Origin of the sequence: Pseudomonas sp. LG1D9 (genome assembly GCF_002949995.1) — a bacterium.
Classification (GTDB): domain Bacteria; phylum Pseudomonadota; class Gammaproteobacteria; order Pseudomonadales; family Pseudomonadaceae; genus Aquipseudomonas; species Aquipseudomonas proteolytica.
This window is the reverse complement of the sequence record NZ_CP026881.1, coordinates 2,334,211-2,559,535: the sequence shown is the minus strand read 5'-3', so window position 1 is coordinate 2,559,535 and position 225,325 is coordinate 2,334,211. Positions and strand designations below refer to the sequence as shown.

Annotated in this window: 208 protein-coding genes, 1 other RNA gene and 3 pseudogenes (1 of these 212 cut by a window edge); 115 read left to right on the top strand and 97 right to left on the bottom strand. The window is 61.5% G+C overall.

The window, feature by feature from the left end; genetic code table 11:
• Positions 1-245: 245 nt before the first annotated feature.
• Positions 246-1,670, bottom strand: coding sequence for an aspartate ammonia-lyase (gene aspA / locus C5F71_RS12360; RefSeq protein ID WP_038444539.1), 1,425 nt, complete (start codon positions 1,668-1,670; stop codon positions 246-248).
• 180 nt (positions 1,671-1,850) lie between these two features.
• On the opposite strand from aspA, the gene C5F71_RS12355 reads away from it, so the two are divergent.
• From C5F71_RS12355 to C5F71_RS12335, 5 genes are all read left to right on the top strand, one after another.
• On the top strand, positions 1,851-2,774 hold the full coding sequence (locus tag C5F71_RS12355; RefSeq protein ID WP_029289957.1) for a LysR substrate-binding domain-containing protein: 924 nt from the start codon (positions 1,851-1,853) through the stop codon (positions 2,772-2,774).
• Positions 2,775-3,090: 316 nt separating this feature from the next.
• On the top strand, positions 3,091-3,582 hold the full coding sequence (purE, locus tag C5F71_RS12350; RefSeq protein WP_029289954.1) for a 5-(carboxyamino)imidazole ribonucleotide mutase: 492 nt from the start codon (positions 3,091-3,093) through the stop codon (positions 3,580-3,582).
• A 12-nt stretch (positions 3,583-3,594) separates the two neighbouring features.
• Positions 3,595-4,680, top strand: a complete 1,086-nt coding sequence (locus C5F71_RS12345; RefSeq protein WP_092232200.1) for a 5-(carboxyamino)imidazole ribonucleotide synthase — start codon at positions 3,595-3,597, stop codon at positions 4,678-4,680.
• A 100-nt stretch (positions 4,681-4,780) separates the two neighbouring features.
• On the top strand, positions 4,781-5,026 hold the full coding sequence (locus C5F71_RS12340; protein WP_029289950.1) for a GlsB/YeaQ/YmgE family stress response membrane protein: 246 nt from the start codon (positions 4,781-4,783) through the stop codon (positions 5,024-5,026).
• A 79-nt stretch (positions 5,027-5,105) separates the two neighbouring features.
• The gene (locus C5F71_RS12335) at positions 5,106-5,642 is read left to right on the top strand and encodes a DUF3299 domain-containing protein (protein ID WP_029289947.1); all 537 of its coding nucleotides are present in this window, start codon (positions 5,106-5,108) and stop codon (positions 5,640-5,642) included.
• A 98-nt stretch (positions 5,643-5,740) separates the two neighbouring features.
• Here C5F71_RS12335 and C5F71_RS12330 read toward each other — a convergent pair whose 3' ends face one another.
• Together C5F71_RS12330 and C5F71_RS12325 are read right to left on the bottom strand one after the other, a co-directional pair.
• The gene (locus tag C5F71_RS12330) at positions 5,741-6,628 is read right to left on the bottom strand and encodes a D-hexose-6-phosphate mutarotase (RefSeq protein WP_104911215.1); all 888 of its coding nucleotides are present in this window, start codon (positions 6,626-6,628) and stop codon (positions 5,741-5,743) included.
• A gap of 57 nt (positions 6,629-6,685) precedes the next feature.
• A complete protein-coding gene (locus C5F71_RS12325; RefSeq protein WP_003176975.1) occupies positions 6,686-7,090 on the bottom strand; it encodes an acyl-CoA thioesterase in 405 nt (134 codons plus the stop codon).
• 562 nt (positions 7,091-7,652) lie between these two features.
• On the opposite strand from C5F71_RS12325, the gene C5F71_RS12320 reads away from it, so the two are divergent.
• From C5F71_RS12320 to C5F71_RS12280, 8 genes are all read left to right on the top strand, one after another.
• Positions 7,653-8,933 carry an MFS transporter gene (locus C5F71_RS12320; RefSeq protein WP_177410432.1) on the top strand — a complete coding sequence of 427 codons (1,281 nt, stop codon included), beginning with the start codon at positions 7,653-7,655 and terminating at the stop codon, positions 8,931-8,933.
• Between the two features lie 283 nt (positions 8,934-9,216).
• Positions 9,217-10,200, top strand: a complete 984-nt coding sequence (locus C5F71_RS12315; RefSeq protein ID WP_029289939.1) for a phosphate ABC transporter substrate-binding protein PstS — start codon at positions 9,217-9,219, stop codon at positions 10,198-10,200.
• Positions 10,201-10,686: 486 nt separating this feature from the next.
• Entirely contained in the window at positions 10,687-12,720 is a 2,034-nt protein-coding gene (locus C5F71_RS12305) for an ABC transporter permease subunit (RefSeq protein ID WP_169877567.1), read from the top strand.
• A gap of 15 nt (positions 12,721-12,735) precedes the next feature.
• Positions 12,736-14,406, top strand: coding sequence for a phosphate ABC transporter permease PstA (pstA, locus tag C5F71_RS12300; protein ID WP_029289935.1), 1,671 nt, complete (start codon positions 12,736-12,738; stop codon positions 14,404-14,406).
• Positions 14,407-14,570: 164 nt separating this feature from the next.
• Positions 14,571-15,404: a phosphate ABC transporter ATP-binding protein PstB gene (gene pstB / locus C5F71_RS12295; protein WP_029289934.1), complete on the top strand. Its 834-nt coding sequence runs from the start codon at positions 14,571-14,573 to the stop codon at positions 15,402-15,404.
• 70 nt (positions 15,405-15,474) lie between these two features.
• The gene (gene phoU / locus C5F71_RS12290) at positions 15,475-16,236 is read left to right on the top strand and encodes a phosphate signaling complex protein PhoU (RefSeq protein ID WP_029289933.1); all 762 of its coding nucleotides are present in this window, start codon (positions 15,475-15,477) and stop codon (positions 16,234-16,236) included.
• Positions 16,237-16,404: 168 nt separating this feature from the next.
• Positions 16,405-17,304, top strand: a complete 900-nt coding sequence (locus tag C5F71_RS12285; RefSeq protein ID WP_070996696.1) for a response regulator — start codon at positions 16,405-16,407, stop codon at positions 17,302-17,304.
• Positions 17,305-17,424: 120 nt separating this feature from the next.
• Positions 17,425-18,105 carry a M23 family metallopeptidase gene (locus C5F71_RS12280; RefSeq protein WP_070996697.1) on the top strand — a complete coding sequence of 227 codons (681 nt, stop codon included), beginning with the start codon at positions 17,425-17,427 and terminating at the stop codon, positions 18,103-18,105.
• A 117-nt stretch (positions 18,106-18,222) separates the two neighbouring features.
• On the opposite strand, the gene C5F71_RS12275 is transcribed toward C5F71_RS12280, so the two are convergent.
• The 3 genes from C5F71_RS12275 to phoB all read right to left on the bottom strand — a co-directional run bounded on the left by C5F71_RS12275 (position 18,223) and on the right by phoB (position 21,820).
• Positions 18,223-19,563 (bottom strand): hemolysin family protein, encoded by a 1,341-nt coding sequence (locus tag C5F71_RS12275; protein ID WP_029289929.1) that lies wholly within the window; start codon positions 19,561-19,563, stop codon positions 18,223-18,225.
• Positions 19,564-19,762: 199 nt separating this feature from the next.
• Complete coding sequence (gene phoR / locus C5F71_RS12270) at positions 19,763-21,049, bottom strand: phosphate regulon sensor histidine kinase PhoR (protein ID WP_256588158.1); 1,287 nt, start codon at positions 21,047-21,049, stop codon at positions 19,763-19,765.
• 81 nt (positions 21,050-21,130) lie between these two features.
• A complete protein-coding gene (gene phoB / locus C5F71_RS12265) occupies positions 21,131-21,820 on the bottom strand; it encodes a phosphate regulon transcriptional regulator PhoB (protein WP_003176964.1) in 690 nt (229 codons plus the stop codon).
• Positions 21,821-21,972: 152 nt separating this feature from the next.
• Here phoB and C5F71_RS12260 point away from each other — a divergent pair, with 152 nt between their 5' ends.
• On the top strand, positions 21,973-22,353 hold the full coding sequence (locus tag C5F71_RS12260) for a hypothetical protein (protein ID WP_104911210.1): 381 nt from the start codon (positions 21,973-21,975) through the stop codon (positions 22,351-22,353).
• A gap of 47 nt (positions 22,354-22,400) precedes the next feature.
• Here the strand turns inward: C5F71_RS12260 and ubiA are convergent, their stop codons facing one another.
• Together ubiA and C5F71_RS12250 are read right to left on the bottom strand one after the other, a co-directional pair.
• Complete coding sequence (ubiA, locus tag C5F71_RS12255; RefSeq protein ID WP_029289922.1) at positions 22,401-23,291, bottom strand: 4-hydroxybenzoate octaprenyltransferase; 891 nt, start codon at positions 23,289-23,291, stop codon at positions 22,401-22,403.
• Entirely contained in the window at positions 23,291-23,854 is a 564-nt protein-coding gene (locus C5F71_RS12250) for a chorismate lyase (protein ID WP_092232182.1), read from the bottom strand. Before C5F71_RS12250 ends, ubiA begins: the two co-directional genes overlap by 1 nt.
• A gap of 196 nt (positions 23,855-24,050) precedes the next feature.
• Between C5F71_RS12250 and C5F71_RS12245 the strand changes: the two genes are divergently transcribed.
• The 3 genes from C5F71_RS12245 to C5F71_RS12235 all read left to right on the top strand — a co-directional run bounded on the left by C5F71_RS12245 (position 24,051) and on the right by C5F71_RS12235 (position 25,871).
• Complete coding sequence (locus tag C5F71_RS12245) at positions 24,051-24,218, top strand: rubredoxin (RefSeq protein ID WP_029289917.1); 168 nt, start codon at positions 24,051-24,053, stop codon at positions 24,216-24,218.
• A gap of 38 nt (positions 24,219-24,256) precedes the next feature.
• Entirely contained in the window at positions 24,257-25,405 is a 1,149-nt protein-coding gene (locus C5F71_RS12240; RefSeq protein ID WP_104911209.1) for an NAD(P)/FAD-dependent oxidoreductase, read from the top strand.
• 190 nt (positions 25,406-25,595) lie between these two features.
• Positions 25,596-25,871, top strand: coding sequence for an HU family DNA-binding protein (locus C5F71_RS12235; protein ID WP_003213368.1), 276 nt, complete (start codon positions 25,596-25,598; stop codon positions 25,869-25,871).
• Positions 25,872-25,986: 115 nt separating this feature from the next.
• Here C5F71_RS12235 and C5F71_RS12230 read toward each other — a convergent pair whose 3' ends face one another.
• The 16 genes from C5F71_RS12230 to tssA all read right to left on the bottom strand — a co-directional run bounded on the left by C5F71_RS12230 (position 25,987) and on the right by tssA (position 45,403).
• Complete coding sequence (locus C5F71_RS12230; RefSeq protein ID WP_104911208.1) at positions 25,987-26,841, bottom strand: hypothetical protein; 855 nt, start codon at positions 26,839-26,841, stop codon at positions 25,987-25,989.
• Positions 26,842-27,061: 220 nt separating this feature from the next.
• Positions 27,062-27,229: an RHS repeat-associated core domain-containing protein gene (locus tag C5F71_RS29680; RefSeq protein WP_218274774.1), complete on the bottom strand. Its 168-nt coding sequence runs from the start codon at positions 27,227-27,229 to the stop codon at positions 27,062-27,064.
• 27 nt (positions 27,230-27,256) lie between these two features.
• Positions 27,257-27,700 carry a hypothetical protein gene (locus tag C5F71_RS12220; protein WP_090292477.1) on the bottom strand — a complete coding sequence of 148 codons (444 nt, stop codon included), beginning with the start codon at positions 27,698-27,700 and terminating at the stop codon, positions 27,257-27,259.
• Between the two features lie 14 nt (positions 27,701-27,714).
• The gene (locus C5F71_RS12215; RefSeq protein ID WP_104911206.1) at positions 27,715-32,103 is read right to left on the bottom strand and encodes an RHS repeat-associated core domain-containing protein; all 4,389 of its coding nucleotides are present in this window, start codon (positions 32,101-32,103) and stop codon (positions 27,715-27,717) included.
• 12 nt (positions 32,104-32,115) lie between these two features.
• Positions 32,116-32,550: a DcrB-related protein gene (locus C5F71_RS12210; protein WP_029289896.1), complete on the bottom strand. Its 435-nt coding sequence runs from the start codon at positions 32,548-32,550 to the stop codon at positions 32,116-32,118.
• Positions 32,551-32,565: 15 nt separating this feature from the next.
• Positions 32,566-34,506, bottom strand: a complete 1,941-nt coding sequence (locus C5F71_RS12205; RefSeq protein WP_070994074.1) for a type VI secretion system Vgr family protein — start codon at positions 34,504-34,506, stop codon at positions 32,566-32,568.
• Positions 34,507-34,676: 170 nt separating this feature from the next.
• The gene (gene tssH / locus C5F71_RS12200; protein ID WP_029289892.1) at positions 34,677-37,340 is read right to left on the bottom strand and encodes a type VI secretion system ATPase TssH; all 2,664 of its coding nucleotides are present in this window, start codon (positions 37,338-37,340) and stop codon (positions 34,677-34,679) included.
• Complete coding sequence (tssG, locus tag C5F71_RS12195; protein WP_104911205.1) at positions 37,333-38,376, bottom strand: type VI secretion system baseplate subunit TssG; 1,044 nt, start codon at positions 38,374-38,376, stop codon at positions 37,333-37,335. The genes tssH and tssG overlap by 8 nt, the downstream gene beginning before the upstream one ends.
• Positions 38,340-40,196, bottom strand: a complete 1,857-nt coding sequence (gene tssF / locus C5F71_RS12190) for a type VI secretion system baseplate subunit TssF (RefSeq protein WP_029289888.1) — start codon at positions 40,194-40,196, stop codon at positions 38,340-38,342. Before tssF ends, tssG begins: the two co-directional genes overlap by 37 nt.
• Entirely contained in the window at positions 40,193-40,708 is a 516-nt protein-coding gene (gene tssE / locus C5F71_RS12185; RefSeq protein WP_029289885.1) for a type VI secretion system baseplate subunit TssE, read from the bottom strand. Before tssE ends, tssF begins: the two co-directional genes overlap by 4 nt.
• Positions 40,702-41,127: a hypothetical protein gene (locus C5F71_RS12180; RefSeq protein WP_029289883.1), complete on the bottom strand. Its 426-nt coding sequence runs from the start codon at positions 41,125-41,127 to the stop codon at positions 40,702-40,704. The genes tssE and C5F71_RS12180 overlap by 7 nt, the downstream gene beginning before the upstream one ends.
• A complete protein-coding gene (locus C5F71_RS12175; protein WP_104911204.1) occupies positions 41,127-41,579 on the bottom strand; it encodes a type VI secretion system amidase effector protein Tae4 in 453 nt (150 codons plus the stop codon). Before C5F71_RS12175 ends, C5F71_RS12180 begins: the two co-directional genes overlap by 1 nt.
• 80 nt (positions 41,580-41,659) lie before the next feature.
• Entirely contained in the window at positions 41,660-42,148 is a 489-nt protein-coding gene (locus C5F71_RS12170; RefSeq protein ID WP_029289879.1) for a type VI secretion system tube protein Hcp, read from the bottom strand.
• A gap of 175 nt (positions 42,149-42,323) precedes the next feature.
• Positions 42,324-43,820: a type VI secretion system contractile sheath large subunit gene (gene tssC, locus C5F71_RS12160; protein WP_104911202.1), complete on the bottom strand. Its 1,497-nt coding sequence runs from the start codon at positions 43,818-43,820 to the stop codon at positions 42,324-42,326.
• Positions 43,821-43,822: 2 nt separating this feature from the next.
• On the bottom strand, positions 43,823-44,329 hold the full coding sequence (gene tssB, locus C5F71_RS12155; protein ID WP_010207547.1) for a type VI secretion system contractile sheath small subunit: 507 nt from the start codon (positions 44,327-44,329) through the stop codon (positions 43,823-43,825).
• A gap of 54 nt (positions 44,330-44,383) precedes the next feature.
• Entirely contained in the window at positions 44,384-45,403 is a 1,020-nt protein-coding gene (tssA, locus tag C5F71_RS12150; RefSeq protein WP_104911201.1) for a type VI secretion system protein TssA, read from the bottom strand.
• A 402-nt stretch (positions 45,404-45,805) separates the two neighbouring features.
• On the opposite strand from tssA, the gene tagH reads away from it, so the two are divergent.
• The 13 genes from tagH (at position 45,806) to C5F71_RS12085 (ending at position 63,275) form a co-directional block, all read left to right on the top strand.
• On the top strand, positions 45,806-47,134 hold the full coding sequence (gene tagH, locus C5F71_RS12145; protein ID WP_104911200.1) for a type VI secretion system-associated FHA domain protein TagH: 1,329 nt from the start codon (positions 45,806-45,808) through the stop codon (positions 47,132-47,134).
• Between the two features lie 43 nt (positions 47,135-47,177).
• Positions 47,178-47,681 (top strand): type VI secretion system lipoprotein TssJ, encoded by a 504-nt coding sequence (gene tssJ / locus C5F71_RS12140; protein WP_092232151.1) that lies wholly within the window; start codon positions 47,178-47,180, stop codon positions 47,679-47,681.
• Positions 47,682-47,699: 18 nt separating this feature from the next.
• Entirely contained in the window at positions 47,700-49,034 is a 1,335-nt protein-coding gene (tssK, locus tag C5F71_RS12135; protein WP_070994066.1) for a type VI secretion system baseplate subunit TssK, read from the top strand.
• Positions 49,035-49,040: 6 nt separating this feature from the next.
• Entirely contained in the window at positions 49,041-50,330 is a 1,290-nt protein-coding gene (locus tag C5F71_RS12130; RefSeq protein WP_104911199.1) for a DotU family type VI secretion system protein, read from the top strand.
• On the top strand, positions 50,327-53,827 hold the full coding sequence (gene tssM, locus C5F71_RS12125; RefSeq protein ID WP_104911198.1) for a type VI secretion system membrane subunit TssM: 3,501 nt from the start codon (positions 50,327-50,329) through the stop codon (positions 53,825-53,827). Before C5F71_RS12130 ends, tssM begins: the two co-directional genes overlap by 4 nt.
• On the top strand, positions 53,824-54,477 hold the full coding sequence (tagF, locus tag C5F71_RS12120; protein ID WP_092232145.1) for a type VI secretion system-associated protein TagF: 654 nt from the start codon (positions 53,824-53,826) through the stop codon (positions 54,475-54,477). The genes tssM and tagF overlap by 4 nt, the downstream gene beginning before the upstream one ends.
• Positions 54,478-55,197: a PP2C family serine/threonine-protein phosphatase gene (locus tag C5F71_RS12115; RefSeq protein ID WP_029289857.1), complete on the top strand. Its 720-nt coding sequence runs from the start codon at positions 54,478-54,480 to the stop codon at positions 55,195-55,197. It abuts the gene before it with no gap.
• The gene (locus tag C5F71_RS12110; RefSeq protein WP_104911197.1) at positions 55,194-58,166 is read left to right on the top strand and encodes a serine/threonine-protein kinase; all 2,973 of its coding nucleotides are present in this window, start codon (positions 55,194-55,196) and stop codon (positions 58,164-58,166) included. Before C5F71_RS12115 ends, C5F71_RS12110 begins: the two co-directional genes overlap by 4 nt.
• The gene (locus C5F71_RS12105; protein WP_104911196.1) at positions 58,166-58,870 is read left to right on the top strand and encodes an ABC transporter ATP-binding protein; all 705 of its coding nucleotides are present in this window, start codon (positions 58,166-58,168) and stop codon (positions 58,868-58,870) included. Before C5F71_RS12110 ends, C5F71_RS12105 begins: the two co-directional genes overlap by 1 nt.
• Positions 58,870-60,054, top strand: a complete 1,185-nt coding sequence (locus tag C5F71_RS12100) for an ABC transporter permease (protein WP_092232136.1) — start codon at positions 58,870-58,872, stop codon at positions 60,052-60,054. The genes C5F71_RS12105 and C5F71_RS12100 overlap by 1 nt, the downstream gene beginning before the upstream one ends.
• Positions 60,047-61,759: an SUMF1/EgtB/PvdO family nonheme iron enzyme gene (locus C5F71_RS12095; RefSeq protein WP_092232131.1), complete on the top strand. Its 1,713-nt coding sequence runs from the start codon at positions 60,047-60,049 to the stop codon at positions 61,757-61,759. The genes C5F71_RS12100 and C5F71_RS12095 overlap by 8 nt, the downstream gene beginning before the upstream one ends.
• Positions 61,760-61,842: 83 nt before the next feature.
• Positions 61,843-62,772 carry a type VI secretion system-associated lipoprotein TagQ gene (gene tagQ / locus C5F71_RS12090; RefSeq protein WP_104911195.1) on the top strand — a complete coding sequence of 310 codons (930 nt, stop codon included), beginning with the start codon at positions 61,843-61,845 and terminating at the stop codon, positions 62,770-62,772.
• Positions 62,773-62,897: 125 nt separating this feature from the next.
• A complete protein-coding gene (locus C5F71_RS12085; protein WP_029289848.1) occupies positions 62,898-63,275 on the top strand; it encodes a hypothetical protein in 378 nt (125 codons plus the stop codon).
• A 122-nt stretch (positions 63,276-63,397) separates the two neighbouring features.
• On the opposite strand, the gene C5F71_RS12080 is transcribed toward C5F71_RS12085, so the two are convergent.
• The 6 genes from C5F71_RS12080 to exbB form a co-directional block, all read right to left on the bottom strand.
• Positions 63,398-64,798, bottom strand: coding sequence for an aminoacyl-tRNA deacylase and HDOD domain-containing protein (locus tag C5F71_RS12080; RefSeq protein ID WP_070994058.1), 1,401 nt, complete (start codon positions 64,796-64,798; stop codon positions 63,398-63,400).
• A gap of 213 nt (positions 64,799-65,011) precedes the next feature.
• Entirely contained in the window at positions 65,012-67,087 is a 2,076-nt protein-coding gene (recG, locus tag C5F71_RS12075) for an ATP-dependent DNA helicase RecG (protein ID WP_029289844.1), read from the bottom strand.
• 8 nt (positions 67,088-67,095) lie between these two features.
• Positions 67,096-68,016: a hydrogen peroxide-inducible genes activator gene (locus C5F71_RS12070; RefSeq protein ID WP_029289842.1), complete on the bottom strand. Its 921-nt coding sequence runs from the start codon at positions 68,014-68,016 to the stop codon at positions 67,096-67,098.
• Between the two features lie 190 nt (positions 68,017-68,206).
• Entirely contained in the window at positions 68,207-68,953 is a 747-nt protein-coding gene (locus C5F71_RS12065; RefSeq protein ID WP_029289840.1) for an energy transducer TonB, read from the bottom strand.
• The gene (gene exbD / locus C5F71_RS12060) at positions 68,950-69,375 is read right to left on the bottom strand and encodes a TonB system transport protein ExbD (RefSeq protein ID WP_029289838.1); all 426 of its coding nucleotides are present in this window, start codon (positions 69,373-69,375) and stop codon (positions 68,950-68,952) included. The genes C5F71_RS12065 and exbD overlap by 4 nt, the downstream gene beginning before the upstream one ends.
• Before the next feature lie 6 nt (positions 69,376-69,381).
• Positions 69,382-70,395, bottom strand: coding sequence for a tonB-system energizer ExbB (exbB, locus tag C5F71_RS12055; protein ID WP_104911194.1), 1,014 nt, complete (start codon positions 70,393-70,395; stop codon positions 69,382-69,384).
• A gap of 190 nt (positions 70,396-70,585) precedes the next feature.
• Here exbB and C5F71_RS12050 point away from each other — a divergent pair, with 190 nt between their 5' ends.
• Positions 70,586-71,437 (top strand): NAD-dependent epimerase/dehydratase family protein, encoded by an 852-nt coding sequence (locus C5F71_RS12050; RefSeq protein WP_104911193.1) that lies wholly within the window; start codon positions 70,586-70,588, stop codon positions 71,435-71,437.
• Between the two features lie 99 nt (positions 71,438-71,536).
• On the opposite strand, the gene C5F71_RS12045 is transcribed toward C5F71_RS12050, so the two are convergent.
• The 6 genes from C5F71_RS12045 to C5F71_RS12020 form a co-directional block, all read right to left on the bottom strand.
• Entirely contained in the window at positions 71,537-72,280 is a 744-nt protein-coding gene (locus C5F71_RS12045) for a hypothetical protein (protein WP_104911192.1), read from the bottom strand.
• Between the two features lie 55 nt (positions 72,281-72,335).
• Positions 72,336-72,716, bottom strand: a complete 381-nt coding sequence (locus C5F71_RS12040) for a RidA family protein (RefSeq protein WP_025130815.1) — start codon at positions 72,714-72,716, stop codon at positions 72,336-72,338.
• Positions 72,717-72,754: 38 nt separating this feature from the next.
• Positions 72,755-74,860, bottom strand: coding sequence for a bifunctional GTP diphosphokinase/guanosine-3',5'-bis pyrophosphate 3'-pyrophosphohydrolase (gene spoT / locus C5F71_RS12035; RefSeq protein ID WP_029289828.1), 2,106 nt, complete (start codon positions 74,858-74,860; stop codon positions 72,755-72,757).
• A 60-nt stretch (positions 74,861-74,920) separates the two neighbouring features.
• Positions 74,921-75,184 carry a DNA-directed RNA polymerase subunit omega gene (gene rpoZ, locus C5F71_RS12030; RefSeq protein ID WP_003176920.1) on the bottom strand — a complete coding sequence of 88 codons (264 nt, stop codon included), beginning with the start codon at positions 75,182-75,184 and terminating at the stop codon, positions 74,921-74,923.
• A gap of 167 nt (positions 75,185-75,351) precedes the next feature.
• Complete coding sequence (gmk, locus tag C5F71_RS12025; protein ID WP_070994054.1) at positions 75,352-75,972, bottom strand: guanylate kinase; 621 nt, start codon at positions 75,970-75,972, stop codon at positions 75,352-75,354.
• Between the two features lie 10 nt (positions 75,973-75,982).
• On the bottom strand, positions 75,983-76,846 hold the full coding sequence (locus C5F71_RS12020; protein ID WP_029289822.1) for a YicC/YloC family endoribonuclease: 864 nt from the start codon (positions 76,844-76,846) through the stop codon (positions 75,983-75,985).
• A gap of 233 nt (positions 76,847-77,079) precedes the next feature.
• Between C5F71_RS12020 and rph the strand changes: the two genes are divergently transcribed.
• Together rph and C5F71_RS12010 are read left to right on the top strand one after the other, a co-directional pair.
• Entirely contained in the window at positions 77,080-77,802 is a 723-nt protein-coding gene (rph, locus tag C5F71_RS12015; RefSeq protein ID WP_104911191.1) for a ribonuclease PH, read from the top strand.
• A gap of 23 nt (positions 77,803-77,825) precedes the next feature.
• Entirely contained in the window at positions 77,826-78,194 is a 369-nt protein-coding gene (locus tag C5F71_RS12010) for a DUF4870 domain-containing protein (RefSeq protein WP_029289818.1), read from the top strand.
• A gap of 58 nt (positions 78,195-78,252) precedes the next feature.
• Here the strand turns inward: C5F71_RS12010 and C5F71_RS12005 are convergent, their stop codons facing one another.
• Entirely contained in the window at positions 78,253-79,032 is a 780-nt protein-coding gene (locus tag C5F71_RS12005) for an exodeoxyribonuclease III (RefSeq protein WP_029289816.1), read from the bottom strand.
• Positions 79,033-79,114: 82 nt separating this feature from the next.
• On the opposite strand from C5F71_RS12005, the gene pyrE reads away from it, so the two are divergent.
• Positions 79,115-79,759 carry an orotate phosphoribosyltransferase gene (pyrE, locus tag C5F71_RS12000; RefSeq protein ID WP_070994053.1) on the top strand — a complete coding sequence of 215 codons (645 nt, stop codon included), beginning with the start codon at positions 79,115-79,117 and terminating at the stop codon, positions 79,757-79,759.
• Positions 79,760-80,200: 441 nt separating this feature from the next.
• Here the strand turns inward: pyrE and argB are convergent, their stop codons facing one another.
• The 4 genes and pseudogenes from argB to coaBC form a co-directional block, all read right to left on the bottom strand.
• Positions 80,201-81,106: an acetylglutamate kinase gene (gene argB / locus C5F71_RS11995; protein WP_029289812.1), complete on the bottom strand. Its 906-nt coding sequence runs from the start codon at positions 81,104-81,106 to the stop codon at positions 80,201-80,203.
• A 21-nt stretch (positions 81,107-81,127) separates the two neighbouring features.
• A pseudogene (locus C5F71_RS11990) lies at positions 81,128-82,534 on the bottom strand (phosphomannomutase/phosphoglucomutase); the annotation flags it as partial.
• A gap of 148 nt (positions 82,535-82,682) precedes the next feature.
• Positions 82,683-83,138 carry a dUTP diphosphatase gene (gene dut / locus C5F71_RS11985; RefSeq protein WP_029289808.1) on the bottom strand — a complete coding sequence of 152 codons (456 nt, stop codon included), beginning with the start codon at positions 83,136-83,138 and terminating at the stop codon, positions 82,683-82,685.
• 5 nt (positions 83,139-83,143) lie between these two features.
• Positions 83,144-84,352 carry a bifunctional phosphopantothenoylcysteine decarboxylase/phosphopantothenate--cysteine ligase CoaBC gene (gene coaBC / locus C5F71_RS11980; protein ID WP_029289805.1) on the bottom strand — a complete coding sequence of 403 codons (1,209 nt, stop codon included), beginning with the start codon at positions 84,350-84,352 and terminating at the stop codon, positions 83,144-83,146.
• 131 nt (positions 84,353-84,483) lie between these two features.
• Between coaBC and radC the strand changes: the two genes are divergently transcribed.
• Entirely contained in the window at positions 84,484-85,158 is a 675-nt protein-coding gene (gene radC / locus C5F71_RS11975; protein ID WP_029289803.1) for a DNA repair protein RadC, read from the top strand.
• A 48-nt stretch (positions 85,159-85,206) separates the two neighbouring features.
• On the opposite strand, the gene C5F71_RS11970 is transcribed toward radC, so the two are convergent.
• Entirely contained in the window at positions 85,207-86,799 is a 1,593-nt protein-coding gene (locus tag C5F71_RS11970; protein WP_104911190.1) for an ABC transporter substrate-binding protein, read from the bottom strand.
• A 458-nt stretch (positions 86,800-87,257) separates the two neighbouring features.
• Here C5F71_RS11970 and rpmB point away from each other — a divergent pair, with 458 nt between their 5' ends.
• Positions 87,258-87,491, top strand: coding sequence for a 50S ribosomal protein L28 (gene rpmB / locus C5F71_RS11965; protein ID WP_007920377.1), 234 nt, complete (start codon positions 87,258-87,260; stop codon positions 87,489-87,491).
• 11 nt (positions 87,492-87,502) lie between these two features.
• The gene (rpmG, locus tag C5F71_RS11960) at positions 87,503-87,658 is read left to right on the top strand and encodes a 50S ribosomal protein L33 (protein WP_003176906.1); all 156 of its coding nucleotides are present in this window, start codon (positions 87,503-87,505) and stop codon (positions 87,656-87,658) included.
• 80 nt (positions 87,659-87,738) lie between these two features.
• Here the strand turns inward: rpmG and C5F71_RS11955 are convergent, their stop codons facing one another.
• Positions 87,739-88,101, bottom strand: coding sequence for a cupin domain-containing protein (locus tag C5F71_RS11955; protein ID WP_029289794.1), 363 nt, complete (start codon positions 88,099-88,101; stop codon positions 87,739-87,741).
• 228 nt (positions 88,102-88,329) lie between these two features.
• On the opposite strand from C5F71_RS11955, the gene C5F71_RS11950 reads away from it, so the two are divergent.
• Both C5F71_RS11950 and C5F71_RS11945 read left to right on the top strand, forming a co-directional pair.
• On the top strand, positions 88,330-89,823 hold the full coding sequence (locus tag C5F71_RS11950; RefSeq protein ID WP_029289792.1) for an aldehyde dehydrogenase: 1,494 nt from the start codon (positions 88,330-88,332) through the stop codon (positions 89,821-89,823).
• Between the two features lie 183 nt (positions 89,824-90,006).
• A complete protein-coding gene (locus C5F71_RS11945) occupies positions 90,007-91,149 on the top strand; it encodes an MFS transporter (RefSeq protein WP_104911189.1) in 1,143 nt (380 codons plus the stop codon).
• 366 nt (positions 91,150-91,515) lie between these two features.
• Here the strand turns inward: C5F71_RS11945 and C5F71_RS11935 are convergent, their stop codons facing one another.
• Together C5F71_RS11935 and C5F71_RS11930 are read right to left on the bottom strand one after the other, a co-directional pair.
• Positions 91,516-93,081, bottom strand: coding sequence for a phospholipase D family protein (locus C5F71_RS11935; protein WP_029289787.1), 1,566 nt, complete (start codon positions 93,079-93,081; stop codon positions 91,516-91,518).
• Positions 93,082-93,143: 62 nt separating this feature from the next.
• Positions 93,144-94,577 (bottom strand): PLP-dependent aminotransferase family protein, encoded by a 1,434-nt coding sequence (locus C5F71_RS11930; RefSeq protein WP_029289785.1) that lies wholly within the window; start codon positions 94,575-94,577, stop codon positions 93,144-93,146.
• A 166-nt stretch (positions 94,578-94,743) separates the two neighbouring features.
• Between C5F71_RS11930 and C5F71_RS11925 the strand changes: the two genes are divergently transcribed.
• The gene (locus tag C5F71_RS11925) at positions 94,744-94,977 is read left to right on the top strand and encodes a DUF1127 domain-containing protein (RefSeq protein ID WP_104911188.1); all 234 of its coding nucleotides are present in this window, start codon (positions 94,744-94,746) and stop codon (positions 94,975-94,977) included.
• A gap of 1 nt (position 94,978) precedes the next feature.
• Here the strand turns inward: C5F71_RS11925 and C5F71_RS11920 are convergent, their stop codons facing one another.
• Entirely contained in the window at positions 94,979-96,271 is a 1,293-nt protein-coding gene (locus C5F71_RS11920; RefSeq protein ID WP_104911187.1) for an FAD-binding oxidoreductase, read from the bottom strand.
• 115 nt (positions 96,272-96,386) lie between these two features.
• On the opposite strand from C5F71_RS11920, the gene C5F71_RS11915 reads away from it, so the two are divergent.
• On the top strand, positions 96,387-96,740 hold the full coding sequence (locus C5F71_RS11915; protein WP_029289779.1) for a YkgJ family cysteine cluster protein: 354 nt from the start codon (positions 96,387-96,389) through the stop codon (positions 96,738-96,740).
• 112 nt (positions 96,741-96,852) lie between these two features.
• On the opposite strand, the gene C5F71_RS11910 is transcribed toward C5F71_RS11915, so the two are convergent.
• Positions 96,853-97,341 carry an Lrp/AsnC ligand binding domain-containing protein gene (locus C5F71_RS11910; protein WP_003206849.1) on the bottom strand — a complete coding sequence of 163 codons (489 nt, stop codon included), beginning with the start codon at positions 97,339-97,341 and terminating at the stop codon, positions 96,853-96,855.
• Between the two features lie 156 nt (positions 97,342-97,497).
• Between C5F71_RS11910 and dadA the strand changes: the two genes are divergently transcribed.
• From dadA to C5F71_RS11880, 6 genes are all read left to right on the top strand, one after another.
• On the top strand, positions 97,498-98,799 hold the full coding sequence (gene dadA / locus C5F71_RS11905) for a D-amino acid dehydrogenase (RefSeq protein ID WP_104911186.1): 1,302 nt from the start codon (positions 97,498-97,500) through the stop codon (positions 98,797-98,799).
• The gene (locus C5F71_RS11900) at positions 98,771-99,124 is read left to right on the top strand and encodes a RidA family protein (RefSeq protein ID WP_032856829.1); all 354 of its coding nucleotides are present in this window, start codon (positions 98,771-98,773) and stop codon (positions 99,122-99,124) included. Before dadA ends, C5F71_RS11900 begins: the two co-directional genes overlap by 29 nt.
• A 77-nt stretch (positions 99,125-99,201) precedes the next feature.
• Positions 99,202-100,275, top strand: a complete 1,074-nt coding sequence (gene alr / locus C5F71_RS11895; protein WP_070994048.1) for an alanine racemase — start codon at positions 99,202-99,204, stop codon at positions 100,273-100,275.
• A gap of 116 nt (positions 100,276-100,391) precedes the next feature.
• Positions 100,392-100,940: a cupin domain-containing protein gene (locus C5F71_RS11890; RefSeq protein ID WP_029289768.1), complete on the top strand. Its 549-nt coding sequence runs from the start codon at positions 100,392-100,394 to the stop codon at positions 100,938-100,940.
• A gap of 181 nt (positions 100,941-101,121) precedes the next feature.
• Positions 101,122-101,535, top strand: coding sequence for a cytochrome c5 family protein (locus C5F71_RS11885; RefSeq protein WP_092232109.1), 414 nt, complete (start codon positions 101,122-101,124; stop codon positions 101,533-101,535).
• A gap of 132 nt (positions 101,536-101,667) precedes the next feature.
• Positions 101,668-103,590: an acetyl-CoA hydrolase/transferase C-terminal domain-containing protein gene (locus C5F71_RS11880; RefSeq protein WP_104911185.1), complete on the top strand. Its 1,923-nt coding sequence runs from the start codon at positions 101,668-101,670 to the stop codon at positions 103,588-103,590.
• Positions 103,591-103,961: 371 nt separating this feature from the next.
• Here the strand turns inward: C5F71_RS11880 and C5F71_RS11870 are convergent, their stop codons facing one another.
• Both C5F71_RS11870 and rep read right to left on the bottom strand, forming a co-directional pair.
• Positions 103,962-104,534 carry a xanthine phosphoribosyltransferase gene (locus tag C5F71_RS11870; protein WP_029289761.1) on the bottom strand — a complete coding sequence of 191 codons (573 nt, stop codon included), beginning with the start codon at positions 104,532-104,534 and terminating at the stop codon, positions 103,962-103,964.
• Positions 104,535-104,591: 57 nt separating this feature from the next.
• Entirely contained in the window at positions 104,592-106,601 is a 2,010-nt protein-coding gene (rep, locus tag C5F71_RS11865; protein ID WP_029289758.1) for a DNA helicase Rep, read from the bottom strand.
• 267 nt (positions 106,602-106,868) lie between these two features.
• Here rep and C5F71_RS11860 point away from each other — a divergent pair, with 267 nt between their 5' ends.
• A complete protein-coding gene (locus C5F71_RS11860) occupies positions 106,869-108,542 on the top strand; it encodes a bifunctional diguanylate cyclase/phosphodiesterase (protein ID WP_029289756.1) in 1,674 nt (557 codons plus the stop codon).
• Between the two features lie 66 nt (positions 108,543-108,608).
• On the opposite strand, the gene C5F71_RS11855 is transcribed toward C5F71_RS11860, so the two are convergent.
• Positions 108,609-110,003 (bottom strand): NorM family multidrug efflux MATE transporter, encoded by a 1,395-nt coding sequence (locus C5F71_RS11855; protein WP_104911184.1) that lies wholly within the window; start codon positions 110,001-110,003, stop codon positions 108,609-108,611.
• A gap of 151 nt (positions 110,004-110,154) precedes the next feature.
• Between C5F71_RS11855 and C5F71_RS11850 the strand changes: the two genes are divergently transcribed.
• Both C5F71_RS11850 and C5F71_RS11845 read left to right on the top strand, forming a co-directional pair.
• A complete protein-coding gene (locus tag C5F71_RS11850; RefSeq protein WP_029289752.1) occupies positions 110,155-111,075 on the top strand; it encodes a LysR substrate-binding domain-containing protein in 921 nt (306 codons plus the stop codon).
• A 188-nt stretch (positions 111,076-111,263) separates the two neighbouring features.
• The gene (locus C5F71_RS11845; protein ID WP_104911183.1) at positions 111,264-113,246 is read left to right on the top strand and encodes a methyl-accepting chemotaxis protein; all 1,983 of its coding nucleotides are present in this window, start codon (positions 111,264-111,266) and stop codon (positions 113,244-113,246) included.
• Here the strand turns inward: C5F71_RS11845 and C5F71_RS11840 are convergent, their stop codons facing one another.
• A complete protein-coding gene (locus C5F71_RS11840; protein ID WP_177410404.1) occupies positions 113,247-114,158 on the bottom strand; it encodes an ABC transporter six-transmembrane domain-containing protein in 912 nt (303 codons plus the stop codon). It lies immediately after the preceding gene.
• Between the two features lie 113 nt (positions 114,159-114,271).
• On the opposite strand from C5F71_RS11840, the gene C5F71_RS11835 reads away from it, so the two are divergent.
• Entirely contained in the window at positions 114,272-114,856 is a 585-nt protein-coding gene (locus C5F71_RS11835; RefSeq protein ID WP_029289746.1) for a TetR/AcrR family transcriptional regulator, read from the top strand.
• Here the strand turns inward: C5F71_RS11835 and C5F71_RS11830 are convergent.
• Together C5F71_RS11830 and C5F71_RS11820 are read right to left on the bottom strand one after the other, a co-directional pair.
• The gene (locus C5F71_RS11830) at positions 114,853-116,349 is read right to left on the bottom strand and encodes a YifB family Mg chelatase-like AAA ATPase (RefSeq protein WP_070994043.1); all 1,497 of its coding nucleotides are present in this window, start codon (positions 116,347-116,349) and stop codon (positions 114,853-114,855) included. The two genes, C5F71_RS11835 and C5F71_RS11830, sit on opposite strands and share 4 nt — an antisense overlap.
• Before the next feature lie 213 nt (positions 116,350-116,562).
• Positions 116,563-116,826: an accessory factor UbiK family protein gene (locus C5F71_RS11820; protein WP_029289742.1), complete on the bottom strand. Its 264-nt coding sequence runs from the start codon at positions 116,824-116,826 to the stop codon at positions 116,563-116,565.
• A 420-nt stretch (positions 116,827-117,246) separates the two neighbouring features.
• Here C5F71_RS11820 and glnK point away from each other — a divergent pair, with 420 nt between their 5' ends.
• The 4 genes and pseudogenes from glnK (at position 117,247) to sutA (ending at position 119,799) form a co-directional block, all read left to right on the top strand.
• Positions 117,247-117,585 (top strand): P-II family nitrogen regulator, encoded by a 339-nt coding sequence (gene glnK, locus C5F71_RS11815; RefSeq protein WP_002555808.1) that lies wholly within the window; start codon positions 117,247-117,249, stop codon positions 117,583-117,585.
• A gap of 34 nt (positions 117,586-117,619) precedes the next feature.
• Positions 117,620-118,957 carry an ammonium transporter gene (locus tag C5F71_RS11810; RefSeq protein WP_029289659.1) on the top strand — a complete coding sequence of 446 codons (1,338 nt, stop codon included), beginning with the start codon at positions 117,620-117,622 and terminating at the stop codon, positions 118,955-118,957.
• 250 nt (positions 118,958-119,207) lie between these two features.
• Positions 119,208-119,369: pseudogene (locus C5F71_RS11805) on the top strand (YjbQ family protein); the annotation flags it as partial.
• 103 nt (positions 119,370-119,472) lie between these two features.
• Positions 119,473-119,799 carry a transcriptional regulator SutA gene (gene sutA / locus C5F71_RS11800; RefSeq protein ID WP_015886504.1) on the top strand — a complete coding sequence of 109 codons (327 nt, stop codon included), beginning with the start codon at positions 119,473-119,475 and terminating at the stop codon, positions 119,797-119,799.
• A gap of 73 nt (positions 119,800-119,872) precedes the next feature.
• On the opposite strand, the gene C5F71_RS11795 is transcribed toward sutA, so the two are convergent.
• From C5F71_RS11795 to C5F71_RS11770, 6 genes are read right to left on the bottom strand one after another with little or no spacing between them, the layout of a single operon-like run.
• Entirely contained in the window at positions 119,873-120,568 is a 696-nt protein-coding gene (locus C5F71_RS11795; RefSeq protein WP_029289653.1) for an HAD family hydrolase, read from the bottom strand.
• The gene (xerC, locus tag C5F71_RS11790; RefSeq protein ID WP_070994041.1) at positions 120,565-121,464 is read right to left on the bottom strand and encodes a tyrosine recombinase XerC; all 900 of its coding nucleotides are present in this window, start codon (positions 121,462-121,464) and stop codon (positions 120,565-120,567) included. Before xerC ends, C5F71_RS11795 begins: the two co-directional genes overlap by 4 nt.
• A gap of 2 nt (positions 121,465-121,466) precedes the next feature.
• Positions 121,467-122,192, bottom strand: coding sequence for a DUF484 family protein (locus C5F71_RS11785; protein ID WP_029289648.1), 726 nt, complete (start codon positions 122,190-122,192; stop codon positions 121,467-121,469).
• A gap of 13 nt (positions 122,193-122,205) precedes the next feature.
• Positions 122,206-123,036, bottom strand: a complete 831-nt coding sequence (gene dapF / locus C5F71_RS11780; protein ID WP_092232087.1) for a diaminopimelate epimerase — start codon at positions 123,034-123,036, stop codon at positions 122,206-122,208.
• Positions 123,037-123,039: 3 nt separating this feature from the next.
• Positions 123,040-124,287, bottom strand: a complete 1,248-nt coding sequence (gene lysA, locus C5F71_RS11775; protein WP_070994040.1) for a diaminopimelate decarboxylase — start codon at positions 124,285-124,287, stop codon at positions 123,040-123,042.
• Between the two features lie 9 nt (positions 124,288-124,296).
• On the bottom strand, positions 124,297-124,458 hold the full coding sequence (locus C5F71_RS11770) for a lipoprotein (protein WP_032856894.1): 162 nt from the start codon (positions 124,456-124,458) through the stop codon (positions 124,297-124,299).
• Between the two features lie 239 nt (positions 124,459-124,697).
• On the opposite strand from C5F71_RS11770, the gene cyaY reads away from it, so the two are divergent.
• The 3 genes from cyaY (at position 124,698) to rnk (ending at position 125,805) form a co-directional block, all read left to right on the top strand.
• Positions 124,698-125,030 carry an iron donor protein CyaY gene (gene cyaY / locus C5F71_RS11765; protein ID WP_029289642.1) on the top strand — a complete coding sequence of 111 codons (333 nt, stop codon included), beginning with the start codon at positions 124,698-124,700 and terminating at the stop codon, positions 125,028-125,030.
• A gap of 2 nt (positions 125,031-125,032) precedes the next feature.
• Positions 125,033-125,251 carry a DUF1289 domain-containing protein gene (locus C5F71_RS11760; protein WP_092232081.1) on the top strand — a complete coding sequence of 73 codons (219 nt, stop codon included), beginning with the start codon at positions 125,033-125,035 and terminating at the stop codon, positions 125,249-125,251.
• Between the two features lie 143 nt (positions 125,252-125,394).
• On the top strand, positions 125,395-125,805 hold the full coding sequence (rnk, locus tag C5F71_RS11755) for a nucleoside diphosphate kinase regulator (protein ID WP_104911180.1): 411 nt from the start codon (positions 125,395-125,397) through the stop codon (positions 125,803-125,805).
• Here the strand turns inward: rnk and C5F71_RS11750 are convergent.
• The 3 genes from C5F71_RS11750 to C5F71_RS11740 all read right to left on the bottom strand — a co-directional run bounded on the left by C5F71_RS11750 (position 125,802) and on the right by C5F71_RS11740 (position 129,499).
• A complete protein-coding gene (locus tag C5F71_RS11750; RefSeq protein ID WP_104911179.1) occupies positions 125,802-128,642 on the bottom strand; it encodes a class I adenylate cyclase in 2,841 nt (946 codons plus the stop codon). The genes rnk and C5F71_RS11750 overlap by 4 nt on opposite strands.
• A gap of 168 nt (positions 128,643-128,810) precedes the next feature.
• Positions 128,811-129,065, bottom strand: a complete 255-nt coding sequence (locus C5F71_RS11745; protein ID WP_029289634.1) for a TIGR02647 family protein — start codon at positions 129,063-129,065, stop codon at positions 128,811-128,813.
• A gap of 149 nt (positions 129,066-129,214) precedes the next feature.
• Positions 129,215-129,499, bottom strand: a complete 285-nt coding sequence (locus C5F71_RS11740) for a hypothetical protein (protein WP_029289632.1) — start codon at positions 129,497-129,499, stop codon at positions 129,215-129,217.
• A 125-nt stretch (positions 129,500-129,624) separates the two neighbouring features.
• Between C5F71_RS11740 and C5F71_RS11735 the strand changes: the two genes are divergently transcribed.
• Positions 129,625-130,284 carry a glutathione S-transferase family protein gene (locus C5F71_RS11735; RefSeq protein WP_070994038.1) on the top strand — a complete coding sequence of 220 codons (660 nt, stop codon included), beginning with the start codon at positions 129,625-129,627 and terminating at the stop codon, positions 130,282-130,284.
• A 185-nt stretch (positions 130,285-130,469) separates the two neighbouring features.
• Here the strand turns inward: C5F71_RS11735 and argH are convergent, their stop codons facing one another.
• Entirely contained in the window at positions 130,470-131,864 is a 1,395-nt protein-coding gene (argH, locus tag C5F71_RS11730) for an argininosuccinate lyase (protein ID WP_029289628.1), read from the bottom strand.
• 551 nt (positions 131,865-132,415) lie between these two features.
• Between argH and C5F71_RS11720 the strand changes: the two genes are divergently transcribed.
• The 7 genes from C5F71_RS11720 to rsd all read left to right on the top strand — a co-directional run bounded on the left by C5F71_RS11720 (position 132,416) and on the right by rsd (position 138,806).
• Positions 132,416-133,162, top strand: coding sequence for a LytTR family DNA-binding domain-containing protein (locus C5F71_RS11720; RefSeq protein WP_029289624.1), 747 nt, complete (start codon positions 132,416-132,418; stop codon positions 133,160-133,162).
• A 138-nt stretch (positions 133,163-133,300) separates the two neighbouring features.
• Positions 133,301-134,242 carry a hydroxymethylbilane synthase gene (gene hemC, locus C5F71_RS11715; protein ID WP_029289622.1) on the top strand — a complete coding sequence of 314 codons (942 nt, stop codon included), beginning with the start codon at positions 133,301-133,303 and terminating at the stop codon, positions 134,240-134,242.
• Entirely contained in the window at positions 134,239-135,006 is a 768-nt protein-coding gene (locus C5F71_RS11710; RefSeq protein WP_092232059.1) for a uroporphyrinogen-III synthase, read from the top strand. Before hemC ends, C5F71_RS11710 begins: the two co-directional genes overlap by 4 nt.
• 19 nt (positions 135,007-135,025) lie before the next feature.
• Positions 135,026-136,138, top strand: a complete 1,113-nt coding sequence (locus tag C5F71_RS11705) for a uroporphyrinogen-III C-methyltransferase (protein ID WP_070994035.1) — start codon at positions 135,026-135,028, stop codon at positions 136,136-136,138.
• Between the two features lie 5 nt (positions 136,139-136,143).
• Positions 136,144-137,385: a heme biosynthesis protein HemY gene (locus C5F71_RS11700; protein ID WP_070994034.1), complete on the top strand. Its 1,242-nt coding sequence runs from the start codon at positions 136,144-136,146 to the stop codon at positions 137,383-137,385.
• Between the two features lie 235 nt (positions 137,386-137,620).
• Positions 137,621-138,142 (top strand): disulfide bond formation protein B, encoded by a 522-nt coding sequence (locus tag C5F71_RS11695; protein ID WP_104911178.1) that lies wholly within the window; start codon positions 137,621-137,623, stop codon positions 138,140-138,142.
• A 205-nt stretch (positions 138,143-138,347) separates the two neighbouring features.
• Positions 138,348-138,806 carry a sigma D regulator gene (gene rsd, locus C5F71_RS11690; RefSeq protein ID WP_104911177.1) on the top strand — a complete coding sequence of 153 codons (459 nt, stop codon included), beginning with the start codon at positions 138,348-138,350 and terminating at the stop codon, positions 138,804-138,806.
• A gap of 55 nt (positions 138,807-138,861) precedes the next feature.
• Here rsd and C5F71_RS11685 read toward each other — a convergent pair whose 3' ends face one another.
• Positions 138,862-139,527: an FKBP-type peptidyl-prolyl cis-trans isomerase gene (locus C5F71_RS11685; RefSeq protein WP_104911176.1), complete on the bottom strand. Its 666-nt coding sequence runs from the start codon at positions 139,525-139,527 to the stop codon at positions 138,862-138,864.
• Positions 139,528-139,719: 192 nt separating this feature from the next.
• On the opposite strand from C5F71_RS11685, the gene C5F71_RS11680 reads away from it, so the two are divergent.
• Positions 139,720-140,886 carry an AlgP family protein gene (locus tag C5F71_RS11680; protein WP_104911175.1) on the top strand — a complete coding sequence of 389 codons (1,167 nt, stop codon included), beginning with the start codon at positions 139,720-139,722 and terminating at the stop codon, positions 140,884-140,886.
• On the opposite strand, the gene C5F71_RS11675 is transcribed toward C5F71_RS11680, so the two are convergent.
• Positions 140,883-141,347, bottom strand: coding sequence for a TIGR02444 family protein (locus tag C5F71_RS11675; protein ID WP_104911174.1), 465 nt, complete (start codon positions 141,345-141,347; stop codon positions 140,883-140,885). The two genes, C5F71_RS11680 and C5F71_RS11675, sit on opposite strands and share 4 nt — an antisense overlap.
• Before the next feature lie 50 nt (positions 141,348-141,397).
• On the opposite strand from C5F71_RS11675, the gene abc-f reads away from it, so the two are divergent.
• From abc-f to C5F71_RS11660, 3 genes are all read left to right on the top strand, one after another.
• A complete protein-coding gene (gene abc-f, locus C5F71_RS11670) occupies positions 141,398-143,308 on the top strand; it encodes a ribosomal protection-like ABC-F family protein (RefSeq protein WP_104911173.1) in 1,911 nt (636 codons plus the stop codon).
• On the top strand, positions 143,308-143,877 hold the full coding sequence (locus C5F71_RS11665; protein ID WP_029289606.1) for a mechanosensitive ion channel family protein: 570 nt from the start codon (positions 143,308-143,310) through the stop codon (positions 143,875-143,877). Before abc-f ends, C5F71_RS11665 begins: the two co-directional genes overlap by 1 nt.
• Before the next feature lie 71 nt (positions 143,878-143,948).
• On the top strand, positions 143,949-144,581 hold the full coding sequence (locus C5F71_RS11660) for a LysE family transporter (RefSeq protein WP_029289605.1): 633 nt from the start codon (positions 143,949-143,951) through the stop codon (positions 144,579-144,581).
• A 137-nt stretch (positions 144,582-144,718) separates the two neighbouring features.
• Here the strand turns inward: C5F71_RS11660 and C5F71_RS11655 are convergent, their stop codons facing one another.
• The 4 genes from C5F71_RS11655 to C5F71_RS11640 are packed head-to-tail and all read right to left on the bottom strand — an operon-like array spanning position 144,719 to position 147,862.
• Positions 144,719-145,459 carry a hypothetical protein gene (locus C5F71_RS11655; RefSeq protein ID WP_029289603.1) on the bottom strand — a complete coding sequence of 247 codons (741 nt, stop codon included), beginning with the start codon at positions 145,457-145,459 and terminating at the stop codon, positions 144,719-144,721.
• Positions 145,460-145,462: 3 nt separating this feature from the next.
• Positions 145,463-146,050, bottom strand: coding sequence for a penicillin-binding protein activator LpoB (gene lpoB, locus C5F71_RS11650; RefSeq protein ID WP_029289601.1), 588 nt, complete (start codon positions 146,048-146,050; stop codon positions 145,463-145,465).
• Positions 146,051-146,085: 35 nt separating this feature from the next.
• Complete coding sequence (locus C5F71_RS11645; protein ID WP_029289599.1) at positions 146,086-146,454, bottom strand: YcfL family protein; 369 nt, start codon at positions 146,452-146,454, stop codon at positions 146,086-146,088.
• A 10-nt stretch (positions 146,455-146,464) separates the two neighbouring features.
• The gene (locus C5F71_RS11640) at positions 146,465-147,862 is read right to left on the bottom strand and encodes a COG3014 family protein (RefSeq protein ID WP_104911172.1); all 1,398 of its coding nucleotides are present in this window, start codon (positions 147,860-147,862) and stop codon (positions 146,465-146,467) included.
• 291 nt (positions 147,863-148,153) lie between these two features.
• Between C5F71_RS11640 and C5F71_RS11635 the strand changes: the two genes are divergently transcribed.
• Positions 148,154-150,052, top strand: coding sequence for an FTR1 family protein (locus C5F71_RS11635; RefSeq protein ID WP_029289594.1), 1,899 nt, complete (start codon positions 148,154-148,156; stop codon positions 150,050-150,052).
• Between the two features lie 131 nt (positions 150,053-150,183).
• Here C5F71_RS11635 and elbB read toward each other — a convergent pair whose 3' ends face one another.
• A complete protein-coding gene (elbB, locus tag C5F71_RS11630) occupies positions 150,184-150,849 on the bottom strand; it encodes an isoprenoid biosynthesis glyoxalase ElbB (protein ID WP_029289592.1) in 666 nt (221 codons plus the stop codon).
• A gap of 184 nt (positions 150,850-151,033) precedes the next feature.
• On the opposite strand from elbB, the pseudogene C5F71_RS11625 reads away from it, so the two are divergent.
• Positions 151,034-151,227 (top strand): annotated as a pseudogene (locus tag C5F71_RS11625) (hypothetical protein); the annotation flags it as partial.
• On the opposite strand, the gene C5F71_RS11620 reads toward C5F71_RS11625, so the two are convergent.
• Complete coding sequence (locus C5F71_RS11620; protein WP_029289590.1) at positions 151,223-151,864, bottom strand: DedA family protein; 642 nt, start codon at positions 151,862-151,864, stop codon at positions 151,223-151,225. The pseudogene C5F71_RS11625 and the gene C5F71_RS11620 sit on opposite strands and share 5 nt — an antisense overlap.
• Positions 151,865-152,071: 207 nt before the next feature.
• On the opposite strand from C5F71_RS11620, the gene hemB reads away from it, so the two are divergent.
• From hemB to C5F71_RS11605, 3 genes are all read left to right on the top strand, one after another.
• Positions 152,072-153,085, top strand: coding sequence for a porphobilinogen synthase (gene hemB, locus C5F71_RS11615; protein WP_070994028.1), 1,014 nt, complete (start codon positions 152,072-152,074; stop codon positions 153,083-153,085).
• 18 nt (positions 153,086-153,103) lie between these two features.
• Positions 153,104-155,326, top strand: coding sequence for a polyphosphate kinase 1 (ppk1, locus tag C5F71_RS11610; RefSeq protein WP_029289586.1), 2,223 nt, complete (start codon positions 153,104-153,106; stop codon positions 155,324-155,326).
• Between the two features lie 229 nt (positions 155,327-155,555).
• The gene (locus tag C5F71_RS11605; protein ID WP_104911171.1) at positions 155,556-156,962 is read left to right on the top strand and encodes an amidase family protein; all 1,407 of its coding nucleotides are present in this window, start codon (positions 155,556-155,558) and stop codon (positions 156,960-156,962) included.
• 55 nt (positions 156,963-157,017) lie between these two features.
• Here the strand turns inward: C5F71_RS11605 and ppx are convergent, their stop codons facing one another.
• Positions 157,018-158,520, bottom strand: coding sequence for an exopolyphosphatase (ppx, locus tag C5F71_RS11600; protein WP_029289582.1), 1,503 nt, complete (start codon positions 158,518-158,520; stop codon positions 157,018-157,020).
• Between the two features lie 478 nt (positions 158,521-158,998).
• Between ppx and C5F71_RS11595 the strand changes: the two genes are divergently transcribed.
• The 4 genes from C5F71_RS11595 to C5F71_RS11580 all read left to right on the top strand — a co-directional run bounded on the left by C5F71_RS11595 (position 158,999) and on the right by C5F71_RS11580 (position 163,536).
• Positions 158,999-159,646 carry a DUF1120 domain-containing protein gene (locus C5F71_RS11595; protein WP_092232029.1) on the top strand — a complete coding sequence of 216 codons (648 nt, stop codon included), beginning with the start codon at positions 158,999-159,001 and terminating at the stop codon, positions 159,644-159,646.
• 72 nt (positions 159,647-159,718) lie between these two features.
• A complete protein-coding gene (locus C5F71_RS11590; RefSeq protein WP_104911170.1) occupies positions 159,719-160,486 on the top strand; it encodes a fimbria/pilus chaperone family protein in 768 nt (255 codons plus the stop codon).
• A gap of 49 nt (positions 160,487-160,535) precedes the next feature.
• Entirely contained in the window at positions 160,536-162,965 is a 2,430-nt protein-coding gene (locus tag C5F71_RS11585) for a fimbria/pilus outer membrane usher protein (RefSeq protein WP_104912615.1), read from the top strand.
• A gap of 4 nt (positions 162,966-162,969) precedes the next feature.
• A complete protein-coding gene (locus tag C5F71_RS11580) occupies positions 162,970-163,536 on the top strand; it encodes a hypothetical protein (RefSeq protein ID WP_104911169.1) in 567 nt (188 codons plus the stop codon).
• On the opposite strand, the gene C5F71_RS11575 is transcribed toward C5F71_RS11580, so the two are convergent.
• Genes C5F71_RS11575 through C5F71_RS11560 form a run of 4 tightly spaced genes read right to left on the bottom strand, consistent with a single transcriptional unit; the run spans position 163,508 to position 166,346 of the window.
• The gene (locus C5F71_RS11575) at positions 163,508-164,245 is read right to left on the bottom strand and encodes an amino acid ABC transporter ATP-binding protein (RefSeq protein ID WP_029289575.1); all 738 of its coding nucleotides are present in this window, start codon (positions 164,243-164,245) and stop codon (positions 163,508-163,510) included. The two genes, C5F71_RS11580 and C5F71_RS11575, sit on opposite strands and share 29 nt — an antisense overlap.
• Positions 164,232-164,882 (bottom strand): amino acid ABC transporter permease, encoded by a 651-nt coding sequence (locus C5F71_RS11570; RefSeq protein WP_029289573.1) that lies wholly within the window; start codon positions 164,880-164,882, stop codon positions 164,232-164,234. The genes C5F71_RS11575 and C5F71_RS11570 overlap by 14 nt, the downstream gene beginning before the upstream one ends.
• Positions 164,875-165,546 (bottom strand): amino acid ABC transporter permease, encoded by a 672-nt coding sequence (locus tag C5F71_RS11565; RefSeq protein WP_029289571.1) that lies wholly within the window; start codon positions 165,544-165,546, stop codon positions 164,875-164,877. Before C5F71_RS11565 ends, C5F71_RS11570 begins: the two co-directional genes overlap by 8 nt.
• Positions 165,547-165,560: 14 nt before the next feature.
• Entirely contained in the window at positions 165,561-166,346 is a 786-nt protein-coding gene (locus tag C5F71_RS11560; RefSeq protein ID WP_070994024.1) for a transporter substrate-binding domain-containing protein, read from the bottom strand.
• A gap of 255 nt (positions 166,347-166,601) precedes the next feature.
• On the opposite strand from C5F71_RS11560, the gene C5F71_RS11550 reads away from it, so the two are divergent.
• The 5 genes from C5F71_RS11550 (at position 166,602) to C5F71_RS11530 (ending at position 171,839) form a co-directional block, all read left to right on the top strand.
• Positions 166,602-167,303, top strand: a complete 702-nt coding sequence (locus tag C5F71_RS11550) for a FadR/GntR family transcriptional regulator (protein ID WP_104911167.1) — start codon at positions 166,602-166,604, stop codon at positions 167,301-167,303.
• Between the two features lie 120 nt (positions 167,304-167,423).
• Positions 167,424-167,753: a thioredoxin TrxA gene (trxA, locus tag C5F71_RS11545; RefSeq protein WP_029289563.1), complete on the top strand. Its 330-nt coding sequence runs from the start codon at positions 167,424-167,426 to the stop codon at positions 167,751-167,753.
• Between the two features lie 233 nt (positions 167,754-167,986).
• A complete protein-coding gene (rho, locus tag C5F71_RS11540) occupies positions 167,987-169,246 on the top strand; it encodes a transcription termination factor Rho (RefSeq protein ID WP_003176825.1) in 1,260 nt (419 codons plus the stop codon).
• Positions 169,247-169,404: 158 nt separating this feature from the next.
• Positions 169,405-170,871, top strand: coding sequence for a 4-hydroxy-3-polyprenylbenzoate decarboxylase (ubiD, locus tag C5F71_RS11535; protein WP_029289556.1), 1,467 nt, complete (start codon positions 169,405-169,407; stop codon positions 170,869-170,871).
• Positions 170,871-171,839, top strand: coding sequence for a CDP-6-deoxy-delta-3,4-glucoseen reductase (locus C5F71_RS11530; protein ID WP_104911166.1), 969 nt, complete (start codon positions 170,871-170,873; stop codon positions 171,837-171,839). Before ubiD ends, C5F71_RS11530 begins: the two co-directional genes overlap by 1 nt.
• Before the next feature lie 143 nt (positions 171,840-171,982).
• On the opposite strand, the gene C5F71_RS11525 is transcribed toward C5F71_RS11530, so the two are convergent.
• Positions 171,983-172,459, bottom strand: a complete 477-nt coding sequence (locus C5F71_RS11525; protein WP_070994021.1) for a sn-glycerol-3-phosphate transporter — start codon at positions 172,457-172,459, stop codon at positions 171,983-171,985.
• 326 nt (positions 172,460-172,785) lie between these two features.
• On the opposite strand from C5F71_RS11525, the gene C5F71_RS11520 reads away from it, so the two are divergent.
• Both C5F71_RS11520 and C5F71_RS11515 read left to right on the top strand, forming a co-directional pair.
• A complete protein-coding gene (locus C5F71_RS11520; RefSeq protein WP_029289550.1) occupies positions 172,786-175,173 on the top strand; it encodes a TonB-dependent siderophore receptor in 2,388 nt (795 codons plus the stop codon).
• Positions 175,174-175,214: 41 nt separating this feature from the next.
• The gene (locus tag C5F71_RS11515) at positions 175,215-175,880 is read left to right on the top strand and encodes a gamma-glutamylcyclotransferase (protein ID WP_104911165.1); all 666 of its coding nucleotides are present in this window, start codon (positions 175,215-175,217) and stop codon (positions 175,878-175,880) included.
• Here C5F71_RS11515 and glpT read toward each other — a convergent pair.
• Entirely contained in the window at positions 175,864-177,201 is a 1,338-nt protein-coding gene (gene glpT / locus C5F71_RS11510) for a glycerol-3-phosphate transporter (RefSeq protein ID WP_104911164.1), read from the bottom strand. The two genes, C5F71_RS11515 and glpT, sit on opposite strands and share 17 nt — an antisense overlap.
• A gap of 275 nt (positions 177,202-177,476) precedes the next feature.
• The gene (locus C5F71_RS11505) at positions 177,477-178,457 is read right to left on the bottom strand and encodes an NADPH:quinone oxidoreductase family protein (protein WP_029289544.1); all 981 of its coding nucleotides are present in this window, start codon (positions 178,455-178,457) and stop codon (positions 177,477-177,479) included.
• A gap of 149 nt (positions 178,458-178,606) precedes the next feature.
• On the opposite strand from C5F71_RS11505, the gene C5F71_RS11500 reads away from it, so the two are divergent.
• Complete coding sequence (locus tag C5F71_RS11500) at positions 178,607-179,014, top strand: flagellar basal body-associated protein FliL (protein ID WP_029289542.1); 408 nt, start codon at positions 178,607-178,609, stop codon at positions 179,012-179,014.
• 333 nt (positions 179,015-179,347) lie between these two features.
• Here C5F71_RS11500 and C5F71_RS11495 read toward each other — a convergent pair whose 3' ends face one another.
• The 4 genes from C5F71_RS11495 to C5F71_RS11480 form a co-directional block, all read right to left on the bottom strand.
• Positions 179,348-180,466, bottom strand: a complete 1,119-nt coding sequence (locus C5F71_RS11495; RefSeq protein WP_070994018.1) for an ABC transporter permease — start codon at positions 180,464-180,466, stop codon at positions 179,348-179,350.
• The gene (rbbA, locus tag C5F71_RS11490; RefSeq protein WP_104911163.1) at positions 180,466-183,183 is read right to left on the bottom strand and encodes a ribosome-associated ATPase/putative transporter RbbA; all 2,718 of its coding nucleotides are present in this window, start codon (positions 183,181-183,183) and stop codon (positions 180,466-180,468) included. The genes C5F71_RS11495 and rbbA overlap by 1 nt, the downstream gene beginning before the upstream one ends.
• Positions 183,180-184,145 (bottom strand): HlyD family secretion protein, encoded by a 966-nt coding sequence (locus C5F71_RS11485; protein WP_029289536.1) that lies wholly within the window; start codon positions 184,143-184,145, stop codon positions 183,180-183,182. The genes rbbA and C5F71_RS11485 overlap by 4 nt, the downstream gene beginning before the upstream one ends.
• 139 nt (positions 184,146-184,284) lie before the next feature.
• Complete coding sequence (locus C5F71_RS11480; RefSeq protein ID WP_104911162.1) at positions 184,285-184,734, bottom strand: EVE domain-containing protein; 450 nt, start codon at positions 184,732-184,734, stop codon at positions 184,285-184,287.
• A 195-nt stretch (positions 184,735-184,929) separates the two neighbouring features.
• Between C5F71_RS11480 and C5F71_RS29070 the strand changes: the two genes are divergently transcribed.
• A complete protein-coding gene (locus C5F71_RS29070; protein ID WP_092231272.1) occupies positions 184,930-185,079 on the top strand; it encodes a hypothetical protein in 150 nt (49 codons plus the stop codon).
• A 2-nt stretch (positions 185,080-185,081) separates the two neighbouring features.
• Here the strand turns inward: C5F71_RS29070 and C5F71_RS11475 are convergent, their stop codons facing one another.
• The 4 genes from C5F71_RS11475 to C5F71_RS11460 all read right to left on the bottom strand — a co-directional run bounded on the left by C5F71_RS11475 (position 185,082) and on the right by C5F71_RS11460 (position 186,506).
• The gene (locus tag C5F71_RS11475) at positions 185,082-185,717 is read right to left on the bottom strand and encodes a 5-formyltetrahydrofolate cyclo-ligase (RefSeq protein WP_104911161.1); all 636 of its coding nucleotides are present in this window, start codon (positions 185,715-185,717) and stop codon (positions 185,082-185,084) included.
• A gap of 56 nt (positions 185,718-185,773) precedes the next feature.
• Positions 185,774-185,952: non-coding RNA, 6S RNA (gene ssrS / locus C5F71_RS11470), on the bottom strand.
• Positions 185,953-185,982: 30 nt separating this feature from the next.
• Positions 185,983-186,300, bottom strand: coding sequence for a cell division protein ZapA (locus C5F71_RS11465; protein WP_029289530.1), 318 nt, complete (start codon positions 186,298-186,300; stop codon positions 185,983-185,985).
• A complete protein-coding gene (locus C5F71_RS11460; RefSeq protein WP_007982902.1) occupies positions 186,297-186,506 on the bottom strand; it encodes a TIGR02449 family protein in 210 nt (69 codons plus the stop codon). Before C5F71_RS11460 ends, C5F71_RS11465 begins: the two co-directional genes overlap by 4 nt.
• 137 nt (positions 186,507-186,643) lie before the next feature.
• On the opposite strand from C5F71_RS11460, the gene C5F71_RS11455 reads away from it, so the two are divergent.
• The 9 genes from C5F71_RS11455 to gcvH all read left to right on the top strand — a co-directional run bounded on the left by C5F71_RS11455 (position 186,644) and on the right by gcvH (position 196,050).
• Positions 186,644-187,201, top strand: coding sequence for a YecA family protein (locus C5F71_RS11455; protein WP_017739071.1), 558 nt, complete (start codon positions 186,644-186,646; stop codon positions 187,199-187,201).
• Positions 187,202-187,221: 20 nt separating this feature from the next.
• Positions 187,222-188,544 (top strand): Xaa-Pro aminopeptidase, encoded by a 1,323-nt coding sequence (gene pepP, locus C5F71_RS11450; RefSeq protein ID WP_029289518.1) that lies wholly within the window; start codon positions 187,222-187,224, stop codon positions 188,542-188,544.
• Positions 188,541-189,728, top strand: a complete 1,188-nt coding sequence (ubiH, locus tag C5F71_RS11445; protein WP_029289515.1) for a 2-octaprenyl-6-methoxyphenyl hydroxylase — start codon at positions 188,541-188,543, stop codon at positions 189,726-189,728. Before pepP ends, ubiH begins: the two co-directional genes overlap by 4 nt.
• Positions 189,721-190,206 carry a DUF4442 domain-containing protein gene (locus tag C5F71_RS11440; protein ID WP_104911160.1) on the top strand — a complete coding sequence of 162 codons (486 nt, stop codon included), beginning with the start codon at positions 189,721-189,723 and terminating at the stop codon, positions 190,204-190,206. The genes ubiH and C5F71_RS11440 overlap by 8 nt, the downstream gene beginning before the upstream one ends.
• Positions 190,207-190,215: 9 nt before the next feature.
• The gene (locus C5F71_RS11435) at positions 190,216-191,433 is read left to right on the top strand and encodes a 2-octaprenyl-3-methyl-6-methoxy-1,4-benzoquinol hydroxylase (RefSeq protein WP_169991599.1); all 1,218 of its coding nucleotides are present in this window, start codon (positions 190,216-190,218) and stop codon (positions 191,431-191,433) included.
• Positions 191,434-191,560: 127 nt separating this feature from the next.
• Positions 191,561-192,565, top strand: a complete 1,005-nt coding sequence (locus C5F71_RS11430) for an extracellular solute-binding protein (RefSeq protein ID WP_029289509.1) — start codon at positions 191,561-191,563, stop codon at positions 192,563-192,565.
• Between the two features lie 194 nt (positions 192,566-192,759).
• A complete protein-coding gene (locus C5F71_RS11425; RefSeq protein WP_070994014.1) occupies positions 192,760-194,376 on the top strand; it encodes an iron ABC transporter permease in 1,617 nt (538 codons plus the stop codon).
• A gap of 156 nt (positions 194,377-194,532) precedes the next feature.
• Positions 194,533-195,615, top strand: coding sequence for a glycine cleavage system aminomethyltransferase GcvT (gene gcvT / locus C5F71_RS11420; protein ID WP_092231261.1), 1,083 nt, complete (start codon positions 194,533-194,535; stop codon positions 195,613-195,615).
• A 51-nt stretch (positions 195,616-195,666) separates the two neighbouring features.
• Complete coding sequence (gene gcvH, locus C5F71_RS11415; RefSeq protein WP_092231258.1) at positions 195,667-196,050, top strand: glycine cleavage system protein GcvH; 384 nt, start codon at positions 195,667-195,669, stop codon at positions 196,048-196,050.
• Positions 196,051-196,095: 45 nt separating this feature from the next.
• On the opposite strand, the gene C5F71_RS11410 is transcribed toward gcvH, so the two are convergent.
• The 6 genes from C5F71_RS11410 to C5F71_RS11385 form a co-directional block, all read right to left on the bottom strand.
• Positions 196,096-197,235, bottom strand: a complete 1,140-nt coding sequence (locus C5F71_RS11410; protein ID WP_104911158.1) for a DegT/DnrJ/EryC1/StrS aminotransferase family protein — start codon at positions 197,233-197,235, stop codon at positions 196,096-196,098.
• A gap of 161 nt (positions 197,236-197,396) precedes the next feature.
• Complete coding sequence (locus C5F71_RS11405; protein ID WP_104911157.1) at positions 197,397-197,714, bottom strand: DUF2388 domain-containing protein; 318 nt, start codon at positions 197,712-197,714, stop codon at positions 197,397-197,399.
• Positions 197,715-197,783: 69 nt separating this feature from the next.
• Positions 197,784-198,230, bottom strand: coding sequence for an NfeD family protein (locus C5F71_RS11400; protein ID WP_029289497.1), 447 nt, complete (start codon positions 198,228-198,230; stop codon positions 197,784-197,786).
• A gap of 10 nt (positions 198,231-198,240) precedes the next feature.
• Complete coding sequence (locus C5F71_RS11395) at positions 198,241-199,161, bottom strand: SPFH domain-containing protein (RefSeq protein ID WP_027608388.1); 921 nt, start codon at positions 199,159-199,161, stop codon at positions 198,241-198,243.
• A gap of 75 nt (positions 199,162-199,236) precedes the next feature.
• Complete coding sequence (locus C5F71_RS11390) at positions 199,237-200,988, bottom strand: GspE/PulE family protein (protein ID WP_104912614.1); 1,752 nt, start codon at positions 200,986-200,988, stop codon at positions 199,237-199,239.
• A gap of 84 nt (positions 200,989-201,072) precedes the next feature.
• A complete protein-coding gene (locus tag C5F71_RS11385) occupies positions 201,073-201,405 on the bottom strand; it encodes a hypothetical protein (protein ID WP_029289492.1) in 333 nt (110 codons plus the stop codon).
• 127 nt (positions 201,406-201,532) lie between these two features.
• On the opposite strand from C5F71_RS11385, the gene C5F71_RS11380 reads away from it, so the two are divergent.
• Entirely contained in the window at positions 201,533-202,003 is a 471-nt protein-coding gene (locus C5F71_RS11380) for an Lrp/AsnC family transcriptional regulator (protein ID WP_029289490.1), read from the top strand.
• A 217-nt stretch (positions 202,004-202,220) separates the two neighbouring features.
• Here the strand turns inward: C5F71_RS11380 and C5F71_RS11375 are convergent, their stop codons facing one another.
• Entirely contained in the window at positions 202,221-203,588 is a 1,368-nt protein-coding gene (locus tag C5F71_RS11375; RefSeq protein ID WP_070994010.1) for an inorganic triphosphatase, read from the bottom strand.
• A 160-nt stretch (positions 203,589-203,748) separates the two neighbouring features.
• Between C5F71_RS11375 and argE the strand changes: the two genes are divergently transcribed.
• Both argE and argA read left to right on the top strand, forming a co-directional pair.
• The gene (argE, locus tag C5F71_RS11370; protein WP_029289486.1) at positions 203,749-204,897 is read left to right on the top strand and encodes an acetylornithine deacetylase; all 1,149 of its coding nucleotides are present in this window, start codon (positions 203,749-203,751) and stop codon (positions 204,895-204,897) included.
• Between the two features lie 135 nt (positions 204,898-205,032).
• Entirely contained in the window at positions 205,033-206,331 is a 1,299-nt protein-coding gene (gene argA / locus C5F71_RS11365; protein WP_029289484.1) for an amino-acid N-acetyltransferase, read from the top strand.
• A 133-nt stretch (positions 206,332-206,464) separates the two neighbouring features.
• Here the strand turns inward: argA and tauA are convergent, their stop codons facing one another.
• Positions 206,465-207,451, bottom strand: coding sequence for a taurine ABC transporter substrate-binding protein (tauA, locus tag C5F71_RS11360; protein ID WP_104911156.1), 987 nt, complete (start codon positions 207,449-207,451; stop codon positions 206,465-206,467).
• 369 nt (positions 207,452-207,820) lie between these two features.
• Between tauA and C5F71_RS11355 the strand changes: the two genes are divergently transcribed.
• The 8 genes from C5F71_RS11355 (at position 207,821) to C5F71_RS11320 (ending at position 214,963) form a co-directional block, all read left to right on the top strand.
• The gene (locus C5F71_RS11355) at positions 207,821-209,146 is read left to right on the top strand and encodes an OprD family outer membrane porin (RefSeq protein WP_029289480.1); all 1,326 of its coding nucleotides are present in this window, start codon (positions 207,821-207,823) and stop codon (positions 209,144-209,146) included.
• A 175-nt stretch (positions 209,147-209,321) separates the two neighbouring features.
• Positions 209,322-209,960 carry a peroxiredoxin gene (locus C5F71_RS11350; RefSeq protein WP_104911155.1) on the top strand — a complete coding sequence of 213 codons (639 nt, stop codon included), beginning with the start codon at positions 209,322-209,324 and terminating at the stop codon, positions 209,958-209,960.
• Between the two features lie 314 nt (positions 209,961-210,274).
• Positions 210,275-210,868 (top strand): NADPH-dependent FMN reductase, encoded by a 594-nt coding sequence (gene ssuE / locus C5F71_RS11345; RefSeq protein WP_104911154.1) that lies wholly within the window; start codon positions 210,275-210,277, stop codon positions 210,866-210,868.
• 108 nt (positions 210,869-210,976) lie between these two features.
• Positions 210,977-211,945 (top strand): sulfonate ABC transporter substrate-binding protein, encoded by a 969-nt coding sequence (locus C5F71_RS11340; RefSeq protein ID WP_029289474.1) that lies wholly within the window; start codon positions 210,977-210,979, stop codon positions 211,943-211,945.
• 25 nt (positions 211,946-211,970) lie between these two features.
• Positions 211,971-213,119: an FMNH2-dependent alkanesulfonate monooxygenase gene (gene ssuD / locus C5F71_RS11335; RefSeq protein WP_029289471.1), complete on the top strand. Its 1,149-nt coding sequence runs from the start codon at positions 211,971-211,973 to the stop codon at positions 213,117-213,119.
• A 9-nt stretch (positions 213,120-213,128) separates the two neighbouring features.
• Positions 213,129-213,917, top strand: coding sequence for an aliphatic sulfonate ABC transporter permease SsuC (gene ssuC / locus C5F71_RS11330; RefSeq protein ID WP_029289469.1), 789 nt, complete (start codon positions 213,129-213,131; stop codon positions 213,915-213,917).
• The gene (ssuB, locus tag C5F71_RS11325; RefSeq protein ID WP_104911153.1) at positions 213,914-214,720 is read left to right on the top strand and encodes an aliphatic sulfonates ABC transporter ATP-binding protein; all 807 of its coding nucleotides are present in this window, start codon (positions 213,914-213,916) and stop codon (positions 214,718-214,720) included. The genes ssuC and ssuB overlap by 4 nt, the downstream gene beginning before the upstream one ends.
• A 27-nt stretch (positions 214,721-214,747) precedes the next feature.
• Entirely contained in the window at positions 214,748-214,963 is a 216-nt protein-coding gene (locus C5F71_RS11320; protein ID WP_003213899.1) for a molybdopterin-binding protein, read from the top strand.
• A gap of 114 nt (positions 214,964-215,077) precedes the next feature.
• Here C5F71_RS11320 and C5F71_RS11315 read toward each other — a convergent pair whose 3' ends face one another.
• Both C5F71_RS11315 and C5F71_RS11310 read right to left on the bottom strand, forming a co-directional pair.
• Entirely contained in the window at positions 215,078-215,707 is a 630-nt protein-coding gene (locus C5F71_RS11315; RefSeq protein WP_029289463.1) for a TetR/AcrR family transcriptional regulator, read from the bottom strand.
• 369 nt (positions 215,708-216,076) lie between these two features.
• Positions 216,077-217,453, bottom strand: coding sequence for a glutamine synthetase family protein (locus C5F71_RS11310; RefSeq protein WP_029289461.1), 1,377 nt, complete (start codon positions 217,451-217,453; stop codon positions 216,077-216,079).
• A 278-nt stretch (positions 217,454-217,731) separates the two neighbouring features.
• Between C5F71_RS11310 and C5F71_RS11305 the strand changes: the two genes are divergently transcribed.
• From C5F71_RS11305 to C5F71_RS11275, 7 genes are all read left to right on the top strand, one after another.
• Positions 217,732-218,520: a gamma-glutamyl-gamma-aminobutyrate hydrolase family protein gene (locus tag C5F71_RS11305; RefSeq protein ID WP_104911152.1), complete on the top strand. Its 789-nt coding sequence runs from the start codon at positions 217,732-217,734 to the stop codon at positions 218,518-218,520.
• A gap of 39 nt (positions 218,521-218,559) precedes the next feature.
• The gene (locus tag C5F71_RS11300; protein ID WP_029289457.1) at positions 218,560-219,918 is read left to right on the top strand and encodes a glutamine synthetase family protein; all 1,359 of its coding nucleotides are present in this window, start codon (positions 218,560-218,562) and stop codon (positions 219,916-219,918) included.
• Positions 219,919-219,973: 55 nt separating this feature from the next.
• On the top strand, positions 219,974-221,338 hold the full coding sequence (locus tag C5F71_RS11295; protein ID WP_104911151.1) for an aspartate aminotransferase family protein: 1,365 nt from the start codon (positions 219,974-219,976) through the stop codon (positions 221,336-221,338).
• A 195-nt stretch (positions 221,339-221,533) separates the two neighbouring features.
• Positions 221,534-222,631, top strand: coding sequence for a polyamine ABC transporter substrate-binding protein (locus C5F71_RS11290; protein WP_104912613.1), 1,098 nt, complete (start codon positions 221,534-221,536; stop codon positions 222,629-222,631).
• Positions 222,632-222,851: 220 nt separating this feature from the next.
• The gene (locus tag C5F71_RS11285; RefSeq protein WP_029289451.1) at positions 222,852-223,946 is read left to right on the top strand and encodes a polyamine ABC transporter substrate-binding protein; all 1,095 of its coding nucleotides are present in this window, start codon (positions 222,852-222,854) and stop codon (positions 223,944-223,946) included.
• Between the two features lie 67 nt (positions 223,947-224,013).
• Entirely contained in the window at positions 224,014-225,156 is a 1,143-nt protein-coding gene (locus C5F71_RS11280) for an ABC transporter ATP-binding protein (RefSeq protein ID WP_029289449.1), read from the top strand.
• Positions 225,153-225,325: the 5' end (the start) of an ABC transporter permease subunit gene (locus tag C5F71_RS11275; RefSeq protein WP_029289447.1), read on the top strand. It continues 748 nt past the right edge of the window; only the first 173 of its 921 coding nucleotides appear in the window; it begins with the start codon at positions 225,153-225,155; the stop codon falls past the right edge of the window. Before C5F71_RS11280 ends, C5F71_RS11275 begins: the two co-directional genes overlap by 4 nt.

The following is a 225,325-nucleotide window of genomic DNA, read 5'->3' as shown; positions in this document are numbered from 1 at the left end:
GTTTCTATATAGGTAGTTGTAGGAGCGAGCTCGCTCGCGAAGAACGTTAACGAAAACGCGGGCTTCCTGGATAAGCGCGGCGGTCTCGGGTTTTTCGTCGGAACGCCGCCCGGAGCCAAGCTCGCGCCTACAGGGGGCAGGCGTTAAAAAAAAGCAAAAAAAAGGGCCTGAAGAGCAAGTCTTCAAGCCCTCAAAAGGGTGAGAGGTGTCTAGTCCCTCAACCTGGTGAGCGGTGCTACATGCGTTCAGGCCTTCAAAGGCACCAGACGCGGGGCAATCATGTTTTCCGGGCGCAGGATGTCGTCGAGCATGGCGTCGTCGAGCAAGCCTTCTTCGCGCACCAGTTCCAGCACGCCGCGGCCGCTTTCAAGGGCGATACGCGCGATGCGGGTGGCGTTTTCATAGCCGATGTACGGGTTCAGCGCAGTGACCAGGCCGATGGAGTGCTCCACCAGTTCGCGGCAGCGGGCTTCGTTGGCGGTGATGCCGACGATGCAGTGCTCGCGCAGCATGTCCATGGCGCGTTGCAGCAGGCGGATCGAGTCGAAGATCTTGAAAGCGATCAGCGGCTCCATCACGTTCAGCTGCAGTTGGCCGCCTTCGGCCGCCATGGTCAGGGCCAGGTCGTTACCGATGACCTGGAACGCTACCTGGTTCACGGCTTCCGGGATCACCGGGTTGACCTTGCCGGGCATGATCGAGCTGCCTGGCTGACGCGCTGGCAGGTTGATCTCGTTGATCCCGGTGCGTGGGCCGCTGGACAGCAGGCGCAGGTCGTTGCAGATCTTCGACAGCTTCACCGCGGTACGCTTGAGCATGCCGGAGAACAGCACGAAAGCGCCCATGTCGGAGGTGGCTTCGATCAGGTCGGCCGCCGGTACCAGCGGCTGGCCGCTGATGGTGGCCAGGCGTTGTACGGCCAGGGCCTGGTAGCGCGGGTCGGCGTTGATGCCGGTACCGATGGCGGTGCCGCCCAGGTTGACTTCGGTCAGCAGCTCCGGAGCCAGGGTTTTGAGGCGTGCCAGGTCTTCACCCAGGGTGGTGGCGAAGGCGCGGAATTCCTGGCCGAGGGTCATCGGCACGGCGTCTTGCAGTTGGGTGCGGCCCATTTTCAGGACGTGGCCGAACTCGACACCTTTGGCGGCGAACGCCTGGATCAGGCTGTCGAGGCTGGCCAGCAGCGCGTCATGGCCCAACAGCAAACCCAGGCGGATCGCGGTCGGGTAGGCGTCGTTGGTCGACTGCGCCATGTTCACGTCGTTGTTGGGGTGCAGGTATTGGTATTCGCCCTTGTTGTGGCCCATGGCCTCCAACGCGATGTTGGCGATGACTTCGTTGGCATTCATGTTGGTTGAAGTGCCAGCGCCGCCTTGAATCATGTCCACCACGAACTCTTCGTGGAAGTCACCGCGGATCAGGCGGGCGCAGGCTTCGCTGATGGCAGCGTGCTTGGCTTCGCTGAGCTGGCCCAACTCGCGGTTGGCATCTGCGGCGGCTTGCTTGACCATTGCCAGACCGACCACCAATTTCGGGTAATGCGAAATCGGAACGCCGGAGAGACGGAAGTTATTCACGGCTCGCAGGGTCTGGATGCCGTAATACGCTTGAGCAGGTACTTCAAGTACGCCAAGCAGGTCTTTTTCTGTGCGGAATGATGCAGCGGAGGACATGACGGAAATCATCTCGATATGGACCCAGGCTAGGCCGGAACGCTGTGAATGCTAGGCTTGTGGGAGTTTTTGGGCCAATGCTATTAAGCACTGGCCTATGCACAAACGGCATAATGTTGATGTGACCCGGTTATCATGGCGGGCGTGTGTGCCAAAATGGTGCATGCCCTGGAGAATCAGATGAACCTTGAAAGCAAATGGCTGGAAGACTTTAGCGCCCTGGCGGCCACCCGCAGCTTCTCCCAGGCAGCGGAGCGGCGCTTCGTCACCCAGCCGGCCTTCAGTCGACGCATCCGCAGCCTCGAGGCGGCCCTGGGGCTGACGTTGGTCAACCGTTCACGCACGCCCGTCGAACTGACTGCGGCGGGGCAGTTGTTTTTGGTCACCGCGCGCACGGTGGTCGAGCAATTGGGCGAAGTACTGCGCCATTTGCATCATTTGGAAGGTGGCCAGGGCGAAGTCATGCAAGTGGCTGCCGCTCACTCCCTGGCGTTGGGCTTTTTCCCTCGCTGGATCGCGCAATTGCGCAACGAAGGGCTGAACATCGCCACACGTCTGGTGGCCACCAACGTCGGCGACGCCGTGCATGCCCTTCGCGAAGGCGGGTGCGACCTGATGCTGGCGTTCTACGACCCGGATGCGGCGATGCAGATGGACCCGGACATTTTCCCGTCGTTGCACCTGGGCAACACCGAAATGCTCCCGGTATGCGCCGCCGATGCCGATGGCAAGCCGTTGTTTGACCTGGAGGGCGAGGGCAGTGTGCCGCTGCTGGCCTACAGTGCGGGTGCGTTTCTCGGGCGCTCGGTCAATCTGCTCTTGCGCCAACGTGCCCTGCGCTTCACCACGATTTACGAAACCGCGATGGCCGATAGCCTGAAAAGCATGGCCCTGGAAGGATTGGGAATTGCCTGGGTGCCACAGTTGAGCGTGCGCGCCGAACTGGCGCGCGGCGAGCTGGTGGTGTGCGGCGGGGCGCAGTGGCATGTGCCGCTGGAGATTCGCCTGTATCGCTGCGCGTTGGTGCGCAAGGCCAACGTGCGGTTGTTGTGGCGCAAGCTGGAAGGCGGCGCGGCGCAGTCCCCGGCGGCTGAGCGCGGTTAAATGTGGGAGCTGGCTTGCCTGCGATAGCGGTGTATCAGCTGACATTTCAGGCACTGACCCTCCGCCATCGCAGGCAAGCCAGCTCCCACAGTATTTTGTGGTGTTTTCGCTGACCTGGAAGTCAATAAAACCGCCTGTTTGAGGTGTAAGACAGATGGTCACCCAAGGGGCTGTTTATCTGCATTATTACGGTATACTGCGCGGCCTTCGGCCGGTCCAACCGGCCTTAATTCGTACAACAAGCCACGCCGGATTTCCCGCGTGGCTTGTTGTTTTTTGACGCGCCTGCGGGCGCCCAGAGAGAAGAGGCACGACGATGAGTGCATTGGTTGGCGTGATCATGGGCTCCAAGTCCGATTGGTCCACCCTTAGCCACACCGCCGATATGCTGGAAAAGCTCGGCATTGCGTTTGAAGTGAAGGTGGTCTCTGCCCACCGCACGCCAGACCTGCTGTTCCAGTATGCCGATGAAGCAGAATCCCGTGGCATCGAGGTGATTATCGCCGGTGCCGGTGGCGCCGCCCACTTGCCGGGCATGTGTGCGGCCAAGACCCACTTGCCGGTGCTCGGTGTGCCGGTGCAGTCGTCGATGCTCTCGGGCGTGGATTCGCTGTTGTCCATCGTGCAGATGCCCGCCGGGATTCCGGTAGCGACCCTGGCGATCGGCAAGGCTGGTGCGATCAACGCGGCATTGCTGGCTGCCAGTATCCTGGGCGCCAAGCATCCACAGTTCCACGCGGCCCTGAAGAAATTCCGCGCCGAACAGACTGACAGCGTCCTGGACAATCCAGACCCACGCATCGCCTGAGGTTGTTGATTGATGAAAATCGGTGTAATCGGTGGCGGCCAACTGGGTCGCATGCTGGCCTTGGCGGGCACTCCGCTGGGGATGAACTTCGCGTTTCTTGATCCGGCGCCGGACGCCTGTGCGGCGGCCCTGGGCGAACACCTGCGGGCGGACTACAGCGACCCAGACCATTTGCGCCAACTGGCCGATGAAGTCGACCTAGTGACCTTCGAGTTCGAAAGCGTGCCGGCTGAAACCGTGGCGTTCCTGTCGCAATTCGTGCCGGTGTACCCGAGCGCCGAAGCGCTGCGCATTGCCCGTGACCGCTGGTTCGAAAAGAGCATGTTCAAGGACCTGGGCATTCCGACCCCGGCGTTCGCCGATATCCAGTCCCAGGCGGACCTGGATGCTGCCGTCGCCAGCATCGGCCTGCCGGCCGTGCTGAAAACCCGCACCCTGGGTTATGACGGCAAGGGCCAGAAAGTCTTGCGCACCGAAGCCGATGTGGTCGGCACGTTCGCCGAGCTGGGCAGCGTCGCCTGCCTGCTGGAAGGCTTTGTGCCGTTCACCGGCGAAGTCTCGCTGGTGGCCGTACGCGCCCGTGATGGCGAAACCCGCTTCTACCCGTTGGTGCACAACACCCACGACAGCGGCATCCTCAAGTTGTCCGTGGCCAGCACCGATCACCCGTTGCAGGCCCTGGCCGAAGACTATTCCAGCCGCGTATTGAAGCAACTGGATTATGTCGGCGTGATGGCGTTCGAGTTCTTTGAAGTCGACGGTGGCCTCAAGGCCAACGAAATCGCCCCGCGCGTGCACAACTCCGGGCACTGGACCACCGAAGGCGCTGAGTGCAGCCAGTTCGAAAACCACCTGCGGGCGGTAGCGGGCTTGCCACTGGGTTCCACGGCCAAGGTCGGCGAGAGCGCGATGCTCAACTTCATTGGCGTGGTGCCGCCGGTTGAGCAGGTCATTGCGATTGATGACTGCCACCTGCATCACTATGGCAAGGCTTTCAAGGTCGGGCGCAAGGTCGGTCACGCCAACCTGCGTTGCAAGGACCGCGCGACGCTTGATGCGCAAATCGCCAAGGTCCAGGCGCTGATCGCTGCGCAATAACCCTGGGGGCGGCGGGAACCATTGGTGACCGCCATCCTCTGATTGCAGGATGCCAAAGTCTGACTAGGCTTCAGCTAACTTTCATTCAGAGGGAAATGCCATGGGTATCATTGGGACCATCTTTATCGGTTTGATCGTCGGCCTGCTGGCGCGTTTCCTGAAACCAGGCGACGACAGCATGGGCTGGATCATGACCATCCTGCTGGGTATCGCCGGCTCCCTGGCGGCGACCTATGGTGGCCAGGCGCTGGGTATCTACCAGGCAGGCCAGGGCGCAGGCTTCATTGGCGCGTTGGTAGGTGCCATTGTGTTGCTGGTGATCTACGGTCTGCTGAAAAAGAAGTGATTTAGCGACAAGCCCTCTGCGCTGCGCAGGCGCAGGGGGCTAGAATGCCGGCACTGTTCTTATTTGCCGAGCCACCTTCATGCGCCGCCTCCTGTTGACTGTCCTTTTGCTGGGTTCAAGCCTGGCCCACGCCGCTGAGCTGCCGGAAACCGACTGGCTGGAACTGATGCCCAAGTCAGACCAGAAAGCCCTCGAACAAATGCCGGATATCGACCACAACTCCCCAGAGGCCCTGGGCACCTTTACCGAAAAGGGTGGCTTGAAGCAGAGCAAGGGCTTGCCGGCCGTGATGTATTCGACCAAGACCGTGGGCGCCATGAATGGCAAGCACATCCGTCTGGGTGGCTATCCGGTGCCCCTGGAAACCGATGCCAAGGGCCGCAGTACCTTGTTCTTCCTGGTGCCGTACCCGGGCGCCTGCATCCACGTGCCGCCACCACCGCCCAACCAGTTGGTGTTGGTGCGCTATCCCAAGGGCCTGAAGCTCGATGATATCTACACGCCGTTGTGGGTCACCGGCACGTTGAAGGTGGAGACAGTCAACAACGACCTGGCGGATGCGGCGTATGCGCTGGATGCGGGTGTGGTGCGGGTGGTGCAGGAGTCGGACCTGTAACCAGCGCCACAAATCCCCCCCTGTGGGAGCGGGCTTGCTCGCGATGGCGGTGTATCTGACCCACCGCTATCGCGGGCAAGCCCGCTCCCACATTGGGTCTACAGGGGCAGGTTGGCGATGCTCACGCCCATGGTGTGGCTCGCACCCGGTGCCAGCACCACTGCATCGTCCAGCACATTGGCCGTCTCGATGCACAGCATGCCCTGCCAGCCATCGTCGGCCATGTCATCGAAAGCCTTGGCGCGTTCAGTCCAGGGGTTCCAGATCACCGTCGATTTCGACCCTTCGCTGTTGAGCTGGATACGCCGCTGCCAGTCTTTATCCACGATGTTCAATTGGGCTGGGGTGTCGAGGTAGATGCGGTCGGTCTCGGCAGTGAAGTGCAGGAGGCCCGATTGCTTCTTGGTCGCCCAACCGTCGGCGGTATCGATATAGTCCAGCCCATCCAGGCCTTCGACCTGCACGTTGCGCACATCGCTGACGGCGAAGTAGCTGTGCAGCGCCTGGCTGATCGTCACCGTGTCGGTGCCACGGTTGTGGCTGGTCAGGCGGATATGCAGTTGCTCGTCCAGCAGCAGGCTCATGTTCAGATCGACCTGATGCGGCCAGCCAGGGAAACCGCCCGCTGGCGCAATGAGCGCCAATTCAACCCGATTGTCTTGCACGCCGACCAAGGTCCAGATGGCGGTACGCGCAAAGCCATGGGCGCCGGCCGGCTGGTCGCTCTGGCGCATCGCCTTGACGCTTTGCGGGTTGCGCTCGAATACACCAAACCACGGCCAGCACACCGGCACGCCGGTACGGATGCCTTTGCCTTGCTTGAACACCGCCTTGTCGTTGGGCCAGATCACCGGTTTTGCGTCGGCCGGCTGGTAACTGAAGACGTGCGCACCCTGTTGGGCCACCAGCACTTCGGCGCCGTTGTGGCGGATGCGCCAGCAGTCCAGCTCATCCATTTTCACGGTTTCAACGTGGGGCGTAGGCATACAGGGCTCTCTTAATGACAGGCAATGGGGCAATGGACCGTCAAACCGCCGTGAGGTTTAACGCGCCCGTGACGGAACCGAGCGGGTGCGACCGCTGCCATCAATGGCGACGAACACAAACACCGCCTCGGTGACTTTGCGCCATTCGCTGGACAGCGGGTCATCGCTCCACACTTCGACCATCATCTGGATCGAGCTGCGGCCGATTTCCAGGGCCTGGGTGTAGAAGGACAACTGCGCGCCCACCGCCACCGGAACCAGGAACGCCATGCGATCGATCGCCACGGTAGCCACGCGGCCGCCGGCGACCTTGCTGGCCATTGCCGTGCCGGCCAGGTCCATCTGCGCGACTAGCCAGCCGCCGAAAATATCGCCGAAACCGTTGGTTTCACGGGGAAGTGCGGTGATTTGCAGGGCGAGATCGCCTTGCGGGATAGGATCTTCTTGTTCGAGTTCGATCATGCCGGGGGTGCCTCTGACCCGTGACTCTTGGAATATGTAATCGGTGAATAGCCGTCTTGGAAAAACGATTCAGCCCCGAACATACTACGTTCGTCACGTTTTTCGAAAGGCGCCTGAAGGGAAACTCTGCGAAATCGGCTGGCCGGTGCCAACGACGTTTTCGCGCAACTTCCACTGCTAGGCCGGTGCAAGGTGGGGAGTATATCGGTCGATAGCCTGCACGACGACCACCGGGTCCTGATTTTGTACATCTATCTACAGGGTTTGGCAGGCGTCAATAAAATGGCCAAAACAGTCATGCAACTTGAGGGGTTTGACCATTGTTTATTTTGAACCCGGCGCCCCAGTATTTGTTGGCGTTTTCGGTCCCCGACAATAATTCGAAGAGGGAACGGGCGGGCCTCGCAAGGGGGTGACTTTGCGAGTTGGCGCCAACCGCCGTGCAGGCGTTTAGACTGTGCTTTTCCGGGCAATTTGCTATCTTGCCGGACCTGCCGGGCCAAACCCAAGCCGTTGCGGATTCCTGATCTGACCTAATAAGAGAAGCCTTGCCATGACCACAGTGCCTTCAAGCATTGCGCCGCCCGCCCGCCCGCTGAACCGCAACGATTACAAGACCCTGTCGCTGTCCGCCCTGGGCGGTGCGCTGGAGTTCTACGACTTCATCATCTTCGTGTTCTTCGCCACGGTGGTCGGGAAGCTGTTCTTCCCCGCCGACATGCCTGAATGGCTGCGCATGATGCAGACCTTCGGCATCTTCGCCGCCGGCTACCTGGCGCGGCCGCTGGGCGGGATCATCATGGCGCACTTCGGCGACCTGCTGGGGCGCAAGAAGATGTTCACCCTGAGCATCTTCATGATGGCCGTACCGACCCTGATCATGGGCCTGCTGCCAACCTACGCGCAGATTGGCCTGTGGGCACCGATCCTGTTGCTGCTGATGCGCGTGATCCAGGGTGCGGCGATTGGTGGCGAAGTGCCGGGGGCGTGGGTGTTTGTGTCCGAGCACGTACCGCCACGGCATATCGGCTACGCCTGCGGCACCCTGACCAGCGGCCTGACCGGCGGGATTTTGCTGGGCTCGCTGGTCGCCACCGCGATCAATACGGCCTACACCCCGGAGCAGGTCTCCGATTACGCCTGGCGGATTCCGTTCCTGTTGGGCGGTGTATTCGGCCTGTTTTCGGTGTACCTGCGCCGTTGGTTGCACGAAACGCCGATCTTCGCCGAGATGCAGCAGCGCAAGACCCTGGCGGCCGAGTTGCCGTTGCGTGCGGTATTGCGCGACCACCGTGGCGCCATCGTGCTGTCGATGTTGCTGACGTGGTTGCTGTCGGCCGGCATTGTCGTTGTCATCCTGATGACTCCGACGGTGCTGCAGACCATCTACCACTTCAGCCCGACGGTGTCGTTGCAGGCCAACAGCCTGGCGATCGTCACCTTGAGCTTTGGCTGTATCGCGTCCGGCGCGCTGGCTGACCGTTTTGGTGCGGGCCGTGTGCTGGTCGCCGGTTGCGCGTTGCTGCTCGCGACCTCGTGGACGCTGTATCACAGCCTGCTGGATCACCCGGACTGGCTGTTCCCGCTGTATGCCTTGACTGGTTTGTTTGTCGGCACCATTGGCGTGGTGCCCTACGTGATGGTCAAGGCCTTCCCGCCGGTAGTGCGTTTCAGCGGCCTGTCGTTTTCCTACAACGTTGCCTACGCCGTGTTCGGTGGTCTGACGCCGCTGGTGGTATCGCTGCTGATGAAAGAAAGCCCGATGGGCCCGGCTTACTACGTTGCCATCCTCTGTGTGATGGGGATGTTCGTGGGCGGGTACCTGTGGAAGCGCGGGCGCTGAACCTGTAGGCGCCGGCTTGCCGGCGATGGCGTCCCTTGGTCAGCGTACGACTCAAGGGCTCCATCGCCGGCAAGGTGTTGTAGGCAGTCAACGTTTACAGAGTGTTTCTGAATTACCGCAATTCCTCGCCTCGCCCCCGCATTTACTCAGCTCCTCTCCCGTGTCCACTTGCGCTGCCAATACTGGCCTTTCATCTAATTGTCATATTCCAGACATAGAGTGTTCACACGGCCTACCGATACTTGGCCCCGATCCAACTATCCCTATCTGCTAGGAGTAAGGCATGAAACTGAAGCGTTTGATGGCGGCAATGACTTTTGTCGCTGCTGGCGTAGCCACTGCCAACGCGGTCGCCGCTGTTGACCCTGCGATCAAGCCCTACACCAAGACCTCTGGTGTATCGGGCAACCTGTCCAGTGTCGGCTCCGATACTCTGGCCAACCTCATGACTCTGTGGGCCGAGAACTACAAAAAAGAATACCCGAACGTCAACATCCAGATTCAAGCCGCCGGTTCTTCCACCGCGCCGCCTGCACTCACCGAAGGCACCGCTAACCTGGGCCCGATGAGCCGCAAGATGAAGGACAACGAACTGCAGGCTTTCGAGCAGAAGTACGGCTACAAGCCGACTGCTATCCCGGTGGCCGTGGACGCCCTGGCTGTATTCGTACACAAAGACAACCCGATCAAGCACCTGACCATGGCTCAAGTCGATGCCGTGTTCTCGTCGACTCGCCTGTGCGGCGCCAAGGCTGACGTCAAGACCTGGGGCGACCTGGGTGTGACCGGTGACCTGGCCAACAAGCCAGTGCAACTGTTCGGTCGTAACTCGGTATCCGGCACCTACGGCTACTTCAAGGAAGAAGCCCTGTGCAAAGGTGACTACAAGCCTAACGTCAACGAACAGCCAGGCTCGGCTTCGGTCGTGCAGTCCATCAGCTCTTCGCTCAACGGTATCGGTTACTCGGGCATCGGCTACAAGACAGCCAGCGTGAAAACCGTGGCCCTGGCCAAGAAAGAAGGCGGCGAGTTCGTCGAAGACACCGAAGAGAACGCCCTGAACGGCAAGTACCCGCTGTCGCGCTTCCTCTACGTGTACATCAACAAAGCCCCGAACAAGCCTCTGGCCCCGCTGGAAGCCGAGTTCGTGAAACTGGTTCTGTCCAAGCAGGGCCAGGAAGTTGTAGTCAAGGACGGCTACATCCCACTGCCAGCTAAAGTGGTCGAAAAGACACTGGCTGACCTGGGTCTGAAAGAAGGCAAATAAGCTACGGGGCCGGGTAAAGCCGGCCTTTTCTGTAGGAGCGAGCTTGCTCGCGAAAAGCGTTAACGATCACGCGCCGTCCCTGAGTCAACGCGGTGCCTTGACGTTTTTCGCGAGCAAGCTCGCTCCTACAGAAACTCCTAATTTTTCGGTCCGCTGCCAGCCCTGCTATGCGGCGGATTTCTTGCGTCACTGCATTGTCATCTTTCTGTCATACAGGATCGCTAGGGTGTGCGCATGAATGATCTGGCCAATTCCACCATGACGACGACTTCTCCTCCCAAGCGCATTGACTTCAATACGCCTGAGCTGCAACGCAAGCGCCGCATCCGCGCGCTTAAGGATCGCCTGACCCGTTGGTACGTGCTGGTCGGCGGTCTCGCCGTCCTCGGCGCTATCACCCTGATTTTCTTCTTCCTGGCCTACGTGGTCGCGCCGCTGTTCCAGGGTGCCAGCCTGACCAAGGGCGAGGCCCTGACTCCGGCCTGGATGCAGGATGCCGGCAAGCCGTTGCTGATCTCGCTGGAAGAACAGAACCAGGTGGCCATGCGGGTTTCCGACAAGGGCCAGGCATTGTTCTTCAGTGTCGAGACCGGTGCTGAACTCAAGCGTGTCGACCTGGCCCTGCCAGCCGGCGCCAGTGTGGTGTCCATCGGTGAAGACCAGCCAGGCAGCCCGCTGGTGATCCTCGGCCTGTCCAATGGCCAGTCCCTGGTGTTCCGCCACTCTTATAAAGTGACCTACCCGGACGGCAAGAAGACCATCTCGCCCGAAATCGAATATCCATACGGCGAAACGCCGATGGTGCTCGATGACGGCGGTCGGCCGCTGGAGCATGTGGCCCTCAATGCCACCGACACCTCGCTGATCATTGCCGGTTCTGCTGGTTCGCACCTGAACGTGCTGTCGGTGAGCCGCGAAGAAAACATGATGACCGGCGAAGTTGTCAGCGAGCAGAAGCGTATCGAACTGCCGCAAATGACTGAGCCAGTGAAAGCGATCTTCGTCGATCCGCGCCAGCAATGGCTGTATGTGATCAACGGCCGTGCCCTGGCCGATGTGTTCAGCCTGCGGGACAACAGCCTCAACGGTCGCTACAAATTGTTGGAAGATGGCAACGCCGAAATCACCGCCAGCACCCAGTTGGTGGGCGGTATCTCGTTGATCGTCGGTAACTCCAAGGGTGGCCTGGCCCAGTGGTTCATGGCCCGCGACCCGGATGGCGAGCAACGTTTCAAGCAGATCCGCACCTTCCAGATGGGCACCACGCCTATCGTTGAAATCACCGCCGAAGAGCGTCGCAAAGGCTTCGTCGCCCTCGATGCCTCCGGCAAGTTCGGTGTGTTCCACAGCACCGCGCACCGTACCCTGCTGGTCGACCCGGTGGTCGAAGGCCAGGGCATCTTTGGCATGTCGCCACGGGCCAACCGTGTGATCGTTGAAGCCGGCGGCAAGCTGCAGCCGCTGGAGCTCGACAACCCGCACCCGGAAGTGTCCTGGAGCGCGTTGTGGAGCAAGGTCTGGTACGAAAACTACGACGAGCCTAAATACGTCTGGCAATCGACCGCTGCCAACAGCGACTTCGAACCCAAGATGAGCCTGGCGCCACTGACCTTCGGTACGCTCAAGGCCGCGTTCTACGCGATGCTGCTGGCTGCGCCACTGGCCATTGCCGCGGCAATCTATACCGCATACTTCATGGCCCCGAGCCTGCGCCGCAAGGTCAAGCCGGTGATCGAGCTGATGGAAGCGATGCCAACCGTGATCCTCGGCTTCTTCGCCGGCCTGTTCCTGGCGCCGTATGTCGAAGGCCACCTGCCGGGGATTTTCAGCCTGCTGATGTTGCTGCCGATTGGCATCCTGCTGGCCGGCTTCATCTTCAGCCGGTTGCCTGAGTCGATCCGCCTGCGGGTACCGGATGGCTGGGAAAGCGCAATCCTGATCCCGGTGATCCTGTTTGTGGGCTGGCTCTCGCTGTACATGAGCCCGTACCTGGAAACCTGGTTCTTCGGTGGCGACATGCGCATGTGGATCTCCCACGACCTGGGCATCACCTACGACCAGCGCAACGCCCTGGTTGTCGGCCTGGCCATGGGTTTTGCAGTGATCCCGAACATCTACTCCATCGCCGAAGACGCCGTGTTCAGTGTGCCGCGGGGCCTGACCCTGGGTTCCCTGGCCCTGGGCGCTACGCCATGGCAAACCATGACCCGCGTCGTGTTGCTGACCGCCAGCCCAGGGATTTTCTCGGCGCTGATGATCGGCATGGGCCGTGCGGTGGGTGAAACCATGATCGTGCTGATGGCCACTGGTAACACCCCGGTCATGGAAATGAACCTGTTCGAAGGCCTGCGAACGCTCGCAGCCAACGTCGCAGTGGAAATGCCCGAGTCGGAAGTGGGCGGCAGTCATTACCGCGTGCTGTTCCTCTCGGCGCTGGTGCTGCTGCTGTTCACTTTCATCATGAACACCCTCGCCGAGCTGATCCGTCAGCGTCTGCGCAAGAAATACTCGTCGCTTTAAGAAAGGTAGAAGTCTGTGAAACAGAACTCCCTGAATGGATGGTTCAAGAGCGGCGCCCCAGGCGTCTGGATCAGCGGTGGTGCGGTGGCCATCGCGGTCATCATGACCATTGGTTTGCTGGCTGTGATTGCCGTGCGCGGCTTGGGTCACTTCTGGCCAGCTGACCTGATCCAGGCCAACTACAACGTGCCGGGCCAGGCCAACCACATCGTCATCGGCGAAGTGGTACAGAAAGAACAAGTGCCGCGCGAGCGCCTGAAAAGCGCCGGCCTGCCGGTGCCGGACGAAGGTCCGGAGTTCATGACCCGCGAGCTGATCAAGGTCGGCAACCGTGACTTGAACGGCAACGACTTCACGTGGATCGTCGGCGAGTGGCTGACCAACCAGACTACGCCTGTCGAGTTGATGGCCATCGAGCGTCGTGAGTGGGGCAACTTCTACGGCACCCTGGTCAACGTCAAGCAGGATGGCAAAGTCGTCGCCGAAGGCGAGGCTGCGTGGCCAGAGCTGCAGGCGCGGGTTGAGCGGGTGAACAAGCTGGCCGCCGATCTCAAGACCCTTGAGAAGAGCGATATTGGCGCGATCAACGCAGGTCTTGAGCGTATCCGCCTGCACGGTCGCAAACTGGAGCTCAGCGGCAAGCTCGACGCCGCCGCCCAGGCCGACATGGATGCTGACCGCGCCGAGCTGAATGCGCGTTACCAGGCCATCGAGGCACGCCTGACCGACCTGCACGCCCAGTTCAACCGCGACAGCCTCACGGCCCGCGATGCCAACGGCAAAGAGCTTGAAATCAACATCGGCCACGTGGTGCACGCCTACCAGCCGAACGCCATGGGCACCCTGACCAAGATGGGCTTCTATGTCAGCAAGGTCTGGGAATTCCTCAGCGATGACCCGCGTGAAGCCAACACCGAAGGCGGGATTTTCCCGGCGATCTTCGGCACCGTGATGATGACCCTGATCATGGCGATGATCGTGACCCCGTTCGGCGTACTGGCGGCGGTCTACCTGCGTGAATACGCCAAGCAGAACACCTTGACCCGCATCATCCGCATCGCGGTGAACAACCTGGCGGGTGTCCCGGCGATTGTCTACGGTGTGTTCGGCCTGGGCTTCTTCGTCTACGTGCTGGGTGGTTCGGTGGACCGGTTGTTCTTCCCCGAAGCCCTGCCGGCGCCGACCTTCGGTACGCCGGGCCTGTTGTGGGCCTCGCTGACCCTGGCGCTGCTGGCGGTGCCGGTGGTGATCGTGGCCACCGAAGAAGGCCTGGCTCGTATCCCGCGTACCGTACGTGAAGGCTCCCTGGCACTGGGCGCGACCAAGGCGGAAACGCTGTGGAAAATCGTCCTGCCCATGGCCAGCCCGGCGATGATGACCGGCATGATCCTGGCCGTGGCCCGCGCCGCCGGTGAAGTGGCACCGCTGATGCTGGTGGGTGTGGTGAAGCTGGCACCGTCGCTGCCGCTGGACGGCAACTACCCGTACCTGCACCTGGACCAGAAGATCATGCACCTGGGCTTCCATATCTACGACGTTGGCTTCCAGAGCCCCAACGTCGAGGCGGCACGTCCGCTGGTGTACGCCACCGCGTTCCTGCTGGTGCTGGTGATCGCCACGCTGAACCTGTCGGCGGTATGGATTCGTAACCACCTGCGCGAGAAATACAAGGCGCTGGATAGCTGACACGGTCCAATGTGGGAGCTGGCTTGCCTGCGATGCAGACGACGCGGTGTATCAGTAAGACCGCAGTGATGCCATCGCAGGCAAGCCAGCTCCCACAGACACAGAATTTGAGTAAGCCGCCCCGGCGGTTCAACGAAACGAATTGGTAGCACAGGGAGCATCCCATGCAACATGAAACCCATTCCCACGGCATCAACATGTCAGCCCTGGGTCGCGACAAGCAAAGCCTGAGCCTGGCCGAAGAAACCGTAGCCATCGAAGTCCCGGGCCTGAGCCTGTACTACGGTGAGAAGCAGGCGTTGTTCGACGTCAGCATGAACATCCCCAAGCAGCGCGTGACCGCCTTTATCGGCCCGTCGGGCTGCGGCAAGTCCACGCTGCTGCGCACCTTCAACCGCATGAACGACCTGGTGGACGGTTGCCGTGTGGAAGGCGCGATCAACCTCTACGGCAGCAACATCTACCGCAAGGGCGAAGACGTGGCCGAGCTGCGTCGTCGGGTAGGCATGGTGTTCCAGAAGCCCAACCCGTTCCCCAAGACCATCTACGAAAACGTGGTCTACGGCCTGCGCATCCAGGGCATCAACAAAAAGCGCATCCTCGACGAAGCAGTCGAGTGGGCCCTTAAAGGCGCCGCGCTGTGGGACGAGGTCAAGGACCGCCTGCACGAATCGGCCCTCGGCCTGTCCGGCGGCCAGCAGCAGCGCCTGGTGATTGCCCGTACCATCGCCGTGGAACCTGAAGTGCTGCTGCTCGACGAACCGTGCTCGGCACTCGACCCGATCTCGACGCTGAAAGTCGAAGAGCTGATCTACGAGCTCAAGTCCAAGTTCACCATCGTCATCGTGACCCACAACATGCAACAGGCGGCGCGGGTTTCCGACTACACCGCGTTCATGTACATGGGCAAACTGGTGGAGTTCGGTGACACCGACACCCTGTTCACTAATCCGGCGAAGAAGCAGACCGAAGACTACATCACCGGTCGCTACGGCTAGGAAGCTGTGGTTCTGATTGCACTGACGCTGCGGTTCTCCGCACCTTACCGGACGCTCCAAGGACGCCAACATGATTAGCAAAGAAGGCCTTACCCACCACATCTCCGCGCAGTTCAACGCCGAGCTTGAGGAAGTGCGCAGCCACCTCCTGGCCATGGGCGGGCTGGTGGAGAAGCAAGTCAATGATGCGGTGACCGCGCTGATCGAGGCCGACTCGGGCCTTGCCCAGCAAGTGCGCGAGATCGACGACCAGATCAACCAGATGGAGCGCAACATCGACGAGGAATGCCTGCGCATCCTCGCCCGTCGCCAGCCGGCGGCGTCCGACCTGCGTTTGATCATCAGCATTTCCAAGTCGGTGATCGATCTGGAGCGTATCGGTGACGAAGCCACCAAGATCGCCCGTCGCGCCATCCAGTTGTGCGAAGAAGGCGAAGCGCCGCGCGGTTATGTCGAAGTGCGTCATATCGGCGACCAGGTGCGCAACATGGTCCGCGATGCGCTGGATGCCTTTGCCCGTTTCGACGCCGACCTGGCGTTGTCGGTGGCCCAGTACGACAAGATCATCGACCGCGAATACAAGACAGCCCTGCGTGAGCTGGCGACCTACATGATGGAAGACCCGCGCTCCATCTCGCGGGTGTTGAGCATCATCTGGGTGTTGCGCTCCCTGGAACGGATCGGCGACCACGCGCGCAATATCTCGGAATTGGTCATCTACCTGGTACGCGGCACCGACGTTCGGCACATGGGCCTCAAGCGCATGAAAGCCGAAGTTGAAGGCACGGCCGATCAAATCCCTAATGTTCCGGACGAATCTGACGATAAGTAAGATTGCCCGAGAAATAAACGCCCGGCCTCTGGTCGGGCGTTTGCGTTTGTGGCGTATGAGTTTTGCGCTGCGGGCAGCCATAAAGTCCCGGCGTGACTGACGAGTTTTTGGCAAAATGCCATCAGTTAAGCGTTTTGCTTGCCGGGGTTTTGAGAGGATGAAGGGTCGATGAGTAAAGTCAGTGTATTGGTGGTGGATGACGCCTCGTTTATTCGCGACCTGGTGAAGAAGTGCCTGCGTAACTACTTCCCCGGTATCAAGATTGAAGATGCGGTAAACGGCAAAAAGGCCCAGGCCATCCTGATGCGCGAAACCTTCGACATGGTGCTGTGCGACTGGGAAATGCCGGAAATGTCGGGCCTGGAATTGTTGACCTGGTGCCGTGAGCAGCCGCAGCTTAAGTCCATGCCGTTTGTCATGGTCACCAGCCGCGGCGACAAGGAAAACGTGGTCCAGGCCATCCAGGCCGGCGTCTCCGGCTACGTCAGCAAGCCGTTCACCAACGAGCAGTTGCTGAACAAGGTCAAGCAGGCCCTGAACAAGATCGGGCGCCTCGACGCCTTGCTGGCCAGCGCACCGACCAAGATGAACTCGGCTTTTGGCAACGACTCCCTCAGCGCCCTGACCGGCGGCAAGCCCGAAGCGGTCAAGCCAGCCCCGGTGGCCGCGCCGAGCAAAGGCCTGCTCAACAGCCCGCCCGTGCAGGCCGCCGCCGCACCCTCGGCCGCCAGCGGTCGTGGCCAGGGCCAGTTGCGCCTGTCCAGTGGCACCCAGCAATGCGTGATCAAGGGCCTGAGCATCAAGGAGGCGTTGTTGGTGGTGCGTCGTGGCGACGTGCTGCCCCAGGTGCTGGAAAGCGCAGTGCTCGACCTGGAGCAAGGCGAGAACGCTGAAACCGCACGCCTCAACGGCTACCTGCACGCGATCGTCGCCTACGAACCGCGACCCGACAGCGACTGGCTGCAACTGACCTTCCGCTTTATCGACCAGGACGCGCAGAAGCTCGACTACATCTCCCGCCTGATCGCCCGAGGCACAGCGCAGAAGCATTTTGTGCCGGGTGCCTGACCCAACCCCCTGATCCCTGTAGATGCCGGCAAGCCGGCTTATACAGGGGCGTCGGTCCACACAACAGTGTCATGAACCCTTGCTAGCCTGCCGGTCAGTCATACTTGGCAGGTTTATCCGATGCTTGTGCGTTTTCTGTTGTTTTGTGGCCTGTGCGCAGTCGCTTCATCGACCCTGGCCATGACCCTCTATCGTTCCACCGATGCCCGTGGCGTGGTGTTTTTCAGCGACCAGAAGACCCCTGGCGCCCAAGCGTTTGTGTTCCAGGAGCGCCGTGCGGTGCCGGTGAAGCGCCAGGTGCTTGATCCCCAGCCGCTGCGTAACCTGCGGCCAGCGCAGTCGCAGCGTTACCCGTTGCCCTGGCGCGGCGGGCCGTTTCGCCTGACCCAGGGCCCTGGCGGCACGTTCAGCCACTCTGACGTCAAGAGCCGCTACGCCATGGACATCGCCATGCCCGAAGGCACGCCGATCATCGCTGCGCGGGGCGGGGTCGTGGTGAAAACGGAGAACAGCCAATCGGGGCGGGGCAGTGACCCGTCGGGCAACTTCGTGCGGGTGCTGCACGATGACGGCACCCAGAGTGTGTATTTGCACCTCAAGCTGGGGTCGGTCAGTGTCAGGGAAGGCCAGCGCGTGGCGGTGGGCAGCCCGTTGGCGCTGTCGGGCAATACCGGCAACAGCAGTGGGCCACACCTGCATTTTGTGGTGCAGCGCGATACGGGGGCGGGATGGGTGTCGATTCCGTATGAGTTCACGCAACCGGTACAGGCGTTGCCCAACTTTGCGTCGGGCACGCGGTAAGGCTTTTGTAGGAGCGAGCTTGCTCGCGAAAAACCTGAGGGCGCTGCCGGGTGTCAGGATCCCAGCGTTATCGTTAACGTCCTTCGCGAGCAAGCTCGCTCCTACAGGGGGTGTGCCCTAGTCGAGCATCAGTACTTTGGCCAGGACGATTTTCGGGCCTTTCATCTTCTTGATGATGATCCGCAGGCCTTCCACTTCCAGCACTTCTTCCTCTTCCGGCACCCGGTTCAGGGTGTCGTAGATCAAACCGGCGAGGGTTTCGGCCTCGATGTGGTCCAGGTCGATGCCCAGCAGGCGCTCGATCTTGAACAGTGGTGTGTCACCACGTACCAGCAGCTTGCCCGGCTGGTAGGCGAGGATGCCGCGCTCGGCCTTGCGGTGTTCGTCCTGGATATCGCCCACCAGCACTTCCAGCACGTCTTCCATGGTCAGGTAGCCGATGATATTGCCGTCGGCTTCTTCAACCAGGGCAAAGTGCGCGCCGCCTTTGCGAAACTGCTCCAGCAACTGCGACAGCGGCATGTGCCGCGACACGCGCTCCAATGGGCGGGTCAGCTCGGCCAGGTTGAACGACTCGGGAATATGATCCAGGGCCGCCAGTTCCAGCAGTAGGTCCTTGATGTGCAGCAGGCCGACAAACTCACCGCGCACGGGGTCGTACACCGGGTAGCGGCTGAATTTGTGGCGGCGGAACAGCGCGAGGATTTCCTTGAGCGGCGCGTTGAAGTCCAGGGTCACCAGGTCTTCCCGGGAGTTGGCCCAGTCCACCACTTCCAGTTCGCCCATTTCCACGGCCGAGGCCAACACGCGCATGCCTTGGTCGCTCGGGTCCTGGCCACGGCTGGAGTGCAGGATCAGCTTGAGCTCTTCGCGGCTGTAATGGTGCTCGTGATGGGGGCCGGGCTCGCCCTGGCCGGCGATGCGCAGGATCGCGTTGGCGCTGGCGTTGAGCAGGTAGATGGCCGGGTACATCGCCCAGTAGAACAGGTACAGCGGCACCGCGGTCCACAGCGACAGCAGCTCGGGCTTGCGAATGGCCCAGGACTTGGGCGCCAGCTCACCGACCACGATGTGCAGGTACGAAATCACGAAGAAGGCGGCGAAGAACGACACGCCCTTGATGACTTCAGGCGACTCGACGCCCATGGCCCCCAGCAACGGCTCCAGGATGTGCGCAAAAGCCGGCTCACCGACCCAGCCCAAGCCCAGGGAGGCGAGGGTGATACCCAACTGACAGGCCGACAGATACGCGTCGAGCTGGCTGTGTACGGTGCGCAGGATCTGCCCGCGCCAGCCGTTGGTGTGGGCGATGGCCTCGACCCGGGTGGAGCGCAGTTTGACCATGGCAAATTCCGCCGCAACGAAGAAACCGTTGAGCAGTACCAGGATCAGTGCAAAAAGAATCATGCCGAAATCGGCGAAGAGTGTCGCGAGGGTGATACCAGGGGAAGGGTCCATGATGGGGTTTTGCGGGTTCCGTGTATTCAAAAAGGGGTGATGGCTGTGCCTCAAGGGCGGGCACAAGTCAGGCAATGTAGCGGCTGAAGGGGCGCTTGCCTAGTGGCGGCTGCCGGGTGGGGGCGCGAATGCATGCTGTATAGGGCTTATGTGGGAGCTGGCTTGCCTGCTCCCACACGGGAATGGGGATAACCTCAGATTATTCCTTCGTCGCGATTTCCAGCGAGCGGGTGACCTGGGTCGGCGCAAAGTGGCAGGTAAAAGTGCTGCCATGCCCCAGTACGCTGCTGATTTCCAGGCGGGCCCGATGGCGCAACAGCACGTGCTTGACGATCGCCAGCCCCAGCCCGGTGCCACCGGTGTTGGAGTTGCGGCTGGAGTCGACGCGGTAGAAACGCTCGGTCAGGCGTGACAAATGCTTGCTGTCGATCCCAATCCCCGAATCCTGCACGCTCAGGTGTGCACCCTGCTGGTCGGCCCACCAGCGGATGCGGATCGTGCCTTTGTCCTGGGTGTACTTCACGGCGTTGAACACCAGGTTGGAGAAAGCGCTGCGCAACTCGCCCTCGCTGCCCTTGAGCAGCACCGACGGGTCGGCTTCCAGGGTGATGTGCTGGCCGCGTTCGCCGGACAGGGCCTGGGCATCGTTCTTGATGGTCTGCAGCAGGCTCTGTACGGCCACGGGATGGTTGTCCGAGGGGTAGTCGGTGGCTTCCAGCTTAGCCAGCAGCAACAGGTCGTTGAGCAGCGTCTGCATGCGTGAGCCTTGTTGCTGCATTTGCTGCAAGGCGCGGCTCCAGCGCGGGTTGACCTCTTCGACGTTGTCCAGCAGCGTCTCCAGGTAGCCGCAGATCACTGTCAGGGGCGTGCGCAATTCGTGGGAGACGTTGGCGACGAAATCCTTGCGCATCTGCTCCAACTGATGGATGCGGGTCACGTCGCGCACCAGCATCAAGTGTTCGTTGTTGCCGTAGCGCGTGAGGTACAGCTGGATGCGCACCCGGTCGTTGGTGGGCGACGGAATTTCCAGGGCTTCTTCGTAGTTGTCCTGCTCGAAGTATTCCTTGAACCGCGGATGACGCACCAGGTTGGTCACTGGCTGGCCGCTGTCCTGGGGTGTCTTGAGGCCCAGCAGGGTCTCGGCGGCGCGGTTCCACCATTCCAGGTTGCCGTCGCTGTCGAGCATGATCACCGCGTCCTTGAGCGCGGCGGTCGACTCCTGGACCCGGTCGATCACCGCTTGCAGGCGGCCGCGTACCCGTTGGTCGCGGCGTTGCAGGTGGTAGATGCTGTCGAACACCTCGCCCCACAAGCCATAGCCGTCGGGTGGCGCCTCATCGGGTTTGTGCTGGCGCAGCCACTCGTGCAGGCGCAGCAATTGCTTGAGGGTCCAGCCCAGGTAGAGGCCCAGGCCGATGGCCAGGCTCCAGCCGTAGTAGCCGCTGATCAGGCCGACCAACAGGCAGCCGGTGACCAGTAGGAGCATGTGGCGGATCAGGGTGCCATGCCAGTTTTGATTCACTTGAACATGCGTCCTTGTCGGCTGTTAAGTCTGGATAGGGCTGGCTCAGCCTTTGGTGGAAAACCGATAACCGGTACCGCGCACGGTTTGTACCAGATTCTCATAGGCATCGCCCAAGGCTTTGCGCAGGCGGCGGATATGCACGTCCACGGTGCGCTCCTCGACATACACGTTGCCGCCCCACACCTGGTCCAGCAGTTGGCCGCGGGTGTAGGCGCGTTCCTGGTGGGTCATGAAGAACTGCAACAGGCGGTATTCGGTAGGGCCCATCTCGGCCGGCTTGCCGTCGATGGTCACGCGGTGGCTGATCGGGTCCAGTAGCAGGCCGCCGACTTCAATCGGTGCCTCGCCATCGGTCGGGCCAGCGCGGCGCAGCACGGCCTTCAGACGTGCGACCAGTTCCCGTGGGGAAAATGGCTTGGTGATGTAGTCATCGGCGCCCACTTCCAGGCCCTGGATCTTGTTGTCCTCTTCGCCCTTGGCGGTGAGCATGATGATCGGGATATCTCCGGTCAGCTCATCGCGCTTGAGACGCCGGGCCAATTCGATGCCGGAGGTGCCGGGCAGCATCCAGTCCAGCAGGATCAGGTCCGGCTTGCGGTCGACGATAATGGCGTGGGCCTGCTGGGAGTTCTCTGCCTCCAGGCAGTCATAGCCGGCCATTTCCAACGCAACGGCGATCATTTCGCGAATGGGCGCTTCGTCGTCAACGATCAGAATGCTCCTGCCAACCATGCTAAGTCCTCTTGTCATTTAACTGTCTTGCGCCGCATTAGATAACGGAATTATTGCAGTCGTGTGACAGTATTTTACTGGCCTGCGCAATCGGCCTGGTCCTGAACTACGCTTTGAGTCCGAATCCTGACAACCGCAAAAGGAAGGTTCTGATGAATCAGCGTATTTTTTCGTGGAAAGCCCTGCTGGTCACGGCGGCGTTGACGCTGCCGACACTGGCTGTCGCGGCAGACCCCGCCATGACTAAAGACGGGATGTTGGTGGATCACAAGGGGATGGCGCTCTATACCTTCGCCAAGGATGCTGATGGCAAGTCTGCCTGCAATGACAAGTGCGCCACCAACTGGCCGCCGTTGAAGGCCGAGTCCACCGATAAGCCAATGGGCAAGTGGACCGTCATCACCCGTGACGACAACACCAGCCAGTGGGCCTATGAAGGCAAGCCGCTGTACACCTTCATTGCCGACAAGAACGCTGGCGATGCGACCGGTGACGGCAAAATGGATGGCGCCTGGAAGATCGCCAAACCCTGAGCTCCCCTGTAGGAGCCGGCAAGCCGGCTCCTACAAGGTACAGGGCATTACCTGAAGGCGTAGTCGGCCACAATCCCGACAAAAATCGCCAATCCCGCCCAATGGTTGTGCAAAAACGCCTTGAAGCATTTCATCCGGTCCCGATCCCGGGTGTACCAGAACTCCCAGGCAAAACACCCTGCCGCCGCCACTAGCCCCAGATGGAACCAGCCACCCAGTTCGAAGCGCGAGCCCGCCAGCAGCAGGCAGAGCAGCGCCAGCCCCTGCAGGGTGAGGATGATGATGCGGTCGGCATCGCCAAACAGGATCGCGGTGGATTTGACGCCGATTTTCAGATCGTCATCGCGGTCGGTCATCGCGTAATAGGTGTCGTACGCCACCGTCCACAGCAAGTTGGCGATATACAGCAGCCAGGCAATGGCCGGCAGGCTGCCGGTCTCGGCGGTAAACGCCATGGGCATGCCCCAGGAAAACGCCGCGCCCAGCACCACCTGCGGGTAATAGGTGTAGCGCTTCATGAACGGATAACTGACAGCCAGCGCCAGGCCGCCCAGGGACAGCCAGATGGTGGCGGTGTTGGTCAGCAGCACCAGCAGGAAACTGATGGCCATCAGCACCGCAAAGAACACCAGGGCTTCTTTGGAACTGATCTTGCCGCTCGCCAGCGGGCGTTGCGCGGTGCGCTTCACATGGCCGTCGACCTTGCGGTCAGCCCAGTCATTGATCACACAACCTGCCGCCCGGGTCAGTGTCACGCCCAAGACAAAAATCACGATATTGCTCAACGACGGCGAGCCCTTGCCGGCGATCCACAGCGCCCACAAGGTGGGCCACAGCAGCAGATAGATGCCGATGGGCTTGTCCATCCGGGTCAATTGAACGAAGTCCCAGGCCCGTGGGTTCAGGCGGTTCAGGGATTGGAGCAGGCGCTGGTACATCAGCAATTCTCCGCAGATTGGTGCACCGCTTGCCACAGGCTTGGCAGGAACACTTCCGCCACCAGAACACTCAACGCGCCGCGATCAAAGCGCGAGCGTCGCGCCCATAAGCCATTGGCCTGATCCGCCTTCGGCAGCCAGGCGCGTGGGTAGTGGCAGACCTCGATGGCCTGGCGGGTGAACGCCTGGTCACAAAACAGCAACTCACCCAGGGAGCGACTGCCCAACTCATCCATATGCAGGCCGTCGCCCTGCAAGGCACTACGGGCCGCCACGCTGCGGGCGAACACCCAGGCCTGGCCGTGACCGCGCAAATACACCTCGCGTACCCAGCCAATACTGGCCGCTGGCAGGTCGAGGGCGGCGCATTCGTCGTCTCGCAGGGGCTGCCAGCCTTCGAACAGTGGCGTGACGCTGAAACCATCGTTGGACAGGTGCGTCAGGCGGCGGGTCAGTGAGCCCTCATCGAACAGCCAGTCGAGGGCAGGAGGCGCGGGCAGAGGGTGCAGAAGGCTCTGGTTCAGCCATTGGCAAGCATCGGGAACGGCAATCGAATGCGGCACGGGGAGTCATTATTGGCAGTTAATGAGGCGCCGAGCTTACCATGGTCACCCGAATTTTTGCCGGGCTGCGCCGGGACATTGGGTCGAACGTGCTTGCATCTGGGCGCCCCGATCAGTACAAAACGCCCTGAGCCGGACGGCAATGCTGGATCTATCGACTGTCGGCCAGTAAGCCTGGACCCTGAGGAAACAAGTAATGAAGAAGTGGCAATGTGTAGTCTGCGGCCTGATCTACAACGAAGCAGACGGTTGGCCGGATGATGGGATCGCCCCAGGCACCCCGTGGCAGGACGTCCCGGAAGACTGGCTGTGCCCGGACTGCGGCGTCGGCAAAATGGATTTTGAAATGATCGAAATCGGTTGATTCGCTGAATTTTACAAACGTACTACAAGGAGAATGGAATGAGCGCACCTGTCGTGATCATCGGTACGGGCTTGGCTGGTTACAACCTGGCTCGGGAGTTTCGCAAGCTCGACAGCGAAACCCCGCTGTTGCTGATCACAGCAGATGACGGGCGTTCCTACTCCAAGCCCATGCTCTCCACCGGTTTCGGCAAAAACAAGGATGCCGATGGCCTGAGCATGGCAACCCCTGGCGCGATGGCCGAGCAACTGAAGGCCGAAGTGCGCACCCATACCCGAATCAGCGGGATCGACCCCGGTCACAAGCGCCTGTGGATCGGCGAGGAGGCGGTGCCCTACCGCGACCTGATCCTGGCCTGGGGGGCCCAGACGGTACAGGTACCGGTGGAGGGTGATGCCGCTGAACTGATTTTCCCGATCAACGACCTGGAAGACTATGCACGCTTCCGCCACGCCGCCGCTGGCAAGCGCCGCGTGCTGCTATTGGGCGCGGGGCTGATCGGCTGTGAATTTGCCAACGACCTGATCCTGGGCGGCTACACCATCGACCTGGTGGCGCCCTGCGAGCAAGTCATGCCGACCCTGCTGCACCCGGCAGCAGCTGCAGCGGTGCAGGCCGGGCTCGAAGGCCTCGGTGCGCGCTTCCACCTGGGGCCGGTGCTCAACCGCCTGCAGCGCACGGCTGACGGCCTGGAAGCCCACCTGTCCGACGGCACTGTGATTGAGTGCGACTTGGTGGTGTCGGCTATTGGCTTGCGCCCACGGGTGGACCTGGCGGCTGCGGCCGGCCTGCAAATCAACCGCGGGATCATGGTCGACCGCCACCTCAAGACCTCCCACGCCAATATCTACGCCCTGGGCGACTGCGCCGAGGTCGATGGCTTGAACCTGCTGTACGTCATGCCCCTGATGAGCTGCGCCCGCGCCCTGGCCCAGACCCTGGCGGGCAACGCCACGGCGGTCAACTACGGGCCGATGCCGGTCACGGTAAAAACCCCGGCGTGCCCGCTGGTGGTCTCGCCACCGCCACGGGGCACCGAAGGCGTGTGGAGCGTCGAAGGGCAGGGCGGGGACATCAAGGCCTTGTGCCGCGACGCCAGCGGCCGCCTGCTGGGCTACGCGCTTACCGGCACGGCAGTCATGGAAAAACTGGCCCTGAATAAGGAACTTCCGCCACTGCTGGCGTAAATGCTGGTCGTTCTGTCGGAATAACCACCTTTTTCCCCCTAGAAAGGTCGCCGGGAGACTGGCGCAGGCACCAATGGCATGCCATCCTCACTCCCGTCTGCCGCAGAGTAGAGCCTGCGGCGCCTTGGCGCTGCTCCAGCAGAGAGCAGCACGGACATAACAACAAAAAACCGTCAAAGAGGCTTCACCTATGCGTAAACCAGAACTCGCAGCCGCCATTGCAGAAAAAGCAGACCTGACCAAAGAACAGGCCAACCGCGTCCTCAACGCCGTACTTGAAGAAATCACCGGCGCCTTGCATCGCAAAGACAGCGTCACCCTGGTTGGTTTCGGCACCTTCCTGCAACGCCACCGTGGCGCCCGCACCGGCAAGAACCCGCAAACCGGCGAGCCAGTGAAAATCAAGGCGAGCAACACCGTAGCGTTCAAACCGGGCAAGTCGCTCAAAGACAGCGTCAACCCGTAAGCGCGGCACCGTCTCGAAGGGAGGCGGGGAGGTATGAAAAATGGGCACGCCGACTGGGTCGGGTGCCCATTTTTGTTGGGGTGACGCTAGAACACAAACTGCACTGGCAACCGGTTCACTTAGTACTCAACCCGGTTACCTGAACGTGCCCTTGTTTAAACTGGTTTCCATATTCATCGGCGTACGAAAAGTCGGCAATCAATGTTTGGCTGCTGTGATTAAAGTCGATATTGATCGAACCTGTTGTACCTCTTTCAAAGTAGGGGCCCTTGCGAAAATGGACTATTGCATTCGCACCGTCCTCTTCTGCGCCGATATCAAGGCGTTTTTCATCCAGTTTTCCTTTTGGAATATTGAGGTAAACATACGCGCTATTGTTTTTGTCGAAAGCAACGACTTCGAGAAACCTATCCGGTGTATTGCGCATATCAATCGACGTTGACTTAAAAAAGACCTGTTGTTTTGCCTCGACAGTTGGAGGAACCGTGTCGATAAAAGCGTCGACGCTTAATGAGCCTAGGCTACTATTCGTTACGCCATCATGTAAGGAAAAAAAGCCGTGTTTGAGCGTCGCCGTTTCTGGTCTCTGTGGCGCTTCGCTTTTCGCTTCGAATTCAAATGTGCCTACCAGGTCTGTCAATGTCGGGGCGTTTTCAAATTTGACGTTACCGCGCCACGCCAAATAAGTAGTACTGGGGTACTCACTGGAAGAAAAAGAAGCGGTCACCCTGTCATCAGACTCCCCAAGTTCATACGTTCCTTTTTCAAGTCCTTTGAGAACACTGAAATTGATGGAGTACACACGAAATGGAGAAAACCTATTCATTGTGGCTCTGAAGTTGATTCGTTGTTTAGATGCGCTCTCTTCGACTTCGGTGGACGGAGAGGAGAAACTCTCCGACCCTCTTGTAAAAGTCAGCGCTGCCGTGACTTCGTTTGGAACGTCCTGTGATTCGGATTTTGTAGTCATGTCGAGATTCCATTTCAAGAAGGAGAATTGAATAGCTCGATACGAATGTAAAGAAGTGAGGCGCGTGCGGCTACTGTCAGAAATAACAGTTTTATAGTCTTATTTGATATGTGTAGTGGGTTCTATAGAATTTAAGTATATAAAGGGCGAGGTGGGACAGATTTAAGCAAGTAAAGATGAAGTGAAGTGACTTGAAGTAAAGGGGGCAGATTTATTTTTACTAAACACATCTATTAATTAAATCTGTCCCCTTTGTTACAAGTTTTTTTGCGTCACTCGAGCAACTTAACCCAAGTGGGTCCATCCATGTGAGTGGGTTGGGTGTGTATTGATAGAGGTTGAAGCCCCCTAGTAACCCAATCGGATCCGGAGTAGTAATTCTCCCCACATCCGGACGGATTTTTGTGTGGGAAGATTACTCACCTTTTTTCTTTTTATCCAAATAGAATTTCAAATACTTTTTTGGTCTTTCTTTGAATGCTCGCTCCTTACCGAAAGCATAGGCGGCGTCAAAATATTGAAATGCCTTCTCTTCCTCATGAAGTTCGACGCAGACCATGCCCAAATCTATCAATGGCGCTGTATTGCGCTCCGAACTTCTGCCATCTAGTGTGATTTGAGCCCAGTATTTTGCAGTTTTGAAATCACCAGCGTCAAAATAGAAATTATAAAAAGAGCCAGCGATCCATCCAGTTAATAGTTTCCATCCCAGTCTTGGCTCTGGGAGTAATGCCCACGCTTGCTCATAGGCAGCGAGGGCTTCCAGCTTGTTGCCGGCTTCATCCAATTCGTTTCCGGTTTCCATGATGGAAGATATTCTTACTTCCAAGTCCGGATTTTCTTCTGACAGATCTTTCATCGGTAATGTTCTCACTATGGATATCGAGGCTTCTCGGCCGGCCCAATAAAGTCGCCTGGGTCCCTGTATCGATCCTTGAGGCTAGCACCCTGAGACCGGTTATAGCTGTAATGTTCCAACTCATAGTTGTTCGGGTCGCGCATCCAGCCACGTACTTCCTTGGTTTTGGCTCCATGGAAGCCGCCCGTCTGGTTCCAGTATCTGACAGCATCGGTTCGGTGCGCCATGTCGGCATCCTTGATTGGGTACCACTCGTCATCTACCCGACTTCTGAACTGCATATTTTTTCCTGCCCCTCTGACGCGATCATCAGCGCGCATACGTGCAATGACGATTTTGCCAGTTTTGCTCTTCTTGCCCGGCGTTCTACCCACTGAGTTCAAGCGGCATGAAAGTCCAAGCGGGTCATTCCAACCGAAGGGGTTTCGTGCGTATACGTAGAAATTCAAGCCACCGTAGAGCCCAATCGGATCCGGCGTAGTAAACCGCCCCACATCCGGATCATAAAACCTGAACGTATTAAAATGCAGCCCCGTCTCCCGATCCAGGTACTGCCCCTGAAACCGCAGGTTCTGCTCTTCAATAAAGTAAGGTTCCCGCACCTCTTCCACGGTATTGCCCCACACCCGATAAGTCGCCTGCCAGAGGGTGTGTCCGTCTGCCTCGGTGACCTGTTCCGGCAAGCCGCTGAGGTCGTTGTGGTAATAACGAATTTTTTGCAGCGCCCCGATGCCATCGACTCGGGCCAGGGGTTGGTAGCCTTCGTCTTCATAGAGGTACAGGCTGGTTTGGCTGTGTTTATGCTCCTGTAACAGACGCAAGCCGTCCCACATGAACTGGGTTTCGCTCAGCGGATAACCATTGCTGCCATGTTCGGTCTTGCCGATGCGCCGGCCCAGCGGGTCGTAAGTCATGCGCACCACGCTGCCGCCTTCATTGCGCACTTCAATCAGCCGGCTTTCGGCGTCGTACGCAAAGTGTTGTACGCCACGGGCGCCGCTGCGTTTTTCGATCATTCGGCCAAAGGCATCGTAGCGGTAGCGCTTGTCCTGATAGGTCAGCAGTTTGTTGTGTACCACCAGCCCGGCCCCGGACTGTGGGCCGTCCAGCAGGTTTGCCGCCGCGTCGTAGGCGAAGGTTTCGCGCTGGCCGTGCAGGCTGTCCTGGCTTGCGATGATGCGACCGGTGGCGTCGTAGTGCAGGAGTTGGCGATGTTGCGCGCTGGGCTGTTGATCGAGTTTGCCGATCAGGTTGTCGGCGGGGTCGTATTCAAAGTGCTTCTGTATCGCCGCCGGTATCAACGCCGGCTGGCTGGTGTGACGGCGTTGGCGGGCGCGCAGGCGGCCGCTGCGGTCGTACTCGCTGCGGGTGCTGATCTGGCCTTGGGTGCGCAGCACTTCGCGGTGCAGGCGGTCGCGCTCGAAATCACTGATGACCTGGCCGTCGAGGTTGATCTGATGCAGATGGCCGCTGCCGTAGTACAGGCGATTGAGCCAGCGGCCGTCCGGCAGTTGGCTCTGGATCAGGTTGCCGAGTTCGTCGTAGTGGTGTTGCAACTCGCCGGCCGGACTGCGCTCGGCGAGCAATTGGCCTACTGCGTCATAGGCAAAGCTCAAGGCTTGGGCATTGCCCTGCAGGTCGGTGAAGGACACGTCCGTAAGCTGGTCCAATGGATCGTAGGTGTAGTCCGTGCGGCCATCGTCAGTGGTTTTGGCAATCAAGCGGCCAACGGCATCGCGCTCCAGTCGATGCACGATAGGGGCGGGCGGCGTCTCGGGAACCACGGCCAGGCCCGTACCATAAGGCGCCGCAAGGGCGGTCACAGTGGTGACGTTGTCCAGGCGGTCGTAGCTGTAACGCTTGGCGCTGCCGTCCAGGTCTTGCTGTTCCGTCAACCGATCCCCGTCATCCCAGGCAAACCGATAACGTTCTCCGTTCTCGTTGATCAGCGCTTGCAGCCGACCAAAGCTGTCATAGCCGAACTGCACCTGCCGGCCATGGGCATCGGTGCGTTGGCGCACCTGGCCGCGGCGGTTGTGTTGATAGCGCGTGGTGTGACCGGCCGGGTCGGTGTAGGCCGTCAGTTGGCCGCTGATATCTCGCTGGTACTGCTCGCTACGGCCGTCGGGTAACTGGCTGCTGAGCAAGCGGCCTTGGGCGTCGTAGTGGAACTGGGTACGTTCGCCGAGGGCGTCGGTGATGACTTGCAAAAAGCCCTGCTCGTTGTAGCTGAACCGGGTCGGGTACCCCGAGCAGTCAATGTGCTCGAGCAGTTGCCCGAACGGGTTCCAGCGCAGTTTTTTGCTTTTGCCCGTGGCATCGATGATCTCGACGACCTGGCCGTGGGCGTCATAGCGATAGCGGGTGACGTGGCCCAGCGGGTCGATGGCGACGGTGCAGTTGCCGCGTTGATCATAGCGGTAGCGCCAACTGTTGCCGGCGGCGTCGGTTTGCACCAACGGCAGGGCCCAGTGTTCCAGCCACAACGTCGAGTCGCTGCGCCCCAGGGGGTCGGTTTCGCCGATGAGGTTGCCGGCCTCATCGTAGCTGTATTCATAGCGGCCACCCTGTGGGTCGGTGGCGTTGAGCAATTGGCGCTCGTCGTTCCATTCGAACAACCAGGTCTGGCCGAGGTTGTCGCTGTAGCGGGTGACCTGGTGCTGGCTGTTCCAGTGCCGCGTGCTGACACGCTGCAAGCTGTCGGTAATGCGTGTGGTGCCGGCCTGCAAGTCATAGTCGAACCGGTAGGCATCGCCTTCATTGGTCCAATGCTTGACCACGCGCCATTCCAGGCCATCGATCAGGGCCCACTCATAAAAGCAGTGCAAGCCGCTGGGCAACTGGTGCTCCACCATGCGCTGCCCGGTGTCGTAGGCAAAGCGCCGTTGCACCTGGCCGCTGGCATCGCGTACCTCGGCCAGGTTGCCCATGGCGTCGTAGCCGTAGCTGGCGAGTACTTCCCGGCGTTGATCGGGGTACACGCGCTCGAGGCGGGCCACGTGCAGCGGGTCGCGGATCAGTTCGACCTGCACCAGATCAAACGTGTCGCGCAGCCGCACCAGGCGTCCTGCGTCGTCATAATCAAGGTAGATACGGTTGTCGTTGCGGTCACCCAGTTGGCTGAGGCGCAGCCGCGACGGGTTTGCCGGGGTGGGCTCGAACAGGCGATACACACCGTCGTCGCTTTCAATCAGTAACGGCCCATCGCGGTGGCGCCGTACAGCAAGCCCTTCACCGGCACTGAACACTGCGCCGCCCAAGGGGATGGCGCCCATATCGATGGGCCGGCCCTGTTCGTCGGTATAGACCAGGGTGTCGCCGCCTTCGGGATGGGGCTGGATTTCGACGCACACTTCATACGGCACGCTCCAGCCTGTGCCGAACAGGCTGCCACGGCGTTCGTCGCGACTGTTGTAGAAGCGCTGCCAATCGATCGGCAACAGGCCGGGCAGGACGAAATCCAGTTCCTGGTCATCGCCCAGCACCTTGGCGCCGGTAGCCGCATGCACCGGGTTCGAGGAACCCATGGCCGCGTTGGCCGCTGCGCCCATGGCGCTGCTGACGGCCATCGACGCGGCACCGCCCGCCAGCATGCAAGGTAGTTTGCTGAAAAACTTGCCCTTGCCACCTTTGAGCATCAGCAGCACCGTCACTGCCAGCCCGACCCCCGGGGTCTTGCCGCTGCGAATCTCGCGTACCACCACCGAACCGCCGCCAATAGTGACGTTGGAGGAGATCAGCCCGGAGGACACCACCTTCGCATCGCAGGTGCTGCGGTCGCCGCTGCGCACGGCGGGCTGGCCGTTGATGGTCACCTTGTCCGAGCCTTCGGCCATGAACTGCGGCGGCATCGGTGGGTGCTTCATGCAAAGCACCAGGTCTTCCAGCTTGGTCTCCGTGCCTGGCGCAGGCGAAGCCACGGTGGGGCGCCACATCTGTGAGAAGAACTCGCCGGCCATGTCCAGGTAGCTGGCTTCTTCTTCAGGTGCCGGCATTTCCAGCTCGGTACCGGCCGGTGCCACATGGGAAACAACCGCCCCGGCCGCGCGGGCGGCGGGGATGTTATTGGTGAGCGTGTCGAAGGAGCCGGTGAGGATGTTAGCCTGCACCGTCGGTGGGAACAGCGCGTTGCCGATGCCCTCGCATAGATTGCTCAGGCCCTTGTCGGCCCCGCTCTTGCTCATCGCAAGGCCCACCACCACGCCGACCACCGCGCCCAGCAGGAAGCACCCCAACCCGCCCGTGACAACGGTGATCCCGGTGGCGGCCACCACCGCCGCCGTAGCCAGTGCGGTAATCGCGATGTTCGCCGCCACCTCCAGCACGCCGCCGAGAATGTCGGCCATCATCGAGGTGTGTTCCATCGCATCGCCCAGGCGTGCGGCCCATAACGCGTCAGACATGCAAGATGCCCATCACGCAGGCACGTCGAACGACAGCGAATTTTTGATAGTCGCCCAGTGCGCCGCTTCGGCATCGCCGAGCTTGTCGGCTTTCACATAGCTCAAGGCGAGCATCTTGCGCGTACCCGGCAACACCAGGGCGAGTTGATACTGGAACACCTTGTCATTGCCCTTGCTGAACTGGCTGCGCAACTCGATCCCTTCAACCTCCTGGGCAGCACCCAGGCGCACGGGCACGCTGGGCAGGCAGCGCAAGTCCTGCACCTGTTTTTCCAGGCGCTTGAGCTGGTCGTCGAAGTTGCTGTGCAAGGTTTCGCCTTGCGCCAGCAAGCTGCGGCTGACGATCAGTGAAGTCCCCAGCTCCGGGAACTTGAGGATATTGATCGTTGCGTCCTGCAGCTCGCCGGCGGGCAGTTGGAACTGGAATTCGTTGATGCGATACGTCATGGCAAACAGGTCTCGTCAGGAGCTTTTGGGCGTGGGGAACGCGGCTTTGATGTTGGCGTCGATGCTGGTTTTTATGCCCTGGCCATCCGGTGTGGCGCCAGGCCCGCCGCCGTTGTTGAGGTGCAGCACGCCGCCGGTGTTGAACTCGGCGTCGCCGCTGGCATAGAAGCTGATTTGCACGCCAGTGAGGTTGATCTGCCCGCTGGCGTTCAGCTCGAGGATGCTTTGCCCACACACCAGGCGCAGGTTTTCGCCGACCTCGATGACATAACTCTGGCTGATGCTGTCGGTCTTCTTCTGGCCCACCGAGAGCACGTCTTCCTGCTTGACGATGCGCAGGCGGTTGTTGCCAATGGTCACCGTCTCGTTGTGCCCGATGCTCTTGTTGCGGTCATGCCCCACCGAGTGGCTTTCATCCACCTCCACCACAATGTCCTGATTGCGCTCGGCATGGATGTACAACTGCTCCAGGCCCTTCTTGTCCTCCATGCGGATTTCATTGAAGTTCGCCGGGCTGCCGCCCTTGCTGGAGCGGCTTTTCATCCCGCTTTGGGTGGCGTTTTCCGGCAGGTCGTAAGGCACCGTCTGTTCGGCGTTGTACACCCGGCCGGTAATGATCGGGCGGTCCGGGTCGCCTTCGAGGAAGCTGACAATCACTTCCTGGCCGATGCGCGGGATCTGCATCGAGCCCCAGTTTTTCCCGGCCCAGGATTGCGACACGCGAATCCAGCACGAGCTGTTTTCGTTGGACTGGTCGTGGCGGTCCCAATAGAAATGCACCTTCACCCGGCCATACTGGTCGGTCCAGATTTCCTCGCCCTTGGGCCCGACCACCAGCGCGGTCTGCGGGCCTTTGACGACAGGGCGATGGGTGTTGGCCAGTGGGCGGAAGCTCTGCTGTGCATCGATGCAGGTCAGGCTGCTGTCGAACTGCGCCGACGCCGCGCCGCCGCCGGATTCCAGGCGTTCCTGGGTGATGTAGTAGCGCGCGGCAAGAATCAGGTATTCGCGGTTCTGGTCGCGGCGGCTGAAGCCGGTGAGACTGAACAGATGACCAGAGCCCAGGCCCCGTGCATTGCCGCTGAACTCCACTTGTTCGTGCAGGGTTTGCAGGGCTTCGATGCGGGTACGTGCGTAGTGTTCGCCGTCTTCGCTTTTGACGTAGGTGCCGGGGTAGTCGTACAGCGGATAATCACCGGCGGTGTGCGGGCGCGGCATGGCCGAGCGCACGTCGATGCTGGCGCTGGGGCGCTGGAAGTCGTAGTCGTTGAGCTCAAGGGAACCCGGCTGGACTTGCTGCGCCAGGTGCCAGTTGTGCATATGGTCGCGTTCGCGCTGCTGCTCGTCCTTGGGGTAGTAGGGCACCGAGGTGTAGCCGGGTACCGTGGTGTGGGCGCCATAGGCATCGGCCAGCACCAGCACATGGCGATCCTGCTCGTGACGGAAGAAGTAGTAGATGCCTTCCTGTTCCATCAGGCGGCTGACGAAGTCGAAGCTGGTCTCGCGGTACTGCACGCAGTATTCCCACTCGCGATACGGCCGGCTCAGGGCGTCTTCGAAGTCGGAAAACCCGAGGTCGCGAAACACCTGCTTGATGATCTGCGGGATGCTCAGGTTCTGGAAAATCCGGCAGTCGGAGGTACGGCTCAGCAGCCACAGCCACGGGCGCAGCGTCACCTGGTAACTGGCGAACTGGCCTTGGTCGATGTTCTGGCTGCAGCGCGCGACGATCCCATGGAAATACCGCTCGCCACCGTCCGCCAGTTGCAGACCGACGCTCATCGGCTTGCCCAGCAACTGGTTGAGGTCGATGTTGGCGTCCAACGAGTTCAGTTGCAGCTCATAGCTGAACAGCCGCCCCAGCTCTTCGCCGCCGCCCATTTCATTGAGCAGCAGCACATCCGGCCCCAGGGGGCTGGTGATCTTGGCCAGGCGTGAGGCTTGGTTGAAAAGCATGGGTTGTCCCGTAAATGTCGTCTTTACTGACGAAACCGAATCAACGGTGGGAGCTGTTCTATGTGGGAGCCGGGCTTGCCCGCGATGCAGGCACCTCGGTATGTCTGTCATACCGAGGTGATGCTATCGCAGGCAAGCCAGCTCCCACACTGAGCGCATTCCAGCAGTCGTTATTCGGCGTCGCTGAAGTCGTAGTGCAATTCGTTGTCCCGGCTGCCGATCCGCACCCCCGCCAGCGCCTTGCCTTCGAGCATGCGTGTGAGGAACTCGCGGCTCATGTCCGGCAGCAGGCTGTTGGTGAGGATGGTGTCGATCATCCGCCCGCCACTTTCGGTTTCGGTGCAGCGCGAGACAATCAGGTCGATCACCGTGTCGTCATAATCGAACGCGACTTTGTGGGTGTTCTCCACGCGCTTCTTGATGCGGTCCAGCTGCAGGCGGGTAATCGCCTTGAGCATCACATCGCTGAGCGGGTAATACGGAATCGTCACCAGGCGCCCGAGCAGGGCGGGTGGGAAGATCTCCAGCAGCGGCTGGCGCAGGGCCTTGGCGATGTCTTCCGGGTCGGGCACGTTTGCCGGGTCTTTGCAGACGTGGGAAATCAGCTCGGTGCCGGCGTTGGTGGTGAGCAGGATCAAGGTGTTCTTGAAGTCGATCACCCGACCTTCGCCATCCTCCATCACGCCCTTGTCGAACACCTGGAAGAAAATCTCATGCACGTCCGGGTGGGCTTTTTCCACCTCATCCAGCAGCACCACGCTATAGGGTTTGCGCCGCACGGCTTCGGTCAGCACGCCGCCTTCGCCATAGCCGATATAGCCCGGTGGCGCGCCCTTGAGGGTGGACACGGTATGGGCTTCCTGGAACTCGCTCATGTTGATGGTGATCACGTTCTGCTCGCCGCCGTACATGGCTTCGGCCAGGGCCAGGGCGGTTTCGGTCTTGCCCACGCCCGAGGTGCCGGCCAGCATGAACACGCCAATCGGCTTGCTTGGGTTGTCGAGGCCGGCGCGGGAGGTCTGGATGCGCTTGGCGATCATCTGCAAGGCGTGGTCCTGGCCGATGATGCGTTTTTTCAGGTGCTGGTCGAGGTTGAGCACCGTCTCCAGTTCGTTGCGGGCCATGCGGCCTACCGGGATCCCGGTCCAGTCGGCGACCACCGAGGCTACGGCCTGGTAATCCACGGTCGGCAGAATCAACGGGGTTTCACCCTGCAGGGCACTGAGGCGCTGTTGCAGGTCCACCAGTTTTGCGCGCAACTCGTCGTTGCCGCTGTCGACAACGCCGGCTTTCTCGCGCAGGGTCGCGCGGGTAGCGAGCAACTCGTCCACCAGGGTTTTTTCTTCGGCCCAGCGGCTTTCCAGGCTAGCCAGGCGCTCGCGTTCTGCACTCAACAAGGCTTCGCTGTTGCTTTGGCGTGCGCCAATGGCGATGCCGATGGCATGCTCGCGGGCGATGATTTGCAGCTCGGTTTCCAGGGCTTCGATGCGGCGACGGCTGTCATCCACTTCTGCCGGCACCGCGTGCAGGCTGATGGCGACGCGGGCGCAAGCGGTGTCCAGCAGGCTCACGGATTTATCCGGCAACTGGCGCGCCGGGATATAGCGGTGGGACAGCTTGACCGAGGCTTCCAGGGCTTCATCGAGGATCTGCACCTGGTGGTGCTTTTCCATGGTCGAGGCCACGCCGCGCATCATCAGCAGCGCCTTGTCCTCCGACGGCTCGGCCACTTGCACCACCTGGAAGCGGCGGGTCAGCGCCGGGTCTTTCTCGATATGCTTCTTGTACTCGGCCCAGGTGGTGGCGGCCACGGTACGCAAGGTGCCACGGGCCAGGGCCGGCTTGAGCAGGTTGGCCGCATCACCGGTGCCGGCGGCGCCCCCGGCACCTACCAGGGTGTGGGCTTCGTCGATAAACAGGATGATCGGTTTTGGCGACGCCTGGACGTCTTCGATGACCTGGCGCAGGCGCTGTTCGAATTCGCCTTTCATGCTGGCGCCGGCTTGCAGCAGGCCCACATCCAGGCTGCGCAGCTCCACGTCCTTGAGCGCTGGCGGCACGTCGCCGGCAACGATGCGCAGAGCAAAGCCTTCGACCACGGCGGTCTTGCCCACCCCGGCTTCACCGGTGAGGATCGGGTTGTTCTGGCGCCGACGCATCAGGATGTCCACCAGTTGGCGGATCTCTTCGTCACGCCCCACGATCGGGTCGAGCTTGCCGCTACGCGCCTGTTCGGTCAGGTCCACGGTGAAACGCTTGAGGGCTTCCTGCTTGCCCATGGCACTGGGGGCCATGGCGCCGCTGGCTTCGCCCGGCACGGCACCGGCATTGAAACCATCGCTGGCGCTCAGGGCGTTTTCCGGTGAATCACCGACATATTCATCAAAGCGCTCGCTCAGGGCCTCGGCCTTGATCTTGTCGAACTCGGACGACAAGCCCAGCAGTGCATGCCGCAGGCTTGGCGTCTTCAAAATGCCCAGCACCAGGTAGCCGGTGCGCACCTGGCTTTCGCCAAACATCAGGCTGCCGTATACCCAGCCGCGTTCCACGGCTTCTTCCACATGGGACGACAGGTCGGTGATCGACGTCGAGCCACGGGGCAGGCGGTCCAGGGCTTCGGTGAGGTCTCGGGCCAGCCGTGCCGGCTCGATGTTGAATTGGCGGATGATGCGATGCAGGTCAGAGTCCTGCAGTTGCAGCAACTGGTGAAACCAGTGGGCCAGTTCCACGTAGGGGTTACCGCGCAATTTGCAGAACACCGTGGCGGCTTCGATGGCCTTGTAGGCCACGCTGTTGAGTTTGCCGAACAGCGCGGCGCGACTGATTTCACCCATGCTCTGGATTCCTTGAGGTGGTGGCTTGATCGGCGTAATGCCGGGCCAGGATTAGGTCGTTGGCGTCTTGCCCGGGTTGGCCGAGCCAGGTGTTGAAACCCAACCGGAACTGCCCGTTGAGTTGCAACGGCGGCACTTGCGATTGTTGGAGAATCAGGTTCAGGTCCCAGTCCAGTTCATGGCCCAGGTATTCGGTGACCCAGGCCACCAGCTCATTGAACGGCTGGCTGCCGGGCAACATGCCCATGTAGTCGTCGAGCGTCAGGGGGCCGAGGCGGATACGGAATTTGTGCTGGCGGTCCCACACATGGCTGCCCAGGCAAAAATCCACGCCCAATTGATTGGCACTCACGCTGACCCGGCTGCGCTCGGGCAGCTCCAGCCATTGGCCGACGTACTCTTCAATCTCCACCGGCAAGCCGAAATACTCGCTGAGAATTGCCTTCAAACCGTCCGGGTAGCGGGTTTGCGCCGAGAGGTGGCCGCTGTAGTGCAGTTTTGCGGTATCGGGGATCAGGCCCTGGTCGAGGAGGCTGGGCATACCGCGGCCGCTGAGCGCCGCCAGGCGTGCGGACCAGTAATCATCGTCGGGCCGGTCGTGGCTGACGGTCGGCCGCGCTTCGGCCCAGGCCCGATAAAACAGGGTCAACAGGCGGTGGTGGAATACATCCAGGAAGCGCTTGCTGGTGCTGTCGGCGTTGTTGCGCTGGCGTTCGCGCACGTATTCGGTGATGTGCAGCGGCAACGGCCCATTGGGGCCGCCGAGGCCGAAAAAGAACTGCTCCAGGCGCGCTGGCGTGCCGTCGCCGCCGGGGTTCACCGACGCCAGGGTGGCCGGGGCGAAGGTGCAGTCAGCCTGTTGCCCGAGGCGCAACGGGTCATCGGCCAGGCGCAGGGAATGCCCCAGGCGCGGCAGTTGGGGCGATTCGCACTCGATACGGCGCAGCGCCTGGAAGAAGTCATATTCCCAGGGCTCCTGATGCATCGCATCCAGGGTACTCACAGGGTCGGACGCCGTCCGGGCTTGGCTTTCCATCGCATGATCTCGCCGCGCTCGGTGGTACGAATCACCGTCTCGGTAAAACTGTTGATCGACACGTAACGCGCCAGGAATCGTTCCAACACTGCACCGAGCAGGAATACACCGGTGCCGCGGAACGCGTTTTCATCAAATTCCAGGGTGATTTCCAGGCCACGGCCAAACACGATCGGGCCGGGCATCGGCAGGCGCCGTGTCACCGCTTTGCTGCTGACCTCGCGCAGGCCCTCGATCTGCAATTGCAGGGCGGCGTCGTTGCTGTCGCCATACAGGCGCAGCAGTTCACGCAACGCCGCGGCACCCTGGCCTTCGCTCAGGGACAGGTAGTTGAGCGACAACTGGCTGATCAGGCGCCAGGCCTTGGCGTCATGGGCGTGGCTGGCGCGCGGGCGGCTGGGCCCGGCGACGCAGCGCACCGCCAGCACCGGGGCACTGTCGGCCAGGGTGAAGTCGGTCTTGCCGTTGCCCACGCTCATGAACAGTGGCAGATCGCGGTTGGTGCACAACGCGGTCACGCCCAATTGGCGCAGGTCGTGGCGGTAGGGCGCTTGCTGGCTGTCCACCAGGCTGACAAAGGTCTCGCTGCCCACATACGTGGAGCGCGGACCATTGCGCCGCTGGTCGCTGGACAGCACCCGCGGCTCGCGGCGCACGCTGTAGTAACTCTGGTCGCGGCCGTAGCGCGACGGATCACGCACGGCGTAGAACGGCAAAAAGGGTTGCTCCGGCCCGGTGCCGTGGCCGGTGATGGCGCTGAGGGAGTGGATCTCGAAGTCCATGGGCCGGGTGCGGTCGGCAATCACATGGTGTTCGTTGACCCGCTCGGACAAGTGAATCCGGTCCACCCGTTTGGGGAACAGGTTGATCGCCGGGGTGCAGAAGGGCACGAACTGCGCGGCGCCAACACTGCCTTCCAGGCTGGGATCGTGGCGGTCGAACAGCACGATCAGCTCCAGTTCCTGGCCATCGCAGCGCTGTACGGCGCGGCTCAGTTCGGCGAATTCGACGAACAGGTAGCGATGGGGCAGGGCGAAGTATTCCTGCAGCAAGCGGTAACCCTGGAAGGCTCGCGATACCACGGGCATCGCCGCATCGGCGTCGTCGAACCCGCGCGAACGCAGCGCGTCCTGTGGCAGGCGCTCCACCCAGTCACCGCCGGGTTGGCGCGCAAACACCGCGCACACATTACCCAGCAATTGCTCGTAGAGGCGGAACGGCTGTTCGTCGGCGCCGCTCAGGTACAGCGGTAGATTGTCCAGGGCCAGGCTGTTGAATGGCAGCTCGGCGCCGGTGCGCAGGGTCAGGCGCAAACCGGCCTTGGCCTTGGGCTCACTGGCGGCCAGGCGCCCGAGCACGGCGGACGGGTTGCCAAAGTAATCGGCCTGGCTGACCTGCAACGGCCACAGCATCACCGGGTGGGCGGTGCGGTACTCGCAGCAGGTCTGGGTTTCGCGGCCCAGGGCTGCGCGCAGTACGGTATCGCGGGGCAATGGAAAACCGCTGGTCAGGGAGCCTTCATCGGGGTCGGCCTGCAACTGCACCACGGTCATCGATGGGGTCGGCGCCAGGTAGTGCGGGTAGGCGATTTCCAGCAGGTTATGGGTGAAGGTCGGGTACTCGGCGTCGAGTTTGAGCTGCACCCGGGCGGTGAGATACGCGAAGCCTTCGAGCAGGCGCTCGACGTACGGGTCGGCGCAGTCCATGCCGGACAGGGTCAGCCGACTGGCGATCTTCGGGTATTCCTTGGCGAACTCCGCGGCGCTCTCGCGCACGTGATGCAGCTCCTGGTTGTACAGCTCCAGCAGGCGCGGGTTCATGGGCGCCTCCGCTGGTCGGCGTTGACCACGCGTACATGGCCAGACTCCAGGTCCAGGTCGGTTTGCAGCAGCAGACGCAAGGGCACCGGCTGGGCCCACAGGTCGCCTTCGATCTCGAAGCTCAAGGCGTTGTGGTTCATCTCGCCATGGGCCACACGCGCCTTGACCCGCAGGGTGTGGCGCAGGATGCGCGGCTCAAAGGTGGCAATCGCCTGGTAGATCAGGGCTTCCAGAGCATTGATATCGACGCTCGACGCACTGTTGCCCGCCAGCGCCGGCAGGCCGTAATTGATCACTGACGTCCCGGCCGGGGTGTGCAGCGTGGCATCGGCATTGAGCAGCGAGGTGGTATTGAGCAGCCACGCCAGGTCCCGCAGCACCGAGGCTTTGAGCTGGGTCAGGGACAGCACGCGCTTGTCGGCGCTTTCCTTGGGGTTGCTCGGCTCGTCGTCGGTCAACCGGTCCAGCAGGGACGGTTGCAGGCGGTCGCGGGTGGCGATTTCGGTTACCACGTAAAGGGCGCTACATACATTTTTTGGTCGCCACCCCAACCGCAGGATGCCGATAGGCTGACCGGTGCCACCTCCAGATGCCCTTGGATTTGGCGAATAGCCTGCATTTTGTTCAGGCAGTCGCGGCTCGGGGCAGGCATGTGCTCAACACGCCAGACTGAAAATATAGGGATACCGTTGAATGTCTCCACGCGCAATTTCTGATGCTCATCCAAGCTGAAGCTGCATGGCCATTCCATATCCAGTTTTGTACGGCTCTGATCAGGTTTGACTAACGTGCACTGACCCTGGTCATCGATCAGTTTGAGGGGCTGGCCAACAAATACAGCCTCGATCGTTGGCGGTTCGGTATGTTCGGCGCATGCGTTCAGACTGATCACGTTCATGGTCAGGCAGAGTGCGAGCAATGGTTTTTTCATTATGTGAGCTCCCAAAACCAGACAGCCCTGGAGCGGGAAAAGAGATCGCCGGTTTTGGTTATCCCTCGGTTCCATAGGTCAATATGATCGCCGGTACGGTTATCCAGGGACTCGCCGGATTGCTGGAAACAATCCTTGAAAAAGATAAGCCCGGTTTTGCCCATCAGCGTGCGACGGTCTTCGGCGGTGTTACCCAGGATGGCGGGTCGTCCTAGGTGCCGTTTCCACAGCCAATTAGCCAATGACTCGGCACCCCTGGCGTGTTCATGTGCACACTTGGGCTCGGTATAGGTGGATTTGTTGACCTTGACGGTCAGCTCGGCGTTGAGCACCAGACTCATGCGGATAGCACACTGATTGGCCCAAGGACCATTGCAAGGGGCTGCGTTTGGATGCGTTACCAAAAGATCGGAATACGCCTTCCACAAATTGATAAACGAAGGTTTGGCCATGACTCAGATACCGAAAAGAGGAAGGTCGAAATTCGAGCAAGCACCAAAACCCCCGGCGCGCTGCGCCAGGGGTCTTCGTATCAACGCTTGGTGTTGGAACGGATATTCCAGCCGAACTTGATCGGGCCGCCGTCCTTGGTGCCGTCGGCTTTCTGCGGCTGGTAGTCGACCATCACCTGGGCAAAGTTCAGGGTGACGTTTTCGGTCAGGCGATCATCGCTGCCCGAGCCGCCGGTGCTCAGGGACGTGATCAGCACTTCTTCAAGGTTGATGATCATGTACTCGACCTGGCTTTCGCCGCCGGCCTTGCGCACGGTCAGCTTGACCTTGTCGATGTGCTTGCCGCTGGCGCAATGCATCATCAGGTTAGGCGAAGCCTTGTCGACGTACTTGGTCAGCGACAGGTCCTGGATATTCACCTTGCCGGCGCCGCCGCCACTGCCAACGTGCATGTTGCCGGACTGGGCCATGCCCCAGCTCCAGTTCAGTACGTCGATTTCGTCCTTGTGGGCCTTGTCCATGGACTCGCCCTTGATGTCGCCGATCTTGATGAAGATATCAACAGCCATGTTTTCTCCCTGTGTGGTCTGAGCCACGATATTTGTTTACGCCGCCGACCCCTGTAGGAGCGAGCTTGCTCGCGAAGGTCGTCAACGGTGACGCGGGCATCCTGGATGAACGCAGCGTCTTCAAGTTTTTCGCGAGCAAGCTCGCTCCGACAGGGAGCGAGCCAGTCCCGATTTTTTACGCGCTTTTTGCCGAAGGCAGTTTCGATACCAGGCGCAGCGACACGGTCAGCCCTTCGAGCTGGTAGTGCGGGCGCAGGTAGAACTTGGAGTTGTAGTACCCCGGGTTGCCCTCGACGTCTTCCACGATCACTTCGGCGGCAGCTAATGGGTGCTGGGCCTTGGTGGTTTCGGTGGAATGCGCAGGATCCCCGTCGACGTAGTTGAGGATCCAGTCCTGCAACCAGCGTTGCATCTCGTCCTTCTCTTTGAAGGAACCGATCTTGTCGCGCACGATGCACTTCAAGTAGTGGGCGAAACGGCAGGTGGCGAACAGGTACGGCAGGCGTGCAGCCAGGTTGGCGTTGGCGGTGGCGTCCGGGTCGTCGTATTCGGCTGGTTTCTGCAACGACTGGGCGCCGATGAACGCGGCGAAGTCGGTGTTTTTCTTGTGCAGCAGCGGCATGAAACCGTTCTTCGCCAGCTCCGCTTCACGGCGGTCGCTGATCGCGATTTCGGTCGGGCACTTCATGTCCACGCCACCGTCATCGGTGGGGAAGGTGTGAGCCGGCAAGCTTTCCACTTCACCGCCGGACTCCACGCCACGGATGCGCGAGCACCAGCCGAAGTGCTTGAACGAGCGGTTGATGTTCACCGCCATCGCGTACGCGGCGTTGGCCCAGGTGTACTTGGAGCTGTCGGCGCCGTCGGTGTTTTCTTCGAAGGCGAAGGCTTCCACCGGGTCGGTCTTGGCACCATACGGCAGGCGCGCGAGGAAGCGCGGCATGGTCAGACCGATGTAGCGCGAGTCTTCCGATTCGCGCAGCGAACGCCAGCCAGCGTATTCCGGGGTGGTGAAGATCTTGGTCAGGTCACGTGGGTTCGACAGTTCCTGCCAGGAGCCCATGCCCATCACGGTCGGCGATGCGGCAGCGATGAACGGCGAGTGCATGGCGGCGCAGACTTTCGACAGCTCGCCCAGCAACTCCACGTCAGGAGGCGACTGGTCGAAGTAGTAATCGCCCACCAGGCAACCGTAGGGTTCGCCACCGAACTGGCCGTATTCTTCCTCGTACATCTTCTTGAAGATCGGGCTCTGGTCCCACGCGGTGCCCTTGAATTTCTTCAGGGTCTTGTGCAGGTCAGTCTTGGAGATGTTGAGCACGCGGATCTTCAGCTGCTCATCGCTCTCGGTGTTGTTGACCAGGTAGTGCAGGCCACGCCAGGCGCTTTCCAGCTGCTGGAAATCCGGGTGATGGATAACCTGGTTGACCTGGGCGGTGAGCTTGGCGTCGATGGCGGCGATGATCGATTCGATCGACTTGATCGCGTCGTTGGATACCAGGTCCGTCTGCGCCAGGGCCTGCTCGGCCAGGGTGCGCACGGCGGTCTCGACGGCTTCGCGGGCACGCTCGGTCTTGGGCTTGAATTCTTGCAGCAGCAGGTTTGCAAACTCGCTGGCTTCTTGGGTGGTACCCAGGTTCTGGGCGCCTTCGCGGGCGGTATTGTCGGTCATGATTACTGGTCCCCAGCAGGTTTGGGCGCGCTCGCAAGGGCCTGCAGCAATGCCGGGTCCTTGATCGCTTTCATGATGATTTCTTCTGCGCCGGTCTTGCCGTCCATGTAGGTCAGCAGGTTGGCCAGTTGGGTACGGGCTTCCAGCAACTGGTTCAGCGAGTCGACCTTGCGCGCCACGGCGGCGGGGCTGAAGTCGTCCATGCTTTCGAAGGTGATATCCAGGCTCAGGTTGCCTTCGCCTGTCAGCTCGTTGGGTACGTGGAATGCCACCCGCGGCTGCATGGCCTTGAGCCGCGAGTCGAAGTTGTCGACGTCCACTTCAAGAAACTTGCGGTCCGCGACCGGCGCCAGAGGCTCGGCGGGCTTGCCGGCGAGGTCGGCCATCACACCCATCACGAAGGGCAGTTGGACCTTTTTCTCGGCGCCGTAAAGCTCGACGTCGTACTCGATCTGCACTCGAGGCGCACGGTTGCGCGCGATGAATTTCTGAGAACTTTGCTTCGCCACGTTGCTGCTCCTGGTCGCTTGAGCGACGGTGTTGTTACTGCAAAGCCTGGCGACTTACTCGCCGTCCGGGCCACGCAGGTTTTCAAATTGGGACATGCCGTCGGGAATCAGATTGCGCACGATGGCCGCAAAATCGGCGTGCACCAGGTTTTTCGCCCGGTTCAACAGCACCGGCAGCGGGCTGGAAGGCTCGTGCCGGGTGTAGTACGCAAGGATCCGGTCCAGGTCGCGCAGCACCTCGTCGCGGCTGGCGATCTCGCCAGCATTGCGGGGGGCTGCAGGGGCGCCAGCGTGTTCGACCGAGGCGTGGCTGTCGTCACTGACCACCTCGGGTTCACGGCTGTCGTCGCTCTGTGCAGTGAACTGGCTGAAAATCTGCAGGGCCTGCTTGAGCGGATGTTTCAGCGCGCCGAGGTCCACGCCCTGGGCGGAACCGACTTGCTCGCTGACGTATTTTTCGATGTTTTCACAGGCCGCACGGGCCTCGACCAGCGCGGCGTGGGTGGCTTGCAACGGCTCCGGGTCGCTGTCGAGGAAGGCGGCGGCCAGTTGCTCGGCACCGAGGCTTTCGCCGGGAAAACTTTGCAGGCCGCTGGCATTCAGGGCACCACGCAGGCTCACGGCGCCGAACGCTCGCGAGCGCGTAAGCACGCTTTCGCGCAGCAGGCGGATGTTCGTGTCGCAGGTCAGTCCGGCGAGGGCATTGATGCGTACGGTGGGATCGTTGTCGTCATCGGCATCCAGGCGCGGATGCAGGTCGGCCCAGTACTGCTGGAGCAGTTCGCTGATCAGGGTGAGGGCGCTGGCCAGCCCGCCGACGCCTTGCAGGGCGAGGGAGCTTTGCAGCAAAAAATGGGTGATGCGCAGGTCTTTGCTGCGCTGCAGCAAGTCCAGGCTCTGTTGCTGGATGCTGCGCCAGTCTGGGGGCTCGGCGGGCAAAATAGCGTCGCCCATGCTGCGCTCGGGTTGACCCTGGGCAGCACGTTCCAAGTGCAGGAAATCCGCGTCATATTCCAGGTCTTCGCCACACGGCAAAGTCGCGGAAACAGCGGTGAGCAGCAACGGCACATCCACTAAATTCGATCTCCATATCGGCCCTTTAGTCTCGGGCAGTGCATGCGTTAGTTGCGCGGTTTAGTTGCGCAATTTATCGGCATGTTTTCTTGGTCAGGCCAGCACATTGATTTCAATGTGCCACTACTTATCTTCAAGAAGTTGTGCATTTTTGGTGTAGTAGTTATGCGTTGTCAAGGTAAGCTATTCGCCCTGTGTGACAGATGTGCGGTGTTTAACATCCTATGCGACCCGTCGGTCAAAGTAGGCGCTGCCTGAGGATTTTTGTCACATTTGCCGGTTAAGATCAGCGATCATGCTGGTAAAAGCAGGCTTCTAAGGTTGTTTAAAGGATTTGTCGAGACGCGCTTGGGAAAGTATTTCCCTTGGCCGACCGCGCGTGAGGTTCAGCAAGGAGGCAAGATGTCACTGTGTTTGACTATCACTAGTTATCACAAGATCACCCCAGGTCAATGTCCGGAAAAGTCCATGGACAATGGAGTGATGGCTATTGGCCGCTCTAGTGAAAACGACTGGATATTGCCTGATCCAGAACGTTTGGTCTCCGCGCAACATTGCGTTATTCAATACAAAGATGGCCGTTACTATCTAACCGATAACAGTACTAATGGTGTGGAATTGGTTAATGCCGGTATTCGTTTGCGCCGGGGGAACAGCGAGCCATTGCAAGATGGTGAGTTGATCCGGATCGGCGATTACGAGATCCAGGCACGGATTGATTCCGGGGTGAACGTGACAGGTTCCCAGCCTTTTGCCGCCGACGCCTCCAACAGTTTCGAAGCGCTCATGGGCCGCCAGGGTGCGGGGGTGGCCGCGCCGCTGCCAAGCACCCCGGTGATTGCGCCGCAGTTCCAGGGCGCGTCGTCGATGGATACGCTGCCAGACCTGTTCGATTTCCTCACACCAACGGCCGTGCCGCCGCCCAGCCAGCCTGACCATGTGCCGGCCGAGCAGCATGATTTTCGCCCGCCGGTCGCTGTTAACGTGCCTGTGCCCGAGAAGCCGGCGACCCCGGGCTCGGTGATTCCGGAAGACTGGGACCTGCTTGGCGAAACACCCGCGCCGCCGCTCGGCACGCCACCGCCCATCGCGCCGCCTGAACCTCCTGTGGTCGAGCGCCCGCTGCCGCTGGCAGACGCCACCCAGCCCGATTTGCTGCAAGCCTTCCTGCGCGGTGCCGGTCTTGATCACCTGCGCCTGGACAAGGCCCAGGCCGAGGCGCAGATGGAAAGTATCGGCCGCAGCTACCGGCTGATGGTCGAAGGCCTGATCGACGTATTACGTGCGCGCAGCAGCCTCAAGGGCGAGTTCCGCATGCAGCAGACGACGATCCAGCCGGTGGAAAACAATCCGTTGAAATTCGCCCCGAATGCCGACGAAGCGTTACTGCTGCTGCTTCGCCACGGCAACCAAGCGTTTATGGCGCCGGACCTGGCCGTGCGCGACAGTTTCGACGACCTGCGGGCCCACCAACTGGCGGTGATGGCCGGTGTCGAAGCGGCCATCAAACATCTGCTGACACGCTTCGAACCCGCTCAACTGGAAGAGCGCATGGGCAAGCCTGGCGGGCTGTCGAGCCTGTTCAACGGTTCGCGCCAGGCCCAGTACTGGCAACAGTTCACCGAGCTCTACAACAGTATTTCCCGTGAGGCCCAGGAGGATTTCCAGGACCTGTTCGGCCGTGAATTCAGCCGGGCCTATGAAGCACACAGCGCCCGCCAGCGGCGCTGAAACTGGAACAACGGACAGCCACATACGTCATTGAGGACGCAGGATGATTTCCAGGTTTTTACTCGCGGCCGCCGGCCTGTTGCTGCTGACGGCCTGTGCCAAGGATGCTGCGCCGCCCGCGCCAGAGGCACAAATCGACACTGCCAGCGTCGAGCTGCATTTCCATGCCATCAGCGGCCTCAACCCCGGTCACACGGGCCAGCCAGCGCCGGTGCGGGTACGGATTTTCGAATTGAAAAACGCCGCGACCTTCAGTCGTGCCGATTACTTCGCCCTGGCGGATCGCGCCCAGCCGACCCTCGGCCTGGACCTGCTGGACCAGGATGAAGTGGTGATCCAGCCCGGCCAGCAATTGAGCCTGCAGCGCGACCTCGACCCGGCCACCCGGCAGATCGGCCTGCTGGTGGGCTATCGCGAACTGGACCGTGCGCAATGGCGCACGGTACTCAGCGTGCCGCCCCGCCAGGCCAGCGAATACCAGATCAGCCTTGATGTGCGCGCCGTACGTGCGCACCTCAGCGTTGCCCCATCCAGTCCTGCCCAATAAGAAGCAATCGGAGCCCCCATGTCCTGGAACAATCGCGTGGTCTGGTCGGAAGGCATGTTCATCGGAACGCAGCACTTCCAGCAGCATGACCGTTACCTGGAAAACCTGATCGATGCCCGCAGCCGTCCGCTGTCGGCCGGCGCCTGGGGGTTTTGCGAACTGCTGATCGACCAGGGCCTGCTGGCCCAGGGCAAGCTGGCGATTGTCTCGGCCCGTGGCCTGTTGCCCGATGGCACGCCGTTCAATATTCCCCAGGACGACCTGGCGCCGAGCCCGCTGAATATCGACGACAACTTGCGTGACGGCCTGGTGTACCTGGCCTTGCCGCTCAAGCGTGCCGGCGCCCGCGACACGGTAGACGAAGGCGAGCCCCTGGGCGCCGCGCGTTACCTGAGCCAGGTGCGCGAGGTGCGCGATGACAACGCACCTTTCGAAAACCGCGCACCGGTGGCCGTCGGTTCCCGTGCCTTGCGCTTGCTCACCGGCGCCGATGGCATCAGTGACTACGCCGCCATCGGCCTGGTACGCATCAAGGAAAAGCGCGCCGACCGCGCCCTGGTGCTGGATGACAGCTACATCCCGCCGGTGCTCGATGTGGCGGCGAGCAAACCGCTGACGGCTTTTCGCAGTGAACTGCTGGGCCTGCTGCACCAGCGCGGCGAAGCCCTGGCCGGACGCGTGGTGGCGTCGGGTGCCGGTGGCGCTTCAGAGATTGCCGACTTCATGCTGTTGCAACTGGTCAACCGCGCCCAGCCGCTGATCCAGCACCTGAGCCAGTTGAGCCCGCTGCACCCGGAGCGTTTCTTCAGTGAGCTGGTAAGCCTGGCCGGCGAGTTCTCGACGTTCTCCACCTCAGGGCGGCGCCCTGAGGAATACCCGCGCTATCAGCATGACGACCTGGCCCTGAGCTTCGCCCCGGTGATGCAGGCCCTGCGCGAGGCGCTGTCGATGCTGATCGACAGCAAGGCCACGCCTATCCCGATTGTCGAGAAAGCCTACGGCGTGCACGTGGCAATGCTGGCGGATAAAACCCTGATCGACAGCGCCAGCTTCATCCTCGTGGTCCGTGCCGATGTGCCGGGCGAAACCCTGCGTGCGCGCTTCGGCCAGCAGAGCAAGGTTGGCTCGGTGGAGCACATCCGCGACCTGGTCAACCTGCAACTGCCGGGCATCGGCCTGCTGCCGCTGCCGGTGGCGCCACGCCAGATCCCGTATCACGCGGGCTCCACCTACTACGAACTGGACCGCGGCAGCGAACACTGGCAGCAGTTGATCCACTCCGGCGGCTTTGCCTTTCATATCGCCGGGCAGTTCCCGGGCTTGAACCTGGCCTTCTGGGCGATCCGAGGATAATCCGCGATGCATCCCAATGATGACGACCGCACCCAGTTCATGCCGCGCCCGGGTGGCCGTGCGCCGGAGCCTGCACGCGCAGAACCGGCGTCTTTGTCGATGCCGGCGGCGCCGATCCTCACCGGCAAAAGCCAGGGCCTCAACCCCCTGGAAAGCGCCGCCGGCCCGTTGCTGGCGTTGCTGACACGCCTGCGCAACACCATCGCCCATCCCGCGCCATCGAGCCTGCGTGCGCAATTGCTGGCCTACCTGCGCCAGTTCGAAGAACGCGCCGAGGCGGCCGGCGTGGCCCGTAACGAGGTGCTGCTGGCGCGCTACGCGCTGTGCACCGCCCTCGATGAAGCGGTGCTGAGCACCCCCTGGGGCAGCGCCAGTGACTGGGGCAAGCAGAGCTTGTTGATTACCGTGCACAACGAAGCCTGGGGCGGCGAAAAGGTCTTTCAGTTGTTGGATCACTGCCTGCAAAGCCCGCGCGAGCGCCTGTATCTGCTGGAGCTGTTGTACCTGTGCATGTGCCTGGGTTTCGAAGGCCGCTACCGGGTGATGAACGACGGGCGCAGCCAGTTGGAAGCGTTGCGCGAACGCACGGCGGCGGCGATTCGCAGTGCCCGTGGCGAGCATGAGCGCGAGTTGTCGCCCCATTGGCGCGGCGTGACCGTGGCCCGTGATCGCCTGGCGCAATTCATGCCGCCGTGGATTGCAGTCGCCATCGGCCTGGCGTTGTTGCTGGCGCTGTTGTTTGGCTTGCGCCTGAAGCTGGCGTCGGATGCCGAGCCGGTGTTCAAGAACATCCATGCCCTGGGGGAAATCCCGGTGCAGGCCATCGACCGCCCGGTGGCGCAGCCGAAAATCATCGAGCGCCCGCGCCTGGCGGGCTTTCTGGTGGAAGACATCAAGGCAGGCCGGGTCGCGGTGGAAGACGCCGTTGACCGCTCCGTGGTGACGATCCGTGGCGATGAGCTGTTCGCTTCGGCCAGCTCGAGCATTGTCGATGACTACCAGCCCCTGATGCTGCGCATCGCCGATGCCATCCGCAAGGTCAAGGGCCAGGTACGCGTGACCGGGCACAGCGATAACCGCCCGATTGCCACCCTGCGTTTCCCGTCCAACTGGGCCTTGTCCGAAGCGCGGGCCAAGTCGGTACTGGAGATTCTCGCGGCCAAGACCGGCCAGGGCGAGCGTTTCAGCGCCGAAGGGCGCAGCGATACCGAGCCGGTGGCGACCAACGCCACAGCCGAAGGCCGTGCCCGCAATCGTCGGGTTGAAATCACCGTATTGGCGGAGGGCGTCGAGTGAAGGCGTTTTTCAGTTTCATGATTCGCTGGGTGATCCCTGTGCTGGGCCTGATTGCTCTGGGCCTGATCATCTGGTTTGTCGGGCCGTTGCTCGACGTGCTGGTCCCCGAAGGCCGGCGCTGGGCACTGATCATCCTGGTCTTCGCGGTGTGGATCGCCTACCGCGTGTTTCGCATCATCCAGGCCCGGCGCCAGGCTGGCGAAGTGATGCGCAGCCTGGCCGCCGAAACCCCGGTCGACCCCAACAGCGTTGCCACCGCAGAAGAACTGGCCACCCTGCGCCAGCGCATGGACGAAGCCCTGGCGTTACTGAAAAAGGCCAAGCTGGGCGGTGACGAGCGGCGCAACCTCTACGAGTTGCCGTGGTCCGTGATCATCGGCCCACCGGGCTCGGGCAAGACCACCGCGCTGGTCAACTCCGGGCTGCATTTCCCCCTGGCCGCCCAGTTGGGTGCCGGCGCGGTGCGGGGCGTGGGCGGTACGCGCAATTGCGATTGGTGGTTTACCGATCAAGCCGTGCTGCTGGACACCGCCGGGCGCTACACCACCCAGGACAGCAACTCCACGGTGGATAAAGCGGCCTGGCTGGGCTTTCTCGACCTGCTGAAAAAGCAGCGCGCCCGTCGCCCGATCGACGGCGCCTTTATCGCCATCAGCCTTTCGGACCTGCTGCTGGGCAGCGACGCCGAGCGCGCCGCCCATGCAGCAGCGATCCGCCTGCGCATCCAGGAGTTGTACACCCAGTTGGGCGTGCGCTTCCCGATCTACCTGATGCTGACCAAGCTCGACCTGGTGCCGGGCTTCATGGAGTTTTTCGACAACCTGAGCAAGGAAGACCGCGCCCAGGTGTGGGGCATGACCTTTGCCCTGGACGACGGCAAGCACAGCGACAGCCCGTTGGCCCATTTGCAAAGCGAATTCGCCGGCCTGGAGCAGCGCCTCAACGAGCGCTTGGTGGAGCGTCTGCAACAGGAGCGCGACCCGGCGCGGCGCGACCTGATCTACGGCTTCCCGCAGCAGTTCGGTGCCCTGAAGGATTGCCTGCAAGGCTTCCTCGAAGGCGTATTCAAGCCCAATGCGTTTGAAGAGCGCGTGCTGCTGCGCGGCGTCTATTTCACCAGCGGCACCCAGGAAGGCAGCCCGATCGATCGCCTGATCGGCGCCATGGCCCAGAGCATGAACCTCGATCGCCAGCACCTGGCGCGCCAGAGCGGCACCGGGCGCAGTTATTTCATCGAAAAGCTGTTCAGCGCCGTGGCCTTTGCCGAGCGTGGCCTGGTGGGGGTCAACCCGAAGGTCGAGCGCCGTCGCAAATGGCTGGCCCGTGGCGTCCTGGCCGCCACCGTGGCGGTGGTGTTGGTGTTCAGTACGCTGTGGTGGGTGAGTTATCGCGCGAACCAGGCGTATATCGCCCAGGTCGACCACAAGGTCGCTCCACTGGGCCAGGCCGTGCAGACCCTGAGCCCGGCACAGCGCGAGGTGCTGGCCGTGTTGCCGCTGCTCAACGCGGTGAAGAACCTGGCGGGCGATTCGCCAAGCTGGTCCGAAGGCCTGGGGCTGTATCAGGGCGACATGCTCGAAGCCGAATCTGCCAGTGTCTATCGCAAACTGCTGATCGCGGTGTTCGCCCCGCGCCTGGTAACGCGCATCGAAGAGCAACTGCACAGCGGCGGCAGTTCCGACTTCCTCTACGAAGGCTTGAAGGCCTACCTGATGCTGGCTGACAGCGAGCATTACGACCCGGACTTCATCAAGGCCTGGATCGCCCTGGACTGGGACCGCAACCTGCCACGCGACCTGCCCGCCGACCAGCGCCAGGCACTGACCGGGCACTTGCAGGCGTTGTTCGATCGTCACCCACCGAATGCGCGACTCGACCCACGGCTGATCGATGACTTGCGTCGGCAGCTGCAACAACTGCCGGTGGCCCAGCGTGTATACGACCGGGTCAAGCGCCACAAGCTACCCGAAGGCGTGACGGATTTTCGCATCAACGAAGCTGCCGGCCGCGATGCCGCACTGGTATTCAGCCGCAAAAGTGGCAAGCCGCTGGGCGAGCCATTGAGTGGGTTTTTTACTGCCAAGGGCTATCGCCAGGGTTTTTTGCTGACCAGCCTGAACCAGGCCGGCACCCTGGCTGAAGAGCAATGGGTATTGGGGCATGCACCGGCGGATCAACAGAACGTCGCCAGCCTTGCCGCCGATGTGCGGCGCCTGTATTTCCAGGACTATCAGCGCCAGTGGGACGCCTTGCTGGCCGATATCGACTTTGTGCCCATCACCAGCGTGGCCCAGGCGGCCGACGTATTGCGGGTGATTTCCGGCCCGACCTCGCCCCTGAAAAAGCTGCTGGTGGCGGTGGCCAAGGAAACCGATCTGCAGGCTGAAGAGCGCCAACTGGCTGCCAAGGGCGTGCCAGTGGAAGGGGGTGTCGACAAGCTCAAGGAGCGCCTCGGCAGCCTGCTCGGCGAGGCGCAACCGGCGGCCAGCGCGCCAGCCCTCAGCGAAGACCCGGTGACCGCGCACTTTGCCGAACTCAACAGCATCGTCGCCAAGAACGAAGGCGAGCCGGCGGCCATCGACGGCCTGTTGGCGGACATGAATGCGCTGTATGTGCAGGTCAGCGCCATGGTCGGTGCCAGTGGCGATGCCTTGCTCGGCGAAGCCAAGAACCAGGCCGCTGCCGCCGCCACGCGGGTCAGCCTGAATGCCGAGCGCCAGCCGCCGCTGGTGCAAGGCATGGTCAAGTCGGTGGTCAACTCCACCACCAACAGCATGATGGGTGGGGTGCGCAATCAACTGAACGCGGCCTGGGTCAGCGAAGTGGTCAACGTATACCGCCAGTCCCTGGCCGGCCGTTACCCGATGTCCCCTGGCAGTGCCCGCGATGCCACCCTGGACGACTTCGGTCAGTTCTTCGGGGTGGGCGGGGTGATGGACAACTACTTCCGCAAGTACCTGCAGCCCTACGTCGACACCTCCGCGCAGACCTGGCGCTGGCAGCCGGGGGCGGCGCAGAAACTCGGGATCGCGCCGGGTGTGCTGCAAACCTTCCAGCGTGCGGCGACCATTCGTGATGCGTTCTTCCGTGCGGGGGGCACGCAGCCCATCGTGCGTTTCGAGCTCAAGCCTGTGGCGATGGACGCGACCATCACCCAGTTCCTGCTCGACCTCGACGGCCAGCAACTGAGCTACGACCACGGCCCGAGCCGGCCGGTGGCGATGCAGTGGCCGAACCCCGGCAGCAGCGGCGGGGTGCGGATCTCGATCATGCCGCCAGCCGCCAGCGGACGTTCGGGCGTGACCCTGGATGGCCCGTGGGCGTGGTTCCGCCTGCTGGAGCAATCGGAGCTTTCGGCGGGCAATTCGCCGGATCGCTTCAACCTGCGTCTGCGGGTCGATGGCGCCAGCATCGCTTATGAGTTGCGGGCCAACAGCGCCTTCAACCCGTTCAAGAGCCGTGTGCTGAGCGGGTTCAGCCTGCCGGAGCGGTTATGACCACCTTGGGGTTCTACGGCAAGTTGGCCAGTCGCGGGGACTTTGTCAGCCGCGCCTTGCCCCAGAGTTTTATCGGGCCCTGGGACAGTTGGCTGGCCGCCGGTTTGCTGGCCAGTCAACACAGCCTGGGCGGCGATTGGCTCAACGTGTACCTGGTCAGCCCGCTGTGGCGTTTTGTGCTGGCGCCGGGTGTATGCGGGCCGGATGCGGCGGCGGGGGTGGTGATGCCGAGCATTGATCGGGTCGGGCGGTATTTCCCGCTGGCGGTGGTCGCGTTGTTGGATCACGACGCCAATCCAGCGTCCCTGGTGGGCGGCCCGGATGCCTGGTTCGAGCAGGCCGAGGAGTTGTTGCTCAGCACCCTGGACCCCGGCGCCACGTTCGAAGGGTTCAGCGATGGCCTGGAGCGCCTGGGTTTGCCGGGCAGCGAGGCGCGCGCGTTGGACAGCCGCTTCGCCGGCCTGCAGCGGGTTGCCGCCACCGTGCCCCATGCTCGCATGACGGCCCTTGCCGAACAGGCCTGCGAAGGCGCCAGCCTGTGGTGGGGGCGTGGTTCGCAACGCATTTCCCCCGGTTTATTGCGGTGCCAGGGTTTGCCTGCCGCCGGCGATTTTGCGCAATTTCTGCTCGGACAAGAAGGTGTGGTGTAGATGGGGTCGACGTACAAATCCGCGAGCAAAAGCCATGTGGGCATGGTGCGCCAGGTCAATGAGGACGCGTGCCTGGACTTGCCGCAGAACCGCCTGTGGGTGGTGGCCGATGGCATGGGCGGGCATGCCGCAGGCGATTACGTCAGCAGCTTGATCGTCGACAGCCTGCGCAGCCTGCCCGTGGGCCGGTCACTGGACGAATACACCGCGGCGCTGCGCACCGAGTTGAACCGGGTCAACGCGGACGTGCGCGAAGAAACTGCCAACCGCGGCGTGACCATGATGGGCAGCACCGTGGTGCTGCTGGCCGCACGTGGCCTGCGCGGCGTGTGCCTGTGGGCCGGTGACAGCCGCTTGTATCGCCTGCGCGATGGCGAGTTGGAGCGCATCTCCCGCGACCACAGCTACGTGCAGGACCTGCAGGACAGCGGCCTGCTCAGCGAGGCCGATGCGCGGGTGCATCCACGGGCCAATATCGTCACCCGCGCCATTGGCGTGGAGGCGCGACTGGAGTTGTCGGTGGTCGACCTGTTGATCGCCCCCGGCGACAGTTACCTGTTGTGCAGCGATGGCCTGAACAAGACCGTCGAAGACCACGAGATCCGCGATGTACTGAGCCATGCCGAGCCTGACGAAATTGCCCGCAGCCTGGTGCACCTGGGGCTTAACCGCGGTGCGCCCGACAACATCACCACCCTCGTCGTGAAGGTGTCGCCATGACCCTGATCATCCCCGGCTACGACATCGACGGCGAAATCGGCGAAGGCGCCATGGCCAGCGTATACCTGGCGACCCAGCGGTCGCTGGAGCGCAAGGTGGCGTTGAAGGTCATGGCCGCCGCGCTGGCCGCCGATCCGAGCTTTTGCGAACGCTTCCTGCGCGAGGGCAAGACCCTGGCGCGGCTGTCGCACCCGCATACGGTGACGATCCACGACATCGGCAATGTCGGCGAGCTGTATTACATGGCCATGGAATACCTGCCCAACGGCACGCTCAAGGAGCGCATCGCCGCCGGCCTGACGCCGGAACAGGGGCTGGTGTATATCCGCCAGATCGCCTCGGCACTGGGTTACGCCCATGCCCAGGGCCTGGTGCACCGCGACGTCAAGCCGGCGAATATCCTGTTTCGCGCCGATGGCACGGCGGTGCTGTCGGACTTTGGTATCGCCAAGTCCCTGGATGACCGCACGCAGTTCACCCAGGCCGGGTTTGCCGTGGGCACCCCCAGCTACATGAGCCCGGAGCAGGCGCGCGGCCAGGAAATCGACGGCCGCGCCGACCTCTACGCCCTCGGGGTGGTGCTCTATGAAATCCTCGTCGGCCAGTTGCCTTACCGTGGCACCGATGCACTCTCCACGGCCCTGGCACACCTGACCGAGCCCTTGCCGGAGTTGCCGCTGCACCATGGTCGTTATCAAGAGGTGCTGAAAAAGCTCCTGGCCAAGGACCCGGCGCAGCGTTTCCCGGATGCCACCGCGCTGCTGCTGGCGCTGGATCGACTGCCGCTGGAGGCACCGAAAGAAGCGCTGGAGGCGACCTTGATTCGCCCCGTCAACGACTTGGCCGGGTTAACCCCGGTGTCCATCGAAGTGCCCAGCGCCACTGCGCAGCCGCAAGCGGTGCGCCAGCCGGTGGTGGCTCCCACGCCGCCGCGTGCGGTGTCCGAGCAGCGGCGCGGCCCGGTGCTGGCATTGGCCGCCGTGGCGGTGGCGGTTGCGCTGGCCATCGGTGGCGCCAGTTACGGGTGGCTGAGTGACGACGCCCCGCTGCCGCCGCCTGCTGCGCCAGGGCCCGTGACGCCTGCTGCCGTCGCACCGGTGGCAGCCGATATCGACGGCGGCCAGCGCCCGTTGCTGATGGCCGGCAAGAAAACCCTGTTCCAGCGGGTCCTGAGCAAGCCCGGCGCCAAGCTCTCCAGCGCGGCGGGCGGCGCACCGGGCAAGGCTTTGCCGGCGTTTTCCGTGCTCTATGTGTACCAGCGCAAGGATATCGACGGCAGCCCTTGGCTGCGTGTGGGCGCCGCCACCGATGGGCGCAGTGACGGCTGGTTGCCGGCCGTGCACGTCAGCGACTGGAAGCAGAGCCTGGTACTCAAGTTCACCGAGCGTTCGGGGCGTGCGCCGGTGATGTTCCTGCGCCAGGCCGGCGAGGTGGAAAAACTCCTGGCGGATCCAGTCGCGGCGAAGAACCTGTTGCTCAAGGCGCAGAACAACCCCGGCGACAATCAGCAGGTCCTGGCCCTGGAGCCCGCCGCCAGCGCCGTGCCGCAGAATCAGTTCTACCTGTTGCCGATCTTCGATGCCAAAGAGAGCTTCGACGAGAATGGTCAGCCGGTGCAGTTACTCAATGTGGCTTCCATCGACCCCGGCAGTGCCGCCGCCAAGCCGGCGACCCCGGTGATCAGTGCGAATGCCGATGCGTTCCGCACCGCTGTGGTGCTGGTGGTGGACACCACCGTGTCAATGCAGCCCTACATCGACCAAGTGCGCGATGTCGTCCACGAGTTGCAGACCCGCATCGCCGAGCGTGGCGAGTTGGACAGCGTCAGTTTCGGCATGGTCGGCTTTCGCAGCAGCGTGAAGAAAACCCCGGGCCTGGAATACGTGGCCAAGACCCTGATCACCCTCGATCAGGGCCGCGACCCCCAGCGTTTTCTCGATAGGGCGCGGCAGGTCAAGGCCTCGACCGTTTCCAGTCACGCCTTCAACGAAGACGCGTTCGCCGGGGTGATGCAGGCGGTGAACGGTATGGACTGGTCCGGCTATGGCGGGCGCCTGATCCTGCTGGTGACCGATGCCGGCGCCTTGCGCAAGAACGACCCGTTCGCCGCCACCCAGATGAACGAAGCCGAAGTGCGCCAGGCCGCGCTGGGCAAGCAGATCAAGATCTATGCCTTGCACCTGCGCACCGACGCCGGCAAGAAAACCCATGGCGGCGCCGAGTCCCAGTACCGCACCCTGACCGCCGACGCCAACCCGCAGATCGGCGACCTCTACACAGCGGTGCCGGGCGGCGATGTGCGCAAGCTGGGCGAGCGTGTCGATGAGATCGGCACGGTGTTCGCCAACCTGGTGCACCAAGTGCGCAGCAACACCCCGCAGCCGGTGCCGTTGCTCAGCAACGCGCCGAGCCTGGCGGACAAATCCGCGGCCGTCGGCTATGCCATGCACATGGATTTCCTCGGGCACAAAGGCGCGAGCCAGGCGCCGCAGCTGGTCAGCGCCTGGACCGCCGACCGCGACCTGACCAACCCCGCGCTGCCGGCGTTCCAGGTCTGCGTGATGCTCACCAAATTGCAGCTCAACGACTTGCAGCAGTCGCTCAAACTGATCGTCGATGCGGCGCGCAAGACCCAGACCTCGCCCAAGGATTTCTTCCAGGAAATCGCCAGCGCCTCGGCCTACATGAGCCGCGACCCGCAGGCCTTGCGCAAGGGCGGCAACCTCGCCGATGGCGGCATACTCGGTGAGTACCTGGAAGGCCTGCCGTACCGCAGCAAGTCGCTGAACATGACCCAGGACCTGTGGCTGTCGTTGAGCGTGGCCGAACAGGAAGACTTTATCGATGAGCTGGATTCGAAAGTCCGCCTCTTTGAGACCTTCCATAACGATGTGGCCAACTGGGTCCGTTTCGGTGATGCCGAGCCGGGCGATGCGTTGTACCGCGTGCCGCTGTCGACGCTGCCTTGATGCTGAACCTGAGCGCGGTGCACAAGAGCCGGGGCGTCGGTAGCCAGCGCTATAGCCTGGTGATTCCAGGGTTGCACCTGTGCGCGGGGGAGCAATTGGCGATTGTCGGGCCCAGTGGCTGCGGCAAAAGCACCTTGCTGGATCTGTTGGCGTTGGTATTGGCGCCGGATCAGGTGGGCCGGTTTGAATTCAACCAGCTGGATATTGAGGGTCTATGGCGGGCCAATCAGCAATCCACGTTGGCCGGGTTGCGCAGCCGGCACCTCGGTTATGTGCTGCAGACCGGCGGCCTGCTGGGTTTTCTCGACGTGCGCAGCAATATTGCCCTGCCCCGGCAACTGTTGGGGCTCAAGGACGATGGCAGCGTGGCGCGCCTGGCGGCGCAGTTGCAGATCAGTGACCAGTTGGCCAAGAAGCCTGGCGCGTTATCGGTGGGCCAGCGTCAGCGCGTGAGTTGCGCCCGTGCCCTGGCCCATGCCCCGCAACTGCTGTTGGCGGATGAGCCAACCGCGTCCCTTGACCCCCTTAATGCCGAGCGTGTCATGCAGGCGCTGCTGACCCAGGCCCGCGAGCACCGTGCCGCCTGCGTGATCGCCACCCATGACGAGCCCCTGGCCCGCGCCAGTGGCTTGCAGGTGCGGCGCATCAGTTGCCAGCGCGACAGCGACGGTGGCGTCACCGCAACCCTTGGGGAGGCGTGCTGATGCGCATTCCTTTGGTAGCGTCCCTCGCTTGGCAGGATTACCGCGACGATGGCTGGTTGTCGGCCTGTTCGGTGCTGGCGCTGGTGGCCGTGATCGCGCCGCTGCTGGTGTTGTTCGGCCTCAAGTTCGGCCTGGTCAGTAGCCTCACCGAGCGCCTGGAGAATGACCCGGCGACCCGGGAAATCATTCCATTGGGCGGTGGTCGATTCAGCCACGCTTTTGTCGAGCAGCTTGCTCAGCGCAGCGATGTGGCGTTCGCCATCCCCCGCACACGGCAGATCGCGGCCACGGCCCAGGTAGGCGCGCTGATCCTGGAAATGTTGCCGACCGCGCCGGGTGATCCGTTGCTGAGCGGGCTGCCCGTGCCCGCAGGCCTGGACCAGATCGTGCTGAGCCACACCGCCGCCGAGAAGCTCGCGGCGCGGCCGGGGGATTGGCTGCAAACCCGCTTTGCGCGGCAAGTGGCCGGGCGTGTCGAGGCCCAGGGCACGCGGCTGCAGGTGCTGGCGGTATTGCCTCTGGAGGCATTCGCCCGGGATGGATTGTTTGCCGGTTTGAGCCTGCTGGAAGCGGCGGAAGATTACCGTGATGGCCGGGCGGTACTGGCGCTGGGTTGGCCGGGTGACGCGGCAGGCGAGGGCGCGCAGCGGGTGTATCCGGGGTTTCGATTGTATGCGCGCAGTCTCAGTGATGTAGAGCCGCTGCGGGTGCATTTCGCTGCGCAGAACCTGTTGGTCTCGACCCAGGTGCTGAGCATCGCCCAGGTGCAGTCGCTGAGCCGCAACTTGTCCATCGTGTTCTGGATCATCGCCGGCCTGGCCTTGGCGGGAGCATTTGCGGCGATCTTCGCCGGGGCGCTGGCCGCCGTGGCGCGCAAGCGCCGGGAGTTGTCGGTGTTGCGCCTGCTGGGGTTTTCCACGGGCGCGCTGTTGCTGTTCGTGACGTTGCAGGCGCTCTACGGCGCAGGGTTTGCCGCGCTGCTCAGTGCCGGCCTGTATGGCTTGGCCGAGGCCGGTTTGAATCGATTATTCGTGCAGGTGCCGGGCGAATACGCCAGCCATCTGCTGGTGCGGCATTACGCCCTGGCGCTGGTCGCGGTGCTCGGCGTCAGCGCCGTGGCGGCCGCGTGTGGTGGGTGGCGTGTGGCGCGTATCCAGGCTTGCGAGGGAATCAGAGATGTATAAGTTGTTGGGCGCCGCCGTGGCGCTGAGCCTGGCTGCTGGGGCCTGGGCCGATGAGGCCGGCGACAAACTGGACAACCCCAAGCCTTTGGCCGATGACGTCAGCCTGCCGCTGCCGTGCGGGGGCCATATGGTGTTTCGCTACGCCTATGTCTTGGCCCAGGGCACCCTGGACGACCGTGAAGTCAGCCTCGGCTACCCGTTCAGCGAAGGCGAGGCGGGCTACAAGCAGTCGTTTATCTCCGGCTATCGCCGCGACTTCATCAACGGCCAATTCACCCTCAAGGATTTGCCCAAGGGCTGGAACAAGGTCATCGCGCCGCTGATGCCCAAGACCGACGCCAAGACCCCGCTCAAGCCGATGCTCTACTTTATCGGCAAGTACGAAGTGACCGCGCGCCAGTATGCCCAGGTCATGGCCCAGGCCCAGTCGTTGGCCAGCGGCGAGCCAGCCCCGGCGTGCGAGGTGCCTGAGGGCATGGCCGGGCGCCTGCCCAAGGTCAAGCTGTCGCGGTTTGAAGCCGAGCGCTTTGCGGCGGTGTACAGCGCCTGGTTGATGAAATATCACCGCGAGTTGTTGCCGGTCAGTGGTCGCGGATCTTCGGCAGAGGATGGTGGCCTGGGCTTTGTGCGGCTGCCCACCGAAGTGGAATGGGAGTTCGCCGCACGCGGCGGCCAGGCGGTGAGCCGCCAGGACCTCGAAGGCCGGCTGTTCCCACGGCGCATCGAGGGCAGCGACAGCGACGGCCCGCTGGGCGATTGGGCGGTGTTCAACCAGGTCGCCGGCGGCACCGGCCAGGCCGCGCGGCTGATGCCCATCGGCACCAGGTTGCCGAACCCTATCGGCATGTTCGACGTGATCGGCAACGCCGCCGAAATGGTCCAGGAGTCGTTCCAACTGGTCCATGCCGGCCGTCGCCAGGGCACGTATGGCGGCTTTATCGTCAAGGGTGGCAACTACCTGGAAGGCGAGGGCACGCTGTTCACCGGCATGCGCCGCGAGTACCCGCTGTTCGGCGCCGATGGCACCGAGCAAAGCAACGAGACTACCGGTTTTCGCGTAGCGATCGGAGCGCTGTCGGCACCGCGTTCACGCTACAACGAACTGTTTGCGCAGTGGCAGAAAGAGGGGCGCCTGGCCGCGCTGACCGATGCCATCGACGACGCCCAGGACCCGACCAAACGCCTGGACAGCATCATCGCCGCCAGCGTCGACCCGCGGCTGCAGGCCGAGTTGGGGCTGGTCAACGAAGAGCTCAAGCGCAATGTGTCGCTGATTGCCCAGCAACGTGAGGAAGCGGCCGGCAACCTGATCCAGTCTGCCGCCCTGGTGGCCGAGACCATCAATAACTACAACATCCGCCTGATCAATCTGCAGAAAAGTCGCCAGCAGTCCCTGGACGCCAAGGACGAGGCCAGCGCGCAGCTGTTCGCCACGGCCATCGCCAATGGCCGCAGCGCGCTGGACGGTGCGGTGGCGATCTATATCGACAACCTGGCCACCGGCACGCGCTACACCGATGCGGTGATCCAGGCGCAGTTTCAAAGGGTCAAGCAAGAGTTGGAGCGCAAGCCGGTATTGGGCAAGAGCCTGATGACGCGCGCGACGTTGTTCGTTCGCCATGTCGGTAACTATCGCAAACAACAGCGAGCCGACCCGGCAACGATTTTGAAGGAATTGCTCGCAGCGAGCGGTCAGCGGTCTTGATCGCTCGCAGGCTGGCGAGCTTGGAAGGGACTCAGGCGGCATGGGCCGTGCTGGGCAAGTCAAACTTAAAAGAGAACACACCTATGCTTTTTCCCCGTAAGGCGGTTTCCAAGCGTTACTTGCTGCTGATCGCGGCTGGTTTCAGCACCGTGTTGACTGGTTGCGCCACGTCGCCGGCCTCCAAGGTCGCGTCGAGCACCAAGGTCGAGTACTACCCCAATTGCTACGAGCCTGTGCAGCACTTGCGTGCCACCGATTCGGACATGACCAAGTCGGTCGTCACCGGCGCCGCCCTCGGCGCGGCGGGTGGTGCGCTGCTGGGCGCCTTGACCGGGGATTCGGACAAGCGCGGCCGCAACGCCGCCATTGGCGCAGCGGGCGGTGCCCTGGCAGGTGGCGCGGCGGGTTACTACACCGAGCGCCAGAAGCAGATCAGCGACGACAACCAGCGCATCGCGTCCTACGCCGCCGACTTCAACAAAAGCGCCTCCGACATCGACCGCAGCACCGCGTACGCCAAGGCGTCCCAGCAGTGCTACCAGAGCGCGTTCACCAAGCTTGTGGCCGACCGCAAGGCCAAGACCGTCAACGACACCGAAGGCCGCAAGCGCCTGGCGGAAATCGTCTCCGGCCTCAAGGAGTCCAATGATCTGATCGTCGCGGTCAATGGCAAGGCCAGCGAAGACCTGAACAACTACACCCAGGCCTACGAGAAAGACCTGCAACAGGTGGGTGTACAGCGTAATGATGTGGTGACCGTGGCCACCGCCGATACCACCAAGGCCGTGGTCCCGGCGAAGAAAGGCAAATCCACCGGCAAAGTCGTGACCAAGCGTCCGCCACTGCCAAAGGTGCCGACCGAAGCGGTGGGCACCGAGAAAAGCATCCTGACCGCCAAGGTCAAGCAGACTGAAAGCAAGCAGGTGGCCAGCGCCGGTAAAGCACAGATCGAAGGCACTTGCCGCGATCCGAACCTGGCCGACTGGGCGCCGGTACCTTGCCCTAACGTTTAAGCCAAGTTGTTGCTATAAGCGGTAAACGCCAGCCGATCTCCTGCTAACGCGGGAGATCGGTAGCGTTCCGCGCACAAATCGTTAAACTGCTGCGGCCACCCAATAATTACACTGAGGCCGTGTGCATGAAATTTCGTTTTCTCCTGTGGGTGCTGGGCCTGATGATGGCCAAAGCCAGCCGCAACAACCCCGCGTTCCAACAGCAGTTGGGTGACAAGGACCTGGCGTTCCAGCTGCAGACCCTCGACGGCAAGGTTGCCCGTCACTTCATCGTCAAAGACCAGCGCATCACCAGCCGCTCGGGTGTCCACCCGGAGCCTGCGTTCGCCATTGCCTTCAAAGACGCCGCCTATGGCTTCGCCACCATGCAGGCGAAGAACAAGCAACTGGCGTTCATGACGGGGATTCAGGACAAGTCGATCCAGATCAAGGGCAACCCGGCGCTGGTGATGTGGTTCCAGGGGTTGACCAAGTACTTGAAGCCGAAGAAAAAGAAGGCCTGAGAGACCGAGTTGGATTCATCGCAGGCAAGCCAGCTCCCACATTTGACCGAGTTCCAACGTTGGAATGCACTCAAAATGTGGGAGCTGGCTTGCCTGCGATAGCGGTTTGACAGGCGCCAGATTTACCCCTGGCTGAACTGCGACGCCAACTCCCGCAGCAGCACCTCGGCATCCAGCACCTTGCTCACCACATCCTCTGCCTTGCTGCGGTCCAGGCCCAGGCGTTCCAGCAGCTCGTCCGGAATCTCGGCTTCCGGCCCCGAGCCAATCCCACGCCCGCGCAGCAAGCGCACGGCCAGGCACACCAGGTTGGGGTATTCGGCGTACTGGCCGTCGTAGCTCGGGTCGTGCTGGAAGCGCAAGGCCGTGGACAGTTCTTGCGGCATGTCCCAGTAACGCATCAGCCAGGCGCCGATCTGCTCGCGGCTGATTCCCAGCAAGTGTTGCTCGACATAGCTGTGGCACAGGTGCGGGTTGACCTCCAGGTGCCGGCAGATCAGTGAGAAGTGCGGCGGGAACACGTGGGCCAGCAACAGATAGCCAAAGTTGTGCAGCAGGCCCGCCAGGTAGGTCAGGCCGGCTTCCGGGCGCTGGGCGCGGGGCATGGCGCGGGTCAGGCCTTCGATCACCGCCGCGGTGTAGATCGACTGGTGCCAGTAAGGCGTGGCCTGTTGCGGATGGTCCTTGGGCAGGCTCAGGGTCTTGCCCAGCGCCAGGCCCAGGGCGAGGTTGATCACCAGGTCGAAGCCCAGCACGCGCACAATGGCGTCCTCTACCGAGCGGATCTTGCCCGGCGAGGCGTAGTACGGCGATGCCGCCCAGCTCACTACTTGCGCGGCCAGGGCCGGGTCGGTTTCCACGACGCCCGTGATGTCATCGATGGTCGCGTTGGGATCGACCCGCAGCTTGATGATCTTCTGCGCGGTGTCGGCCAGCGGCGGGATCTCGATGGTGGCTTCCAGGCGTTGCTGGATACGCCGGGCGGTAAACGCCTGCATCGCTTGGGAGATCTCGTCGCGGTCGTCGTTGGGGCGGTCGAAGTTGGGCCGGATGCTGCTCAAGGGCTCGCCGAAGTTGGCCGCACTGGCCTTGCTCAGCATGCGCTTGAAGTCATCGCTGGCGATTTCCAGCAGCACCGTGGCTTCGCCCGAATGCACCAGTAAGGTCGGCTCGCGTAGCAGGCTTTCTTCGTACAGGCACGGCGAACTGGTCAGCGGTGGCAGGCCAGGCAGCAGGCTCAGGCTGTGTTTGCCGAGCATGCGTTCCAGGCGTTCCGGTGCCACGGCGGTGAGGTTGCGGCCGGTCAGTTCGGTAAGACGATTGAGATCCAGCAGTTGGCTCTGGGGGAACAGCACCATCAGGGCGCCCACGGCATCGTCGAGCAGCACCGCTTGAACCTTGCGAGCGGGGTTCAGGCCGGGGTGTTCGATGACTTCCTTGTAGCTGACGGCGAGTTTTGCGAGCAGGTCCCGAATGACCGAGGGTGCGGTCGGTGGGGCTGTGGCGTGGGCTACTTCTGACATGGCCGGATCCAATTTCCTACATTTGCTTGGAGTATAACCAGCTTGGTCCGGCTGAGGGGGGTCTAACTGTGGTTTGTGATGGTGTTGGCGGTCCCCATTCCTGTAGGAGCGAGCTTGCTCGCGAAGAACCTTGACGGTAACGCGGGGCACCGGCATATCCGTGGCGCCTGGGTGTTCTTCGCGAGCAAGCTCGCTCCTACAGGGGGGGCTGGGTCAGACCTGACCGTATTGCTGGCCGTGGCGCAGCCAGCGATCCAGCAGCGGGCTGACGTGGTGCGGCCAGCGTTCCAGCAGGGCCTGGGCGGCGTCGCGCACGGCGGGCAGCAGGTCGGCGTCGCGCATCAGGTCGGCCACCTTGAATTGCAGCAGCCCGGTCTGGCGGGTGCCGAGCATCTCGCCGGGGCCGCGCAGTTCCAGGTCCTTTTCGGCGATCACGAAGCCGTCATTGGTCTCGCGCATGATCCCCAGGCGCTGGCGGCCAATCTGCGACAGCGGTGGATGGTAGAGCAGCACGCAGTGGCTGGCGGCACTGCCCCGGCCGACACGCCCGCGCAGTTGGTGCAGTTGCGCCAGGCCCAGGCGTTCGGGGTTTTCGATGATCATCAGGCTGGCGTTGGGTACATCCACGCCGACTTCAATCACGGTGGTGGCCACCAGCAGTTGCAGGTTGCCGGCCTTGAACTCGGCCATCACCGCGGCTTTTTCCGCAGGTTTCATGCGCCCATGGATCAGCCCGACCTTGAGCTCGCCCAAGGCGCTGGTGAGGTCTTCGTAGGTGGTTTCGGCAGCCTGGCAGGTCAGCTCTTCGGATTCTTCGATCAGCGTGCACACCCAATAGGCCTGGCGCCCTTCGGCGCAGGCGCCGCGCACGCGTTCGATCACTTCGACACGGCGGGTGTCGGTGACCAGCACCGTGTTGACAGGCGTTCGGCCCGGCGGCAGTTCGTCGAGGATCGAGGTGTCGAGGTCGGCATAGGCACTCATGGCCAGCGTGCGTGGGATCGGGGTGGCGGTCATGATCAACTGGTGAGGGTTCATTCGCCCGCCCACGCCTTTTTCACGCAGGGCCAGGCGTTGCTGCACGCCGAAACGGTGCTGCTCGTCGATGATCACCAGGGCCAGGTTCTTGAATTTAACCTCATCCTGGAACAGCGCGTGGGTGCCGACCACCATCGGCGCGCCGGCGGCGATCTGCTCCAGGGCGGCCGTGCGGTTCTTGCCTTTGAGCTTGCCCGCCAGCCACGCCACTTCCAGGCCCAGGGGTTCGAGCCAGCGCTTGAAGGTGATGAAGTGCTGTTCGGCGAGGATCTCGGTCGGCGCCATCAGCGCCACCTGGTAACCGGCCTCCAGGGCCTGCAGCGCAGCCAGGGCGGCGACCACGGTCTTGCCGGCCCCGACATCGCCCTGGATCAGGCGCAGCATGGGTTCTTTCTGACTCAGGTCGTAGGCGATTTCATTGCCTACGCGCTGCTGCGCACCGGTCGGCGCAAAACCGAGGTTGGCCAGGTATTGCGCGGGCAGGCGCGTGGCCTTGGGCATCGCTGGCGCACGCAGGGAACGCATGCTTTCGCGCAGGCGTTGCTGGGACAGTTGATGGGTCAGCAGCTCTTCGAAGGCCAGGCGATGTTGGGCCCAGTGATGACCCAGGGCCAACTCATCCACGTCCGCATCGGCCGGTGGATGATGCAGGTAGCGGATCGCGTCAGCCAGGGGCGCCAACTGGTAATCGCGGGCCAGCTCTTGCGGCAGCCAGTCGGGTAGGCTTTGCGGGCCGAGCAGGGTCAGGGTCTGCATGCATAGCTGGCGCAGGCGCTGTTGCGTCAGGCCTTCGGTGAGCGGGTAGATGGGGGTGAGGGTGGTGTCTACCGGCGGCGGTTCGTCGCCGGTAATGGCGCGATATTCCGGATGGTAGATTTCCAGGCCCGATGCGCCCGGCCGGGCTTCGCCGTAGCAACGCACACGAGTGCCACGCTTGAGGCCTTCCTTTTGCGCGTTGCTGAAATGGTAGAAGCGCAGGCTCAGGCCACCGGTGCCGTCCTGCAGGCGCACCACCAGGCTGCGGCGCTTACCCATCACCACATCGGCACCGCTGACGGTGCCTTCGACCACCGCATCCTGCCCAGGGCGCAGATGGCCGATGGGCACTACGCGGGTGCGGTCCTGATAGCGCAAGGGCAGGTGAAACAGCACGTCCTGGAGGTTTTCCAGGCCAACCTTGGCCAGTTTCTCGGCCATGGCGTCACCGACACCCTTGAGTGCCGTCACCGACACCTGCGACAGCTCTGTCATACGCTTGCTTAGCTCGCAGCAGGCGGCTTGGCCACCGAGCACAGGCGGATCGAGTCGGCGAGGATATCAATCGCTTTCGGGCGCGGGAAACTGGCACGCCAGGCAATCGCCACGGTACGGAACGGCACGGGCGGGGTGAGCGGACGCACTTCAATCACGCCGGCGGCGTAGTGATGGCTGTCAACGGCCGACAACGGCAGGATCGAAATACCCAGGCCGGACGCCACCATATGGCGAATAGTCTCCAGGGAGCTGGATTCGACCGTGGTGTGCTTGGCGCCGTCGTTGCCCTTGGTCAGGGTCGGGCAGGCTTCCAGGACCTGGTCGCGGAAGCAGTGACCCTCACCGAGCAGCAGCAGGCTCTTGTCGTTGAGCAGGCCAGCGTCGATCGTGTCTTTCTTCGTCCACGGGTGAGAGGCGGGCATCAGCACATAGAACGGCTCGTCGTAGAGCGGCAATGTCAGCACGTCGGCTTCATTGAACGGCAGGGCGATGATGATCGCGTCCAACTCACCGTTGCGCAGCTTGTCGCGCAGTACGTGGGTGAAGTTTTCTTCGATATACAGCGGCATCTGCGGCGCGACGCGGTGCAGTTGCGGGATCAGGTGCGGGAACAGGTACGGGCCGACGGTGTAGATCGCGCCGACTTTGAGCGGGGCCGTCAGTTGGTTCTTGCCGGCCTGGGCCAGTTCACGAATGCTCTGGGCCTGCTCCAGCACCTTCTGGGCCTGGGCCACAATACCTTCGCCGACCGGGGTGAGGCGCACGGCGCTTTTGCTGCGCTCGAAAATCAGCACACCGAGTTCGTCTTCAAGCTTTTTCACGCCCACCGACAGCGTCGGCTGGCTGACATGGCAACGTTCGGCGGCATGGCCGAAGTGTTGCTCTTGGGCGAGGGTCACGATGTAGCGTAATTCTGTAAGAGTCATAGCGGGCGTCCATGAGGTTGCGGGCCAAGCATACCGGCTGCAATCGATAGGCGCACGTTATCAGAACTAGAGTGGGGATTGAGCGGTTTGTGCGGGGGATTTTGCTTAACGCTCAAGCGGGTCCTAAATGTGAGAGGAGGCTTGTCGGATCGCCGCACCGCCGCGATCCGACAAGCCCGTTCCCACTGGGTCAGCGGCGGCGCTTCTCGATGTTGTAGACAAACGGCGCAACGATTTCGATGCTGCCGTTTTTCAACATATCGGCCGGTGGCTTGGGCAGCGGCTGGGCACGACGGATCATCTCCAGGGTAGCGCGGTCCAGATCGGCGTTGCCGGAGCGGCCCACCAGCTCATAGGACAGCACCTTGCCTTCGGCATCCACCACGAACCGCAAGCGGTTCAAGCCTTCCTTGCCACGGGCCTGGGCGCCTGGCGGGTACTTCTTGTACTTCGCCAAGTGACCGAGCAGCGTACTTTCCCACGTTGCCTTGGCCGCGATCTGCGCCGGCGAAGGGCCGGGTTGCGGCTGCGCCGACTTTTCCGAAGGCGCATTATTCGCCGGGCTTTCGCTTGGCGGATCTTCGGAAGGTTTCTCCTTGGGCGGCTCGATCTTCTTCTCAGGCTTGGGCGGCTGTGGCTTGGGCTTGGGTTTGACCGGCTTGGGCACGGAAATCGTCGGCTTGGGGGCCTCTGCCAGTTTCGGCAATGGCAGCTCTTCCACCGGTGCTGGCGGTTGTGGAGGCGTCACCACCTTCGGCGGGGCCGGAGGCGGTGGTGCCGGCAGCGGCGCCAGGTCGATGACCATGGCTGCCGGTGGCAACTGCACCATATGTGGCGCCGACCACTGGTACGCGAGGATGATCGCGACGGCGTGGACGCCCAGCACGACGGCGAGGCTGGTGCCATAACGCGTCAGTTTGTGGCGCGTCGTGATCATTTTTTGGCTGCCGTCTCAAGTCCGACCAGACCGACCTTGAGGTAGCCGGCTGCCCGCAGGGCATCCATCACGCTCATCAGGTCGCCGTAGTCCACGCCTTTGTCGGCCTGGAAGAAGATCGTCGTGTCTTTCTTGCCCTGGGTACGGGCGTCGAGCACCGCACCGAGGGTTTCGGATTTGACTTCTTCTTCGCCCAGGAACAGGCGCTGGTCCGCCTTGACGCTGAGGAACACCGGTTTCTCCGGCCGGGGCGCGGGTTTCGCGCTGGAGGCGGGGAGGTCGACCTTGATGTCCACCGTAGCCAAGGGTGCTGCCACCATGAAGATGATCAGCAGCACCAGCATCACGTCGATAAACGGCGTGACGTTGATTTCGTGGTTCTCGACGAGCTCGTCGTCACCTTGATTCAAATGCAGGCCCATGGCCGATTACCCCACTTTCACCATGTGCGGTTGCGAGCTGCGCTCGGTAGGCAGGTGATCGAGGTCACGGCTGACCAGCAACAGGACTTCTGCCGAAGCGTCCGACACCTGGGCCTTGTAGCCGGCGATCGAACGGGCGAACACGTTGTAGATCACCACCGCAGGAATCGCGGCGACCAGGCCCAGCGCAGTTGCCAGCAGGGCCTCGGCGATGCCGGGGGCGACAACGGCGAGGTTGGTGGTCTGGGTCTTGGCGATGCCGATGAAGCTGTTCATGATGCCCCACACGGTACCGAACAGACCGACGAACGGCGCGGTGGAACCGATGGTTGCCAGCACGCCGGTGCCGTTGCTCATGTTGCGACCGCAGGCCGCTACCAGGCGCTCGAGGCGGAAGCTCACGCGTTCCTTGATGCCTTCTTTTTCGCGGGTGTTGGCCGACAGGCGCATTTCTTCCAGTGCGTCGTGCACCAGCAGGTGCGCCAGGGTGCCCTTGATGGCCGCGCTTTCGCTGGCTTCTTTAAGGGTGGTGGCTTTTTTCAGGTTGACGATTTCATTGCGCAGGCGGCGTTTGGCGCCCAGCAGTTCGAAGCCTTTGGCGATCCAGATGGTCCAGGTGATGATCGAGGCGATGGCCAGGCCGATCATCACGATCTTCACGATGATGTCAGCGTTCTGGTACATGCCCCACGGCGACAGGTCGTGTGCCATGCCCAGGGTGTTGTCTTCTTCCAGGACCACACCGGTTTCATCTTCCGGGGTCACACCCTCGGCGGCGACCGGGTCGGTGGCGGCAGGTGCGGCAGCCGGGGCACCTGGTACGGCGGCATTTTGCTCAGGTGCAGCGGCCGCAGCCGGGGCTGGTGCCGTAGCGGCAGGCGGGGTCGCCGGCGCCGTGGCATCTGCAAACGCGGCGGTCGGTGCCAGCAGGGCGCTGAACAGCACCGCAGCAATCGCGCGCCAGGCGCGGGATGGGCTGTGAGGCTTGGTTGGCGAAGCGGGGTGGTTATTGCGTGTCATGCTGGCCGGACCTGAGAGTTGAAAATAAGTAGTTGTCCTGCCAGGCCGGAGGACGGCCGAGGACAAATGGGCGGTTATTATTGCAAGTAATTCTTGTTAACAGAAGTAATACAGTAACTTTATTTGTGCTTTTTCTGGCCGCTGGTCACCTGTGAGGGCTAATCTAGACCTTTGAGAACGGAGTTTTGTGATGTCTGCGCCTTCTGTGGTGATTGCCGGTTGTGGTGATGTAGGTAGTCGGCTGGCGAGTCAATTGCTGGCCGCGGGATGGGAGGTTCATGGCCTGCGGCGCAATGTCGCGCGCTTGCCGGAAGGGGTGATCGGCATCGCCGGCGACCTGTTCAATAAAGAGTGTCCCGACACGTGGCCGATCGGCGGCGTGGATTACCTGGTGTACTGCGCCGCTGCAACCGATCACGACGAGGCGGGCTACCGCAAGGCTTATGTCCAGGGCCTGCAGCATGTGCTGGAGTGGCTGGGCGACTATGGTCAGGAGCCCAAGCACCTTGTTTTCGTCTCCAGCAGCAGTGTCTACGGCCAGCAAAACGGTGAATGGGTCGATGATACCTCGCCCACCCAGGCCGTCGGCTATTCCGGGCAGGTGATGTTGGAGGCCGAGCAAGTGGCGTTCGACAGCGGTATCCCGGCTACGACTGTGCGCTTGACCGGGATCTACGGGCCTGGACGTGAATGGTTGTTGAGCCAGGTGCGCCAAGGCTATCGCGTGGCGGTCGAGCCGCCTTTATATGGCAACCGCATACATGTCGATGACGCGGCAGGCCTGCTGGCTTATCTGCTGCTGCATGTAGAGCAGGGCGGAGCGTTGGAGAAGGTCTATATCGGTGTCGACAACGCGCCCGCACCGCTGGCCGAAGTCGTTGACTGGCTGCGTGGCTACCTTGGGGTGACCGAATGGGCCGAAGACGCCAGCGTGCGCCGCGCGGGCAGCAAGCAGTGCAGTAATGCGCGGGCTAAGGCACTGGGCTGGACGCCCACCTACCCGAGTTACCGCGAAGGCTACGCGGCCATCCTCAAAGGCTGAGCACTACCGCCTTGAGTGGGAGCTGGCTTGTCGGGTCGCCGCATCGCTGCGATAGCATCACCTTGGTGTCAGTGACACACCGAGGTGCCTGCAGTGACTTTACTGTTTATCCAGCAACCACTGGCGTGGCCCCGGGGTGAACGAAGGTACTTCGTCGGCCTGGGACGTATTGATCGCCTGGAAAATCTCCAGTTGCTTGTCATTGCGGCTGAAGATCCACGGGTTGCCCTGGCCGCTTTGTTGCAGCCAGATGCTGTCGTAGCCACCGCTCATGGAGGCGCAATCGCCGGCCAGGCACAGTGAGTATTGGTCTACGCCGGGCAGGCCGGTGACTTGGCCGTTGGCCTGGAACTGCACCGTCGCGCCGACGCCATTGCCGCTGGTGATTTTCCAGCTACCGCCCATATAGGCCGAATACAGCGCCCGTTCGAAGTTGGCACCCAGGGGCGCGCCTTCGGGAGCAGGGTCCTTGGGCCGGTCAAAGAGCTGTTCGGGCTCATTGTCGTTGGCCACTTGCAGCAACTGCTTGCCATCACGCTTGAGTTCGGTGGTTGAGCTACCGTAGAAATCGACATTCCAGGTGCCTGACTTTTCACCTTCCAGCGTGCCTTCAGGGCGTTCAAAACCGTTGAAGTAGCGCGCTTGGTTGGCCCGGGTATTGACCTCCCATTCGAGGTTCGGACCATAGGCCTGCAGGGCTTCACGCAAAGGGCCGCCCTTGGACGCCGCATCGATGGCGACCTGGTTGATCCAGGTGCCGCTCACATCCCGGGCGGCAGGATTGCTGGCGCAGCCGCCAAGGAACAGGGTGAGCAGCGTGGAGGCAACGAGCGCTTTGCGCATTACGAAATCCTTTTAAAACGAAGTCGGCGCAACCCCTGGGGTTGCGCCGAATGTATTACTCGATGACCAGAATCGCGTCCATCTCAACCTGCGAACCCTTTGGCAGGGCGGCAACGCCAATGGCGGCGCGGGCTGGGTAGGGTTGTTCGAAGTACTTGCCCATGATCTCGTTGACCTTGGCGAAGTGGCTCAGGTCGGTGAGGAAGATGTTCAACTTGACGATGTCCTTGAACGAACCGCCCGCTGCTTCGGCTACCGACTTGAGGTTTTCGAAGACTTGTACGGTCTGGGCTTCGAAGCCTTCAACCAGCTCCATGGTCTTTGGGTCCAGTGGGATCTGGCCGGACATGTAGACGGTGTTGCCCGCCTTGATCGCCTGGGAGTAAGTACCGATGGCAGCAGGTGCCTTGTCGCTGGTGATAACAGTCTTGGTCATGAATGACTCCTTGTAATGTCCGGGCTATAGGGGAGGCATTATGCGCGCATGCGAGTGATGCGGATAACCCCGGTCAGGGCACGCAGTTTCTTGATCACACGGGCCAGGTGCACACGGTCGTGCACGCTGACCACCAGTTGGACCACGCTGATGCGACCATCGCGTTCGTCCATGCTGATTTTTTCGATATTGCCGTCGGCCGCGTTGACACTGCTGGCCAGCAAGGCGATCAGCCCGCGCTGGTGCTCCAGCTCCACTCGCAGCTCGACGTTGAATTCGCCGGTCACATCCTTGGCCCATGACAGCTGGATGCATTTTTCCGGGTTGTGGCGGATTTCGCTGATATTGCGGCAGTTATCCAGGTGCACCACCATGCCTTTGCCGGCAGACAGGTGCCCGACAATCGGGTCGCCCGGGATCGGCGTGCAGCACTTGGCATAGCTGAGGACCAGGCCTTCGGTGCCGCGAATGGCCAGCGGGCCTTCGGGGCTTGGCAATTGCTCGCCTTCGCCCAACAGGCGACGGGCGACGACATAGGCCATGCGGTTGCCCAGGCCGATATCTTCGAGCAGGTCTTCGATGGTTTCCTGGCGGTACTCGTGGAGGATCGCCTGCACGCGCTCGGCGGGGATTTTCTCCAGGGAGCTGTCAAAGCCGTTGAGTACCTTGTTCAGCAGGCGTTCACCCAGGCTGATGGACTCGGACCGGCGTTGCAGCTTCAGCGCATGGCGGATGTGGGTGCGCGCCTTGCCGGTGACCACGAAGTTGAGCCACGCCGGATTCGGCCGGGCCCCCGGCGCGCTGACGATCTCCACGGTGGAGCCGCTTTGCAACGGTTCCGACAGCGGGGCCAGGCGACGATTGATCCGGCACGCGATGCAGCTGTTGCCGACGTCGGTGTGTACCGCGTAGGCAAAGTCGACCGCCGTGGAGCCCTTGGGCAGCTCCATGATCCGGCCTTTGGGCGTGAACACGTAGACCTCGTCCGGGAACAGGTCGATCTTCACGCTTTCGATGAATTCCAGCGAGTTGCCGGCACGTTGCTGCATTTCCAGCACGCCCTTGACCCACTGGCGGGCGCGGGCATGGGTGCCTTTGGGCTGCTCGTCGCCGGTGGATTTGTACAGCCAATGGGCGGCGATGCCGTTATTGGCCATCTCTTCCATTTCCCGGGTGCGGATCTGGATCTCGATCGGCACCCCATGCATGCCAAACAGCGTGGTGTGCAATGACTGATAGCCGTTTGCCTTGGGGATGGCGATGTAGTCCTTGAAGCGCCCCGGCAGGGGTTTGTACAAATTATGTACAGCGCCCAACACGCGGTAACAGGTATCGACCTTGTCGACGATGATCCGGAACGCATACACGTCCATGATCTCGTTGAAGGCCCGGCGCTTGCCGCGCATCTTCTTGTAGATGCCGTAGATATGCTTCTGCCGCCCGCTGACTTCGCCTTCAATCTCGTCGATTGCCAGGCAATGGCTCAGGGACTCTTCGATCTTGTTGACGATTTCCTTGCGATTGCCCCGGGCGCGCTTGACCGCCTGGTAGATGCGCGCCGAACGCATCGGGTGCATGGCCTTGAAGCCGAGGTCTTCGAACTCGATACGAATGGCATGCATGCCCAGCCGATTGGCGATGGGCGCGTAGATTTCCAGGGTTTCCTTGGCGATGCGCCGGCGTTTTTCACCGGACAGCACTTCCAGCGTGCGCATGTTGTGCAGCCGGTCGGCCAGCTTGACCAGGATTACCCGGATATCCCGGGCCATGGCCATGGCCATCTTCTGGAAGTTTTCCGCCTGGGCCTCGGCCTTGGTCTCGAAGTTCATCTGGGTCAGCTTGCTGACCCCGTCGACCAGGTCGGCCACGGTTTCGCCAAATTGTGCGCTGAGCGCTTCCTTGGCAATACCGGTGTCTTCGATCACGTCATGCAGCATCGCGGCCATCAGGCTTTGATGGTCCATGTGCATGTCGGCAAGAATATTGGCCACCGCAAGAGGATGGGTGACGTACGCCTCGCCGCTACGGCGGCGCTGGCCGTCGTGGGCTTGTTCGGCGTAGAAGTACGCTCGGCGGACCAGGTTGACCTGGTCGGTGCCGAGGTAGGTCGATAAGCGATCGGCGAGGGCGTCTATACTCGGCAAAGTGTTAACTCCTGCCGAAGGCTGTGACCCCGCGCCGTGCTACGTCGACCAGGCATAGGCTTAGACGGCCTCGTTGGACTCGTCCTCGAACGCTGCAAACAGCGGTTCGTCTTCAACGATTTCGGCGTTGGCGATGAACTCGTAGCTCATCAGGCCTTCAGCGATTTCACGCAGGGCTACAACGGTAGGCTTGTCGTTTTCCCACTGGACCAGGGGCTCTTTGCCGCCAGTGGCCAATTGACGGGCACGCTTGGTAGAGAGCATGACCAGCTCAAAGCGGTTATCCACGTGTTCTAGGCAGTCTTCAACGGTTACGCGGGCCATGGTATTCCTCGGAGCGAATGCAAGATGCGCGCTGCCCGGTTGGGCGAGCGGACTCAACAGTTTAAAAAATCACCAGCGTTTAGGGAAGCGCTGATTTTGCGCAGGCCCCGGCAAACACGCTACAAGTGCCAATGTAAGGCCCTTGCAGCGGTTTTGGGAAGAGCCATTCAACCGAGCAGTTCGGCCAACAATTTGCCAAAACGCTGCTGCTGGCGTTTTTGCTGGAGCTGATTGGCGCGGAAAATCGCCTTCAGGTCGTCCAGGGCGTGGGCAAAATCGTCGTTGATGATCAGGTAGTCGTAGTCCACATAGTGGCTCATTTCGCTGACAGCTTCGCGCATGCGCCCGGCGATGACCTCTTCGCTGTCCTGGCCGCGATTGTTCAGGCGCTGGTGCAAGGCTTCCAGTGAAGGCGGCAGGATAAAGATCGAACGCGCCTTGGGCATCAATTGGCGGACCTGTTCGGCGCCTTGCCAGTCGATTTCCAGGATCAGGTCGTGGCCTTCGTCCAGGGTCTGCTGCAGGTGGCTCTGGGACGTGCCATAGAGGTTGCCGAACACTTCGGCGCGCTCCAGGAAGTCACCGTGCTCGATCATCTTCACGAACTCGCTGCGCTCGACGAAGTGATAGTTCACACCGTTCACCTCACCGGGGCGCATGGCGCGGGTGGTGTGGGAGACCGATACGCGGATCTCCGGGTTGGTGTCAGTCAGGGCCTTGACCAGGCTGCTTTTGCCCGCGCCCGAGGGGGCGGAAATGATGTACAGGGTGCCGGTGCTGTGGGTCATGGGAGTTGCCTTACTCAATATTCTGTACTTGTTCGCGCATTTGCTCGATCAACACTTTGAGGTTGACCGCAGCCTGGGTGCTGCGCGGGTCGAAGGCTTTGGAGCCCAGTGTATTGGCTTCGCGGTTGAGTTCCTGCATCAGGAAGTCCAGGCGCCGACCAGCGGCACCGGCCGACTTGAGTACGCGACGCACCTCCAGGATATGGGTGCTCAGGCGGTCGAGTTCTTCGGCGACGTCGCTTTTTTGCGCCAGCAGGACCATTTCCTGTTCCAGGCGTACCGGATCGAGGTCGGCCTTCATGTCGGTGAAGCGGTCGAGGACTTTCTGGCGCTGGGTGGCCAGCATTTGTGGCACCAGCTCGCGCAGGGTCACGACGTCTTCTTCGATGGCAGTCAGGCGCTCATTGATCAGGCGGGCCAGTTCGGCGCCTTCGCGCTCACGGCCGGCCTTGAGCTCCTTGAGGCCCTGGTTGAACAGGGCCAGGGCCTCGGCGTTCAGTGCCTGCGGGTCAGTGGCGTCAGCCACCAGTACGCCGGGCCAGGCCAGGACTTCCAGGGGGTTCAGTGCCGCCGGCTGCTTGATCAGGCTGGCAATCGTTTCAGCGGCAGCGACCAACTGTGCAGCGCGCTCGCGATCAACCTGCAGTGGCTTGCCGGTGGTTTCCTCGGTAAAGCGCAGGGTGCATTCCAGCTTGCCGCGTGAGATGCCCGCGCGCAGGGCTTCGCGCACGACGCCTTCAAGGTCGCGAAATGACTCGGGCAGGCGCAGGTGCGGCTCCAGGTAGCGGCTGTTGACCGAGCGCAACTCCCAGCTCAGGGTGCCTTGGGCGCCGGCTTTTTCGACGCGGGCGAAGGCGGTCATGCTATGCACCATGGAGGTACCTCGCGATACAGTCCCGCAAACGGGCGGGCTGGTAGGTAGATTGAAGCCGACTGGCTGCGAAGGCGCAGGATTGTAGCGCAACGGGGCAAGCGCCCCCAAATGCTGGCTGTGACAAAGGGTGCCCAGGGCCGCCCTTTGGTAACCGAATTTATTAGCAGTGCCGCGAAGCGGCCTGCGGCTCTATAATGCTCGGCAGTTTTTCGTCCTCAGTACAGGTATCCCCTATGAAACGTCCAAGTGGTCGCGCTGCCGATCAGCTCCGCTCGATCCGCATCACCCGCAACTACACCAAACACGCCGAGGGATCTGTACTGGTCGAGTTCGGCGATACCAAGGTCATCTGCACCGTCAGCGTTGAAAACGGCGTGCCGCGTTTCCTCAAGGGCCAGGGCCAGGGTTGGTTGACCGCCGAATACGGCATGTTGCCGCGCGCCACCGGCGAGCGTAACCAGCGTGAAGCCAGCCGTGGCAAGCAGGGCGGTCGCACCCTGGAGATCCAGCGCCTGATCGGCCGTTCCCTGCGCGCTGCGCTGGACATGTCCAAGCTGGGCGACGTCACCCTGTACGTCGACTGCGATGTGATCCAGGCCGACGGCGGCACCCGCACCGCGTCCATCACTGGCGCCATGGTCGCGCTGGTCGATGCGCTGAAAGTGATCAAGAAGCGCGGCGGCCTGAAAGGCGGCGACCCGCTCAAGCAGATGATTGCAGCTGTATCGGTGGGCATGTACCAGGGCGAGCCTGTGCTGGACCTGGACTACCTGGAAGATTCGGCGGCCGAGACCGACCTGAACGTGGTCATGACCAGCACCGGTGGGTTCATCGAAGTGCAGGGCACCGCCGAAGGCGCGCCGTTCCAGCCAGCAGACCTGAACGCCATGCTGACCCTGGCCCAGAAAGGTATGAGCGAAATCTTCGAACTACAGACCGCCGCACTGGCTGACTGAAACCCGCCTCAAGGAGCAACGCCATGAGTGACAACCAGCTTCCTGTGCCAGCCCAGACCAAGGAAGTGCGCCAGTGGGCCATGCTCTGTCACTTCGCGGCGTTCCTTGGCCTGGTGTTCCCCTTCGGCAGTGTGCTGGGGCCTTTGATCCTGTGGCAGGTGAAGAAGGACATGGATCCGTTGATCGATGATCAGGGCAAGGAAGCGCTGAACTTCCAGCTGACCGTGGCCATTGCCTGGCTGGTCTGCTTTGTCCTGGGTTTTGTGATCATTGGTTTCCTGATGATGGCGGTGCTGGTGATTGCCGCGTTGGTGCTGACCATCATTGGGGGCATCAAGGCCAATAAAGGCATTGCCTACCGTTACCCGTGCACATGGCGATTGATCAAATAATGATCGCCCACAAAAAAACCGACAGCGCTGTCGGTTTTTTTGTACCTGGAACATGACCTCAGATGGTCAAGGTCCAGTCGTAATCCACGATCAACGGCGCGTGTTGCGAGAAGCGCGGTTGACGCGGCAGGCGTGCGCTGCGGACAAACCGGCGCAGGCCGGGGGTCAGCAGTTGGTAGTCAAAACGCCAGCCCAGGTTGAGCATCTCGGCCTGTTCGTTGTCCGGCCACCAACTGTACTGGTCACCTTCACGGCTGACTTCACGCAGGGCATCTACATAGCCCATGTTGCCGACAATCTCGTCCATCCAGGCCCGTTCCGGCGCCAGGAAGCCCGGGGATTGCTGGCTGTCGCGCCAGTTCTTGATATCCAGCTTCTGTTGCGCCACGTACAGCGAGCCACAATAAATGTACTCGCGGCGTTTGCGTCGCTGTTTATCCAGATAACGGGCGAAATCGTCCATTAGCTTGAACTTCTGGTTCAAGTCTTCATCGCCGTTCATCCCCGAAGGGAGCAGCAAGGTAGCAATACTGACTTTGTCGAAATCGGCTTGCAGGTAGCGCCCGTAGCGATCGGCTGTCTCGAAGCCGAGGCCGCTGATGACCGCCTTGGGTTGCAACCGTGAATACAGAGCCACGCCACCTTGGGCAGGGACTTCGGCATCACAGGCATAAAGGAAGTAGCCATCCAGTTGGAAGGCTGGGTCGTCCAGTTCAAAGGCGGAGGCGCGCGTGTCCTGCAGGCAGATGACGTCGGCATTCTGGGCTTGCAGCCAACTGAGCAAACCACGCTCGACTGCAGCCTGAATACCATTAACGTTCACACTGATGATCCGCATAAATGGCCCCAAAAATCGCGTGCGTGTATGATACACGCCGTCTACCTATTTAGCTAAATCCGTGGTATCTGAGGCTTTTTTCATGCAGGCGTATCAACGCGATTTCATTCGTTTTGCCATCGATCGCGGGGTTTTGCGCTTCGGTGAGTTCACCCTCAAGTCCGGGCGCACCAGCCCATACTTCTTCAATGCCGGCCTGTTCAACTCGGGTTCTGCCCTGGCGCAGCTGGGGCGTTTCTACGCTGCCGCCATCGTTGAAAGCGGTATTTCCTTCGACGTGCTGTTTGGCCCGGCCTACAAAGGCATTCCGTTGGCTGCCGCAACCGCGGTGGCCCTGGCTGAACATCACGACCGGGATCTGCCATGGTGCTTCAACCGCAAGGAAGCCAAGGCCCACGGCGAAGGCGGCAGCCTGGTCGGCGCTCCGTTGACCGGTGATGTGCTGATCATCGACGACGTGATCACCGCCGGCACCGCGATCCGCGAAGTGATGCAGATCATTGCATCCCAGGATGGCGCCAAGGCCGCTGGCGTGTTGATCGCGCTGAACCGCCAGGAGCGTGGCAACGGTGAGTTGTCGGCGATCCAGGAAGTGGAGCGTGACTTCGCAATCCCGGTGGTGAGCATTGTCTCGCTGAACCAGGTATTGCAGTTCCTCGAAGACGACCCCCAGCTCAAGCAACACCTGCCGGCAGTACGGGCGTACCGCGAGCAGTTTGGCGTCTGACGCAACCCCTTGTAGCTGATGAGCTCGTGTAGGAGCGAGCTTGCTCGCGATGGCGGTAGTACATTCAACACTGATGTTGACTGACAAGCCCTCATCGCGGCATAGGTATCTACACAACTTTCAGAAACTGACGAACTTTCCTGTGGCGAGCGGGCTTGCCCCGCGCTGGGCTGCGAAGCAGCCCCAAAACCAGCCGCTGCGGTGTATCTGGTACAACGCATTTGGCTTATTGGGGCTGCTTCGCAGCCCAGCGCGGGGCAAGCCCGCTCGCCACAACTGCGCTATTTGCCTGGATCTAGGCGTTGCGGCAAAGTTGTGTAGATACCTATGCTCATCGCGGGCAAGCCCGCTCCTACAGGGGATCTCCACAAGGCTGCAGGTCGGCGCACATAAAAAAGCCCCCGTTCAACCAGGTTGAACGGGGGCTTTTTGTTTCAGCGGTCAGGGACGCTTGCGATTGCTGATCAGCGTGCCCATGCCGGTATCAGTGAAGATTTCCAGCAACACCGCGTTCGGCACCCGGCCATCGATGATCAGCGAGCTGCCTACGCCACCTTGCACGGCTTCCAGTGCGCAGCGGATCTTCGGCAGCATGCCGCCGTAGATGGTGCCGTCGGCGATCAAATCGTCGACCTGCTGGGTAGTCAGGCCGGTCAGGACCTTGCCTTCCTTGTCCATCAGGCCGGCAATGTTGGTCAGCAGCATCAGCTTCTCGGCCTTCAGGGCCTCGGCTACTTTACCGGCGACCAGGTCGGCGTTGATGTTGTAGGACTCACCATTGGCACCCACGCCGATCGGCGCGATCACCGGAATGAAGTCACCCTTGACCAGCAGGTTCAGCAAGTCGGTGTTGATGCCGATCACTTCGCCTACCTGGCCAATGTCGATGATTTCCGGCTGGGTCATCTCCGGGGTCTTGCGGGTCACGGTGAGTTTCTTCGCCCGGATCAGCTCGGCGTCCTTGCCGGTCAGGCCGATGGCGCTGCCGCCATGACGGTTGATCAGGTTGACGATGTCTTTGTTCACCTGGCCGCCAAGGACCATCTCCACCACGTCCATGGTCTGCGCATCGGTGACGCGCATACCGTCGATGAAGTGACTCTCGATGGACAAGCGCTTGAGCAGGTCACCGATCTGCGGGCCGCCGCCGTGGACCACCACCGGGTTGATCCCGACGGCTTTCATCAGCACGATGTCGCGGGCAAAGCCGGTTTTCAGCTCGTCGCTTTCCATGGCATTGCCGCCGTACTTGATCACCAGCGTCTTGCCGACGTAGCGTCGAATGTAAGGCAGCGCTTCGGAAAGGACCTTGGCGGTGTTGGCGGCGGCTTCGCGTTCGAGGGTCATTCAGGGCTCCGGGGCAAATAATCAGAACGGTAGTTGGAGATCAGGGGCAACACGTTTCAACTGGGCGTGGAACACGTCCTTGATGCGCTGCAACTCGGCCTCGGTATCCGCCTCGAAACGCAGGACCAGCACCGGTGTGGTGTTGGACGCGCGAACCAGGCCCCAGCCTTCGGCATAATCGACTCGCACACCATCAATGGTGGTCAGGTTGGCGCCTTCACCCCATTGCGCATCGTGCAGTGCGTCAATGATGCTGAATTTGCTCTCTTCGGTCACATGGATATTGATTTCCGGCGTAGAAATATCGTTCGGGAAGGTCTCGAACAGATCCTCGGCGCTGGATTTCTCCTTGCTGAGGATCTCCAGCAGACGTGCGGCACTGTAGATGCCGTCGTCGAAACCGAACCAGCGCTCCTTGAAGAACACATGGCCGCTCATTTCGCCCGCCAGCAGGGCGCCGGTTTCCTTCATTTTCTTTTTGATCAGCGAGTGACCGGTCTTCCACATCAGTGGGCGGCCACCGTATTCCGTGATCAGCGGTGTGAGGCGACGGGTGCACTTCACGTCGAAAATAATCTCGGCGCCTGGGTTGCGCGCCACCACGTCGCGGGCGAACAGCATCAGCAGGCGATCGGGGAACACGATGCTGCCGGTGTTGGTCACCACGCCCACGCGGTCGCCATCGCCATCGAAGGCCAGGCCGACATCGGCGCCCACTTCTTCGACCTTGGCGATCAGGTCCACCAGGTTTTCAGGCTTACCCGGGTCCGGGTGATGGTTGGGGAAGTGGCCGTCGACGTCGCAGAACAGCGGGATCACTTCGCAGTTCAGGGCTTCGAGCAGTTGCGGGGCGATCACGCCGGCGGCGCCGTTACCGCAGTCCACCACGACCTTCAGGCGACGCTCAAGCTTGACGTCCCGGGTGATTTCGTCGGAATAGCGCTGGAGGATATCGACCTTGGTGATGCTGCCTTTGCCGCTGGTCAGGTCATTGGTTTTCAGGCGCGTGTGCAGGGCCTGGATCTGTTCGTTGGCCAGGGTGTCGCCCGCGATCACGATCTTGAAGCCGTTGTAGTCCGACGGGTTGTGGCTGCCGGTGAGCATGACGCCCGACTTGCCGGCCAGCACGTTGGCGGCGTAGTACAGCGCCGGTGTCGGCACCAGGCCGACGTCGCTGACATGGCAGCCGCTGTCGGCCAGGCCCTGGATCAGGCGTTCCACCAGCTCGGGGCCGGACAGGCGGCCATCACGGCCTACCGAGACGTTGGGTTCGCCCTGGGCCAGGCTTTGGGAGCCGATGGCGCGGCCGATCCAGTAGGCGGTTTCGGCGGTCAGGGTTTTCGGGACGACGCCACGGATGTCGTAGGCGCGGAAAATACTGTCGGGAAACGTCGGTGCGACTGGGGCTGCGTTGCTCATCACTGGGGAAACTCCATCGATACGGGGCGGACAGGCCTGAATATGGCGACCGGCAGGCTCAAACTGAAGGGTAAGACGGCGTTTTTGGCCTAGAGTTCGTGGTGCGAAAATGCCATCGGGGCATGCCGGGCGCGGAGCCCGGCATGCCTGAGCGTAGTCAGTGGCTGCCGGAATGCCCGAAACCGCCTGCGCCACGCTGGGTTTCGTCGAACTCGGTCACCAGTTCGAAATGCGCCTGCACCACCGGTACCAGCACCAGTTGGGCGATACGTTCGCCAACGGCGATATTGAAGGCGGTCTGGCCACGGTTCCAGCACGAGACCATCAGTTCGCCCTGGTAATCGGAGTCGATCAGGCCAACGAGATTGCCCAGGACGATCCCGTGTTTGTGGCCCAGGCCCGAGCGCGGCAGGATCAGCGCGGCCAGGCCGGGATCGCCGACGTAGATCGACAGGCCGGTGGGGATCAGCAGGGTCTGGCCCGGCTCAAGCACGGTGTCCTGCTTGAGCATGGCGCGCAGGTCCAGGCCGGCGGAGCCCGGTGTGGCGTAGGCCGGCAGTGGGAATTCGCTGCCGATGCGGGGGTCGAGGATCTTGGCTTGCAAAGCGTGCATGGAAATTAAACCTGGTTCAGCCGTTGGGCGATAAAAGAGATCAGTTGGCGGGCAATCTTGCCCTTGCTGGTCTGGGCGAAAAGGGTCGCGTGCAGTTCGCGGTCGATCACGCTGCAGGCGTTTTCCTCGCTGTTGAAACCGATGCTCGGGTTGGCGACATCATTGGCAACGATCAGGTCGAGGTTTTTGTCTTTCAGTTTGCGTGCGGCGTAGTCCAGCAGGTTTTCGGTTTCGGCGGCGAAACCGACGCTGAACGGACGATCCGCGCGGGTGGCGATGGTGGCCAAAATATCCGGGTTGCGGACCATTTGCAGGAGCAGGCCGTCGCCGCTTGTAGGGTCTTTCTTGAGTTTTTGCGGCGCAACTACTTCCGGACGGTAGTCTGCGACCGCTGCCGAGGCGATAAACACATCGCAGGGAATCGCCGCCTCACAGGCCGCAAGCATGTCACGGGCGCTGACTACGTCGATGCGGGTGACCCGATCCGGGGTCGGCAGGTGCACCGGGCCGGTGATCAGGGTCACGCGTGCGCCTGCCTCAACCGCCGCTTCAGCCAGGGCAAAGCCCATTTTCCCTGAGCTATGGTTGGTGATGTAGCGCACCGGGTCGATGTTTTCCTGGGTCGGGCCGGCGGTGATCAGCACGTGCTTGCCGGTCAGGGCCAGGTGCTGGAAACACTCGGCGGCGCACAGCGCCAGGTCGGTGGCTTCGAGCATGCGGCCCAGACCTACGTCGCCACAGGCCTGGCTGCCGGAGGCCGGGCCGAAGACCTTGAGGCCACGGCTTTGCAGCAATTGGGTGTTGGCCTGGGTGGCGGGGTCGCGCCACATGGCCTGGTTCATCGCCGGGGCGATGGCGACAGTGGCGTCGGTGGCCAGTACCAGCGTGGTCAGCAAGTCGTCGGCAATGCCTTGGGCGAGGCGCGCAATCAGGTCGGCGGTGGCGGGTGCGATCAGCACCAGGTCGGCCCATTTGGCCAGCTCGATATGGCCCATGGCAGCTTCGGCCGCCGGGTCCAGCAGGTCCAGGTGAACCGGGTGGCCGGACAGCGCCTGCATGGTCAGCGGGGTAATGAACTCACTGCCGCCACGGGTCATGACCACGCGCACTTCGGCGCCTTGGTCCAGGAGCCTGCGAACCAGCTCTGCGCTCTTGTAGGCGGCAATGCCGCCGCCGACGCCGAGAACGATGCGTTTCCGATACAGACGCTGCATTGGTTTGCCTTTCCAGTTCAGTGATGGCGTTGCGATCCCCCCTCCCCAGGAGAAATCGCGCGCAAAAAAGAGGGGCTAAGATAACACAGCGTCCGCCATGCAACAGCGGCGCACATGCACAGGGAGGTGGCATGAGTATTCGCAATTGGCCTGCGGCGGAGCGTCCGCGGGAGAGGCTTTTGGAGTTGGGCGCGGCGAGTCTTTCGGATGCCGAGTTGCTGGCGATATTCCTGCGCACCGGCGTCTCGGGTAAAAGTGCAGTGGATCTGGCGCGTCATCTGCTGGAGCAATTTGGCAGCCTGCGCGCATTGCTGGAGGCCCGGCAGGCCTTATTCATCCAGCATCTGGGGCTGGGGCCGGCTAAATTCGCCCAACTGCAGGCGGTGCTGGAAATGGGCCGGCGCCATCTGGCCGAGCATGTGCGTAATGAGTCGGTGCTGGAAAGCCCGGTGGCGGTGCGTGATTACCTCAAGGCACTGCTGCGCCATCAACCCCATGAGATCTTTGGTTGCCTGTTTCTCGATTCAAGGCATCGGGTGCTGGGCTTCGAAGCGTTGTTCCAGGGCTCCATCGACAACGCCACGGTTTACCCACGACAAGTGGTCAAGCGCGCCCTGGACTACAACGCGGCGGCGTTGATCCTGTGCCACAACCACCCCTCCGGGAATGCCGAGCCGAGCATCGCTGATCGAAAATTGACCAAAGTGCTGCAAAAAGCCCTGGATCTGGTGGATGTGCGGGTACTCGACCACATTATCGTCGGCGACGGCGATCCGCTGTCGATGGCCGAATATGGCTGGATATAACGCAACCCCGTGTAGGAAGCCGGCAAGCCGGCTCCTACACGGGAAGGGTCAGGGGGCGACGCTGACTTTGGAGAAGTCCTGGCGCCCAAACGGGCTGACCTGATACCCCTCGACATTCTTGCGTGTCAGGGCAAAGGCCGTCGGATGGGCCAGTGGCAACCACAGCGCCTGCTGCTGGATCTGCGCCTGCGCCTGTTGGTAGAGCTTGCTGCGCACGCCTTGCTCGTTGGTGGTCTTGCCGGCACTGATCAGCTTGTCCAGCGCCGGGTCGCAGTAACGGGCGAAGTTGGTGCCGGATTTGACCGCCGCGCAGGAAAACTGCGGGGTCAGGAAGTTATCCGGGTCGCCGTTGTCGCCGGCCCAGCCCATGAACAACAGATCGTGCTCGCCGGCCTTGGCGCGGCGGATCAGCTCGCCCCATTCGATCACGCGGATCTCTGCCTGGATGCCGATCTTGGCCAGATCTGCCTGCAACAGCTGGGCGCCCAGGCTTGGGTTGGGATTGAGCAGGCTGCCGGATGGCCGGGTCCAGATAGTGGTCTTGAAACCGTCCTTGAGCCCGGCGCGATCCAGCAGCCCCTTGGCCTTGGCAATGTCCTGTGGATAACCCGGCAACTCCTTGACAAAGCTCCAGGTATTGGGCGGGTAAGGCCCATTGGCAGCTTCGGCGGTGCCTTCAAACACGGCCTTGAGGTAGCTGGCCTTGTCGAAGGCCAGGTTGATTGCCTGGCGCACTTCGGGTTTGTCCAGTGGCGGGTGCTGGCTATTGATGGCGACGAAAGCCGTCATGAAGGCAGCAGTTTTTTCCACCTTGAGTGCAGGATCCTTTTGCGCTTCACCGATATCCAGGGGCTTGGGTGACAAGGCGATCTGACATTCGTCCCGGCGCAGTTTCTGCAGGCGCACATTGGCGTCCGTGGTGATAGCAAAGATCAAGTTATCCACAGCCGGCTTGCCGGCAAAATAATCCGGGTTGGCCTTGTAGCGGATGGCCGCATCTTTCTGGAAGCGCCCGAACACGAACGGCCCGGTGCCGATGGGTTGGCTATTGAGCTTTTCCGGGGTACCGGCCTTGAGCAGCTTGTCGGCGTATTCGGCGGGGTAGATCGAGGCAAAGCCCATGCTCAGCGCGGCGAGGAAGGTGGAATCGGCGTGATCCAGGGTAAAACGCACGGTCAGCGGGTCAAGGGCGTCGATCTTCTTGATCAGCGCTGGCAGTTGCAGCGACTGGGCGTGGGGGAAGCCGCTCTGGGCGATCTTGTGCCAGGGGTTGGCCGGGTCGAGCATGCGCTCGAAGCTGAAACGCACGTCTTCAGCCGTGAGGCTGCGGCTTGGGTTGAAATACGCAGTGCGGTGGAATTTGACGTCCGGGTGCAATTTAAAGGTATAGGTCAGGCCGTCCGGGGAGACTTCCCAGCTGTCGGCCAGGCTCGGTACCAGCTTGCCGCTCGCGGCATCGAAGTCCACCAGGCGGTTCATCAGCACATCCGCCGAGGCGTTGGTGGTGGTCAGCGAGTTGTATTGCACCACGTCAAACCCTTCGGGGCTGGCCTCGGTGCAGACGCTCAGCGTAGAGGCTGCCTGGGCCAGTGGGGCGAGGAAGAGCGGGGCGAGCAATAAGGGTAGGGCAGCGAGACGCATGGTCGGTTTCCTTTGCAGATCGGAGGCCCATCTGCGAGTGCAGTCTGGAAAAGTCCTACCGTAGTGGGCTCATTCATAAATGACTAGCCCATTTTTGCCTGTGCATTTACGGCAAATACTGTTTTGATGGCGCTTCAGGTCATTTTGCCCAGGGCCTTGGCCTGCAAGCAGCGGCGACAAATCATTCGGTGCGACGAGCGGTTCTGCAGCACGGCGCCCCACCCTGGCAGCGCTTGAGGCCTGTTCGGGCGAGATTTACAGCGGGAAAAACACACCGGCTGTTGTTGCACTGGGGTCTTTCTGGTATAAAGCAGCGCTCTTTTCTAGGGGCCCGGTTCCTTCACTGTAGGTGTAGCCGGTAAGACCCTTAAAGAAACGCGGCGCCTGGCGCCAAATGACTGAGAGATTAAGCGGCCAACCCATGCCGGGTTGGGCATGTGGTTTTAGAGGGCTGAGGCATGTCGAGAGTCTGTCAAGTTACCGGTAAGGGTCCGGTGACTGGGAATAACATTTCCCACGCAAACAACAAAACCCGTCGTCGTTTCCTGCCAAACCTGCAGCATCACCGCTTCTGGGTTGAAGAAGAGAAACGTTTTGTCCGTCTGCGCGTATCTGCCAAAGGCATGCGCATCATCGACAAGCGTGGCATCACTGTCGTGCTCGCTGAACTGCGCCGCGACGGCAAAATCTAAGGAGCTATATCATGCGTGAATTGATTCGAATGATCTCTAGCGCCGGTACTGGTCACTTCTACACTACCGACAAGAACAAGCGTACTACCCCGGACAAGCTCGAAAAGAAAATGTTCGACCCGCGCGTTCGCAAGCACGTGATCTACAAAGAAGGCAAAATCAAGTAATTGGTTTTCTTTCTTGTGAAAAAAACCCGCATCTCACGATGCGGGTTTTTTTTCGTCTTTGAAAAGTCGCGATCGACCGATCAGGCCTTTTCTTCGAACACCACGTAGATCTTGCGGCACGGCTCCAGCACTTCCCAGGTGCCCCTGAAGCCGGCCGGGATGACGAAGCGATCACCGGCGCGCAAGGTCTTGGCGTTGCCGTCGCCATCGCGAAGTACCGAAACCCCCTGCACGATCTCGCAATATTCGTGTTCGGTGTAGTTCACCGTCCATTGCCCGACTTCACCCTCCCACACCCCGGCGTTCATCTGGCCGCACGGGCTGTTGTAGTGGTTGAAGAGCGTCTGCTCGGGATCGCCCTTGAGGATTTTTTCGGTGGCGGGGCGGTAGCGTTCGGCGGCGGTGTTCGCCTGGCTGAAATCGACGACATCCTGAATGTTCATGCACGTATCCCGTCTAGGCCTGGGGTTGGAGAGCCAAAGTCTATGTTTATTAAAATGAACATCGCAAGGGCGTTTGCGGCCGTTATGTCAAATATATTGAAACATCCCCGGCGGCTGGTTTAGGGTGGCGGGTGCCTCGGACCGAATAGCTGGCTGGCCGGGCAAGCATTTGGAAGGGAACTGGTGATAACGCCGGGCCCTTATATTTAATAAGAGGAGGACACTCGCATGACCACCCTGACCCGTGCCGACTGGGAACAACGCGCCAAGGACCTGAAGATCGAAGGCCGCGCGTATATCAATGGCGAATACACCGCCGCCGTTTCCGGCGACACGTTCGAATGTCTCAGCCCGGTCGATGGCCGCCTGCTGACCACGGTTGCCAGCTGTGACGTCGCCGACGCCCAGCGCGCCGTGGAAAATGCCCGCGCCACCTTCAACTCGGGTGCCTGGTCACGCCTGGCCCCGGCCAAGCGTAAAGCCACCATGATCCGTTTCGCCGCGCTGCTCAAGGCCAATGCCGAAGAGCTGGCCCTGCTCGAAACCTTGGACATGGGCAAGCCAATCGGTGATTCCCTGGGCATCGACATTCCAGGCGCGGCGCAAGCCCTGAGCTGGAGCGGCGAGGCTATCGACAAGATTTACGACGAAGTCGCCGCCACCCCCCATGACCAACTGGGCCTGGTGACCCGCGAGCCCGTCGGCGTAGTGGCGGCCATCGTGCCGTGGAACTTCCCGCTGATGATGGCCTGCTGGAAACTGGGGCCAGCGCTGTCCACCGGTAACTCGGTCGTCCTCAAGCCGTCGGAAAAGTCGCCGCTGACCGCCATCCGCATCGCCGCCCTGGCCGTTGAAGCCGGTATCCCCAAAGGCGTGCTCAACGTGCTGCCGGGCTACGGCCACACCGTGGGCAAGGCGTTGGCGCTGCATATGGACGTCGACACCCTGGTGTTCACCGGTTCTACCAAGATCGCCAAGCAACTGATGATCTACTCCGGCGAGTCGAACATGAAGCGCGTCTGGCTGGAAGCCGGCGGCAAGAGCCCGAACATCGTGTTTGCCGATGCCCCGGACCTGCAAGCCGCTGCCGAATCCGCCGCTGGCGCCATCGCCTTCAACCAGGGCGAAGTCTGCACCGCCGGCTCGCGCCTGCTGGTGGAGCGTTCGATCAAGGACAAATTCCTGCCGATGGTGATCGAGGCCCTCAAGGGCTGGAAGCCGGGCAACCCGCTGGACCCGGCCACCAACGTCGGTGCGCTGGTGGATACCCAGCAGATGAACACCGTGCTGTCGTACATCGAAGCCGGGCACGCCGATGGCGCCAAACTGGTGGCCGGTGGCAAGCGCACCCTGCAGGAAACCGGCGGCACTTACGTCGAGCCGACGATTTTCGACGGTGTGACCAACGCCATGAAGATTGCCCAGGAAGAGATCTTTGGCCCGGTCCTGTCGGTTATCACCTTCGACAGCGCTGAAGAAGCCGTAGCCATCGCCAACGACACGCCTTATGGCCTGGCCGCTGCGGTCTGGACCTCGGATATCTCCAAGGCGCACCTGACCGCCAAGGCGCTGCGCGCCGGTAGCGTGTGGGTCAACCAGTACGATGGCGGCGACATGACCGCGCCGTTCGGCGGGTTCAAGCAGTCGGGCAACGGTCGCGACAAGTCGCTGCACGCGTTCGACAAGTACACCGAACTGAAGGCAACCTGGATCAAGCTGTAAGCAACCCCGCTGATCCCCTGTAGGAGCGAGCTTGTGTGGGAGCTGGCTTGCCTGCGATAGCATCACCTCGGTGCAACTGATGTACCGAGGTGCCAGCATCGCGGGCAAGCCCGGCTCCCACACAAGCTCGCTCCTACAGTTCGTTTTACCGTCCATAAATGAGTTATCCACAGGAGCGTGGCAATGCGTTGGGCGACTTACTTTGCCGTCCTGGCTTCAGTGCTCAGCGTCGGCCTTGCCCTGGGCGTCAGCATGCCGCTGGTGTCCCTGCGCCTGGAAAGCTGGGGCTATGGCAACTTTGCCATCGGCATCATGGCGGCGATGCCAGCGTTCGGTGTGTTGTTGGGCGCCAAGGTGTCGAGCCGCCTGGCTTCCTGGCTGGGCACGGCAACTCTGATGCGCCTGTGCCTGTGGGCCGGGGCGGTTTCCATCGGGTTGCTGGCGGTATTGCCCAGCTATCCGGTGTGGCTGGTGCTGCGGTTGATGATCGGGGTGATCCTGACCATTGTGTTTATCCTCGGCGAAAGCTGGATCAACCAACTGGTGGTGGAGCAGTGGCGTGGCCGGCTGGTGGCGCTGTATGGCTGTACCTACGCCTTGAGCCAGCTGTCGGGGCCGTTGTTGCTCGGCGTGCTGGGCACCGAGCACGACTATGGCTTCTGGGTTGGCGTCGGCCTGTTGATCGTTGCGCCCTTCCTGCTGCTGGGGCGTAGCGGGGCGCCGACGGCAGAGGCCTTCAGCGTGACCTTTGGCGACTTATGGGGATTTTGCCGGGGCTTGCCGGCGATCGCCTGGGCGGTGGCATTGTTTGCCGCGTTCGAGGCGATGATTCTGACGCTGTTGCCGGTGTATTGCCTGCAACAGGGCTTCACTGCCGAAGTGGCGTTGGCGATGGTCAGCACCGTGGTGGTAGGCGATGCCCTGCTGCAATTGCCGATTGGTGCGCTGGCCGACTATCTGCCCAGGCGCACCCTGTTTCTCGGCTGCGCGGTGCTGTTGCTGCTGTCGAGCCTGGCCATTGCGCCGTTGTTGGATACCTGGCTGATCTGGCCGATCTGGGTCCTGTTCGGTGCCAGTGCGGGGGGCTTGTTCACCTTGTCGTTGATTCTGATCGGCGAGCGCTACCGTGACGATGCGCTGGTGCGAGCCAATGCCCATATTGCTCAGTTATGGGGGATTGGTTGCCTGATCGGGCCGCTGGTGGCGGGGGCTGGCAGCCAGTGGGTCAGCGGGCATGCGTTGCCGTTGTTGATGGCCGCGGGTGCCTTGGGATTGGTGATTCTGTTGTTGCGCCAAGGCGCGTTTGGCGTCGAGCAACCAGCCTGACCTGGAAATGCGATCAAAACTGTGGGAGCTGGCTTGCCTGCGATAGCGGTGTATCAGTAGCAAATGGGCCAACTGACCCACCGCTATCGCAGCGTAGGTATCTACACAACTTTGCCGCAACGCCTAAATCCAGGCAGATAGCGCAGTTGTGGCGAGCGGGCTTGCCCCGCGCTGGGCTGCGAAGCAGCCCTAAAACCAGCCGCTACGGAGTATCTGATACACCGCGTACGGCTTACTGGGGCTGCTTCGCAGCCCAGCGCGGGGCAAGCCCGCTCGCCACAGGAGAGTTCGTCGGTTTCTGAAAGTTATGTAGATACCTATGGCTATCGCAGGCAAGCCAGCTCCCACAATGGATATTCGTGGTTCTTAGAGCATGCGTTCCAGACCCACGGTGGTGGCAAACCAGGCATTGAACCGGCGCCACCAGCTCCCCGGCTCGCGGCTCAGGGTGTGCATCTGGCCGTTGTCTTCCGTGACCCATACCACCTGGCCATCTTGCAGTTTTGCCTCATAACTCAACGCTGGCGCCATCCCTTGCAGGGCCAGGTTACGAACATGCTCGGCCAGTTCGGGGCTGTCCACCAGCACGCCGACCTCGGTGTTCCACAGCACCGAACGCGGGTCGAAATTGAACGAGCCGATAAACGACTTCTGCCGATCAAAAATCATCGCCTTGCTGTGCAGGCTCGAGTCCGAACCGTGCAGCGAGCGGCTGCCCAGCAGGTGCGGGCCACTGCCGCCACCGTCGCCCGGTTGGCGGCGCAGTTCGTACAACTTCACCCCGTGTTCCAGCAGCGCTTTGCGATAGGGCGCATAGCCGCCATGCACCGCCGGCACGTCGGTGGCTTCCAGGGCGTTGGTCAGCAGGCGCACGTCGACGCCTGCGTCCGCGCGGCCGGTGAGGTACACCAGGCCCGGCTGGCCGGGCACGAAGTAGGCCGAAATCATCATCAGCTCACTGTGCACGCCTTCCAGCTCTGGCCCCAGTTGGGTCGTGAGCAGCAGTTGTGGGTCGGGATCGGCCTTGGCCAGGACTTTGCTCGGCGCGTCCCACAGTGCCTGGTTCCAGGCCCAGATCAGTTCCCGGCGCCAGATATCCATGCGTGGCTGGGTCTGGTAGGTCCGCAGGCGGTTATACAGGGCATGGTTTTGCTGGCGCGATTCGGCCAGGGACTTCTCCAGAAGCCCGCGCGCCGTGGCCAGGTCGCGGGAGGACGGGGCGCTGGAGATAAAGTCGGCGATAGGTTTGCTCAGCGCACTGTTCCAGTACTGATCAAAACTGTGGCCCAGTTGCTCGGCCACGGGCCCCACACTGAGCATGTCGATATCGGTGAAGTTCAGGTTGGGCTCGGCATCGAAATACTCATCCCCCAGGTTGCGCCCGCCGACAATCGCCACGCTGTTGTCGGCCAGCCATAGCTTGTTGTGCATGCGCCGGTGTTGCAGCGACAGGTTGAACAGCCGGCCCATGGCCCGTGTCACGCCGGTGCTGCGCCCCAGGTGCAAGGGGTTGAACAGGCGGATCTGGATCTGCGGATGTGCAGCCAGTGTGGCGATGATCTGGTCCAGGCCGTCGCTGGTGGTGTCATCCAGGAGGATGCGCACCCGCACGCCACGGTCGGCCGCCGTCAGCAGCTCGTCCACCAGCATGCGCGTGCTGATGCCGTCATGGACGATGTAGTACTGCAAGTCGAGGCTGGTCTGGGCATTGCGGATCAATTCGGCGCGGGCCATGAACGCTTCGCTGCTGTTGGGCAGCAGGCGAAACCCGGAGCGGCCCTGATAGGGCGCGGCCTGGGCCTGGATCGAGCGCCCAAAGGCGGACTGCGTCGCCGGCAGTGCCTCGCTGGGCACCCGGGGCACGTCCAGGGTGGCGCAACCGCCCAGGCCCAGGAACCCCAGCAAAAAGAACGCTAATAGCCGTTGGCTCATCAAGGAGACAGGTTCCGAATCAGGACGGTGGTGGGCATATGACGGTGATTGCTGGCAAAAGGTCAGTCCATCCGCTGTTCGGCTTCGGCGAGCATCTTGCTCGCCGTTGCCCCGACCTTGCGCACCGCCTCTTCAATCTGCGGGGTTGGCTTGGCAGCGTAGTTCATCCGCAGGCAGTTACGGTATTTGCCCGAAGCGGAAAAGATACTGCCTACGGCAATCTGCACTCCCTGCTCGACCAGGGCCCGGTTGAGCCTGAGGGTGTCGAAGCCTTCGGGCAGTTCCACCCACAGCATAAAGCTGCCCTGGGGCCGGCTGGCGCGGGTGCCGGCGGGGAAATAGCGACTGACCCAATCGAGCATCAGGTCGCGATTGCGCTGGTATTGGGTACGCATGCGCCGCAAATGCGGTTCGAAGTGCCCGTTCTTGAGGAATTCGGCAATGGCGATCTGTGGTTGGGTGGCAGTGGAGCCGGTGCTGATGTACTTCATGTGCAGCACCCGCTCCAGATAGCGTCCGGGCGCTACCCAGCCGATCCGCAGGCCGGGGGCCAGGGTCTTGGAGAACGAGCTGCAGAGTAGGACGCGGCCATCTTCGTCGAAGGACTTGATGGTGCGCGGTCGCGGGTAGCTGTAGGCCAGTTCGCCATACACATCGTCCTCGATGATCGCCACGTCAAAGCGCTGGGCCAGGGTCAGCAGCGCCCGCTTGCGCGCCTCGGGCATGATGTAGCCCAGGGGGTTGTTGCAGTTGGGCGTCAGCTGGATGACCTTGATCGGCCATTGCTCCAGGGCCAGTTCCAGGGCTTCGAGGCTGATGCCGGTGAGCGGGTCGGTGGGGATTTCCAGGGCTTTCATGCCCAGGCCCTTGAGGGTCTGCATGGCGCCATGGAAGCTTGGCGAGTCCACGGCGACGATATCGCCGGGTTCGCAAATCGCGCGGATGCTGGAGGATAAGGCTTCGTGGCAGCCAGTGGTGATCACGATGTCCTGGGCGTCGAGCTGGCAGCCGGAATCCAATGACAGACGGGCTATTTGCTCGCGCAATTCCATACAGCCGTAGATGTTGTCGTAGTACAGGCCCGGCAGGTCCTGGCGGCGGCTGACCCGGGCCAGGCTGCGCAGCAAGGGCTTGATGGTCGGTGACATTACATCTGGCATACCGCGGCCCATCTGTATGACGTCTTTGCGCGGCACCGCGCGCACCAGTTCCAGTACCTGGTCCCACTGGGAGATCTCCACCGGGCGCTGGGCCGGCCGACCCACGGCGGGCAGCGCCGGCAGCTCGCGCCCGACGGGCACGAAGTAGCCGGATTTTGGCTTGGGCGTCGCCAGGCCGTTGTCTTCCAGTAATCGGTAAGCCTGCTGCACGGTGCTCAGGCTGACCCCATGTTCCACGCTCAGGGCGCGCACCGAGGGCAGGCGATCGCCGGGGCGATAGAAGCCTTGCTCGATGCGGGTACCCAGCAATTCGGCGAGGTTGACGTAGAGGGTCATGGCGGTCGCTCCCGGTGGACCAGTACAGATGAAGGGAAAATACAGGATTCAGCCCCTGCATGGCAGTATCTGTATGGATTTAATAAAGGTTGGTTGAATCTGTAATGGTTTTGCCGCGCCATCCATTCTAGTCACTCATGGCAACAGGCAAATGAGGGGCAGGACAATGAGTGGCTTGAGCGATGTGCGGCTGGCGCTACACAGTCAGGAGCTGGAAGCAGGGCAGGAGCGTGGGCTGACTGGGCTGGCGCCTGGTCAGCCGAGCCGTTGGGAACTGTTCTGGCGCCGTCGCCACACGCGCCTGGCCCTGCTGGACCTGACCCCGGAGCAACTGCGCGATATCGGCTTAAGCGCTGAGCAAGCGCGCCAGGAAGGCTTGAAGCCGTTCTGGCGCGGGTGAGTCAGAGCAGTTCTTTCAAGCGGTGCCAGAGCATGCCCAGGGCCAGCAACGGCGAGCGCAAGTGCTTGCCGCCAGGGAAGGTGACGTGGGGCACCTGGGCAAACAGATCGAAGCGCCCACGGTGCTGGCCGCTAATGGCTTCGGCCAGCAGCTTGCCCGCCAGGTGGGTGGCGTTCAGGCCATGGCCGGCATACGCCTGGGCAAAGTACACGTTGGGTTGGTCGGCCAAGCGGCCAATCTGCGGCAGGCGGTTGGCACCGATGCCGATCATGCCGCCCCATTGGTAGTCGATTTTCACCTCGGCCAGTTGCGGGAAGACCTTGAGCATCTTGGGCCGCATATAAGCCGCGATGTCTTGAGGGTCGCGCCCGGAATAATGGCAGGCGCCGCCAAACAGCAGGCGGCGGTCGGCTGACAGCCGGAAGTAATCCACCGTGACCCGCTGATCACACACGGCCATGTTTTGCGGCAGCAGCTCGGCGGCCTGGGTCGGGCTCAAGGGTTCGGTGGCGATGATGTAGCTGCCGGCGGGCAGTACCTTGCCGCTCAGGTGGGGGTTGAGGCCGTTGAGGTAGGCATTGCAGCCCAGCACCAGAGTCTTGGCGCGCACACTGCCGTGGGCGGTGTGGACTTTGACTTCAGGGCCGTAGTCGATGCGCACCGCTGCGGAGTGCTCGAACAGCCTGACTCCCAGTTGCTGCGCGGCGGCGGCTTCGCCGAGGGCCAGGTTCAGCGGGTGCAGGTGGCCGGAGCCCATGTCGATCATGCCGCCTACGTAACGGTCGGAACCGATCACGCTGCCCATCTCCCCGGCTTGCAGCAGGCGCAGTTCGTGGCGATAACCCAGGTCGTGCAACTCCTCGGCATCGGCGGCCAGGCCCTGCAGGTCGCGGGGCTTGTTGGCCAGGTCGCAGTAACCCCAGGTCAGGTCGCATTCAATCTGGAAGCGCTCGACCCGCTGGCGCACGATTTCCACGGCTTCCAGGCCCATCAATTTCATCTGCCGCACGCCTTCGGTGCCGACCACATTGGCAAACTGATCCAGGCCGTGGCCGACGCCACGAATCAACTGCCCGCCATTGCGCCCGCTGGCGCCCCAGGCAATCTTGCGGGCCTCCAGCAGCACCACGCTGAAGCCCCGTTCAGCCAGCTCCAGCGCGGTGTTCAGCCCGGAAAACCCACCGCCTACCACGCACACATCGGCGACGACTTCACCCGCCAGCACCGGGTAATCGGGTTGCGGCAGGCTGCTGGCGGCGTAGTAGGAAGCGGTGTGCCGGGCGCTGGCGGTCATGGGGAGCATCCGTGTTTGGAAAATTTGACGCAGGATACAGCGGTCGGGTGAAGCTGTCTCACTCGGGGCTTTTAGGGCAAAATCCACGCCTATTCGCCGTTCGGTATGGGTTTCGATGAGTTGCAACAGCCAGAAAGTCAACGCGCTGCGCCGGCAGATTCCCTCGTTCGAGTGTGTGCCGGGTTGCCATGATTGCTGTGGGCCGGTGACTACATCCACCGAGGAAATGTCGCGCCTGCCGCGCAAGACCGCGGCCGAGCAGGAAGCGGCCATGGATGAGCTGAACTGTGTACACCTGGGGCCCAACGGCTGCACGGTGTACGACGAGCGCCCATTGATCTGTAGGTTGTTTGGTACTACGCCCAGCCTGCCATGCCCCAATAACCGTGGGCCGGTGGAACTGATTCACCCTCGGGTCGAGAAGCAGATCCACGAGTACATGGCGACGACGCGGCAGGTGCTGGTCTGACAGATGTACTCGGTCAAAAGGTGGGAGCTGGCTTGCCTGCGATGACGGTGTACCAGGCAATGAAAATGGCGGCCGGTTGATCGCTATCGCAGGCAAGCCAGCTCCCACAGGATCAATCCGGGATCGGCAGGTTCAGGCTCTCCTTCACCTCTTCCATCACGATATAGCTCTTGGACTCGCGCACATGGGGCAGCTTGAGCAGGATGTCGCCCAGCAGTTTGCGGTACGACGCCATTTCGGAAATCCGCGCCTTCACTAGATAGTCGAAATCCCCCGAGACCAGGTGGCACTCCAGCACATGGGGCAGTTTCAGCACGGCACGTCGGAATTCTTCGAAGGTATCGCCGGATTTGTAGTCGAGGCTGATCTCGACAAACACCAGCAGGCTACCCTTCAAGTGCTGCGGATTGAGGCGGGCGTTGTAGCCCATGATGATCCCCTCGCGCTCCAGGCGCCGGACCCGTTCGGTGCAGGGCGTGGTCGACAGTCCTACCTTCTCCCCCAGCTCGGTAAACGATATCCGCCCGTCCGCCTGCAGGATGCGCAGGATGTTGCGGTCGATCTTGTCCAGCTCCCGCTTGGTCTGGGTATTGGTCCGCATAGGGGATGCTCCTCCGTGAAAAGGGTTTTTGCCGAGAATTGTCGCCAAATATAGGCACTTATATAGTGAAATGCACTGGTCATTGCTTTTTATACTGCCCACATCTTTGTGCTGAACAACAAACGTCAGCGGTCAAGCCGTGATGAGGATATAAAAATGCGCGTTTTGGTCTTGGGTAGCGGTGTCATTGGTGTGGCCAGTGCCTACTATTTGGCGCGTGCCGGTTTTGAGGTGGTCGTGGTCGACCGTCAGCCGGCCGTTGCAATGGAGACCAGCTTCGCCAACGCCGGCCAGGTTTCGCCCGGCTATGCGTCGCCATGGGCTGCGCCGGGTGTGCCGCTCAAGGCCATCAAGTGGCTGCTGCAGCGCCATGCGCCGCTGGCGATCAAGGCCACGGCCGATATCGACCAATACCTGTGGATGGCGCAGATGCTGCGCAACTGCACGGCCAACCGCTATGCGGTGAACAAGGAGCGCATGGTGCGTCTGTCCGAGTACAGCCGCGACTGCCTCGACGAACTGCGCGCCGAAACCGGCATTGCCTACGAAGGCCGTAGCCTGGGTACCACGCAATTGTTCCGTACCCAGGCGCAACTCGATGGTGCGGCCAAAGATATTGCCGTGTTGAAAGAGTCCGGCGTACCGTTCGAGCTGCTCGACCGCGCCGGCATCGCCCGCGTCGAGCCGGCCCTGGCCAGCGTCACGGATATCCTGGCCGGTGCCTTGCGCCTGCCCAATGACCAGACCGGCGACTGCCAGATGTTCACCACCCGCCTGGCCGATATGTGCAAGCAGTTGGGCGTGGAGTTCCGTTTCGAGCAGGACATTCAGCGCCTGGACCACGCCGGTGATCGTATCAACGGTGTGTGGATCGACGGCAAGCTGGAAACCGCCGATCGCTACGTGCTGGCCCTGGGCAGCTACTCGCCGCAGTTGCTCAAGCCGCTGGGGATCAAGGCGCCGGTGTATCCGCTCAAGGGTTACTCCCTGACCGTGCCCATCACCAACCCGGCGATGGCCCCGACTTCGACCATTCTCGACGAAACCTACAAGGTTGCGATCACCCGTTTCGACAACCGCATCCGGGTTGGCGGCATGGCTGAAATAGCCGGTTTTGACCTGTCGCTGAACCCGCGCCGGCGCGAAACCCTGGAGATGATCGTCAACGACCTTTATCCTCAGGGCGGTGATCTGAGCGAAGCCACGTTCTGGACCGGGCTGCGCCCGACCACCCCGGACGGTACGCCAATTGTCGGCGCCACCCCGTTCAAGAATCTGTTCTTGAACACCGGCCACGGCACCCTCGGCTGGACCATGGCCTGTGGCTCTGGCCGCTTGCTGGCGGACCTGATGGCCAAGAAAACCGCGCAGATCAGCGCCGCAGGCCTCGATATTTCCCGTTACGGCAACCCTCAGGAGTCCACAAAACATGTCAATCCAGCGCCAGCTCACCAATGAGCGCATGAGCCAGATCGTTGTCCACAGCGGTACCGTGTATCTGGCAGGGCAAGTCGGCGACGACATGAGTGCCGGGATTGAACAGCAGACCCGCGAGACTTTGGCCAACATCGAGCGCTTGCTGGATCTGGCCGGTACCGACAAAACCAAGTTGCTGTCGGTGACGATCTACCTCAAAGACATCGACGCCGACTTTGCCGGCATGAACGCGGTATGGGACAAGTGGCTGCCAAAAGGTGTCGCACCCGCCCGTGCCACGGTCGAATCGAAACTGTGTGAACCCGAAATCCTGGTCGAGCTGTCTGTTGTGGCCGCTCTGCCTTAAACGATCCCTCTTCCGGTGCCGGCGCTGTCGGTCGGTACCGGTTTTTTCTTCCTACCGCCGCCTAGAAGCCTGCCGCCATGCGTCCTGCCCGTGCCCTGATCGACCTACAAGCCCTGCGCCACAACTACCAATTGGCCCGCGAACTGACCGGGGCCAAGGCCCTTGCCGTGATCAAGGCCGATGCCTACGGCCATGGAGCCGTGCGCGTGGCCCAGGCCCTGGAAGACCAGGCCGACGGTTTTGCCGTGGCCTGTATCGAGGAAGCGCTGGAACTGCGCGCTGCCGGGATTGGTGGGCCGGTATTGTTGCTCGAAGGGTTCTTCGAGGCCGACGAACTGCCGCTGATCATCGAGCATGACTTCTGGTGCGTGGTGCATTCGCTGTGGCAGCTGGAAGCGATTGAACAGGCGCGCCTGAGCAAGCCGCTGACGGTATGGTTGAAGCTGGATTCGGGCATGCACCGGGTCGGCTTGCATCCCAAGGATTATCACGACGCCTATCAGCGCCTGCTGGCCAGCGGCAAAGTGGCCAAGATCGTGCTGATGAGCCACTTCGCCCGTGCCGATGAACTGGACTGCGCGAGCAGCGATGAACAGGTCACGGTCTTCGAGGCCGCGCGCCAGGGCTTGGCGGCCCAGGTCAGCCTGCGCAACTCGCCGTCGGTGATGGGCTGGCCGAGCGTTTCCAGCGACTGGGTACGGCCCGGCATCATGCTTTACGGTGCGACGCCGTTTGGCGAAGACCAGGCGGTTGCCGCGCGTTTGCAGCCGGTGATGACCCTGGAATCGAAAGTCATCTGCGTACGCGAGCTGCCTGCGGGCGAGCCCGTGGGTTATGGCGCGCGCTTCGTGACGCCCAAGCCGATGCGTATCGGTGTGGTTGCCATGGGGTATGCCGACGGTTATCCACGGCATGCGCCGACCGGTACGCCGGTACTGGTCGCCGGCCAGCGCAGCCAGTTGCTGGGGCGGGTGTCGATGGACATGCTGTGCATCGACCTGACCGATGTACCCCAGGCGGGTCTGGGTTCGACCGTCGAGTTGTGGGGCAAAAACATCCTCGCCAGCGATGTGGCGACCGCCGCCGAGACCATCCCTTATCAGATTTTCTGCAACCTGCGCCGTGTGCCACGGCTCTATTCCGGCGCTTAGCCGCCAGCTGCAGATGAAGCCCTGCGGGATTCAGACCAAAGTGTTGTAAATACTGAACGCTGTCGCCATGATAACGCTCAATTACAACAAAGCCTGAATCCTAGGAGGCTCCTGCATTGGACGTCGGCGAACGACTGCAATCCATCCGTAAACTGAAAGGTCTTTCCCAGCGTGAACTCGCCAAGCGTGCGGGCGTCACCAACAGCACCATTTCGATGATCGAGAAAAACAGTGTCAGCCCCTCCATCAGCTCCTTGCGCAAGGTGCTGGGCGGCATCCCCATGTCCATGGTCGAGTTCTTTTCCGAGGAGATCCTCCAGGAAAAACCGACGCAGATCGTCTATAAAGCCAATGAGCTGATCGACATCTCCGATGGCGCGGTCACCATGAAGCTGGTGGGCCGGGCACATCCGAGCCGGGCGATTGCGTTTCTCAACGAAATCTACCCACCGGGCGCCGATACGGGCGAGGAAATGCTGACCCATGACGGCGAGGAAACCGGGATCCTGCTGGAAGGTCGTCTGGAATTGGTCGTGGGCGTCGAAACTTTTGTGCTCGAAGCCGGCGATAGCTACTACTTTGAAAGCACCAAGCCGCACCGTTTTCGCAATCCGTTCGATGTGCCGGCGCGACTAATCAGCGCAGCCACACCCGCGAACTTTTAACAGAAGAGGCGCCCTGCCTACCTTGCAGAGGTGCCCGTAGTTGTATTTCGCCATGCTCAATCTCCCCTTGGATAATAGGGTTGTTTCAGTGAGGCGGCCTAACCGTTATACTTTCGCCGCCTGCGAAACCGTGGCCGCAGGCGTGAATAGCCACCATGAGGGTGAACGCGTGAACCTAATTATGAAAATGCTGGCTGTACCAGCAACCGTACTGGCCCTTTGGGCTGCCAGCGCTCAAGCTGCGACCAATGATGATATTGCCAAGCGCCTTGAACCCGTGGGGAAGGTCTGTATTCAAGGTGAGGAATGCAAGGGCATGGAAGTCGCTGTGACAGCGGGCGGCGGCGGCGCAAAAACGCCGGACGAGATCATCGCCAAACACTGTAATGCTTGCCACGGCACTGGCCTTTTGGGCGCACCGAAAATCGGTGACACCGCAGCCTGGAAAGAGCGCGCCGACCACCAGGGCGGCCTCGACGGCATCCTGGCCAAGGCCATCACCGGCATCAACGCCATGCCGCCTAAAGGCACCTGCTCCGATTGCTCGGATGACGACCTCAAGGCTGCCATCGAGAAGATGTCTGGTTTGAAATAAACCGATCTTCGCCAAAAAGCCGCTGACCAGCGGCTTTTTTGTGCCCGCAATTTGCCGGCCAAGGCTGTTCATTGCAGCAAAGACCCGGCAAGCTCGGTCCAACCCCTAATCACGGAACGTCAGGAGGGTCGGATGGTGCAGTTGTGTTCAATCGAGCAAGCGGTCGACGACGTACTGGAGCGCCTACCGGCGCATATCCACATGGGTATGCCGCTGGGTCTGGGTAAGCCGAATCTGTTTGCCAATGCCTTGTACCGGCGTATCGCCAAGCTGCCCGAGCGGTCGCTGACGATCTACACCGCGTTGAGCCTGGGTCGCCCGCCGCTGGGTGATGGTTTGCAGAAGCGCTTTCTGGAGCCGTTTGTCGAGCGGGTGTTCGGTGATTACCCCGAGCTGGATTACCTTGCCGCCCTGCGCAAGGACAGCCTGCCGGCCAATATCCACGTGCAGCAGTTCTTCATGCAGCCCGGCAGCCTGTTGCACAGCACCCAGGCCCAGCAGGACTACGTCAGCAGCAACTACAGCCATGCCGCCCGCGATATCAACGCCGCCGGCCTGAACCTGGTTGCGCAATTGGTGGCCAGCAGCAGTGAGCACCCGGATCGCCTGAGCCTGAGTTGCAACCCGGATATCACCCTCGACCTGTTGCCCATGATCGCCAAGCGCCGCGCGGCAGGCGAGACCATCCTGGTGGTCGGCCAGGTGCATGAAGATTTGCCCTACATGCCCGGTGATGCCGAACTGGGCATGGATCAGTTCGACTTCCTGATCGACGAAAAAGACCGCACCACGCTGTTCTCTACGCCCAACATGCCAGTGGGTTTGCAGGACCACTTCATCGGTTTGCACGCCAGCACCCTGGTGCGCGATGGCGGCACCTTGCAGATTGGTATCGGTTCGATGGGCGACGCCTTGACCGCCGCGTTGCTGGCGCGTCAGGCCGATAACGAGAGCTATCGGCAGTTGCTCACCGACCTGGATGTGTACCAATGGGCGCCGCTGATCAGCCGTGAGGGTGGGGTCGAACCGTTTGCCCGGGGTCTTTATGGTTGCAGCGAAATGTTCGTCAACGGCCTGCTGGTGCTGGCCGATGCCGGGATTGTGCGGCGCAAGGTGTACCCGGATGTGGCGACGCAGGAGCAGGCCAACGCTGGCCTGCTGGACGATGCGGCGCAGCCCGATGGCATATCGATCCACGGTGGGTTTTTCCTCGGCCCCCGCAGTTTTTACCAGCGCTTGCAGGAAATGACCCACGCCAAGCGTCTGGAATTCAACATGACCCGCATCAGCTATATCAACGAGCTGTACGGGCAGGAAGAACTCAAGCGTTTACAGCGCGTGGATGCGCGGTTTATCAACAGCGCAATCATGGTGACGCTACTGGGTGCAGGCGTTGCCGACCAACTGGAAGATGGCCGCGTGCTCAGCGGTGTGGGTGGGCAATACAACTTTGTCGCCCAAGGCCATGCACTGGAGGGGGCGCGCTCGATCCTGATCCTGCGCAGTTGGCGTGAATCGGCTGGCGAGGTCAGCTCCAATATTGTCTGGGAGTACGGCCATTGCACGATTCCACGGCACCTGCGCGATATCGTGATCACCGAATACGGCATCGCTGACCTGCGCGGCCAGACCGACGCCAAGGTGATCGAGGCGTTGCTCAATATCACCGACTCACGGTTCCAGGCCGACTTGATCGAACAGGCGCAAAAAGCCGGCAAGTTGCCCAAGGACTTCCAGCTCGACCCACGCTTTGCCGACAACACCCCCGAGCGTTTGCAGGCGGTGCAGGCGCGGCATTCAAGGCTGTTTCCGGAGTATCCGCTGGGCAGTGACTTCACTGATCAAGAGCGGGATTTGTTGCGCGCGCTGAACTGGCTCAAGAGCAAATTCAAGCTGACGGAGATTCTGGAGTTGGGCAAGGCGGCGCTGGATGCACCGGAACCTGCGGCGTTTCCCGAGCATCTGGTGCGCATGCGCCTGGATAAGCCTGAGGGGTTTAAAGAGGATCTGTATCAGCGCCTATTGCTTGCTGGCCTACAGGCCACCGCACACTGATAGGTAACACAAGGCAAATGTGGGAGGTGGCTTGCCTGCGATGAGCATAGGTATCTACACAACTTTGCAGCAACGCCTAAATCCAGGCAGATAGCGCAGTTGTGGCGAGCGGGCTTGCCCCGCGCTGGGGTGCGAAGCAGCCCCAAAACCAGCCGCTGCGGTGTATCTGGTACAACGCATTCGGCTTATTGGGGCTGCTTCGCACCCCAGCGCGGGGCAAGCCCGCTCGCCACAGGGAAAATCGTCAGTTTCTGAAAGTTGTGTAGATACCTATGCTGCGATGAGGGCCTGACAGTCGACATCTCTGTCGCCTGACACTGCGCTATCGCAGGCAAGCCAGCTCCCACATTTTTAACTGTGCTCGCTCACCTTCAGTCGATGAAGGTCACAACCCCACCGGCCAGGGACTTCACCCGCGCCAGCGACTCAACACGGTAGCCCTGGGCATCCAGTTCTGCACGGCCGCCCTGGAACGACTTCTCGATCACAATCCCCAGGCCTGCCACGGTGGCGCCGGCCTGTTTGATGATCGAAATCAGCGCCTGGGAAGCCTTGCCGTTGGCCAGGAAGTCATCGATCACCAGCACGCGGTCGCTGCTGGTCAGGTGGCGCGGGGAAATCGCCACGGTGCTTTCGACTTTCTTGGTGAAGGAATACACCGTCGCCGACAGCAGGTTTTCCGTCAGGGTCAGGGACTGTTGCTTGCGGGCGAAAATCACCGGCACGCCCAGGTTCAGGCCGGTCATGATCGCTGGCGCGATACCCGAGGCTTCGATGGTGACGATCTTGGTGATCCCCGAATCCTTGAACAGCGCGGCGAATTCGTCGCCGATCAGCTTCATCAGCGCCGGGTCGATCTGATGGTTCAGAAAGGCGTCGACCTTGAGTACCTGGTCGGAAAGCACGATGCCTTCTTCGCGAATTTTCTTGTGCAGTGCTTCCACAAAAGCTTCCTCTGGTGGCGCAAGGGGCGCCGAAAGTAGATTAAAAAGTAGTCGATTCTAGCGCTTTAGCATCGCGCGTATATCCGCCAGGGCAGTGTTGCCGCGTACCGCCTTGACTTCAGTCGGGGTGTCGTCGTTGCCTTCCCAGGCCAAATCGTCCGGTGGCAGCTCATCGAGGAAGCGGCTCGGGGCGCAGTCGATGATCTCGCCGTATTGCTTGCGCTTGGCCGCAAAGGTGAAGGCCAGGGTCTGACGCGCGCGGGTAATGCCCACGTAGGCCAGGCGCCGTTCTTCTTCAATGGTGTCGGCTTCGATACTGGAGCGGTGTGGGAGGATTTCCTCTTCCATGCCCATGATGAACACATAGGGGAATTCCAGGCCCTTGGATGCATGCAAGGTCATCATTTGCACCCCTTCGGCGCCATCTTCTTCTTCCTGCTGGCGCTCGAGCATGTCGCGCAGGACCAGCTTGCCGATGGCGTCCTCGACGGTCATTTCACCGTCTTCGTCTTTTTCCAGGGTGTTCTTCAGCGCTTCGATCAGGAACCAGACGTTGCCCATGCGGTAATCCGCGGCCTTGTCGCTGGAGCTGTTGGTGCGCAGCCAGTTTTCATAGTCGATATCCATGACCATGCTGCGCAGTGCGCTGATCGGGTCTTCGCCGGCGCACTGCTCGCGCACCTTGTCCATAAAGCGCTTGAAGCGCGACAGGCGATCGGTGAAGCGCGTATCCAGGTGTTCGCCCAGGCCGATTTCGTCGGTGGCGGCGTACATCGAGATCTTGCGTTCGGTGGCGTAGTTGCCGAGTTTTTCCAGGGTGGTGGAGCCGATCTCCCGACGCGGTACGTTGATCACGCGCAGGAAGGCGTTGTCGTCATCCGGGTTCACGATCAACCGGAAGTAGGCCATCAGATCCTTTACTTCCTGGCGTCCGAAAAAGCTGTTGCCGCCTGACAGGCGATACGGCACCTGGTGGTGCTGCAGCTTCAGCTCGATCAGCTTGGCCTGGTAGTTACCGCGATACAGGATCGCAAAATCGCTGTAGGGCCGGTCGGTGCGCAGGTGCAGGCTGAGGATCTCGACGGCCACGCGCTCGGCTTCGGCATCTTCGTTGCGGCAGCGGATCACGCGGATTTCGTCGCCGTGGCCCATCTCGCTCCACAGCTGCTTTTCAAACTCGTGGGGGTTGTTGGAGATCAGCACGTTGGCGCAACGCAGGATGCGGCTGGTGGAGCGATAGTTCTGCTCCAGCATCACCACTTTCAGCGACGGGTAGTCGACCTTGAGCAGCATCAGGTTTTCCGGGCGCGCGCCGCGCCAGGCGTAGATCGACTGGTCATCGTCGCCGACCACGGTGAACTGGTTGCGCGTACCGATCAGCAACTTCACCAGCAAATACTGGCTGGCGTTGGTGTCCTGGTATTCATCCACCAGCAGGTAGCGCACCTTGTTCTGCCACTTTTCGAGGATGTCGGCGTGTTCCTGGAACAGCTTGACCGGCTGCAGGATCAGGTCGTCGAAGTCCACCGCATTGAACGCCTTGAGCGTGCGCTGGTAGTGGGTGTAGACGATGGCGGCGGTCTGTTCCTTGGGGTTGCGTGCGTTTTCCAGGGCTTCGGGGGGCAGGATCAGGTCGTTTTTCCAGGCGCCGATCATGTTCTTGATCTCATCGACGCCGTCGTCGCCCGCGTATTCCTTCTGCATGATGTCGGTCATCAGGGCCTTGACGTCGGTCTCGTCAAAGATCGAGAAGCCCGGCTTGTAGCCCAGCCGCGCATGCTCCTTGCGGATGATGTTCAGCCCCAGGTTGTGGAAGGTACACACGGTGAGGCCACGGCCTTCGCCACCCTTGAGCAGGGTGCCGACGCGCTCTTTCATCTCGCGCGCGGCCTTGTTGGTAAAGGTCATGGCGACGATGTACTGGGCACGGATGCCGCAGTTCTGGATCAAGTGCGCGATCTTGCGGGTGATCACGCTGGTCTTGCCGGAGCCAGCACCGGCGAGCACCAATAGAGGGCCGCCGACGTAGTTCACGGCTTCTTGCTGCCGGGGATTGAGTCGGGACATACGGAATTTTGGGAGTCATTGTTCAAAAGGGCGGGCATTTTAACAGGCTGGCAAGATTCTGCTGCCTCTGAACGACAGTGTGACGTACCACTCGATCTAAATTTGCCGCTTTTGTTACTTTGCCGCAGGATGTGCGGGGTTTTTGGGTCTATCGTTCGATCTAGAGCCGCACTGCGCGTATTTGATAACCAATATCATTGGTGATTATCAGGCTGCACGTCATAATGCCCGCCGCCAACGAAATCTTGCACAGTCTAGGGAGCTAGCTTGTCTACGCCTGTCGAACCCTTGCGTTTGCTGCTATTGGCCGATACGCCTACGTGGGCAGCGTTGTTGCGCGAGTGCCTGGCGCCGATGGGCGACGGGGCAGTGCTGATCAGTGCGCCAAATTGGGAGTCGGTGAGCAGCCTGTTCGACGACGACCGCACCGCCGTCTTGCTCACCACCCCCAGCCTGCAACCCGGCCCAGGCCGTTGCAGCCTGCCGACCGTCTTGCTGCTGGAGCAGGAGCCGCTGGTTGCGCCGTTGGGCGCCAGCGACTGGCTGATCCTCGGTGCGTTTGATGTCGATACGGTTCGCCGCTGCCTGCGCCATGTGCGCGAGCGCGGCTTGCTGGAAAACACCCTGCAACGACTGGCCGAACAGGATCCGCTGACCGGCATCGCCAACCGCCAGGGGTTCCAGACCCTGCTGGCGGCGCGCCTGGCAGAAAACGACGGGCGTGGCCTGGCCCTCGGCCATCTGGACCTGGACAACTTCCGCCATGCCAACGATGCCCTCGGCCACCAGGCGGGCGACCGGCTGATCCTGCAAGTGGTCTCGCGGCTCAAGAGCCAGCTCGAAGCCGGCGACCAACTGGCGCGCCTGGGCAGTGACGAATTCGCCTTGTTGATCGACACCCGCCGCGCGCCGCAACGCGCCGAGTGGATGGCCGAACGCATCACCGAGGCCATGGCCGAACCTTACTGGGTCGATGGCGAGAGCCTGCTGATCGGCTGCAGCCTCGGTGTGGCCCATGCCCGCGCCAAGGCCGGCGCCGACCCGTTGATGTGGCACGCGCACATCGCCATGCAACAGGCCAAGAGCACCCAGGGCTGCACCTTTCATATCTTCAATGAACGAATCAACCGCAACGCCCGCAGCCTTGCCGACCTGGAAAGCGAACTGCGCCGGGCGCTGCGCCGTGATGAGCTGGAGCTGCATTACCAGCCGCGCCTGGACCTGGACGATGGGCATATCGTCGGCCTCGAAGCCCTGGTGCGCTGGCGCCATGGCGAGCGCGGGCTATTGCCGCCAAGCGAGTTCGTGCCGTTGGCCGAGCAGAGCGGCCTGATTGTGCCGTTGGGCTACTGGGTGATTTCCCGTGCCCTGCGCGACATGCAGGACCTGCGCGAACGCGGCCTGCCGCCGCTGCACATGGCGGTCAACCTGTCGTTCCGCCAATTCCAGGACAGCCAATTGCTGTCGACCTTGAGCCGGCTGATTGCCGAGCGTGGGGTGGAGGCGCAGTGGCTGGAATTCGAACTGACGGAAACCGCCGTGATGCGCCGCAGCGACCTGGTCAAGCAGACCATGGATGCCTTGGGCCGCCTGGGCGTACGCTTTTCCCTGGATGACTTTGGTACCGGGTTTTCATCCTTCGTACACCTCAACAGCCTGCCGATTGCCCTGCTCAAGATCGACAAGAGCTTTGTCGGCGGCATGGAAGAGCGCGAGGAAAACCGCAAGCTGGTGCACGCCATGATCAACCTGGCCCATAACCTCAACCTGGAAGTGGTGGCCGAAGGTGTGGAGACGCCGGAGCAACTGGCGTTGTTGCGTCTGTTTGGCTGCGACCAGGCCCAGGGCTACCTGATCAGCAAGCCATTGCCGTTGCCGGAGTTGGTGGAATACCTGACATTTGGCAGCAGCCAACAGGCGTTGTTGGGTGAAGTGATCTGACTTTGTAAATCCAATCAAAAATGTGGGAGCAGGCAAGCCAGCTCCCACATTGACCGAGTACATGCTTCAGTTCGGCTGTGGGGCCATGCCGATTTGCGGTTCCTGGGCAATCATCCGCTTCATCTTTCTTTCAAACGCCCACGTCAGGGTAATCGCCGCACAGGCCAGGCCCAGCGCCAGTCCCCACCACACCCCGGTCGGGCCCCAATCCAGGGTAAACGCCATCAACCAGGCCGCTGGCGCGCCAATCAACCAGTAGCAGCCCAGGCCGACGAGGAAGGTGGTCTTGGCATCCTTGAGCCCGCGTATACAACCCATGGCAATGGTTTGCACGCCGTCGAACAACTCGAACCACGCCGCCACCGCCAACAGGCTGACCGCCAGGCTGATCACCTGGGCGAAGGCCGGGTCGTCATGGTCGAGGAACAGGCCGATCAGCGGGTCTGAAAACAACCAGAACACCATGGCAAACCCCAGCATCACCGTTGCGCCGAAGGCGATCCCGACCCGCCCGGCCAGCCTCGCGCCCAGCAGGTGCCCGCCGCCGTAATGCAAACCGATGCGCATGGTGACCGCATAGGACATGCCCGCCGGCACCATGAACGCCACCGAGACGATTTGCAGGGCAATCTGATGCGCTGCCAACTGCGTACTGCCCATGGTGCCCATGCACAGCGCCGCGAAGGCGAACAAGCCGACTTCCACTGCATAGGTGCCGCCAATCGGCAGGCCCAGGCGCCACAGCTCGCGCAGGTAGTGCAGGTTGGGCCGCAACAGGCCCTTGCCCAATGGGTAGGCCGCGTAGGCGCGGTTGTATTTGATGTACCACAGCAGCGCCAGGGCCATGCAGTTGGCGACAATCGCGGTGACCAGGCCAATGCCCATCAGGCCCAGCTTGGGCAGGCCGAACATGCCTTCGATCAGCGCGTGGTTGAGCAGGTAGTTGATCACCGTGCCGCACAGGCTGATCACCATCACCGGCGTGGCTTTGCCGATGGCGCTGGTGAAGCCGCGCAGGGCCATGAACGTCAGGTAGCCGGGCAGGGCGAACGGCAGGATCATCAGGAACTGGCCGGCCGACTGCACGTTGGTTTCGGTCTGGCCGAACATCAGCAGTACGGGCTTGAGGTTCCACAGCAGCAGGCCCGCCACCAGGGCCATCAGCCAGGCCAGCCAGAGTCCCGCCTGGGTCAGGCGGGTGGCGCCTTCGATATCACCGGCGCCCTGGCGGATAGCGACCAGGGTGCCCACGGCGGCTATCACGCCGATGCAAAAGATCGACACAAACGAGTAGCTCGCCGCCCCCAGCCCGCCGCCGGCCAGGGCTTCGGGGCTCAGGCGGGCCATCATCAAGGTGTCGGTGAGCACCATCAGCATGTGCGCCAACTGTGAGGCAATCAACGGCCCTGACAGCCGCAGAATGGCCCAGAGTTCGGTACGCGCCGGATGCTGCATGATCATCACGCTCAATAATTCAGGAAGGGGTGGAAGGGTTGATTCTCGGCGCTCTCAGCGCTTTGCACAAAGGGATAAATGCGATCAGTCGCATGATTAAAACTCATGCCAGGACGATTCTGGTAGGGTTTGCGGATCAAGCTGTCGGAGTTTTCTCATGTCTCGTCGCCTTCCTCCGCTGTATGCCCTGCGCGCGTTTGAAGCGGCGTCCCGGCACAACTCGTTCACCCGTGCCGCCGAGGAGCTGTCCATCACCCAAAGCGCGGTCAGCCGGCATATCCGCACCCTGGAGGAGCACTTCGCCTGCCGTCTGTTCCAGCGCAGCGGGCGCACCTTGCAGCTCACCGAGTCGGCGCGCCTGCTGTTGCCCGGCGTGCGCGAGGGTTTTGCCGCCCTGGAACGCGCTTGCCATACCTTGAATGCCGAGGACGACATCTTGCGCATGAAGGCCCCGTCGACCCTGACCATGCGTTGGTTGCTGGCGCGGTTGAGTCGGTTCCGGCATCTGCAGCCGGGCAATGAGGTGCAGTTGACCAGCGCGTGGATGAGCATCGATGAGGTGGACTTCAACCAGGAGCCGTTCGACTGCGCGGTCCTGCTGAGCGATGGGCACTTTCCTGCGGACTGGGAAGCCAGTTACCTGTTTCCTGAATTGCTGATCCCGGTGGGCGCTCCGAACTTGCTCAACGATGGCCCCTGGGATGTGGAACGCCTGGCCGGCGCCGAGCTGCTGCACCCCACGCCGGACCGGCGTGATTGGCGCCGCTGGTTGCAACGCACGGGGCTGGCCTCTCGCGTCGCCATCAAGGGCGGGCAGGTGTTCGATACGCTGGAGCTGGGCATGATTGCTGCCGCCCGGGGCTACGGCGTGTCCATGGGCGACTTGCTGATGGTCGCCGAGGATGTGGCCCAGGGCCGTTTGAGCCTGCCTTGGCCTACTGCGGTGGCCAGCGGCGAGAGCTACTACCTGGTCTGGCCCAAGACCCGCCCCGGCGGTGAGCGCCTGCGCAGGCTGTCGGACTTTCTGCAAAGTGAAGTGCGGGCCATGGCACTGCCGGCAGTGGAACAGCTCGACTGAATCGATGCAGCGCCCGCCAACAATGCGTTGGAGTGATACCCCTGTGATTTGCTCAAGTATTGACCCCGGCCGCCGAAGTAGGTGTGTCGCAGCTGCCATTAGTTGCGGCTCAGCGTGCCCCCAATTCAAGAAATTCGCCGATTAGCGCTATGGGATCAGGAAGATCCGGGCCTCGGCCAGGAGCAGTCATGTCTCAACCCCGCGCCCGCATAGCTTCGCAGCTGGGCATCGCCTTGGCGGTCATATTGGCTGTCGTGATCAGCGGCAGCACCGTGTTTGCCCTGCGCTCCCTTGATTCGGCCAACCTGCAGACCCGTGAAGAACACCTGGCCAGCGAAGCGCGTTTGCTCGCCGACCAACTCAATACCTTCCACAGCACCTTGCGCGAGAGCACCCAGCGTTTGAGCGGGCTGTTTGAAAAGCGCTTTGGCGCGGGGCTGAGTGTGCATGCCGAGCAGACGGTGAATGTGGCCGGGGTAGCGACCCCGAGTCTTTACCTGGGCGATGCGGTGCTCAACAACAACTTCGACGAGGTCGATGAGTTCAAGCAGATGTCCGGCGGCGTGGCCACGGTGTTTGTGCGCAGCGGCGAAGACTTCATCCGCATCAGTACCTCCCTGACCAAACAGGATGGCAACCGCGCCATCGGCACCGTACTCGACCGTCAGGGCGCGGCCTACCAGCGCGTGGCCGGCGGCCAGACCTACATCGGCCGTGCGGTGCTGTTCGACCGTTCCTACATGACCCAATACAGCCCGGTGCGTGACAGCAGTGGCAAGGTCATCGCCGTGCTGTTCATCGGTTTTGATTACACCGACGCCCAGAACGCCCAGTTTGAAAACCTCAAACGTTTTCGCATCGGCCAGACCGGCTCGCTCGCGCTGCTGGATGAACAGAAGCATTGGCTGGTGGCGCCGGCTGGGGTGCAGGCGCCGGACGAGGCCATTGCGGTGATGCTCGACCTGGCGAAGAAACCGGGCGCAGGCCGTTTCTGGAGCGACAAGCACGAAGATTTCTACAGCGTCTCGGTGCCGTTCGAAGGCGGCCCCTGGGCGGTGGTAGCGAGCATGCCCAAGGCTGAAATTCGCGCAGTGACCTGGGAAGTCGGGATCCGCTTGGTGATCGGCAGTGTGCTGGCGATGTTGCTGGCAGTAGGCGCTACGGTGTGGCTGTTGCGCAGCAAGCTGGCGCCATTGAGCGACCTGGTGCGCCAGGCCGAAGCCCTGGGCGCCGGTGATTTGAGTGCGCGGCTGAATGTGTCCAGCCATGACGAAATCGGTCAATTGGCGCGCAGTTTCAACCAGATGGGCGAAGCGCTGTCGACCATGGTCTCGCATATCCGTGAGGCGGCCGAGGAGGTCAACAGCCGCGCCCAGGCGCTGTCGGGCTTGTCAGGTGGGGCCTATGAAGGCATGGAGCAGCAGTCCGGCGAGATCACCAGCATGGCCGGTGCGGTGGAAGAGTTCAGTGCCACCTCGTTGAACATTGCCGACAACATGGGCAATACCGAACGCCTGGCCCAGGAAAATGCCCAGCAGACCCGCATTGGCCGCAACTCGATGCAAGAGGCGTCGGCGTCCCTGGAGCATATCGCCACGGCACTCAATAGCACGGCCACGGTAATCAACACCCTGGGCCAGCGCTCCCAGGAAATCGGTGGCATCGTCGGCGTGATCACCTCGATTGCCGACCAGACCAACCTGTTGGCCCTCAACGCGGCCATCGAGGCGGCACGGGCCGGGGAGCAGGGGCGTGGGTTTGCCGTGGTTGCCGATGAGGTGCGCAACCTGGCCTCACGCACCCGCCAGGCCACCGACGAGATCTCCGGGATGATCCAGAGCATCCAGCAGGAAACCGGCAATGCCATCAGCACCATGGAGCAGGGCAATGTGCTGATGCAGGAAGGCTTGTCGCGCAATGCCGACGTGGCCTCGGCCCTGGCGCGCATTGACGAACAAAGCCGCTCGGCGGGGCAGCAATTCGCCGCGATCACCACCGCCACCCAGGAGCAAAGCAGCACGGCGACCTTGCTCAGCAGCAACCTGCAGAGCATTGCGCTGGCCAACAGTGAACAACGTGAAGTGGTCTCGAACCTGGCGATTACCGCCAGGGAGTTGGAGACGCTGGCGGCGGGGCTGCGCCAAGAGGTGGATCGGTTTCGGCAAGGCTGATCAATGGCCCAGGCCCGGGTCCACCCGTTTGCCAATGTCCTTGAGCCGCGCCAGTTGATCGACCATCCCTGGCGCTTCGTCGAGGCTGCTGACGAAGGTCCACAGGTACGTCATCACCGCGTAGATATGCCCCGCCTTGACCGCCGGCGACAAGGCCAACTGGCTGATCGCCACGATGAACAGCAGCGCGGCCAGTGCGCCGAGCATCAGATAGGCCGCGGCCTCGCGGTCCGACAGCCAGATACGCAGGCGTGACAGCAGTTGGTAATGGCGGCGCAGGGTCTGGGCGCTGACTTTTTCCACCAGGCCAATTTCTTTCTCCAGGCGGTTATTCAAGCGTTTGTGCAATTGCTCGTTACGGCGCGCAAAGCGCGGCAGCAGGGTGATGCACAGCACCAGCGCGGTAAAGCAGGCCAGGCCGACCCAGGGTTCAATCACCAGGAGCATCACGGCTGCACCAACGATGGATACCAGGGCCGTAGCGATCACCGGCACGTGTTTTTCGAAAAAATCGACAAAATCCCGTGCCAGCACTACCCGCGCGGCAGCCTTTGACGTGCTGTGGTTTTGCAGGCGCTGGTTGAGAATCACCGGCACGGCAAGGTCGGCGTAGATCCGGGTGAAGGTGCGGGTATCCAGGGCCCGGCGTGCGGCACCGACTACCCAGAAAGCCATGACCACGGCTGCATAAATCAGCGCGCTGCCGGCATCGCCGCGCAGGATCGAGTCCACGGCGAAACCCGCAAACAGCGGGTAGGCCAACAGCAAGGCGTTCTCCAGCGCGACCAACGACAACGTGCCAAACAGCTTCCAGGGGTAAGCCCTGGCGATTGCCTTGAGGGTTTGGCTGGCGGATTGCTGGCCGATTTTCTTGCTTTCTTCGATCAGGATGTGCGGCGTTACGGATGGCATGGGTGCACCAAAGGAGTGATAGGCGCTACTATTGAGCGACTGCTCAAGTATCCTTGAGCGATCGCTCAAAAAGCAAGCGCCGCTTATCTGCCGGTGCCCGTAAGGAATTGCCCATGTCGCGTATCGACCGTAAAGACCAGATCATCACCGCTGCCCTGGAGCTGTTTCGCAGCAAGGGTTTTGCCGATGTCTCCACCCGCGATCTGGCGGAGCATGCCGGTTTGTCCCGCAGCCACGTGTATCACTACTTCAGCGACTGGAAAGAACTGCGCCGCGAAGCCTTCGTGCGGTTCGCCACCGACCAGTTGGACGAAGTGCGTGCCCCCCTGGCGCTGGCGCCGCCTCTCGAGGCGTTGCTGGGGTTCCTGCGTGACTGCCTGCCAAGCAGCGCCGATGCCGACTGGGCACTGTGGCTGGACGCCTGGGACGAGGCGCTGTATGACCCGCAAATGGCCCAGGCCTATCTGTCGATCAACGCCCAGTGGCAAGCCATGCTGGCGGAGGTGATCGAGCGGGGTGTGGCCGCGCAGGTGTTCCGTTGCGACTCATCCACACGCGCCGCGCGCCAGATCTTTGCCTTGGCGATGGGGTATGCCGATGACCTGATGCTTAACCCCTCCACCGAGTCCGCCGAATCGGCACTGGGTGAGGTGCTGGAAGTGGCGGGGTGGTTGCTGGACTTACCCCGGGATCTCTAGCCCAAGGTTGCTGGCCGGTATTGCAACGCCTCCGCCAAGTGATGCCGCATGATGCTTTCCACCTGCTCCAGATCCGCCAGGGTGCGTGCGACCTTGAGCAGCCGGTGGGCTGCGCGCAACGACAGGGTCAAGCGCTCGCAGGCCGTCTCCAGCCAGCCTTCGTCGACTTTCGATAACTCGCAGTGGCGGCGCAACCCCGTCAGGTCGAGGAAAGCATTTGCACAGCCTTGGCGTTGCTGCTGGCGATCCCTGGCGTCGGCGACGAGGGCAGAAGCGCTGGCCGTGTCATTGCCGGTTTGTTTGGCAGGGTTCAGCGCGGTGCTTTCCCGGGCGACGGTCAGGTGCAGGTCGATGCGGTCCAGCAGCGGCCCGGACAGTTTGTTGCGGTAGCGCTGGACCTGCTCCGGCGTGCAACGACAGCGCCCGCTGGGCTCGCCCATATAGCCGCAAGGGCAGGGGTTCATCGCCGCTACCAGTTGAAACCGCGCCGGGAAACTCACCCGGTCGCGGGCGCGGGAAATCACGATATGCCCGGACTCCAGCGGCTCGCGCAGCACCTCAAGCACTTTGCGATCAAACTCTGGCAACTCATCGAGAAACAGCACCCCATGATGGGCCAGGGTGATTTCCCCTGGCTGGGGTTTCGAGCCGCCACCCACCAGCGCCGGCCCGGACGCGGAATGATGCGGCTGACGGAATGGCCGGTGCGGCCAGTGGCTCAACGGAGCGAGGCTGACCACCGACTGGATCGCAGCCACTTCCAGGGCTTCCTGTTCACTCAGCGGCGGCAGCAAGCCGGGGAGGCGGCTGGCGAGAAGGGTCTTGCCGGTGCCCGGCGGGCCGCTGAACAACAGGTTGTGGGCGCCTGCTGCGGCAATCAACAGCGCTCGCTTGGCCGCCAGTTGGCCTTGCACTTCACTCAGGTCGGGGTAGGGCTTGTTGAGGTACAGCAAGCCGTCTGACTTGAACGGCTCAATCGGCACCTGCCCATTAAGGTGCGCCACTACCTGCAGCAGATGATCCACCGCAATCACCGTCAGCCCGGACGCCAGGCAGGCTTCCTCGGCATTGGCCCGAGGCACGATCACCGTGCGCCCTGCCTTGCGTGCCGCCAGGGCGGCCGGCAACACGCCTTTCACCGCTCGAACCTCGCCGGACAGGGCCAGTTCGCCCAGACACTCCACATCATCGAGCATCAACGCTGGCACCTGCACACTGGCCGCGAGAATCCCCAGGGCAATCGCCAAGTCAAACCGCCCACCGTCCTTGGGCAGGTCGGCGGGGGCCAGGTTGAGGGTAATGCGGCGTGCGGGGTATTGCAGCGCGCTGTTGAGAATGGCGCTGCGCACGCGGTCCTTGCTTTCCTTGACGGCAGCCTCGGGCAAGCCCACCAGGGTCAACGATGGCAAGCCATTGGCCATATGCACTTCGACCGTGACGGCAGGGGCTTCGACGCCGATCTGGGCGCGGCTGTGGACGATGGCGAGGGACATGCTCGTTCCTTGAAAGAGAGGCCGCTTCCTGCGGGTTTTTCAAGGGTAGACGAGGTGGGGAAGAGCGAAGCGGGGAGGTTTTACAGAACGTATCTGGAGTCGTTCGCAGCGCTTTATGTGGGAGCTGGCTTGCCTGCGATGCAGCCGCCTCGGTGTATCAGAAAGACTGAGGCGATGCTATCGCAGGCAAGCCAGCTCCCACACTGACCGCGTTTATTCAGCAGCGGGTGGCGTCAACTTGGCTTCCAACTCCGCCACCTTCGCCTCCAGGCTCTCCAGACGCGCGCGGGTGCGGGCCAGGACCACCATCTGGCTGTCGAATTCCTCGCGGCTCACCAGGTCCAGTTTGCTGAACCCGCTTTGCAGCAGCGCCTTGAACTGGCTTTCGATTTCGTTGCGAGGCAGCGGGGTTTCGCCGCTGAACAGGCGAGAGGCATGGCCGCTCAGGGCGTCGAGGAGGTCTTTGGGCGCGAGCATGGGAAACATTCCGGAAAACAGTTGGCCGGCAGTGTATCACGCAGCGCCTACAGTCTTTTCAAGGTGATCTACGCACGCTTTTCGCGCATCGGCCCGAATGGGTATGCACCGTTTTTGTGCGTATCCAGGCCGCAGCGCAGGCCCATGGGCGGATGTAAGCGGGCAACGGATTGATTTCAGTGATTTTTACGGAGCTGGCAAGGTTTCTGCTTAGACGATCATGACCCATGCACTGATGCAGTCGCTGTGACGAATGCAGTGCGCTGACGGACCAGGGTACTTGTTTCGTCACCAACGGTTAGCTGGCGTCGCAAAGGCAATTGCCAAGGCGACGATGCGTTACAAAGCCAGGCACTGCGCTTAGACTTGAGACGGGTTTGTTTTCCTGGGGCAAGTCCACCAATTCGGGAGAGAGTTTTCATGAAGCTAGTCACTGCCATCATCAAGCCGTTCAAGTTGGACGATGTACGCGAGTCACTGTCCGAGATCGGCGTGCAGGGCATTACCGTCACTGAGGTCAAAGGCTTCGGTCGGCAGAAGGGTCATACCGAGCTGTATCGCGGCGCGGAATATGTAGTCGATTTCCTGCCGAAGGTGAAGATTGATGTCGCCATTGACGACAAGGATCTTGATCGGGTTATCGAGGCGATAACCAAGGCGGCCAACACCGGCAAGATCGGTGACGGCAAGATCTTCGTGGTCAATCTGGAACAGGCTATTCGCATCCGTACCGGCGAAACCGATACCGACGCAATCTAAGCCGCCAAACCCCAACGCCCCAGGAGAAAACAATATGACTCTGCGTAAATTCGCAGGGCTAGGAGCCCTGTTGTCCATCGTAATGCCCAGCCTGGCCATGGCGGCAGACGAAGTGGCGGCTCCAGTCCTCAACTCCGGCGACACCGCCTGGATGCTGACAGCCACCGCATTGGTGCTGTTCATGACCATCCCTGGCCTCGCGCTGTTCTACGGCGGCATGGTCCGCTCCAAAAACATTCTTTCCGTGATGATGCAGTGCTTCGCCATTACCGGTCTGATCAGCATCCTGTGGGTCGTCTACGGCTACAGCATTGCGTTCGACACCACCGGCATGGAGCAGGGCGTCGTCAACTTCAACTCCTTCTTCGGCGGGATGGGCAAGGCGTTCCTGGCGGGTGTCACACCGTCCAGCATTACTGGCCCTGCGGCGCTGTTCCCGGAAGCGGTGTTCATCACCTTCCAGATGACCTTTGCGATCATCACCCCGGCGCTGATCGTCGGTGCATTCGCCGAGCGCATGAAGTTCTCCGCCATGCTGCTGTTCATGGCCATCTGGTTCACCCTGGTCTATGCGCCAATCGCGCACATGGTCTGGAGCGGCAACGGCGGCCTGATGTGGGACTGGGGCGTGCTGGACTTCGCTGGCGGCACCGTGGTGCACATCAACGCCGGTGTGGCTGGCCTGGTGGCGTGCATCGTGCTCGGCAAGCGTAAAGGCTACCCGACTACGCCGATGGCCCCGCATAACCTGGGCTACACCCTGATCGGTGCGGCAATGCTGTGGATCGGCTGGTTCGGTTTCAACGCCGGCTCCGCTGCAGCGGCCAACGGCACGGCCGGCATGGCGATGCTGGTGACCCAGATCGCCACCGCTGCTGCGGCACTGGGCTGGATGTTCGCCGAGTGGATCACCCACGGCAAACCAAGCGCCCTGGGCATCGCCTCCGGTGTGGTTGCCGGCCTGGTGGCCGTTACGCCGGCCGCCGGTACCGTGGGCCCGATGGGCGCCTTGGTGATCGGCCTGGCTTCGGGTGTGATCTGCTTCTTCTGCGCCACCAGCCTCAAACGCAAGCTGGGCTACGATGACTCCCTGGATGCCTTCGGTGTACACGGCGTGGGCGGGATTGTCGGGGCAATTCTCACCGGCGTATTCGCGGCGCCGATCCTGGGTGGCTTCGGCACAGTGACCGACATTGCTGCACAGGTCTGGATCCAGGCCAAGGGCGTCGGCTTTACCGTGATCTACACCGGTATCGTGACTTTTGTGATTCTCAAGGTGCTGGACTTGACCATCGGCCTGCGTGTGACTGAAGAGGAAGAGGCCGTTGGCCTGGACCTGGCGGAACACAACGAACGTGGCTACAACTTGTAAGAACCTATGAAAAAACTTGCCCGGCTTGCCGGGCATTTTTTTGTCTGGTATTTGCCTGGGGTGAAGGCTTGTGAGATTTTTTGTGGCGAGTTTGTGATCGGATCCACAAGGCAGTTTTCACTGTGCGAATGTCTTACAGGCATGTAGGCGTATTCGGCACTTTGTTTTTTCCCAGAGCGCGCTAGAATGCGCGCCGATGGGCGCAGAACTGTATACGGCGGCAGACCCTGATTACCCTGTGGGCCAAGCCCCGGGTCCTTTCAAGGGCAACCTATCAGGTCGCCAACTGAGTTTGCCGGTCAAGGCCGGCCACTTGGCAATGGGCACATGGCAACGCGTTTATCTGGGCGAGCAGCGTGATCATGGCGGTGCTCGTAAAGTCCTCGGTACCTTGCAGGGTGACGGGGCATAAGCCACTGGTTATCCGGTGGACGTTGATTTTTTTCCGGCAGCCTTCGACAGATGGTGAAGCTGGGCTATAACTAATCTGCTTTTCGCAAGTCATGAGGTAGAACATGAGCGACGATGATCTGGAAAACGACGAACTGGAAGTAGGTGACGAAGACGACACCGAAGAAGGTCTTGAAGCGGCAGCGGAAGACGTTGCTGACGACGACGGTGGCGATGACGCACCTGTTCCGGCCGCCAAAGGCAAGGCCAAGGCTGCCGTTTCGGTAGACGAACTGCCGAGCGTCGAGGCCAAGAACAAAGAGCGCGATGCGCTGGCCCGTGCGATGGAAGAGTTCCTCGCCAAAGGTGGCAAAGTTCAGGAAGTCGAGGCTAACGTGGTGGCAGATCCACCGAAGAAGCCGGATAACAAGTACGGCAGCCGTCCTATCTGAGGTCGGTGACTTGCTTGCTGAAAAAGCCCGCCGTCGCTGCGGGCTTTTTCATGGGCGACTCTATTTCCTACAGTTATTTCCAGCTGTGGAGCAGTGAGGGCAGCTCGGTCAGGCTACGAATCTGCGCATCCGGCAACTTATCGCCTGTCCAGGCCTTGCCAGTCGGGTTGAACCACACCGCTCGCAACCCCGCCTGCTGCGCGCCGGCAATGTCATCACCTGGATGGTCGCCGATGTGCACTGCCGCACTGGCCTCCACCCCGCCTCGCTGCAACGCTTCCTGAAACAATCGCGCATCTGGCTTGGGGATCCCGATATCTTCGGCCCTCAGGGCAAAGTGGAAGTAATCTGCCAGGCCCACGCGTTGTACGTCGGCATTGCCATTGGTGATCACCCCCAGCAGGAAGTGTTGGCGCAGGGCTTGAAGCATCGGCTCGGCTTCCGGGAACACCGTGAGTTGGTGCCGCGCGTGAATGAAAGCTTCAAAACACACATCGGCCATCTCCGTGGCTTGCGGTTGTGCATAACCGGCCTCTTCAAAGGCATGCATCAGCACCCGGTGGCGCAGGATGCTGATCCGGTGCTTGAGCTCGGGATGACGCTGCAGCACCTGCTGGCGCAGGCTGGCGAAATGCTCCAGGGGCAGGTCGCCGACCTTGGGCGCATGGGTTGCCAGCCATTGGCGCATCGATGCTTCGGCGCTGATGATGACGGGGACGTTATCCCACAAGGTATCGTCCAGGTCGAAGGTGATTAGCTTGATGCTCATGAGTCGCCGCCTTTAATGCGTTTGGCCCTTGGGTGGGCGCTGTCGTACACCGTCGCCAGATGCTGGAAGTCCAGGTGGGTGTAGATCTGGGTGGTCTTGATATCCGAGTGGCCGAGCAGTTCCTGTACGGCGCGCAAGTCTTGTGACGATTCCAGCAGGTGGCTGGCAAAGGAGTGCCGCAGCATGTGCGGATGCAGGTTCTGCCCCAGTTCCCGCTCGCCGGCGGCCTTGACCCGTAACTGAATGGCCCGTGGCCCGAGGCGTCGGCCTTGCTGGCTGACAAACACCGCATCGTCCGGCGGATTGCTCAAGGCCCGCAGGGGCAGCCATATCAGCAGGGCGTCGCGGGCTTTTTTGCCGATGGGCAGCACGCGGGTCTTGCTGCCTTTGCCGTGCACTTGTACCAGGCCGTCGGCCAGGTCCAACTGATCGAGATTCAGGCTGGTCAGCTCCGACAGGCGCAGGCCCGAAGAGTAGAACAGCTCCAGGATCGCCTGGTCGCGGTGCGCCAGGAAGTCATCCTCGACCGCGCCATCGAGCAATTGCAGGGTGCGGTCGGCATCCAGGGTCTTGGGCAGGCGACGTTCACCCTTGGGCGGCGCCAGGCCGTTGGCCGGGTCGTGGTCGCACAGGCCTTCGCGGTTGAGGTAGTGATAGAGGCCGCGCACCGCCGACAGCAGGCGCGCCAGGCTGCGGGAGGATTGGCCTTGCTGGTGCAGGCGGGCAATCAGGCTGCGCAGGCCCTGGATGTCGAGGGCCTTCCAGCTACCGATCTGTTGTTTCTCGCAGAAGGCCAGGACCTTGTTCAAGTCCCGCCGATAAGCCTCCAGCGTATGGGGCGACACCTGGCGCTCGCTGCGCAGGTGAGCGCAGTAGGCGTCCAGTTGTCGTTCCATGGCTAGCGCACCGCGCGCAGGGCGGTGGTAAAGCGCGGCAGGCTGCGGCTCAGCACTTCGGCAATGTAGGTCAAGAACAGGGTGCCGACGGTGCTTTTGTAGTGCTGCGGATCACGGCTGGCGATGGCGAGGACGCCGTGCAAGCCCTGATGGCTGAGAGCGACCACGGCAGTCGAGCCGATCTGCACGCGCTGGTCTTCGCCAAACAGGAAGTCCAGCTCATGCTCGCGCAGAGTGCCGCTGATGGTCTTGCCTTCTGACAGCAGGCCACCAATGGCGGTTTGCGCCTCGCTGCCCTTGACCCAGCGCCCGACCGGCATCGGGTTGTCACTGAACAGGATCAGGCTGACAAACGGCACCTGGAAGTCCTGGCGCAGGCTGTCTTCGACGGCAATGGTCAGGTCTTCCAGGCTGCCAGCATCCAGCAACGCCAGGATCAGGCGGCGGGTCTTGTCGAACAGGCGGTCGTTGTCACGGGCCACGTCCATCAACTGCGAAAGCCGATGGCGCATTTCGATGTTGCGCTCGCGCAGGATTTTCATCTGCCGTTCTACCAACGACACGGTGTCGCCGCGCTGGTGAGGGATGCGCAGGGCCGGGAGCAGCTCGTCGTGTTCGACGAAGAAGTCCGGGTTAGCCTCCAGGTAAGCGGCGACGGCCGCTGCCTCCAGGCTTTCGCAAGGGGATCCTTCGGGCTGCTTGGCGGGTGCCTGGGGCTTATCGGTCATTGGCGAGTCGCTCTCATAGACGGACCTGTCCTTCGTATACACGGGATGCCGGGCCGGTCATCTTCACCGGTTGGCCTGGGCCTGCCCATTCGATGGACAGGCGTCCGCCGGGCAGGTCGATCAACAGTGGCGAATCCATCCAGCCCTGGCTGATCGCGGCCACGGCGGCGGCGCAAGCACCGGTGCCGCAAGCCTGGGTTTCCCCGGCGCCGCGCTCCCAGACGCGCAATTGCGCACGGGAGCGGTCGATGACCTGCAGGAAGCCGACGTTGACCCGTGCCGGAAAGCGCGGGTGATGTTCGATCTTCGGCCCCAGCTCATGCACCGGCGCATTGTTGATGTCGTTGACCCGCAGCACCGCATGGGGGTTGCCCATGGACACGGCGGCCACTTCGACCACAGTACCGTCGACCTCCAGCGGATAACTCAACGCCTGGGCATCGGCCTGGAACGGAATATCGGCCGGCACCAGGCGCGGGGCGCCCATGTCGACGCTGATCTGGCCGTCGCTGCGGATATCCAGCTCGATAATGCCGCTTTTGGTCTCGACGCGAATCTGCCGCTTGGCGGTCAGGCGCTTGTCCAGCACAAACCTGGCGAAGCAGCGCGCGCCGTTGCCGCATTGCTCCACTTCGGAACCGTCGGAGTTGAAGATCCGGTAACGGAAGTCCACTTCCGGGTTGCTCGGCGCCTCGACGATCAACAATTGATCGAAGCCGATGCCGGTATGCCGGTCGCCCCACAGCTTGGCGTGCTTGGGCAGGATGTGCGCGTGCTGGCTGACCAGGTCAAGGACCATGAAGTCATTGCCCAGGCCGTGCATCTTGGTAAAACGCAGCAGCATGGCTTACTCCGGCAGCAGGCTTTCGCCAGCAAACAACTCGGCTACCGTCTCGCGGCGACGCACTTCAAACGCTTGATCACCGTCCACCAACACTTCGGCGGTACGCCCGCGGGTGTTGTAGTTGGAACTCATGACAAACCCATAGGCACCGGCCGAGTGCACGGCCAGCAGATCGCCTTCTGCCAGGGCCAGTTCACGGTCCTTGGCCAGGAAGTCGCCGGTTTCGCAGATCGGGCCGACGATGTCATAGGCGCGCGCTTCGCTGTTACGCGGCGTCACGGCGGTGACGTTCATCCAGGCCTGGTACAGCGCCGGGCGGATCAAGTCGTTCATCGCCGCATCGACGATGGCGAAATCCTTGTATTCGGTGTGCTTGAGGTACTCGACCTGGGTCAGCAGTACGCCCGCATTGGCGACGATGTAGCGGCCCGGCTCGAACATCAGCGTCAGGTCGCGGCCTTCGGTGCGCTCGCGTACGGCCTGGATGTAGTCGGCAATCAGCGGCGGCTCTTCATCGCGATAACGCACACCCACGCCACCACCGAGGTCGATGTGGTGCAGGTAGATGCCGCACTCGCCGAGGCGATCGATCAACGCCAGCAGGCGGTCGAGGGCATCGAGGAACGGTGGCAGGCTGGTCAGTTGCGAGCCGATATGGCAGTCCACACCCAGCACTTCCAGGTTCGGCAACTGGGCGGCACGGATGTACACGTCTTCGGCGTCGGCAATGGCGATGCCGAACTTGTTCTCTTTGAGCCCGGTGGAAATGTACGGGTGGGTGCCGGCATCCACATCCGGGTTGACGCGCAGGGAGATCGGCGCACGCACGCCCATCTCGGCGGCTACGACTTGCAGGCGCTCCAGCTCGTCGGTGGATTCGATGTTGAAGCAATGCACGCCCACTTCCAGGGCGCGGCGCATGTCTTCACGGCTCTTGCCGACACCGGAGAACACGATTTTGTCAGCCTGGCCACCAGCCGCCAGGACACGCTCCAGTTCGCCACGGGACACGATGTCGAAACCAGCGCCCAGACGCGCCAGGACATTGAGTACACCCAGGTTGGAGTTGGCCTTTACCGCGTAGCACACCAGGTGCGGTACGCCATCGAGGGCGTCGGTGAAGGAGCGGTATTGCGCTTCGATGTGGGCACGGGAGTAGACATAGGTCGGGGTGCCGAAGCGTTCGGCAATCGCGGACAGCGCCACGCCTTCCGCGAACAGCTCGCCGTCCCGGTAGTTAAAAGCGTCCATGATGTTCCCTTAGTTGGTGTCGTGCTTGTGCGCTTTGGATTGCGACGTTTGCGCCTGTTCATTGGGGTCTTTGCTGTCATCAGGCAGGTACAACGGGCCTTTTTGACCACAGGCACTGACGAGGCAAGCGACCGCGACGAGCGCAGCAAGGGAAGAGATCAGGCGCTTCATGGCTAAATCCTTGAATATGCATTAATTGCGCCCGAGTATACCGACCACCCGCCAGCTTGCCTATGCGCCGGGACACCCGTCCGGCGGGGCTTTGCCGTGTATGTCGTGAAGTGACCTACATCACTCTGAGATATTTCACGCGGCGTACGGGAATGAAATCGGTATCCTTTGCAATCATGATGGCGCCTCCGTATCGTGCGGCGCTTGAGCGTGAGTAGACACTTTTTGAGGTTCCCACCATGAGTTTGACCGAAGCCCGTTTTCACGACCTGGTCGATGCGACCCAGCAAGCGCTGGAGGATATTTTCGACGAGAGTGGCCTGGACGTGGATCTGGAAAATTCTGCAGGCGTGTTGACCGTCAAGTTCGAGAACGGCAGCCAATTGATCTTCAGCCGCCAAGAGCCGCTGCGTCAGTTGTGGTTGGCGGCGCGCTCCGGAGGTTTTCACTTCGACTATGACGAAGAAGAAAACCGCTGGTCGAACGACACCAGCGACGAGCTGTTGAGCGAAATGCTTGCACGCATCACCCTGGAACAAGCCGGCGTCGAGCTGGATTTCGACGAGATCTGATTGTGACCCAGCCTGCTCCCGCCCGCCCGCCCAAGCCGCTGTTCAGCAATGTCAGCCCGGCTGTGCCGTCACCTTGTATCAGTTTGTGTCGGCTGGATGAGCAAAAAGTCTGCCTTGGTTGCTTCCGGCACGTGGAAGACATCCGGGAATGGCGCTCCGCCGACGATCAGCGGCGCCGCGTGATCGTCGCCCAGGCCGAGCAACGCAAGGCTGGCGCCTGACCTTCAGGCCGGCCCATCTTGTTTATTTGTTGTGCTGTGGTAGTGTCCGGATACACCTCAACTCATCGAGGTCCGTGAGAACCCCGCCGTTTAGTGGCGGGGTTTTGCTTTTTCGTGCAGAAAAAAAGGAGTCTGCCGCAATCATGACTGCACCTTCCATCATCCTCACCCGTCTCGATGTGCAACGTCTTGAGCAACTGATCGACCGTCTGGGCGAAGAATTTCCTGGGGTCGAGGACTTGCAAACCGAACTCGACCGTGCCGACGAAGTAGTGGGTCACGATGAAGTGCCTGCGGGCGTCGTGACCATGAACTCCAGCGTGCATTGCCGTGAGCAAAGCAGCGGCAAGGACTATCACCTGACCCTGGTCTACCCCAAGGAGGCGAATGCCGACGAAGGCAAAATCTCGATCCTGGCCCCGGTGGGCAGTGCGTTGCTGGGCCTGCAAGTTGGCCAGCATATCGATTGGCCGGCCCCGGGCGGCAAGACCCTCAAGCTTGAGCTGCTGAGTGTCGAAGGCCAACCCAAGGACGGCGGCGCGTTCCTTCTCTAAACCTGGTTCAACGCCTGGTTGAGCGCTTGCTCCAACTCGGCCTTGTAGCGCAGGTACAGATTGCTTGGGCTTTGAACATCACCGAGTAGCCCGGACAGGTCCAGGTCGGTGATGTAGCAACGATAGCGCTCGGTTTCCCGACGCTGCCCGACGATCTCCTGGGCGACCACTGCAAACAGTTGGTCGCCAAATTCCAGTTCGGAAAACTCCCGCTGATTGCAATACAGGGTAATCCCCACCTGGCCTGGCGAACCCTTGCCGATAATCGCCTGCACGTCATAGAACGGTTTGTTGGCCGGAGTCTGTGGCGCAGGCCGTGGCTCTACCCGACGGGCGCGGCCGCCTGCCGATGGCAACAGTTGGTAATACAGCACCTGCAAGGCCCCTGATGGCTGCTGCGGGTCCAGCGGTGACAGCGCGTCGCGGCGATAGATGATCGATTGCAGGAAGCGCTGCAACGGCGCCAACAAGCTCTGTTCATCATGAAACGGCAGGCGCTGTTGCCAAAGGGCATTGAACTCGTCGAGTACGTACAGCTCGGCAAAGCCCTCGTTGATGCGGTAGAACACCTGCACACATTCCGGCAGGCCCATGGGCAACAACGCTGCCAGGTCGTGGTCTTCCAGGGCCATGGCATCCAGGTGCAGCGGGCTGTAGCTGGCCAATTCTTCGCTGAGATAGTCCACCAGCGCCTGCTGGCTGGGCAGCGACACATGATTGGCTTGTCCCGGCGCCAGCTCCATGACGTGATAGTGCTGTTGTACCTGGATCAGGTAGCGGTGGTTGAGCTGGCTCAGTTGCAGGTTCTGCGCGGTATCGAAAATCTCTTCTACACGTTGCGCGATGAATTGCGCACGGTTGTGGCAGAAACACCGGACCCGCAGCCGTGGCAGTTGGTTGCGCGGCAGTTGGTTGAGGTAGTCGCGCAGACAGTCGAGCAGGGCATGGGGGCCGTCGTAGCGGCTGACCATCACCTCGTTCCAGCTGTTGAGCGTCACCTGGTCCAGGGTCAGCACCAGGTTTTCCCGCACGCCGGCATAACTCAAGGAGTCGGTGCGCTCGGTGGTCATCAGGATATTCAGGTCGCGATGGTGCTTGAGCGGGTCGACCCCAACGTTGATCAGCAATAGCACTTCATCGGGTATCGCCGTGCGCAGCAAATGCTCCTCATCCACCGTGGCCAACGGCAGGGCGATGGTCTGCTGCAGGCTGCCCAGCAGGTTGAACAGCTCGAATTCGCTCAAGTCACTGCTGCCCGGGTGCAGGGCCAGGCGGGTGCTGCTGTCGATCACGCCGTTGCGATGGCACCAGGTGAGCATCTCCAGCAGGTCACGGCTGCGTTTGATCGGTGCAAAATGCTCCCATTCCAGGGCGGTCAGGCTGCCGTTGTACAAACCCCAGTGAAACTGACCTGGCTCCTTGCGGTTGGGCGAATGCACCAGGGTCAGCGTGTCTTCGGCCAGGTCCGGGGCAATCCCAGGGTTGATGAATTCGACTTTGCCGGCCTTGCGTTCAAATGCCGCGTACAGGCGCCGGCCCAGTACATTGAGGTCACGCTTGTTGATCAGGCTCACGGTCTGTTCGGTGCGTGCGAATTGGGTCAGGAAGCGATAGCTGTAATTGAGTTCATTGACCAGGGCCCGGCGCTCGGATGCGACCTGGCGCACTTTCCACTGGCTGCGGCTATCAAGCAGGGCCAGTTGCCGCTGGTCCCAGCCCCATTCATTGGCCAGGCGTTCCAGCAGTGCGCGCTGCCAACCGATGGTGCGCTGGCCGGTGGTGAGCTTGCGGTTGACCTTCAGGTACAGGCTGCGCCGCACCAGTTCCAGGCGCTCGGGCTCGTTGCGCCCGCGCAGATACTCTTCGATGCGGCGGTAGACCACGACATAGGGGTCCAGCTCATCCAGATCCAGCTGGTTGGCGAACACGGCGCGTTTGAAGCGCAGGCTCAGGCACTGCACCTTGGGGTGTTCGCTGGCATACACCTCGGTGAGCAACAGCTTGAGTACGGACTTGTACGGGGACTCGATACCCTTGAATAACTGCCACAGGCCGGCGCCGATAAATTCTCCCGGCGGGATATGGGCCAAGTGCCCGAGGTCGAGGGTTTCGTCGGCGCGGATAAAGCGTTTGGAAATCAGCGTGTGGGTAAATTCGGCGTACCGCGCTTCTTCGTAGACCGGCACCAGCCACCAGATCGGCGTGCGCCCGGCCAGCCAGATGGCGGTGCGGTAGAACTCGTCGAGCAACAGATAGTGCTGGCTGGTGCCACAGTCATCCGAACTGAGCTGGGTATCGCGGCCACCTTGTGCAAAGCGGTTCGGCTCGACCAGGAAAAAATGCGCTTCGGCGCCCATGCTTACGGCCCAGGCCTCCAGCAGTTGGCATTTTTTGCGCAACTCACCCAGCTCGGCCTCGTTCAGGTCGTCGGCGTGGCATACCCAGACGTCCATATCGCTTTGGTCGGCCTGGGCCAGCGTGCCGAGGCTACCCATCAGGAACAGGCCGTGGATCGGGGTAGGTGGGTTGCCGTGGCGTGGTTTGTAGGAAAACGAGCGGGTCAGGCGCTGGGCTTCGGCCAGGACCTGGGCCTCGGGTTCAAAATTCGCCAGCCCGGCCGGGGTGCTGCCCGAGACATAGCCCGGCAGCAGCGGGTGATTGACGTGGAAAAACAGCGGCAGCAGCGCCAACACGCTTTGCTGGCGTGGCGTCAGGCCTTCGACGGCCCGGGCCATGCGGCCGGCATTGAGGGTCAGGAAGCGCGAGCGCAGTTGGGCCAGTACCTTGCGGTCAATGCCTTCATCCAAGTCAGGGCGGATTTCATGGGTACTGGTCATGTCGAACTCAGCGGCTCGCAGGGCCCGGCGTGGGCAGCCGTGTAGGAGTTTACAGACAGAATCGTAGGAGGTTTAAGGGGAATTTGTTTTTGGCGTCAGAATTTTATCGCGCACACAGGAATGCCCGCGGAATCCGTGAACAGAGGATCCCGAGGGCGATACGGAGTGTCAGGCAGCTTCTTTGGTGGTCGCGGTGGTCAGAATCGTCAGCAAGGTTTGCGCTTGCTCTGCAGCATCCCGGCCCAGGCTGGTCAGGTAGCCGCCATCTGGCTGATCGATCAGTTTTTTGTCGAACAGGCGCTTTGCAGCAGCAATGGCAGTGGGAGCAGCAGTCTGATGGACTTTCAGACCTTCATGGGTGCTATCCAGGGGGAAAAGTACAAGGATTTCCAGTTCGGCAACCAACTCAGGGGTATACGACATAAGGACTCCAGAAGTTCTAGGAATTGTCAGACGCTAGCAGAGCCTAAGGTGAACGCACTTGAGCGAACTGTCCAGTGCGATATGGGCGCAGGGGAGGCAAGCCGCACTCCTGTAGGAGCCGGCTTGCCGGCGATGGCGGTTCCAGGGACCTACTGTTTTTCCGGCGGCAGCTCAGGCAGTGCGCGCAGCGCCGTTTCATACCAATCGGTATCGAACGGGCGGTCTGTTTCCAGCATCGCGTCGATTTCCACGGCCAGCACGTGGGCCATCAGGTTGAGGATGTCTTCACGCTCGTAACCGACCAGGGTCAGCTTGTTGAACGTGGCCTTGGCCGCCGGCGGGTTGTCGCTTTCGATCTGGTTTTCGATCGCCTGGGTCAAGGTGGACTCGGCGAACTCTTCTTCGTCGTTATCGATATCGGTTGGCTCGCTCATGGCAGCCTCCTGTCAGGAAAGGGCGCCAGTCTACCCCCATTCAGCCAGGTGATGCTGCTGGTCAGGCCGTGCGTCACGATCTATAACCTACCCAGCCAACCCCTGCACGGCCTGGAGGCTTTGTGATGCTCAAGCTCTACGGATTTTCGGTCAGTAACTACTACAACATGGTCAAGCTGGCGCTCCTGGAAAAGGGCCTGCCCTTTGAAGAAGTGCCGTTTTATGCCGGGCAAACCGCTGAAGCCCTGGCGGTGAGCCCGCGCGGCAAGGTGCCGGTGCTGAAGGTCGAGAAAGGCTTCATCAACGAAACCAGCGTGATTCTCGAATACCTCGAACAGACACAGTCGGGCCCGGCCCTGCTGCCGGGCGATGCATTCCAGCGCGCCCAGGTGCTGGCGTTGTGCCGGGAAATCGAGCTGTACATCGAACTGCCAGCCCGCGCGTGTTATGCCGAGGCGTTTTTTGGCATGTCGGTGCCAGAGGCGATCAAGGACAAGTCCAGGGCCGAGTTGCTGTTGGGGATTGCGGCGCTGGGGCGACACGGCAAGTTTGCGCCGTATGTCGCGGGGGAGAGTTTTACGCTGGCCGACTTGTACTTCCTGTACAGCGTGGACTTGGCGTGTGCCGTCGGTGGGAAGCTGTTTGGCCTGGATTTGCTGGCTGAGCTTCCGAAGGCCAAGGCCTTGCTGAAGAGGCTGCAAGACATGCCCAACGCCCAGCGAGTGGCGGCGGACAAGGAGGCGGCGATGCCAGCCTTCATGGCGATGATCGCGGCGAAGAAGTAGTAAATGGGGGGGCGGGCTTGTGTGGGAGCTGGGCTTGCCCGCGATGCAGGCACCTCGGTGTGTCAGTGACACTAAGGTGATGCTATCGCAGGCAAGCCAGCTCCCACACAAGCGTGCTTCCACAGTTGACCGAGTTGAATTGAAGGCCCCGGTCAAAGGTGGCAGCTAGCTTGCCTGCGATACTTTCAGCGGCTGGCGAGCAGCGCCTGGCCGCGAGCGACTGCCGCCTTGACCTGGGCCGGTGCGGTGCCGCCGATGTGGTTACGGGCATTGACCGAACCTTCAAGGGTCAGCACCGCAAACACATCCTGTTCGATCTGGTCACTGAACTGGCGCAGCTCTTCCAGGCTCATTTCCGCCAGGTCCTTGCCGGTATCCACGCCGTATTTCACCGCATGCCCGACGATTTCATGGCAGTCACGGAACGGCAGGCCACGGCGCACCAGGTAGTCCGCAAGGTCAGTGGCGGTGGAGAAACCGCGCAGGGCTGCTTCACGCATGATCGCGTGCTTGGGCTTGATCGCCGGGATCATGTCGGCAAATGCGCGCAGCGAGTCGCGCAGGGTGTCGGCGGCGTCGAACAACGGTTCCTTGTCTTCCTGGTTGTCCTTGTTGTAGGCCAGGGGCTGGCCTTTCATCAGGGTCAGCAGGCCCATCAGCGCACCGAATACGCGGCCACTTTTACCGCGCACCAGTTCCGGCACGTCGGGGTTTTTCTTTTGCGGCATGATCGAACTGCCGGTGCAGAAGCGATCCGGCAGGTCGATGAACTGGAACTGCGCGCTGGTCCACAACACCAGTTCTTCGGAGAAGCGCGACAGGTGCATCATCGCAATGCTGGCCGCTGCACAGAATTCGATGGCGAAGTCACGATCCGACACGCCGTCCAGGGAGTTGCCGCCCACGGCGTCAAAGCCCAGCAGTTGCGCAGTGTATTCGCGGTCGATCGGGTACGTGGTGCCGGCCAGCGCAGCGCTGCCCAGGGGCATGCGGTTGGCGCGCTTGCGGCAATCGACCAGGCGTTCGTAGTCGCGGCTGAGCATTTCGAACCAGGCCAGCAGGTGGTGGCCGAAGGTCACGGGCTGCGCGGTCTGCAGGTGGGTGAAGCCGGGCATGATGGTGTCTGATTCACGCTCGGCCTGCTCCAGCAGGCCTTTTTGCAGGCGGGTGATTTCGCCCAGGATCAGGTCGATTTCATCACGCAGCCACAGGCGGATATCGGTAGCGACCTGGTCGTTGCGGCTACGCCCGGTGTGCAGCTTCTTGCCGGTCACGCCGATGCGGTCGGTCAGGCGGGCCTCGATATTCATGTGCACATCTTCAAGGTCCACGCGCCAGTCGAAGGTGCCGGCCTCGATTTCGCCACGGATGGTGGTCAGGCCATCGATGATGCTGTCGCGCTCGGCATCGGTCAGCACGCCGACCTTGGCCAGCATGGTGGCGTGGGCGATCGAGCCCATGATGTCGTGGCGATAGAGGCGCTGGTCGAAATTGACGGAGGCGGTGAAGCGCGCGACGAAGGCGTCGACGGGCTCACTGAAGCGGCCGCCCCAGGACTGATTGGTCTTGTCGGTGCTCATGGATTCGCTCGTGATCTGCTTAAAAGAGGCATGAAAGTGTGCCGCCGATAATAACAGGGTTGCCCGTGGAGGCGTTGATACGCCGCGTCGGCATTTTTATTTGTTTGATGGATGGCAAAGTGCCTTGCCGTTGGCCGCGTCCGGGATGAGACTGGAGGCGGGAGTGAAAGCGGGGGTTTCACCCGACCGGATCCTGAGGTAAACAAAGGATGTTTATTGAAACGATATTTGACGATTGAGCAATGTCGTCTTCGTGAGCGTCTACAGTTGCACTGACAGGGGTGCAGTGCACCAATGCCAGGCGATGAGGTCGAACTCCAGGCTAACCTTAAAGTAGAGGGGGTGTTCATATTGAGTATCAGCAAACCCTATGACGATGCCCTGCGGTATCGGGTTTTGGGCGGTATTGAACAGGTCCGGGTAAATATTGGTGTCGCTCTCGGGGCACTTTTTGCCGCTCACGCTAGTCTTAGCGTGGATCGCCGTGACGGAAGTCACCGCACCTGTCTACGCTATCCTTGTGCGAGACTCACGCAGGAATCCAGCGCAATATGAATGTCCTGATCGTTGATGACGAACCCCAAGCCCGCGAGCGACTGAGCCGTATGGTCAGTGAGCTCGAGGGATACACTGCCCTTGAACCGAGCGCGTCCAGTGGCGACGAGGCATTGGCCTTGATCGAAAGCCTCAAGCCGGACGTGGTGCTCCTTGATATCCGCATGCCTGGCCTTGATGGGTTGCAGGTCGCCGCCCGCTTGAGCGAGCGCGAGTCGCCGCCGGCGCTGGTGTTATGCGCAACCGACGAGGAGTTCTCCTCCGAGACCCTGGAGGCAAGCGGCGTCAGCTTCCTGGCCAAGCCGGTATCGGCCGAAGCGCTGCTCAAGGCGTTGAAGAAGGCCGAGCGGCCCAATCGCGTGCAGCTTGCTGCCCTGACCCAGCCTGCGGCGCAAAGTGGCAATGGCCCCCGCAGCCATATCAGCGCGAGGACCCGCAAGGGGATCGAGCTGATTCCCGTGGACCAGGTGATTTATTTCATTGCCGATCACAAGTACGTGACCTTGCGTCACGAGCACGGTGAAGTGCTGCTCGATGAGCCACTCAAGGCCCTGGAAGACGAATTTGGCGAGCGCTTCGTGCGTATCCACCGCAACGCGCTGGTGGCCCGCGAGCGTATCGAACGCCTGCAACGCACGCCCCTGGGGCATTTTCAGTTGTTCCTCAAAGGGCTCAACGGCGACGCGTTGATCGTCAGCCGGCGCCATGTCGCAGGCGTACGCAAGATGATGCAGCAGCTTTAGCCCGAGGGCTGTAGCGACCTGCATGCCCCGAATCCCGGTGCGCAGCGGCCAGGGAGGCCCCGCACTTGCTGATTCAAATCAAGGCGGTTCTGCCTGAGCTGTTATTATCTGCCGTATCTATTCAGTACGGATTGATCCATGTCCTCTCGCGAAATCCGCATCGCCACCCGTAAAAGCGCCCTGGCCTTGTGGCAGGCCGAATACGTCAAAGCCCGCCTTGAGCAAGCCCATCCGGGGCTCACGGTGTCCCTGGTGCCCATGGTCAGTCGTGGCGACAAGCTGCTCGACTCGCCGCTGTCGAAAATCGGTGGCAAGGGCTTGTTCGTCAAGGAGCTGGAAACCGCTCTGCTGGAGAATGAAGCCGACATCGCCGTGCACTCGATGAAAGACGTGCCGATGGACTTTCCCCAAGGTCTGGGCCTGTATTGCATCTGCGAGCGTGAAGACCCGCGCGATGCCTTCGTGTCCAATACCTACGCCTCCCTTGATGAACTGCCGCAGGGCAGCATCGTCGGCACCTCCAGCCTGCGTCGCCAGGCCCAGTTGCTGACCCGTCGCCCGGACTTGCAGATCCGCTTCCTGCGGGGCAACGTCAATACCCGCCTGGCCAAGCTGGATGCCGGCGAGTACGACGCGATTATCCTGGCGGCCGCTGGCCTGATTCGCCTGGGCTTTGAAGAGCGCATCACCTCTGCAATCAGCGTCGAAGACAGCCTGCCGGCTGGAGGCCAGGGTGCCGTCGGTATCGAATGCCGCACCGCAGACCTGGAAATCCAGGCGCTGCTCAAACCCCTCGATCACCAGCCAACCGAAGTGCGGGTCACCGCCGAGCGCGCCCTGAACAAGCACCTCAACGGTGGCTGCCAGGTGCCGATTGCCTGCTACGCGGTCCTTGAGGGTGACAACCTCTGGCTGCGCGGCCTGGTGGGTGATCCCGACGGCGGTTTGCTGCTCACGGCTGAAACCCGCGGGCCACAAACCGAGGCTGCGAGCCTGGGCGTGCAAGTCGCCGAAGAACTCCTGGCAAAAGGCGCCGGCGCCATTCTGCAAAAAGTCTATGGCGAGGCCGGTCCGCAGTGACCGGTTGGCGTGTGCTGCTGACGCGGCCTGCCGAGGAATCGGCAGCCCTGGCGGCCTCGTTGTCCGAAGCCGGTATCTTCAGCAGCAGCCTGGCGTTGCTGGAAACCCAACCATTGCCCATCACCGCCGAGCACCAGGCGGTTTTTCAGCGCCTGGACCGCTATTGCGCGGTGATCGTGGTGAGCAAGCCGGCCGCGCGCCGGGCGCTGCAGTTGCTCGATCAGTTCGCCCCAGCGGTGCCGACCCTGCCGTGGTTCAGCGTCGGCGCGGCAACGGCCCGGGTTCTGGCTGACCATGGCCTGGATGTGAGCTACCCCGAGGTTGGGGACGACAGCGAGGCCTTGCTTGAATTGCCCAGGTTGCGCGAGGCTGTCGCTGTTGACGGTGCGCGCGTATTGATCCTGCGTGGGCAAGGGGGGCGAGAGTTGCTGGCTGAGCGTTTACGCGGCCAAGGTGCTAGTGTCGATTATCTGGAGTTGTATCGTCGGTTTTTGCCGACCTACGACCCGGATGTGCTCACCCAGCGCATTGATGTGGAACGCTTGAACGGCCTGGTGGTCAGCAGTGGGCAGGGTTTTTTGCATCTGCATGGCCTCGCCGGTGCCGATTGGCCACGCGTGGCACAGTTGCCGTTGTTCGTGCCCAGCCCACGAGTTGCCGAAATGGCCCGGGCTGCGGGCGCGAAAAAAGTTGTGGATTGCCGCGGTGCCAGTGCCGCGGCTTTGCTAGTGGCGTTACGGAGCCAGCCCGTTCCCACTCTCTAATAACGCAAAGGATGGACACGTGAGCGAAACAGCCTTGCCTAAAGATGAAGCTCAGCCCGCGCTTGATGCGCCTGTTGAGACCCCGGTCACTACGCCTCGCCGTGGCAACGGCCTGGCGGTCTTTGCTTTGCTGCTTGGCGCCGCGGGTGTTGCGGCTGGCGGTTGGGGGCTCTGGCAGGTCCGGGCCCTGCAAACGAGCAGCCAGCAACAGTTGGTGCAGGTGCGCACCCTGGATGAACAATCCCAGGGCATCCAGCAGGCGCAGCAGCAATTGGCCGCACGCCTGGCGCAATTGCCGGGTGCTGATGAACTGGAAGAACGCCGGCGCCTGGTGGCGCAACTGCAGGGCGACCAGCAGCGCCTGAACCAGCGTCTGGAAACCGTCCTGGGGGCCAGCCGCAAGGACTGGCGCCTGGCCGAGGCCGAGCATCTGCTGCGCCTGGCCAGCCTGCGCTTGTCAGCGTTGCAGGACATCAACAGTGCCCAGGCGCTGGTGCAGGGCGCCGATGAGATCCTGCGTGAGCAGAGCGATCCGGGTTCCTACGCCGCCCGCGAGCAGTTGGCCAAGAGCCTGGCGGCCTTGCGCAGCGTTGAGCAGCCAGACCGCACCGGGCTGTACCTGCAACTGGCGGCGCTGCGTGACCAGGTGGTGCAACTGGCCGCCGTGTCCCCGGAATATCAGTTGCAAGAGAGCCCCCAGGGCCGTCCGAGCACCGACACTGACAGTCGCTGGAGCCAATGGTGGGAGCAGATCTCGCGCTACTTCCGTATCGATTTCAACCCCGATGACAACATCCGCCCATTGCTGGCAGGCCAAGGCCTGAACCAGGTGCGCCTGGCCCTGAGCCTGGCGCTGGAGCAGGCGCAATGGGCCGCACTCAATGGCGAACCGGCGGTGTACGCTCGGGCGCTGGGCGAGGCGCGCAGCGTATTGCAGGGCAACTTCAACCAGGACAACCCGCAAAGCCAGGCCATGCTGGCGCGTATTGCCGAACTTGAGCCCAAGGCCGTGTCGGTGGTGACCCCGGACCTCGCCGCGAGTTTGTCTGCGGTGCAGGCTTACCTTGAACGCCGCCATCTGTCTGCCGACGAAGCCAAGGCTTCCGCCGGTAAGCCGGCGACCCAGGAGTAAAGCCGATGAAGCGTTTCTATGTGGTCCTGGTGCTGGCCATTGCCCTCGCTCTGGCGCTGGCGGTGGGCATCTCGAAACACACCGGTTATGTGCTGATCAGCTATCCCCATGTGCTGCATTATGAGTCCGGCCTGTGGTCGACCCTGGTGGCAGTGTTTGTCGTCGGCCTGGCGATCTATCTGCTGCGGGTGCTGCTGGGCCTGGTGACGACTTCGGGTGGCGTGGTCAATCCCTGGTCGCGGCGCAATCGCAGCCGGCGGGTGCAGGTGGCTATCGAGCAGGGGCAGATGGACCTGGCGGAAGGCCGCTGGGCCAGTGCCGAGCGGCACCTGCACCGTGCGGCGGAAGCCGAACGCCAGCCATTGCTGTACTACCTCGGAGCGGCCCGGGCGGCCAACGAGCAGGGGCGCTATGAAGAGTCCGACAGCCTGTTGGAGCGTGCCCTGGAGCGTCAGCCCCAGGCCGAGCTGGCGATTGCCTTGAGCCACGCACAGTTGCAGATGGACCGTGGCGACACGGACGCAGCCCTCGTGACGCTGCAGGCCATGCATGAGCGCCATCCGCACAACGCCCAGGTATTGCGCCAGCTGCAGCGCCTGCACCAGCAGCGTGGTGACTGGTCCTCGGTGATCCGGCTCTTGCCGGAGCTGCGCAAGGATAAAGTGCTGCCAGCCACCGAGCTGGCGGATCTGGAGCGCCGGGCCTGGGGTGAAAACCTGAGCCTGGCCGTCCAGCGTGAAGAGCATGGTGAGGCCGGCCTGCAGTCCCTTGAGCGGGCCTGGCAGCAATTGACCTCGGCCCAGCGCCAGGAGCCCCAACTGGTACTGGCCTATGCCGAACAGTTGCGCCAACTGGGCGCCGATGCCAAGGCCGAAGAGGCTTTGCGTGTTGCGCTCAAGCGCGGCTACGACAGTCACCTGATCCGGTTGTATGGCCTGCTGCGCGGTGGCGATCCGGCACGGCAGTTGAAGTTCGCCGAAGGCTGGCTCAAGGACCATCCGGGCGATGCCAGTTTGTTGCTGACGCTGGGTCGGCTCTGCCTGCAAAACAGTTTGTGGGGCAAGGCACGGGACTATCTGGAAAGCAGCCTGCAGGTTCAACGCAACCCCGAGGCCTGTGCCGAGTTGGCGCGATTGCTCGCGCAGCTGGGTGATACCGAGCGCAGTAATCAACTGTTCCAGGAGGGCCTGGGGCTGTTGGACAGCCGCCTGCTGGCTTCACCGCTACCGGTGCCTGCACGGGTCTGACGTAGGATGTTTTGAAGGGCTGGCTCAGAAGTATCTGGCAACCAGTCCTTCAAAATCCCTCGGTTTTGCGGATTCAGGGGCTTGAGGTGGTTTCCCACAGGGCACCACGTAAAGTTACCTGCCCTCTGACGGGATATCCCTGCGATCTCGCGGAAGTGTCTGCTCCAGCGCGTATTGAAAGGGGTAAGGTCTTTCCTCTACCGTAACGACCTATCTCTTGCGTTACGGATAAACAATGTCTTTGGCCCCTTCACGCTCCTTGTTCTTCCTGGCGTTCATGGCCGGTGTGCTGACGTTGGGCGCGTCGTTTTACCTGGAATACGGGGCTCTTTTGCGGCCTTGTTTCCTATGCCTGATCCAGCGCAGCCTGCTGGCGGTGTTCACCCTGATCAACTTCATAGCGGCGATCCACGGCCCCAGGCGCGTGGGCATCTACCTGTACTGGGCGGCGAGCATGGGCTGTGCGTTGCTCGGCGCAGTGACAGCGGTGCGCCAGGTGCTATTGCAGAACATCCCGCCTGACCAGGTTCCCAACTGCTGGCCAAGCCTGGAATACATGATCGAAAACCTGTCGCTGGGGCAAGCCCTGCAGTTGGCGTTCAAGGGCACTGTCGACTGTGTGGAAATCAACTGGACGTTGTTTGACCTGAGCATCCCGGAGTGGAGCCTGCTGTTCTTCGTGGCCATGCTCCTACTGGGGGTGACGCAGTTTTCCCGACTGTTACCCAGTCAGAATCTACGGTTTGTGAAGCACTGACTGGCTGGGTTGGTTCGTAGGATGGGATTAAACACTTGTATGAACTTTCTGGTCTGCGTACCTTGAAGCCATAGTCGTGGGGGCATAATCTGGCCCGCACGCGTTATTGAAACAGTTTGTTCGATGCGGCGTTGTCCGCTTGCCGCTTTATCCTCGACGCATCGCGCGGGTGAAAGCGGCACCGCCCATAAGGGAAGAGATCATCATGTTGGAAAGTTGTCAGAATGCTCAGGAACGCTGGGGTGGTGTGCATAAGCTGATCGACAGCTGGTTGACGGCACGTCACGAATTGGTTCGGGCCTTTGATGCTTTGGGTGAGAAGCCTGAAGCGCTGGCCGAGAACCACAAGCTGTTGCAGGAGTTCTGTAGTGTCTTGGTGGACTACGTCTCGGCAGGGCACTTCGAGTTCTATGAGCAACTGACCAAGGAGGCCGAGGCCTTCGATGACCAGCGTGGCCTGGACTTGGCCAAGACTATTTACGAGCGTATCCACGTCATCACCAAAAAACTCCTGGCGTTTAACGACCTTTGCGACGAGGGCAAGTGCGTTGCCGCGACACTCAAAGAGCTGGGTGGCCTGCTCCATGAGCGTTTCGAGCTGGAAGACTGCTTGATCGAAGTGCTGCACAACGCCCACAAGGAAGAGCCTGCAACCCAGGCCTGAAACTCAGCGGCAAGACAAAAAAACGGTGCGCATGGCGCACCGTTTTTCGTTGGGCTCAGGCACCGATTGCGAGCAGCTCTATCTCGAAAACCAGCGGTGTGTAAGGTGCGATCAACTGGCCCGCACCGTCTGCGCCATAGGCCTGTGCAGAAGGAATCACCAGGCGCCATTTTGCGCCTACCGGCATCTGTTGCAGCGCGCTTTGCCAGCCGCTGATCACGCTGTCCAGGCGAAACCATTGGGGCTGCGTGCTCTGGTCGAAAACCGTCCCATCCGGCAATCGCCCCACGTACTTCACCTGCACCCGATCATTGGCGCCTGGCTTTTTCCCGCTTCCAGGGGCCAACTCCGTGAGCAAGATACCGTCTGCCAATTCGCGCGCACCGCTCCTGGCTTTTTCCGTGCTCAGAAATTGTTGTTCGGCGGCGAGAGCCTTTTCGCTTTGCGGCACTTGTGCCTCGCTGCTGGCTTGCGCTTCGTGTTGGGCGAGGATCTGAGCGATGCGTGCGTCATCCAGGGCCAGGGGCTTGCCTTGATAGGCTTGCTTGAGGCCGTCGAGCAAGGCCTGGATCTGCAGGTCGGGGACTTCCTGGCGCAGGCGTTCGCCAAGGCTGGCGCCCAGGCTGTAGGCCAGGTCGTGGCTGTCTTTGGACGCTGCTGGCTCACTCGCGTTGGCCACTGAAAACGACAAACCCAGGATGAAAAAAAGGTAACGCGACATGGGTATTCTCCAGCCGAAAGTGCGGTGGATTATGCCAGTGTGGAGGGGTAAAGAATGGAGTGGTTTTTCGTTATATCGATAAGAATTTTTGTGCGGTGCAACGCAACGCATTCGATACTGTCAACATGCCCTAGCGGCGGTAAGAGCAGAGGGCTAGTATGAGCCGCACCCACGTCAGCCAGGAGGTAAACCATGTCGGCCAAACAGAAGCCTGTTAATACCCCGTTGCACTTGCTCCAACAACTCTCGGGCAGCCTGCTCGAACATTTGGAAAGTGCTTGCTCCCAAGCCTTGGCTGATGCAGAGAAATTGCTCGCCAAGCTGGAAAAGCAACGCGGTAAGGCTCAAGAAAAACTGCATAAATCCCGCACCAAACTGCAAGACGCCGCGACTGCCGGCAAAGCCAAGGCGCAAACCAAAGCCAAGGGCGCTGTCAAAGAACTTGAGGACTTGCTCGATGCCCTCAAGGATCGTCAATCCGAAACCCGCACCTACATCCTTCAACTCAAGCGTGATGCCCAAGAGAGCCTGAAACTGGCCCAGGGCGTTGGTCGTGTGAAAGAAGCAGTGGCTAAAGTGTTGAGCACTCGTACACCGGCCAAGGCAGTTGCTGCCAAGGCTTCGGCTAAAGTTGCGGCCAAGCCTGCTGCTAAAAAAGCGCCTGCAAAATCGGTCGCCAAGCCAGTGGCCAAAACCGCTGCTGCAAAACCAGCCGCCAAGCCAGCTGCTAAAACCGCTGCTGCAAAACCAGCCGCCAAGCCAGCTGCTAAAACCGCTGCTGCAAAACCAGCCGCCAAGCCAGCTGCTAAAACCGCTGCTGCAAAACCAGCCGCCAAGCCAGCCGCTAAAACTGCTGCTGCGAAACCAGCCGCCAAGCCAGCTGCTAAAACTGTTGCTGCGAAACCAGCCGCCAAGCCAGCTGCCAAACCTGCTGCTGCAAAACCAGCCGCCAAGCCAGCAGCTAAACCTGCTGCTGCAAAACCAGCCGCCAAGCCAGCAGCTAAACCTGCTGCTGCGAAACCAGCCGCTAAGCCAGCTGCCAAACCTGCTGCTGCAAAACCAGCCGCTAAGCCAGTTGCTAAAACCGCTGCTGCAAAACCAGCCGCCAAGCCAGTTGCCAAACCCGCTGCTGCGAAACCAGCCGCCAAGCCAGCAGCTAAACCTGCTGCTGCAAAACCAGCCGCCAAGCCAGCTGCCAAACCTGCTGCTGCAAAACCAGCCGCTAAGCCGGCCGCCAAACCTGCTGCTGCAAAGCCCGCGACCCCCGCTGCGCCGGCAGCTCCAGCTGCTACCCCGGCACCGGCCAGCAGCACGCCTGCTCCGGTAGTGCCAGGTACCACCCCAACCAGCGCTTCCTAAGTGCCGGTGGCCGCGACGCGCAGTTGATGCAGCGCGTCGTGGTCGAAGTTGGCGGCTTCGGTCGCCAGTGCTTCAAGCCATGCCTGATCTGTGGCGTGCTCCCCCGCTGGCCAACGCTGTGCCAGTGCCTCCAGACGCAATAGCAACTGCCGTTCGGCCTCCAGCTCCAGAGCTTTGACCTGCTCGCGCAACGCCCCCAGCTCCACATCCTGCTGTGCCATGCAACGCCATTGTTTGCGCACCCTGCGCAAGGGCTGCACGACATCTGCCTGCCAGGGCTCGGCGATTATTCGCAGCGCCTGTACGCGTCCAGGCTCCAGCGCGACCCCGCGCTGTTCCAGCCACAACCCACACAACAACAGACACACATCGGCCCCTTGCTCCTGCAAGCGCAGGCAGGCATCTTCAGCACCCGCACGGGCGTAGGTCGAGAGGGCAAAGCTCCACAGGTCAGCGCACATGTTCACACCCAAGCCAGCGGCTAACGAAGCTGGTAGACTCCGCCGCCATTATGATCCGACTTCAAAGCCTAACATTACAGCGTGGCCCGCAACGTCTTCTTGAAGACGCCGAGCTGACCCTGCACGCCGGTCACAAAGCCGGCCTGATCGGTGCCAATGGCGCCGGCAAATCCACTTTGTTCGCCCTGTTGCTCGGTGAGCTGACCCCGGATTCCGGGGACTGCCTGCTGCCAGCCGACTGGCGTATCGCCCATATGCGCCAGGAGATCGACACCCTGGACCGCATCGCGATCGACTACGTGCTCGATGGCGACCTGCGCCTGCGCCAGGTGCAACACGACCTGGCGGAGGCCGAGAAAGCCCAGGACGGTGCCGCCCAGGCCCGCCTGCACTCGGAACTCGACAGTGCCGACGGTTACACCGCCGACGCCCGTGCGCGCAAGATGCTCGCCGGCCTGGGGTTCACCAACGAACAGATGGATCGCCCGGTCGCCGACTTCTCCGGTGGCTGGCGCATGCGCCTGAACCTGGCCCAGGCGTTGATGTGCCCCTCGGACCTGTTGCTGCTCGACGAACCCACCAACCACTTGGATCTCGATGCGATCCTGTGGCTGGAGGATTTCCTCAAGAGCTACCCGGGCACCTTGCTGCTGATTTCCCACGACCGGGATTTCCTCGACGCTGTGGTCGACAACATCGCCCATGTCGAACAGAAAAAAATCACCCTCTATCGCGGCGGCTACACTGCGTTCGAGCGGGCCCGCGCCGAACGCCTGGCCCAGCAGCAACAGGCTTTCGAGAAGCAACAGGCGCAGCGTGCGCACATGGAAAGCTACATCGCCCGGTTCAAGGCCCAGGCCACCAAGGCCCGTCAGGCCCAGAGCCGGATCAAGGCGTTGGAGCGCATGGAAGAGCTGTCGGCGGCCCACGTCGATTCGCCATTCGACTTTGTGTTTCGCGAGTCGGTGAAAATCTCCAGCCCCTTGCTGGACCTCTCGGATGCACGCCTGGGCTATGGCGACAAAACCATCCTGGAGAAGGTCAAGCTGCAGCTCACCCCGGGTGCGCGCATCGGTTTGCTCGGGCCCAACGGCGCGGGCAAATCGACGCTGATCAAGAACCTTTCCGGTGAGCTGCAACCCCTGGCCGGGCGCCTGACCCGTGGCGAGAACCTGGTGGTGGGCTACTTCGCCCAGCATCAGCTGGACTCCCTCGACTCCAAGGCCAGCCCGCTCCTGCATTTGCAGCGCCTGGCGCCAACCGAGCGCGAGCAGACCCTGCGCGACTTCCTGGGTGGTTTCGACTTCCGTGGCGCGCGCATCGATGAGCCGGTGCTGAACTTCTCCGGTGGCGAAAAAGCCCGTTTGGCCCTGGCGTTGATCGCCTGGGACCGGCCAAACCTGCTGCTGCTCGACGAACCGACCAACCACCTGGACCTGGAAATGCGCCTGGCGCTGACCATGGCCCTGCAGGAATTCAGCGGTGCGGTACTGGTGGTGTCTCACGACCGCCACTTGCTCAAGAGCACCACTGATAACTTCCTGCTGGTAGCTGATGGAAAAGTCGAAGAGTTCGATGGCGACCTGGACGACTACGCCCGTTGGCTGACTGACTATCGACTGCGCAACGCGCCGGTCAGCAACACCCCGGTCAACCCGGACAAGACCGACAAGAAAGCTCAGCGCCAGGCTGCTGCGGCCCTGCGCCAGCAGTTGGCACCGCACAAACGCGAAGCCGACAAGCTCGAGGCCGAACTGGGCAAGGTTCACGAACGCCTGGCCAAGATCGAAGCCAGCCTCGGCGACAGCGCAGTGTACGAAGCGGCCCGCAAGGATGAACTGCGCGACCTGCTGGCCGAACAGGCCAAGATGAAGGTGCGCGAAGGGCAATTGGAGGAAACCTGGATGGAAGCCCTCGAACTGCTGGAAGGCCTGCAAGCGGAGCTGGAGGCACTGTCCTGATGGAAGCCTTGCAACTGCCGCTGCCCGCCCAATGGATCGAACCGGTGTGGGTCGGCGTGCAAATCCTGCTGATCCTGCTGGCCGGCTACCTGGCCCAGCGCTTCGTCGCCAAGGGCCTGACGCGCCTGGGCGAGCGCTACCCGTTCCCGCCGCAACTGCTGATGCCCCTGCGCGGTGGCCTGCGCTGGCTGATCATGGGCAGTGCGCTGATCTTCGTCCTTGAGCGCCTGGGGGTGTCGGCCACCGTGCTGTGGACCGCGTTGTCGGGCTTTGTGGCCGTAGCTGCGGTGGCGTTTTTTGCCATGTGGTCGGTGTTGTCCAACCTGCTGTGCGCGATCCTGATCTTCACCGTCGGGCCGTTTCGCCTGGGTGATGTGGTGGAGTTGGTGGATACCGTCGACAAGCCTGGCGTCAAAGGTCGGGTGATCGCGATCAACCTGCTTTACACCACACTGATCGAAGTGGCCGAGGCGGGCACCGACAGCGCTGTGGTGCAAGTGCCCAACAGCCTGTTCTTCCAGCGTTCGGTACGCCGCTGGCGCGGTAGCGACGTCAGCCCCATATCCTGAAAAAACTCTAGCCAGCCCTCGGCCCTCGGAGTTAGCTTAGTGCTCACGACGAATTTGCTACGAGGTGTGTAATGGCGCTCGACACATGGCTGGCCTTCTTCCTGGCCAGCTGGATCATCAGTCTCTCTCCCGGCGCGGGCGCCATCGCCTCGATGTCCAGCGGCCTGCAATACGGTTTTGTGCGCGGCTACTGGAATGCCATCGGCCTGCAACTGGGCCTGGCGATGCAGATTGCCGTGGTGGCCGGCGGCCTTGGGGCGGTGCTTGCGGCGTCGTCTACCGCCTTCTACGCGATCAAATGGTTCGGCGTGGCCTACCTTGTGTACCTGGCCGTCAAGCAATGGCGTGCCTTGCCCATGGACCTGACCGATGACGCTGCCGTGCGCCCCATCGGCAAGCCCATGGCGATGATGTTCCGTGGTTTTCTGGTGAACGCCAGCAACCCCAAGGCCCTGGTGTTCATGCTGGCGGTGCTGCCGCAGTTCGTGAACCCGCAGGCGCCGCTGCTGATCCAGTACCTGATCCTCGGCGCGACGATGATCGGCGTGGATATGATCGTAATGGCCGGCTACACGGGGCTTGCGTCCAAAGTGTTGCGCCTGTTGCGCACGCCCAAGCAGCAGAAACGCGTGAACCGCACGTTTGCCGGGTTGTTCGTGGGCGCTGCGGGTTTCCTCGCCAGCCTGCACCGCGCCACGGCCTGACGGAATAAACCCAATCAAAACTGTGGGAGCTGGCTTGCCTGCGATACACGCGCCGCGGTGTCACTGATACACCGCGCTGATGCGATCGCCGGCAAGCCAGCTCCCACATTGATGTGTGCTAGCCGAGCCATTGAGGTTCAGCGCAGGATTTTCGGCGCTTCGTCCCTTGGCAGGTTATTGCGCAACGCAGGCTGGCCGGGCTCTTGATAGCCGCCGCCCAACTGCTCTTGTAGCTGGCGTGCCACGTCCTCACCCAAGGCTTTCGACACTTCCCTCACCACCCGTGGCCGGTTCAGGTTCACGCGCACATCACGACTGCTCACCAGCTTGGTGTCCTGGCCTTCGCCCATGGCGGTAAACGCCGAGGTGATTTCATAGGTGCGGGTGTTGATCAGACTGAAATCCGCCACCACGCTCAGCCCCAGCACCGCCGAATAGCTGCTGGTGTGATCCAGGGCGTTGATGTCCCGGGTGAAGTCGATGTCCGATAGGGTGCCGAACAGCACATAGTCCGCACCCTTGAAGTGGCCGGCCTTGATCCGCTTGATCACGTCGTACACATCGCCCTTGGCTTCGCTGGTGTAGGGCGTGCCCTGGACCAGTTGGAACTGGCGCGACTTGAGGATCTCGCCCTTGATATCACCGCTGAATTTGCGCAGCTCGCCCTGCTCGATGTAGCTGCTGCGGCTTTCAAACTCGCTGTAGCTGGACGCGCCACTGGCGTTATAGGCGCTGGCCTGGAAGTTGTTGCTGGCCGAGACTGCGTGGATGTATTCCTCTACGCGCGCCTCGTAGGCCAGGTCTGTGACGGCAATTTTCGGTGCCGCCCAGGCGCCAAACGTGCAAAGCAAGCCGATGATGCCGATCCATAGGCGCATGGCTTAGCGCTCCGTGGTCTTGCGGATTTCTTTTTCATCCATCCATTCGGCCAGGCCGCTTTCGACGTCGACCAGTTGCAGGCTGAACTTGTAGAACACGTCCTTGTAGTCGGCACTGCGCTTGACGATGGAGCTGATGGAGCCTTCCAGGCGGTACTTGGCCGCGACCATGTTGCCGGTCTTGCTGACCGTGGACTTCTTGTACAGGCCGCTCTGGTTTTGCAGCTTGAGCTGGTCGACCTGGCTTTGCATGTCAGTGTTGTCGCTGGCGAAGCGGGCGGTGCCGGTCTTCATCAGTTGGGTCTTGATCGAGGTGGTGATCTCGCGGGTATCGATGTATTCGCTGGTCTTGTTCTTCACGTCATACACCTGCACCACCGGGCGGCCCTGGAGAATGCCGGACTGCGCCAGGGAGCGGGTCATGCTTTCGGCGATCATCTGCAGGTCGGTGGACCCGAACTCGTTGGTCACCAATTCCACGGCCTTGGTATCGCCGTAGCTGATGTTTTTGCCGCCGATGACCGGCGAGGTGTTGGCGCAGCCGCTGGCCAGGGCGGCGATCACGGCGAGGAACGAAAAGCGTGCAAACATGGGAAGGTCTCTCGAAAACTGAATAGGGGGCAGGTTCAAGGCGTCTTGACTTCAAGGCGGAAGTCGGCGGCCTGGGGCAGGTTGGCGATAGCCGGCAGGAAAGTGGCCTGGTTGGCGTAGAGGTTCAGCACTTTCCAGGTTTCTTCGTCGCCCACCGGGAAGCCATCGGCGCCCAGCCAGGCGAAGCGGTAATACATCATCTGGTTGCTGCTGGTGATGTTGCTCAACTGCACCTTGGCGGTCAGGAAGCCGTTTTCGCGGGCCACGCGAATCGCGCCCACGGCAATCCCCTTGAACTTGCCCATTACCACGACTTTGCTCGCCGCGCTGCCAGGTTCCGGCGGCGGGGTGGCGCAACCGGCGAGGAAAATCAGCGCCAGGGCGCCGAGGATGAAATGACGCATAGCGTGCTCCTTAAGGTTGTTTGAGGCTGGCCACGGCCTGGCCCGGGTTGCTCGCGACCACATGGGCCGCCAGGCCGCTGGCGAATACCTGGTTGCCGACCACGCGCAAGGTAATCACCTGGTGGCGTTGTTCGGCCTTGACCGTCACCAGCGTGCCGCCCAGGGCATTGGGCAGGCTCACTTGGTGCTCGCCATGCTTGAGGCGCAGGCGCGTGACCTGGGTGACGTCCGGCAGGGTGCGCCAGGTGCGGGTGTCGGCGCCCTCGGTGACGGCGGAGGCGATGCCCAACACCAGGCCGGCCATCGGGTTGGTCTGGTTCAGGTTCTTTTGTGTCACACCACGGCTGATGGCGCGCACGGTGGTGCGCAGGATGATCCCTGGCATGTCGTCGCGCAGGGCGCGGCGGGACATGGCGGTGGTGCTGTTGAGGGCCGTGAGGTTCTGCTGCCGGCCATCGACGCCGATCTGCGCAAAGGTGGCCGTCGAGGTGTCTGGCTTGATCACCGGGAACGACAGCGGTGTGATCACCCAATGCCCGTCGATAGGGATCGGCAGTGGCAGGCGGATCGAGTCGCGAGCCGGCGCCAGGCCGCTCTGGACCACGATCAGCACGTCGCTTTCGCCAGCCGCCACGCCGGGCGCGTCCAGATCGAGCAGGGCCTGTTCCAGCAGCGGTGTGTTGGGGCGCAGTTCGGCGGCCTTGCGATAGCCCGGCGCGGCCAGGTCTTTTTCACCCAGGGCTTCGTAGACGAAACCGGCCAGGTAATGACTGAAAGCGCTCTGGTAGCTGTTCTTCAGGCCCGCCACGTCCGGCGCGTCGAGGCTTTCTACCGGGTAGCCGCGCAAGTCCTTGAACTGGGTGGCGACGCCCTGGCGTTCGGCTGCGTTTTCGCGCTTGAGGTATTCCTTGTCCCGCAGTTCGGCGATCACCGCTTCGCGTTCGTGGGTTTTCTTGATTTCGGTCCGGGCGCCGTCGAAATCGTTGACCGCCAGCAGATTCAACGCCATCTGGGTGGTGAGCATGACTTTTTCATAGTCATACCCTTCGTAGCGCCGCACCTTGTCATTGACCAGGAAGCTGCCGAACTGCGCCAGATAGCGCTCGGTGTCGAACTTGACCGACTCTTCCCACTTGTACACCACCAGGTCTGCGCGGTGCCAGGCCGCCTGGCTGCCGGCCAGGTCACCCTTGGCGCGCAGCAACTCGCCTTTTTCGAAATAGTAGAGAAGGTCTTTGTCTTCGCTGCTGTTGTTTTTCTCCAGCAGGGTCAGCGCACCGTCGACATTGCCGCTGGCCAATTGCTGGTTAGTGGCTTGCAGTTCCGAGTCGTAACTGCGGAACATCGAACAGCCCGACAGCAGCGTGACCGCAGCGAGGGCAAGGGAGATGAAGACGCGAGATGCCATTGGAATGCTGCTTCCCTGAGCGTAATCGGCCGAAGGTGCTGGTCGGGCCGAATAACCAATCGCAGGAAAAGCCTTTCCTACACATTCCTCATAAAACGAGGAGCTCAAATGCCGATTCGCGATAACGAAGGCGGCGCATTATAGGCTTCGTTACTGGCAAAACAATGGCTTTTGCGTGGGTGTATTGAAGACCTGGGCGGGTCATTTCGGCGGACAAAGCACTAACGCCTTGAGTCAAACCCATTAACATTCGACAATGTGTTACTTCTTGTTTCCATCTGAGATTCATTCATGACTGCCCCTTCCCGTTTTCTCGCCTGGCTGTTGTTGCCGGCGTTGGTGTCGTGCAGCTTCAATCTGTTGGCTGCCACCGCAGAAGGTGCGCCCCAGGCCCTGCATTTGCTGGACTACATTGGCGCTGACTATCCGCCGACGGTGGAGGCGGGCAAGGTGGTCGATGAGTCCGAATACCGTGAGCAGGTGGAGTTTCTCGGTGTGCTGCAGGGGCTGGTGGCAGACCTGCCCGACAAGCCCGAGCGTGCGGCCCTGGTCAAGGGCGTCGATGAGCTGCTGGGCGCCGTCACCACCCATCAGGACGGCAACGCGGTAGCGCGCCAGGCACGGCAACTGGGTGCGCAACTGGCGGCAGCCTATGAAGTCAGCCAGGCACCGGCCATTACCCCAGACCCGACACGGGGTGCGCCGCTGTACGCTCAGCATTGCTCGGTGTGCCACGGTGACGCCGGGGCGGGCGATGGCCCGGCCGGTGTCGGCATGACCCCGCCGCCGGCCAACCTGCGCGATGCGCAGCGCCTGGACCGCCTGAGCCTGTATGGCATCTACAACACCCTGGGCCTGGGCGTCGAAGGCACCGATATGCCGTCGTTCGCCGACCAGTTGGATGACCGTCAGCGCTGGGACCTGGCGACCTATATCGCCGGCTTCACCGCCGACCCGGCCGCAGCAAAAAGCGAAAAATCCTTCAACCTGGCCGACCTTGCCCGCCAGACCCCGGAAGAAGTGCTGGCCGCCGAAGGGCCGGAGGCGGTCCGGGTGTTCCGCGCCCAGCGTGCGCAGCCGCCGCAGGTCCAGCGTGGCCCGGCGCAATTGCTGGAGTACACCGCAGCCACGCTGGACAAGAGCCTGGCGGCGTTCCGCAGTGGCGAGCATGAACAGGCCTACGACCTGTCGGTAGCGGCGTACCTGGAAGGCTTCGAGCTGGTGGAAAGCTCCCTGGATAACGTCGACGCCAATGTGCGCAAGGACACTGAGAAGGCCTTGATGGCCTATCGGCAGTCGTTGCAGGACGGGCTGCCAATCGAGCAAGTCCAACAGCGCCTGGACGTGGCCAAGGGCAAACTCACTGAGTCGGCCGGCCTGTTGGGCGGCGACGGCTTGAGCTGGTCCTTGAGCTACATCTCGGGCTTGCTGATCCTGTTGCGTGAAGGGCTGGAAGCGATCCTGGTGCTGGCGGCGATCCTCGCCTTCCTGCGCAACACCGGCCAGCAATCGGCGGTGCGCAGCGTCAACGTCGGTTGGGCCCTGGCCCTGGTAGCCGGCGCGGCGACCTGGGCGCTGGCGGCGTATGTCATTGACGTCAGTGGCGCCCAGCGCGAGTTGCTGGAAGGTTGTACGGCGCTGTTCGCCAGCGTGATGGTGCTGTGGCTGGGCGTGTGGATGCATGACCGCCGCCACGCGGCCGCCTGGCAGGACTACATCAAGAGCAGCCTGGTCGGCGGTGGTGGGCGTTTTGGGTTTGCGATCCTGGCGTTCTTCTCGGTGTACCGTGAACTGTTCGAAGTGATCCTGTTCTACGAAACCCTGTGGCTGCAGGCCGGTCCTGCCGGGCATAACGCCGTGTTGGCCGGTGGTGCCACGGCGCTGGTGTTGCTGATGGGCCTGGCGTGGATCATTCTGCGCGGCTCGGCGAAATTGCCGCTGGCGCTGTTCTTCGGAATCAACGCCGCGCTGCTGTGCGCGCTGTCGGTGGTGTTCGCCGGGCATGGCGTCAAGGCATTGCAGGAAGCGGGCATCTTCGGCACCCGGCCGGTGGCGTTCTTTGACTTCGACTGGCTGGGCATCCACGCCGATGCGTATTCATTGAGTGCCCAGGCGGTGGCGATCATTGCGATTGTGGTGTTGTACAGCCGCAGCCGCCTGGCCGAAAAGCGCCGGGTGGCGGCTTCTTAAGCACGCCAGCGGTCAAAAGTGGGAGCGGGCTTGCCCGCGATGCAGGCGCCTCGGTGTGTCAGTTAAACCGAGGTGATGCTATCGCAGGCAAGCCAGCTCCCACATCGCTGCTGTGAATAGTCAGAGACGACTCAGTCGTTCTCGTGGGTCAGTTCCAGCACCCGGTCCACCAACTTGTTGATGCCCGATGCCACTTCGCTGATGTTCTTGCCCAACATGTAGGCCGGCGTGCTCACCAGTTTGCGGGCCTTGTCTTCGACGATCTCGTCTACCGCGCATTCCTGGTGGGTGGCGCCCATCTTGTCCAGGGCCGCCGCCGTGTCGGTGTCGTTGCCGATGGTGCAGGTCACGCCGGGGCCGTAGATTTTTGCCGCCAAGGCTGGCGAGATGCAGATCAGCCCCACGGGCTTGGCTGCTTCGGCGAAGGCTTCGGCCAGTGCCAGTACATCCGGGTTGACGCTGCAGCCGGCGCCTTCGACAGCAAAGGTCGATAGGTTCTTCGCCGCACCAAAACCGCCGGGCACGATCAATGCGTCGAACTCCTCCACGCGGGCCTCGCGAATGTCCTTCACCTCGCCCCGGGCGATGCGCGCAGACTCCACCAGAACATTGCGCGACTCGGGCATTTCTTCGCCCGTGAGGTGGTTGATCACATGCATTTGCGCAATATCCGGGGCGAAGCACTGAACCTCGGCGCCGCGCTGGTCCAGGCGCAGCAAGGTGATCACACTTTCATGGATTTCAGCGCCGTCGTACACGCCACAGCCGGAAAGGATCACTGCAATCTTTTTGCTCATGGGCATTTCTCCTGATTTATGGCGTTAAATGTCTACTTATTTTTCGGTCATTGCCAATGGGGTATCCGGCCATTCGCTCTAATCTTGATATGACAATAGTCGACCGGACTGGCCCTTGGACTTCGTTCCTTGCGCGGTACCGTTGTTCATTGCCCTGATTGTGCTCGAACGGCTGGGCCGCCCTGCACAGAACGCTCTCTACATGGATCGCAACCAAGGCGGGGTGTTCATTATTTGGGGGCGTTCGTTTGGCTCGTTCCCGGAAGAAGACGAAAAAGAGCCGGTGATCTTTGGCGTGACCACGCCTTTGCCAGTTGGAAGCCGCTGTGGGCCAACTGGCAGTTCTATGCGCAACGATGGAGTGAGGCGCGGCTTACTCGATTGGCGTCGTAGGCTCGGGCTTTTTCTCGGCCAGTTGTTCCTGCGCCAATTGGGCCTTCTCGGCGGCGCAGGTTTCCCGGGCCAGGCGGGCGTTGCGGATGCGCCGGCGCAGCCACAAGCCCAGGCCGAGCACGAGCAAGGCGCCCAGCACCCAGAGCTCGTACTTCTTGACGCTGCCCAGCATGCCTTCGAGCACTGCGCCGAAGTGGTAGGCCGCCGCCCCCAGCGCAGCCGCCCAGATCGCCGCGCCAATGCCGTTGAGCAACAGGTAGCGTCCCGGCGGGTAGCCTGACAGGCCGATGGCCACGGGCATGACCGTGCGCAGGCCATAGACGAAACGGAAACTCAGCACCCAGATATCCGGATGCCGGCGGATGTGCTCCAACGCCCGATCACCCATCAACTGCCAGCGTGGCTTGCGTGCCAACAATTTGCGCCCATGCTTGCGGCCCATGAAGTACCAGAGCTGATCGCCGGCGTAGCTGCCGAAGAACGCGACCACCACCACTACGTTGATATCCATGTATCCGCGGAACGCAAGGAAGCCTGCGAGAACCAGAATGGTCTCACCTTCAAAGAACGTCCCCAGGAAGAGGGCAAAGTAGCCAAAGTCATTCAGAAATTGTTGGAGCATTGTCTGGGTGCTGGCGAAATGAACGCGCAGCCTACGCCTTCGTGGACATTCATGAAAGTATCGAGATGTGTCATGAAGTGAACATTTCCTACAGAAACCGTGAATGCGGCGACAGGTCGCATGAGTAAGCACAACTGTCATTCCTTCGTCATAATGACCGCTTATAACTGTCACGCTCGCCCGTCAAGCCGGGCTCAGGAGTCTGCCGTGAGCTTTACCCCCGCCCAACGCCTGTTTCCCGCTACCCGCCTGCGCCGCAACCGTCGTGATGATTTTTCTCGCCGCCTGGTGCGTGAAAACGTACTGACGGTGGATGATCTGATCCTGCCGGTGTTTGTGCTGGACGGTGAAAATCGTCGGGAAGCGGTGGCGTCGATGCCGGGCGTCGAGCGCTTGACCATTGATCTGCTGCTCGAAGAAGCCGCGCAGTGGGTCGAGCTGGGGATTCCGGCGCTGGCACTGTTCCCGGTCACGCCGGCCGGGCTCAAGTCCCTGGACGCCGCCGAGGCCTGGAACCCCGAAGGGATTGCCCAGCGCGCGACCCGCGCTCTGCGCGAGCGTTTTCCGGAGCTGGGGGTGATCACTGACGTGGCGCTGGACCCGTTCACCACCCACGGGCAGGATGGGATCCTGGATGAAGAAGGCTACGTGCAGAACGACATCACCGTCGATGCCCTGGTCAAGCAGGCGCTGTCCCATGCCGCCGCGGGCGCCCAGGTGGTGGCCCCGTCGGACATGATGGACGGTCGTATCCAGGCAATCCGTGAGGCGCTGGAACTGGCCGGCCACGTCAATGTGCGGATCATGGCCTATTCGGCCAAGTACGCCAGCGCCTACTACGGGCCGTTCCGCGATGCGGTCGGCTCGGCGTTGAACCTGGGCAAGGCCAACAAGGCCTCGTACCAGATGGACCCGGCCAACAGCCACGAAGCCTTGCACGAAGTGGCGGCGGACCTGGCCGAAGGCGCCGATATGGTGATGGTCAAGCCCGGCATGCCGTACCTGGACATCCTTTATAGGGTCAAGGAGGAATTCAAGGTGCCGACCTTTGTCTATCAGGTCAGTGGTGAATACGCCATGCACATGGCTGCGATTCAAAATGGCTGGTTGGGTGAAGGAGTGATCCTCGAGTCCCTGACTGCCTTTAAACGTGCGGGTGCCGATGGCATCCTGACTTACTTTGCCGCCCGTGCCGCCCAATTGCTTAGAGAGCAACAATAGCCCTCACAGGAACACTCGATGAATACCGAAGGACTCACAGACGTTGCCGTAAAAGACGCTCACCCGGTGGTTGAACAGGTGGCCGAAACCCCGCCGGAGCTTGTGCCTGAGCAGCCTGCCGTGATTACTGAGCCGGTGGTGGCGGCACCGCCTATCGTGATTCCGAACCTGGATGACAGCAGCCTGTATATCCATCGCGAGCTGTCCCAACTGCAATTCAACATCCGTGTACTGGAACAGGCGCTGGATGAGTCCTACCCACTGCTCGAGCGCCTGAAGTTCCTGCTGATCTTCTCCAGCAACCTGGACGAGTTCTTCGAGATCCGTGTCGCCGGCCTCAAGAAACAGATCACCTTTGCCCGTGAACAGGCTGGCGCCGATGGCCTGCAGCCGCACCAGGCCCTGGCCCGCATCAGCGAGCTGGTACACGGCCATGTGGACCGTCAATACGCCATCCTCAACGACATCCTGTTGCCGGAGCTGGAAAAGCATCAGGTGCGGTTCATCCGTCGGCGCAACTGGACCGTCAAGCTCAAGACCTGGGTGCGTCGCTACTTCCGTGACGAGATCGCGCCGATCATCACCCCGATTGGCCTGGACCCGACGCACCCGTTCCCGCTGCTGGTGAACAAGAGCCTGAACTTTATCGTCGAGCTCGAAGGGATCGATGCCTTTGGCCGTGACTCGGGCCTGGCGATCATCCCGGCGCCGCGCCTGTTGCCACGCATCATCAAGGTACCGGAAGAGGTCGGGGGGGCTGGCGATAACTATGTATTTCTTTCGTCGATGATCCACGCCCATGCCGATGACCTGTTCCAGGGCATGAAGGTCAAGGGCTGCTATCAGTTCCGCCTGACCCGTAACGCTGACCTTGCGGTCGACACCGAAGACGTCGAAGACCTGGCCCGCGCCCTGCGCGGCGAGCTGTTCTCGCGGCGCTACGGCGACGCGGTGCGCCTGGAAGTGGCGGATACCTGCCCCAAACATCTCTCGGACTACCTGCTCAAGCAGTTCAACCTGGCCGAGACCGAGCTGTACCAGGTCAATGGCCCGGTGAACCTGACGCGCCTGTTCAGCATCACCAGCCTGGACAGCCATCCGGAGCTGCAATACACGCCGTTCACTCCGCAGATCCCGAAACTGCTGCAAAACAGCGAGAACATCTTCAGCGTGGTCAGCAAGCAGGACATCTTGCTGCTGCACCCCTTCGAGTCGTTCACCCCGGTGGTCGACCTGCTGCGCCAGGCCGCCAAGGACCCCCATGTACTGGCCGTGCGCCAGACCCTGTACCGCAGCGGCGCCAACTCGGAAATCGTCGATGCGCTGGTGGACGCCGCGCGTAACGGCAAGGAAGTCACGGCGGTGATCGAGCTGCGTGCGCGGTTCGACGAAGAGTCCAACCTGCAACTGGCCAGCCGCCTGCAAGCAGCCGGCGCGGTGGTGATCTATGGTGTGGTCGGCTTCAAGACCCACGCCAAGATGATGTTGATCCTGCGCCGCGAAGCCGGGGAAATCGTGCGTTACGCACACTTGGGCACCGGTAACTATCACGCCGGCAACGCCAAGCTCTATACCGACTACAGCCTGCTGACTTCCGACGACGCACTGTGCGAAGACGTCGGCAAACTGTTCAGCCAGTTGATCGGCATGGGTAAGACGCTGCGCATGAAAAAGCTCCTGCATGCGCCGTTCACCCTGAAGAAGGGCATGCTTGACATGATTGCCCGCGAAACCCAGTTCGCCCTCGACGGCAAGCCGGCGCATATCATCGCCAAGTTCAACTCGCTGACCGACCCGAAGATCATCCGTGCGCTGTACAAGGCCAGCCAGTCCGGCGTGCGCATCGACCTGGTGGTGCGCGGCATGTGCTGCCTGCGTCCGGGTATTGCCGGGGTGTCGCACAATATCCACGTGCGTTCGATCATCGGCCGCTTCCTGGAGCACACGCGGGTGTTCTACTTCCTCAATGGTGGTGAAGAGCAGATGTTCCTTTCCAGTGCCGACTGGATGGAGCGCAACCTCGACAAGCGGGTAGAGACTTGCTTCCCGGTAGAAGGCAAGAAGCTGATCATGCGGGTCAAGAAAGAGCTGGAGAGTTATCTCACCGATAACACCCACAGCTGGAGCCTGCAGTCGGATGGGCGCTACGTGCGCAACACCCCGACCGGCAACCAGAACCCGCGCAGTGCGCAGGCCACCTTGCTGGAGCGGCTGGGCAGCCCGCTGCTGGCCGTACGCTGATACTGGCCTGAGCCTACGTCCACCTCTGACCGGTCGGACAGGCGCTTCAGATATGCCAGGTTGGGAGCTGCCTCTTTGCATTCCTAGACTGACACCGGGCTATCAGACGATAGCCGGTGACAGCTGAGGAGTTTCAATGATGGGGCCAGTCGTAGGAATGGGAGTGGGAGGTACGGGGCTACTTGATGCGTTCACTTCGCCGCCAAAGGATTATCGCAGCGCACACGTGATGGCGTCGGGCATGAGCCAGGCGACGGTCACTTCAGAGGCCCTGGTAAAGGATTCGCTGAAAAGCATCGCCAATATCGACCAGGGGTTGCAGGGCGGCAATGCGTTTCTTGAAGTCAATCCTGATGCCCGTGAGCAGGCAAAAGCGCGTGACCTGGAGCGTGCCAACGGTAACGTGCGCGGTTTTTTGCATGGCGTTCCGATCGCTCTGAAGGATGTCTTTGAAACCAGTGGGAAAATGCAGACCAGCGCGGGTTCCCGTGCGTTGGTGGGATTACCGACGAAAAAAAACGCCAAGGTTGTGGATAACTTGCTCAACGCGGGTGCGGTCATCGTGGGCAAAACCAACATGAGCGAGCTGTCCAACTTTCGCTCCGACGTGCCGGTTGACGGATGGAGTTCCCGTGGCGGGCAAACCCTCAACCCGCATCGGCTGGGAGGGCAGGTGGCGGGTTCGAGTTCCGGTTCGGCGGTGGCGGTTGCCCAGGGGCATGTCCCGCTGGCATTGGGGGTCGAGACCAATGGTTCGATCATTGCCCCGGCGGCCTACAACGGTGTGTTCGGGGTAAAAACAACGGCCGGGCTGGTGAGCACCGAGGGCGTGATGACCAGTTCGAGGCTGGACGCGGTGGGCACGTTCACGCGCAACATACGCGATGCCGCCGAAGCGCTGAACGCCATGACACAAACAACCGTCTACACCGCCGGGCTGAAGCCGGATGCCTTGCAGGGCAAGCGGATCGGCTACACCCCAGTGCCCGAGTTGACGCAAGAAGAAGCCAGGGATCCGGCCATACGCGCGGACAAAAAGCATTTTGAGGACGCTATCCAACTCCTGGCGTCCAAGGGTGCCGTCATGGTGCCGATCACCGCGCCGGATGCTGATGTATCGCGGCAAACCTACCATCAATACAACGCCGCGCTTATGGCCGGCATCAAGCCAAGACTGGAAGCGTACCTGGCCACACGGGAAGGGTTGCCCGTGAAGTCGTTGTCTGAGCTGATTGCATTCAATGAACGCGACAGGCGGCCGGGGGAGCCTGATCAGGATCTGCTGGCCCTTATCAACGGCCTGCAGCTGACGGATGAGCAGCGCGAGAGCCTGTGGGCGTCCGTTATCCCCACGTTCAGGAACGCTCTCGACAAGCCGCTCAATGAACACAAGCTCGATGCCATTGTGTCGAACTTCCAATCACACAGTTACTACGGCGCCGCCGCGGCCGGTTACCCCGGTATATCGGTGCCTTCGGGTATGGATGAGGAGGGGATGCCGACCGCGATTCACTTGTGTGGTACGGGCAACAGCGAGGCTACGTTGCTTTCGATCGCCTATGGCTATGAACAGGCTTCCCAGGCTATCCAGGAGCCGGCCTTCAAGCCGGGTGTGCCACAGTCCACGAGCGTTTAGGGGCGTCGTTAAGTTGTGCACCGGACGCCAGCCAGGCATCCGGTGCGTTGCCAGGTCAGTGGACGTTCAGGGTAAAGCCTACCCGCGTCAGCCACTCGGCCTCCTGGGCAAAATCCGCCTGGGTCAAGGGGTGTTCATCCAGCCAATTTTCGGGGAACACCACATCCAGGCTGTCGCCACGGGCGTGCAGGGTGACCTGCGGCATCTGGTGAGTGCCGCGAATGTGATGGAACAGAATCGCAAAGCGCAGCAGGGCACACAGGCGAATCAGCTTGATGCCCTCGGCGCCGAATTCGGCGAACTTGTCCCTGGGAATATTGCGGCGATGACCGCGCACCAACAACGCCAGCATCTGCTGGTCTTCCCGGGAAAAGCCCGCCAGGTCAGAGTGCTCGATCAGGTACGCGCCGTGCTTGTGGTAATGGTAGTGGGCGATATCCAGCCCCACTTCATGGACCTTGGCCGCCCAGCCCAGCAGCTCCCGCCAGACCCCTTCTTCAAGCTCCCAATCCTCGGCGACCTGGTCAAAGGCATGCAGCGCCTTGCGCTCGACCCGTGCCGCCTGTTCCAGGTCGACGTGGTAACGCTCCATCAGCGAGCCCAGGGTGCGCTCACGCACGTCTTCATGATGATGACGGCCCAGCAGGTCATAGAGCACGCCTTCACGCAGCGCACCATCGCAATGGTCCATACGCTGCAGTTCGAGGGCGTCGAAGATGGCTTCAAGGATCGCCAGGCCGGCCGGGAAGATAGTCCGGCGATCAGGCTTGATGCCCTCGAAGTCGATTTTATCGGCATCACCGAGCTTGAACAGCTTGCGCTTGAGCCACGCCAGGCCTTCGGCATTCACCTCACCAGTGCCATGGCCGCCAGCCTTCAGGGCCAGGCCGATGGCGCGGATGGTGCCGGATGAGCCGATGGCTTCATCCCAGGTCAGGCGATGCAAGGCATGCTCGATGCTCATGATCTCCAGCCGCGCCGCCGTATACGCCTGGGCGTAGCGCGCCGGGGTGATCTTGCCGTCCTTGAAATAACGCTGGGTGTAGCTGACGCAGCCCATTTGCAGGCTCTCACGCAGCAACGGTTCGAAGCGCTGGCCGATGATGAACTCGGTGCTGCCGCCGCCAATGTCCGCTACCAGACGCTTGCCAGGGGTGTCGGCCAGCGTGTGGGAAACGCCGAGGTAGATCAGGCGCGCTTCTTCACGGCCGGAGATGACTTCCACCGGGTGCCCGAGGATCTCCTCGGCGCGGCGGATGAATTCGCCACGGTTGCGCGCTTCGCGCAATGCGTTGGTGCCGACGATACGCACGGCGCCCTGGGGCATGCCATTGATCAGTTGGGCAAAGCGCTTGAGGCAATCGAGCCCGCGTTGCATGGACTCTTCGTTGAGCTTGCGCTCGTCGTCGATGCCGGCAGCCAGTTGTACCTTTTCGCCGAGTCGCTCAAGGATGCGGATCTCACCGTTCTGGGCCTTGGCCACGACCATGTGAAAGCTGTTGGAGCCCAGGTCGATGGCGGCGATCAAGGACAGATTCTTGGCTTGGGATTGCGGCATGGTTAGGGGATCTCGGTCGATAACCTCGCCATCGTGCCACGATCAAACGCTGACGCCAACGCGTAGTGCTTGGTGATTTGTCCTACCCCTGCTCTCGATCAAATTTTGTAGGAAATGTAGGGCAAATTTCCGTATGGCCGATGACATCACTCTTGGTCCGTGAAGGAAGTTGCACGATTTTTTGCGACTTGGGCGTTTTATGTTATTTCCTACATTATTCGCGTAATTGTGCTGGACCATAACTTGTTCCGGACTACTTGGGGGGTTAGTAAAAGGGACAGTTGTTTTTTATGAGTCTCACAGGGTTTAAGGTGTTGTCTTATATTTATTGAGTGGGCCCAGGGGTGAAACTGTCATTCGGCAATCAAGCCGTGGTGTTATTTATCTATGCTTTGTGTTTCAAGGATGAACTAATAATGGAGAACAGAATCTCCGCTCGAATAAATAATGCCTGACACTTTTCAACGACAGGTCGATCATGAAAAAAGCAGTAGGTTTGACAGTAGGCATTATTTGTCTGGCAGCCAGTATTGGCGCTCAAGCAACAAACGTTGCGCAACTGGTCGTACGCGGGACGATCACACCCGCAGCCTGCAATCTGAGCCTGGGCGGCGGTGGCATCATCGACTACGGGACCATTCGCTCCGGTGAACTGTCCCAGACCGCCTTCAACCCCCGTGAAGAGAAAACCACGTCGGTGGCCGTCAACTGCGGCACTACCCCGGCCAAGTTCGCCCTGGCCGTGACTGACCTGCAGGCAGGCAGCAAGGTCACCGGGATCCTCGGTGCTGGCTATACCGAGGCGCAGAACTTCGGGCTGGGCGCTGTATCGTCCCGGCGTACCGGAGGGTACTCGGTCACGCTCAGGGACCTGAGATCTTCAGGTGTCGTGTTGAACCCGATCATGCGGGTCAGCACCGGCGCCTGGCAGAACAGCGACGGGAAAGTCGCGCAGGCACCCAGCCAGTATTCGTGGCGTAACGGTTCGACCGTTACCCCCGCGTCAATCTCCCAGCTGACAGGGGTGATTGCGGTGAAGGCGGTCATCAACAGGGCGCAGGACTTGGACCTGACCCGTGATGTCACGCTGGATGGCCGCGCTACTTTAGTACTTAGTTACATCTAAGGACTTATAAAAGCAGCCGATATTGAAACGGAAGTTTTCATAACGCTTTCGTAACTTGTCGGCTGCTTTCGCATGGCTGTTTATTTTCTTGCTGTTTGTCTGGGTTGTTGCGGAGAAACCACGGTGAGTTGTTTTTTGAAAGCAAGTGTGACGCTGTTGTGGTGTGCCGGTCTGTTGTTATGCGCAAGTGGTATTACGGTCGCCGATGGCATGCAGCCCGAAACAACGGTCGTGGTGCTATATGAAGAAGACGGTGAAGCGACGATCAATATCAAGAACACCGACCCGGGGCCCGCGTTACTTCACTCGGTGATTGAAAACATTCCTGAAGATCAAGAGCCACTGTTGATAGTCACGCCGCCGATTTCCCGGGTCGAGGCAGGTGAAACCCAGCTCGTGCGTTTTATCAGCACGGCTGGGGCGCCGCTCAAGACCCAGCGGTTGAAACGTGTGTCCTTTGAAGGGATTCCCCAGGCACGTAGCCCCGGTGGTACGACCATTGGCATTACCTTGCGGCAGAACCTGCCACTGATCCTGCACCCCAGGGGGTTGGCCAGGCACCAGGCACCCTGGGAGTTGTTGAAGTGGAAACGCCAGGGCGGCGGCTTGGTTGTGCATAACGACAGCGCGTATGTGGTGCGCCTGGCGCTGGAGTTGCAACTGTTGCCCGGCAAGCAACTGGCGACCCTGCCGCGCAGCTATGTCCTGCCGGGTGAAGTATTGGTGGTCGATACCCACGGGCCGCAGTCCGATGTCACCTCGGTGGTTCTGCAGCCCGCGACGGTGTACGGGTTCAGTGTCGACAGCTATCAAGCAGATGTCACCGACCATGGGGTTTGAGCGGGCGGTGGGCAAAGGGGCCGGCGGTGCGTGTTGCTCGGGGCTGTTCATGGGCCTGGCAACCCTATTCGGGGTCCAGGGGGACGCGCAGGCCATCCAGTTGGGCGACGGGTTTGATCTGGCCGCCCTGACCACACACGGCATTGATCCAAAAGTCTCGGAGTACTTTCGCAGCGCCGCGCGCTTTCGCGAGGGCGTACAGGTGGTCGGGCTGCGGGTCAATGGCACGGCGTTGGGGCTGGTCGATGCGCGTTTCGACTATCAAGGGCAGCTGTGTTTTACCCGCGGGCTGCTGGACAAGGCGGGTTTGCGGGTGCCGTCGGCGGTCCTGCAGGCTGGCGTGACGGCCGATCAGGCGTGTCACGACTTTCTTGGCGAGTTCCCGGCAACGCTCGTCAGGTTGCGCCCCGGCAGTGACGAAGTGTCCCTGGTGGTGCCTACGCAATCGTTGCGCGAGCCAGAGTGGGAGGTGGGCAGCTTCAGCCAGGGCGGGACGGCCGCCATGCTCAACTACGATGTGCTGGGCTTCGACAGCCATGCGCGCGATGGCTCCAGTCGTTTTGTCTCGGCCTACACCGAGGCGGGATTCAACCTGGGCAACTGGGTGGTGCGCAGTCGACAGTTCTATATTTCCGATAACGGCAGGGGCCGTAGTGAACACGTATATGCCTATGCCCAGCGCGATTTCGCGGCCTTGCAGTCGACCTTCCAGGTGGGCCAGATTTCCAGCCGCAGCCCGGTGTTTGGCGGCCTCCAACTCTCGGGCCTGCAGCTCTTCCCGGATGGTGTTGCGCGCCTGGGGAGTTCCAACGGCGTCGTGGTTGAAGGCTTGGCTCACAGCCAGGCGAGGGTCGAGGTGCGCCAGTCCGGCGTGCTGATTTATTCGACCCTGGTGCCCGAAGGGCCCTTCAGCCTGACAGGCCTGCCCCTGCTCAATGGCACCAGTGACCTGGACGTGAGTGTCATCGGTACGCGGGGTGGCAAGCGCAACTTCGTGGTGCCCGCCGCGTCTTTTGGTGCTCAAGTGCCGGTGGCGCCGGGCTTCGACTTTGCCCTGGGCAAAGTGCGGGAAACCCTCGCCAACGGCCGGGAGTCGCCGGTGGTGGCGATGGGTAGTGGCACTTGGGGCCTGGGCGCAGGCACCTCCCTGGGGCTCGGTGTGCTGGGGACCGATGACTATCACGCGGCTGGCGGTACATTGAGCCGTGTCTTTTTCCAGCGGGTCACGGTTGCGGCACGGCACAACCGCTCGCGAGACAAAGTCTACGCAGTGGGCGGGACGCGCAGCGCCGTGTCGTTGGGCAGCCCTTTGGGCGCGGGGGTTGAAGTCAACCTGAGCGTCACCACCCAGAGCCAGGGTTATCGTGATGTGCTGGAGGCCGGCATGGCATCGACTCGGGATGCCCTGGGCGCAAGGTTCCAACACCAGTACACCGCCGGCATAAGTTGGGCCGAGCCGGTTTTGGGCGCGTTCTCCCTCAGCTATTCGCGCAACCGCCAGTTTGATGGGCAGGGCGCCGAGCATGTATTTGCGTCGTGGAACAAGCGCTTCAATGAGGTTGATGTCGCCCTGGTCGCCGATTCCCAGACAGGCCCCTCCCGTCGGCGCAAGCGCCGTTATGCGGCCAATGAGGAGCTCCCCTCGCAAGGCGTGTCACTGCGCCTGCAAGTCAGCGTGCCCTTCGGCGAGAGTCGTCGCCTCACCTCTTTTGCGAGTCGGCGCAACGGTCGCTCCGATGTCGGCACCGCGCTGTCGGAACGGGTCAACGAGTATGTGGACTATGAGGTCGGCGCCGAACGCGACCTGAGTGAGCGCCAGCAATCGGTCTACGGGCGGGTCGACGTCATGCCGCGCTACACCCGCATCGGCGCCGGAATGAGCCGGGAAGCATCAGGCACCAGCTACACCGGGCAACTGCAGGGCGCCGTGGTCGCCCATGGGCAGGGGGTGTCCTTTTCACCCTATGCGGTACAGGACACGTTCGGCCTGCTGTCGGTGGGGAATATCGCGGGCGCCAAGGTCTCCACGCCCCAGGGCCCGGTCTGGACCGACTATCGTGGTCATGCGGTCATCCCAGGGTTGCCGGCCTACAGCAACACCCACTTGGAGGTGCAGACCCAATCCCTGCCCAAGCATGTCGACCTCAAGAACGGCACCCACACCCTCGCTGCCGCACGCGGGTCGTTCAATACCGTGGAGTTCAAGGTGGTCAGTGCACGCCGCGTGCTGTTGACCGCTCATGACCAGCGAGGGCGTGCGTTACCCCAGGGGGCTGCGGTGTTTGGAGCGGACAAGGCTTTCCTGACCAGCGTGGTGGGCGAAGGGCTGATCTTCCTGAATGACAGCGAGCCCCAGCAAATCCTGAGTGTCGAGTTGCCTGACTCGACGACGCCCTGCCTGTTGCAACTGAACCTTGAGTCAGAGCCTTCCAATGACAAATTGTATGAAACCGCCTCGGTTACCTGCCGTGGATTGTAAGTCGATGGGCAGCCTCTCTCGGTGCTTGTTGTTTGTGATGGCGTTACTGGCCAGTGAGGCCAGCGTCGCGACGTGTCAGGTAGCGCTGAGCCAGCCTAGGGTGGACTACGGCGTCTTGCGCCATGGGCAAGGGCTGGATGGGCACGCAGGCGCGCAGTCGCTGGGCCGGCGGACGGTGTTGCTGAACGTGGTCTGTGTCGATCCTGCTCCCATGGCACTGCGGTTCAGCGGCCTGCCTGCGGGAGGGCTGGGCTTTCGGTTTGGTGGCGACGGCGCCTTTGCCCTGGGTATCAGGCACGCCCATGTTGATGGGCGATCCGTGGATCTGATCGCCGAGGGTGCGCCGTCCGTGGCTGTCAACGAACACCTTATGCCCGGGCAGGTCCTGATCGCGCGCGCGGCGGGTGTCCCGGTGGCAGGCCGACGGCTATCGGCCCACCTTGAGATCGACCCTTACTTGCCGGTAGGGGCTTTCTCTGTGCGCCGCGAAACCACCCTCGAAGGGCGGGTGCAGGTTGAGTGGATGCCACTGGGGGTGAGTATCAGCCCGGCTGTTCCACCGAGCCAATGAAGTTGGCCAGTTCGGCGGTGCGCGGTTGGGCGAACAGGGTTTTCGGGTCGCCCACCTCGTGTACTTTGCCCTGGTGCATAAACACCAGTTTGTCGCCCACTTCCCGGGCAAAGCGCATCTCATGGGTCACCATGATCAGGGTCATGCCGTCCTTGGCCAGTTGGCGCACTACGCTGAGCACTTCATTGACCAACTCCGGGTCCAGCGCCGAGGTGATTTCATCGCACAGCAATACCTTGGGCGACATTGCCAGGGCGCGGGCAATGGCCACCCGCTGCTGTTGACCGCCAGACAGGCGATCGGGAAATGCATCGAACTTTTCCCCCAGCCCGACACGGTCGAGCATCTGCCGCGCCAGTTGCGTGGCCTTGGCCTTGGGTACTTTTTGCACGACCTGGGGCGCGAGCATGACGTTTTCACCCACGGTCAAATGGGGGAACAGGTTGAACTGCTGGAACACCATGCCGACTTTCTGCCGCAGGCTGCGCAGGTCGGCGCGGGCTGCGTCGAGGTATTCGCCATCGACTTCAATCACCCCGTCGTTGATTGACTCCAGGCCATTGAGGGTGCGCAGCAAGGTGGACTTTCCCGAGCCACTGCGGCCAATGATCGCCACCACCTGGCCTTCCTCGACCGTCAGATCGATGCCCTTGAGCACATGGTGATCGCCGTAATACTTATGCAGCGCGGATATTCTAAGCAGAGGCATGCAGTCTCCTTTCCAGGTAGCGGGCACTGAGGGACAAGGGGTAGCAGAGCAGGAAGTAACCGAGTGCAACCAGGCCGTAGACCATAAAGGGCTCGAAGGTGGCATTGGCGAGCATGCCGCCGGTCTTGGTCAGTTCGGTGAAGCCGATGATCGACGTCACCGCCGTGCCCTTGACCACCTGCACCGAGAAACCCACCGTTGGCGCCACGGCAATACGCAGGGCCTGGGGCAGGATCACATAGCGCAGTTGCTCATAAGGGTTGAGCGCCAGGCTGGCGGAGGCTTCCCATTGGCCATGGGCAATGGAGTCGACACAGCCGCGCCAGATCTCGGCCAGGTAGGCGCTGGTAAACAGGGTCAAGGCAATCGCGGCGGCCAGCCACGGCGAGATATCGATCCCCAGCAAGGCGATGCCGAAGAACACCAGGAACAGCTGCATCAGCAGCGGCGTGCCCTGGAACAGTTCTATATAGGTGCGGGCAATATTGCGCGGCAACGCCTTTTTGCTGATGCGCAGGGTCATTACCAGCAGACCGATCAGCCCACCGCCGATAAACGCCACCAGCGACAACAGCAATGTCCACTGCAGGCCGGTCAGCAGGTTGCGCACGATGTCCCAGAACGAAAAATCACTCATGGCTGTTCCTCATCACATAGCGACGGCCGATCCAATTGAGCAACTGGCGGATCATCAGCGCCATGCACAGGTACACCAGCGTGGTCAGCGCGTAGGTTTCAAAGGCGCGGAAGTTGCGCGACTGGATAAAGTTGGCGGCAAAGCTCAGTTCTTCAGTGGCGATCTGCGAGCACACCGCCGAACCGAGCATCACGATGATGATCTGGCTGCTCAGGGCCGGCCAGACCTTGCCCAGCGCCGGCAGTAGCACCACGTGGCGGAACGCTTCAAAACGTGTCATCGCCAGCGCTGCCGCCGCTTCCAGTTGCCCGCGGGGAATCGCCTGGATGCCGGCCCGGATGATCTCCGTGGAATAGGCGCCCAGGTTGATCACCATCGCCAATACCGCCGCTTGCCATTCGGAAATTTGCAGGCCCAGGGACGGCAGGCCGAAGAAGATAAAAAACAACTGCACCAGGAACGGTGTGTTGCGAATCAACTCGACATACACCCCGAAGAACCAGCAAAACGGCTGGATTTTCCATGCGCGCACCACGGCGCCGACAATCCCCAGCGCCACCCCCAGGATGGCGCCGATGGCGGTCAGTTCCAGAGTGAACAACGCGCCGCGCAACAGGAGGTCGGTATTGGCCAGCACCGGCGCAAAGTCGAATTGATAGGCCATCAATCAGCTCCGCTTCAGAGATCTGCAGGCAATGGTTCTTTCAGCCACTGCATCGCGTTTTTTTCCAGGCTGCCATCAGCCTTGGCGCTGACCAGGATCTGGTTGACCTTCTCCAGCAGTGCCGGCTCGTTTTTGTTCACCCCGACATACACCGGCGAATCCTTGAGCTTGACCTTCAGCGCCGGCACACGCTTGGGGTTGCGCTCACTGATCGCCACCATCACCACGTTGCCACTGGCGATCAGGTCCACCTGGCCGGCGAGGTAGGCGGCGATGGTCGAGTTGTTATCTTCGAAGCGCTTGATCGTGGCTTCCTTGGGGGCGACCGCGCTCAACTCGATATCTTCAATGGCGCCGCGGGTCACGCTGATGGTCTTGCCCTTGAGGTCATCGAGGCTTGCAATGGCCGCGTCAGGAGGGCCGAACACTGCGAGATAGAACGGCGCGTAGGCCTTGGAAAAGTCGATGACCTTCTCGCGATCCGGGTTCTTGCCCAGGCTGGAAATCACCAGGTCCACTTTGCCGGTGGTGAGGAACGGGATACGGTTGGTGCTGTTGACCGGGGTCAGCTCCAGTTTGACCTTGAGTTGCTCGGCCAGCAGTTTGGCGGTGTCGATGTCCAGGCCGCGTGGTTTCATGTCCGGGCCCACCGAACCGAATGGTGGGAAGTCCTGGGGTACGGCAACCTTGAGGGTGCCACGGGCGACGATATCGTCCAGGCCATTGGCCTGGGCAGGTGCCTGGCTGAGCATCAGGCTGGCAAACAAGGCAGTGAGCAGGACGCTGCAACGCTTGGTCATGGCAACTCTCCGAAAAGGGCGAAGGGATTTTCTGAGTGTTGCCAGTGCACAGCCCGTGCCATGGTGCTTTGAAACGCCTGCAAGGCAGGTTTTATGAGGCGTGCGGCGGTCTGACTGGTCTGAACAGTCAGGTCTGGTTTCGCACCCTTTTCGAGCGTCGGCAAAACCGCGCGAGCCCCTTTGGGGCGTGGCTTGCCGGCTGCCGAGAATAGCTTTACAACTAGGCCCACTGTTGACTGAAACCTCGGGTTTTCCATGAATTCCATCGCCCAAGCCGTACCGGAAGCGGCCTTGCAAGCTATCCGCAAACTGATCAAGGAGCAGGGCTTCGGCCCCGGCGATGCCTTGCCTTCGCAGCGGGACCTGGCGATGCAATTGGGGGTCAGTCGTGCTTCCTTGCGCGAGGCCTTGTCGTCGCTCAGCGCACTGGGGCTGGTCAGCGTGCAACCGGGCAAGGGCGTATTTGTGCAGGCGCCGCCGGCGGCCGAGATAAACGGCGTGGCCTGGCCGTTTACGGCCCAGGCCAGCCCGCTGGATATCTTCCAGTTGCGCTATGCCCTGGAGGGGTTTGCGGCGGGGCTGGCGGCCATGACGCTGACCACTGGGGAACTGGATTGGCTCGAAGACAATGTCCAGGCCATGCGCCGGGAGCTCAAGGTCGGTGATTTCGAGGCCGCCGCGCGGCTGGACTTCGCTTTTCACCAGCGCATCCTGTTGGCCAGTGGCAATCAGGCGATGGTGAGCATCCTCAGCGCCAGTGCCGAGGTGTTCCTGGAAAGCCAGAAACTACCGTTCATCCGACCGGAGCGGGCGATGGAAACCTGGCAGGAGCACCGCAAGATCCTCCGTGCGCTGGCCCGGCGCAGCAGCCCGGCGGCGCAAAAAGCCATGCAGGAGCACGTGCGTAACGCCGCCTTGCGCACGGGCATCGCCTTTGTCACACCGGTAACATCCTGAATCGGTAATACCCAAAATGATGGCATTCGATAGCAAGAGTCAATCAGCGGCGGCTTCCTGAACGAAGGAAGGGCGGCTATGATGGGCAACGTTTTTTTTGCTTACAACCCGGAGACATCCATGAGCAACGATCTTATCAAGCACGTCACCGACGCGACCTTTGAGGCCGAAGTACTGCAGGCCCAGGGCCCGGTGCTGGTTGACTACTGGGCTGAGTGGTGCGGTCCTTGCAAAATGATCGCTCCGGTCCTGGACGACATCGCAACCACCTACGAAGGCAAACTGACCATTGCCAAGCTGAACATCGACGAGAACCAGGAAACCCCGGCCAAGCACGGCGTACGTGGTATCCCGACCCTGATGCTGTTCAAGAACGGCAACGTCGAAGCCACCAAGGTTGGCGCACTGTCGAAGTCGCAACTGGCCGCATTCCTCGACGCCAACATCTAAGCGTCGTAAAAAAAGCCCCGCAAATTGCGGGGCTTTTTCGTAAAGCAGGGCTAGACGCTCTGAAATTCAGGTGGTACATTCGGCCCCGCACTGGTTTCTCCACTGCCCCCTGCAAGCCGTCGCCGACGCATTCCTTTCGATTAGTACGCGATCCTGTCGCCTTCTCTGCGGCGCGGCCTCATTAAGCCAAAAGCTTAATTCCCCCCCTCTATAAATGATTACGTCATTCCTATATGAATCTGACTGAACTCAAGCAAAAGCCGATTACCGACCTGCTCCAACTGGCCGAAGAAATGGGCATAGAAAATATGGCCCGTTCGCGCAAGCAGGACGTGATTTTCTCCCTGCTGAAAAAGCACGCGAAAAGCGGCGAGGAAATCTCCGGTGATGGCGTGCTGGAGATTCTCCAGGACGGCTTCGGCTTTCTCCGCTCTGCAGACGCCTCCTATCTCGCCGGCCCAGACGATATCTACGTCTCGCCGAGCCAGATCCGTCGCTTCAACTTGCGCACCGGTGACACCATCGTTGGCAAGATCCGCCCTCCAAAGGAAGGCGAGCGTTATTTCGCCCTGCTCAAGGTCGACACGATCAACTTCGATCGCCCGGAGAACGCGAAGAACAAGATTCTCTTCGAGAACCTGACGCCGCTGTTCCCAACCGTGCGCATGAAGATGGAAGCCGGCAACGGTTCCACCGAAGACTTGACCGGTCGTGTGATCGACCTGTGCGCCCCGATCGGCAAAGGCCAGCGTGGCCTGATCGTCGCGCCGCCGAAAGCCGGTAAGACCATCATGCTGCAGAACATTGCAGCAAACATCGCGCGTAACAATCCTGAAGTTCACCTGATCGTGCTGCTGATCGATGAGCGTCCGGAAGAAGTGACCGAAATGCAGCGCACCGTGCGCGGCGAAGTGGTTGCCTCGACGTTCGATGAGCCGCCAACCCGCCACGTGCAGGTTGCCGAAATGGTGATCGAGAAGGCCAAGCGCCTGGTCGAACACAAGAAAGACGTGGTGATCCTGCTCGACTCCATCACCCGTCTGGCCCGTGCCTACAACACCGTGATCCCGAGCTCCGGCAAAGTGCTCACCGGTGGTGTCGATGCCCACGCCCTGGAGAAGCCGAAACGTTTCTTCGGCGCTGCGCGTAACATCGAAGAAGGCGGCTCGCTGACCATTATCGCCACCGCGCTGGTTGAAACCGGCTCGAAGATGGACGAAGTGATCTACGAAGAGTTCAAGGGTACCGGCAACATGGAACTGCCTCTGGACCGTCGCATCGCTGAAAAGCGTGTGTTCCCGGCCATCAACATCAACCGCTCCGGCACCCGCCGCGAAGAGTTGCTGACGGCCGACGACGAACTGCAGCGCATGTGGATCCTGCGCAAGCTGCTGCACCCGATGGACGAAGTCGCTGCCATCGAGTTCCTGATCGACAAGCTGAAAACCACCAAGACCAACGACGAGTTCTTCCTGTCGATGAAACGCAAGTAATACTGCGTTTCAGGTCCGAAAGAATGGCGCCCCCAGGGGCGCCATTTTTTTGCCTGGGGTTTTTAACGACACCCGGCGGGCAATTGCGCCGCCGATAGGGCTGCCAGCCGCCCTCAGAGCAGGTAGGATGTACGCCTATTTTACGGGTGGCATGGTTAATGAAATTCAAGGATCTTCGGGATTTCGTGCAGCAACTTGAGCAGCGCGGAGAGTTGAAACGTATTCAGGTGCCGGTGTCCCCGGTCCTGGAAATGACTGAGATTTGCGACCGCACCTTGCGCAACAAGGGCCCGGCGCTGCTGTTCGAGAACCCCACAGGCTTTGATATCCCGGTGCTCGGCAACCTGTTCGGCACGCCCGACCGGGTGGCATTCGGCATGGGCGCCGAGTCGGTCAGCGAACTGCGCGAAATCGGCAAGCTGCTGGCCTTCCTCAAGGAGCCCGAGCCGCCCAAGGGCCTGAAGGACGCGTGGTCGAAGCTGCCGATCTTTCGCAAGATCATTGCCATGGCGCCCAAGGTGGTCAAGGACGCGGTATGCCAGGAAGTAGTCATCGAAGGCGATGATGTCGACCTGGCGATGCTCCCGGTGCAGACCTGCTGGCCCGGCGACGTCGGCCCGCTGATCACCTGGGGCCTGACCGTCACCAAGGGCCCGAACAAGGACCGCCAGAACCTGGGCATCTACCGCCAGCAAGTGATCGGCCGCAACAAGGTGATCATGCGTTGGTTGAGCCACCGTGGTGGGGCGCTGGATTTCCGTGAGTGGTGCGAGAAGCACCCGGGCCAGCCGTTCCCGGTTTCCGTGGCCCTGGGGGCCGACCCGGCGACGATCCTCGGCGCCGTGACGCCGGTGCCCGACAGCCTGTCCGAATACGCCTTTGCCGGCCTGCTGCGCGGCAACCGCACCGAGCTGGTGAAGTGCCGTGGCAACGACCTGCAAGTACCGGCCACCGCCGAAATCATCCTTGAAGGCGTGATTCATCCGGGCGAGATGGCCGATGAAGGCCCGTATGGCGACCACACCGGCTACTACAATGAAGTCGACAGCTTCCCGGTGTTCACCGTCGAGCGCATCACCCACCGGGTCAAACCGATCTACCACAGCACCTACACGGGCCGGCCGCCTGATGAGCCGGCGATCCTCGGTGTGGCGCTGAACGAAGTGTTCGTGCCGATCCTGCAGAAGCAGTTCCCGGAAATCACCGACTTCTACCTGCCGCCGGAAGGCTGCTCGTACCGCATGGCCATCGTGACCATGAAGAAGTCGTACCCGGGCCATGCCAAGCGCGTCATGCTCGGTGTGTGGTCGTTTTTGCGACAGTTCATGTATACCAAGTTCGTTATTGTCACCGACGACGACATCAACGCCCGGGACTGGAACGACGTGATCTGGGCCATCACCACGCGCATGGACCCCAAGCGCGACACGGTGATGATCGATAACACGCCGATCGACTACCTGGACTTTGCCTCGCCGGTGTCGGGCCTGGGATCGAAGATGGGCCTGGATGCCACTCACAAGTGGCCGGGTGAAACCACCCGGGAGTGGGGCCGGGTGATCGTCAAGGATGAAGCCGTGACGGCGCGTGTCGATGCGATGTGGAAAGAATTGGGAATAGATTGATGCGTGTAACCCTGCAACCTTCCGGTGCGGTCCTCTACTTGCAGCCCGGCGAGCGGATTCTTGAAGGCGCGCGGCGCCTGGGCTATGAGTGCCCGCAGGCGTGCCGTAATGGGGTGTGCCACGTCTGTGCGGCCCTGTTGGTCGAGGGCCGGGTGCAACAAGCCGGTGAGGTGCGCGATCATGGCGAGTTCTATACCTGCATCGCCGAGCCCTTGGAGGATTGCATCGTGCTATGGGATGGCGTGCTGGCGCCGGGAGAGTTGCCGGTGCGCAAACTTGCCTGCCAGTTGAGCGAATGCGTGGACCTGGGGGGCGACGTGTGGCGCGTGCGCCTGCGGGCACCGGCCGGCAAGGCGGTGCGCTATCACGCGGGCCAGTACCTGATGATCGAGCGCGAAAACGGCGAGAAGTCGGCGTTTTCCCTGGCTTCGGCGCCCCATGCCGGGCGCGATTTGGAACTGCATGTGCTGGTGCGTGAAGACAGCGCCCGCAGCCTGATCGAGCAGTTGCAGCGTAACCAGATGGCGCGGGTCGAACTGCCATTTGGCGATACCCACCTGGCCGAACTGCCCGACGGGCCGCTGGTGTTGATCGCGGCCGGCACCGGCATGGCCCAGATGCACAGCCTGATCGAGCACTGCCGGGCCAGCGGTTTCAAGCACCCTGTGCACCTGTACTGGGGCGTGCGCCAACCGGATGATTTCTATCAGGTGGAGCATTGGGAGCAATGGCAGCAATTGCCCAATCTGTTCCTGCACAAAGTGGTCAGTGACTTGTGCGGTTGGGAAGGGCGCTGTGGCTTGTTGCATGAGGCGGTGTGTGAAGACATCAGCGACCTCAAGGGCGTGCATGTCTACGCCAGCGGTTCGCCAGCGATGATCTATGGCACGTTGGATGCGCTGGTCAACGCCGGCATGGATGCACACCAGATGCGCGCCGACGTGTTTGCCTACGCACCACGCTCCTGACTTCAAACGGTGTGTGAGCTTGCCTGCGAAAGCGGTGAATCAGTCGCTGGCTGTGTTGACTGACACACCGCATTCGCGGGCAAGCCCGCTCCCACATAGGCCCGGTTCCCACAGGGGATTGTGTCTACTCACGTCTGTCGGTGTCAGAACCGCACACCTGTGGTCACCATCGCCGCATTGAACCCCAGCAATACGAATTCCGCCGCTACCGGCCCATAGTGGGTTCCCACCGACGGAATGATCACCGGCGCCACGCCGTAGCGGTTCAGCGGAATCTTGTCGCGATACTTGCCGCGATAGCCCTGGATCGCCCCGCCAGTGAGCTTCAGATATACCGGATAGTCGCTCATGTCGTAGCGCTTGCCTGCGTACGCGTAGTACGAGCGCTGGCGAAACGAGTTGCGAAAGGTCGCACCGCCATACACCCACCCCGAAGCGTCATTACGCTCCAGGCCGATCAGGTCCTGGTTGTTGTTGTGCTCGGGATCCGGCGCAAAGTGCCGGGTGTAGACGCTGGTCTGGGCGTACCAGAAGCCTTTGTCGTCGTTGGCCGGCGCTTCGGCGGCCAGGGCGGTGGTGGCCTGTGCCAGGAGCAGCAGGCCGGAAAGTCGGTTTTTCATGGGGCGACCTCGATAGTCGGTGGATGCACGGCTAAGTGGGTCGTGACGCGGGCCTATTTTGAGGGCTCGCTCTGCCCAAAGGCTGAACGGGCGCTGAAAGTAGCGGGATTTTCTGGAGCAATCCTGATGAACGGGGCCTGTTGCTTATGCTTTCGCTTATTCTTAAAAGATATTTATTCGTCAAGATTAATATCATTAAGCTATATGTCATCGGGCTACCGACTATCTGCCACTAACCAGTAAATGACCGCCACCGTCCGCCACACGGATCGATCGTATGAACTCAGGGCATTGACGTTCTGACTTTTGATTCCAAGGGGAGCGGTATGGGGAGCTACAACAGGCACGCGCTGTACACGGCGATTTTGTCAGCCAATTTGCTGGCCGCCGTGGGATTCAATCCAGTGATCGCCGCTGAAGCGGCGACGGCCGAAACGCCAAAACTCGACACCGTGATCGTCACGGGTACCCGCGCCCAAGAGCGCACGGCCAGCGCGTCACTATCACCTATTGATGTGATTTCCGGCGAAAGCCTGCGCAGCAGCGGTTCCGATGAGCTGGGCGCGGTACTGGCGCGGCTGATTCCTTCTATCAACTTCCCCCGCCCTAGCCTGGTGGACGGCGCCGAACTGGTGCGCCCGGCGCAACTGCGCGGCCTGTCGCCGGATCAAGTGCTGGTGCTGGTCAATGGCAAGCGGCGCCACACCAGCGCTTTCGTCAACCTGGGTGGTGCGGTCGGCCGCGGTTCGGCCCCGGCGGATTTGAATGCTATCCCGTTGTCGGCGGTCGACCATATTGAAGTGTTGCGTGATGGCGCGTCGGCGCGCTACGGGTCCGATGCAATTGCCGGGGTGATCAACGTGATCCTCAAGCAGACCGACCACGGCGGCTCGGTTTCGAGCAAGTTCGGCCAATACAAGAAAGGCGACGGGATCCAGCGCAACATCAGCGGCAACACCGGCCTGGCCGTGGGCGAGAACGGGTTTATCAACCTTTCAGCCGAAGGTGCCGACAATGACTACACCAACCGCGCCGGCCACGATTACCGCCCGGCCAGCATCGGTTCCACCACGTACGGCCAGCGGGTGTTCCGCCAGGGCGAACCTTCGACCAACGAAGGCAAGCTGTGGCTGAACGCCGGCTATGCCTTCAACGAGGCTGCCGAGTTCTACACTTTTGGCGGCTACAGCAAGCGGCGTGGCGAGACGGCGGCGTTCTACCGGGCGAGCAATGCGTCCAACAACCTCCCGGCGCTCAACCCCAATGGCTACTTGCCGCTGATCCGTGGCAGCCTCGAAGACACCTCGCTGGTGGCCGGCCTGCGCGGGCAGTTGGCGTATGACTGGCACTACGATCTGTCGGCCAACTACGGCAAGAACCAGTACGAACTGCGCACCGAAACCATCAACACCTCCCTGGGCCTGGCGACGCCGCGCAAATTCGACAACGGCACCCTGAGCAACGAGCAGAAGCAGCTCAGCCTGGACCTGTCCCGTGAGTTTGACCTGGGCTGGCTGCCGTACCCGGTATCGGTGGCGTTCGGTGGTGAATACCTGCACCAGGGCTATGAGATTGAAGCCGGTGAGCCGGCGTCCTACTACCAGACCGGCAGTTCAGGCCTCGGCGGTTTCCGCGATGCCGACGCCGGCAGCACCTCGCGCCACAACTGGGCGCAGTACCTGGACCTGGAAACCAACTTCACCGAGAAGCTCGGGGTTTCGGCGGCGGTGCGCCATGAGGACTACAGCGACTTCGGCTCCAACGTCAGCGGCTCGCTGTCGGCGCGCTATGACTTCACCCCGCAAGTGGCCCTGCGCGGCAGTATTTCCAATGGCTTTCGCGCACCGTCCCTGGCCCAGCAGAACTTTGCCTACACCTCGTCGCAGTTGATCGGCAACACCATCCAGGAAGCCGGCACCTTCCCGGCCAACAGCCAGGTGGCGCGTTTGCTCGGCGCCGAAGACCTCAAGGCCGAGAAGTCGCGCAACTACAGCCTGGGCCTGGTGCTGGAGCCGGCGGATAACCTGACGGTGACGGCGGACGTCTACCGCATCGACATCCGCGACCGCATCAGCCTGTCGTCCAACCTTGCCCTTAACGCGGCGACACGCGCCTATCTGCAAGCCAATGGCGTCGGCAATATCGACTACACCACCGCCCGCTACTTCACCAATGCCACGGACACCAGCACCGACGGCGTCGACCTGGTGGCCAACTACCGCTACCAGTTGGACAACGGCATCCGCTGGAACAGCACCGTGGGCTACAACTACAACCACACCAAGGTCACGGACGTGAAGGCCAACCCGGCCATTCTCGACAGCCTGGGCGCCAACCTGGTGCGGGTCGACCGGCGCGAGCGCATCGGTCTGCTGGGCGACACCACGCCCCAGCACAAGCTGAGCCTGGGCAACGATTTCACCTTCGGCAATTGGGCGCTGCACAGCAATCTGGTGCGCTATGGCGAATTCACCAGCTACCAGGCGGACAAGGTCAATGACCAGACCTTCAAGGCCGCCTGGGTGCTGGATTTGTCGGCTGACTACACATTACACAACTGGACCTTCACCGTGGGCGGCGACAACGTGACCGATAAGTACCCGGAAAAGCTCAATGCCTACGCCAGCAGTGGCGGCAACCTGGCCTATAGCACTTTTTCGCCTTACGGTTACAGCGGCGCGTTCTATTACGGTAAAGTCGCCTATAACTGGTAGTAGCTCTTCATTTCCCAGAAAGGAGACCTAAGCGATCCGCCATGACCGTTATTGAATCCGAACTTCTGCAATTGGCTTACCCTCCGCGGCTCGATCTGGGGCCGCAACTCACTCACGAACAATTGATGAGCTCAATGCAGGCCACCATGGGCCTGCACAAGGGTGGGCCGGTCTGGTTGTTTGCCTACGGCTCGCTGATCTGGCGTCCCGAGTGTTCGGCCACCCAGCGCCTGCGGGCACGGGTCCACGGTTATCACCGGGGCCTGTATCTGTGGTCCCACGAGCATCGGGGTACGCCGGAGTTGCCGGGGCTGGTGTTTGGCCTGGATCGCGGTGGCTCGTGCAGCGGCTTTGCCTATCGCCTGCCGGAGGATCAACTGGAGGCTTCGCTCTATGCCTTGTGGCAGCGCGAGATGCCTTACCCCTCGTATCGTCCACATTGGCTCAGTTGCCGGCTTGAAGACGGCAGTCAGGTGCAGGCGTTGGGTTTTGTGCTGGAGCGGCACTTGCCCAGCTACGCCGGCAACTTGCCCGACAGCGTGCTGAACCAGGTGTTTGCCAGCGCTTGCGGGCGCTACGGCACTACTCGCGATTATGTCGAGCAGACCGTCAACGCCCTGCGTAGCCACGCCATGCCAGACAAGAATCTGGAGGCGCGGCTCAAGCGATGTGCCAAAGGCGCCGCGGCGATTAACGCGCCGAGCTGACGCTATTGGTGTGCCACAGCGTAGGAATCAGGAACGCGATAGCCAACAGGCACGCGCCGATCAGCAGCACAAAGCCGCCATCCCAGCCGAAGTGGTCCACGGTGTAGCCCATGGCCGCACTGGCCGCTACCGAACCGCCCAGGTAACCGAACAGGCCGGTAAAACCTGCGGCCGTACCGGCGGCTTTCTTCGGCGCCAGTTCCAGTGCCTGCAGGCCGATCAGCATCACCGGGCCGTAGATCAGGAAGCCAATGGAGAACAGCGCGATCATGTCGACCATCGGGTTGCCTGGCGGGTTGAGCCAGTACACCAGGGTCGCCACAGTCACCAGGGCCATGAACACAATGCCGGTCAGGCCTCGGTTGCCACGGAAGATCTTGTCTGACATCCAGCCGCACAGCAGCGTGCCCGGAATCCCTGCCCACTCATAGAAGAAGTACGCCCAGGACGACTTGTCGACCGTGAAGTGCTTGGCTTCCTTGAGGTACGTCGGTGCCCAGTCCAGCACGCCGTAGCGCAGCAGGTACACGAACACGTTGGCGAAGGCGATGTACCAGAGCATTTTGTTGCGCAGCACGTACTTGACGAAGATTTCCTTGGCGCTGAATTCGTCTTCGTGGCTGTCGTCGTAACCTTCCGGGTAGTCGTTCTTGTACTTCTCGATAGGCGGCAGGCCCACCGACTGCGGGGTGTCGCGCATGGTGATGAAGGCAAAGGCCGCCACCAACAAGGCCACGGTGGCCGGCACATAGAACGCCGCGTGCCAGTCGTTGAACCAGGCCATGCCCAGCAGGAACAGCGGGCCGATCAGGCCGCCACCGACGTTATGCGCCACGTTCCACACCGACACCACGCCGCCGCGTTCTTTCTGCGACCACCAGTGCACCATGGTCCGTCCGCTGGGCGGCCAGCCCATGCCCTGGGCCCAGCCGTTGATGAACAGCAAAATGAACATCATGGTCACGCTGGAGGTGGCCCAAGGCGCGAAACCGAAAATGAACATCACCCCCGCCGACACCAGCAAGCCAAAAGGCAGGAAGTAGCGCGGGTTGGAGCGGTCGGACACCAGGCCCATGAGGAACTTGGACAGGCCATAGGCAATGGCGATCGCCGACATGGCCAGGCCCAGTTGACCACGGGTGTAACCCTCGTCGATCAAATACGGCATGGCCAGGGAGAAGTTCTTGCGCAGCAGGTAGTAACCCGCGTAGCCAAAGAAAATACCGGCGAAGATCTGCCAGCGCAGTCGTCGGTAGGTACTGTCGATCTTTTCTTCAGGCAGGGGTGCCTGATGAGGGGCAGGACGAAAGAAAGCAAACATTCAAGAGCTCCAAATTTCTTGTTTTGACTGCGGATGCGAATGTTACAGTTTCGTTACCGAAAATAGCATCGCCTCTTATCTGCAAACACAGGAAACTGGAGTAATTGCATGTTCTTTTACGAACATGTCGCTAATAGATAAATAGAAGGCGTGATCAGGCTCCTCAGAACACCGCAGGTCAAATGTGGGAGCTGGCTTGCCAGCGATAGCGGTGGCTCAGCTAAACAGGTGGAGCTGACGGACCGCTATCGCAGGCAAGCCAGCTCCTCCACAGATCAGTGGCGGACCTGGACGACCACCTTGCCCACCGCCTTGCGCTGCCCCAGGTCATTGATCGCCTGGGCGGCGTTATCCAGCGGGTACACCTGCGAAACCAGTGGCTTCAGCTTCCCCTCGGCATACCAACTGAACAGTTGCTGGAAATTCGCCGCATTATCCTGGGGCTGGCGCTGGGCGAACGAGCCCCAGAACACCCCGACCACCGCCGCGCCCTTGAGCAGCGCCAGGTTCACTGGCAACTCAGGAATACGCCCGCTGGCAAAGCCCACCACCAACAGGCGCCCGTTCCAGGCGATGGCGCGGATGGCCTGGTCAAACAGGTCGCCACCTACCGGGTCGTAGATCACGTCGGCGCCGTTGCCATCGGTCAGGCGCTTGATTTCATCCTTGAGGTTGGTTTCGCTGTAGTTGATCAACTCATCGGCACCCGCCGCCTTGGCCACAGCCAGCTTGTCGGCGCTGCTGGCGGCAGCGATCACCCGGGCGCCCATGGCCTTGCCGATTTCCACGGCGGCCAGCCCCACGCCACCGGACGCACCCAGCACCAGCAGGGTCTCGCCGGCCACCAAGTGGCCGCGCTGCTTGAGCGCGTGCATCGAGGTGCCGTAGGTCATGCTGAAGGCGGCGGCGGTGTTGAAGTCCATGCTCGGCGGGATCGGCAGTACGTTATAGCCCGGTACAGCGACCTGCTCGGCAAAGCTACCCCAGCCGGTCAACGCCATGACCCGGTCGCCGACCTTGAGGTGGCTGACCTTTTCCCCGACTTCGCTGACCACGCCTGCCGCTTCACCGCCCGGCGAGAACGGGAAGGGCGGCTTGAACTGGTACTTGCCCTCGATGATCAGTGTGTCCGGGAAATTCACCCCGGCGGCATGCACATCCAGCAGGATCTCGTTCTTCTTGATCGCGGGGCTGGCGACGTCTTCCAACACCAGGGTTTCGGCAGGGCCGAAGGCTTTGCACAGCACGGCTTTCATCGGACTATTCCTTTTGGCGTATTGGCCGATAAGTGTAGGTGGGTAAGGTCACGGGTCAACGAGCATGCCCCGGCCTGATAAGTCGCCATAAGCTTGTGCTCTGCCTTGCTAGCGTTATGCTACTGGCAACCGAATTAGAGGAATGAACTGTGAAAGCGTGGATCCTGTTGATGCTGGCCCTGACGTTGCCGATGGCGGCCCATGCCGAAGAAGCCAAGGAAGGCGAAGCGCCGAAGGTCAGCTATTACAGCCTGACGCCGCCTTTTGTGGGCAACTACGCCTTGGATGGCGGCCCGAAACTGCGGGTGTACAAGGCCGATGTGGCCCTGCGCGTGACCGGCCCGGAAGCGGCGGCGGCGATCAAGGCCAATGAACCGTTGATTCGCAACCAACTGGTGGCGTTGTTTACCCAGCAGACTGTCGAGAGCATGGGCAGTGTCGAAGGCAAAGAGAAGTTGCGCCAGGAAGCGTTGAAGCAGACTCAACAAGTGATGAACGACGAAACCGGCAAGCCGGTGGTTGAGGACCTGTTGTTCAATAACTTGATCATCCAGTAAAGCCCGCGCTGAAAAGCCGCTGCCCACATTTGACGGTGTTCACCCTCAAAATGTGGGAGCTGGCTTGCCTGCGATGACCATAGGTATCTACACAACTTTGCCGCAACGCCTAAATCCAGGCAGATAGCGTTGTTGTGGCGAGCGGGCTTGCCCCGCGCTGGGCTGCGAAGCAGCCCTAAACCCGGCCATCGCGGTTTATCTGAAGAAACGCGGGGGGCTTTTTGGGGCTGCTTCGCAGCCCAGCGCGGGGCAAGCCCGCTCGCCACAGCGAAGTTCGTCAGTTTCTGAAAGTTGTGTAGATACCGATGCTGCGATGACGGCCTTGCGGGTACCTCAAGACGCCAGGCTTTTCCTGAACCTGGCCAACGCCACCGCAAAAAACAACAACCCAATCGCCGCTAGCGCCAGCAAGTCCGGCCACACCACGCTTACTCCCGCATCCCGGAACAGAATCGCCGCACTCAAGCTCACAAAGTGCGTCGACGGCGAGCCCTGCATCACCCATTGCAACCATTCGGGCATGCTGTCCAACGGCGTGCTGCCGCCAGACAGAAGCAGCATCGGAATGATCACCGGGATTGCCAGCAAACCGAATTGCGGCGTCGAACGGGCGAGGGTGGCCAGGAAGATGCCCAGGGCGGTGCTGGCAAACAGGTAGAGTGCCGTCACCAGCAGGAACAGGCTCAACGACCCGGCCAGCGGCACGCCGAGCATGCCCTTGACCACCACTTCCAGCGACAGCCAGGTGCACAGCACCACCACCAGCATGTTGCTCCAGATTTTCGCCAGCATGATCTCCAGCGCTGTCAGCGGTAGCACCAGCAGATGGTCGAGGGTGCCGTGTTCGCGCTCGCGCAGCAGCGCCGTGCCGGTCAGTACGATAGCGAGGATGGTGATGTTGTTGACGATCTGGATCACCGCCAGGAACCAGCCACCTTCCAGGTTAGTGTTGAACAATGCCCGGGTGGTGAGGGCCGCCGGCGCCCGCTGGCTGGCGTCAGGCTGGCCACTGTAGGTCAGCAGTTCGCGCTGGAAAATCCGCCCGATATAACCCGCACCCATAAAGGCCTGGCTCATCGCCGTGGCATCCACGTTGACCTGTACGCTTGGTTGGCGCCCGGCCAACAGGTCTGCCTGGAAATTGGCCGGCACGTTGATCACGAAGGTGTACTGGCCGCTGTCCATGACCTTGTCCAACTGGTCGTAGGCCAGTGGCACGGCGGGTTGGAATTCCGGTGGCTGCAGGGCTTCGGCCAACTGGCGCGACAATTGGCCGTGGTCCTCATCGACAAAGGCCACGCTGGCGTTGTGCACGCCAATCACCGAGCCGGCCGCTGGCATATAGATGGCGACGGTGAAGGCGTAGAACAGAAACAACAGCAACACACTGTCGTGGCGCAGGCTGGTGAGTTCCTTGATTCCCAGGCGCAGGATATGGGCGAACTTGTGCATCAGGCCTCCTGCTTCTTAAGCATGACCAGGCTCAGCCCGGTGAACCCCAGGAAAAACCCGAACAGCGCCAGGCACTGCGGCCACAACTGGCGCAAGTCCAGGGCTTTGGTGAAGGTGCCGACGGCCACATCCAGGAAGTAACCGGCAGGAAACAGCATGCCCATCAGCGCGGCCGCCCCTTCCAGAGACGAGCGCGGCACGATCAACCCGGAGAATTGGATGGTCGGCAGGCTGGTGATGATCATGGTGCCGAGAATCGCGGCGATCTGGGTGCGGGTGAACGCGGAAATCAGGAGGCCCATGCTGGTGGTCGCCAGCACGTACAGCAGGCCGCCAAAGGCCAGGGTCAGAGCGCTGCCCTTGAACGGCACGCCGAACAGCCAGCGATTCATTGCCACCAGCAAGGCCAGGTTGATCAGGCTGATGACCAGATACGGCGCCTGTTTGCCGAGGAGGAATTCCAGGCGGGTCAGCGGCGTGGCGTAGAAGTTGGTAATCGAACCCAGCTCCTTCTCACGCACGATGCCCAGGGCGGTAAGCATTGCCGGGATAAACGCCAGGATCAGCGCCATCACGCCGGGGCCGATGGCATTGACGCTGACCACGTCCTGGTTGTAGCGAAAGCGCGTTTCCAGTTTGGCCGCAGGCGGCTGGGCCCGTGGTGTGCTGTTGAGTTCGGCCAATTGCTGGAGGTTGGCCTGGTGCACGGCTTCTACATAATTGCGGCTGGTCTCGGCGCGAAACGGCATGCCGCCATCAAGCCAGGCGGCCACCGCCGGTTGGCGTCCGGCGTACAGGTCACGGCCAAACCCGGGTGGAATTTCCATGGCCAGTTTGATCTCCGAGCGCTGCAGGCGCCGGTGCAACTCGGTCGAATCGGTGATCGGCGGCTGTTCGGCGAAGTAGCGTGAACTGCGAAAGGCTTCCAGGTAGGCCCGGCTTTGGGGTGTCTGGTCCTGGTCATACACGGCGAAGGCAAGCTTCTCCACGTCCAGGGAAATGCCGTAGCCGAAGATCACCATCATGAAAATCGCCCCGAGCAGGGCAAAGGCCATGCGCACTTTGTCGCGCAGCAGTTCCTTGCCTTCACGGCTGGCCACCGCCAGCAGGCGCGCCAGGCTGAAGCCGCGCTTGCTGACGGGCGGCGTAGTCGGCGTGCTGACGGTCGCGCTGGGGGCGTCGGCTTGCGGGGCTTGCTGGGCTTGCTCCAGGCAGGTGACGAACGCGGCTTCCAGGGTCTCGCCGTGGAATTGTTGTTGCAGTGCGTGCGGCGTGTCGCAGGCCAGCACCTTGCCGGCGTGCATCAAGGAAATACGGTCGCAGCGCTGGGCTTCGTTCATAAAGTGGGTGGAGAGGAAAATCGTCACCCCTTGCTCGCGGGACAGCTCCACCAGCAGGCGCCAGAAATCGTCACGTGCGGCGGGGTCCACACCGGACGTGGGTTCGTCGAGGATCAGCACTTCCGGGCGATGCAGCACCGCCACGGCCAGGGACAGGCGCTGGCGCAAACCCAGGGGCAGCTCGCCGGAGGGTTGCTCAGCGACGCTGCCCAGGTCAAAACGCTGGATCAACTCTTCGATACGCGGGCCGCTGTCGGCCTTGGGCAGGTCGAACAGTTGTGCGTGCAGCACCAGGTTCTGGCGCACGCTGAGCTCGCCGTACAACGAGAAGCTCTGGGACATGAAGCCCACGCGCTTGCGGGTCGCCAAGTCCTTGGCGTTCACCGGGTTGCCCAGCAGTGTGGCGCTGCCTTCGCTGGCCGGCATCAGCCCGGTGAGGACTTTCATGGTGGTGGTCTTGCCACAGCCGTTGGAGCCGAGAAAACCAAAGATCTCACCACGGCCGATGGCGAAGCTGACTTTGTTCACCGCCGTAAAGTCGCCAAAACGCAGGGTCAGGTCGTGGGCTTCGATGGCGATATCAGTGTTGTCGTTCGCCCGAGGTGGGATCACCAGCGGCTGGTTGTTGTGCGCGCTGTCGCCCTGGAAATGGGTAAAGGCTTCGTCCAGCTTGCCGCTGGGCGTGACAGCCGCCAGGTCGCGGCTCAGGCCATCGGCGATCAGCTTGCCGCGGTCGAGCATCAGGCAATGTTCGAACTGCTCGGCTTCCTCCATGTAGGCCGTGGCCACCAGCAGCGTCAGTTGTGGGCGTTCACTGCGTACGGTTTCCACCAGCTCCCAGAAGCGGCGGCGTGACAATGGGTCGACGCCGGTGGTGGGCTCATCGAGGATCAACAGATCCGGATCGTGGATCAGCGCGCAGCACAGCCCCAGTTTTTGCTTCATCCCGCCCGACAGTTTGCCCGCCGGGCGGTCGGCGAAGCGCGCCAGGTCAGTGGCCAGCAGCAGGTTGTGCATGCGCTGGTCGCAGTCGGCTCTGGACAGGCCAAACAGGGTGGCGAAAAAGCGGATGTTTTCGCTGATGGACAGCTCGGGATACAGGTTGCCGCCCAGGCCCTGGGGCATAAAGGCGATCAACGGGTACAGGCTGTTGCGGTGGCGGCGGTCTTCGATGGAACCGCCCAGCACCTGCAAGTCTCCGGCCTGCAGCTTTTTCACCCCGGCGATCAAGCCCAGCAGGCTCGACTTGCCCGCGCCGTCGGGGCCGATCAGCCCGCAGCGGGTGCCGGCCGGCAGGCTGAAGGCGATGTCGATCAGTGCCTGTTGCTTGCCGTAGCGGTGGTTGATACCCGTGGCGTGCAGCGCCAGGCCGTTCATTGCAGGTTGGCCGGCCAGTCCAGGTCGGCAGTGCGCACGTAGCCGGCGCCGGGCATGCCGGGTTTGGCCTGGGGCACGGCGCTGGGTTGAGTCAGGCGCAGCTTGACGCGGAACACCAGTTTCTGGCGCTCGTCGCGGGTTTCCACTTCTTTGGGGGTGAACTGGGATTTGGCCGCGACAAAGCTGATTTTTGCCGGCAACGGCTGATCCGGCAGGGCATCGAGCACGATCCGCGCTTCGCTGCCCACGGTCAGGCGACCGGTGACCGAGGCGGGCAGGTAGAGGTTCATGTACTGGTCATTCGGGTCGATCAACAACAACACCCGCCCGCCGGCCCCGAGCACTTCGCCGGGTTCGGCCAGGCGCAACTGGATGATGCCGTCGATGGGCGCACGCAGGCTGCTGTCGTCGATCTCGCTGGTCAGTTGCGCCACCTGGGCCTGGGCGGCACCGATGGCGGCCTTGACCGCATTCACCTGGGCCTGGGCCGCGACCACTGCCGCGTTGCCGGTGTTCTGGCGGGCCTGTTGCTGATCGATCAACTGCGCGCTGGCAAAACCGCGTCGGTACAGTTCCTGGGTGCGCTTGAGTTCCTGGCTGGCCAGCAGGTTTTCGCTTTGGCGCAGTTGCACGTTGGCTTCGGCGGCGGCGAAATTTTCCTTGGCGCGCAGCACTTCGGCTTCAGCCTGGGAACGCTGGGCTTCCAGGGTGCGGGTGTCGATACGCGCCAGCAGTTGGCCCTTGAGCACCTTGTCGCCTTCATCGACCCGCACCTCGGCCAGGCGGCCGGGGATTTTGGTGGCAATCTGCACTTCGGTGGATTCCAGCCGGCCGTTGCCCATGCTCAAGCCTTCTGGCAGGCGGTCGAGGGTGGACTTCCAGTAGCCGAAGCCGCCGGCGGCGACCAACAGCAAAATCAGGAGAAAGGCGAAGAATTGCGAACTGCGATGTGACGTCGACATGGGTGCATCCTGCGGTGTTAGCGTCCTAGTTTGCCGGGATCGTAACCGATAGCCGTTGATACCGGTCAAATGAATCCCTGACCCGCTCTTTATGATGCGGTGTTGAGGTGTTGATGGGGGCTTCTTTGGCCAGGGGGGGTTAGCGCAGGGCCATTACCGCCGCCCATTGCTCGGCTGTCACCGGCATCACGGACAGGCGACTGCCTTTTTGCACCAGGGGCATTTCGGCCAGGGCGGTCTGTTGCTTGAGGTAGCCCAGCCCGAGGACTTTGGGGAAGGTCTTGACGTGGGCAACGGTGATGGCGCTCCACGGATTTTTCTCGGGTGTGGCCTTGGCATCGAAGTAATGGCTGTCAGGTTCCAGCGCGGTTGGGTCGGGGTAAGCCGCTTCGATGATTCTCCCTACGCCGGCAATCCCCGGCTCCGGGCAACTGGAGTGGTAGAAGAAGAACTCATCGCCGACCGCCATGGCCCGCAGGAAGTTGCGCGCCTGGTAATTGCGCACGCCGTCCCAGCGCGCCTCGCCGAGTTTTTCCAGGCCCTTGATGGACAGCTCATCGGGCTCGGATTTCATCAGCCAATAGGCCATGGTTTTGCTCCTTTGCAGGGGATTGGGCAGGTTGTCTGTCAATTTCATGACAAACCGACGGTCGGTTGACGCCAAGGTTTGCGTGTTGGTTCACGTTAACGCAGAATGCCGGGATTTTAAGCTTGACGCAGCTGGAACGGACTACTTTGGAACGTTGCTGTCATCGTGTGTGATATGCCTGAAGGGGGGCAATCGATGAAACGCAAACCGGATTTACTATGGATTTTGGTTATTTTGTTCGGTCTGGGCGTCGTGACCACCGGGTATGCGCAAAGCCTGTGGTCGAACAAGACCGAAGCGCCCGTTGAATTTGCACAGCAGCAGCAACAAACCTTCAAGCGTTGACGCTATTTCGGCGCCGTTGATTCCAGCGGCGTCCCCTCTGCGACATACCATCTTCTATCGGTAACGGTGCCATTCAACGGCACGTCCCAGCTTGCCTGCGCCAGTCGTTCGACCTTCTGGCACTCATGGGCCAGCCCTAGCAGCGTTGGCTTGCGCCACGACGAACGGCGCGCCAGGTACGCCAGGCTGCGATCGTAAAAACCGCCGCCCATGCCCAGTCGCCCGCCCGCATCATCGAACCCCACCAATGGCAGCAGCACCAGGTCCAGGGCCCAGACCTTGCGCTGGCGCCCGACATTGACCCGTGGCTCAAGAATGCCAAAGCGATTGGGCGCAAGCTTTTCCCTGGGGCTCACGCGTTGGAACACCATCTTGGTCCGTGGCCAGGCGCTGAGCACCGGCAGGTAGGTGGCCTTGCCCCGGCGCTGGGCTGCGCGCAGCAGCAGGCGCGGATCGATTTCGCCATCCGTCGGCAGGTACAGGGAAATATGTTTGGCCCGGCGAAACAGCGGGTGCTGTGCCAGTTGCCGATACAGGCCAATGGCGGCCCGGCGCTGCTCGCTCGGCGTCAGGGCGCGGCGGGCATTGCGCAACATGCGTCGAAGTTGCGGACGGGAAAGCGGCGCAGGTTCGGTCATGGTGGTCGGCTCATACAACAATGCCAGTCCGGGGACTGGCATTGAGTTTGGGAATCAGGCTCCCCGACAGAACCGCTGTCGACTTAGCCCTTGAACCCGAAAGTTCAAGGTGGAAGATGCAGTAGGCTTTAAGGCTTTCCGTCTAGCGGACATGCACACCAGCCCAACGTGCAACTTCCAGGGTAGTGCGAATCGGCTCAGGGACATCGCCGACTGGCAAGCACGCCAGGGAGTGAGGCGAGTATACCCCAAATAGACGCGGCAATCAGCCCTTGGGTGGTTCCTGATCGGTAGAAAGTACCAGGTCGACACGCTCGAGCAGGTCACGCACTTGCTCGCGTGTCGAGCCGCTGGCCTGTACGTCCGGGCGTTCCTGCTTATGCAATAAATCGTGGGTAATGTTCAGTGCGGCCATCACGGCGATACGGTCGGCGCCGATGACTTTGCCGCTGCTGCGGATCTCGCGCATCTTGCCGTCCAGGTAGCGGGCAGCGCTCACCAGGTTGCTGCGTTCTTCCTGGGGGCAGATGATTGAATACTCTTTGTCGAGAATCTGCACGGTGACGCTATTGCTTGAACTCATGAGTCTTGCTCCAGGGCCTTCAGGCGCGAAATCATCGATTCGACCTTACGCCGGGCGATTTCGTTTTTTTCAATGAGGTGCGCGCGTTCCTCGCGCCAGGTCTTTTCCTGAGCTAATAGGAGTCCGTTTTGACTCTTTAGTTGCTCGACCCGGGTAATTAGCAATTCGAGTCTGGCCATCAGCGCTTGCAAGTCGGTGTCTTCCATTGGGTTCCACTGGATTTGTCTGATGAATGGCAACTGCAGGATAAACGATCTGACGCCCTTGATAGTCGGGTGCGTCTGCCGGTGCTAGGATACAGCGCTTCATTCTAGACATCGCGCCGCCTGGCGCCTAGCTCATCATGCCTATTCAGAATTCCCCGTACGACGCTTTTTCCAAACTGCTGAGCACCAGCGGCCACCCTTGCTCGCCCGCCGAACTGCATGGCGTGCTGTTGGGCCGCAGCTGCACCGGCGTCGGTTTTGACGCCGATAACTGGCTGGCCGACGTGGCCGAACTGCTGGAAACCGAGCCTACCGAAAACGTGCGCAATGCGTTGATCGGTTTGCAAGAAATGGTTAAAGGCGAACTGACCGGTGATGACGTCACCGTAGTCCTGCTGCTGCCAACCGACGACGCGCCGCTCACCGAGCGTGCTGCGGCTCTAGGCCAATGGTGCCAGGGTTTCCTCCATGGCTTTGGCGTGAACGCCGGCGGCCTGGAACTGAGCACCGACGCCAAGGAAGTGTTGCAAGACCTGGCCGCCATCTCCCAGGTGCAAGATGCCCTGGAAGAGTCCGAAGACGGCGAAGGCGACTATATGGAAGTGATGGAATACCTGCGCGTCGCGCCGCTGCTGCTGTTCACCGAGACCAAAAAGTCGGCTGAGCCCGCAGCGCCCAAGCCGTCGCTGCACTAAGAGAGGGAACCCACCTGCCCATGATCCATATCCCCAAAGCGGAATACACCCGCCGCCGCAAGGCGCTCATGGCGCAGATGGAACCCAACAGCATCGCGATCCTGCCGGCCGCCGCCGTGGCGATCCGCAATCGTGATGTCGAGCACGTGTACCGCCAGGACAGCGACTTCCAGTACCTGAGCGGCTTCCCCGAGCCCGAAGCGGTGATTGTGCTGATGCCTGGGCGCATTCACGGCGAATACGTGCTGTTCTGCCGCGAACGCAATGCCGAGCGCGAATTATGGGACGGCCTGCGCGCCGGCACCGAAGGCGCGATTCGCGAATACGGTGCCGACGATGCCTTCCCGATCACCGATATCGACGACATCCTGCCCGGCCTCATCGAAGGCCGGGACCGGGTGTACTCGGCCATGGGCAGCAATGCCGAATTCGACCGGCACCTGATGGAATGGATCAACGTGATCCGCTCCAAGGCGCACCTCGGTGCGCAGCCGCCGAACGAATTCGTTGCCCTGGATCATCTGCTGCACGACATGCGCCTGTATAAATCCGCCGCAGAAGTGAAGGTGATGCGCGAAGCTGCGCGGATTTCCTGCGCCGCCCATATCCGGGCGATGCAGGCCAGCCGTGCCGGGTTGCATGAGTTCAGCCTGGAAGCCGAGCTGGACTACGAGTTCCGCCGGGGCGGGGCGAAGATGCCGGCCTATGGCTCCATCGTCGCTTCGGGGCGCAACAGTTGCATCCTGCACTACCAGCAGAATGACGCGCTGCTCAAGGACGGCGACCTGGTATTGATCGACGCCGGTTGCGAAATCGACTGCTATGCCAGCGATATCACCCGCACCTGGCCGGTCAATGGCAAGTTTTCCGCCGAGCAGAAGGCGATCTACGACATTGTGCTGGCCTCCCAGGAAGCCGCCTTTGCGCAGATCGCGCCGAACAAGCATTGGAACCAGGCCCACGAGGCGACCGTGCAAGTCATCACCGCCGGGCTGGTGAAGTTGGGCTTGTTGCAGGGTGATGTGGATGAGCTGATCGCCAGCGAAGCCTACAAGGCGTTCTATATGCACCGCGCCGGGCATTGGCTGGGCATGGATGTGCATGATGTCGGCGAGTACAAGGTCGGCGGCGAATGGCGGGTGCTGGAAGTGGGCATGGCCCTGACCGTGGAGCCGGGCATCTACATTGCCCCGGACAACCAGAACGTGGCAAAGAAATGGCGTGGCATAGGCGTGCGCATCGAGGATGACGTGGTGGTGACCAAGCAAGGCTGTGAAATTCTGACCGGTGGCGTGCCCAAGGGCGTGGCCGAGATCGAAGCACTGATGGCGGCCGCCCGATGAGCCGGGTCAACCTGGCCATTATCGGCGGCGGGCTGGTGGGCGCCAGCCTGGCGCTGGCGTTGCAGGCCGGGGCCAAGGCCCGGGGCTGGAAGATCGTGCTGATCGAACCCTTTGCTCCCGGCGACAGCTATCAGCCGAGCTACGACGCCCGCTCTTCGGCGCTGTCCTTTGGTGCGCGGCAGATCTACCAACGCCTGGGCGTATGGCAGGACATTTCCCGGCGTGCCGAGCCGATCAAGCAAATCCATGTTTCCGATCGTGGCCGCTTCTCTACCGCACGCTTGTCGGCGCTGGAAGAAGGCGTGCCGGCGCTGGGCTATGTGGTGGAAAACGCCTGGCTCGGGCAGTGCCTGTGGCAAGGCCTGGACAAAGACGTGATCAGTTGGCGCTGCCCGGCAGAAGTCAGCCGCATGGAGCCGCTGGCCGACGGCTACCGCCTGACCCTCAACGATGAAACCGTCATCGAATGCGACCTGGCGGTATTGGCCGATGGCGGCCGCTCCGGGCTGCGCGAGCAGTTGGGCATTGGCGTCAAGCAACGGCCTTACAACCAGAGCGCCCTGATCGCCAACATCACCCCCAGCGAAGCCCACAACGGCGAGGCGTTCGAGCGTTTCACCGACGAAGGCCCGATGGCCTTGCTGCCACTGGCGGACAACCGTTGCGCGCTGGTCTGGACCCGTGTCGGCATGGATGCCCAGCGCTTGGCGCAGTTGGATGAGCGCAGCTTCCTCAGTGAATTGCAGGGTGTGTTCGGCTACCGCCTGGGCACCTTGAAACAGGTCGGCGCGCGTCACTTGTATCCGCTGACGCTGGTGGAGGCCGAGGAGCAGGTGCGCTCGCACCTGGTGATCCTCGGCAACGCGGCCCACAGCCTGCACCCGATTGCCGGCCAGGGCTTCAACCTGTCCCTGCGTGATGCCTATGCGTTGGCCGAGGCCTTGCTGGCCGGGCCGGCGGTGCCGGGCGACCTGGCGACCTTGCAGGCTTACCGCGAACGCCAGCGCCTGGATCAGCAGATGACCGTGGGCTTCTCTGATCAGGTCACCCGCCTGTTCGGCAGCGGCCAGCCACTGGTCGCCATGGGCCGTAACCTCGGCCTGCTGGGCCTGGACCTGTTGCCGCCGGCCAAGCGCTGGTTCGCCCGGCAGGCCATGGGCCTGGGTACGCGTCCAGATGCGTAAGTGGCTGATCGGGCGCCTGGGCAAGGCGCGGTTGTTGCGTTGGGTCATGACCTTGTACCCGCCGTATCTGGGGGCGGGGGTCAGCGTGCAGCACATGAGCGCTGACTTTCGCCATGTGAAGGTGCGGATGGGGCTGGGCTGGTACAACCGCAACTATGTCGGTACGCAGTTTGGCGGCAGCCTGTATTCGATGGTCGACCCGTTCTACATGCTGATGCTGATGGAGAACCTGGGGCGCGACTACATCGTCTGGGACAAAGCGGCGAGCATCGATTTCATCTCGCCGGGCAAAGGCCCGGTATTTGCCGAGTTCTCCATCGACCAGGCCTTGCTGGATGAGGTGCTGCGGCAGACCGAGGACGGCGATAAATACTTGCCGCGCCTCCAAGTGCAGATTCACGATGGCTCCGGCACCCTGGTGGCGCGAGTCGACAAAACCCTTTACGTGCGGCGCAAGCCGCCAGCGAAGCAGGCATAAAGCATGGACATGCGCGCAGATGTGCTGATTGTCGGGGCCGGAATGGTCGGAAGCGCCTTGGCGCTGGCGTTGCAAGGCAGTGGCCTGCAAGTGCTGCTGCTCGACGGTAGCCCGTTGAGCGTCAAGCCATTTGATGCCGACGCTCCGTTTGAACCACGGGTGAGCGCCTTGTCGGCTGCCAGCCAGCGCATCCTCGAACGCCTGGGCGTGTGGGACGGCATCGCCAGCCGCCGCGCCAGCCCCTACGGCGAGATGCAGGTGTGGGATGGCAGCGGCACCGGGCAGATCCACTTTTCGGCGGCCAGTGTGCATGCCGAGGTGTTGGGGCATATCGTCGAAAACCGCGTGGTCCAGGACGCCTTGCTCGACCGCCTGCACGACTGCGACCTGGGCCTGCTGGCCAATGCGCGCCTGGAACAGATGCGCCGCTCCGGCGATGACTGGCTGCTGACCCTCGCTGATGGCCGCACCCTGCGCGCGCCGTTGGTGATCGCGGCCGACGGCGCCAACTCGGCGGTGCGCCGCCTGACGGGCACTGCCACCCGCGAATGGGATTACCTGCACAACGCCATTGTCACCAGCGTGCGCAGCAGCCAACCGCACCAGCGCACGGCCTGGCAGCGCTTTACCGACCATGGCCCGCTGGCGTTCCTGCCGCTGGTGCGCGATGGCCAGGAAGACTGGTGTTCGATCGTCTGGTCGACCACACCGAGCGAGTCCGAACGCTTGATGGCCCTGGACGACGAAAGCTTCTGCCGCGAGCTGGAGCGCGCTTTTGAAGGCCGTCTGGGCAGCGTGGTCAGTGCCGACCCACGCCTGTGCGTGCCACTGCGCCAGCGCCACGCCAAGCGCTACGTCGCCGAAGGCCTGGCCCTGATTGGCGATGCCGCCCACGTTATCCACCCATTGGCGGGGCAGGGCGTGAACCTGGGCTTCCTCGACGCCGCGGTGTTGGCCGAGGTGTTGTTGCAGGCGTCCGAGCGCGGTGAGCGCTTGGCGGATGTGAAGGTGCTCAGTCGCTACGAGCGCCGGCGTATGCCCCACAACCTGGCGCTGATGGCGGCGATGGAGGGCTTTGAACGGTTGTTCCAGGCTGACCAACTGCCGTTGCGCTGGTTGCGCAATGCCGGGTTGAAGATGGTCGACCAGATGCCCGAGGCCAAGGCGGTATTTGTGCGCCAGGCATTGGGATTGACTGGGGATCTACCGGAACTGGCCAAAGCCTGAGGCCGGTTGCCGCACCCCGTAAGCCAATCACGCAACATCTCGTAACGCCTCCACCCAGTGTTCGGTTGAGATGCTAAATGTGAGTCCTTATCATTTGCGCTCACTTTTCCTACGAGAGACCGCACCTATGTTGGCACCCAAGCGCCTCCTGACTGCCCTGGCACTCACCCTTATCGCCAGCACCACCGTCCAGGCGGCTGACGAAGTGGTGGTCTACTCCTCTCGTATCGACGAGTTGATCAAGCCGGTGTTCGATGCCTACACCAAGAAAACCGGTGTACAGGTGAAGTTCATCACCGACAAGGAAGCGCCGCTGATGCAGCGCATCAAGGCCGAAGGCCAGAACGCCACCGCCGACCTGCTGTTGACCGTCGATGGCGGCAACCTCTGGCAAGCCGAGCAGATGGGCATTTTGCAGCCGTTCACCTCCAAGGTGATCGACGCCAACATCCCTGCGCAATATCGCGCTTCAAGCCATGCCTGGACCGGCTTGAGCCTGCGGGCGCGGACCATCGCCTACTCCACCGACCGTGTGAAACCGGGTGAGTTGACCACCTACGAAGCCCTGGCCGACAAGCAATGGGAAGGCCGCCTGTGCCTACGCACCGCGAAGAAGGTTTATAACCAGTCGCTGACCGCCACCCTGATCGAGACCCATGGCGCGGACAAGACCGAGGAGATCATCAAGGGCTGGGTCAACAACCTGTCCACCGACGTGTTCTCCGATGACATCGCCGTATTGCAGGCAATCAATGCCGGGCAGTGCGATGTGGGCATCGTCAATACCTACTACTACGGGCGCCTGCACAAGCAGGATCCGAAGCTGGCCGTGAAACTGTTCTGGCCTAACCAGGGCGACCGTGGCGTGCACGTCAACCTGTCGGGCATTGGCCTGACCAAATACGCCCCGCACCCGGACGCCGCCAAGGCCCTGGTGGAATGGATGACTACGCCTGAAGCGCAGAAGATCTTTGCCGACGTCAACCAGGAGTTCCCGGCCAACCCGGCGGTCGAGCCTTCGGCTGAAGTGGCGAGCTGGGGCAAGTTCAAGGCTGACACCTTGCCGGTGGAAGTCGCGGGCAAGCGCCAGGCCGAGGCGATTCGCCTGATGGATCGCGCAGGCTGGAACTGAGTACAATTTGTAAGGCTTCACAAATCTAATGTGGGAGCTGGCTTGTGTGGGAGCTGGCTTGCCTGCGATAGCATCACCCCGGTATCGCTGATACACCGAGGTGTCTGCATCGCAGGCAAGCCAGCTCCTACACAAGCCCGCTCCCACAGTGGTTTGTGTATGTCTCCAAATCATCCACTGCTTGGGAATTTCTTTTGGCCCACCCCGCCCAACGCCGCTGGTACCTGCCGGTCTTCACTGTCGCTGCCCTGGTGCTGCTGCCGCTGAGTGTCCTGCTGCTGTCCTGGCAAAGCATTGACACGCAAATCTGGTCGCACCTGTGGGACACCCAGATGCCGCGCCTGCTGGGCAACACCTTGACCCTGGTGTTGGGGGTCGGGGTTGGCGTAACGGTGTTGGGCGTGAGCCTGGCCTGGCTGACCAGCCTCTGTGAATTCCCCGGCCGGCGCTGGCTGGACTGGGCGTTGATGCTGCCGTTTGCCATCCCGGCGTATGTCCTGGCGTTTGTCTTCGTGGGCCTGCTGGATTTCTCCGGGCCGGTGCAGACCCTGCTGCGTGAGTGGTTCGGCACAGGCCTGCGCTTGCCGCGCGTGCGCTCCACCAGTGGCGTGATCATCGTGTTGGTGCTGGTGTTCTATCCCTACGTCTACCTGCTGGCGCGCACCGCCTTTCTGGCGCAGGGCAAGGGCTTGATGGAAGCGGCGCGGGTGCTGGGCCAATCACCCTGGCAGGCATTCTGGCGGGTGGCCCTGCCCATGGCGCGCCCGGCCATCGGCGCCGGCGTGGCCCTGGCGCTGATGGAAACCCTGGCGGATTTCGGCGCGGTGTCGGTGTTTAACTTCGACACCTTCACCACCGCCATCTACAAGACCTGGTACGGCTTTTTCAGCCTGTCCAGCGCCGCGCAACTGGCAAGCCTGTTGCTGTTGGTGGTGATGCTGGTGCTCTACGGCGAGCGCCGGGCTCGTGGCGCCAGCCGCCCGAGCAACGAGCGGCCACGGGGCAAGGCGCTGTATCACCTGCATGGGTTCAAAGCCGCCGCCGCGACTGGCTGGTGCGCCCTGGTGTTTGCCTGCGCGTTTGTCATTCCGATGATCCAACTGCTGGCCTGGTTCTGGCAGCGCGGGCGTTTCGACCTCGACGAACGTTACACCGGGCTGATCGTACATACCCTTTACCTGGGCGGCATGGCCGCGCTGATCACCGTCAGCGTGGCGCTGCTGCTGGCGTTTGCCAATCGCCTGGCGCCGACCCGGGCCATCCGCTCCGGGGTGAGCCTGGGTAACCTGGGCTACGCCTTGCCGGGTTCGGTATTGGCGGTGTCGATCATGTTGGCGTTCAGCTATCTGGATCGCGAGTTAGTGATTCCGCTTTCCAGCTGGTTGGGAGGCGCGGGCAAGCCTTTGCTGCTCGGCAGCCTGTCGGCCCTGGTGATGGCTTATCTGGTGCGCTTCCTGGCCGTGGCCTATGGCCCGCTGGAAAACAGCCTGGCGCGCATCCGCCCATCCTTGCCGGAAGCAGCGCGTAGCCTGGGGGTCAGTGGGCCACGACTGTTTTGCAAAGTGTATCTGCCGCTTTTGCTACCAGGCACCTTGAGTGCAGCCTTGCTGGTATTTGTCGATGTACTCAAGGAAATGCCCGCGACCCTGCTGATGCGCCCATTCGGCTGGGATACCCTGGCCGTGCGCATTTTCGAGATGACCAGCGAAGGCGAGTGGGCGCGTGCCTCCTTGCCTGCACTGACCCTGGTATTGGTCGGCCTGTTGCCGGTCATCGGCTTGATCCGACGTTCGGCGCGACGAATCGGTTAGGTGCCAGTCCTACGGCTTGAGGCTACAATGCGCGGCATTCGGTGCGGCCCGTCTTTCGGGCAGGGTGGCTGATTGTGGCTGCAGGCCTTGTATTTCAAGGTGTGTAGCCCGAACGGCGACCGTCCGCACCTTCGCCACGCCCGGAAGGAGAAACCCATGGGACAGCGTACGCCTCTGTATGACCTGCATCTCGCCCTCGGCGCGAAAATGGTCGATTTTGGCGGTTGGGATATGCCTCTGCACTACGGCTCGCAAGTCGAGGAGCACCATCAGGTGCGCCGTGACTGTGGGGTGTTTGATGTTTCCCACATGACCGTGATCGACATCTCGGGCCATCAGGCCAGGGAGTGGCTACAGTACCTGCTGGCCAATGATGTCGGTCGTTTGCATGGCTGCGGCCATGCGCTGTACAGCGCCATGCTCAACGAGCAGGGCGGGGTGGTGGACGACATGATTGTCTACCGCACCGAAGACGGTTACCGGCTGGTGGTCAACGCGGCCACCCGCGACCAGGATATCGCCTGGATGCAGGCCCAGCTGGGCAGCTACCAAGTGATGATGCGTGAGCGCCCGGACCTGGCCATGCTGGCTATCCAGGGGCCCCAGGCCCGACACAAGATTGCCGAACTGGTCACCCAGTCTCGTGGCGTGTTGATCCACCAGCTCAAGCCCTTCGAGGGCCGTGCCGACGGCGACTGGTTCATCGCGCGCACGGGCTATACCGGCGAAGATGGCCTGGAAATCGTCCTGCCCGCCGACCAGGCCCCGGGTTTTTTCAACGACCTGGTCGGGGCAGGCATCTCGCCCATCGGCCTGGGCGCGCGCGACACCCTGCGCCTGGAGGCCGGCATGAACCTTTACGGCCAGGATATCCACCTGAATGTGTCCCCTCTGGCCGCCAATATGGCCTGGAGCATCGCCTGGGAACCCGCCAGCCGCGCGTTCATCGGGCGTGCGGCCCTGGAAGCCGAGCGTGAGGCTGGGGTTCAGCTCAAACTGGTGGGTCTGGTGCTGGAGGAGCGTGGGGTTTTACGCGCTCACCAGGTGGTTCGTATCGCCGATGTTGGCGAAGGAGAGATCACCAGTGGTAGTTTCTCTCCTACGCTGAGTAAGTCCATTGCCCTGGCGCGTGTACCGATGGCAACCGCCGACCGCGCCGAGGTTGAGATTCGCGGCAAATGGTACCCGGTGCGAGTGGTCAAGCCGACCTTCGTGCGCCATGGCAAAACCTTGATCTAACCTTTTCCGGCAGGCCAATGGCTGCTGACATTTCTTTTGAGGACACAGACTATGAGCAATATCCCTGCCGAACTGCGTTTTGCCGAAAGCCACGAATGGGCCCGCCTGGAAGCTGATGGCTCGGTGACTGTCGGGATCTCCGATCACGCCCAGGAAGCACTGGGTGATGTGGTCTTCGTTGAGTTGGCTGAAGTGGGCAAGGTATTTGCTGCAGGCGACGCAGCGGGCGTCGTGGAATCAGTGAAGGCTGCTTCGGATATTTACTCTCCAGTGTCGGGTGAAGTGATTGCGGTCAACGAGGATCTGACAGATGCCCCTGAGTCGCTCAACGACAAGCCGTATGAGGCGTGGATCTTCAAGGTCAAGCCAAGCAATACCGCCGAACTGGAAAAACTGCTGGATGCCGCCGGCTACAAGGCTGCCATCGGCGAGTAACACCCCCCTGTGTAGGAGCCGGCAAGCCGGCTCCTACAACAAAGGTCAGGGCTTGAGCACCTGCTTCACCGCCGCAACCGCGCGCTCTACATCCGCCTTGGTCATCGCCGTAAACATCGGCAACGACACAATCAAACGCCCGACTCGTTCTGCCACCGGGAACATGCCTTCCTTGAACCCCTGTGCCCGGTACAAACTCAGCAGATGGATCGGCGGGTAGTGATAGCCAATGCCCACGCCCTGGGCCTGCATCTGCTCCATGAACGTGGCGCGGGCTGGCAGGCCATCCTGGCGCTCGGGCAGTACCAGCTGGAACAAGTGCCAGTTGCTGTTTTCGAAGTCGGCAGGTGGCAACTGCGCGCCGTATGTCGCCTCGAAATCGCTGCCAAAACACTCGAAGTAATGCCGGGCCAGGGCCTGTCGATGGGCAGTGATCTGCTCGATGTTGGCAAATTGGCCCAGGCCAACCGCCGCGGCGACATCGGTCATGTTGAACTTGCCGCCCAGCACATCCACATCCAGGCCATCGAAGCCGCTGCGAGTCACGCCTTGCAGCCGGTACTTTTCCGCCAGGCGTGCTTCTTCGGCGTTGTTCAACACCAGGCAGCCACCTTCGCAAGAGGTGATGTTCTTGTTTGCCTGGAAGCTGAACGAGACAAAATCCCCGGTGGCGCCGATCCTCTGGCCATCCCAGCTGGCCCCGAGCGCCTGTGCGGCATCTTCGACGACACGCAGCCCGTACTTGTTGGCCAGGGCGTAGAGCATCGGCATGTCCAGCGGCAGGCCGGCCAGGTACACCGGGATAATCGCCTTGGTACGCGGTGTGATAGCGGCTTCCAGTTGGACCAGGTCAATATTGCGGGTCACGGGGTCGATATCGGCAAACACAGGCGTGGCGCCCACCTCCAGAATCACGTTGGCGGTCGCCACCCAGGAAATCGGTGTGGTGATCACCTCATCCCCTTGGCCAACCCCGGCGATGCGCAGGGCAATTTCCATGGTGCAGGTGCCGGAGTTGAAGGTGCGCACCGGCCGTCCACCAAAGTACTCCGATAGCTGTGCTTCGAACGCCTGCACCTTTGGCCCGCTGGTGATCCAGCCCGAGCGCAACACATCACCGACCGCCGCAATGGTGGCTTCGTCAATGCTGGGTTTTGAAAACGGCAGGAAAGGCAGTTGGCTCATGATGTTGAAGGTACCCGCAGGAGAAAGACCAAGAATAAAAACTCTAATCAACCCCGGCATCGTCGCACGGGGCAACTGAATATAGCCTGTCGCCTGTAAACGTATCGTCGAAAAACAGGCAAAAAAAAGCCGCTCTAAAGCGGCTTTTTCACGCACCGGATTTACTCGGCAGCAACTGCGTTTTTCGCCAGGATGGCGTTGGCCAACTCCATATCGGTGGCTTTCAGGTCTGGATTGTCTGCCCGCACTTTCTGCATGGCGGCTTCCAGGTATGGGCCACGGATACCGCCGTCACTGGCGACGAAGCTGCCGGCGTCGTCCTGGGCGGCGACGACCAGCTTGTGGTCCTTGAAGGTCAGGTACGTCGAGCCGGTGGTGGCGCCCGATGAGATGACATTACGCCAGAAGCTGTCGGCCATGGCCGATCCAACTGGGAGGGAAAGCACGGCGAGGGTGGCGACAGCATATTTGAGACGCATGATGGGTGACTCCGACTGGGTTATCTGAACAGTTTGATTGTAGATAACCCGGTCGAGTTCCGTGGCTGACTAAACAGTTTCAATGCGCATAATCACGCCATCCTGGCCAATCACCCGTACTTGAGCCCCTACAGGTGCGTCAGGCCCGGTGACCATCCATACGCCATCGCCGACCTTGATTTTGCCCCGCCCGTCGATAATCGCCTGATGCACCACAAAGGTGCGGCCAATCAGCTCCGAACCGCGCATGTTCAGGCCTGGCTGGTCGCTGGCCTTGGCGCTGCTGCGCTGGCGCTTCCACCAGTACACCGCCGTCAGGATGGACAGCACCGCAAACAGCAGCAGTTGCAGCTCCAGCCCAAGCCCCGGGATCAGGAACTTGAGCACTCCCACGGCCGCTGCCGCGATCCCCATCCACAGCAGATAACCGCCGGCACCAAACACTTCAAGAATCAGCAGCACCGTGCCCAGCGCCAGCCAATCCCAGAACGACAGGTGTTGCAGGAATTCCCACATGGTGCGGGCCTCAGGCTTTCTTGTTGTCGAAGGTGGCCTTGACGATTTCGCCGATGCCTCCCACTGCGCCAATGACCTGGCTGGCTTCCAGCGGCATCAGGATGACTTTGCTGTTGTTGGCCGAAGCCAGCTTGCCCAGGGCGTCGATGTACTTCTGTGCGACAAAGTAGTTGATGGCTTGCACGTTACCGGTGGCGATCGCTTCCGATACCACCTGCGTGGCACGGGCCTCTGCCTCGGCCTGACGTTCACGGGCCTCGGATTCAAGGAATGCGGCCTGGCGACCACCTTCAGCCTCGAGGATCTGCGCCTGCTTCTTGCCTTCGGCGGTCAGGATGGCGGAGGCGCGCAGGCCTTCGGCTTCGAGGATCTGGGCACGCTTGATACGCTCGGCTTTCATCTGGCCGGACATGGCGGCCATCAGGTCGGCGGGCGGGCTGATGTCCTTGATCTCGATACGGGTGATCTTGATGCCCCAAGGTGCGGTGGCTTCATCGACCGTGCGCAGCAGCTTCTCGTTGATGCCGTCGCGCTGGCTGAGCATGGCATCCAGTTCCATCGAGCCGAGCACCGTACGGATGTTGGTTTGCAGCAGATTGCGGATCGCATGTTCGAGGTTGTTGACCTCATAGGCTGCCTGGGCGGTGTTCACCACCTGGAAGAAACACACCGCGTCGATCTGCACTGTGGCGTTATCGGCGGTGATCACTTCCTGGGGCGGAATATCCAGCACGCTTTCCATCACGTTGATCTTGCGCCCGATGCGGTCCATCACAGGAATGATGATATTCAGGCCAGGCTTGAGCGTGTTGGTGTAGCGGCCGAAGCGTTCCACGGTCCACTGGTAGCCCTGGGGCACGACCTTGAAACCCATGAACAGGATGGCGATGGCCAAGCCTACGAAGAGGAGAAGCACTGTTCCGATCTGCATAACGATTCCTTGTCTGGTGGTGGCGGTGACGCAAAGTCTGTCGATTGTAACGGGCTTGCCGCAGATAAGAACGGTTTACTCGTTCGCTGGTGTGACCCGTAGCACTTCCTCCAGTGTGGTCAGCCCCGCAGCCACCTTGTGCGCACCTGCCAGACGCAGGCTGTGCATGCCGCCCTTGAGCGCTTCGCGGCGCAGTGCCTGCAAGTCGGTGTCGGCACTGACCAGGGCCCTGGCCCCGTCATTCATCAGCATGATTTCGTAGACCCCGATACGCCCGCGATAGCCGCTTTCGCGGCACTCTACGCAGCCATTGGCGCGGTAGACGCTGGCGGGTGGTGCCACGCAAGACTGGGTAGCGCTGTGCCAAGCGTCCTGGTTCAACGTCGTCGGGCTTTTACAGTGTGGGCACAACCGCCGCACCAGGCGCTGGGCCATGACCCCAAGCAAAGTGGCCTTGATCAAGTAATGGGGAATGCCCAGTTCCAGCAGGCGGCTTATCGCGCTGGGAGCGTCGTTGGTGTGCAGGGTCGACAGTACCAGATGACCGGTCAAGGCCGCCTGGATCGCCATTTCAGCGGTTTCCAGGTCGCGGATCTCGCCGATCATGATGATGTCCGGGTCTTGGCGCATGAGCGCGCGGATGCCGCTGGCGAAGGTCAGGTCGATATTGTGCTGGACCTGCATCTGGTTGAAGGCCGGCTCCACCATCTCGATGGGGTCTTCCACCGTGCACAGGTTCACCGTGCGGGAAGCCAGTTGCCGCAGGGTGGTATAGAGGGTGCTGGTCTTGCCTGACCCGGTGGGGCCGGTGACCAGGATGATGCCGTTGGCCTGGGCGGTCATGTGCTGCCAGCGCTGCAGGTCATCGGCCGACAGCCCCAGTTGCTGGAAATCCTGGAGCAGCACCTGGGGATCGAAAATCCGCATCACCAGCTTCTCGCCGAAGGCCGTGGGCAGGGTCGAAAGACGCAACTCCACTTCGATACCCGTGGGCGTCTTGGTCTTGACCCGGCCATCCTGGGGCTTGCGCTTTTCGGCGACATTCATCCGCCCGAGGCTTTTCAGGCGGCTGACCACGGCGGTCGTGACCTGGGGCGGAAACTGATAGACATCGTGCAGTAAACCGTCGATACGGAAGCGCACGCGGCCCTGGTCGCCGCCCGGTTCGATATGGATATCGCTGGCGCGCTGGCCGAAGGCAAATTGCAGCAGCCAGTCGACAATATTGACGATATGCGCGTCGTTGGCGTCGGGCTCCTGATCGCCGGCCCCGAGGTTGAGCAACTGCTCGGCAGGGGGCGCCGCGGGGTTGGTCTGGTCGGCCCCGCTGACCGACCTGGCCAGCCGGAAGAACTCCTGGGTACAACTGCGGATCGCCTGGGGGTTGGCCACCACGCGCTTGATCGAGCGCTTCAACACATGAGCTAGCCCCGCTTCCCACTCGCGCAGGTAGGGTTCGGCGCTGGCCACCGTCACGCTGTCGCGATCCAGGGCGACGGCGAGGATATGGTGGCGCTGGGCGAAGGCATGGGACATCAGCGGCACCACGCTCGCCACATCGATTTTCAGTGGGTCGATGCGCAGATAGGGCTGGTCTACATGACTGGCGAGCCATTGGGTCAGCCGCTCCAGTGATAGCGCCAGGCCGGGCCGCGCGGGGTCGGGCAGTGACTGGCCGGCGAGAAACTCCAGCGGGTGCAGGCCATTGGCCGGAGTGCGCCGCAGGCGTTCGGCCAGGGCAGTGTCGATCAAGCCATGGGCGGTGAGGGCGGGCAGCAGTTCGTCGAGGCAAAGCCTGCGATCCTGGCGTTGTGGCGCAACGGGCATGGCGGTTTCCTGGGCGGTTTCATGCGGTAGCGCCAAGGCTAGTTCCATCCTGGTCGCTGTCGCCCAGAGGGTTATTGCCGGTTTTTACTGAGCCATCGCTTGTACGGTCTGCAACCTTGTGGATTCAACAGGTTGCAGCTCCAGCGAGCACACGCTGATCAGGTTACGAAGTTTTTCACCGATCACCTGGGCGCGGTGCCAGCTCAGGCCGTCCATCACTACGTCGATGTTCAGCAGGTCATCGTCGCGTGTCACGTTCACCTGTTGCGGCACGAGGAACTGCAAAGCGAAGTAGTTCAGGATCCGGCACAGCACATCGGGCTCGGCTTCGGCGAGGATCTGGTAGCGCGCCTGGCAATGGCTATTGCTGACTGCCCAGGCATCGACGCGGGTGGGGCTGGCTGGGACTGAATGCATGGCCGTTCTCCAAATTTGACTGGAGAAATTTTTACATGAGCTGTGGGGTATTTCTTATCTATGTTTGAGTGATATGCCTTATAAATGAATAGCACAATTCGAGCGTACGGGATTAAAGGGTATTTTTATGCACAGTGAGTTGGACGTCTACGACCGCCGGATCCTGGCACTGCTGCAGGAAGACGCGTCACTCTCCAGCGCGCAGATTGCCGAACAGGTCGGTCTGTCGCAGTCGCCTTGCTGGCGGCGGATCCAGCGGCTCAAGGAAGAGGGGGTGATTCGCGCCCAGGTGACGTTGCTCGACCGCAAGAAGATTGGCCTCAACACGCAGATTTTTGCCGAGGTCAAACTCAACGCCCACGGGCGGTCCAACTTCACGGAGTTCACCGAGGCGATCCGCGGGTTCCCGGAGGTGCTGGAGTGTTATGTGCTGATGGGGGCGGTGGATTTTCTGTTGCGCATTGTCACCTCGGATATCGAGGCGTATGAGCGGTTTTTCTTTGAGAAGTTGTCGATGGTGCCGGGGATACAGGAGGTCAACTCGATTGTGGCGTTGTCGGAAATCAAGTCGACCACCAGCCTGCCAGTGTTGCGCTGAGCGGCGGCTTGTGGCAACCGGGCTTGTCGTGGCGAGCGGGCTTGCCCCGCGCTGGGCTGCGTAGCAGCCCCAAAACCTGTCGCCTCGGTCCACCTGAAAAAAATCAGTTGGTCTTGGTTGGTTGGGGCTGCTACGCAGCCCAGCGCGGGGCAAGCCCGCTCGCCACGACAAGCCTGTTCCACAAGAGGTCGGCTTGCCACAACAAACCTGGGGGCGCTTACAGACGCAGCAAAGTCTTCCACGCACGATTCTGATACACCGCAATCACCTGATGCATCCGCGCATCCAGCGATTCGTCGGTGATTGGCAGGTTGGCCAGGGCCGCCAACTTGTTCAGCTCACCGTACAGACGATCCAGCTCCGGGATTTCCAGCAGGTGCCGGGCATGGTGCAGCCAAGCCTGCAGACGCTCGATGCGCGGCAGTTGCTCGGCGAGGTCTTCGGGCTGTTGCTGGTAGCGCGGCAGGCGCAGGGCGACGGCTTCGTCGGCCAGCAGGCGCGGCAGCCAGTTGGCGACCTGGGCGGCGCCCTGGCGGTTGCCGCGCACGTTGCGGTCCTGGGTCCAGGTGCGGGCCAGCAGCCAGCGCGAAGTGTTCAGTGAGAACAGGCCCCAGCGCACGTCGGTCAATTCTTCGAGGAACTGTTCCGGCGCGGCCTTGCGCACGTCTTCATCGTCTTCACCGGCCTGGACCAGTGGGCGCCAGTCTTCCAGCAGGGCGTCGAGGGCGCTGCGCAGTTCGCTGGTGGATTGACGTGGTGCGGCCTGGCCGAGGCTACCGATCAGGGCGCGCATTTCGGCGAGGTTTTCTACCCAGTCCTGCAACAGGCGCCAGTGGCCGTTGAAACGGTACTGCTCGGCCAGGCGCTGGCTGCTGCCCAGCAGGTGCCAGGTCAGCGCGGCGAAGACGTCATCCAAAGGCATTTGTGGTTGCAGTTGTGGGGCCGGCAGGCTCAGGGAGTAGCTGCTGGCGTCGAACAGGCGGTAGCCGCGCTCGGCCTTGCTGATATCGCACGGCATCAGCGCCAGGGTTTGGGCCAGTTCGGCAGCCAGTTCCAGCAGGGCGGCGGGTTCGCCTTCGCGCAATTCCAGTTCCAGCTCGCAGATTTCTTCCTTCTGCTTGCCGGCAATCACATGGCCCAGGTCCAGGGCGGCTTCGATCACCACCTTGGCCTTGCCACGGCCCCAGGCGATCTCGGCACGTTCGCGCACGAAGTCGGTGGTGAAAATTGGCTTGAGGGTCTTTTTGTCCAGCTCGGCCAATTGCTCGGGCCAGCATTCGCCGTCGAGTTTCTTCACGTCGAGCTTGGCTTTGGGCAGTTTCCAGTCGTATTCATTACGTTCCGACAAGCCGGCAACGCTGTGGCCGCGGGTCTTGAGGGTCTGGATCACTTCGTCGCCATCCTTGCGCAGGCGCAGGGCAACCTTGGCCTGGGCCAGGTCGCGCTCGGGGGTGTCGAAGTACTGATTCATCAACTCACGGCGTTCCCAGCCACTTTTGTTGCGTTTTTTCAGGAGCGGGTGCTCACGCAGCGCAGCGAGGGTCTCGCGGCTGACGCGGAGCTTGATTTCGGTTTCTTTTTGCATGGCCGGAACATCCAGGATCGGGAGTGCAGCCGGGGGAAAATGTGGCTGCCAAGGTCGTGCAGTGTACAGGACTGAGCCCGGCAACGTGCCGCAACGGGTTTATTGTGCAGCGCAGATGGTTCTATGATGGGTTTCATCTGTGGAAGTTGAGAGACAGCGCATGCCTTTACCGTCCATGAAAGAACAATTTGCCGCTCTGATTGCTGCGCCCTCTGTCAGTTGTACCCAAGCGTCTCTCGACCAGACCAACCGCCCAGTGATCGATCTGCTCGCCACCTGGCTTGGCGACCTGGGCTTTGCCTGCGAGATCCAGCAGGTCAGCCCTGGCAAGTTCAACCTGCTGGCCAGCTTCGGCAGCGGGCCCGGCGGCCTGGTGCTGGCGGGGCATAGCGATACCGTGCCGTACGATGAAGCGCTATGGCAGACCGATCCTTTGAAGTTGACGGAAGTGGACGGGCGCTGGGTAGGACTGGGTAGCTGCGACATGAAAGGCTTTTTCGCGCTGGCCATCGAAGCGGTCCTGCCGCTGCTCGACCAACCGTTCAAGCAGCCGCTGTTGATCCTTGCCACCTGTGATGAAGAAAGCTCCATGGCCGGCGCCCGCGCGCTGGCTGCGGCCGGTCGCCCGCTGGGGCGGGCTGCGGTGATTGGCGAGCCCACGGGCCTCAAGCCGATCCGCCTGCACAAGGGCGTGATGATGGAACGTATCGACATCCTCGGGCGCAGTGGTCACTCGTCAGACCCAAGCCTGGGCCACAGCGCCCTCGAAGCCATGCATGACGCCATGGGCGAACTGCGCGGCCTGCGCCTGGCATGGCAGCGGGAGTATCGCAACCCACAGTTCAGCGTGCCCCAGCCCACCTTGAATTTTGGCTGCATCCACGGCGGCGACAACCCCAACCGCATCTGCGGCCAATGCTCCCTGGAATTCGACCTGCGGCCCTTGCCCGGCATGGATCCGCAGGTGCTGCGCGACGCCATCCAGCAGAAACTGCGGCCCATCGCCGAACGCCATCAGGTGCAGATCGACTATGCGCCGCTGTTCCCCGAAGTGCCGCCTTTCGAGCAGCCTGAAGATGCCGAGCTGGTGCGGGTCGCGGAACGATTGACCGGCCATCGTGCCGAAGCAGTAGCGTTCGGCACTGAAGCGCCTTATCTTCAGCGCCTTGGTTGTGAAACCCTGGTGCTCGGCCCTGGGGATATTGCCTGCGCCCACCAGCCGGGCGAGTACCTTGAAATGTCACGCTTGACGCCTACAGTGCGTCTATTGCGGGAATTGATTGAACACTACTGCCTCAAACCTGCATAAATTAACCCCATTGCATCCCGTACTTAGAAGGAGAGCGAGCGTGTCGCCAAGCCTGTTCCGACGATAACCATCAGCCCGCTGTGCGTTTAGCGATTCATTCTTTTTTTGGCTGCTTTTTATAACAGGCCCAGGTTTATGCCCGAATACGTCAATTGGCTTCGTCACGCTTCGCCTTACATCAATGCCCACCGTGACTGCACCTTTGTGGTCATGCTGCCGGGCGACGGTGTGGATCATCCCAACTTCGGCAACATCGTCCACGACCTGGTGCTGCTGCACAGCCTCGGCGTGCGCCTGGTGCTGGTGCATGGTTCGCGCCCGCAAATCGAAACCCGCCTCGCCGCTCGCGGCCTGACCCCGCATTACCACGATGGCATGCGCATCACCGATGCCGCGACCCTGGAGTGCGTGATCGACGCGGTCGGCCACTTGCGTATTGCTATCGAAGCACGACTGTCCATGGACATGGCGTCCTCGCCAATGCAGGGCTCGCGCCTGCGGGTAGCCAGTGGCAACCTGGTGACCGCACGGCCGATCGGCGTGCTGGACGGTATCGATTACCACCATACCGGCGAAGTGCGCCGGGTCGACCGCAAGGGCATCAACCGCCTGCTGGACGAACGCTCCATCGTCGTACTGTCGCCATTGGGCTATTCGCCGACCGGGGAGATTTTCAACCTGGCCTGTGAAGACGTCGCCACCCGCGCCGCCATCGACCTGGGCGCCGACAAGCTGCTGTTGTTTGGCGCCGACCTGGGCCTGATCGACGAAAACGGCCGACTGGTGCGCGAGCTGCGTCCGCAGCAAGTACCGGCGCACCTGCAACGCCTGGGCAACAACTACCAGGCCGAACTGCTGGATGCGGCGGCCGAGGCCTGTCGTGGGGGCGTGGGGCGCAGCCATATCGTCAGTTATGTCGAAGACGGTGCGCTGTTGACCGAACTCTTTACCCGGGACGGCGGCGGTACGCTGGTGGCCCAGGAGCAGTTCGAACTGGTGCGGGAGGCGGCGATTGAAGACGTCGGCGGCCTGCTGGACCTGATCAGCCCACTGGAAGAGCAGGGCATTTTGGTGCGCCGTTCGCGGGAAGTGCTGGAGCGGGAAATCGAACAGTTCAGCGTGGTGGAGCGCGAAGGCATGATCATCGCGTGCGCCGCGCTGTACCCCATTGCCGACTCGGAGGCGGGTGAGCTGGCGTGCCTGGCGGTCAATCCGGAGTATCGCCATGGCGGCCGTGGTGATGAGCTGCTCGAGCGCATCGAAACCCGCGCCCGCACCCAAGGCTTGAAGACCCTGTTCGTGCTGACGACCCGTACCGCCCACTGGTTCCGCGAGCGCGGCTTTGTGCCAAGCAGCGTGGATCGCCTGCCGTCGGCGCGGGCTTCGCTGTACAACTTTCAGCGTAATTCGAAGATCTTCGAGAAGACCCTGTAAACACGGTATTCGGTACACCCAATACCTAATGTGGGAGCGGGCTTGCTCGCGAAGGCAGTGTGTCAGTCAGCACATTTATTGACTGGCACACCGCCTTCGCGAGCAAGCCCGCTCCCACATTCTTTGTCCGGGTTTATTCTTTGATGAATTTTCCGGTCACGTAGACTGAATAGTCCGGTAGCACTGTCTCTACTTTCCCTTGTTCCTTGAGAAACTTCGCCGTATCTCCAATGGCCTTGGCTGTCCCACCATTAAGCAAGGCGTCGGTTTGCTGCGCCCGGGCATCGGGGAAGGTGCTGCCTTCCAGCAGTTCGGGAATATCTGCGGCGTTTGCGCCGGTCAACCTGGCGATCTTCTGCACCGGCGCCGAATCCACCGTCCAACTGGCTTTATGGGCCGCATACTCGGCAAACGAATCCAGGGTGACCTTGGCAAACTTGGCCACCACCTCAGGATGCTTCTCGGCAAAATCCTTGCGCGCCACCCACACCTCGAACGTCGGCGCGCCCCATTGGCCGACCTGGGCAGCATCGGTGAGGATCTTGCCGGTCTTGCGGATTTCCCCCAGGGCCGGCGACCAGACAAACGCGCCGTCGATATCCCCGCGTTTCCAGGCTGCGGCAATTTCGCCTGGTTGCAGGTTCACCACTTTGACCTGCTTTGTGTCCAGGCCCCAGTGTTTCAAGGCCCCGAGCAGGCTGTAGTGGGATGTGGAGACAAAAGGTGTGGCGATGGTTTTGCCGATCAGGTCCTTGGGTGCGTCAATGTGACTGTCGTTGCGCACTACCAAAGCTTCAGAACTATTGATCTGGGCCGATACGATGAACGCTACGATGGGTAGGTTACGGGATGCGGCGGCCGCCAACGGGCTGGAGCCGAGGTTGCCGATCTGCACATCGCCGGAGGCAATCGCGGTGACCACTTGCGGGCCGCTGTTGAAGCGGCGCCAGTCGATCTGCTGGCCGATGACTTGCTCATAAACACCGTCGGCCTGGGGCACTTTGCTGGGGTCAATCCCGGTTTGGTAACCGATGGTGAGATTGGCTGCTTGCACGCCAAAAGAAAGTGTAAGCGATAGTAAAACTGTAACAAATTGACTAGAGGATGCGCGTTTGGCCATGATGGCGTCGCCTTTTTGATCGTGAGTGACGTGTGCGAGATTTTGCTCACACTAAACGATCTAAAAAATGGCCAATAAATACCCTTTAGGAATTAGCTTATGGAGCGATACCCCGCTGCGGGATCGTCGCATCATGGAAAGTGTTATTCCTGAATAGTATGAAAAAGGATGAAATAATTCTTTTTGGGTGTATGAAAAACTCATTACCCTGCAGGGACCAAATCAACTGCGGTTAGACGAAGGTAGTAGACACACAAGGTTGCGATTGACTTGTCAGTCACTATCTGGCGCTAATCGCGCGTCTGTGGATCGAGGGCGTCAGACCCGAGACCAAAGAACTACAAAAATTAGAAACGAGAGGAGCGGTACATGAAGAAGTCCACATTGGCGTTCGCCATCGCGGCTGGGGTTTTGGCCCAGCAAGCAGGCGCCGCTGGTTTTGTTGAAGACACCAAGGCATCCGTAAGTTCTCGGACCCTGTATTTTGATAACGATCAGCGTGAAGGCGGCGCTGACCAGCGCGAAACGGCCACCGGCCTGAAGTTCAACGTCCAGTCTGGTTTCACTGAAGGCACGGTCGGCTTTGGTATCGATGCCCAGGCATTGGTCGGCTTTCACCTAGATGGTGGCCGTGGTCATCACCCAGACAACAACTCCTTTGTTCCAAGCGACACCGACGGTTCGGCCGTGAGCAGCTGGAGCAGCGCGAGCGCCAACGTAAAAGCTCGTTTTTCCAAGACCGAGGCCCATCTGGGCGGGGCCCTGGCTCCGAACCTGCCGGTCGTGATCGCAAGCGATGGCCGTCTGCTGCCGCAAACCTTTGAAGGCGGCACCATCACCTCCAAAGAAATCGACAACGTGACGTTCAACGCCGGTCAACTTGAACACGCCACTGGCCGTGCCTCGAGCAACAGCACTGGCCTGTCGGTTGCAGGCGCCAGCCAGGAAAGCAACAAGTTCCGTTATGGCGGTGCTGACTGGAAGGTCACCAAAGACCTGACCCTGCAGTACTACTACGCCAACCTGGAAGACTTCTATAAGCAGCACTTCCTGGGTCTGGTTCACGTCTACCCGATCACCGAAGGTCAGTCGTTCAAAACCGACGTGCGCTACTTCGATAGCAGCTCCGACGGCAAGAACGGCCAGGCTGGCTACCAGTTCAACAACAATGGTGGTTATGCGAAGGACGCAGGCGAAGTCAATAACAAAACCTGGAGCGCCATGTTCACCTATAGCCTGGGTGGCAGTGCGTTCATGGTCGGTCATCAGCGTGTCAACGATGACGGCGGTTTCGTCTGGCTGAACCAGGGCGGTGTTGTCGACGGCAACGGTCGTAACGAAGGCGCCGGCGGTTCCAGCTTCTACCTCTTCACCGATAGCATGATCAACTCCTTCGTGCGTGCGGGTGAAAACACCACCTTCGGTCAGTACTCCTATGACTTCGCTGCATTGGGCGTTCCAGGTTTGAAAACCTCGATTGCTTACCTGCATGGCGACAACATCAAAGCCAAGAACGGTGGCAGTGACCAGTCCGAGTGGGAACGCGATATGCGTATCGACTACACCATTCAGCAGGGCGCTCTCAAAGGCTTTGGCACCACCCTGCGTCACGGTGTCTATCGCGGTAGCGGCACTGGCATTCAGGACCAGGACCAGACTCGTCTGATCTTCAACTACACTTACAGCTTCCTGTAAGAACCGTTGAGAAAAAACCTCGCGATAATTGCGAGGTTTTTTTTGCCCAGAAATTGGTCAATCAACGCACCGCTTCATATTCCTTTATGGTCTAAATAAATCGATATTTATTCTTTTTAAAATCTCATCGGCGCAGGCACAGTGGGTTGCATAAGCACTCATCAGGAGCCACACCATGAGCCTCAGACTGGGCGATATCGCCCCCGACTTTGAACAGGATTCCAGCGCCGGCAAGATTCGTTTCCACGAGTGGCTGGGCGATAGCTGGGGCGTGCTGTTTTCCCACCCGGCGGACTTCACCCCGGTGTGCACCACCGAACTGGGCTTCACCGCCAAGCTCAAGGATGAGTTCGCCAAGCGTGGGGTCAAGGCCATTGCCCTGTCGGTGGACCCGGTGGACTCCCACCACAAGTGGATCGAAGACATCAACGAAACCCAGAACACGATCGTCAACTTCCCGATCCTGGCCGATGCCGATCGCAAGGTCTCGGACCTTTACGACCTGATCCACCCCAATGCCAACGACACCCTGACCGTGCGTTCGCTGTTCGTGATCGACCCGAACAAAAAGATTCGCCTGACCATCACCTACCCGGCCAGCACCGGGCGCAACTTCCACGAAATCCTGCGGGTGATCGACTCCTTGCAACTGACCGATAACTACAAAGTCGCCACTCCGGCCAACTGGCAGGACGGTGATGAAGTGGTGATCGTGCCGTCGCTCAAGGATGAGGATGAGATCAAAAAGCGCTTTCCCAAGGGCTATCGCGCGGTCAAGCCGTATCTGCGGCTGACCCCACAACCCAACCGCTGAAGCTGATACTGCCATCGCGGGCAAGCCCGCTCCCACAGTTGACCGCATTCCCCTGTGGGAGCGGGCTTGCCCGCGATGGCGCCCGTACAAACGCTGCAAACATTGCATCAGAACCGACTCACATAGCAGGGGTTTTCAGGCCGTCTCGACGGCCTTTTTTTTCGCCTGATAAATGATTTTTCTTATATGCAATTTAAGAATAAACAAATGAAAAAATAAGATTTATAGATATATAAATCTGCTGATAAGGTCTGTTCCATCTTGGCGCCATCGCCGCACCGCGAACCGCCGACACTTGCTCAAGGAAACTCCCGATGCTGGTCGTAACACTTGGTGGCAGTCCCAGTCAGCGTTCCCGCTCCGGGGTCTTGCTGGATCACTCCCGGCGCTGGTTGCAGCAGCAAGGCGTGGAAGTGGTGAGTTATCAGGTACGGGACTTCCCGGCCGAAGATTTGCTGTATGCCCGCTTCGACAGCCCGAAGGTCCTCGACCTGCTGGCCCAGGTGGCCAATGCCGATGGTTTGCTGATCTCCACGCCGGTGTACAAGGCGTCGTTTTCCGGCGCGCTGAAAACCGTCCTCGACCTGCTGCCGGAACGCGCCCTGGCCCACAAAGTGGTATTGCCCATGGCCACCGGCGGCAGCATTGCCCACATGCTGGCGGTGGACTACGCCTTGAAGCCAGTGCTGTCGGCACTCAAAGCCCAGGAGCTGCTGCACGGAATTTTTGCCGAGGACAGCCAGATCGCCTATGGCGAAGGCAGTGCCCAGGCGCAGTTGGTGCCGATCCTTGAACAACGCTTGAGCGAAGCCCTGGAACAGTTCTACAGCGCCATGGCCCGCCGCCCGCAACCGCTGGACCCCCATGTGTTGAATGAACGTTTGTTGAGTGCTCGCTGGAGCATCTAAGCCACACCCGAATATAAGCCACACCCGAATACAAAACCCTCACCTTACTCAGCCGCCAACGGCCAAGCAGGTGCAGCCACAACCCTAATCGTCAATTTGGAGAGCGCCATGCGCACTATCATCTTGCGTCGGGGCCTGGTCGCACTGTTTGCTGCGGCTGTGTCCTTCGGCGCCATTGTTCAAGCCCAGGCCGCTGAAACCCTGCGGATCGGTTATCAGAAATACGGCACCCTGGTGCTGCTCAAGGCCAAGGGCACCCTGGAAAAACGCCTGGCCGACCAGGGCGTGACCGTGCAGTGGACCGAGTTTCCCGGTGGCCCGCAGTTGCTCGAAGGGCTGAATGTCGGCTCCATCGACTTTGGCGTCACCGGCGAAACCCCACCGGTGTTCGCCCAGGCCGCCGGTGCCGATCTGCTCTACGTCGCCTACGAACCGCCAGCGCCGACCAGCGAGGCCATCCTGGTACCCAAGGACTCGCCGATCAAATCGGTGGCCGAGCTCAAGGGCAAGAAAGTCGTGCTCAACAAAGGCTCCAACGTGCATTACCTGCTGGTGCGCGCCCTGGAAGACGCCGGCCTGAAATACACCGACGTACAGACCGTGTTCCTGCCGCCCGCCGACGCCCGTGCCGCCTTCGAACGAGGCAGTGTCGACGCCTGGGTCATCTGGGACCCGTACCAGGCGGCCGCCGAGCAACAACTGCAAGCCCGCACCCTACGTGACGCCACCGGCATTGCCGACAACCACCAGTTCTACCTGGCCACCAAGCCCTACACCGAAAAACATCCGGACGTGATCAAGGCGCTGGTGGAAGAAGTGCGTGCCGTAGGCGAATGGTCCAAGGCCAACCCCCAGGAAGTCACCCAACAAGTTGCGCCGCTGCTCGGCCTGCCGGCTGACATCACCCTGACCTCGGTCAAACGCCAGGGCTACGGCGCGCTGTTCCTGACCCCGGAAGTGGTCGCCGCGCAGCAGAAAATCGCTGACACCTTCTACCAGCTCAAATTGATTCCCAAGCCCTTGAGCATCAAGGACGTGATCTGGACGCCACCTGCGACCGTTGCCAAAGCGCCGTAATCCGACTTCTTCAGGAGACAACTCCATGAGCCTCAATATTTTCTGGTTCCTGCCCACCCACGGCGACGGCCATTACCTTGGCACCGCCGAAGGCGCTCGCGCCGTAGATCACGGTTATCTGCAGCAGGTGGCCCAGGCCGCTGATCGCCTGGGCTTTGGCGGGGTACTGATCCCCACCGGTCGTTCTTGCGAAGACTCGTGGCTGGTGGCCGCCTCGCTGATCCCGGTGACCCAGCGTCTGAAATTTTTGGTTGCCCTGCGCCCCGGCATCATTTCGCCGACGGTGGCGGCGCGTCAGGCAGCGACCCTGGACCGGCTGTCCGGTGGACGGGCGCTGTTCAACCTGGTGACCGGTGGTGATCCAGAAGAGCTGGCCGGTGATGGCCTGTTCCTCAGCCATGAGGAGCGCTACCAGGCCTCGGTGGAATTCACCCGCATCTGGCGGCGCGTGCTGGAAGGCGAAACCGTGGACTACGACGGCCAGCACATCAGCGTCAAAGGCGCCAAGTTGCTCTACCCGCCGATCCAGCAGCCACGCCCGCCGTTGTATTTCGGCGGTTCTTCCGAAGCGGCCCAGGACCTGGCAGCCGAACAAGTGGAAATGGTCCTGACCTGGGGCGAACCACCAGCGGCAGTCGCGGAAAAAATCCAGCAGGTACGGGTCAAGGCGGCCAAGCTTGGGCGCACCGTGCGCTTCGGTATTCGCTTGCATGTGATCGTGCGTGAAACCAACGAGGAGGCATGGAAAGCCGCCGACAAACTGATCTCCCATCTGGACGACGACACCATCGCACGTGCCCAGGCCTCGCTGTCGCGCTTTGATTCGGTTGGCCAGCAGCGCATGGCCGCCTTGCATGGAGGCAGTCGCGACAACCTCGAAGTCAGCCCCAACCTGTGGGCCGGCGTCGGCCTGGTACGCGGCGGCGCCGGCACGGCACTGGTGGGCGATGGGCCGACCGTGGCGGCGCGGGTCAAGGAGTACGCGGACCTGGGCATCGACACCTTTATTTTTTCCGGTTATCCACACCTGGAAGAGTCGTACCGGGTTGCAGAGTTGCTGTTCCCGCACCTGGATATCGAACGTCCCGAGCTGCCGAAAAGTGCCGGTTACGTCAGCCCGTTTGGCGAGATGGTGGCCAACGACATTCTTCCCAAAGCCGCGTCGCAGAGCTGAGGCGCCGTCATGAATAGTCAACGGATTCTGCATCGGCTGGCGCCTTGGGCACTGCCGATCCTGTTGCTGGCGGTGTGGCAGTTGTCGGTGTCGGCGGGCTGGCTGTCGACCCGGATTTTGCCGGCCCCCAGCGCAGTGATTGCGGCCGGCGTGCACCTGGTCAGTAGCGGTGAGATCTGGACCCACCTGGCCATCAGCGGCTGGCGCGCGGGCCTGGGTTTTGTGATCGGCGGCGGCATTGGCCTGGCCCTGGGTTTTATCACCGGCCTGTCGAAATGGGGCGAGCGCCTGCTGGACAGCTCGGTGCAGATGATTCGCAACGTGCCGCATCTGGCGCTGATCCCGCTGGTGATTTTGTGGTTCGGCATTGATGAGACGGCGAAGATTTTCCTGGTCGCCCTCGGCACGCTGTTCCCCATCTACCTCAACACCTATCACGGCATCCGCAACGTCGATCCGGCACTGGTGGAGATGGCGCGCAGTTATGGCTTGTCGGGGTTCAGCCTGTTTCGCCAGGTGATCCTGCCGGGCGCGTTGCCATCGATTCTGGTGGGGGTGCGTTTTGCCCTGGGCTTTATGTGGCTGACGCTGATCGTCGCGGAAACCATTTCCGCCAGCTCCGGTATCGGCTACCTGGCGATGAATGCCCGGGAGTTCCTGCAAACCGACGTGGTGGTGCTGGCGATTGTGCTGTACGCGGTGCTCGGCAAATTGGCGGACCTCGCGGCGCGTGGCCTGGAGCGGGTGTGGCTGCGCTGGCATCCGGCCTATCAAGTACACAAAGGAGGTGCGGCATGACCGCTCAACAACCTCCACGCCTGCTGCGGGGCATTCCGTTAGCGGTGCGCAAGCTGCGCAAGGCGTTCGGCACGCGGGAAGTCCTGCGCGAGATTGACCTGCACATCCCGGCGGGCCAGTTCGTGGCTGTAGTGGGCCGCAGTGGCTGTGGCAAAAGTACCTTGCTGCGCCTGCTGGCCGGCCTTGATAGCGCCAGCAGTGGCGAGTTGCTTGCAGGCTCTGCACCCCTGAGCGAAGCGCTCGAAGACACGCGGCTGATGTTCCAGGAAGCGCGCCTGCTGCCGTGGAAAAAGATCATCGATAACGTCGGCCTGGGCCTAAAAGGCAACTGGCGGCCCCAGGCGCTTGAGGCGCTGGAAGCGGTCGGCCTGGCCGAGCGCGCCGATGAATGGCCGGCGGCGTTGTCCGGTGGCCAGAAACAACGGGTGGCCCTGGCCCGCGCCCTGATTCACCAGCCGCGCCTGTTGCTGCTGGATGAGCCCTTGGGTGCGCTGGATGCCCTGACCCGCATCGAGATGCAGCAACTGATCGAAAACCTGTGGCGCAAGCACGGTTTTACCGTGTTGCTGGTGACCCATGACGTCAGCGAAGCCGTGGCCATTGCCGACCGGGTAATCCTGATCGAAGACGGCGAAATCGGCCTCGACCTGCATGTGGAACTGCCACGCCCGCGGGTCCGTGGCTCCCATCGCCTGGCGGCCCTGGAAACCGAAGTCCTCAACCGTGTGCTGTCACTGCCCGGTACGCCGCCGGAGCCGGAACCTGTTTCACCGTTGCCTACGCAATTGCGTTGGGCGCAATAACTCACTTGTCCCTTAAGGAGTAACACCATGACTATCAAAGCGATCAACGTGCGTAACCAGTTCAAAGGCACCATCAAGGAAATCGTCGAAGGCGACGTACTGTCGGAAATCGACGTGCAGACCGCGTCCGGCATCGTCACCTCCGTGATCACCACCCGCTCGGTGAAAGAGCTGGAGTTGGTGATTGGCAGTGAAGTGATTGCGTTTGTGAAGTCCACCGAGGTGTCGATCGCCAAGCTGTGATCGGCTTCAGACCGCTATCGCAGGCAAGCCAGCTCCCACATTTCGATCTGCGAATGCATTTAAAGTGTGGGAGCGGGCTTGCCCGCGAAGAGGCCGGCCCAGTCACCACAACCCTTATCGCTTAGGCAAAAACACCGGCAAATAAAGCCCCACATACGCATCAAACACCCGCATCCCTTCCTCCGCCATGCGCGGGGTGATCTGCCCATGCTGATGCACTGAGCGCGCGTAAACGCGGTCGCTTAGCTCCAGCGCCAGGGCAAACACGTCCACATCTGCCGGCAGCACCGGCACTTCAAAGTGGCGGTTGAACACTTGCAGCATCAAGTCTCCCAACTCCAGGTCATGCTGGCGGTCGGCCTGGGTCACTTCGGTGAGGCCGTGCTGGGCGAGAATCAATTGCCGGGCGGCGGCGTCGTTGCTGTAGATGGTCAGCATACGCAGCTCCACCACGCGCGACAGGTCGCGCCAGTGATGCAGGCTGTCGTGGTCGATGGGGGCTTGTAGCGCGGCGCGGAATGCGGCGTGTACGTCAGCCGTCAATGCTTCGAGCAAGGCCGGTACGCTGGCGAAAAAGTGATACACCGATGACGGCGGAATCTGCGCCCGTTCGGCCACGCTGTAGATCGACAGGCTGGCCACGCCTTCGGCTGCCAGCAAGGTGCGGGCGGCGTCGAGGATCGCGTCGATCCGGGCCTGGCTGCGGGCGCGGGGTTTGCGAGGGGCGGCGGGGCGGGTGGTCATGGAAGTCTCCTACAAGGCAGAGCGCATTGTACGCAGAGATCCATATCGGTACAGATAGGGCTTGTTGTGGGGAGCAGGTTTGTTTGTGGTGAGTGGGCCTGTCTGTGGCTAGGGCTTGTTTGTGGTGAGTGGGCCTGTTGTGGCTAGGGCTTGTTTGTGGTGAGTGGGCTTGTTGTGGCTAGGGCTTGTCTGTGGCGAGCGGGCTTGCCCCGCGCTGGGCTGCGAAGCGGCCCTCATTCAAAAACACCGCGATGCATCTGATGCATCGCGGTGTTTGTTTTGGGGCTGCTTCGCAGCCCAGCGCGGGGCAAGCCCGCTCGCCACAGACAAGCCTGCTCACCACAAGCAAGCCCGCTCACCACAATCCGTTTACACGGTATGCAGGTACCAGTTGTACTCAAGGTCGGAGATGGAGTGTTCGAACTCCTCCAGCTCGCTTTCCTTGCAGGCGACGAAGATATCGATGTATTTCGGATCGATGTACTTGGCCATCACCTCGCTGTCGTCCAACTCGCGCAGTGCGTCACGCAGGTTGTTCGGCAGGCTTTGCTCGTTCTGCTCGTAGCTGTTGCCTTCCACCGGTGCGCCAGGTTCGATCTTGTTGGTCAGACCGTGGTGCACGCCCGCCAGGACCGAAGCCATCAGCAGGTAAGGGTTGGCATCGGCGCCGGCCACGCGGTGTTCGATACGTACCGCGTCGGACGAGCCGGTAGGGACGCGAATCGCCACGGTGCGGTTGTCCAGGCCCCAGCACGGCGAGTTCGGCACGTAGAACTGTGCGCCGAAACGACGGTAGGAGTTGACGTTGGGGCACAGGAAAGCCATTTGTGCAGGCAGGGTCTCCAGCACACCGCCGATCGCGTGACGCAATGCGGCGTTCTGCTCGGGATCCTCGCTGGCAAAGATGTTCTTGCCTTCTTTGTCCAGGATCGAAATATGCACGTGCAAACCGTTGCCTGCCTGGCCCGGGTAAGGCTTGGCCATGAAGGTGGTGTCCATCTCATGGTCGTAGGCAATGTTCTTGATCAAACGCTTTAGCAGTACCGCGTAGTCGCATGCCTTGATCGGGTCGGCGACGTGGTGCAGGTTCACTTCGAACTGCGCCGGGGCACTTTCCTTGACGATGGCGTCGGCCGGGATGCCTTGCTCTTTGGCACCTTCCAGAATGTCCTGGAGGCAGTCGACGTATTCGTCGAGGTCGTCGATCAGGTAGACCTGTGTCGAGTGCGGGCGTTTGCCGGAAATCGGCGAGCGGGGAGGTTGTGGGCGGCCGTTCACGTTCTCCTGGTCGATCAGGTAGAACTCAAGCTCGAAGGCTGCGCAGATGGTCAGGCCCATATCGTCAAACTTGGTTACAACTTGGCGGAGCACTTCGCGCGGATCGGCGAAGAAAGGTTCACCTTCAAGTTCGTGCATGGTCATCAGCAGTTGCGCGGTAGGGCGCTTTTGCCAGGGTTCATTGCACAGGGTATCGGGGATTGGATAACAGATTCGGTCAGCATCACCGATGTCCAGACCCAGGCCGGTGCTTTCCACCGTCGAGCCATTGATATCCAGGGCAAATAAAGAGGCAGGCAAGTTGATGCCTTTCTCGTAAACCTTGTGGAGGCTGGTGCGTTCGATGCGCTTACCGCGCACCACACCATTCATATCCGCAATTAGAAGGTCTACGTACAGAACCTCAGGATGATCCTTAAGGAACGCGTTCGCTTCGTTAAGCTGAACGGCACGCGGGGGTACCGACATGATGCAACACCTTTGTTGTTAAAAATATCAATCATTGATCTTTTCTGGTTTCAGTCAACCCGAACGGCATGCCGAAGTCAAGCGAGGCCTTTTTTGCCCTAAAAAAGCGCCTTGAGGGCTTTTTTGCGGCTTTTTTGGGCAGTTTTATCGGTTTGCCCGGCTTGGGACTGGCAGGCTTGAGCGGGCCGTGTTGTATTTTTTACGGGGGTGTTGTGTAAAAAAATGAACAAGGCTAAGCTCGATTCAAACCCATAACAGCAATAATACCGGGGTGCTTCATGTCTGGCCTGCCGTTAATCGGCGTCACCGCCTGCTCCAAACAGGTTGGTCTGCATGCTTATCACATCAGTGGCGACAAATACGTCCGCGCCGTGGCCATCGCTGCCAAGGGCCTGCCATTGATTATTCCGTCCCTGGCGGACCTGTTCGAACCGGCCAATATTCTTGACGGTCTGGACGGCATTCTCTTTACCGGCTCCCCTTCCAATATCGAACCCCATCATTATGACGGTCCGGCCAGCGCGCCAGGGACTGCCCATGATCCTGCCCGTGACCAGAGCACCCTGGCGCTGATTCGCGCCGCGATTGCCGCAGGCGTGCCGGTGCTGGGGATCTGCCGGGGCTTCCAGGAAATGAACGTGGCCCTGGGCGGCAGCCTGCACCAGAAGGTTCATGAGTTGCCGGGTATGCTCGACCACCGCGAAGACGATACCCAGCCGCTGGAAGTCCAGTACGGCCCGGCGCACTCCGTGGCGATCAGCTCGGGTGGCGTATTGGCGAGTCTGGGCTTGCCGGACACGATCCAGGTCAACTCGATCCACAGCCAGGGCGTTGACCGCCTGGCGCCCGGCCTGCAGGTCGAAGCGAGCGCGCCGGACGGCCTGATCGAGGCTTTTTCGCTCAAACAGGGCAAGGCTTTTGCAGACGCTTTTGCATTAGGAGTGCAATGGCACCCTGAATGGCAGGTAAGCTCCAACCCGTACTACCTCGCGATCTTCCAGGCATTTGGCGATGCCTGCCGAACGCGGGCGAAACAAAGAGACGCGCACGCGTCAAACAACGCCTGACCTTTAATGGATGTCAGGAAACCCAGCCCAGAGGCATTTATGAGTAACAACCTCGACCAGCTCACCGATTGGTTGAAAGACCACAAGATCACAGAAGTCGAATGCATGATTGGCGACCTCACGGGGATCACCCGGGGCAAGATCTCGCCGACCAACAAGTTCATCGCCGAAAAAGGCATGCGCCTGCCCGAGAGCGTTCTGTTGCAGACCGTGACCGGCGACTATGTCGAAGACGACATCTATTACGAACTGCTCGACCCGGCCGACATCGACATGATCTGCCGCCCCGACCAGAACGCCGTGTTCCTCGTGCCCTGGGCCATCGAGCCCACCGCCCAGGTGATCCACGACACCTACGACAAGCAAGGCAACCCGATCGAGCTGTCGCCGCGCAACGTACTCAAGAAAGTCCTCAAGCTCTACGCCGACAAAGGCTGGCAGCCCATCGTGGCGCCGGAGATGGAGTTCTACCTGACCAAGCGCTGCGAAGACCCGGACTTCCCGCTGCAACCGCCGATTGGCCGCTCTGGCCGCCCGGAAACCGGTCGCCAGTCCTTCTCTATAGAAGCGGCCAACGAATTCGACCCGTTGTTCGAAGACGTCTATGACTGGTGCGAGCTGCAAGAGCTGGACCTCGACACCCTGATCCACGAGGACGGCACGGCGCAGATGGAAATCAACTTCCGTCACGGCGATGCCCTGTCCCTGGCCGACCAGATCCTGGTGTTCAAGCGCACCATGCGTGAAGCCGCGCTCAAGCACAACGTGGCCGCCACCTTCATGGCCAAGCCCATGACCGGTGAGCCGGGCAGCGCCATGCACCTGCACCAGAGCATCATCGACATCGCCACCGGCAAGAACGTGTTCTCCAATGAGGACGGTTCCAAGAGCGAGCTGTTCCTGCACCACATCGGCGGCCTGCAGAAGTTCATCCCCGAGCTGCTGCCGCTGTTCGCGCCCAACGTCAACTCGTTCCGCCGCTTCCTGCCCGACACCTCGGCGCCGGTGAACGTGGAGTGGGGCGAAGAAAACCGCACCGTCGGCCTGCGCGTACCGGATGCCGGCCCGCAGAACCGTCGCGTGGAAAACCGCCTGCCTGGCGCCGATGCCAACCCTTACCTGGCGATCGCCGCCAGCCTGCTGTGTGGCTATATCGGCATGGTCGAAGGCATCAGCCCAAGCGCGCCTGTTGTGGGGCGTGGTTACGAGCGGCGCAACCTGCGCCTGCCGTTGACCATCGAAGACGCGCTGGAACGCATGGAAAACAGCAAGACCATCGAGAAATACCTGGGTCACAAATTCATCACTGGCTACGTCGCGGTCAAGCGGGCCGAGCATGAAAACTTCAAGCGCGTGATCAGTTCGTGGGAGCGGGAATTCCTGCTCTTCGCCGTCTGATGCGCCGGGTGCGGCCGGGATACGCCGCACCTTCACCTACCTATTGGAGATTGGTATGTCCAGCAACAACCCGCAAACCCGTGAATGGCAAGCCCTGAGCAACGAGCATCACCTGGCACCGTTCAGCGACTTCAAGCAGTTGAAAGAGAAAGGCCCGCGCATCATCACCAACGCCAAGGGCGTGTACCTGTGGGACAGCGAAGGCAACAAGATCCTCGACGGCATGGCCGGCCTGTGGTGCGTGGCCATCGGTTATGGCCGCGACGAGCTGGCTGACGCCGCTGCCAAGCAGATGAAACAACTGTCTTACTACAACCTGTTCTTCCAGACCGCCCACCCGCCGGTGCTGGAACTGGCCAAGGCCATCGCCGATATCGCCCCCGCCGGCATGAACCATGTGTTCTTCACCGGTTCCGGCTCCGAAGGCAACGACACCATGTTGCGCATGGTCCGCCACTACTGGGCGATCAAGGGCCAGCCAAACAAGAAAACCATCATCAGCCGCAAGAATGGCTACCACGGCTCTACCGTGGCCGGCGCGAGCCTGGGCGGCATGACCTATATGCACGAGCAGGGCGACTTGCCGATCCCGGGCATCGTGCATATCGCTCAGCCGTACTGGTTTGGCGAAGGCGGCGACATGAGCCCCGAAGAGTTCGGGATCTGGGCGGCCAACCAACTGGAAGAGAAAATTCTGGAAGTCGGCGTGGACAACGTCGGTGCCTTTATTGCCGAGCCGATCCAGGGCGCCGGCGGCGTGATTGTGCCGCCAGCGACCTACTGGCCGCGCATCAAGGAAATCCTCGCCAAGTACGACATCCTGTTTGTCGCCGACGAAGTGATCTGCGGCTTTGGCCGTACCGGTGAGTGGTTCGGTAGCGATTTCTACGATCTCAAGCCGGACATGATGACCATCGCCAAGGGCCTGACCTCGGGCTACATCCCCATGGGCGGCCTGATCGTGCGCGACGAAGTGGTGGCAGTGCTCAACGAAGGTGGCGATTTCAACCACGGCTTCACCTACTCCGGGCACCCGGTGGCGGCTGCGGTGGCCCTGGAAAACATCCGCATCATGCGCGATGAGAAAATTGTCAGCCGTGTACATGACGAAACGGCACCGTATTTGCAAAAGCGTCTACGCGAGCTGGCGGATCATCCGTTGGTGGGCGAAGTCCGTGGTGTCGGCATGTTGGGTGCGATCGAGCTGGTGCAGGACAAGGCCACGCGCAAGCGTTACGAAGGCAAGGGCGTGGGCATGATCTGCCGCACCTTCTGCTTCGAGAATGGCCTGATCATGCGCGCCGTGGGCGACACCATGATCATTTCGCCGCCGCTGGTGATCAGCAAGGCCGAGATTGACGAGCTGGTGACCAAGGCTCGCCAGTGCCTGGACCTGACTTTGGCGGCATTGCAGGGCTAAGTGCTAGGCTCAGAATGCAGCGGCTTGCGGCTGTTGCATTCGGGCAATGATAAATGCGGGGCTTTGGTTGAAAGCCGGCCCCTGAACTTGCCAGACTGTCGCCCTGTTTTGTTGCCCTTCGACGGGCCATGAAACGTAGAAAAATGTGGCCCAAAAAAGAAAAAATTGGAGCATGACCGAATGAAGGCATTAGGTTTGAAGAACGCTGGCAAGACCCTCCTGGCCTTGTCCCTGATGGGCGTGATGGCGGGCGCGGCCCAGGCGGACAGCAAAGTACTGCATGTCTATAACTGGTCCGACTACATTGCACCGGACACCATTGCCAACTTTGAGAAAGAGTCCGGCATCAAAGTGGTGTACGACGTTTTCGACAGCAACGAAACCCTGGAAGCCAAGCTGTTGGCGGGCAAGTCCGGCTACGACATCGTCGTACCGTCGAACAACTTCCTGGCCAAGCAGATCAAGGCCGGTGTGTACCAGGAGCTGGACAAGTCCAAGCTGCCAAACTGGAAAAACCTCGATACCGACCTGCTCAAGGCCGTGGGCGATGCCAGTGACAAAGGCAACCTGCACGCATTCCCGTACATGTGGGGCACCATCGGCATCGGTTACAACCCGGACAAGGTCAAGGCTGCGCTGGGCGTAGACAAGATCGACTCGTGGGACGTGCTGTTCAAACCCGAGAACATCGAGAAACTCAAAAGCTGTGGCGTGAGCTTCCTCGACTCGCCAACCGAAATGATCCCGGTGGCCCTGCACTACCTGGGTTACCCGACCGACAGCCAGGACAAGAAGCAACTGGCTGAAGCCGAAGCACTGTTCCTCAAGATCCGTCCTTCGGTGGGCTACTTCCACTCCTCCAAGTACATCTCGGACCTGGCCAACGGCAACATCTGCGTAGCCGTGGGTTATTCGGGTGACCTGGAACAATCCAAGTCCCGCGCGGCTGAAGCCGGCGGCAAGGTCAAGGTTTCCTATGCCATTCCCAAGGAAGGCGCAGGCAGCTTCTACGACATGGTCGCTATCCCTAAAGATGCCGAGAACCTGGACGCCGCCTACCAGTTCATGAACTACCTGATGAAGCCTGAAGTCATGGCGGCAATCACTAACAGCGTACGTTTCCCGAACGGTAACAAGGCCGCCACGCCGCTGGTGAACAAGGATATCTCGGGCGATCCGAGCATCTATCCGTCGGATGATGTGAAGGCCAAGCTGTATGCAATCAGCGATCTGCCAGCCGCGACCCAGCGTCTGCTGACGCGCAGCTGGACCAAAATCAAATCGGGTAAATAAGCACGAACCTGTAGGAGCGAGCTTGCTCGCGAAAAACTCAAATGCGCCGCGGGGTGCCTGATGCCCCGCGTTATCGTTGACGACCTTCGCGAGCAAGCTCGCTCCTACAAAAAATTAAATGACAGAAAGTTTTGCCGGATCGGTTTATCGAGGGTAAGTTGCGCGCCGGTTTTGTTGCCGGGCAACAACTTCGGGCCCAACTATTTAAGAGGACCTCCACTTGCCAATTTCTTTATTTCGCAAAGCCTTGCTGGTAGGGGCGGGCCTCACGTTGGCAGTCAGCGTGCAGGCAGCTTCCACCGTGCATGTTTATAACTGGTCGGACTACATCGGCCCCGACACCCTGGCCAACTTTGAAAAGGCCACCGGCATCAAGCCGGTCTACGACGTGTTCGATTCCAACGAAACCCTGGAAGGCAAGTTGCTGGCCGGGCGCACCGGGTATGACGTGGTGGTGCCGTCCAACCACTTCCTGGGCAAGCAGATCAAGGCGGGCGCGTTCCAGAAGATCGACAAGTCGTTGCTCGGCAACTACGCCAATCTCGACCCGGCGCTGCTCAAGCGCCTGGAAAAGAACGACCCGGGCAACCAATACGCGGTGCCGTACCTGTGGGGCACCAACGGCATTGGCTACAACGTCGATAAAGTGAAGGAAGTGCTGGGCGTCGACAAGATCGACTCCTGGGCCGTGCTGTTCGAGCCACAAAACATGAAGAAGCTGGCCAGCTGCGGTGTGTCCTTCATGGACTCGGCCGATGAAATGCTGCCGGCGGTGCTCAACTACATGGGCCTGGACCCGAACAGCACCAACCCGGCTGACTATAAAAAGGCCGAGGAAAAACTCCTGAAAGTGCGGCCCTACGTGACCTACTTCCACTCATCCAAATACATCTCGGACCTGGCCAACGGCAATATCTGCGTGGCTGCGGGCTTCTCCGGCGATGTGTTCCAGGCCAAGGCCCGGGCGGCCGAGGCTGGCAAGGGCGTGAACATCGCCTACGCGATTCCCAAGGAAGGCGGCAACCTGTGGTTTGACGTGCTGGCGATCCCCAAGGACTCGACCAACGTCAAAGAGGCCCACGCCTTCATCAACTATCTACTGCAACCTGAAGTGATCGCTCAGGTCAGTGATTACGTCGGCTACGCCAACCCTAACCCAGGGGCGGACACGCTGATGGAGCAATCGATACGCACCGACGAAGCGGTTTATCCACCGCAGGCGGTTCTCGACCGGACGTTTGTCAACTTCGAGCTACCCCCGAAAGTGCAACGCTTGATGACCCGTAGCTGGACCAAGGTCAAGACGGGCAAGTAAGGCTAAAACTATCCAACGTTCGTCCGTATTGGACGTTCTGCACTCTTTTTTTCTGGGAGTTTCGTAAATGGCAGTTGCCTCCGGCGCCTATAAGAAAGCCCTCGAGGGCGACCAGACACCGAAAAAGGTGTTGGTCAAAATCGACCGGGTCACGAAGAAGTTCGACGAGACGATTGCCGTGGACGATGTGTCCCTGGAAATCAAGAAAGGCGAGATCTTTGCCTTGCTCGGCGGTTCGGGTTCGGGCAAGTCCACCTTGCTGCGCATGCTCGCAGGTTTCGAGCGCCCGACCGAAGGGCGGATTTTCCTCGACGGTGTGGATATCACCGACATGCCGCCCTACGAGCGGCCGATCAACATGATGTTCCAGTCCTACGCCTTGTTCCCACACATGACCGTGGCGCAGAACATCGCCTTCGGCCTGCAACAGGACAAGATCCCCAAGGCCGAGGTCGAGGCCCGCGTGGCCGAGATGCTCAAGCTGGTGCAGATGAGCCAGTACGCCAAGCGCAAGCCGCACCAGCTGTCGGGCGGCCAGCGTCAGCGCGTGGCCCTGGCCCGGTCCTTGGCCAAACGCCCGAAACTGCTGTTGCTCGATGAGCCGATGGGCGCCCTGGACAAGAAGCTGCGCTCGCAGATGCAACTGGAGTTGGTGGAGATCATCGAGCGCGTCGGCGTGACCTGCGTGATGGTGACCCACGACCAGGAAGAGGCCATGACCATGGCCGAGCGCATCGCGATCATGCACCTGGGCTGGATCGCGCAGATCGGCAGCCCGATCGATATCTACGAAACCCCCACCAGCCGCCTGGTGTGCGAGTTCATCGGCAACGTCAACATCTTCGACACCGTGGTGGTGGATGACGCCGAAGGCCATGCGGTGCTCAAGTGTGCCGACCTGGACCGCGATATCTACGTGGGCTATGGCATCGCCACGTCGGTGGAAGACAAGTCGGTGACCTACGCCATCCGCCCGGAAAAACTGCTGGTCACCACCGAAATGCCGACCTGCGAGCACAACTGGTCCAGCGGCAAGGTGCATGACATTGCCTACCTGGGCGGCCACTCGGTGTTCTACGTCGAACTGCCGAGCGGCAAGCTGGTGCAGTCCTTCGTTGCCAACGCCGAACGCCGTGGCGCGCGGCCGACATGGGGTGACCAGGTCTACGTGTGGTGGGAAGACGACAGCGGCGTGGTACTTCGCTCATGAACATGAAGAAATTCAAACGGCGACTGCACCGAATAATTCCCAGCGGCAAGCAGGTGGTCATCGGGATTCCGTTCCTGTGGCTGTTCCTGTTCTTCATGCTGCCGTTCTTCATCGTCCTGAAGATCAGCTTTGCCGAAGCCGACGTGGCGATCCCGCCCTACACCGAGAT

Coding starts and splice junctions, on each gene's coding strand:
- aspA (WP_038444539.1), bottom strand. CDS start 1,670: ATGTCCTCCGCTGCATCATTCCGCACAGAAAAAGACCTGCTTGGCGTA.
- C5F71_RS12355 (WP_029289957.1), top strand. CDS start 1,851: ATGAACCTTGAAAGCAAATGGCTGGAAGACTTTAGCGCCCTGGCGGCC.
- purE (WP_029289954.1), top strand. CDS start 3,091: ATGAGTGCATTGGTTGGCGTGATCATGGGCTCCAAGTCCGATTGGTCC.
- C5F71_RS12345 (WP_092232200.1), top strand. CDS start 3,595: ATGAAAATCGGTGTAATCGGTGGCGGCCAACTGGGTCGCATGCTGGCC.
- C5F71_RS12340 (WP_029289950.1), top strand. CDS start 4,781: ATGGGTATCATTGGGACCATCTTTATCGGTTTGATCGTCGGCCTGCTG.
- C5F71_RS12335 (WP_029289947.1), top strand. CDS start 5,106: ATGCGCCGCCTCCTGTTGACTGTCCTTTTGCTGGGTTCAAGCCTGGCC.
- C5F71_RS12330 (WP_104911215.1), bottom strand. CDS start 6,628: ATGCCTACGCCCCACGTTGAAACCGTGAAAATGGATGAGCTGGACTGC.
- C5F71_RS12325 (WP_003176975.1), bottom strand. CDS start 7,090: ATGATCGAACTCGAACAAGAAGATCCTATCCCGCAAGGCGATCTCGCC.
- C5F71_RS12315 (WP_029289939.1), top strand. CDS start 9,217: ATGAAACTGAAGCGTTTGATGGCGGCAATGACTTTTGTCGCTGCTGGC.
- C5F71_RS12305 (WP_169877567.1), top strand. CDS start 10,687: ATGCAGGATGCCGGCAAGCCGTTGCTGATCTCGCTGGAAGAACAGAAC.
- pstB (WP_029289934.1), top strand. CDS start 14,571: ATGCAACATGAAACCCATTCCCACGGCATCAACATGTCAGCCCTGGGT.
- phoU (WP_029289933.1), top strand. CDS start 15,475: ATGATTAGCAAAGAAGGCCTTACCCACCACATCTCCGCGCAGTTCAAC.
- C5F71_RS12285 (WP_070996696.1), top strand. CDS start 16,405: ATGAGTAAAGTCAGTGTATTGGTGGTGGATGACGCCTCGTTTATTCGC.
- C5F71_RS12280 (WP_070996697.1), top strand. CDS start 17,425: ATGCTTGTGCGTTTTCTGTTGTTTTGTGGCCTGTGCGCAGTCGCTTCA.
- C5F71_RS12275 (WP_029289929.1), bottom strand. CDS start 19,563: ATGGACCCTTCCCCTGGTATCACCCTCGCGACACTCTTCGCCGATTTC.
- phoR (WP_256588158.1), bottom strand. CDS start 21,049: ATGCTCCTACTGGTCACCGGCTGCCTGTTGGTCGGCCTGATCAGCGGC.
- phoB (WP_003176964.1), bottom strand. CDS start 21,820: ATGGTTGGCAGGAGCATTCTGATCGTTGACGACGAAGCGCCCATTCGC.
- C5F71_RS12260 (WP_104911210.1), top strand. CDS start 21,973: ATGAATCAGCGTATTTTTTCGTGGAAAGCCCTGCTGGTCACGGCGGCG.
- ubiA (WP_029289922.1), bottom strand. CDS start 23,291: ATGTACCAGCGCCTGCTCCAATCCCTGAACCGCCTGAACCCACGGGCC.
- C5F71_RS12245 (WP_029289917.1), top strand. CDS start 24,051: ATGAAGAAGTGGCAATGTGTAGTCTGCGGCCTGATCTACAACGAAGCA.
- C5F71_RS12240 (WP_104911209.1), top strand. CDS start 24,257: ATGAGCGCACCTGTCGTGATCATCGGTACGGGCTTGGCTGGTTACAAC.
- C5F71_RS12235 (WP_003213368.1), top strand. CDS start 25,596: ATGCGTAAACCAGAACTCGCAGCCGCCATTGCAGAAAAAGCAGACCTG.
- C5F71_RS12230 (WP_104911208.1), bottom strand. CDS start 26,841: ATGACTACAAAATCCGAATCACAGGACGTTCCAAACGAAGTCACGGCA.
- C5F71_RS12220 (WP_090292477.1), bottom strand. CDS start 27,700: ATGAAAGATCTGTCAGAAGAAAATCCGGACTTGGAAGTAAGAATATCT.
- C5F71_RS12215 (WP_104911206.1), bottom strand. CDS start 32,103: ATGTCTGACGCGTTATGGGCCGCACGCCTGGGCGATGCGATGGAACAC.
- C5F71_RS12210 (WP_029289896.1), bottom strand. CDS start 32,550: ATGACGTATCGCATCAACGAATTCCAGTTCCAACTGCCCGCCGGCGAG.
- C5F71_RS12205 (WP_070994074.1), bottom strand. CDS start 34,506: ATGCTTTTCAACCAAGCCTCACGCCTGGCCAAGATCACCAGCCCCCTG.
- tssH (WP_029289892.1), bottom strand. CDS start 37,340: ATGGGTGAAATCAGTCGCGCCGCGCTGTTCGGCAAACTCAACAGCGTG.
- tssG (WP_104911205.1), bottom strand. CDS start 38,376: ATGGAAAGCCAAGCCCGGACGGCGTCCGACCCTGTGAGTACCCTGGAT.
- tssF (WP_029289888.1), bottom strand. CDS start 40,196: ATGAACCCGCGCCTGCTGGAGCTGTACAACCAGGAGCTGCATCACGTG.
- C5F71_RS12180 (WP_029289883.1), bottom strand. CDS start 41,127: ATGAAAAAACCATTGCTCGCACTCTGCCTGACCATGAACGTGATCAGT.
- C5F71_RS12175 (WP_104911204.1), bottom strand. CDS start 41,579: ATGGCCAAACCTTCGTTTATCAATTTGTGGAAGGCGTATTCCGATCTT.
- C5F71_RS12170 (WP_029289879.1), bottom strand. CDS start 42,148: ATGGCTGTTGATATCTTCATCAAGATCGGCGACATCAAGGGCGAGTCC.
- tssC (WP_104911202.1), bottom strand. CDS start 43,820: ATGACCGACAATACCGCCCGCGAAGGCGCCCAGAACCTGGGTACCACC.
- tagH (WP_104911200.1), top strand. CDS start 45,806: ATGTCACTGTGTTTGACTATCACTAGTTATCACAAGATCACCCCAGGT.
- tssJ (WP_092232151.1), top strand. CDS start 47,178: ATGATTTCCAGGTTTTTACTCGCGGCCGCCGGCCTGTTGCTGCTGACG.
- tssK (WP_070994066.1), top strand. CDS start 47,700: ATGTCCTGGAACAATCGCGTGGTCTGGTCGGAAGGCATGTTCATCGGA.
- C5F71_RS12130 (WP_104911199.1), top strand. CDS start 49,041: ATGCATCCCAATGATGACGACCGCACCCAGTTCATGCCGCGCCCGGGT.
- tagF (WP_092232145.1), top strand. CDS start 53,824: ATGACCACCTTGGGGTTCTACGGCAAGTTGGCCAGTCGCGGGGACTTT.
- C5F71_RS12115 (WP_029289857.1), top strand. CDS start 54,478: ATGGGGTCGACGTACAAATCCGCGAGCAAAAGCCATGTGGGCATGGTG.
- C5F71_RS12110 (WP_104911197.1), top strand. CDS start 55,194: ATGACCCTGATCATCCCCGGCTACGACATCGACGGCGAAATCGGCGAA.
- C5F71_RS12105 (WP_104911196.1), top strand. CDS start 58,166: ATGCTGAACCTGAGCGCGGTGCACAAGAGCCGGGGCGTCGGTAGCCAG.
- C5F71_RS12100 (WP_092232136.1), top strand. CDS start 58,870: ATGCGCATTCCTTTGGTAGCGTCCCTCGCTTGGCAGGATTACCGCGAC.
- C5F71_RS12095 (WP_092232131.1), top strand. CDS start 60,047: ATGTATAAGTTGTTGGGCGCCGCCGTGGCGCTGAGCCTGGCTGCTGGG.
- tagQ (WP_104911195.1), top strand. CDS start 61,843: ATGCTTTTTCCCCGTAAGGCGGTTTCCAAGCGTTACTTGCTGCTGATC.
- C5F71_RS12085 (WP_029289848.1), top strand. CDS start 62,898: ATGAAATTTCGTTTTCTCCTGTGGGTGCTGGGCCTGATGATGGCCAAA.
- C5F71_RS12080 (WP_070994058.1), bottom strand. CDS start 64,798: ATGTCAGAAGTAGCCCACGCCACAGCCCCACCGACCGCACCCTCGGTC.
- recG (WP_029289844.1), bottom strand. CDS start 67,087: ATGACAGAGCTGTCGCAGGTGTCGGTGACGGCACTCAAGGGTGTCGGT.
- C5F71_RS12070 (WP_029289842.1), bottom strand. CDS start 68,016: ATGACTCTTACAGAATTACGCTACATCGTGACCCTCGCCCAAGAGCAA.
- C5F71_RS12065 (WP_029289840.1), bottom strand. CDS start 68,953: ATGATCACGACGCGCCACAAACTGACGCGTTATGGCACCAGCCTCGCC.
- exbD (WP_029289838.1), bottom strand. CDS start 69,375: ATGGGCCTGCATTTGAATCAAGGTGACGACGAGCTCGTCGAGAACCAC.
- exbB (WP_104911194.1), bottom strand. CDS start 70,395: ATGACACGCAATAACCACCCCGCTTCGCCAACCAAGCCTCACAGCCCA.
- C5F71_RS12050 (WP_104911193.1), top strand. CDS start 70,586: ATGTCTGCGCCTTCTGTGGTGATTGCCGGTTGTGGTGATGTAGGTAGT.
- C5F71_RS12045 (WP_104911192.1), bottom strand. CDS start 72,280: ATGCGCAAAGCGCTCGTTGCCTCCACGCTGCTCACCCTGTTCCTTGGC.
- C5F71_RS12040 (WP_025130815.1), bottom strand. CDS start 72,716: ATGACCAAGACTGTTATCACCAGCGACAAGGCACCTGCTGCCATCGGT.
- rpoZ (WP_003176920.1), bottom strand. CDS start 75,184: ATGGCCCGCGTAACCGTTGAAGACTGCCTAGAACACGTGGATAACCGC.
- gmk (WP_070994054.1), bottom strand. CDS start 75,972: ATGACCCACAGCACCGGCACCCTGTACATCATTTCCGCCCCCTCGGGC.
- C5F71_RS12020 (WP_029289822.1), bottom strand. CDS start 76,846: ATGGTGCATAGCATGACCGCCTTCGCCCGCGTCGAAAAAGCCGGCGCC.
- rph (WP_104911191.1), top strand. CDS start 77,080: ATGAAACGTCCAAGTGGTCGCGCTGCCGATCAGCTCCGCTCGATCCGC.
- C5F71_RS12010 (WP_029289818.1), top strand. CDS start 77,826: ATGAGTGACAACCAGCTTCCTGTGCCAGCCCAGACCAAGGAAGTGCGC.
- C5F71_RS12005 (WP_029289816.1), bottom strand. CDS start 79,032: ATGCGGATCATCAGTGTGAACGTTAATGGTATTCAGGCTGCAGTCGAG.
- pyrE (WP_070994053.1), top strand. CDS start 79,115: ATGCAGGCGTATCAACGCGATTTCATTCGTTTTGCCATCGATCGCGGG.
- argB (WP_029289812.1), bottom strand. CDS start 81,106: ATGACCCTCGAACGCGAAGCCGCCGCCAACACCGCCAAGGTCCTTTCC.
- dut (WP_029289808.1), bottom strand. CDS start 83,138: ATGCACGCTTTGCAAGCCAAGATCCTCGACCCCCGCATCGGCAGCGAA.
- coaBC (WP_029289805.1), bottom strand. CDS start 84,352: ATGCAGCGTCTGTATCGGAAACGCATCGTTCTCGGCGTCGGCGGCGGC.
- radC (WP_029289803.1), top strand. CDS start 84,484: ATGAGTATTCGCAATTGGCCTGCGGCGGAGCGTCCGCGGGAGAGGCTT.
- C5F71_RS11970 (WP_104911190.1), bottom strand. CDS start 86,799: ATGCGTCTCGCTGCCCTACCCTTATTGCTCGCCCCGCTCTTCCTCGCC.
- rpmB (WP_007920377.1), top strand. CDS start 87,258: ATGTCGAGAGTCTGTCAAGTTACCGGTAAGGGTCCGGTGACTGGGAAT.
- rpmG (WP_003176906.1), top strand. CDS start 87,503: ATGCGTGAATTGATTCGAATGATCTCTAGCGCCGGTACTGGTCACTTC.
- C5F71_RS11955 (WP_029289794.1), bottom strand. CDS start 88,101: ATGAACATTCAGGATGTCGTCGATTTCAGCCAGGCGAACACCGCCGCC.
- C5F71_RS11950 (WP_029289792.1), top strand. CDS start 88,330: ATGACCACCCTGACCCGTGCCGACTGGGAACAACGCGCCAAGGACCTG.
- C5F71_RS11945 (WP_104911189.1), top strand. CDS start 90,007: ATGCGTTGGGCGACTTACTTTGCCGTCCTGGCTTCAGTGCTCAGCGTC.
- C5F71_RS11935 (WP_029289787.1), bottom strand. CDS start 93,081: ATGAGCCAACGGCTATTAGCGTTCTTTTTGCTGGGGTTCCTGGGCCTG.
- C5F71_RS11930 (WP_029289785.1), bottom strand. CDS start 94,577: ATGACCCTCTACGTCAACCTCGCCGAATTGCTGGGTACCCGCATCGAG.
- C5F71_RS11925 (WP_104911188.1), top strand. CDS start 94,744: ATGAGTGGCTTGAGCGATGTGCGGCTGGCGCTACACAGTCAGGAGCTG.
- C5F71_RS11920 (WP_104911187.1), bottom strand. CDS start 96,271: ATGACCGCCAGCGCCCGGCACACCGCTTCCTACTACGCCGCCAGCAGC.
- C5F71_RS11915 (WP_029289779.1), top strand. CDS start 96,387: ATGAGTTGCAACAGCCAGAAAGTCAACGCGCTGCGCCGGCAGATTCCC.
- C5F71_RS11910 (WP_003206849.1), bottom strand. CDS start 97,341: ATGCGGACCAATACCCAGACCAAGCGGGAGCTGGACAAGATCGACCGC.
- dadA (WP_104911186.1), top strand. CDS start 97,498: ATGCGCGTTTTGGTCTTGGGTAGCGGTGTCATTGGTGTGGCCAGTGCC.
- C5F71_RS11900 (WP_032856829.1), top strand. CDS start 98,771: ATGTCAATCCAGCGCCAGCTCACCAATGAGCGCATGAGCCAGATCGTT.
- alr (WP_070994048.1), top strand. CDS start 99,202: ATGCGTCCTGCCCGTGCCCTGATCGACCTACAAGCCCTGCGCCACAAC.
- C5F71_RS11885 (WP_092232109.1), top strand. CDS start 101,122: ATGAAAATGCTGGCTGTACCAGCAACCGTACTGGCCCTTTGGGCTGCC.
- C5F71_RS11880 (WP_104911185.1), top strand. CDS start 101,668: ATGGTGCAGTTGTGTTCAATCGAGCAAGCGGTCGACGACGTACTGGAG.
- rep (WP_029289758.1), bottom strand. CDS start 106,601: ATGTCCCGACTCAATCCCCGGCAGCAAGAAGCCGTGAACTACGTCGGC.
- C5F71_RS11855 (WP_104911184.1), bottom strand. CDS start 110,003: ATGATCATGCAGCATCCGGCGCGTACCGAACTCTGGGCCATTCTGCGG.
- C5F71_RS11850 (WP_029289752.1), top strand. CDS start 110,155: ATGTCTCGTCGCCTTCCTCCGCTGTATGCCCTGCGCGCGTTTGAAGCG.
- C5F71_RS11845 (WP_104911183.1), top strand. CDS start 111,264: ATGTCTCAACCCCGCGCCCGCATAGCTTCGCAGCTGGGCATCGCCTTG.
- C5F71_RS11840 (WP_177410404.1), bottom strand. CDS start 114,158: ATGCCATCCGTAACGCCGCACATCCTGATCGAAGAAAGCAAGAAAATC.
- C5F71_RS11835 (WP_029289746.1), top strand. CDS start 114,272: ATGTCGCGTATCGACCGTAAAGACCAGATCATCACCGCTGCCCTGGAG.
- C5F71_RS11830 (WP_070994043.1), bottom strand. CDS start 116,349: ATGTCCCTCGCCATCGTCCACAGCCGCGCCCAGATCGGCGTCGAAGCC.
- C5F71_RS11820 (WP_029289742.1), bottom strand. CDS start 116,826: ATGCTCGCGCCCAAAGACCTCCTCGACGCCCTGAGCGGCCATGCCTCT.
- glnK (WP_002555808.1), top strand. CDS start 117,247: ATGAAGCTAGTCACTGCCATCATCAAGCCGTTCAAGTTGGACGATGTA.
- C5F71_RS11810 (WP_029289659.1), top strand. CDS start 117,620: ATGACTCTGCGTAAATTCGCAGGGCTAGGAGCCCTGTTGTCCATCGTA.
- sutA (WP_015886504.1), top strand. CDS start 119,473: ATGAGCGACGATGATCTGGAAAACGACGAACTGGAAGTAGGTGACGAA.
- C5F71_RS11795 (WP_029289653.1), bottom strand. CDS start 120,568: ATGAGCATCAAGCTAATCACCTTCGACCTGGACGATACCTTGTGGGAT.
- xerC (WP_070994041.1), bottom strand. CDS start 121,464: ATGGAACGACAACTGGACGCCTACTGCGCTCACCTGCGCAGCGAGCGC.
- C5F71_RS11785 (WP_029289648.1), bottom strand. CDS start 122,192: ATGACCGATAAGCCCCAGGCACCCGCCAAGCAGCCCGAAGGATCCCCT.
- dapF (WP_092232087.1), bottom strand. CDS start 123,036: ATGCTGCTGCGTTTTACCAAGATGCACGGCCTGGGCAATGACTTCATG.
- lysA (WP_070994040.1), bottom strand. CDS start 124,287: ATGGACGCTTTTAACTACCGGGACGGCGAGCTGTTCGCGGAAGGCGTG.
- C5F71_RS11770 (WP_032856894.1), bottom strand. CDS start 124,458: ATGAAGCGCCTGATCTCTTCCCTTGCTGCGCTCGTCGCGGTCGCTTGC.
- cyaY (WP_029289642.1), top strand. CDS start 124,698: ATGAGTTTGACCGAAGCCCGTTTTCACGACCTGGTCGATGCGACCCAG.
- rnk (WP_104911180.1), top strand. CDS start 125,395: ATGACTGCACCTTCCATCATCCTCACCCGTCTCGATGTGCAACGTCTT.
- C5F71_RS11750 (WP_104911179.1), bottom strand. CDS start 128,642: ATGACCAGTACCCATGAAATCCGCCCTGACTTGGATGAAGGCATTGAC.
- C5F71_RS11745 (WP_029289634.1), bottom strand. CDS start 129,065: ATGTCGTATACCCCTGAGTTGGTTGCCGAACTGGAAATCCTTGTACTT.
- C5F71_RS11740 (WP_029289632.1), bottom strand. CDS start 129,499: ATGAGCGAGCCAACCGATATCGATAACGACGAAGAAGAGTTCGCCGAG.
- C5F71_RS11735 (WP_070994038.1), top strand. CDS start 129,625: ATGCTCAAGCTCTACGGATTTTCGGTCAGTAACTACTACAACATGGTC.
- argH (WP_029289628.1), bottom strand. CDS start 131,864: ATGAGCACCGACAAGACCAATCAGTCCTGGGGCGGCCGCTTCAGTGAG.
- C5F71_RS11720 (WP_029289624.1), top strand. CDS start 132,416: ATGAATGTCCTGATCGTTGATGACGAACCCCAAGCCCGCGAGCGACTG.
- hemC (WP_029289622.1), top strand. CDS start 133,301: ATGTCCTCTCGCGAAATCCGCATCGCCACCCGTAAAAGCGCCCTGGCC.
- C5F71_RS11700 (WP_070994034.1), top strand. CDS start 136,144: ATGAAGCGTTTCTATGTGGTCCTGGTGCTGGCCATTGCCCTCGCTCTG.
- C5F71_RS11695 (WP_104911178.1), top strand. CDS start 137,621: ATGTCTTTGGCCCCTTCACGCTCCTTGTTCTTCCTGGCGTTCATGGCC.
- rsd (WP_104911177.1), top strand. CDS start 138,348: ATGTTGGAAAGTTGTCAGAATGCTCAGGAACGCTGGGGTGGTGTGCAT.
- C5F71_RS11685 (WP_104911176.1), bottom strand. CDS start 139,527: ATGTCGCGTTACCTTTTTTTCATCCTGGGTTTGTCGTTTTCAGTGGCC.
- C5F71_RS11680 (WP_104911175.1), top strand. CDS start 139,720: ATGTCGGCCAAACAGAAGCCTGTTAATACCCCGTTGCACTTGCTCCAA.
- C5F71_RS11675 (WP_104911174.1), bottom strand. CDS start 141,347: ATGTGCGCTGACCTGTGGAGCTTTGCCCTCTCGACCTACGCCCGTGCG.
- abc-f (WP_104911173.1), top strand. CDS start 141,398: ATGATCCGACTTCAAAGCCTAACATTACAGCGTGGCCCGCAACGTCTT.
- C5F71_RS11665 (WP_029289606.1), top strand. CDS start 143,308: ATGGAAGCCTTGCAACTGCCGCTGCCCGCCCAATGGATCGAACCGGTG.
- C5F71_RS11660 (WP_029289605.1), top strand. CDS start 143,949: ATGGCGCTCGACACATGGCTGGCCTTCTTCCTGGCCAGCTGGATCATC.
- C5F71_RS11655 (WP_029289603.1), bottom strand. CDS start 145,459: ATGCGCCTATGGATCGGCATCATCGGCTTGCTTTGCACGTTTGGCGCC.
- lpoB (WP_029289601.1), bottom strand. CDS start 146,050: ATGTTTGCACGCTTTTCGTTCCTCGCCGTGATCGCCGCCCTGGCCAGC.
- C5F71_RS11645 (WP_029289599.1), bottom strand. CDS start 146,454: ATGCGTCATTTCATCCTCGGCGCCCTGGCGCTGATTTTCCTCGCCGGT.
- C5F71_RS11640 (WP_104911172.1), bottom strand. CDS start 147,862: ATGGCATCTCGCGTCTTCATCTCCCTTGCCCTCGCTGCGGTCACGCTG.
- C5F71_RS11635 (WP_029289594.1), top strand. CDS start 148,154: ATGACTGCCCCTTCCCGTTTTCTCGCCTGGCTGTTGTTGCCGGCGTTG.
- elbB (WP_029289592.1), bottom strand. CDS start 150,849: ATGAGCAAAAAGATTGCAGTGATCCTTTCCGGCTGTGGCGTGTACGAC.
- C5F71_RS11620 (WP_029289590.1), bottom strand. CDS start 151,864: ATGCTCCAACAATTTCTGAATGACTTTGGCTACTTTGCCCTCTTCCTG.
- ppk1 (WP_029289586.1), top strand. CDS start 153,104: ATGAATACCGAAGGACTCACAGACGTTGCCGTAAAAGACGCTCACCCG.
- C5F71_RS11605 (WP_104911171.1), top strand. CDS start 155,556: ATGGCGTCGGGCATGAGCCAGGCGACGGTCACTTCAGAGGCCCTGGTA.
- ppx (WP_029289582.1), bottom strand. CDS start 158,520: ATGCCGCAATCCCAAGCCAAGAATCTGTCCTTGATCGCCGCCATCGAC.
- C5F71_RS11595 (WP_092232029.1), top strand. CDS start 158,999: ATGAAAAAAGCAGTAGGTTTGACAGTAGGCATTATTTGTCTGGCAGCC.
- C5F71_RS11590 (WP_104911170.1), top strand. CDS start 159,719: ATGGCTGTTTATTTTCTTGCTGTTTGTCTGGGTTGTTGCGGAGAAACC.
- C5F71_RS11585 (WP_104912615.1), top strand. CDS start 160,536: ATGGGCCTGGCAACCCTATTCGGGGTCCAGGGGGACGCGCAGGCCATC.
- C5F71_RS11580 (WP_104911169.1), top strand. CDS start 162,970: ATGGGCAGCCTCTCTCGGTGCTTGTTGTTTGTGATGGCGTTACTGGCC.
- C5F71_RS11575 (WP_029289575.1), bottom strand. CDS start 164,245: ATGCCTCTGCTTAGAATATCCGCGCTGCATAAGTATTACGGCGATCAC.
- C5F71_RS11570 (WP_029289573.1), bottom strand. CDS start 164,882: ATGAGTGATTTTTCGTTCTGGGACATCGTGCGCAACCTGCTGACCGGC.
- C5F71_RS11565 (WP_029289571.1), bottom strand. CDS start 165,546: ATGGCCTATCAATTCGACTTTGCGCCGGTGCTGGCCAATACCGACCTC.
- C5F71_RS11560 (WP_070994024.1), bottom strand. CDS start 166,346: ATGACCAAGCGTTGCAGCGTCCTGCTCACTGCCTTGTTTGCCAGCCTG.
- C5F71_RS11550 (WP_104911167.1), top strand. CDS start 166,602: ATGAATTCCATCGCCCAAGCCGTACCGGAAGCGGCCTTGCAAGCTATC.
- trxA (WP_029289563.1), top strand. CDS start 167,424: ATGAGCAACGATCTTATCAAGCACGTCACCGACGCGACCTTTGAGGCC.
- rho (WP_003176825.1), top strand. CDS start 167,987: ATGAATCTGACTGAACTCAAGCAAAAGCCGATTACCGACCTGCTCCAA.
- ubiD (WP_029289556.1), top strand. CDS start 169,405: ATGAAATTCAAGGATCTTCGGGATTTCGTGCAGCAACTTGAGCAGCGC.
- C5F71_RS11530 (WP_104911166.1), top strand. CDS start 170,871: ATGCGTGTAACCCTGCAACCTTCCGGTGCGGTCCTCTACTTGCAGCCC.
- C5F71_RS11525 (WP_070994021.1), bottom strand. CDS start 172,459: ATGAAAAACCGACTTTCCGGCCTGCTGCTCCTGGCACAGGCCACCACC.
- C5F71_RS11520 (WP_029289550.1), top strand. CDS start 172,786: ATGGGGAGCTACAACAGGCACGCGCTGTACACGGCGATTTTGTCAGCC.
- C5F71_RS11515 (WP_104911165.1), top strand. CDS start 175,215: ATGACCGTTATTGAATCCGAACTTCTGCAATTGGCTTACCCTCCGCGG.
- glpT (WP_104911164.1), bottom strand. CDS start 177,201: ATGTTTGCTTTCTTTCGTCCTGCCCCTCATCAGGCACCCCTGCCTGAA.
- C5F71_RS11505 (WP_029289544.1), bottom strand. CDS start 178,457: ATGAAAGCCGTGCTGTGCAAAGCCTTCGGCCCTGCCGAAACCCTGGTG.
- C5F71_RS11495 (WP_070994018.1), bottom strand. CDS start 180,466: ATGCACAAGTTCGCCCATATCCTGCGCCTGGGAATCAAGGAACTCACC.
- rbbA (WP_104911163.1), bottom strand. CDS start 183,183: ATGAACGGCCTGGCGCTGCACGCCACGGGTATCAACCACCGCTACGGC.
- C5F71_RS11485 (WP_029289536.1), bottom strand. CDS start 184,145: ATGTCGACGTCACATCGCAGTTCGCAATTCTTCGCCTTTCTCCTGATT.
- C5F71_RS11480 (WP_104911162.1), bottom strand. CDS start 184,734: ATGGCCTATTGGCTGATGAAATCCGAGCCCGATGAGCTGTCCATCAAG.
- C5F71_RS29070 (WP_092231272.1), top strand. CDS start 184,930: ATGAAACGCAAACCGGATTTACTATGGATTTTGGTTATTTTGTTCGGT.
- C5F71_RS11475 (WP_104911161.1), bottom strand. CDS start 185,717: ATGACCGAACCTGCGCCGCTTTCCCGTCCGCAACTTCGACGCATGTTG.
- C5F71_RS11465 (WP_029289530.1), bottom strand. CDS start 186,300: ATGAGTTCAAGCAATAGCGTCACCGTGCAGATTCTCGACAAAGAGTAT.
- C5F71_RS11460 (WP_007982902.1), bottom strand. CDS start 186,506: ATGGAAGACACCGACTTGCAAGCGCTGATGGCCAGACTCGAATTGCTA.
- C5F71_RS11455 (WP_017739071.1), top strand. CDS start 186,644: ATGCCTATTCAGAATTCCCCGTACGACGCTTTTTCCAAACTGCTGAGC.
- pepP (WP_029289518.1), top strand. CDS start 187,222: ATGATCCATATCCCCAAAGCGGAATACACCCGCCGCCGCAAGGCGCTC.
- ubiH (WP_029289515.1), top strand. CDS start 188,541: ATGAGCCGGGTCAACCTGGCCATTATCGGCGGCGGGCTGGTGGGCGCC.
- C5F71_RS11440 (WP_104911160.1), top strand. CDS start 189,721: ATGCGTAAGTGGCTGATCGGGCGCCTGGGCAAGGCGCGGTTGTTGCGT.
- C5F71_RS11435 (WP_169991599.1), top strand. CDS start 190,216: ATGCGCGCAGATGTGCTGATTGTCGGGGCCGGAATGGTCGGAAGCGCC.
- C5F71_RS11430 (WP_029289509.1), top strand. CDS start 191,561: ATGTTGGCACCCAAGCGCCTCCTGACTGCCCTGGCACTCACCCTTATC.
- gcvT (WP_092231261.1), top strand. CDS start 194,533: ATGGGACAGCGTACGCCTCTGTATGACCTGCATCTCGCCCTCGGCGCG.
- gcvH (WP_092231258.1), top strand. CDS start 195,667: ATGAGCAATATCCCTGCCGAACTGCGTTTTGCCGAAAGCCACGAATGG.
- C5F71_RS11410 (WP_104911158.1), bottom strand. CDS start 197,235: ATGAGCCAACTGCCTTTCCTGCCGTTTTCAAAACCCAGCATTGACGAA.
- C5F71_RS11405 (WP_104911157.1), bottom strand. CDS start 197,714: ATGCGTCTCAAATATGCTGTCGCCACCCTCGCCGTGCTTTCCCTCCCA.
- C5F71_RS11400 (WP_029289497.1), bottom strand. CDS start 198,230: ATGTGGGAATTCCTGCAACACCTGTCGTTCTGGGATTGGCTGGCGCTG.
- C5F71_RS11395 (WP_027608388.1), bottom strand. CDS start 199,161: ATGCAGATCGGAACAGTGCTTCTCCTCTTCGTAGGCTTGGCCATCGCC.
- C5F71_RS11390 (WP_104912614.1), bottom strand. CDS start 200,988: ATGCCCGTTGCGCCACAACGCCAGGATCGCAGGCTTTGCCTCGACGAA.
- C5F71_RS11385 (WP_029289492.1), bottom strand. CDS start 201,405: ATGCATTCAGTCCCAGCCAGCCCCACCCGCGTCGATGCCTGGGCAGTC.
- C5F71_RS11380 (WP_029289490.1), top strand. CDS start 201,533: ATGCACAGTGAGTTGGACGTCTACGACCGCCGGATCCTGGCACTGCTG.
- C5F71_RS11375 (WP_070994010.1), bottom strand. CDS start 203,588: ATGCAAAAAGAAACCGAAATCAAGCTCCGCGTCAGCCGCGAGACCCTC.
- argE (WP_029289486.1), top strand. CDS start 203,749: ATGCCTTTACCGTCCATGAAAGAACAATTTGCCGCTCTGATTGCTGCG.
- argA (WP_029289484.1), top strand. CDS start 205,033: ATGCCCGAATACGTCAATTGGCTTCGTCACGCTTCGCCTTACATCAAT.
- tauA (WP_104911156.1), bottom strand. CDS start 207,451: ATGGCCAAACGCGCATCCTCTAGTCAATTTGTTACAGTTTTACTATCG.
- C5F71_RS11355 (WP_029289480.1), top strand. CDS start 207,821: ATGAAGAAGTCCACATTGGCGTTCGCCATCGCGGCTGGGGTTTTGGCC.
- C5F71_RS11350 (WP_104911155.1), top strand. CDS start 209,322: ATGAGCCTCAGACTGGGCGATATCGCCCCCGACTTTGAACAGGATTCC.
- ssuE (WP_104911154.1), top strand. CDS start 210,275: ATGCTGGTCGTAACACTTGGTGGCAGTCCCAGTCAGCGTTCCCGCTCC.
- C5F71_RS11340 (WP_029289474.1), top strand. CDS start 210,977: ATGCGCACTATCATCTTGCGTCGGGGCCTGGTCGCACTGTTTGCTGCG.
- ssuD (WP_029289471.1), top strand. CDS start 211,971: ATGAGCCTCAATATTTTCTGGTTCCTGCCCACCCACGGCGACGGCCAT.
- ssuC (WP_029289469.1), top strand. CDS start 213,129: ATGAATAGTCAACGGATTCTGCATCGGCTGGCGCCTTGGGCACTGCCG.
- ssuB (WP_104911153.1), top strand. CDS start 213,914: ATGACCGCTCAACAACCTCCACGCCTGCTGCGGGGCATTCCGTTAGCG.
- C5F71_RS11320 (WP_003213899.1), top strand. CDS start 214,748: ATGACTATCAAAGCGATCAACGTGCGTAACCAGTTCAAAGGCACCATC.
- C5F71_RS11315 (WP_029289463.1), bottom strand. CDS start 215,707: ATGACCACCCGCCCCGCCGCCCCTCGCAAACCCCGCGCCCGCAGCCAG.
- C5F71_RS11310 (WP_029289461.1), bottom strand. CDS start 217,453: ATGTCGGTACCCCCGCGTGCCGTTCAGCTTAACGAAGCGAACGCGTTC.
- C5F71_RS11305 (WP_104911152.1), top strand. CDS start 217,732: ATGTCTGGCCTGCCGTTAATCGGCGTCACCGCCTGCTCCAAACAGGTT.
- C5F71_RS11300 (WP_029289457.1), top strand. CDS start 218,560: ATGAGTAACAACCTCGACCAGCTCACCGATTGGTTGAAAGACCACAAG.
- C5F71_RS11295 (WP_104911151.1), top strand. CDS start 219,974: ATGTCCAGCAACAACCCGCAAACCCGTGAATGGCAAGCCCTGAGCAAC.
- C5F71_RS11280 (WP_029289449.1), top strand. CDS start 224,014: ATGGCAGTTGCCTCCGGCGCCTATAAGAAAGCCCTCGAGGGCGACCAG.